General features: G+C 64.7%; 224 protein-coding genes, 4 tRNA genes and 2 pseudogenes (2 of these 230 running past the window's edge). 91 read left to right on the forward strand and 139 right to left on the reverse strand.

What is annotated here, in order from left to right; all coding sequences use genetic code 11:
* From ACFC25_RS00500 to ACFC25_RS00565, 14 genes are all read left to right on the forward strand, one after another.
* On the forward strand, nt 1–264 hold the 3' end of the coding sequence (locus ACFC25_RS00500; RefSeq protein ID WP_376043133.1) for a CpaE family protein. The gene continues 942 nt to the left of window position 1, outside the view; 264 of the gene's 1206 nt are visible here — the last part of the coding sequence; its start codon lies beyond the left edge, outside the window; its stop codon occupies nt 262–264.
* A complete protein-coding gene (locus tag ACFC25_RS00505; RefSeq protein WP_376043136.1) occupies nt 261–1763 on the forward strand; it encodes a CpaF family protein in 1503 nt (500 codons plus the stop codon). Before ACFC25_RS00500 ends, ACFC25_RS00505 begins: the two co-directional genes overlap by 4 nt.
* A 2-nt stretch (nt 1764–1765) precedes the next feature.
* Nucleotides 1766–2716: a type II secretion system F family protein gene (locus ACFC25_RS00510; protein ID WP_376043138.1), complete on the forward strand. Its 951-nt coding sequence runs from the start codon at nt 1766–1768 to the stop codon at nt 2714–2716.
* Nucleotides 2717–2734: 18 nt separating this feature from the next.
* Entirely contained in the window at nt 2735–3622 is an 888-nt protein-coding gene (locus tag ACFC25_RS00515; RefSeq protein WP_376043140.1) for a type II secretion system F family protein, read from the forward strand.
* Nucleotides 3619–3831: a Flp family type IVb pilin gene (locus ACFC25_RS00520; RefSeq protein WP_376043143.1), complete on the forward strand. Its 213-nt coding sequence runs from the start codon at nt 3619–3621 to the stop codon at nt 3829–3831. Before ACFC25_RS00515 ends, ACFC25_RS00520 begins: the two co-directional genes overlap by 4 nt.
* A gap of 305 nt (nt 3832–4136) precedes the next feature.
* Nucleotides 4137–4382: a Flp family type IVb pilin gene (locus tag ACFC25_RS00525; RefSeq protein WP_376043146.1), complete on the forward strand. Its 246-nt coding sequence runs from the start codon at nt 4137–4139 to the stop codon at nt 4380–4382.
* A 116-nt stretch (nt 4383–4498) separates the two neighbouring features.
* Entirely contained in the window at nt 4499–4885 is a 387-nt protein-coding gene (locus ACFC25_RS00530) for a TadE/TadG family type IV pilus assembly protein (RefSeq protein WP_337346891.1), read from the forward strand.
* Nucleotides 4873–5895, forward strand: coding sequence for a pilus assembly protein TadG-related protein (locus tag ACFC25_RS00535; protein WP_376043149.1), 1023 nt, complete (start codon nt 4873–4875; stop codon nt 5893–5895). The genes ACFC25_RS00530 and ACFC25_RS00535 overlap by 13 nt, the downstream gene beginning before the upstream one ends.
* Before the next feature lie 41 nt (nt 5896–5936).
* Nucleotides 5937–6707 (forward strand): RcpC/CpaB family pilus assembly protein, encoded by a 771-nt coding sequence (locus ACFC25_RS00540; protein ID WP_337346889.1) that lies wholly within the window; start codon nt 5937–5939, stop codon nt 6705–6707.
* Complete coding sequence (locus ACFC25_RS00545) at nt 6704–7906, forward strand: AAA family ATPase (RefSeq protein ID WP_337346888.1); 1203 nt, start codon at nt 6704–6706, stop codon at nt 7904–7906. The genes ACFC25_RS00540 and ACFC25_RS00545 overlap by 4 nt, the downstream gene beginning before the upstream one ends.
* Entirely contained in the window at nt 7907–9475 is a 1569-nt protein-coding gene (locus tag ACFC25_RS00550) for a CpaF family protein (protein WP_376043153.1), read from the forward strand. It begins immediately after the preceding gene.
* Nucleotides 9472–10404: a type II secretion system F family protein gene (locus ACFC25_RS00555; protein ID WP_376043156.1), complete on the forward strand. Its 933-nt coding sequence runs from the start codon at nt 9472–9474 to the stop codon at nt 10402–10404. The genes ACFC25_RS00550 and ACFC25_RS00555 overlap by 4 nt, the downstream gene beginning before the upstream one ends.
* 8 nt (nt 10405–10412) lie before the next feature.
* A complete protein-coding gene (locus tag ACFC25_RS00560) occupies nt 10413–11297 on the forward strand; it encodes a type II secretion system F family protein (protein WP_337346885.1) in 885 nt (294 codons plus the stop codon).
* 97 nt (nt 11298–11394) lie between these two features.
* Nucleotides 11395–11859 carry an Hpt domain-containing protein gene (locus ACFC25_RS00565; RefSeq protein ID WP_376043159.1) on the forward strand — a complete coding sequence of 155 codons (465 nt, stop codon included), beginning with the start codon at nt 11395–11397 and terminating at the stop codon, nt 11857–11859.
* Between the two features lie 31 nt (nt 11860–11890).
* Here ACFC25_RS00565 and ACFC25_RS00570 read toward each other — a convergent pair whose 3' ends face one another.
* A complete protein-coding gene (locus ACFC25_RS00570; protein ID WP_337350855.1) occupies nt 11891–12670 on the reverse strand; it encodes a response regulator transcription factor in 780 nt (259 codons plus the stop codon).
* A gap of 259 nt (nt 12671–12929) precedes the next feature.
* On the opposite strand from ACFC25_RS00570, the gene ACFC25_RS00575 reads away from it, so the two are divergent.
* A complete protein-coding gene (locus ACFC25_RS00575) occupies nt 12930–14597 on the forward strand; it encodes an ATP-binding protein (protein WP_337350854.1) in 1668 nt (555 codons plus the stop codon).
* A gap of 6 nt (nt 14598–14603) precedes the next feature.
* Here ACFC25_RS00575 and ACFC25_RS00580 read toward each other — a convergent pair whose 3' ends face one another.
* The 8 genes from ACFC25_RS00580 to ACFC25_RS00615 all read right to left on the reverse strand — a co-directional run bounded on the left by ACFC25_RS00580 (nt 14604) and on the right by ACFC25_RS00615 (nt 19856).
* Nucleotides 14604–15503, reverse strand: a complete 900-nt coding sequence (locus ACFC25_RS00580) for a tRNA pseudouridine synthase A (protein WP_337346881.1) — start codon at nt 15501–15503, stop codon at nt 14604–14606.
* Between the two features lie 31 nt (nt 15504–15534).
* The gene (gene rplQ / locus ACFC25_RS00585; RefSeq protein ID WP_337346880.1) at nt 15535–16119 is read right to left on the reverse strand and encodes a 50S ribosomal protein L17; all 585 of its coding nucleotides are present in this window, start codon (nt 16117–16119) and stop codon (nt 15535–15537) included.
* A 66-nt stretch (nt 16120–16185) separates the two neighbouring features.
* A complete protein-coding gene (locus ACFC25_RS00590; RefSeq protein WP_131131310.1) occupies nt 16186–17196 on the reverse strand; it encodes a DNA-directed RNA polymerase subunit alpha in 1011 nt (336 codons plus the stop codon).
* A gap of 132 nt (nt 17197–17328) precedes the next feature.
* Nucleotides 17329–17730 (reverse strand): 30S ribosomal protein S11, encoded by a 402-nt coding sequence (gene rpsK / locus ACFC25_RS00595; RefSeq protein WP_018769149.1) that lies wholly within the window; start codon nt 17728–17730, stop codon nt 17329–17331.
* A gap of 51 nt (nt 17731–17781) precedes the next feature.
* The gene (rpsM, locus tag ACFC25_RS00600; protein WP_028275004.1) at nt 17782–18156 is read right to left on the reverse strand and encodes a 30S ribosomal protein S13; all 375 of its coding nucleotides are present in this window, start codon (nt 18154–18156) and stop codon (nt 17782–17784) included.
* Nucleotides 18157–18332: 176 nt separating this feature from the next.
* Complete coding sequence (gene rpmJ / locus ACFC25_RS00605) at nt 18333–18446, reverse strand: 50S ribosomal protein L36 (RefSeq protein WP_009358722.1); 114 nt, start codon at nt 18444–18446, stop codon at nt 18333–18335.
* 69 nt (nt 18447–18515) lie between these two features.
* Nucleotides 18516–18737 (reverse strand): translation initiation factor IF-1, encoded by a 222-nt coding sequence (gene infA / locus ACFC25_RS00610; RefSeq protein WP_009358723.1) that lies wholly within the window; start codon nt 18735–18737, stop codon nt 18516–18518.
* Nucleotides 18738–18905: 168 nt separating this feature from the next.
* Nucleotides 18906–19856 (reverse strand): P1 family peptidase, encoded by a 951-nt coding sequence (locus ACFC25_RS00615; protein WP_376043171.1) that lies wholly within the window; start codon nt 19854–19856, stop codon nt 18906–18908.
* A gap of 277 nt (nt 19857–20133) precedes the next feature.
* On the opposite strand from ACFC25_RS00615, the gene ACFC25_RS00620 reads away from it, so the two are divergent.
* The 3 genes from ACFC25_RS00620 (at nt 20134) to ACFC25_RS00630 (ending at nt 23447) form a co-directional block, all read left to right on the forward strand.
* Nucleotides 20134–21099 (forward strand): carbohydrate ABC transporter permease, encoded by a 966-nt coding sequence (locus ACFC25_RS00620; RefSeq protein WP_376043174.1) that lies wholly within the window; start codon nt 20134–20136, stop codon nt 21097–21099.
* A complete protein-coding gene (locus ACFC25_RS00625) occupies nt 21096–22001 on the forward strand; it encodes a carbohydrate ABC transporter permease (RefSeq protein WP_376043176.1) in 906 nt (301 codons plus the stop codon). The genes ACFC25_RS00620 and ACFC25_RS00625 overlap by 4 nt, the downstream gene beginning before the upstream one ends.
* 99 nt (nt 22002–22100) lie before the next feature.
* Nucleotides 22101–23447 (forward strand): ABC transporter substrate-binding protein, encoded by a 1347-nt coding sequence (locus ACFC25_RS00630; RefSeq protein WP_376043179.1) that lies wholly within the window; start codon nt 22101–22103, stop codon nt 23445–23447.
* Nucleotide 23448: 1 nt separating this feature from the next.
* Here the strand turns inward: ACFC25_RS00630 and map are convergent, their stop codons facing one another.
* The 23 genes from map to rpsJ form a co-directional block, all read right to left on the reverse strand.
* Nucleotides 23449–24276, reverse strand: a complete 828-nt coding sequence (gene map, locus ACFC25_RS00635) for a type I methionyl aminopeptidase (RefSeq protein ID WP_337346876.1) — start codon at nt 24274–24276, stop codon at nt 23449–23451.
* 69 nt (nt 24277–24345) lie between these two features.
* The gene (locus tag ACFC25_RS00640; protein WP_337346932.1) at nt 24346–24915 is read right to left on the reverse strand and encodes an adenylate kinase; all 570 of its coding nucleotides are present in this window, start codon (nt 24913–24915) and stop codon (nt 24346–24348) included.
* A 5-nt stretch (nt 24916–24920) separates the two neighbouring features.
* Nucleotides 24921–26231 (reverse strand): preprotein translocase subunit SecY, encoded by a 1311-nt coding sequence (gene secY, locus ACFC25_RS00645; protein ID WP_337346875.1) that lies wholly within the window; start codon nt 26229–26231, stop codon nt 24921–24923.
* Between the two features lie 220 nt (nt 26232–26451).
* Nucleotides 26452–26946 carry a 50S ribosomal protein L15 gene (gene rplO, locus ACFC25_RS00650; RefSeq protein ID WP_190987315.1) on the reverse strand — a complete coding sequence of 165 codons (495 nt, stop codon included), beginning with the start codon at nt 26944–26946 and terminating at the stop codon, nt 26452–26454.
* On the reverse strand, nt 26947–27153 hold the full coding sequence (gene rpmD / locus ACFC25_RS00655; protein WP_066293259.1) for a 50S ribosomal protein L30: 207 nt from the start codon (nt 27151–27153) through the stop codon (nt 26947–26949).
* A gap of 3 nt (nt 27154–27156) precedes the next feature.
* Entirely contained in the window at nt 27157–27885 is a 729-nt protein-coding gene (gene rpsE, locus ACFC25_RS00660; RefSeq protein WP_066293261.1) for a 30S ribosomal protein S5, read from the reverse strand.
* A complete protein-coding gene (gene rplR, locus ACFC25_RS00665) occupies nt 27882–28265 on the reverse strand; it encodes a 50S ribosomal protein L18 (RefSeq protein ID WP_376043184.1) in 384 nt (127 codons plus the stop codon). The genes rpsE and rplR overlap by 4 nt, the downstream gene beginning before the upstream one ends.
* Before the next feature lie 2 nt (nt 28266–28267).
* Nucleotides 28268–28804 carry a 50S ribosomal protein L6 gene (gene rplF / locus ACFC25_RS00670; protein ID WP_337346874.1) on the reverse strand — a complete coding sequence of 179 codons (537 nt, stop codon included), beginning with the start codon at nt 28802–28804 and terminating at the stop codon, nt 28268–28270.
* 18 nt (nt 28805–28822) lie between these two features.
* On the reverse strand, nt 28823–29221 hold the full coding sequence (rpsH, locus tag ACFC25_RS00675; protein ID WP_018773673.1) for a 30S ribosomal protein S8: 399 nt from the start codon (nt 29219–29221) through the stop codon (nt 28823–28825).
* A gap of 79 nt (nt 29222–29300) precedes the next feature.
* A complete protein-coding gene (rplE, locus tag ACFC25_RS00680) occupies nt 29301–29882 on the reverse strand; it encodes a 50S ribosomal protein L5 (protein WP_066293276.1) in 582 nt (193 codons plus the stop codon).
* Nucleotides 29882–30241, reverse strand: a complete 360-nt coding sequence (rplX, locus tag ACFC25_RS00685; protein WP_337346873.1) for a 50S ribosomal protein L24 — start codon at nt 30239–30241, stop codon at nt 29882–29884. Before rplX ends, rplE begins: the two co-directional genes overlap by 1 nt.
* 3 nt (nt 30242–30244) lie before the next feature.
* Entirely contained in the window at nt 30245–30613 is a 369-nt protein-coding gene (rplN, locus tag ACFC25_RS00690; RefSeq protein ID WP_024366126.1) for a 50S ribosomal protein L14, read from the reverse strand.
* 506 nt (nt 30614–31119) lie between these two features.
* The gene (rpsQ, locus tag ACFC25_RS00695; RefSeq protein WP_066293283.1) at nt 31120–31425 is read right to left on the reverse strand and encodes a 30S ribosomal protein S17; all 306 of its coding nucleotides are present in this window, start codon (nt 31423–31425) and stop codon (nt 31120–31122) included.
* On the reverse strand, nt 31422–31751 hold the full coding sequence (rpmC, locus tag ACFC25_RS00700; protein ID WP_131131303.1) for a 50S ribosomal protein L29: 330 nt from the start codon (nt 31749–31751) through the stop codon (nt 31422–31424). The genes rpsQ and rpmC overlap by 4 nt, the downstream gene beginning before the upstream one ends.
* A 2-nt stretch (nt 31752–31753) precedes the next feature.
* Nucleotides 31754–32170 carry a 50S ribosomal protein L16 gene (gene rplP / locus ACFC25_RS00705; RefSeq protein WP_013601829.1) on the reverse strand — a complete coding sequence of 139 codons (417 nt, stop codon included), beginning with the start codon at nt 32168–32170 and terminating at the stop codon, nt 31754–31756.
* On the reverse strand, nt 32171–33004 hold the full coding sequence (gene rpsC, locus ACFC25_RS00710) for a 30S ribosomal protein S3 (protein ID WP_131131302.1): 834 nt from the start codon (nt 33002–33004) through the stop codon (nt 32171–32173).
* Nucleotides 33005–33370, reverse strand: coding sequence for a 50S ribosomal protein L22 (gene rplV / locus ACFC25_RS00715; RefSeq protein WP_003803798.1), 366 nt, complete (start codon nt 33368–33370; stop codon nt 33005–33007).
* A gap of 38 nt (nt 33371–33408) precedes the next feature.
* Nucleotides 33409–33690 (reverse strand): 30S ribosomal protein S19, encoded by a 282-nt coding sequence (rpsS, locus tag ACFC25_RS00720; protein WP_011692805.1) that lies wholly within the window; start codon nt 33688–33690, stop codon nt 33409–33411.
* 12 nt (nt 33691–33702) lie between these two features.
* Nucleotides 33703–34542, reverse strand: a complete 840-nt coding sequence (gene rplB / locus ACFC25_RS00725) for a 50S ribosomal protein L2 (RefSeq protein ID WP_066293289.1) — start codon at nt 34540–34542, stop codon at nt 33703–33705.
* Between the two features lie 29 nt (nt 34543–34571).
* Complete coding sequence (rplW, locus tag ACFC25_RS00730) at nt 34572–34877, reverse strand: 50S ribosomal protein L23 (RefSeq protein ID WP_066293292.1); 306 nt, start codon at nt 34875–34877, stop codon at nt 34572–34574.
* On the reverse strand, nt 34874–35494 hold the full coding sequence (gene rplD, locus ACFC25_RS00735) for a 50S ribosomal protein L4 (protein ID WP_066293296.1): 621 nt from the start codon (nt 35492–35494) through the stop codon (nt 34874–34876). Before rplD ends, rplW begins: the two co-directional genes overlap by 4 nt.
* Nucleotides 35495–35498: 4 nt before the next feature.
* Complete coding sequence (gene rplC / locus ACFC25_RS00740; protein WP_337346872.1) at nt 35499–36149, reverse strand: 50S ribosomal protein L3; 651 nt, start codon at nt 36147–36149, stop codon at nt 35499–35501.
* Between the two features lie 17 nt (nt 36150–36166).
* Nucleotides 36167–36475, reverse strand: a complete 309-nt coding sequence (gene rpsJ / locus ACFC25_RS00745) for a 30S ribosomal protein S10 (RefSeq protein ID WP_003803825.1) — start codon at nt 36473–36475, stop codon at nt 36167–36169.
* A gap of 396 nt (nt 36476–36871) precedes the next feature.
* On the opposite strand from rpsJ, the gene ACFC25_RS00750 reads away from it, so the two are divergent.
* Nucleotides 36872–38308 carry a GH1 family beta-glucosidase gene (locus ACFC25_RS00750; protein WP_376043200.1) on the forward strand — a complete coding sequence of 479 codons (1437 nt, stop codon included), beginning with the start codon at nt 36872–36874 and terminating at the stop codon, nt 38306–38308.
* 48 nt (nt 38309–38356) lie between these two features.
* Here the strand turns inward: ACFC25_RS00750 and ACFC25_RS00755 are convergent, their stop codons facing one another.
* The 9 genes from ACFC25_RS00755 to ACFC25_RS00795 all read right to left on the reverse strand — a co-directional run bounded on the left by ACFC25_RS00755 (nt 38357) and on the right by ACFC25_RS00795 (nt 56090).
* The gene (locus tag ACFC25_RS00755) at nt 38357–38482 is read right to left on the reverse strand and encodes a hypothetical protein (RefSeq protein ID WP_376043202.1); all 126 of its coding nucleotides are present in this window, start codon (nt 38480–38482) and stop codon (nt 38357–38359) included.
* A 30-nt stretch (nt 38483–38512) separates the two neighbouring features.
* Nucleotides 38513–42754: a hypothetical protein gene (locus ACFC25_RS00760; protein ID WP_376043205.1), complete on the reverse strand. Its 4242-nt coding sequence runs from the start codon at nt 42752–42754 to the stop codon at nt 38513–38515.
* A gap of 168 nt (nt 42755–42922) precedes the next feature.
* On the reverse strand, nt 42923–44113 hold the full coding sequence (gene tuf / locus ACFC25_RS00765; RefSeq protein ID WP_078027241.1) for an elongation factor Tu: 1191 nt from the start codon (nt 44111–44113) through the stop codon (nt 42923–42925).
* A 265-nt stretch (nt 44114–44378) separates the two neighbouring features.
* Entirely contained in the window at nt 44379–46493 is a 2115-nt protein-coding gene (gene fusA, locus ACFC25_RS00770; RefSeq protein ID WP_337346868.1) for an elongation factor G, read from the reverse strand.
* A gap of 69 nt (nt 46494–46562) precedes the next feature.
* Entirely contained in the window at nt 46563–47033 is a 471-nt protein-coding gene (gene rpsG, locus ACFC25_RS00775) for a 30S ribosomal protein S7 (RefSeq protein ID WP_026531948.1), read from the reverse strand.
* A 1-nt stretch (nt 47034) separates the two neighbouring features.
* Nucleotides 47035–47409, reverse strand: coding sequence for a 30S ribosomal protein S12 (rpsL, locus tag ACFC25_RS00780; protein WP_018773658.1), 375 nt, complete (start codon nt 47407–47409; stop codon nt 47035–47037).
* 405 nt (nt 47410–47814) lie between these two features.
* Nucleotides 47815–51714, reverse strand: a complete 3900-nt coding sequence (locus ACFC25_RS00785) for a DNA-directed RNA polymerase subunit beta' (protein WP_337346867.1) — start codon at nt 51712–51714, stop codon at nt 47815–47817.
* 107 nt (nt 51715–51821) lie between these two features.
* The gene (gene rpoB / locus ACFC25_RS00790) at nt 51822–55331 is read right to left on the reverse strand and encodes a DNA-directed RNA polymerase subunit beta (RefSeq protein WP_337346866.1); all 3510 of its coding nucleotides are present in this window, start codon (nt 55329–55331) and stop codon (nt 51822–51824) included.
* A 297-nt stretch (nt 55332–55628) separates the two neighbouring features.
* Nucleotides 55629–56090, reverse strand: coding sequence for a hypothetical protein (locus tag ACFC25_RS00795; protein ID WP_376043210.1), 462 nt, complete (start codon nt 56088–56090; stop codon nt 55629–55631).
* Nucleotides 56091–56302: 212 nt separating this feature from the next.
* On the opposite strand from ACFC25_RS00795, the gene ACFC25_RS00800 reads away from it, so the two are divergent.
* A complete protein-coding gene (locus ACFC25_RS00800) occupies nt 56303–57502 on the forward strand; it encodes an acetyl-CoA C-acetyltransferase (RefSeq protein WP_337346864.1) in 1200 nt (399 codons plus the stop codon).
* Nucleotides 57502–58005, forward strand: coding sequence for an aminoacyl-tRNA deacylase (locus tag ACFC25_RS00805; RefSeq protein WP_376043213.1), 504 nt, complete (start codon nt 57502–57504; stop codon nt 58003–58005). The genes ACFC25_RS00800 and ACFC25_RS00805 overlap by 1 nt, the downstream gene beginning before the upstream one ends.
* A gap of 117 nt (nt 58006–58122) precedes the next feature.
* Here ACFC25_RS00805 and rplL read toward each other — a convergent pair whose 3' ends face one another.
* The 9 genes from rplL to ACFC25_RS00850 all read right to left on the reverse strand — a co-directional run bounded on the left by rplL (nt 58123) and on the right by ACFC25_RS00850 (nt 64703).
* Nucleotides 58123–58494, reverse strand: coding sequence for a 50S ribosomal protein L7/L12 (gene rplL / locus ACFC25_RS00810; RefSeq protein ID WP_011692821.1), 372 nt, complete (start codon nt 58492–58494; stop codon nt 58123–58125).
* Between the two features lie 78 nt (nt 58495–58572).
* Nucleotides 58573–59163, reverse strand: a complete 591-nt coding sequence (gene rplJ / locus ACFC25_RS00815) for a 50S ribosomal protein L10 (protein WP_376043216.1) — start codon at nt 59161–59163, stop codon at nt 58573–58575.
* Nucleotides 59164–59473: 310 nt separating this feature from the next.
* A complete protein-coding gene (locus tag ACFC25_RS00820) occupies nt 59474–60592 on the reverse strand; it encodes a GNAT family N-acetyltransferase (RefSeq protein WP_337346862.1) in 1119 nt (372 codons plus the stop codon).
* Between the two features lie 8 nt (nt 60593–60600).
* Nucleotides 60601–61713, reverse strand: a complete 1113-nt coding sequence (locus ACFC25_RS00825; protein ID WP_376043219.1) for a GNAT family N-acetyltransferase — start codon at nt 61711–61713, stop codon at nt 60601–60603.
* 125 nt (nt 61714–61838) lie between these two features.
* Nucleotides 61839–62546, reverse strand: coding sequence for a 50S ribosomal protein L1 (gene rplA / locus ACFC25_RS00830; protein ID WP_337346860.1), 708 nt, complete (start codon nt 62544–62546; stop codon nt 61839–61841).
* A gap of 196 nt (nt 62547–62742) precedes the next feature.
* Complete coding sequence (rplK, locus tag ACFC25_RS00835) at nt 62743–63174, reverse strand: 50S ribosomal protein L11 (protein ID WP_024365990.1); 432 nt, start codon at nt 63172–63174, stop codon at nt 62743–62745.
* A gap of 130 nt (nt 63175–63304) precedes the next feature.
* Nucleotides 63305–64147, reverse strand: coding sequence for a transcription termination/antitermination protein NusG (nusG, locus tag ACFC25_RS00840; RefSeq protein ID WP_337346859.1), 843 nt, complete (start codon nt 64145–64147; stop codon nt 63305–63307).
* Nucleotides 64148–64264: 117 nt separating this feature from the next.
* Nucleotides 64265–64549, reverse strand: coding sequence for a preprotein translocase subunit SecE (gene secE, locus ACFC25_RS00845; protein ID WP_337346858.1), 285 nt, complete (start codon nt 64547–64549; stop codon nt 64265–64267).
* Between the two features lie 81 nt (nt 64550–64630).
* A tRNA-Trp gene (locus ACFC25_RS00850) sits at nt 64631–64703 on the reverse strand.
* A gap of 275 nt (nt 64704–64978) precedes the next feature.
* Here ACFC25_RS00850 and ACFC25_RS00855 point away from each other — a divergent pair.
* Nucleotides 64979–66196: a pyridoxal phosphate-dependent aminotransferase gene (locus ACFC25_RS00855; protein ID WP_376043224.1), complete on the forward strand. Its 1218-nt coding sequence runs from the start codon at nt 64979–64981 to the stop codon at nt 66194–66196.
* 82 nt (nt 66197–66278) lie between these two features.
* On the opposite strand, the gene ACFC25_RS00860 is transcribed toward ACFC25_RS00855, so the two are convergent.
* Nucleotides 66279–66962, reverse strand: coding sequence for a response regulator transcription factor (locus ACFC25_RS00860; RefSeq protein WP_337346856.1), 684 nt, complete (start codon nt 66960–66962; stop codon nt 66279–66281).
* The gene (locus ACFC25_RS00865) at nt 66959–68437 is read right to left on the reverse strand and encodes a PspC domain-containing protein (RefSeq protein WP_376043228.1); all 1479 of its coding nucleotides are present in this window, start codon (nt 68435–68437) and stop codon (nt 66959–66961) included. The genes ACFC25_RS00860 and ACFC25_RS00865 overlap by 4 nt, the downstream gene beginning before the upstream one ends.
* 124 nt (nt 68438–68561) lie before the next feature.
* Between ACFC25_RS00865 and ACFC25_RS00870 the strand changes: the two genes are divergently transcribed.
* The 9 genes from ACFC25_RS00870 (at nt 68562) to ACFC25_RS00910 (ending at nt 76662) form a co-directional block, all read left to right on the forward strand.
* Entirely contained in the window at nt 68562–70133 is a 1572-nt protein-coding gene (locus ACFC25_RS00870) for a PspC domain-containing protein (RefSeq protein ID WP_376043231.1), read from the forward strand.
* Nucleotide 70134: 1 nt separating this feature from the next.
* On the forward strand, nt 70135–70425 hold the full coding sequence (locus ACFC25_RS00875; RefSeq protein ID WP_376043234.1) for a hypothetical protein: 291 nt from the start codon (nt 70135–70137) through the stop codon (nt 70423–70425).
* 3 nt (nt 70426–70428) lie between these two features.
* Entirely contained in the window at nt 70429–70686 is a 258-nt protein-coding gene (locus tag ACFC25_RS00880; protein WP_337346852.1) for a PspC domain-containing protein, read from the forward strand.
* A 188-nt stretch (nt 70687–70874) separates the two neighbouring features.
* Nucleotides 70875–71852 carry an ABC transporter ATP-binding protein gene (locus ACFC25_RS00885; RefSeq protein WP_376043238.1) on the forward strand — a complete coding sequence of 326 codons (978 nt, stop codon included), beginning with the start codon at nt 70875–70877 and terminating at the stop codon, nt 71850–71852.
* Nucleotides 71849–72715, forward strand: coding sequence for an ABC transporter permease (locus tag ACFC25_RS00890; RefSeq protein WP_376043241.1), 867 nt, complete (start codon nt 71849–71851; stop codon nt 72713–72715). The genes ACFC25_RS00885 and ACFC25_RS00890 overlap by 4 nt, the downstream gene beginning before the upstream one ends.
* 58 nt (nt 72716–72773) lie before the next feature.
* Nucleotides 72774–74090 carry a sensor histidine kinase gene (locus ACFC25_RS00895; protein WP_376043244.1) on the forward strand — a complete coding sequence of 439 codons (1317 nt, stop codon included), beginning with the start codon at nt 72774–72776 and terminating at the stop codon, nt 74088–74090.
* Nucleotides 74087–74719: a response regulator gene (locus tag ACFC25_RS00900; protein ID WP_376043247.1), complete on the forward strand. Its 633-nt coding sequence runs from the start codon at nt 74087–74089 to the stop codon at nt 74717–74719. Before ACFC25_RS00895 ends, ACFC25_RS00900 begins: the two co-directional genes overlap by 4 nt.
* Nucleotides 74720–74817: 98 nt before the next feature.
* Complete coding sequence (locus tag ACFC25_RS00905) at nt 74818–75843, forward strand: ATP-dependent 6-phosphofructokinase (RefSeq protein WP_337346847.1); 1026 nt, start codon at nt 74818–74820, stop codon at nt 75841–75843.
* Nucleotides 75844–75945: 102 nt separating this feature from the next.
* Nucleotides 75946–76662 (forward strand): GNAT family N-acetyltransferase, encoded by a 717-nt coding sequence (locus ACFC25_RS00910; protein WP_376043250.1) that lies wholly within the window; start codon nt 75946–75948, stop codon nt 76660–76662.
* A gap of 23 nt (nt 76663–76685) precedes the next feature.
* Here ACFC25_RS00910 and ACFC25_RS00915 read toward each other — a convergent pair whose 3' ends face one another.
* The 6 genes from ACFC25_RS00915 to ACFC25_RS00940 all read right to left on the reverse strand — a co-directional run bounded on the left by ACFC25_RS00915 (nt 76686) and on the right by ACFC25_RS00940 (nt 82115).
* Entirely contained in the window at nt 76686–78203 is a 1518-nt protein-coding gene (locus ACFC25_RS00915) for a DHA2 family efflux MFS transporter permease subunit (RefSeq protein WP_376043252.1), read from the reverse strand.
* 3 nt (nt 78204–78206) lie between these two features.
* Nucleotides 78207–78632: an ankyrin repeat domain-containing protein gene (locus ACFC25_RS00920; protein WP_376043255.1), complete on the reverse strand. Its 426-nt coding sequence runs from the start codon at nt 78630–78632 to the stop codon at nt 78207–78209.
* Nucleotides 78629–79714 carry a YgfZ/GcvT domain-containing protein gene (locus ACFC25_RS00925; RefSeq protein ID WP_376043258.1) on the reverse strand — a complete coding sequence of 362 codons (1086 nt, stop codon included), beginning with the start codon at nt 79712–79714 and terminating at the stop codon, nt 78629–78631. Before ACFC25_RS00925 ends, ACFC25_RS00920 begins: the two co-directional genes overlap by 4 nt.
* A 41-nt stretch (nt 79715–79755) precedes the next feature.
* Nucleotides 79756–80478, reverse strand: coding sequence for a flavodoxin family protein (locus ACFC25_RS00930; RefSeq protein ID WP_376043261.1), 723 nt, complete (start codon nt 80476–80478; stop codon nt 79756–79758).
* Between the two features lie 86 nt (nt 80479–80564).
* Complete coding sequence (locus tag ACFC25_RS00935; protein ID WP_337346841.1) at nt 80565–81179, reverse strand: FABP family protein; 615 nt, start codon at nt 81177–81179, stop codon at nt 80565–80567.
* 168 nt (nt 81180–81347) lie between these two features.
* Nucleotides 81348–82115 (reverse strand): permease, encoded by a 768-nt coding sequence (locus ACFC25_RS00940; protein ID WP_376043265.1) that lies wholly within the window; start codon nt 82113–82115, stop codon nt 81348–81350.
* Between the two features lie 345 nt (nt 82116–82460).
* On the opposite strand from ACFC25_RS00940, the gene ACFC25_RS00945 reads away from it, so the two are divergent.
* The 13 genes from ACFC25_RS00945 to asd all read left to right on the forward strand — a co-directional run bounded on the left by ACFC25_RS00945 (nt 82461) and on the right by asd (nt 93392).
* Entirely contained in the window at nt 82461–83159 is a 699-nt protein-coding gene (locus ACFC25_RS00945) for a response regulator transcription factor (protein WP_337346839.1), read from the forward strand.
* Between the two features lie 225 nt (nt 83160–83384).
* The gene (mshD, locus tag ACFC25_RS00950; RefSeq protein WP_376043268.1) at nt 83385–84356 is read left to right on the forward strand and encodes a mycothiol synthase; all 972 of its coding nucleotides are present in this window, start codon (nt 83385–83387) and stop codon (nt 84354–84356) included.
* Between the two features lie 130 nt (nt 84357–84486).
* Nucleotides 84487–86736 carry an RNA degradosome polyphosphate kinase gene (locus ACFC25_RS00955; RefSeq protein ID WP_337346837.1) on the forward strand — a complete coding sequence of 750 codons (2250 nt, stop codon included), beginning with the start codon at nt 84487–84489 and terminating at the stop codon, nt 86734–86736.
* A 10-nt stretch (nt 86737–86746) separates the two neighbouring features.
* Nucleotides 86747–87715: an NUDIX domain-containing protein gene (locus ACFC25_RS00960; protein ID WP_376043270.1), complete on the forward strand. Its 969-nt coding sequence runs from the start codon at nt 86747–86749 to the stop codon at nt 87713–87715.
* A 7-nt stretch (nt 87716–87722) separates the two neighbouring features.
* Nucleotides 87723–87917 carry a hypothetical protein gene (locus ACFC25_RS00965; RefSeq protein WP_376043273.1) on the forward strand — a complete coding sequence of 65 codons (195 nt, stop codon included), beginning with the start codon at nt 87723–87725 and terminating at the stop codon, nt 87915–87917.
* Complete coding sequence (locus ACFC25_RS00970; RefSeq protein WP_376043275.1) at nt 87914–88306, forward strand: GntR family transcriptional regulator; 393 nt, start codon at nt 87914–87916, stop codon at nt 88304–88306. The genes ACFC25_RS00965 and ACFC25_RS00970 overlap by 4 nt, the downstream gene beginning before the upstream one ends.
* Nucleotides 88307–88388: 82 nt before the next feature.
* Nucleotides 88389–89192: a thymidylate synthase gene (locus tag ACFC25_RS00975; protein ID WP_337346833.1), complete on the forward strand. Its 804-nt coding sequence runs from the start codon at nt 88389–88391 to the stop codon at nt 89190–89192.
* Entirely contained in the window at nt 89189–89773 is a 585-nt protein-coding gene (locus ACFC25_RS00980) for a dihydrofolate reductase (protein ID WP_337346832.1), read from the forward strand. Before ACFC25_RS00975 ends, ACFC25_RS00980 begins: the two co-directional genes overlap by 4 nt.
* A gap of 1 nt (nt 89774) precedes the next feature.
* On the forward strand, nt 89775–89993 hold the full coding sequence (locus ACFC25_RS00985) for an NF038396 family protein (RefSeq protein WP_108600216.1): 219 nt from the start codon (nt 89775–89777) through the stop codon (nt 89991–89993).
* 121 nt (nt 89994–90114) lie between these two features.
* On the forward strand, nt 90115–91071 hold the full coding sequence (locus ACFC25_RS00990) for a hypothetical protein (protein ID WP_376043280.1): 957 nt from the start codon (nt 90115–90117) through the stop codon (nt 91069–91071).
* 28 nt (nt 91072–91099) lie between these two features.
* A complete protein-coding gene (locus tag ACFC25_RS00995) occupies nt 91100–91738 on the forward strand; it encodes a hypothetical protein (protein ID WP_376043282.1) in 639 nt (212 codons plus the stop codon).
* Nucleotides 91739–91868: 130 nt separating this feature from the next.
* Nucleotides 91869–92114 (forward strand): hypothetical protein, encoded by a 246-nt coding sequence (locus ACFC25_RS01000; RefSeq protein ID WP_337346829.1) that lies wholly within the window; start codon nt 91869–91871, stop codon nt 92112–92114.
* 147 nt (nt 92115–92261) lie between these two features.
* Nucleotides 92262–93392 carry an aspartate-semialdehyde dehydrogenase gene (gene asd, locus ACFC25_RS01005; protein ID WP_337350826.1) on the forward strand — a complete coding sequence of 377 codons (1131 nt, stop codon included), beginning with the start codon at nt 92262–92264 and terminating at the stop codon, nt 93390–93392.
* A gap of 88 nt (nt 93393–93480) precedes the next feature.
* Here asd and ACFC25_RS01010 read toward each other — a convergent pair whose 3' ends face one another.
* The gene (locus ACFC25_RS01010) at nt 93481–94587 is read right to left on the reverse strand and encodes a winged helix DNA-binding domain-containing protein (RefSeq protein ID WP_376043285.1); all 1107 of its coding nucleotides are present in this window, start codon (nt 94585–94587) and stop codon (nt 93481–93483) included.
* 115 nt (nt 94588–94702) lie between these two features.
* Between ACFC25_RS01010 and ACFC25_RS01015 the strand changes: the two genes are divergently transcribed.
* On the forward strand, nt 94703–95215 hold the full coding sequence (locus ACFC25_RS01015) for a hypothetical protein (protein ID WP_376043288.1): 513 nt from the start codon (nt 94703–94705) through the stop codon (nt 95213–95215).
* Here the strand turns inward: ACFC25_RS01015 and ACFC25_RS01020 are convergent.
* The 4 genes from ACFC25_RS01020 to ACFC25_RS01035 are packed head-to-tail and all read right to left on the reverse strand — an operon-like array spanning nt 95196 to nt 98482.
* Nucleotides 95196–96263 carry a UDP-N-acetylmuramate dehydrogenase gene (locus ACFC25_RS01020; protein WP_376043290.1) on the reverse strand — a complete coding sequence of 356 codons (1068 nt, stop codon included), beginning with the start codon at nt 96261–96263 and terminating at the stop codon, nt 95196–95198. The genes ACFC25_RS01015 and ACFC25_RS01020 overlap by 20 nt on opposite strands.
* Before the next feature lie 25 nt (nt 96264–96288).
* On the reverse strand, nt 96289–97566 hold the full coding sequence (locus tag ACFC25_RS01025; RefSeq protein WP_376043293.1) for a sugar MFS transporter: 1278 nt from the start codon (nt 97564–97566) through the stop codon (nt 96289–96291).
* Nucleotides 97567–97580: 14 nt separating this feature from the next.
* Nucleotides 97581–98018 (reverse strand): MaoC family dehydratase, encoded by a 438-nt coding sequence (locus ACFC25_RS01030; protein ID WP_376043296.1) that lies wholly within the window; start codon nt 98016–98018, stop codon nt 97581–97583.
* A 2-nt stretch (nt 98019–98020) separates the two neighbouring features.
* Nucleotides 98021–98482, reverse strand: coding sequence for a MaoC family dehydratase N-terminal domain-containing protein (locus ACFC25_RS01035; protein WP_376043299.1), 462 nt, complete (start codon nt 98480–98482; stop codon nt 98021–98023).
* A 134-nt stretch (nt 98483–98616) separates the two neighbouring features.
* On the opposite strand from ACFC25_RS01035, the gene ACFC25_RS01040 reads away from it, so the two are divergent.
* Both ACFC25_RS01040 and ACFC25_RS01045 read left to right on the forward strand, forming a co-directional pair.
* Entirely contained in the window at nt 98617–98997 is a 381-nt protein-coding gene (locus tag ACFC25_RS01040) for an ArsR/SmtB family transcription factor (protein ID WP_376043301.1), read from the forward strand.
* Entirely contained in the window at nt 98994–100667 is a 1674-nt protein-coding gene (locus ACFC25_RS01045) for a SulP family inorganic anion transporter (RefSeq protein ID WP_376043303.1), read from the forward strand. Before ACFC25_RS01040 ends, ACFC25_RS01045 begins: the two co-directional genes overlap by 4 nt.
* On the opposite strand, the gene ACFC25_RS01050 is transcribed toward ACFC25_RS01045, so the two are convergent.
* The 8 genes from ACFC25_RS01050 to ACFC25_RS01085 form a co-directional block, all read right to left on the reverse strand.
* On the reverse strand, nt 100655–100879 hold the full coding sequence (locus tag ACFC25_RS01050; protein ID WP_337346820.1) for a DUF3188 domain-containing protein: 225 nt from the start codon (nt 100877–100879) through the stop codon (nt 100655–100657). The genes ACFC25_RS01045 and ACFC25_RS01050 overlap by 13 nt on opposite strands.
* 22 nt (nt 100880–100901) lie before the next feature.
* Nucleotides 100902–101210, reverse strand: coding sequence for a hypothetical protein (locus ACFC25_RS01055; protein ID WP_376043304.1), 309 nt, complete (start codon nt 101208–101210; stop codon nt 100902–100904).
* A gap of 136 nt (nt 101211–101346) precedes the next feature.
* Nucleotides 101347–102210, reverse strand: a complete 864-nt coding sequence (locus ACFC25_RS01060; RefSeq protein ID WP_337346818.1) for a CoA ester lyase — start codon at nt 102208–102210, stop codon at nt 101347–101349.
* Between the two features lie 161 nt (nt 102211–102371).
* Entirely contained in the window at nt 102372–103340 is a 969-nt protein-coding gene (locus ACFC25_RS01065) for an aldo/keto reductase family oxidoreductase (protein WP_376043307.1), read from the reverse strand.
* An 86-nt stretch (nt 103341–103426) separates the two neighbouring features.
* Nucleotides 103427–105139, reverse strand: coding sequence for an alpha-amylase family glycosyl hydrolase (locus ACFC25_RS01070; protein ID WP_376043309.1), 1713 nt, complete (start codon nt 105137–105139; stop codon nt 103427–103429).
* A 60-nt stretch (nt 105140–105199) separates the two neighbouring features.
* The gene (locus ACFC25_RS01075; protein ID WP_376043310.1) at nt 105200–106099 is read right to left on the reverse strand and encodes a carbohydrate ABC transporter permease; all 900 of its coding nucleotides are present in this window, start codon (nt 106097–106099) and stop codon (nt 105200–105202) included.
* The gene (locus ACFC25_RS01080) at nt 106099–107043 is read right to left on the reverse strand and encodes a carbohydrate ABC transporter permease (protein ID WP_376043313.1); all 945 of its coding nucleotides are present in this window, start codon (nt 107041–107043) and stop codon (nt 106099–106101) included. The genes ACFC25_RS01075 and ACFC25_RS01080 overlap by 1 nt, the downstream gene beginning before the upstream one ends.
* A 26-nt stretch (nt 107044–107069) precedes the next feature.
* Nucleotides 107070–108371: an ABC transporter substrate-binding protein gene (locus tag ACFC25_RS01085; protein ID WP_376043315.1), complete on the reverse strand. Its 1302-nt coding sequence runs from the start codon at nt 108369–108371 to the stop codon at nt 107070–107072.
* A gap of 222 nt (nt 108372–108593) precedes the next feature.
* Here ACFC25_RS01085 and ACFC25_RS01090 point away from each other — a divergent pair, with 222 nt between their 5' ends.
* Nucleotides 108594–109835, forward strand: a complete 1242-nt coding sequence (locus ACFC25_RS01090) for an ROK family transcriptional regulator (protein WP_337346812.1) — start codon at nt 108594–108596, stop codon at nt 109833–109835.
* Here ACFC25_RS01090 and ACFC25_RS01095 read toward each other — a convergent pair.
* The 7 genes and pseudogenes from ACFC25_RS01095 to ACFC25_RS01125 form a co-directional block, all read right to left on the reverse strand.
* On the reverse strand, nt 109832–110488 hold the full coding sequence (locus ACFC25_RS01095; RefSeq protein ID WP_337350810.1) for an SDR family oxidoreductase: 657 nt from the start codon (nt 110486–110488) through the stop codon (nt 109832–109834). The genes ACFC25_RS01090 and ACFC25_RS01095 overlap by 4 nt on opposite strands.
* A gap of 35 nt (nt 110489–110523) precedes the next feature.
* Nucleotides 110524–111081: a dihydrofolate reductase family protein gene (locus tag ACFC25_RS01100; RefSeq protein WP_376043318.1), complete on the reverse strand. Its 558-nt coding sequence runs from the start codon at nt 111079–111081 to the stop codon at nt 110524–110526.
* Between the two features lie 130 nt (nt 111082–111211).
* Nucleotides 111212–111985: pseudogene (gene yidC / locus ACFC25_RS01105) on the reverse strand (membrane protein insertase YidC); the annotation flags it as partial.
* A 138-nt stretch (nt 111986–112123) separates the two neighbouring features.
* Nucleotides 112124–112197: transfer RNA gene (locus ACFC25_RS01110), tRNA-Met, on the reverse strand.
* 61 nt (nt 112198–112258) lie between these two features.
* Nucleotides 112259–112330, reverse strand: a tRNA-Thr gene (locus ACFC25_RS01115).
* A gap of 248 nt (nt 112331–112578) precedes the next feature.
* Complete coding sequence (locus ACFC25_RS01120) at nt 112579–114762, reverse strand: DEAD/DEAH box helicase (RefSeq protein WP_376043321.1); 2184 nt, start codon at nt 114760–114762, stop codon at nt 112579–112581.
* A 394-nt stretch (nt 114763–115156) separates the two neighbouring features.
* Nucleotides 115157–115810 (reverse strand): MOSC domain-containing protein, encoded by a 654-nt coding sequence (locus ACFC25_RS01125; RefSeq protein WP_337350807.1) that lies wholly within the window; start codon nt 115808–115810, stop codon nt 115157–115159.
* 171 nt (nt 115811–115981) lie between these two features.
* Between ACFC25_RS01125 and ACFC25_RS01130 the strand changes: the two genes are divergently transcribed.
* From ACFC25_RS01130 to ACFC25_RS01145, 4 genes are read left to right on the forward strand one after another with little or no spacing between them, the layout of a single operon-like run.
* Complete coding sequence (locus ACFC25_RS01130) at nt 115982–116653, forward strand: Tat pathway signal protein (RefSeq protein WP_376043324.1); 672 nt, start codon at nt 115982–115984, stop codon at nt 116651–116653.
* Between the two features lie 2 nt (nt 116654–116655).
* Nucleotides 116656–117867 carry a glutathionylspermidine synthase family protein gene (locus ACFC25_RS01135; RefSeq protein WP_376043326.1) on the forward strand — a complete coding sequence of 404 codons (1212 nt, stop codon included), beginning with the start codon at nt 116656–116658 and terminating at the stop codon, nt 117865–117867.
* Between the two features lie 31 nt (nt 117868–117898).
* The gene (locus tag ACFC25_RS01140; RefSeq protein WP_376043329.1) at nt 117899–119425 is read left to right on the forward strand and encodes an APC family permease; all 1527 of its coding nucleotides are present in this window, start codon (nt 117899–117901) and stop codon (nt 119423–119425) included.
* A gap of 9 nt (nt 119426–119434) precedes the next feature.
* Nucleotides 119435–120655 (forward strand): acyl-CoA dehydrogenase family protein, encoded by a 1221-nt coding sequence (locus tag ACFC25_RS01145; RefSeq protein ID WP_376043332.1) that lies wholly within the window; start codon nt 119435–119437, stop codon nt 120653–120655.
* 30 nt (nt 120656–120685) lie between these two features.
* Here the strand turns inward: ACFC25_RS01145 and ACFC25_RS01150 are convergent, their stop codons facing one another.
* The 8 genes from ACFC25_RS01150 to ACFC25_RS01185 form a co-directional block, all read right to left on the reverse strand.
* Nucleotides 120686–121474, reverse strand: coding sequence for an SDR family oxidoreductase (locus tag ACFC25_RS01150; RefSeq protein WP_376043335.1), 789 nt, complete (start codon nt 121472–121474; stop codon nt 120686–120688).
* Nucleotides 121475–121483: 9 nt separating this feature from the next.
* Nucleotides 121484–122908, reverse strand: a complete 1425-nt coding sequence (locus ACFC25_RS01155; RefSeq protein ID WP_376043338.1) for a glycosyltransferase 87 family protein — start codon at nt 122906–122908, stop codon at nt 121484–121486.
* Between the two features lie 134 nt (nt 122909–123042).
* Nucleotides 123043–124374 carry an MFS transporter gene (locus ACFC25_RS01160; protein ID WP_337346784.1) on the reverse strand — a complete coding sequence of 444 codons (1332 nt, stop codon included), beginning with the start codon at nt 124372–124374 and terminating at the stop codon, nt 123043–123045.
* On the reverse strand, nt 124371–124892 hold the full coding sequence (locus tag ACFC25_RS01165; RefSeq protein WP_376043342.1) for a winged helix-turn-helix transcriptional regulator: 522 nt from the start codon (nt 124890–124892) through the stop codon (nt 124371–124373). The genes ACFC25_RS01160 and ACFC25_RS01165 overlap by 4 nt, the downstream gene beginning before the upstream one ends.
* Before the next feature lie 14 nt (nt 124893–124906).
* Nucleotides 124907–126193, reverse strand: a complete 1287-nt coding sequence (locus ACFC25_RS01170) for a glycosyltransferase 87 family protein (protein WP_376043345.1) — start codon at nt 126191–126193, stop codon at nt 124907–124909.
* Nucleotides 126190–127353, reverse strand: coding sequence for a cystathionine gamma-synthase (locus ACFC25_RS01175; RefSeq protein ID WP_337346781.1), 1164 nt, complete (start codon nt 127351–127353; stop codon nt 126190–126192). Before ACFC25_RS01175 ends, ACFC25_RS01170 begins: the two co-directional genes overlap by 4 nt.
* Nucleotides 127354–127368: 15 nt before the next feature.
* Nucleotides 127369–128754, reverse strand: a complete 1386-nt coding sequence (locus ACFC25_RS01180; protein WP_376043349.1) for a cystathionine beta-synthase — start codon at nt 128752–128754, stop codon at nt 127369–127371.
* 43 nt (nt 128755–128797) lie between these two features.
* Nucleotides 128798–129190, reverse strand: coding sequence for a VOC family protein (locus ACFC25_RS01185; protein ID WP_337350798.1), 393 nt, complete (start codon nt 129188–129190; stop codon nt 128798–128800).
* A gap of 132 nt (nt 129191–129322) precedes the next feature.
* Here ACFC25_RS01185 and ACFC25_RS01190 point away from each other — a divergent pair, with 132 nt between their 5' ends.
* The 3 genes from ACFC25_RS01190 to ACFC25_RS01200 all read left to right on the forward strand — a co-directional run bounded on the left by ACFC25_RS01190 (nt 129323) and on the right by ACFC25_RS01200 (nt 132166).
* Nucleotides 129323–130294 (forward strand): DNA-3-methyladenine glycosylase family protein, encoded by a 972-nt coding sequence (locus tag ACFC25_RS01190; RefSeq protein WP_376043352.1) that lies wholly within the window; start codon nt 129323–129325, stop codon nt 130292–130294.
* A 97-nt stretch (nt 130295–130391) separates the two neighbouring features.
* Nucleotides 130392–131360, forward strand: a complete 969-nt coding sequence (locus tag ACFC25_RS01195) for an ATP-binding cassette domain-containing protein (RefSeq protein ID WP_376043355.1) — start codon at nt 130392–130394, stop codon at nt 131358–131360.
* A complete protein-coding gene (locus tag ACFC25_RS01200; RefSeq protein ID WP_376043358.1) occupies nt 131360–132166 on the forward strand; it encodes an ABC transporter permease in 807 nt (268 codons plus the stop codon). The genes ACFC25_RS01195 and ACFC25_RS01200 overlap by 1 nt, the downstream gene beginning before the upstream one ends.
* On the opposite strand, the gene ACFC25_RS01205 is transcribed toward ACFC25_RS01200, so the two are convergent.
* Together ACFC25_RS01205 and ACFC25_RS01210 are read right to left on the reverse strand one after the other, a co-directional pair.
* Nucleotides 132159–132878 (reverse strand): response regulator transcription factor, encoded by a 720-nt coding sequence (locus tag ACFC25_RS01205; RefSeq protein WP_337350794.1) that lies wholly within the window; start codon nt 132876–132878, stop codon nt 132159–132161. The genes ACFC25_RS01200 and ACFC25_RS01205 overlap by 8 nt on opposite strands.
* A complete protein-coding gene (locus tag ACFC25_RS01210; RefSeq protein ID WP_376043361.1) occupies nt 132871–134907 on the reverse strand; it encodes an ATP-binding protein in 2037 nt (678 codons plus the stop codon). The genes ACFC25_RS01205 and ACFC25_RS01210 overlap by 8 nt, the downstream gene beginning before the upstream one ends.
* Before the next feature lie 174 nt (nt 134908–135081).
* On the opposite strand from ACFC25_RS01210, the gene ACFC25_RS01215 reads away from it, so the two are divergent.
* On the forward strand, nt 135082–135564 hold the full coding sequence (locus tag ACFC25_RS01215) for a hypothetical protein (RefSeq protein ID WP_376043364.1): 483 nt from the start codon (nt 135082–135084) through the stop codon (nt 135562–135564).
* Nucleotides 135548–137047 carry a multicopper oxidase family protein gene (locus tag ACFC25_RS01220; protein ID WP_376043367.1) on the forward strand — a complete coding sequence of 500 codons (1500 nt, stop codon included), beginning with the start codon at nt 135548–135550 and terminating at the stop codon, nt 137045–137047. Before ACFC25_RS01215 ends, ACFC25_RS01220 begins: the two co-directional genes overlap by 17 nt.
* Before the next feature lie 45 nt (nt 137048–137092).
* Here ACFC25_RS01220 and ACFC25_RS01225 read toward each other — a convergent pair whose 3' ends face one another.
* On the reverse strand, nt 137093–138775 hold the full coding sequence (locus ACFC25_RS01225; RefSeq protein WP_376043370.1) for a LuxR C-terminal-related transcriptional regulator: 1683 nt from the start codon (nt 138773–138775) through the stop codon (nt 137093–137095).
* 127 nt (nt 138776–138902) lie between these two features.
* Between ACFC25_RS01225 and ACFC25_RS01230 the strand changes: the two genes are divergently transcribed.
* A complete protein-coding gene (locus tag ACFC25_RS01230; protein ID WP_337350789.1) occupies nt 138903–139337 on the forward strand; it encodes a nuclear transport factor 2 family protein in 435 nt (144 codons plus the stop codon).
* Nucleotides 139338–139351: 14 nt separating this feature from the next.
* Here ACFC25_RS01230 and ACFC25_RS01235 read toward each other — a convergent pair whose 3' ends face one another.
* Nucleotides 139352–141028: an AMP-binding protein gene (locus tag ACFC25_RS01235; RefSeq protein ID WP_376043373.1), complete on the reverse strand. Its 1677-nt coding sequence runs from the start codon at nt 141026–141028 to the stop codon at nt 139352–139354.
* Nucleotides 141029–141143: 115 nt separating this feature from the next.
* On the opposite strand from ACFC25_RS01235, the gene ACFC25_RS01240 reads away from it, so the two are divergent.
* Entirely contained in the window at nt 141144–141422 is a 279-nt protein-coding gene (locus ACFC25_RS01240) for an antibiotic biosynthesis monooxygenase (RefSeq protein WP_337346768.1), read from the forward strand.
* A 140-nt stretch (nt 141423–141562) separates the two neighbouring features.
* Here ACFC25_RS01240 and trxA read toward each other — a convergent pair whose 3' ends face one another.
* Nucleotides 141563–141961 carry a thioredoxin gene (gene trxA / locus ACFC25_RS01245; protein ID WP_376043376.1) on the reverse strand — a complete coding sequence of 133 codons (399 nt, stop codon included), beginning with the start codon at nt 141959–141961 and terminating at the stop codon, nt 141563–141565.
* A 160-nt stretch (nt 141962–142121) separates the two neighbouring features.
* Here trxA and ACFC25_RS01250 point away from each other — a divergent pair, with 160 nt between their 5' ends.
* Both ACFC25_RS01250 and ACFC25_RS01255 read left to right on the forward strand, forming a co-directional pair.
* A complete protein-coding gene (locus tag ACFC25_RS01250; protein WP_376043379.1) occupies nt 142122–143045 on the forward strand; it encodes an ATP-binding cassette domain-containing protein in 924 nt (307 codons plus the stop codon).
* Nucleotides 143042–143842, forward strand: coding sequence for an ABC transporter permease subunit (locus ACFC25_RS01255; RefSeq protein ID WP_376043382.1), 801 nt, complete (start codon nt 143042–143044; stop codon nt 143840–143842). The genes ACFC25_RS01250 and ACFC25_RS01255 overlap by 4 nt, the downstream gene beginning before the upstream one ends.
* Before the next feature lie 42 nt (nt 143843–143884).
* Here the strand turns inward: ACFC25_RS01255 and ACFC25_RS01260 are convergent, their stop codons facing one another.
* Complete coding sequence (locus ACFC25_RS01260) at nt 143885–144439, reverse strand: acyl-CoA thioesterase (protein WP_376043385.1); 555 nt, start codon at nt 144437–144439, stop codon at nt 143885–143887.
* Between the two features lie 72 nt (nt 144440–144511).
* Between ACFC25_RS01260 and ACFC25_RS01265 the strand changes: the two genes are divergently transcribed.
* A complete protein-coding gene (locus tag ACFC25_RS01265; RefSeq protein WP_376043387.1) occupies nt 144512–145246 on the forward strand; it encodes a potassium channel family protein in 735 nt (244 codons plus the stop codon).
* 359 nt (nt 145247–145605) lie between these two features.
* Entirely contained in the window at nt 145606–146451 is an 846-nt protein-coding gene (locus ACFC25_RS01270) for a LysM domain-containing protein (RefSeq protein ID WP_376043390.1), read from the forward strand.
* Nucleotides 146452–146570: 119 nt separating this feature from the next.
* Here ACFC25_RS01270 and ACFC25_RS01275 read toward each other — a convergent pair whose 3' ends face one another.
* The 3 genes from ACFC25_RS01275 to ACFC25_RS01285 form a co-directional block, all read right to left on the reverse strand.
* Nucleotides 146571–147002, reverse strand: coding sequence for a CBS domain-containing protein (locus ACFC25_RS01275; protein ID WP_337346761.1), 432 nt, complete (start codon nt 147000–147002; stop codon nt 146571–146573).
* 254 nt (nt 147003–147256) lie between these two features.
* Nucleotides 147257–147338, reverse strand: a tRNA-Tyr gene (locus ACFC25_RS01280).
* Between the two features lie 182 nt (nt 147339–147520).
* Entirely contained in the window at nt 147521–147775 is a 255-nt protein-coding gene (locus ACFC25_RS01285; protein ID WP_337346760.1) for a hypothetical protein, read from the reverse strand.
* A 203-nt stretch (nt 147776–147978) separates the two neighbouring features.
* On the opposite strand from ACFC25_RS01285, the gene ACFC25_RS01290 reads away from it, so the two are divergent.
* The gene (locus ACFC25_RS01290; RefSeq protein ID WP_066293529.1) at nt 147979–148470 is read left to right on the forward strand and encodes a YajQ family cyclic di-GMP-binding protein; all 492 of its coding nucleotides are present in this window, start codon (nt 147979–147981) and stop codon (nt 148468–148470) included.
* A 76-nt stretch (nt 148471–148546) separates the two neighbouring features.
* Here the strand turns inward: ACFC25_RS01290 and htpX are convergent, their stop codons facing one another.
* Nucleotides 148547–149407, reverse strand: coding sequence for a zinc metalloprotease HtpX (gene htpX / locus ACFC25_RS01295; RefSeq protein WP_376043394.1), 861 nt, complete (start codon nt 149405–149407; stop codon nt 148547–148549).
* A 196-nt stretch (nt 149408–149603) separates the two neighbouring features.
* On the opposite strand from htpX, the gene ACFC25_RS01300 reads away from it, so the two are divergent.
* From ACFC25_RS01300 to ACFC25_RS01315, 4 genes are all read left to right on the forward strand, one after another.
* Nucleotides 149604–150398 (forward strand): hypothetical protein, encoded by a 795-nt coding sequence (locus ACFC25_RS01300; RefSeq protein WP_376043397.1) that lies wholly within the window; start codon nt 149604–149606, stop codon nt 150396–150398.
* Between the two features lie 30 nt (nt 150399–150428).
* A complete protein-coding gene (locus ACFC25_RS01305) occupies nt 150429–150914 on the forward strand; it encodes a Fur family transcriptional regulator (RefSeq protein WP_337346756.1) in 486 nt (161 codons plus the stop codon).
* 7 nt (nt 150915–150921) lie between these two features.
* A complete protein-coding gene (locus ACFC25_RS01310) occupies nt 150922–152409 on the forward strand; it encodes a catalase (protein ID WP_376043400.1) in 1488 nt (495 codons plus the stop codon).
* Nucleotides 152410–152576: 167 nt separating this feature from the next.
* Entirely contained in the window at nt 152577–153212 is a 636-nt protein-coding gene (locus ACFC25_RS01315; RefSeq protein WP_376043403.1) for a DUF2461 domain-containing protein, read from the forward strand.
* A gap of 16 nt (nt 153213–153228) precedes the next feature.
* On the opposite strand, the gene ACFC25_RS01320 is transcribed toward ACFC25_RS01315, so the two are convergent.
* The 8 genes from ACFC25_RS01320 to ACFC25_RS01355 all read right to left on the reverse strand — a co-directional run bounded on the left by ACFC25_RS01320 (nt 153229) and on the right by ACFC25_RS01355 (nt 163049).
* Nucleotides 153229–153834 carry a TetR/AcrR family transcriptional regulator gene (locus ACFC25_RS01320; RefSeq protein ID WP_376043406.1) on the reverse strand — a complete coding sequence of 202 codons (606 nt, stop codon included), beginning with the start codon at nt 153832–153834 and terminating at the stop codon, nt 153229–153231.
* Nucleotides 153835–154009: 175 nt separating this feature from the next.
* Nucleotides 154010–155566, reverse strand: coding sequence for an amino acid permease (locus ACFC25_RS01325; protein WP_376043410.1), 1557 nt, complete (start codon nt 155564–155566; stop codon nt 154010–154012).
* Nucleotides 155567–155741: 175 nt separating this feature from the next.
* Nucleotides 155742–156191: a DUF779 domain-containing protein gene (locus tag ACFC25_RS01330; protein ID WP_376043413.1), complete on the reverse strand. Its 450-nt coding sequence runs from the start codon at nt 156189–156191 to the stop codon at nt 155742–155744.
* 16 nt (nt 156192–156207) lie between these two features.
* On the reverse strand, nt 156208–157230 hold the full coding sequence (adhP, locus tag ACFC25_RS01335) for an alcohol dehydrogenase AdhP (RefSeq protein ID WP_376043416.1): 1023 nt from the start codon (nt 157228–157230) through the stop codon (nt 156208–156210).
* Nucleotides 157231–157289: 59 nt separating this feature from the next.
* Nucleotides 157290–158813, reverse strand: a complete 1524-nt coding sequence (locus tag ACFC25_RS01340; protein ID WP_376043419.1) for an aldehyde dehydrogenase family protein — start codon at nt 158811–158813, stop codon at nt 157290–157292.
* Nucleotides 158814–158944: 131 nt separating this feature from the next.
* Nucleotides 158945–160357 (reverse strand): GAF domain-containing protein, encoded by a 1413-nt coding sequence (locus ACFC25_RS01345; RefSeq protein WP_376043422.1) that lies wholly within the window; start codon nt 160355–160357, stop codon nt 158945–158947.
* 120 nt (nt 160358–160477) lie between these two features.
* Nucleotides 160478–161920, reverse strand: coding sequence for an FAD-dependent oxidoreductase (locus tag ACFC25_RS01350; protein WP_337351759.1), 1443 nt, complete (start codon nt 161918–161920; stop codon nt 160478–160480).
* Nucleotides 161921–162050: 130 nt separating this feature from the next.
* On the reverse strand, nt 162051–163049 hold the full coding sequence (locus ACFC25_RS01355; RefSeq protein ID WP_376043426.1) for a DNA topoisomerase IB: 999 nt from the start codon (nt 163047–163049) through the stop codon (nt 162051–162053).
* 177 nt (nt 163050–163226) lie between these two features.
* Between ACFC25_RS01355 and rarD the strand changes: the two genes are divergently transcribed.
* On the forward strand, nt 163227–164174 hold the full coding sequence (gene rarD, locus ACFC25_RS01360) for an EamA family transporter RarD (RefSeq protein WP_376043429.1): 948 nt from the start codon (nt 163227–163229) through the stop codon (nt 164172–164174).
* A 97-nt stretch (nt 164175–164271) separates the two neighbouring features.
* Here the strand turns inward: rarD and gabT are convergent, their stop codons facing one another.
* Both gabT and ACFC25_RS01370 read right to left on the reverse strand, forming a co-directional pair.
* Nucleotides 164272–165642 (reverse strand): 4-aminobutyrate--2-oxoglutarate transaminase, encoded by a 1371-nt coding sequence (gabT, locus tag ACFC25_RS01365; protein ID WP_337346263.1) that lies wholly within the window; start codon nt 165640–165642, stop codon nt 164272–164274.
* 70 nt (nt 165643–165712) lie between these two features.
* Nucleotides 165713–167143: a gamma-aminobutyraldehyde dehydrogenase gene (locus ACFC25_RS01370; protein WP_376043432.1), complete on the reverse strand. Its 1431-nt coding sequence runs from the start codon at nt 167141–167143 to the stop codon at nt 165713–165715.
* Between the two features lie 157 nt (nt 167144–167300).
* On the opposite strand from ACFC25_RS01370, the gene ACFC25_RS01375 reads away from it, so the two are divergent.
* Nucleotides 167301–168737, forward strand: coding sequence for a PucR family transcriptional regulator ligand-binding domain-containing protein (locus ACFC25_RS01375; protein WP_337346261.1), 1437 nt, complete (start codon nt 167301–167303; stop codon nt 168735–168737).
* 81 nt (nt 168738–168818) lie between these two features.
* Here the strand turns inward: ACFC25_RS01375 and ACFC25_RS01380 are convergent, their stop codons facing one another.
* The gene (locus ACFC25_RS01380; protein ID WP_376043435.1) at nt 168819–170399 is read right to left on the reverse strand and encodes a CHAD domain-containing protein; all 1581 of its coding nucleotides are present in this window, start codon (nt 170397–170399) and stop codon (nt 168819–168821) included.
* Between the two features lie 150 nt (nt 170400–170549).
* Between ACFC25_RS01380 and ACFC25_RS01385 the strand changes: the two genes are divergently transcribed.
* From ACFC25_RS01385 to ACFC25_RS01395, 3 genes are all read left to right on the forward strand, one after another.
* Nucleotides 170550–171770, forward strand: coding sequence for an MFS transporter (locus tag ACFC25_RS01385; RefSeq protein ID WP_376043438.1), 1221 nt, complete (start codon nt 170550–170552; stop codon nt 171768–171770).
* 6 nt (nt 171771–171776) lie between these two features.
* Nucleotides 171777–172457, forward strand: a complete 681-nt coding sequence (locus ACFC25_RS01390) for a FadR/GntR family transcriptional regulator (protein WP_337346258.1) — start codon at nt 171777–171779, stop codon at nt 172455–172457.
* Between the two features lie 127 nt (nt 172458–172584).
* Nucleotides 172585–173796: an AI-2E family transporter gene (locus tag ACFC25_RS01395; RefSeq protein ID WP_376043442.1), complete on the forward strand. Its 1212-nt coding sequence runs from the start codon at nt 172585–172587 to the stop codon at nt 173794–173796.
* An 86-nt stretch (nt 173797–173882) separates the two neighbouring features.
* On the opposite strand, the gene ACFC25_RS01400 is transcribed toward ACFC25_RS01395, so the two are convergent.
* Complete coding sequence (locus ACFC25_RS01400; protein WP_337351750.1) at nt 173883–174419, reverse strand: hypothetical protein; 537 nt, start codon at nt 174417–174419, stop codon at nt 173883–173885.
* Between the two features lie 155 nt (nt 174420–174574).
* Between ACFC25_RS01400 and ACFC25_RS01405 the strand changes: the two genes are divergently transcribed.
* The 3 genes from ACFC25_RS01405 to ACFC25_RS01415 are packed head-to-tail and all read left to right on the forward strand — an operon-like array spanning nt 174575 to nt 176158.
* Complete coding sequence (locus ACFC25_RS01405) at nt 174575–174865, forward strand: hypothetical protein (protein WP_337346256.1); 291 nt, start codon at nt 174575–174577, stop codon at nt 174863–174865.
* Between the two features lie 3 nt (nt 174866–174868).
* Nucleotides 174869–175696 (forward strand): DUF1206 domain-containing protein, encoded by an 828-nt coding sequence (locus ACFC25_RS01410; RefSeq protein WP_376043446.1) that lies wholly within the window; start codon nt 174869–174871, stop codon nt 175694–175696.
* 21 nt (nt 175697–175717) lie between these two features.
* Entirely contained in the window at nt 175718–176158 is a 441-nt protein-coding gene (locus tag ACFC25_RS01415) for an SRPBCC family protein (RefSeq protein WP_376043449.1), read from the forward strand.
* Nucleotides 176159–176268: 110 nt separating this feature from the next.
* On the opposite strand, the gene ACFC25_RS01420 is transcribed toward ACFC25_RS01415, so the two are convergent.
* The 12 genes from ACFC25_RS01420 to ACFC25_RS01475 all read right to left on the reverse strand — a co-directional run bounded on the left by ACFC25_RS01420 (nt 176269) and on the right by ACFC25_RS01475 (nt 189938).
* Nucleotides 176269–177735, reverse strand: a complete 1467-nt coding sequence (locus ACFC25_RS01420; protein WP_337346253.1) for an FAD-dependent oxidoreductase — start codon at nt 177733–177735, stop codon at nt 176269–176271.
* A gap of 98 nt (nt 177736–177833) precedes the next feature.
* Entirely contained in the window at nt 177834–179096 is a 1263-nt protein-coding gene (cobA, locus tag ACFC25_RS01425; RefSeq protein WP_376043453.1) for a uroporphyrinogen-III C-methyltransferase, read from the reverse strand.
* 166 nt (nt 179097–179262) lie between these two features.
* A complete protein-coding gene (locus ACFC25_RS01430) occupies nt 179263–179727 on the reverse strand; it encodes a cyclase (protein ID WP_376043455.1) in 465 nt (154 codons plus the stop codon).
* 200 nt (nt 179728–179927) lie between these two features.
* The gene (locus ACFC25_RS01435) at nt 179928–180893 is read right to left on the reverse strand and encodes an ABC transporter permease (protein ID WP_376043458.1); all 966 of its coding nucleotides are present in this window, start codon (nt 180891–180893) and stop codon (nt 179928–179930) included.
* On the reverse strand, nt 180883–181608 hold the full coding sequence (locus ACFC25_RS01440) for an ABC transporter ATP-binding protein (RefSeq protein ID WP_376043461.1): 726 nt from the start codon (nt 181606–181608) through the stop codon (nt 180883–180885). The genes ACFC25_RS01435 and ACFC25_RS01440 overlap by 11 nt, the downstream gene beginning before the upstream one ends.
* Nucleotides 181609–181662: 54 nt before the next feature.
* On the reverse strand, nt 181663–182793 hold the full coding sequence (locus ACFC25_RS01445) for an ABC transporter substrate-binding protein (RefSeq protein WP_376043964.1): 1131 nt from the start codon (nt 182791–182793) through the stop codon (nt 181663–181665).
* Nucleotides 182794–182913: 120 nt separating this feature from the next.
* Nucleotides 182914–184080, reverse strand: a complete 1167-nt coding sequence (locus ACFC25_RS01450) for an RtcB family protein (RefSeq protein ID WP_376043464.1) — start codon at nt 184078–184080, stop codon at nt 182914–182916.
* A 109-nt stretch (nt 184081–184189) separates the two neighbouring features.
* On the reverse strand, nt 184190–185629 hold the full coding sequence (locus tag ACFC25_RS01455) for a GTP-binding protein (protein WP_337346247.1): 1440 nt from the start codon (nt 185627–185629) through the stop codon (nt 184190–184192).
* Entirely contained in the window at nt 185630–186577 is a 948-nt protein-coding gene (gene cysD, locus ACFC25_RS01460; RefSeq protein ID WP_337346246.1) for a sulfate adenylyltransferase subunit CysD, read from the reverse strand.
* Nucleotides 186574–187296, reverse strand: coding sequence for a phosphoadenylyl-sulfate reductase (locus ACFC25_RS01465; protein ID WP_376043469.1), 723 nt, complete (start codon nt 187294–187296; stop codon nt 186574–186576). Before ACFC25_RS01465 ends, cysD begins: the two co-directional genes overlap by 4 nt.
* Nucleotides 187293–189038 (reverse strand): nitrite/sulfite reductase, encoded by a 1746-nt coding sequence (locus ACFC25_RS01470; RefSeq protein ID WP_376043472.1) that lies wholly within the window; start codon nt 189036–189038, stop codon nt 187293–187295. The genes ACFC25_RS01465 and ACFC25_RS01470 overlap by 4 nt, the downstream gene beginning before the upstream one ends.
* A 144-nt stretch (nt 189039–189182) precedes the next feature.
* Complete coding sequence (locus ACFC25_RS01475; protein WP_376043474.1) at nt 189183–189938, reverse strand: sirohydrochlorin chelatase; 756 nt, start codon at nt 189936–189938, stop codon at nt 189183–189185.
* Nucleotides 189939–189999: 61 nt separating this feature from the next.
* On the opposite strand from ACFC25_RS01475, the gene ACFC25_RS01480 reads away from it, so the two are divergent.
* Together ACFC25_RS01480 and ACFC25_RS01485 are read left to right on the forward strand one after the other, a co-directional pair.
* A complete protein-coding gene (locus tag ACFC25_RS01480; protein ID WP_376043476.1) occupies nt 190000–190731 on the forward strand; it encodes a trimeric intracellular cation channel family protein in 732 nt (243 codons plus the stop codon).
* 13 nt (nt 190732–190744) lie between these two features.
* Entirely contained in the window at nt 190745–191170 is a 426-nt protein-coding gene (locus tag ACFC25_RS01485) for a hypothetical protein (RefSeq protein WP_337346241.1), read from the forward strand.
* 147 nt (nt 191171–191317) lie between these two features.
* Here the strand turns inward: ACFC25_RS01485 and ACFC25_RS01490 are convergent, their stop codons facing one another.
* The 5 genes and pseudogenes from ACFC25_RS01490 to ACFC25_RS01510 form a co-directional block, all read right to left on the reverse strand.
* Nucleotides 191318–191800, reverse strand: coding sequence for an endonuclease domain-containing protein (locus tag ACFC25_RS01490; protein ID WP_376043966.1), 483 nt, complete (start codon nt 191798–191800; stop codon nt 191318–191320).
* Nucleotides 191801–192067: 267 nt separating this feature from the next.
* Nucleotides 192068–192154, reverse strand: a pseudogene (locus tag ACFC25_RS01495) (hypothetical protein); the annotation flags it as partial.
* 376 nt (nt 192155–192530) lie between these two features.
* Nucleotides 192531–193631 carry a polyprenyl synthetase family protein gene (locus ACFC25_RS01500; protein WP_337346240.1) on the reverse strand — a complete coding sequence of 367 codons (1101 nt, stop codon included), beginning with the start codon at nt 193629–193631 and terminating at the stop codon, nt 192531–192533.
* Nucleotides 193628–194959 carry a geranylgeranyl reductase family protein gene (locus ACFC25_RS01505; protein WP_376043480.1) on the reverse strand — a complete coding sequence of 444 codons (1332 nt, stop codon included), beginning with the start codon at nt 194957–194959 and terminating at the stop codon, nt 193628–193630. Before ACFC25_RS01505 ends, ACFC25_RS01500 begins: the two co-directional genes overlap by 4 nt.
* A gap of 4 nt (nt 194960–194963) precedes the next feature.
* Nucleotides 194964–195740, reverse strand: a complete 777-nt coding sequence (locus tag ACFC25_RS01510) for a demethylmenaquinone methyltransferase (RefSeq protein ID WP_376043483.1) — start codon at nt 195738–195740, stop codon at nt 194964–194966.
* Between the two features lie 124 nt (nt 195741–195864).
* Here ACFC25_RS01510 and ACFC25_RS01515 point away from each other — a divergent pair, with 124 nt between their 5' ends.
* The 4 genes from ACFC25_RS01515 (at nt 195865) to ACFC25_RS01530 (ending at nt 200056) form a co-directional block, all read left to right on the forward strand.
* The gene (locus ACFC25_RS01515; RefSeq protein WP_376043485.1) at nt 195865–197271 is read left to right on the forward strand and encodes an isochorismate synthase MenF; all 1407 of its coding nucleotides are present in this window, start codon (nt 195865–195867) and stop codon (nt 197269–197271) included.
* A 249-nt stretch (nt 197272–197520) separates the two neighbouring features.
* Nucleotides 197521–198324, forward strand: a complete 804-nt coding sequence (locus ACFC25_RS01520) for an ABC transporter substrate-binding protein (RefSeq protein ID WP_376043487.1) — start codon at nt 197521–197523, stop codon at nt 198322–198324.
* Nucleotides 198325–198449: 125 nt separating this feature from the next.
* The gene (locus tag ACFC25_RS01525; protein WP_337351736.1) at nt 198450–199241 is read left to right on the forward strand and encodes an amino acid ABC transporter permease; all 792 of its coding nucleotides are present in this window, start codon (nt 198450–198452) and stop codon (nt 199239–199241) included.
* Between the two features lie 11 nt (nt 199242–199252).
* A complete protein-coding gene (locus ACFC25_RS01530; RefSeq protein ID WP_337346234.1) occupies nt 199253–200056 on the forward strand; it encodes an amino acid ABC transporter ATP-binding protein in 804 nt (267 codons plus the stop codon).
* Nucleotides 200057–200096: 40 nt separating this feature from the next.
* On the opposite strand, the gene ACFC25_RS01535 is transcribed toward ACFC25_RS01530, so the two are convergent.
* From ACFC25_RS01535 to ACFC25_RS01570, 8 genes are all read right to left on the reverse strand, one after another.
* Nucleotides 200097–201095, reverse strand: coding sequence for a hypothetical protein (locus ACFC25_RS01535; protein WP_376043492.1), 999 nt, complete (start codon nt 201093–201095; stop codon nt 200097–200099).
* A gap of 142 nt (nt 201096–201237) precedes the next feature.
* The gene (gene menD / locus ACFC25_RS01540; RefSeq protein WP_376043495.1) at nt 201238–202998 is read right to left on the reverse strand and encodes a 2-succinyl-5-enolpyruvyl-6-hydroxy-3-cyclohexene-1-carboxylic-acid synthase; all 1761 of its coding nucleotides are present in this window, start codon (nt 202996–202998) and stop codon (nt 201238–201240) included.
* 136 nt (nt 202999–203134) lie between these two features.
* Nucleotides 203135–205204: a PhoX family phosphatase gene (locus ACFC25_RS01545; RefSeq protein ID WP_376043497.1), complete on the reverse strand. Its 2070-nt coding sequence runs from the start codon at nt 205202–205204 to the stop codon at nt 203135–203137.
* A 159-nt stretch (nt 205205–205363) separates the two neighbouring features.
* Entirely contained in the window at nt 205364–206371 is a 1008-nt protein-coding gene (locus ACFC25_RS01550; RefSeq protein WP_376043499.1) for an o-succinylbenzoate synthase, read from the reverse strand.
* A gap of 40 nt (nt 206372–206411) precedes the next feature.
* Nucleotides 206412–207428 carry a magnesium and cobalt transport protein CorA gene (locus ACFC25_RS01555; protein ID WP_337351732.1) on the reverse strand — a complete coding sequence of 339 codons (1017 nt, stop codon included), beginning with the start codon at nt 207426–207428 and terminating at the stop codon, nt 206412–206414.
* The gene (locus tag ACFC25_RS01560) at nt 207425–207934 is read right to left on the reverse strand and encodes a MarR family transcriptional regulator (protein ID WP_337351731.1); all 510 of its coding nucleotides are present in this window, start codon (nt 207932–207934) and stop codon (nt 207425–207427) included. The genes ACFC25_RS01555 and ACFC25_RS01560 overlap by 4 nt, the downstream gene beginning before the upstream one ends.
* Nucleotides 207931–209553, reverse strand: a complete 1623-nt coding sequence (locus ACFC25_RS01565) for an ABC transporter permease (protein ID WP_376043502.1) — start codon at nt 209551–209553, stop codon at nt 207931–207933. The genes ACFC25_RS01560 and ACFC25_RS01565 overlap by 4 nt, the downstream gene beginning before the upstream one ends.
* A gap of 1 nt (nt 209554) precedes the next feature.
* A complete protein-coding gene (locus ACFC25_RS01570; protein ID WP_376043505.1) occupies nt 209555–210556 on the reverse strand; it encodes an ATP-binding cassette domain-containing protein in 1002 nt (333 codons plus the stop codon).
* Nucleotides 210557–210649: 93 nt separating this feature from the next.
* On the opposite strand from ACFC25_RS01570, the gene ACFC25_RS01575 reads away from it, so the two are divergent.
* The 3 genes from ACFC25_RS01575 (at nt 210650) to ACFC25_RS01585 (ending at nt 212746) form a co-directional block, all read left to right on the forward strand.
* Nucleotides 210650–210985, forward strand: coding sequence for an ArsR/SmtB family transcription factor (locus tag ACFC25_RS01575; protein ID WP_376043508.1), 336 nt, complete (start codon nt 210650–210652; stop codon nt 210983–210985).
* Between the two features lie 16 nt (nt 210986–211001).
* The gene (locus ACFC25_RS01580) at nt 211002–211508 is read left to right on the forward strand and encodes an SRPBCC family protein (RefSeq protein ID WP_376043510.1); all 507 of its coding nucleotides are present in this window, start codon (nt 211002–211004) and stop codon (nt 211506–211508) included.
* Nucleotides 211509–211654: 146 nt separating this feature from the next.
* A complete protein-coding gene (locus ACFC25_RS01585; protein WP_376043513.1) occupies nt 211655–212746 on the forward strand; it encodes a LacI family DNA-binding transcriptional regulator in 1092 nt (363 codons plus the stop codon).
* A 29-nt stretch (nt 212747–212775) separates the two neighbouring features.
* On the opposite strand, the gene ACFC25_RS01590 is transcribed toward ACFC25_RS01585, so the two are convergent.
* The 4 genes from ACFC25_RS01590 to ACFC25_RS01605 are packed head-to-tail and all read right to left on the reverse strand — an operon-like array spanning nt 212776 to nt 217524.
* Complete coding sequence (locus tag ACFC25_RS01590; RefSeq protein WP_376043515.1) at nt 212776–214230, reverse strand: glycoside hydrolase family 32 protein; 1455 nt, start codon at nt 214228–214230, stop codon at nt 212776–212778.
* 29 nt (nt 214231–214259) lie between these two features.
* A complete protein-coding gene (locus ACFC25_RS01595; protein WP_376043517.1) occupies nt 214260–215144 on the reverse strand; it encodes a carbohydrate ABC transporter permease in 885 nt (294 codons plus the stop codon).
* Between the two features lie 8 nt (nt 215145–215152).
* A complete protein-coding gene (locus tag ACFC25_RS01600) occupies nt 215153–216109 on the reverse strand; it encodes a carbohydrate ABC transporter permease (RefSeq protein WP_376043520.1) in 957 nt (318 codons plus the stop codon).
* Nucleotides 216106–217524 (reverse strand): extracellular solute-binding protein, encoded by a 1419-nt coding sequence (locus ACFC25_RS01605; RefSeq protein ID WP_376043522.1) that lies wholly within the window; start codon nt 217522–217524, stop codon nt 216106–216108. The genes ACFC25_RS01600 and ACFC25_RS01605 overlap by 4 nt, the downstream gene beginning before the upstream one ends.
* A gap of 232 nt (nt 217525–217756) precedes the next feature.
* On the opposite strand from ACFC25_RS01605, the gene ACFC25_RS01610 reads away from it, so the two are divergent.
* From ACFC25_RS01610 to ACFC25_RS01635, 6 genes are all read left to right on the forward strand, one after another.
* Complete coding sequence (locus ACFC25_RS01610; RefSeq protein WP_376043525.1) at nt 217757–218299, forward strand: Chromate resistance protein ChrB; 543 nt, start codon at nt 217757–217759, stop codon at nt 218297–218299.
* Nucleotides 218296–219483, forward strand: a complete 1188-nt coding sequence (locus ACFC25_RS01615; RefSeq protein ID WP_376043527.1) for an MFS transporter — start codon at nt 218296–218298, stop codon at nt 219481–219483. Before ACFC25_RS01610 ends, ACFC25_RS01615 begins: the two co-directional genes overlap by 4 nt.
* A 116-nt stretch (nt 219484–219599) precedes the next feature.
* Entirely contained in the window at nt 219600–220508 is a 909-nt protein-coding gene (locus ACFC25_RS01620; protein WP_376043530.1) for a phosphatase PAP2 family protein, read from the forward strand.
* Between the two features lie 461 nt (nt 220509–220969).
* Complete coding sequence (locus ACFC25_RS01625; RefSeq protein ID WP_376043533.1) at nt 220970–221572, forward strand: TasA family protein; 603 nt, start codon at nt 220970–220972, stop codon at nt 221570–221572.
* 84 nt (nt 221573–221656) lie between these two features.
* Nucleotides 221657–222289 (forward strand): signal peptidase I, encoded by a 633-nt coding sequence (locus ACFC25_RS01630; RefSeq protein ID WP_376043535.1) that lies wholly within the window; start codon nt 221657–221659, stop codon nt 222287–222289.
* Nucleotides 222282–222728 carry a hypothetical protein gene (locus ACFC25_RS01635; RefSeq protein WP_376043538.1) on the forward strand — a complete coding sequence of 149 codons (447 nt, stop codon included), beginning with the start codon at nt 222282–222284 and terminating at the stop codon, nt 222726–222728. The genes ACFC25_RS01630 and ACFC25_RS01635 overlap by 8 nt, the downstream gene beginning before the upstream one ends.
* 30 nt (nt 222729–222758) lie before the next feature.
* Here ACFC25_RS01635 and ACFC25_RS01640 read toward each other — a convergent pair whose 3' ends face one another.
* Together ACFC25_RS01640 and ACFC25_RS01645 are read right to left on the reverse strand one after the other, a co-directional pair.
* Nucleotides 222759–222989: a zinc-ribbon domain-containing protein gene (locus ACFC25_RS01640; protein ID WP_376043541.1), complete on the reverse strand. Its 231-nt coding sequence runs from the start codon at nt 222987–222989 to the stop codon at nt 222759–222761.
* Between the two features lie 368 nt (nt 222990–223357).
* A protein-coding gene (locus tag ACFC25_RS01645) for an alpha/beta hydrolase (protein WP_337346212.1) crosses the window boundary here: on the reverse strand, nt 223358–223632 show its 3' portion. It continues 424 nt past the right edge of the window; 275 of the gene's 699 nt are visible here — the last part of the coding sequence; the start codon falls outside the window, past its right edge; the stop codon is at nt 223358–223360.

The following is a 223632-nucleotide window of genomic DNA, read 5'->3' on the forward strand; positions in this document are numbered from 1 at the left end:
CAGCGCCACGTTGTACTGAACATGGCTGATCGTCGCGGCGGACTGACCCTCCAAGACGTAGAGGCGACTATTGGGGCCCCCGTGGATGTGGTCCTGCCACGCTCCAAGTCGCTGCCTTACTCCACGAACAAGGGAATCCCGGTCCTTCAGGACGGCAGCCGTGATCCGGCGGCAAAGGGACTCCGCAAGCTGGTGGACCGGTTCAAACCCGATTGGGAAGCTCGAACGCACAAGCAACTGCACAGAAGGGCGGTAGTACAGTGAGCCTCACTGACCGGTTCCAGCAACTCCGCGGCGAGGCCAAGCCCCTCGCCAAGGAGTCCAAGCAGTCCAACCCCTATGCAGACGCCTTTCAGGCAGCATCAGCGCCGACCACCCTGGGCAAGATCCAGGAGGCTAAGACAGCCGAAGCTGCCGCGAGTGCGGTTGTCGCCCTGGATATGCCTCAAACTGCAGCGGTGGCCAGCGAAGCCCTGAGCGCGCTCAAGGAACGAGCCAGCCAAGCACTCTATGAGCGGCTTGGTTCCCGGATCACTGACTCGTCCCTGGAAGAGGCCGAGCTTCATCAGTTTGTGCGCGATGAGTTGAAAATTGTCGTGGACGAGGAGCAGGTACCGCTCTCAGGTGCGGAACGGCAGAGGCTGATCCGGGAGATCATCGACGACGTTCTCGGTCATGGACCTATCCAGCGGTTCCTTGACGATCCCTCCATCACGGAAGTAATGGTCAACCGGTTCGACCAGGTGTATGTGGAACGCCAAGGCCGCCTTTTTATGACTGACACGAAGTTCAGTTCGGACGATGCCCTACGCAGGGTCATCGAGCGGATCGTCTCCAAGGTCGGCCGACGGATCGACGAATCGTCCCCCCTTGTCGATGCCCGCCTTGCTGACGGGTCGCGCGTCAACGCCATCATCCCCCCGCTTGCCGTCAATGGGCCCGCACTCACCATCAGGAAGTTCGGCAGGGACCCCCTGACTGTGAATAATCTGATCGCGCTGGGCAGCCTGTCCCCCGAGATGGCTGAGCTTCTCAAGGCTTGCGTTCTTGCGAGGATGAATATCATCGTTTCCGGCGGAACTGGCACCGGTAAAACGACGTTGCTCAATGTTTTGTCCTCATTCATTCCGGAAGATGACCGAATCGTCACCATCGAGGACGCAGTTGAACTCCAGCTCCAGCAGGACCACGTGGTTCGTCTGGAGAGCCGGCCTCAAAACATTGAAGGAAAGGGCGCCGTATCCATCCGGGACCTCGTGCGGAACTCGCTCCGTATGCGGCCCGATCGGATCGTGGTAGGTGAAGTCCGCGGTGGCGAATGTCTGGACATGCTTCAGGCCATGAACACCGGTCACGACGGGTCCATCTCGACAGTGCACGCCAACACACCCCGCGACGCCATCGCAAGGCTGGAAACGTTGGTACTCATGGCAGGCATGGACATTCCGCTCCGTGCCGTTCGTGAGCAGGTTGCATCCGCCATCAACCTCATAGTCCACATCTCGCGGCTCCGTGATGGCACCCGTAGGGTCACACACATCACCGAGGTTCAGGGAATGGAAGGAGACGTGGTCACCCTCCAGGATGCCTTCGTTTTCGACTATTCCGCCGGGGTGGACGCCAACGGCCGGTTCTTGGGCAAACCGGTGCCAACAGGAGTGCGACCGCGTTTCACAGATCGATTTGTCGAACTGGGAATACCGATTTCTCCATCAGTGTTCGGCGCCCCGATAACTGGCGGCTCTCAGATGAGGGGGCGGTAACGATGCCGCAGGAGGTCTCCCCCGCAATATTCGTGGTTGGGCTGTTTCTCGTCTATGTCGCCGTTCTGCTGTTGGGGTGGGTTGCATTCAAGAACACTGCAGCCATACCCCTGTCACGACGTCGGCCGGACATGATCCAGCATTCCTCAGGGCTTTCCCGGCTGACGGACCACGCAGTAGGTGCCCTAAATAAGAGCGTCAAGGACAGGGGCAACCGGGTCCTCAGCCGCGACCGTCTGGACGAGTGCGGGCTCAAGAAGGAGCCGGGCGATTACCTCCTGATGGCAGGCGTGGCCACACTCCTGGCGGGCGTGATTGGGTTCTTCCTTGGTGGACTGGCCCCTGCCTTTCTCCTCACGCTCCTAACCCCCGTTGGACTCCACCTCACCTTAAACCTGTTGGCTGCTCGACGGCGGCACCAATTCGATGATCAGGTTCCAGACACGCTCCAGATGTTGGCTGGCGGTCTGCGCGCCGGACACAGCCTGCTCCGTGCGGTGGATGCGGCCGCGCAGGAGAGCCAACCGCCTATGTCCGAAGAGCTCAGCCGGATTTTGAACGAAACACGGATCGGGCGGGATCTTGGAGAATCGCTTGCAGATGTTGCTCGGCGAACTCAGAGCGAAGACTTTGCGGCGATAGCCCAGGCCATCGAAATCCACCGGGAAGTGGGCGGGGACTTGGCCGAAGTGCTTGACCACCTGGGTGACACAGTCAGGGACCGGAATCAGGTTCGGGGCCAGATTCGGGCCCTGAGCGCGGAAGGCCGAATGTCCGCCCTCGTCCTGATGTCGCTTCCGGTGCTGATGTTTTTTGGACTGACTATGTTCAACGACCTGTACTCCAGAACCTTCTACACCACTCTCCCCGGCTATGCCATGATCGCCGCCGGCATTGTCCTCCTGACCATCGGGGGCCTCTGGCTCAAGAGCCTCGTCAAGCCCAAGTTCTAGAAAGCAGGTGATTACAAAATGCAAGTGATCGCATACGCCGGAATTCTCGCCATTGTGGCACCGGTAACAATCATGACTTTCCTGGTGTTCACCGGTGACCGGGCGGGGCTACGCAATATCCAAGCCAATCTCGGCCTGGTATCAAAAGCAAAGCGCCAAAGCCTTGGCATCAATGGAACACTGACCGAACTCGGGCAGAGGCTGACACCGAAAGGCTATGCCGGATGGTTGGACAAGCAACTGGCTGGAGCGGGCCGTCCCAAAGAGTGGCCGCTGGCTAGGATCATCATGATCAAGCCAATGCTTGCCCTTGCGGGCGCTGTACTCGGCTACTTGTTCTTCCTGACGTCCCCGACACCTCAAAATTTCCTGATCATGGTCGGCGTAACGACGTTGGCGTACTTCGTGCCGGACATCCTTGTCAAAAACAGAGCGCAGAAGCGGCGGGAAGCGATCCGCATTGAACTGCCGAACGCGTTGGACCAGATGCTTATCGCCGTTCAAGCTGGACTGGGTTTCGAAATGTCGATGGGACGGGCCGGCAATAACGGCAGCGGCCCTTTGGCTGAGGAGCTGATCCGGACGCTTCAGGATATCCAAGTGGGACGTTCCCGCAAGGACGCCTATTTGGCGATGGCGGAACGTGTCGATGTGCCAGACGTCCGTAGTTTTATCCGGGCAGTCGTGCAGGCTGACGCTTATGGTGTGGCGATAGCGGGCGTACTCAAGGCCCAAGCGTCGGACATGCGCATTAAACGGAAACAGCGTGCAGAGGAGCATGCAATGAAAATGCCCGTCAAGATGCTTTTTCCACTGATCTTTTTCATTTTGCCGACGCTGTTCATTGTGGTTCTTGGACCCTCTGTAATAAGCATCATGGAATTGTTCTCGGGGGGCACGCTGTGACTCGAAGCTCAGCCAACCGTGGACTAACAGCTCCAGCATGGGTGCGACGGCTCGCCGATGAAAAGGGAGCCACCGCGACCGAGTACGGCATCCTATTGTCGTTCATCGTGCTAATCACCATGGGCTCGATTACGGTCCTGGGCCTTGAGGTGATGGGTTGGTACGACGAACTGACTGCCTACCTAAAACTCGTACTGGGGATTCCCTGATACTCGACGCGCATGCCGCGTCATCACGCATGACGTAGCTCAAGCCCCACCCGCGCCCTCACCCGGCGCCCCAAGAACCGGACCCCCTCGGCGCCCAGAACCGAGGGGGTCCGCTTGCGTGCCCGGGCTGTCCCAATTCCAAGCTTCAACGCAGTGCCAGCGAAGGAAACGCGCAGGAAGAGAGCATGTTGGGAAGGCTTAGCACAGGATGCTGCAAATTCCCGTCAACGGACCATCAAGCGTTGCTATGTTCTTGTCAGAGCTGGTGCTGGACCAGCTTTCCCCCACTCGCTCAGGAGTCTCAAATGCTTTCTCTTTACACCAACCTCGCCGTCCGTCTTCACCGCGACGAAAAGGGCGCCACGGCCGTCGAATACGGCATCATGGTTGGCCTCATCGCCGTCGTCATCATTGTTGCCGTCACTCTGCTGGGCGGGACGCTGAATGAAATGTTCGTTCAGGTCCAGTGCTCCATCAGCGGCGGCACCTTCACCGCCAGTGCTCCAGCGGTCGGCACGACGCCGGCAGTGGCAGCCAGCTGCGCCCCGTAACTATCGACTAAGAGTCCCTGATCTGCAGCGCGAGCATCAGGTCCCTTGGTGGCGGCGGTCTCCAGCCGCCGCCACCTTGTGTTTTTGGACACCCATCTTTCGGAAAGGCGACACCCATGCCCAGGGCATCCGAGCGCGGCGCCGTGGCTGTCGAGTTCGCCATCCTGGCACCATTCCTCATCATGATCCTGCTGGGCATCATGGAGTTCGGCCGAGCATACAACGCGCAGATCTCCCTGACCAACGCGGCCCGTGAGGGCGTGCGGGTCATGGCAGTTACCAACAACCAAGCCTCAGCCCGGACAGCCGCAAAGAACGCTGCCGTTTCCCTCAACCCCGGCCTTACTGATGCCAACATCACCTTCAGTGCCACCAACGGGACCCAACTTTGCACCGCAACACACCAAATGACGGTTACCGTGACCTACACGCTCAGCACCCTGACCGGAATTGCTGGACCATTCGCCATGACAGGCAGAGGAGTGATGTTGTGCGGCGGCTGAAATTACGGCAGGACGGCGAATCTGGCGGCATCAGCGTGCTTGTGGCCCTTTCCATGGTGGTGCTCCTGGGGTTCACTGCCATCGCTGTGGATGTTGGGATGCTCTATTCCGAGAAGGCACAGCTCCAGAACGGCGCCGACGCCGCGGCCCTGGCAGTGGCCCAGAAATGCGCTAGGAGCGAAGCCGACCCATACTGCACCGCTACTTCCGCCCTGGCGACCTCCGTTGTGAACGGCAACGCCCTGGATGGCAAAAGCAACGTAAAGTCCCTTGCACTGGACCTGGCGAACCGCCGGGTCAACGTGATTGCCGGAGCCCAACAACAGGGCGAGGAACCCAACAAGGTTACGCTGCTCTTCGCGAACGCCCTGGGTATTTCCAGTGCGGAAGTCAGCGCACGCGCTAGCGTCCAGTGGGGAACCCCGGTGAAGGGTCCAGCGCCGTTCCCCATCACGGTTTCCATATGCCAGGTTCGCAACAGCGCTGGCACCATGCAACTGCTCCAGCTCCACGGTAAAAATGCCAACCCAGATTGCCTCTACGGGCCATCAGGGGCCGCAGTGGAAGGCGGCTTCGGCGGGCTCCAGCAGGATCCCGCCGGGTGCGGCGCTCTCATTGACATCGCCGCCAGCACGGCGGGCGGGGATCCCGGCAACAACGCCCCTCCTCGTTGCGAGGCCACGCTGAACTCCTGGGCGGCAGACATGAACGCAGGCAAGGACGTCATCCTGTTGCTACCCATCTTCAATTCTGTCACCGGAACCGGAACCGGCGCCGTCTACGGGCTGACTACCTTCGCCGCCTTCAAGGTGGCCGGATGGAAGGTAGGCAACACCGGGCTTCCCAACACATTCCGCAACAGATTTCCGGACGTCCCTGCCGCCCTTGAATGCCGGGAGCCATGCCGCGGGATCATCGGTTCCTTCGTCGAATACGTTTCTCTGGCGGACGGTTACACCCTGGGACCCATCAATCCGGACGGCGCCAGAGTCGTCGAGATCAGCGGTTAGTTTATGAAACACGAAGATCCCGAACCACACAGGAGCAGTCAGTGAAGTCACGCTTGTTGGCAGGAGTCGCAGCAGTGGTGCTGGCCATCATTGGCGCCGTGCTGATGTTTACGTACGCCCAGGGCGCCGATCAGCGCGCGGTGGAGAAAATGGAGCCTGTGAGCGTCCTGGTGGTCAAACAGGCAATCACTGCCGGCACTCCGGTGGAAGCCTTCCAGGCCTCTGTCGCCTTAGAGCAGCTTCCCGGTGCCTCAGTTGCAAAAACATCCCTCGCCACACTTGAAACTGAATCGGGAAAAGTAGCTGCCGTAGACCTTGTGCCCGGTGAACAGCTGGTAGCCGAGCGTCTCGTCGCACCGGAAGACCTCAAGACCCCCGGATCGGTCAAAGTACCGGCGGGTCTGCAGGAAGTATCCTTCCAGCTAGAACCACAGCGCGTAGTGGGCGGGCGCCTTGCTCCCGGCGACCACGTGGGTGTGTTTATTTCCATGGATAAAGGCGGGCTGGAAGCGAAAGCTGACAAGGAAACGACCCAGCTTACGGTCCATAGCGCCCTAGTCACAGCAGTCCAGCGGGCACCCGAGGCAGCCGCAGCAAAACCGGCACCGTCGGCGAGCGCGGAGCCTGCAACAGATCCGCGCGATTCGACCCTCCCCACGGGGTCACTGATGCTCACGGTGGCAGTGAACGACGTGGATGCCGCCAAAATCATCTTCGCGGCGGAATTTGCCACTATCTGGCTCAGCCGGGAGCCGCTCGATTCACAGAACAACGGTCCCCGGGTCATGCAGCGGCCGGAGGTCTACAAGTGAGCCGCTTCGTCCTGGTGACGCCCGACGTCCATTTTGACAGCCGGCTGCGGCAGGCTGTCGCAGGGGGTCTGCAGGGAGGGGTTCAGACCTTCTTCACGAGTCTCCTGCCTGCGGATCCGCACGAGCTGTTTGCCCAACTCGACCAGGAACTTCCCGAGGTACTCATCCTGGGCCCGGAGGTTCCCGTTGACGACGCGCTCCGCCTCGCCACCGTTTTGGACGTGAGCTTTCCCGAGTTGAGCGTCGTGCTGGTCAGCGATCCCGACCCTACGTTCCTGCTCCAGGCCATGCGCGCCGGGATCCGGGACATTATCAGCCCTGCGTCGGACCCGGCCCAGATGCGCGTGCTCCTGGAGCGTGCCTGCCAGTCCTTCGCCAGCCGCCACAGGGCCCATGAGCCAAAAGATCCGGGGGCCCCTGCTACTCCCAAGGGCCTCGTGATCGGCGTCTTTTCGCCCAAGGGAGGCGTGGGCAAAACGACCATCGCCACCAACATCGCCATCGGGCTGGGCAAGATCGCGCCCATGAGCGTAGTGATTGTCGATCTGGACCTGCAGTTCGGCGACGTCGCCTCGGGACTCTATCTCAACCCCGAACACACCGTGACGGACGCCGTTTCAGCGGCTGCAGCCCAGGATTCCCTCGTACTGAAAGCATTTTTGACCGTCCACCCCGGCAGCATTTATGCCTTGTGTGCTCCCCCGAACCCCGTGGACGCGGACGAAATCGTACCAGAGCAAATCAGCCGCCTGCTTGAACAGCTGGCGGAGGAATTCCAGTACGTTGTGGTGGACACCGCGCCTGGCCTTCCGGAAGTTGGCCTGGCAGCGATGGAGCGGTGCACCGACGTCGTGTGGGTCAGTGGCATGGATATCCCTGGCGTCCGGGGCCTGCGTTCCGGACTGGACGTGCTCCGCCAGCTGGACATACTTCCGGAAACCCGCCATGTGGTCCTCAATATGGCTGATGCGAAGGCAGGGCTGACGGTCCAGGACGTCGAATCCACCGTTGGCGCGCCAGTCGACATCAGCATCCCCCGTTCACGTGCTGTGGCGTTTTCCACGAACCGGGGCATACCGGTCCTTCAGGAACCGGTGAAGGACCCTGCAACCAAAGGGCTCCTGCAACTGGTCAACAGATTTACGCCGGCGTGGCGGGCCCAGGCCCAAAAGAAACTGCATCGAAGGGTGGTTGTCTAAATGAAGCTCTCAGAGCGTATCCAAGCTGCCCAGCTCAAGGGCCAGCCGCAGCAGTCTGCCGTCGCCGTTGCCCCCGCCCGGCAGCCAAAAGCCATACCGGCAGCGGCCCCGGCGCGTGCCAGGTCCGCCGAGGCCAAGCGCCCGGACCTCAAGAAGCTTGACGCGAAGGCAGCGCCTGCCGGCCTTGCCGCCCTGCGTTCGACGCCCGCTAACCCAGTCAGTTTCTCCGACCACCTTGAGCCACCCAAAGCGAAAACCCAGCAACCCGTTGACGTCTTTGCCGCTCTGAAGGAACGCGCGGCCACGGCCCTCTTCGAACGTATGGGAACCCGTTTCAACGATTCGGCCGTCACCGAATACGAACTCAGGACCACGGCACGCGAAGAGCTGACCCGGATCATCGACACGGAACAGGTCCCGTTGTCAGCCGATGAGCGGGCCCGGCTTGTTCGGGACGTCGCCGATGATGTCCTGGGATACGGGCCGCTTCAGCGCCTGCTTGACGATCCGCAGGTCACCGAAATAATGGTGAACCGCATGGACCAGATCTATGTGGAGCGTAAGGGCCAGCTGACGCTGACCGATTCCCGCTTCAGTTCGGAAGCCCATCTCAGAAAGGTGATCGAACGCATCGTTTCCAAGGTGGGGCGGCGAATCGATGAGTCTTCGCCGTTGGTTGATGCCCGGCTCGAGGACGGCTCGCGTGTCAACGCTGTGATCCCGCCACTGGCAGTGGGTGGATCCTCCCTCACCATCCGTAAGTTCAGTAAAGTGCCTCTGACGGTTCGAAACCTCATCGATTTCGGAACGCTCACCCCGGAAATGGCGGAGTTGCTGAACGCCTGCGTAAAGGCCAAGCTCAACATCATCGTCTCGGGCGGAACAGGCACGGGAAAGACCACCCTGCTCAATGTGCTGTCGTCCTTCCTGCCAGCCAATGAACGGATCGTCACTATCGAGGACGCCGTCGAGCTCCAGATCCAGCAGGACCACGTGGTGCGGCTCGAAAGCCGTCCGCCCAACACCGAAGGCAAGGGTGAGGTGACTATCCGTGAACTCCTCCGGAACTCGCTCCGTATGCGCCCTGACCGCATTGTCGTTGGTGAGGTCCGCGGCGGCGAATCATTGGACATGCTCCAGGCCATGAACACCGGCCACGACGGGTCCCTGTCCACCGTTCACTCCAACTCACCCCGTGACGCCGTGGCCCGATTGGAGACGCTTGTACTGATGGCAGGCATGGACCTCCCCCTGCGCGCCATCCGGGAGCAGATTGCCTCAGCCGTCAACCTGATTGTGCAAATTTCGCGACTGCGCGACGGAACCCGGCGAATTACCCACGTCACGGAGGTCCAGGGCATGGAAGGCGATATCGTCACTCTCCAGGATGCTTTCGTTTTTGACTACTCAGCAGGCGTGGACGCACACGGCCGGTTCCTGGGCAGTCCTGTTGCGACGGGTATCCGGCCGCGTTTCATCGACAGGTTTGAGGACCTTGGAATCCACGTGTCACCGGGAGTCTTCGCCACGCCAGCCGCGCCTGCAGTTCCCGTTGTGGGCCGGCCATGATGCTGACAGCAGGAGCGTTCCTGTTCCTGGCTGCTGCGGTCCTGCTGGGGGTTGCCTTCATCCTCCGGCCAGCTCCGCACGTCCCCCTCGATAGACGGCGTCCGTATGAGTCCGAGCCGGATTCACAGCTGACGCGCATCACTGGTTCCACAGTACGCATTTTTGACAAGGCCCTTGAGAGGGGAAGCCTGCGGCTGTTCAGCAAGGAGGCATTGGAGAATGCTGGAGTCCGCATGAGCCAAGCCGAGTTCCTGGTTCTGGTGGCTGCCGGGGCCGTGGTAGGAGCCCTGATAGGGCTGATTGTGATCGGACCGGTTCTGGCCGTCCTCCTGTTTGTCGCGGCGCCCTTCATAGGGCATGCAGTCCTTAATTTCCGCGCTGGCAAGCGGCGTAACCGGTTTGATCAGCAGCTCGGCGACACTCTGCAGTTGCTGGCCGGAGGCCTCCGTGCAGGCCACAGCATCCTCCGCGCCATCGATGCAGCAGCCGAAGAATCGCAGGCCCCGACGTCGGAAGAAATGCGCCGCGTCATCACGGAGACCAGCTTGGGCCGCGACCTCCTCGCGTCGCTGACAGATACCGCCGAGCGGATGAAGAATGAAGACTTCGTTTGGGTGGCACAGGCCATCCAGATCAACCGGGAAGTGGGCGGCAACCTGGCGGAGGTCCTCGACCAAGTGAACGAAACCATCCGGGAAAGGTCGGAAATCAAAGGCCACATCAAAGCGCTGGCTGCGGAAGGTAAATTCTCCGCGTATATCCTCATCGCGATGCCGTTTGGAATCGTGTTCATGCTCTTGGGGGTAAACCCGGGGTACATGAATTCAATGTTCACGCATCCCTTGGGCTGGGGAATGATCGGGTTCTCCTTCGTCCTCATGACCATCGGCAGTCTGTGGATGCGCAAAATCATTGACCTGAAGTTCTGAGCTGAAACATGAACGCCTTGGTATTTTCCTCACTCGTCCTAGTGGCCCTGCCGGTTGGTTACTTCACTTGGTCCCTCCTGTCTGTGGACCGCAAGGCACGCACGGCCACCGTGGAAATCCTCACCCGGGGGAGGCAGGAAGCCGAAGTCCAGGAAAAGGACACCAGCGGATTCCTGTCCGCCATCGGCTTCCGGCTGACGCCGGCCGCCTATGTCCGCAGGCTCGATCACCTGCTTTCGCTGGCAGGCAGGCCCGTCGCCTGGCCGCTCGGCCGCATCCTTGCAGCAAAACCCGTACTCGGGCTGATCGGGGCGTTGCTGGGGCTGCTGATCAGCACCAGCAGCCCGGCGCCGCTCATCAAATTGACAGGGATATTTGTCCTTTTCCTCGGGTATTTCATCCCCGACCTGCTCCTCTACAGCAAAGGCCTGGAACGCCAGAAGCTCATGCAGCTGGAACTGGCCAACACGCTGGACCAGATGCTCATTTCCGTGGAAGCCGGGCTGGGCTTCGAAGGAGCCATGGCCCGAGCGGGAGCAAACGGCAAGGGACCCCTGGCCGAGGAATTGGTCCGTACTTTGCAGGACATGCAGGTTGGGCGTAGCCGCAGGGAATCCTATCTGGCCCTCGCTGAGCGGACCAGCCTTCCTGAGCTCCGCAGCTTTGTCCAGGCCATTGTCCAGGCAGACAAATATGGGATTGCCATTAGCCGGGTACTCCGAGTGCAGGCGAAAGTGATGCGGGTAAAACGCCGCCAGCGCGCTGAGGAAAAGGCAATGAAACTCCCGGTGATGATCCTCTTTCCACTCCTGTTTTTCATTTTTCCCGTCCTCTTCATCGCGATTCTTGGACCCGCCGTCATCAACGCCGTTGTGACTTTCAGTAGCCAGTAATCCAGATCTGACACCCCGTTCCTCAATGTCCCGCAAGGTTTCCACAGGATCGGCTTAAGTCGGGCCCCTACAGACAATCAGGAAGTAGCCTTGAACCATGCACACTCCAGACACAGGCTCCGGCGATAAGGGAACCACCGCGGTTCCCCTGCCCGCCGTGGCTGGAGGAATCCCGGAGCATGCAAGCCTGCAGGAACTGGACGATCTCCTTCCCCTGGTCGATTCCGGCGTCCTCGAAGACTTGGAAGAAGAACTGAACGGCTCAGAGCTGGCACTCCGGTTTGCCCGTGATTACGCCGCCATGTGGGACCAGCGGTACAGCCGGCTGGCCCTGGCCGTCGAGAACCAGGACCGGGCCGCCGCCCTGGACGCCATCATCAGCCTGCGCATCACGTCCGCCATGGTGGGGGGCGTTCGGCTGGCCCGACTGGCCGAGGTGCTGGAATCCGTCATTCGGGAGGGCGACTTCGGACAAGGCCAGGCCATGATGGAAAGCGTCGCGGAAAACGGCGACCAGACCATCTCCGAACTCCAGGCGAACTACATCCTGAAGAACGGTTAGGCCTTGGCCGCCCCGGTCGACGGCAACTTATCTAACGCTGGTCCGGCCGTTTCGGCGCCAGCCGGTAGCCGACTCCCCGAACCGTCTGAAGCCACCGCGGAGCTGCCGGATCTTCCTTCAGCTTGCGCCGCAGGTTGCCGATGTGGACTTCCACTGCCCGCTCATCGGCTTCGCTGATGTAGGCGTCTTCCTCGTAGAGATCGCCCCGTACGGCCTTGACCAGGTCCGAGCGTGTGCAGACGGCCCCTCCACCGCGCAGCAGCACGTGGAGGAGGTCGAACTCGCTGCGCGTCAGCCCAAGCTGTTCACCGTGGATTGCCACCGAACGCGTCCGATGGTCAAGGACCAGCCCGTTGTGGTGCAGCACTCCGGTGTTTGCCAGCGGCGCAGGCGGCAAAGTACCCGAAGCCCATTCCTGGGGAACCTGCTGCTGGATCTCATGCCGGGGCCGGCGCATCATCGCAGCAACCCGGGCTCGCAGTTCGCGGGGACGGAAGGGCTTAGCGATGTAGTCATCCGCCCCTGCGTTCAGCGCGGACAGCAGATCCGGTTCTTCCGTCCTGCCAGTCAGCATCACCACGTAGGCATCGCTAAAATTCCTGATCCGCCTCAGCACTTCAAAGCCGTCAATATCCGGCAGGCCGATGTCCAGGGTCACCACATTCGCGTGCTTGGCACGGACCACTTCAACGCCGTCCCGCCCGTCCGAGGCGGTATGGACCTCAAACCCGGCCTGGCTAAGCACACCCTCCAAGAGGTTACGCACGTCGGCATCATCTTCGATGACTACCGCTACTCCAAGATCGTCCATTGATATATCCCCATGCCAGGTGAAAGCGGCCCCCCATCAGCCCAGCGCCAATGCCGTATTCACTCCAACTGCCTCTACGCTACAAGGATGTAGGCCTGATGACACGTCTTTTCGGTATTGACCTGCGCAAAGTCAATTATCATGACATCAAACGTACATTTGGGGGCCGAGAGAGGGCTGAGCACTGTGGGCGTCACCAATTCGTTGCCAAATACGCTGAACGCGGCATTTGATCCGTCATCAAACACGGAAAAAGCCAATGCCTGACGGGCTGCTGCAGCGTGGTACGGCGCGGTATTTCCGGAATTTAGGGCAACGCGGCCAAGTAGCCTTATGCCAACTGCCGCTGACGCTGATTGTGGCCGCGATGGCCGTGGCCACACCGCTGGCCTGGCCGTCCCTGATGCACAGCCCGTTGTATCTCTCGGGCCTGGTTCTTCACGGCATCCTTTTCGTGGCATGCTTCGTGACGCCGTGGGAGCGGCTGGGCCCGCAAGCCTATCTTGCGGTGCCTATCCTGGACCTGCTGGCGATCGGCCTCCTACGAAATGGCGCCTCACCGCTTCTGCCGGGATTGGCCATCCTCGCCATTTTCCCGGTCATCTGGCTCTCCGCCTCCGGGTTAATGGCGCGCACCAGCATCGTGTTGAGTGTGATCGGGCCGATGCTCATCATGCTCCCCACGCTCTCTGGCAGGTTCCCCAACCTCACGGCATCTGACATCACATCCACCCTGCTTTTCCCGCTAATGATGCTCGCAGTGTCCCTGGCCATTCGCTTCGCGAGCGTGCATATGAGAATTCAGCAGCGGCAGTTGAAGGAAAAAGACGCGGAACTCCGTGAATTGCTTGCAGCCAGCACGGACAGGGAACGGCTGCTGCAAACAATCCTGGACGCAACCGACGTCGGAATTGTGGCAGTGGACTCGGACGGTGGGATCCTCCTGACCAACAACAGGCAAAGGGATTTCGAGCAGATCTCCGGCCCACGGGAAAGCCCAACCACGGCCGAAGAGCAACAGTTGATTTTTGCCCGGGACAGGGTTACCCCCTTGCCCGCCGCCAAGCGCCCCGTCCGGCGCGCCATCGACGGCGAATCCTTCGCGGACTATCTCGTCTGGATCGGCACGGGGCCACGCCAGCGCGCCGTATCGACGGCGGCACGTCCGTTAATGGACGACGGCGGACGCTTCAGTGGCGCTGTCATCGTCTACACGGACGTCACAGGGCTGGTGGAGGCACTGGCGGCCAACGAAGAACTCGTCTCGAACGTCTCGCATGAATTCCGGAATCCGCTCAATTCCATCCTGGGCAATATCGATCTCGTGCTTGAGGACGTCCAGGGCACGTCCCCGGCCTCCGTCCGGCGATTGGAGGTTGTGCAACGCAACTCCGAGAGGCTCCTGGCTTTGGTATCCGACCTCATGGCGTCGGCTTCCTCCGCCCTCAAAGTGCACCCTAAACGCACGGACCTCGCAAGCCTCGTCGAGACCAGCATCGGCTCCGCACAGCCCCAGGCCGAACAGTCCAGCATCTCCCTGGTGGCCGATATCCCCTCGCCCTTGTGGGCCTACGCGGACCCGCTGCGCATCGGGCAGGCCCTGGACAACCTGGTGTCCAATGCCATCAAGTACTCCCCCGGCGGCGGCGTGGTAAACATTAGTGCCCAAGGCACAGACGAGTGGGTCCGGCTGAAAGTGCAAGACTCGGGGATGGGCATGACCCCGGAAGACTCGGCCAAGGTCTTCCGCCGGTTCTTCCGGACGGAGTCAGCACGCGAAGCCGCCATCTCGGGGGCAGGCCTCGGACTGTCCATTACCAAGGCCATCGTCGACGGCCACGGCGGCGATATTTCCTGCACCAGCAGCCCCGGCAAGGGCAGCACGTTTACGCTCACCCTGCCGGCCGAGGGGCCGAGGACGTACTAGGGCACGTCAGTTGGGGTGCTCCCGGACGGCCCTCGTGAGTTCGGCCCGCGCCAGCATCTCGCCGTCGGTCGGGTAGGCAACTTCCTCCAGGACCAGCGGGTGGGGCGCCGCCAGGACCGATTTGGCGTCCCGCTTCCTGGCGAGGAGGCGGTCATAGAGCCACCCGGGCTCCTCAATGCCCTCCCCGACGAACAGGGCCGAGCCCACCAGGGAGCGCACCATGTTGTGGCAGAAAGCGTCCGCCTGCACCGTGGCCACGATCACCCCGTCCTCCCCGCGCGCAAACTCAAAGCGCTGCAGTTCGCGGATGGTGGTGGCCCCTTCCCGAGGCTTGCAGTAGGAGAGGAAGTTCTGCAGCCCCAGTAGTTTGGAGGCCCCCTCATTCAGCAAGGAAACGTCCAGCGGATTCTTGTGCCACAGGGTGAAGTAGCGTTCCAACGGGTCCCAAAGGGCGGGGCCGTCCGCGATCCGGTAGCTGTAACGGCGCCACAGGGCCGAGAACCGCGCGTCAAAGCCTTCAGGGGCCAGGGACACCCTGTGGACCTCGATAGCCCCGCTGAGGTCGCCCAGGCCCCGGCTCAGTGCGCCGCGGATCCGGCGCAGCATGGCGACGGCGGGATCGAGTTCGTGCCCGCGGGGCAGAGCCAGCCACTCAGCTTCGGTCAGGTCGAGATGGACCACCTGTCCCCGGGCGTGCACGCCGGCATCCGTGCGGCCAGCCACGGTCACGCGGACGGGCCGGCGCACGAGCAGCGCAACGGCTTCCTCCAGGACGCCCTGGACGGTCCGGAGGCCCGGCTGAAGGGCCCACCCATTAAAGGGACCGCCGTCGTATGAAATATCAAACCGGATACGCAAAAACCCGCCGCCCCCTGAAACGGGGGCCGCGGGTTTTTGGTCGTTCATAGACTCAAGTCTATGCGAAGGAATCAGCGAATTACTTCGCGTCCTTTTCCTCAGCCTTGTCCTCGGCGGGAGCTTCCTCAGCGGCCGGGGCCTCTTCGGTTGCAGCCTCAGCCTCGGGAGCCTCGGCAGCTTCAGTCTCAACGACCTCGGCCTCGGGAGCCTCTTCAGCGGCCGGGGCAGCAGCAGCTGCTTCCTTCTTGTCGGCGTCGCGCTTTGCGGCAGAGGTAGCCTCGGCTACAACGGCCTGCTTAGCGGAAACCGGCTCAAGGACCAGTTCAATGACGGCCATGGGAGCGTTGTCGCCCTTGCGGTTGCCAATCTTGGTGATGCGGGTGTAGCCGCCGTCGCGGTTTTCCACTGCCTGTGCAATGTCGGTGAACAGCTCGTGGACGACGCCCTTGTTGCTGATCAGGCCGAGTACACGGCGGCGGGAAGCCAGGTCGCCGCGCTTGGCGAAAGTCACCAGGCGCTCGGCGTACGGCTTCAGGCGCTTGGCCTTGGTCACCGTGGTGGTGATCCGCTTGTGCTCGAACAGTGCTGCTGCCAGGTTCGCGAGCATAAGACGCTCGTGAGCCGGGCCGCCTCCGAGGCGCGGACCCTTAGTGGGGGTAGGCATAATGGTTTCTCCTCATATGGAAGCCGGTGGTGGGCACACCATGGTGCCCGCCGGCCAAGATCTGTTTTAGAGTTCGTCGTCGCCGAAGGCGGCGTCGTCCTCTTCAATTGCTGCGGCGCGTGCTGCGAGGTCAAAACCGGGAGGCGAGTCCTTGAGGGACAGGCCCAGTTCAACCAGCTTTGCCTTGACCTCGTCAATGGACTTCGCACCGAAGTTACGGATGTCCATCAGGTCGGCCTCGGAGCGGGCAACGAGTTCACCCACGGTGTGGATGCCCTCACGCTTGAGGCAGTTGTAGGAACGGACGGTGAGGTCCAGATCCTCGATCGGCAGGGCCATGTCGGCTGCCAGGGCAGCGTCCGTCGGCGACGGGCCAATCTCGATACCTTCAGCTGCGGTGTTCAGCTCGCGGGCCAGACCGAAGAGTTCCACCAGGGTGGTACCTGCGGAAGCAACCGCATCGCGCGGGGCGATGGCCTGCTTGGTCTCGACGTCGACAATGAGCTTGTCGAAGTCAGTGCGCTGCTCAACACGGGTTGCTTCCACGCGGAAAGTAACCTTCAGTACCGGCGAGTAGATCGAGTCGACCGGGATACGGCCGATCTCTGAATCGCCGGACTTGTTCTGAGCTGCCGAAACGTAGCCGCGGCCGCGCTCGATGGTCAGTTCGAGTTCGAACTTGCCCTTCGAGTTCAGCGTGGCAATGTGCAGATCCGGGTTGTGGAATTCGACGCCGGCCGGCGGAGCGATGTCCGCGGCCGTGACGACTCCGGGGCCCTGCTTGCGCAGGTAAGCAACAACCGGCTCATCGTGCTCGGAGGAAACCGACAGGCTCTTGATGTTCAGGATGATCTCAGTGACATCCTCCTTGACACCGGGAACCGTGGTGAACTCGTGCAGCACGCCATCGATCCGGATGCTGGTTACAGCAGCACCGGGGATGGAGGAGAGCAGGGTACGGCGGAGGGAGTTTCCGAGGGTGTAGCCGAAGCCCGGTTCCAGCGGTTCAATGATGAAACGCGAACGGTTTTCGGAGACTACCTCTTCGGAGAGGGTGGGGCGCTGTGCAATGAGCACTTAGGTTTCCTTTCGGCGAGCATCCGCTATATGACGCAACACAGGTGGTGGAAAATCGGTCTGAAGACTTAACGCGGCTGGGCCTGCCCGGACCATCTACGGTCCGGGCAAGCTCCTGCTGCTGTAAAAGCCTTAGACGCGGCGGCGCTTCGGCGGACGGCAGCCGTTGTGCGCTGCGGGGGTGACGTCCTGGATGGAGCCAACCTCCAGGCCAGCGGCCTGCAGCGAGCGGATTGCGGTTTCGCGTCCGGAGCCCGGTCCCTTGACGAAAACGTCAACCTTGCGCATGCCGTGCTCCTGTGCGCGCTTGGCAGCGGCTTCGGCAGCCATCTGGGCAGCGAACGGGGTGGACTTACGCGAGCCCTTGAAGCCAACCTCACCTGAGGAAGCCCAAGAGATAACAGCGCCATTCGGATCCGTGATGGAAACGATGGTGTTGTTAAAAGTGCTCTTGATGTGCGCCTGGCCAAGCGCGATATTCTTCTTGTCCTTCTTACGCGGCTTGCGAACCGCGCCACGAGTCTTCGGGGGCATTATTTCTCCTACAGAAAGTTATTGGGGGAAGACGAGTCAATCCCGAGGGATTTAACGAGCCTTCTTCTTGCCTGCAACGGTGCGCTTCGGACCCTTGCGGGTACGTGCGTTCGTCTTCGTACGCTGTCCGCGCACTGGCAGGCCCTTGCGATGGCGAATACCTTCGTAGCTGCCGATTTCTACCTTGCGGCGGATATCAGCTGCTACTTCGCGGCGAAGGTCACCCTCAACCTTGTAGTTGCCTTCAATGTAGTCACGCAGCTCAACCAGCTGGGCATCGGTGAGGTCCTTAACACGGACGTCAGCGCTGATGCCAGTGGCAGCCAGGGTTTCGTGTGCACGGGTCTTGCCCACGCCGTAGATGTAAGTAAGCGCAATTTCCAACCGCTTTTCGCGGGGAATGTCTACGCCAGCGAGACGAGCCATAGTGGCAGTACTCCTTGAATAAACCGGAGGTCGTAGGCAGTACACCCGCACGTTCTGTGCGGCCCCAGCCTCCGACCGGGGGTTAGCTGTCCGGGCTCATGCGTCCCAATTCAGCTTGTGCTGCCTTTATTTACTTGCGTGGGTTAGCAACGCAGGGTTTCCTTCAAGGAAGGAAATTAGCCCTGGCGCTGCTTGTGGCGCGGGTTCTCGCAGATCACCATGACCCGGCCATTACGGCGGATCACTTTGCACTTTTCGCAGATCTGCTTGACGCTCGGCTTGACCTTCATGGCATTCCTTTGCGTGTGGCAGTTGGTCAACTGGAGCGGCCTTCGGCTCTTGCCGGGGCTGCCCAGAATTTACTTGTAGCGGTAGACGATACGACCCCGAGTGAGGTCATAAGGGCTCAGTTCCACCACTACCCGGTCCTCAGGGAGAATCCTGATGTAGTGCTGGCGCATCTTGCCTGAGATGTGTGCCAGAACGATGTGCTTGTTGGTGAGCTCAACGCGAAACATCGCATTGGGCAGCGCCTCAGTCACAACGCCCTCGATCTCAATGACCCCGTCCTTCTTGGCCATACCCTCCGCTAACTGTTGTTGCCGCAGCCCTGCCGGATTGCACCGGACAAGACCACGAACGTTTTTGTTGGATCGGTTATCACCTCAGGCCCCAAACAGGGCACAGCAGGGCAGACAACCAACAAGCAACACTACGCCACTTTGCGGCGAATGTTAAATCCAGCCATGCTAGCGCACTGCGCGCCGGTACGCACTATATTCAGCTGCCGGAGTTGAGACCGCCTCCGCCCTGTCCACTCCATCCAGGATGGCTAAACGTACGACGTCGGCTGCCGCACTCTGCAGCGTGATGAGGCTAATCTGCCGGGCAGTTTCGGTGCTGCGGTCTAGCGCAACGGTGCCTGTTGCGAGGCAGAAGACGGTGTCGCCATCAGCCAGCGTGTGGGAAGGGTCCAGCGCCCGGGCGATTCCGGCCTGGGCAGCAGAAGCAGTCCGCTTGCACTCTGCCACATCAAGCACGGCGTTGGTGGCAACCACAACCAGGGTGGTGTTGGGTCCGGGGGCTTCCGGCGCCTCGGGCTCGGAATCACGCCCGCCAGCGGCATTTGCCGCATACGGAAGACCCAGCGCGTTGACTACGGCAAGTGCCCCGATAACTGCACCGCTCTCCAGAGTTACCGATGCGGTGCCCACTCCCCCTTTGAAGGTCCTGGCGATGACCGCGCCGGTGCCGGCGCCCACATTGCCACGTACGACGTCGTGCCCTTCCTCCTGGGCAGCGGCGGCCTCCGTGGCGGCGTAACCCATCCCCGCGTCCGGGCGGGCACTGAAGTCACCGCCGCGGCCCAGGTCGAAAATGGCTGCGGCGGGAACGATGGGGACCACCCCGCCGGGAACCGCAAATCCTCGCCCGTGTTCCTCGCACCAGCGCTGGGCGCCGTGGGCAGAGGCCAGCCCGTAGGCGCTGCCGCCTGTCAGGACCACCGCGTCCACGGCGGACACCAGCGTGGTGGGGTCCAGTGCGTCGGTCTCATGGGTCGCGGGGCCTCCCCCGCCGACGTCCACGGAACCGACCGTACCCGGCGGCGGCAGGACCACCGTCACACCACTCAACCAGCCGCCGTCGGACTTCTGCTGGTGGCCCACCCGGATTCCCGGCACATCAGTAATGGCTCCCATGGGCTCCATTGTTCCCCCTCACCCAACTAAGTAGCAGCAGATGTCGTTATGAGGGCTCAAAACGACATCTGCTGCTACCTAGTTGGGCAGGGGACACGCCGGATTCCAAAGCAAACGCTGGGCGATCCGATAGACAACAGTCAGTAAACGGCCAGGGAAGGGTTGAACAACATATCCGCGTATGCCGGAAACCGGCTGTTGACACCCCGAGCGGTGTGGTGGAGTGAAGGCGGATCCTGCCCTGCCTCTTCCCAGGCCTGTTCACCGTTAGAGACCAATGACATCACAACTCGCCGACAGGCACCCGCCACTGGCCCCGTCCGGCCAAGCTGCCGGCACCCCCGCCAGGCCCCGCCACAACCGCTGGTCGCAGCGGAAACGCCGGGACTTCTTCGTTTTCCTCGCGCTGGCCTTGCCTAACCTGCTGCTCATCGCGGTATTCACCTACGTTCCACTGTTCAACAACCTCTACTACTCCACGCTGAACTGGACGCTCGGCTCCGCGTCCGCCACCGTCGTCGGGCTGGAAAACTACATCACGTTCTTCACCAGCGCGGACGCCGGCCGGGTGCTGGGCACCACTGCCGTATTTATGGCCGCAACAGTAGGCGGCTCCATGGTGCTGGGCTTGCTGGTGGCGCTGGCACTGAACTCGAAAGTCCGCGGCACTACCTTTGCCCGGTCGGCAGTCTTCGCGCCGTATGTGCTGTCCGGGGTGGGTGTTGGCCTGGTCTGGCTGTTCATCTTTGATCCCGGCTACGGTGTGCTGGCCTGGATCCTTCGGGGCTTCGGACAGCAGAGCCCGCAGTGGATCAACGATCCGGAACTTTCACTGGTGATGGTCATCATCGTGTATGTCTGGAAGAACCTGGGCTACTGCGCGGTGGTGTTCCTCGCCGGGCTCCAGTCCCTGCCGCAGGATGTGATGGAGGCCGCCGCGCTGGACGGCGCCGGCCATGTCCGGCGCTTTCTCAGCATGTCCCTGCCGCTGCTTTCCCCTACTACGTTCTTCCTGCTGATCACCACCATGCTCAGCTCCCTGCAGGCCTTTGACCTCATCCGAATCATGACGCCCCTGGGCAGCGGCACCAGCACCCTCATCTACGAGGCATACCTCCAAGCCTTCGGTGCCTATAACCGCGCCGGCTATTCCGCCGCCATCTCCGTGGTCCTGTTTGCAATACTGCTGGTGATCACCGTGCTGCAGCTGCGGTTCATCGAAAAGAAGGTGCACTACTCGTGAGCGCCCCCGCTGTCCTCCTCCCGGAACCTTCAACGTCCGACGCCGTCCCGCCCCGCGAGCGCGCATTCTCCCGTGCCAACCTGGCCAGGACAGTCGCTGCCGGGTATGCGCCGCTGGCGATCGCTGTCCTGGTGGTCTTCCTGCCGCTGCTGTGGATGGTGCTGAGCTCGTTCAAACAACCTGGCGAAATAGTGACTTTGGACCTGCAGGCGCTCCCAGCAACCCTGGACCCGGAGAACTACCGGGTGGCCATGACCACGGTCCCGTTCGGTCAGTTCTTCCTCAACAGCACCATCGTCACCGTGGTGGGCGGCGGCATCAAAGTGATCCTCGCACTGCTGACCGCCTACGCCCTGGTGTTTGTGCGGTTTCCGTTCAAGAACGTGATCTTCGTCCTGATCCTCGTGGCCCTGATGGTTCCCGCGCAGGTGTCCATCCTGCCGAACTACATCCTGATCGCCGGAATGGGCGGGAAGAACACCCTGTGGGGCATCATCCTGCCCGGCCTGGGAACCGCGTTCGGCACCTTCCTGCTGCGCCAGCATTTCCTGACCCTGCCTGGTTCCATCCTGGAATCAGCAGAGATCGACGGCGCCGGCCACTGGCGGCGACTCTGGCAGATCGTGGTGCCGGTGTCCGTTCCTTCCATCGCCACGGTAGCCCTGGTCACCGTGGTGAGCGAGTGGAACGAGTACATCTGGCCCCTGATCATCACGGACAAGCCCGAAAGCATGACCCTTCCCGTGGGCCTCACCCTCCTGCAGAACTCAGAGAGCAACGGCGCAGGCTGGGGAGTCATGATGGCCGGCGCCGTCCTCGTGATCGTCCCCATCCTGGTCATCTTCGCCATGCTCCAGCGCTACATCGTCGCGGGCCTGACCCAGGGCAGCGTGACGGGCTAATCCCGGGCGGGCAGCGTGACGGGCTAATCCCCGTCGGGCATCCAAAACATCCATCCACCGCATCCAGCACCACCGAGGCACACAACGAAAGGCAGCACCATGTCCCTAACCCTTGATCGACGGTTCTTCCTCACCCTGGCCGGGGCCGGGGCAGGAGCCGCAGCACTGTCCGCCTGCGGCGGCCCGTCAACAACCCCCGGAGCCGCGGTGACACCCGTTGCCGACATCGACTTCAGCGGCGTGAAGCCGGCCGCATCCATCGACTTCTGGTCCAACCACCCGGGCAAGTCACAGGATGTGGAAAAAAGCATCATCGAGAAGTTCCACGCCAGGTACCCGGACATCAAGGTGAACCTGGTGACAGCAGGCGCCAACTACGAGGAAATCGCCCAGAAGTTCCAGACCGCCCAGGCCGCCAAGTCAGGCCTGCCGTCCCTGGTGGTGCTCTCCGACGTTTGGTGGTTCCGTTACTACCTGAACGAAAGCATCATCCCGCTCGACTCGCTGGTCAAGCAACTGGACGTCAAGCTGGACGACTTCCGCACCTCGCTGGTGGACGATTACAAGTACGACGGCAAACAGTGGGCTCTTCCCTACGGCCGGTCCACGCCCTTGTTCTACTACAACAAGGACCACTTCGCTGCGGCAGGCCTGCCGGATCGCGCCCCCGCCACCTGGCAGGAATTCGCCGGCTGGGCACCCAAGCTCAAGGCAGCTTCCGGCGCCCAGTATGCCTTTATGCACCCCGCCCTCGCCGGGTACGCCGGCTGGACCCTGCAGAACAACCTCTGGGGCGAAGGCGGCGGCTGGTCCAAGGGCTGGGACATCACCTGCGACTCAGCCGAGTCCGTCGGGGCACTGCAGGCGGCCCAGGATTCCGTCTACAAGGACGCCTGGGCCGGGGTCTCCTCCAAGGAATCCGCCGACGACTTTGCAGCTGGCCTCGCCTCGGCCACTCTGTCCTCGACGGGTTCGCTGATCGGCATCCTGAAGTCCGCCAAGTTCAACGTGGGCGTTGGGTTCCTGCCGGGCGGTTCGAAGGCCACCTCAGGAGTGTGCCCCACTGGCGGAGCCGGCCTGGGCATCCCCAGCGGTGTCACCAAGGAAGAGCAGCTTGCGGCCGCCATGTTCCTTCAGTTCATGACCGAGCCGGAGAACACTGCGGCGTTTTCAGCCGCAACCGGTTACATGCCCACGCGGACCTCCGCTGACATGACCGCCGTGCTGGCCAAGACCCCGCAGATCAAGATCGCCATGGACCAACTGGCCGTTACCCGCGTCCAGGACAACGCCCGCGTGTTCCTGCCCGGCGCAGACCAGGAGATGGCCAAGGCTGCCGCCAAGATCCTCACCCAACAGGGCGACGTGAAGGCCACCATGACGGAGCTGAAGGCGACGCTCGAGGGAATCTACACCAAGGACGTCAAGCCCAGGCTCAAGGCCTGACTTACGGGATGGGGACGGGCACGACGCCGAGCGGCACCAGGTGCTCTGCCCCGCCGTCGGGCGCGGAAAGGACCCAGATCCCCTTGTCGTGGACGGCCACGGAATGCTCCCACTGGCAGGAGCGCTTCCCGTCCGTGGTCACCACGGTCCAGTCGTCGTCGAGCACGGCGGTGTCGATGCTGCCGCGGACCAGCATGGGTTCGATGGCAAGGCACAGGCCGGGCCGGATCTTCGGGCCGCGGTGGCTGGTGCGGTAGTTCAGGACGTCCGGGGCCATGTGCATCTCCGACCCGATCCCGTGGCCCACGTAGTCTTCCAGGATGCCCAGGGGCTTGCCGGGGACGGAGGAGACGTAGTCGTCGATGGCAGCACCGATATCTCCCACGTGGCTGCCGGACGCCAGGGCGGCGATGCCCCGCCACATAGCCGCCTGTGTGACGTCGGAAAGACGCTGGTCCTCGGGGTCTGCCGTGCCCACGATGACCGTGCGGGCCGAGTCGGAGTGCCAGCCGTCGACGATGGCTCCGCCGTCGATCGAGATGATGTCGCCGTCGTTGAGGACCCGTCCGCCGGGGATGCCGTGCACCACTTCCTCGTTGACGGACGTGCAGATGGTGGCCGGGAAACCGTGGTAGCCGAAGAAATTGGACTTGGCGCCGGCCTGGTTCAGGACGGCCGCGAATACGTCGTCCAGGTGTTTGGTGGTGACCCCGGGCACCGCGGCCTCAACTGCTGCGTCCAGCGCACGGCTGAGGACCAGGCCCGCCTCGTGCATGGTGCGCATCTGGGCGTTGGTCTTATATTCGATACGGGGCTGGCCGAAAGCCATGGTGTGTCCTTTCAATGGCTGAGGCTCCTCCCGGAATCCGGGAGGAGCCTCGAATAACTGTTGCCGGGATCAGGCGGCCTGTGCTGCCTTGATGGCCTGCATGACGCGGTCGGTGACCTCGTCGATGCCGCCGATGCCGTCCACCTGGGTCAGGATGCCGCGTTCGGCATACTTGGCCACAACGGCCTCGGTCTGCTCGTGGTACAGGTCCAGGCGGTGGCGGATGACGGCTTCGTTGTCGTCGCTCCGGCCCGTTTCCTTCGCCCGGCCAAGCAGCCGGTGCACCAATTCCTCGTCGTCGGCAGTGAGCTGCAGGACGACGTCGAGCTTCTCCTCGCCCTTGGCGAGGATCTCGTCGAGGTAGTCCACCTGGGCTGTGGTTCGGGGGTAACCGTCCAGCAGGAAGCCGGTTTCGACGTCGGCCTCGCTGAGGCGGTCACGCACCATCTTGTTGGTGACGCTGTCCGGCACAAAGTCGCCGGCATCCATGTACTTCTTGGCCTCGACGCCCAGCGGCGTCTCACCTTTGACGTTGGCGCGGAAGATATCGCCGGTGGAGATCGCAACGACGCCGAGGCGTTCGGAGATCCGCTCTGCCTGCGTTCCTTTGCCGGAACCGGGAGGTCCGATAATTAGCATTCTCGTCATCGCAAAAGCCCTTCGTAGTGACGTTGTTGTAGCTGCGCGTCAATCTGCTTGACCGTCTCCAGGCCCACACCCACCATGATCAGGATCGACGTACCGCCGAACGGGAAGTTCTGGTTCGCGTTGATCAGGACCAGGGCGACGAGCGGGATCAGTGCCACAAAGCCCAGGTACAGGGCGCCGGGCAGGGTGATCCTGGACAGGACGTACTGCAGGTAGTCCGCCGTCGGCTTGCCAGCCCGGATGCCCGGGATGAAGCCGCCGTACTTCTTCATGTTGTCCGAGACCTCTTCAGGGTTGAAGGTGATCGCGACATAGAAGTAGGTGAAAAACACAATCATGGCGAAGTAGAGCGCCATGTAAATCGGGTGGTCACCGCGGGTGAGGTTGTTGTTGATCCACTCCACCCACGGGGCCATTGTCTCGCCCTGCTTGGGCTGGTTGAACTGCGCAATCAGGCCCGGCAGGTAGAGCATGGACGACGCGAAGATCACGGGGACCACGCCGGCCATGTTGACCTTGATGGGAATGTACGTGCTGGTGCCGCCCACAGTGCGGCGTCCAATCATCCGCTTGGCGTACTGCACCGGGACGCGACGCTGGGACTGCTCCACAAAGACCACCAGGGCAACGGTGACCAGGCCAATGGCCAGGACCATAAAGAACGTGCCCGGACCCTGCGAGGTCCAGATAGCGCCCAGGGAGGTGGGGAAGCTTGCGGCGATGGAGGTGAAGATAAGCAGCGACATGCCGTTGCCCACACCCTTTTCGGTGACGAGCTCGCCCATCCACATGATCAGGCCGGTGCCGGCCGTCAGCGTGATGATGATCAGGATGGTGGTGATCACGCTGGTGTCCGGGATGATGTCCAGCGCACAGCCTGGCAGGAGCTGGCCTGAACGTGCCAGCGACACCAGTGTCGTGGCGTTGAGCAGGCCCAGGGCGATGGTGAGGTACCGCGTGTACTGGGTCAGCTTGGACTGCCCGGAGGCGCCCTCCTCGTACAGCTGCTGGAACCGGGGAATGACCACCCGGAGCAGTTGAACGATGATGCTGGCCGTGATGTACGGCATGATGCCCAGCGCGAAGATGGACACCTGGAGCAATGCACCGCCGCTGAACAGGTTAACGAGCTGGTAGAGCCCGCCTGCGGTCTGACCGTTCTGCAAGCATTGCTGGACATTCTGGTAGTTCACACCAGGCGAGGGAATGAAGGCACCCAAGCGGAAGATGGTGATGATTCCCAGCGTGAACAACAACTTGCGTCGCAGATCAGGCGTGCGAAAGGCCCGGCCAAATGCGCTAAGCAAGCGTCCTCCTGTGGTGTAAATAAGAGTGGGGTGATGGGAGTCAATAAATCCCAACAACCGAGTCTAACGGTTGTATGCGCTATGCGAACAATCCGTCAGGGCGCCCATGCGGCGAACGGACGGAAATAGTCGGCCGGCGGGATGTGAAAAAACTCCCGGTACGCAGAGCCTGGGGCCCTGCATACCGGGAGTTCACAACGGGCGTTCGCCCACCGCCTCGTTAGAGGGCGGTGGTGCTTCCGCCTGCTGCAGCAATCTTTTCTGCGGCGCTGGCCGAGAATGCGTGGGCGGTGACGTCAACCTTGACGGTGATGTCACCGGTGCCAAGCACCTTGACGGGCTGGTTCTTGCGAACGGCACCCTTTTCGACCAGGTTCTCCACGGTGACTGCGCCACCTTCCGGGAACAGCTCGTTGAGCTTGTCCAGGTTTACAACCTGGAACTCAACCCGGAACGGGTTCTTGAAGCCGCGCAGCTTCGGCAGGCGCATGTGCAGCGGCAACTGGCCGCCGGCAAAGCCAGCCTTGATCTGGTAGCGGGCCTTCGTACCCTTGGTACCGCGGCCAGCGGTCTTACCCTTGGAACCTTCACCACGACCAACGCGGGTCTTGGCGGTCTTGGCACCCGGGGCGGGACGCAGGTGGTGGACCTTCAGAGCGTTCTGCTTCTCAGCAGTCGCGCTCTGTGCCTTCTCAGCAGTGTTTTTCTCTGCCATTTACTTCGCCTCCTCTACCTTTACCAGGTGCGGAACCGTGTTGAGCATTCCAACGGTCACGGCGTCGGCGGTGCGGACAACGGTGTGTCCGATCCGCTTCAGGCCGAGGGACCGAAGGGTGTCGCGCTGGTTCTGCTTGCCGCCAATGACGGACTTGATCTGAGTGATCTCCAACTGGACGTCGGAGGGAATCAGGTTCTTAGCCATAACTTAGACACCCGCCTTCTGGTTCAGGAGAGCCTTCACCATTGCCGGCGGAGCAACCTCGTCCAGGGGCAGGCCGCGGCGTGCTGCCACTGCTGCCGGCTCTTCGAGGCGCTTCAGGGCATCAACGGTCGCGTGAACGATGTTGATGGCGTTCGAGGAACCGAGCGACTTGGAGAGGATGTCGTGGATGCCCACGCACTCCAGTACTGCACGGACCGGGCCACCGGCGATAACACCGGTACCGGCGGAAGCCGGACGCAGCATTACGACGCCGGCAGCAGCCTCACCCTGAACGCGGTGCGGGATGGTGTTGCCAATGCGGGGAACGCGGAAGAAGGACTTCTTGGCCTCTTCAACGCCCTTCGCGATTGCGGCAGGAACTTCCTTAGCCTTGCCGTAGCCAACGCCGACCATACCGTTGCCGTCACCAACGACGACCAGAGCGGTGAAGCTGAAGCGACGACCACCCTTGACGACCTTGGAAACGCGGTTGATGGTAACAACGCGCTCTACGAACTGGCTCTTCTCAGCTTCACGGCCGCCGTCGCGGCCGCCACGGCCACCACGGTCGCCGCGGCCCTGGCCACGGTCTCCACGCTCGCCACGACGAGCGCCACCACGGCGGTCATCGGCAGCAGCGGGAGCAGTGGTCTCAGTGGCCGGAGCAGCTACGGCTTCAGTCGCCTTCTGATCTGCAGACACAGTGTCCTTTTCCTTGTTTGCTTCCGTCACAGTGACAGCCCACCTTCACGTGCACCGTCAGCGACGGCGGCGATCCGGCCGTGGTACTTGTTACCACCGCGGTCGAAGACAACAGCTTCGATACCGGCAGCCTTGGCACGCTCGGCGACGAGCTCGCCAACGCGCTTGGCCTTGGCAGTCTTGTCACCGTCGAATGCACGAAGGTCGGCTTCCAGTGTGGACGCGCTCGCTACGGTCAGGCCCTTGGTGTCATCGACAACCTGGACGAATACGTGGCGTGCGGAACGGTTGACGACCAGACGAGGACGTATAGCCGTACCGGAGATGCGCTTGCGGATACGAAGCTGACGACGGCTGCGCGAAGCAGACTTGCTCTTGTTCGTACGCTTCTTATTAATTGAGATGGCCATGGTTACTTACCAGCCTTTCCGACCTTGCGGCGGATGACTTCGCCGGCGTAACGGATGCCCTTGCCCTTATAGGGGTCCGGCTTCCGCAGCTTGCGAATGTTGGCAGCAACCTCGCCGACCTGCTGCTTGTTGATACCTGAAACAGAGAGCTTGGTCGGGGTCTCAACTGCAAAGGTGATGCCCTCCGGTGCGGAGACATTTACCGGGTGGCTGAAGCCGAGAGCGAACTCAAGGTCAGATCCCTTGGCCTGAACGCGGTAACCAGTACCAACGATTTCAAGCTTCTTCTCGTAGCCCTTGGTTACGCCCTCGATCATGTTGGAGATCAGGGTGCGGGTCAGGCCGTGGAGTGAACGGGAGGCGCGCTCGTCGTTCGGGCGGGCGACAGTCAGGGTGTCTGCTTCCAGGGAAACCTCGATCGGGCTGGCCACAGTGTGGTTCAGCTCGCCTTTGGAACCCTTGACGCTGACGACAGAGCCGTCAACCTTGACCTCAACGCCGGCAGGAACGGTGATGGGGAGACGTCCAATACGTGACATTATTCTCTTCCTTTCCCGTTACCAGACGTAAGCGAGGACTTCGCCGCCCACGCCCTTCTTGCCGGCCTGCTTGTCAGTCAGGAGGCCGGAAGAGGTGGACAGGATTGCGACACCCAGGCCACCGAGCACGTGCGGCAGGTTGGTGGACTTTGCGTAAACACGCAGTCCCGGCTTGGAAATACGACGAACGCCAGCGATTGAACGCTCGCGGTTCGGACCGAACTTGAGCTCGAGGGTCAGCTTCTTGCCAACCTCAGCGTCTTCTTCTTTCCAGGAGGCGATGTAACCTTCGGCCTTCAGGATGTCGGCAACGCGTGCCTTGAGCTTGCTGTACGGCATGGTCACGGAATCGTGGTATGCCGAGTTTGCGTTGCGCAGACGCGTAAGCATGTCTGCGACAGGATCTGTCATTGTCATTTTGGGCTCTTGCCCTTCCTCATAACGGTTTCCTCGCTGCTGCCTAAAGCCTCAGCGAAGGACCTGTTACGTAGTTAGATTAGTCTTCGGCCTTGAACGGGAAACCAAGCGCCTTCAGCAGCGCGCGGCCTTCGTCATCGGTCTTGGCAGTGGTAACAACCGTGATGTCCATACCGCGAACGCGGTCGATGGAATCCTGGTCGATTTCGTGGAACATAACCTGCTCGGTCAGACCGAAGGTGTAGTTGCCGTTGCCATCGAACTGCTTGCCGCTGAGGCCGCGGAAGTCGCGGATACGGGGCAGAGCCAGCGTGACCAGACGATCCAGGAATTCCCACATGCGGTCTCCACGCAGGGTAGCGTGGGCGCCGATGGGCATGCCTTCGCGCAGCTTGAACTGTGCGATCGACTTGCGGGCCTTGGTTACCTGCGGCTTCTGGCCGGTGATCAGGGTCAGATCGCGGACAGCGCCGTCGATCAGCTTGGAGTCCTTAGCGGCATCTCCAACACCCATGTTCACAACGACCTTCACCAGGCGGGGAACCTGGTTGACGTTCTCGTACTTGAATTCCTCAATGAGCGTGCTCTTGATGGAATCGGCGTACTTGGTCTTCAGACGAGGAACGATCTTCGTTGCCGGAGTCTCGAGAGTCTCAGTCATTAGATGTCCTTCCCGGAGCTCTTGGCCACGCGTACACGCACTTCGCGCTTCACGCCATTGCGCTCAACGGTCTCGGTGCGGAAACCAACGCGGGTGGGCTTCTTGGTGGACGGGTCAACCAGAGCCACGTTGGAGATGTGGATCGAAGCTTCGACAACCTCGATGCCACCGGTCTTGGTGCCGCGCTGCGACTGACCGACCTTGGTGTGCTTGGTTACGCGGTTAATGCCTTCGACCAACACGCGGTTGCTCTCCGGGAATACGCGCAGAACCTTGCCCTGCTTGCCTTTGTCGCCGCCGCGCTCAGCCTTGGCGCCAGTGATGACCTGAACGAGGTCACCCTTCTTGATCTTAGCCATGGACTAGAGCACCTCCGGAGCCAGAGAAACGATCTTCATGAACTTCTTGTCACGGAGTTCACGACCAACCGGTCCGAAGATACGGGTACCGCGGGGGTCACCGTCAGCCTTCAGGATCACAGCTGCGTTCTCGTCAAACTTGATGTAGGAACCATCCGCACGGCGGCGTTCCTTCTTGGTACGGACGATGACTGCCTTGACAACATCGCCCTTCTTTACGTTGCCGCCCGGAATTGCGTCCTTGACGGTAGCGACGATGACGTCGCCAATGCCTGCGTAGCGACGGCCAGATCCACCGAGAACGCGAATGGTAAGGATTTCCTTAGCACCCGTGTTGTCGGCGACCTTGAGTCGCGACTCCTGCTGAATCACTATTTACTCCTTGCGTCGCGCTGGTTCTCAGACCGAAAATCTTCCTACGGAATGAGCCTTGCGGAACGGTTGATCGGGGTGTCTCTTGACCTGCCTGGATTTTGCCAGACCAGGCCTAAACGCCCGTGCCAAAAACAGTTGCTTCCCAAGCGAATTGGACGCAGTCCAAGTGCAAGGGGGCACTATGCCGTGGCACGATTGTTTACGAGGTTTGATGACGGCGCACAAAAGGCGCCATACAAACTCAATATCCTAGCACAGATCGGGTCAGTCCCCATATCACAGGCCGGGCCGCTGCATCAAAGAACGACGGCGTCAGGGCACGGCATTCTTTCGGCGCACCGCCGGTGCCGCTCCCCCACGAAACCCGGGCCGCCGCCGTCGTACGTTCCGTGAAAACGTGCTGCACGTGACGCCCTCAGCCGCCCGTCCCGGAAATGAGGAAACCCCCGTTCCCAAAGGGAACGGGGGTTTCCGGGCATAGCCCAGCAGCACAGCTGCAGGTGTTACTTAGCCTTCTCGAGGATCTCCACGAGCCGCCAGTTCTTCGTGGCGGACAGCGGGCGGGTCTCAGCGATGACTACGAGGTCGCCGATGCCGGCGATGTTCTCTTCGTCGTGAGCCTTGACCTTCGAGGTGCGGCGGATGACCTTGCCGTAGAGGGCGTGCTTCACGCGGTCTTCAACCTGGACAACGATGGTCTTTTCCATCTTGTCCGAAACCACGTAGCCGCGACGCGTCTTACGGTAACCGCGCTGCTCAGCCGTAGCTGCCGTAGCAGTTTCCGTCACGTTCTCGTCCTTTTCACTCACTTGGCATCCTCCTCGGTCTCAACCGTTTCAGCCTTTTCGGCCTTCTTGGTTGTTGCCTTCTTGGACTTCTTTTCTTCCTTGGCTTCCACAACCGGTGCGGCAACCTCGGCACGAATGCCCAGCTCGCGTTCACGGAGAACGGTGTAGATGCGTGCGATGTCCTTCTTTACCGCGCGCAGACGACCGTGGTTCTCCAGCTGGCCGGTGGCGGACTGGAAACGCAGGTTGAACAGCTCTTCCTTAGCCTTGCGGAGTTCTTCAACGAGACGCTCGTTGTCGAAACCGTCCAGCTGTGCGGGAGCGAGTTCCTTGGATCCTACTGCCATTTCTATTCACCACCTTCGCGACGCAGAATGCGTGCCTTCAACGGGAGCTTGTGGATTGCCAGGCGCAGGGCCTCGCGTGCCACCGATTCTTCGACACCGGAGATCTCAAAGAGAACCCGGCCCGGCTTGACGTTGGCGACCCACCATTCCGGTGAACCCTTACCGGAACCCATGCGGGTTTCGGCAGGCTTCTTCGTCAGGGGACGGTCCGGGTAGATGTTGATCCAGACCTTACCGCCACGCTTGATGTGGCGGGTCATCGCGATACGTGCAGACTCGATCTGACGGTTGGTTACGTATGCCGGGCTCAGGGCCTGGATGCCGTACTCACCGAAGGAGACCTTGGTGCCGCCCGTAGCAGCGCCGGAACGACCCGGGTGGTGCTGCTTGCGGTGCTTGACTCGACGTGGGATAAGCATTTAAGCCTGTCCTCCTTCTACTGCAGCAGGTGCAGCCTCAACTGCCGGAGCCTCTGCAGCGGGAGCTGCTTCGGCGGCCGGACGGTCGGTACGACGGCGGCGGTCACCACGGTCAGCACCGCCCGGGCGGCCCGGACGGTCGCTGGCGCCGCGGCCACGGGACGGAGCAGCAGCTGCCTGCTGAGCCAGTTCCTTGGCGGTGACGTCACCCTTGTAGATCCAGACCTTCACGCCGATGCGGCCGAAGGTGGTCTTGGCCTCGTAGAAGCCGTAGTCGATGTTCGCGCGGAGGGTGTGCAGGGGCACACGGCCTTCGCGGTAGAACTCCGAGCGGGACATTTCAGCGCCGCCCAGTCGACCCGAGCAAGCGATACGGATGCCCTTGGCACCTGCACGCTGCGCGGACTGCATGGCCTTCTTCATCGCACGGCGGAACGCCACGCGGGAAGTCAGCTGCTCAGCAACGCCCTGGGCAACAAGCTGTGCTTCCATTTCGGGGTTCTTGACCTCGAGGATGTTCAGCTGGACCTGCTTGCCGGTGAGCTTTTCGAGCTCGCCGCGGATGCGGTCTGCTTCGGCGCCGCGGCGGCCGATGACGATGCCCGGGCGTGCCGTGTGGATGTCCACGCGGACACGGTCACGGGTGCGCTCGATTTCGACCTTGGCGATACCGGCGCGCTCCATGCCAACAGACATGAGCTGGCGGATACGGATGTCTTCGCGAACGAAGTCCTTGTACCGCTGTCCGGCCTTGGTGCTGTCAGCGAACCAGTGCGATACGTGATCGGTGGTGATGCCGAGTCGGAACCCGTGCGGGTTTACTTTCTGTCCCACTTAGCGAGCCTCCTCTTTCTCCGGGGTAGCGACTACCACGGTGATGTGGCTGGTGCGCTTCTTGATCTGAAATGCACGACCCTGGGCACGCGGCTGGAACCGCTTCATGGTCGGGCCTTCATCAACAAACGCTTCGCTGATGATGAGGTCACCTTCGTCAAACGCCACGCCGTCGCGGTCCGCGAGGACCCGGGCGTTGGAGATTGCCGACTGAACTACCTTGAATACCGGCTCAGAAGCTGCCTGGGGGGCAAACTTCAGAATTGCCAGAGCCTCGTTCGCTTGCTTACCACGAACAAGGTTGACGACGCGCCGGGCCTTCATAGGCGTTACGCGGATGTGACGCGCAATTGCCTTGGCTTCCATTGCTTTCCTTCTCTCGTCTATGACGTAAGTGCAGGCGCCTAGCGGCGCTTGCCCTTACGGTCGTCCTTGACATGGCCGCGGAATGTCCGCGTGGGAGCGAATTCGCCGAGCTTGTGCCCGACCATCGACTCGGTAACAAACACCGGAATGTGCTTGCGTCCGTCATGTACGGCGATCGTGTGCCCGAGCATGTCGGGGATGATCATCGAACGGCGGGACCAGGTCTTAATGACGTTCTTGGTGCCCTTTTCGTTTTCCCTATCCACCTTCACAAAGAGGTGCTGGTCAACGAAGGGACCTTTTTTCAGGCTGCGTGGCATGTGTCCAGGCTCCTATCGCTTGTTCTTGCCAGTACGACGGCGACGAACAATAAGCTTGTCGCTCTCTTTGTTGGGGCGGCGGGTGCGGCCTTCACGCTTACCGTTGGGGTTGACGGGGTTACGTCCACCGGACGTCTTACCCTCACCGCCACCGTGCGGGTGGTCAACCGGGTTCATGGCGACACCACGGACGGTCGGGCGGACGCCCTTCCAGCGCATGCGGCCAGCCTTACCCCAGTTGATGTTCGACTGCTCTGCGTTGCCGACCTCGCCGACGGTTGCGCGGCAGCGCACGTCAACGTTGCGGATTTCGCCAGAAGGCAGTCGCAGCTGGGCGAAGCGGCCTTCCTTGGCTACAAGCTGGATCGATGCGCCGGCGGAGCGGCCCATCTTGGCGCCGCCACCCGGACGCAGTTCAACTGCGTGGATAACGGTACCCACCGGAATGTTGCGCAGGGGCAGGTTGTTGCCAGGCTTGATGTCAGCGTTGGCACCTGCTTCTACGAAGTCACCCTGGGAGAGCTTGTTCGGGGCGATGATGTAACGCTTGGTGCCATCAACGTAGTGCAGGAGGGCGATGCGAGCCGTACGGTTCGGATCGTACTCGATTTCGGCAACGCGGGCGTCAACGCCGTCCTTGTCGTGGCGACGGAAGTCGATCAGACGGTACTGGCGCTTGTGGCCACCACCCTTGTGACGGGTTGTGATCTTACCGGTGTTGTTACGGCCGCCCTTTTTGGGCAGCGGACGTACCAACGACTTTTCCGGCGTCGACCGCGTGATTTCTGTGAAGTCCGCTACGCTCGAGCCACGACGGCCCGGGGTAGTCGGCTTGTATTTACGGATTCCCATAATTTATTTCCTCGTTAAAGTGGTCTCCGCTACGCGAGCGGACCGCCGAAGATGTCGATAGTGCCTTCTTTGAGGGTGACAATCGCACGCTTGGTGTTCTTGCGGGTACCCCATCCGAATTTGGTGCGCTTGCGCTTACCGGCACGGTTGATGGTGTTGATCGAGTCGACCTTGACGGAGAAAATCTTCTCCACGGCCAGCTTGATCTCGGTCTTGTTCGAGCGGGGGTCCACCAGGAAGGTGTACTTTCCCTCATCGATCAGGCCGTAGCTCTTTTCCGAAACGACGGGTGCAAGCACGACGTCGCGCGGGTCCTTGATGGTGGCTGCACTCACTTGGCATCCTCCTCGTTCTTTGCAGCCTTGTCAGCAACGAATGCTTCGTAGGCAGCCTTGGTGAAGACTACGTCGTCAGAAACGAGAACGTCGTAGGTGTTCAGCTGGTCTGCGTACAGAACGTGAACATCCTCGAGGTTGCGCACGGACAGTGCAGCAACATCGTTGGCGCGCTCAATGACAACGAGCAGGTTCTTGCGCTCGGAGACGCCGCGCAGCGTTGCCAGTGCTTCCTTGGAGGACGGCTTGGAGCCGGCGACCAGGTCAGCAACGACGTGGATGCGTCCGTTGCGGGCGCGGTCAGAGAGTGCGCCGCGCAGTGCAGCAGCAATCATCTTCTTGGGGGTGCGCTGGCTGTAGTCACGCGGTGTGGGACCGTGGACAACGCCACCGCCGGTCATGTGAGGAGCACGGATTGAACCCTGACGGGCGCGGCCGGTGCCCTTCTGCTTGAACGGCTTGCGGCCTGCACCGGAAACTTCGGCGCGGGTCTTGGTCTTGTGGGTACCCTGGCGAGCAGCAGCGAGCTGTGCAACGACGACCTGGTGCAGCAGCGGCACGTTGGTCTGAACGTCGAAGATCTCTGCAGGCAGGTCAACCTTGACAGTGTTAGCCATTGAACTAGGCTCCCTTCACGGCGGTGCGTACGAGTACGACCTGGCCGCGGGCGCCGGGAACGGCACCCTTGATCAGGAGCAGCGACTTCTCGACGTCAACAGCGTGAACGGTGAGGTTCAGCGTGGTGTGACGAACGGCGCCCATGCGGCCGGCCATTTTCATGCCCTTGAAGACGCGGCTCGGGGTGGATGCGCCACCGATTGAACCGGGCTTACGGTGGTTCTTGTGGGCACCGTGGGAAGCTCCAACGCCGTGGAAGCCGTGACGCTTCATAACACCGGCGAAGCCCTTACCCTTGGTGGTGCCAATGACGTCGATCTTCTGGCCGGCTTCGAAGAGCTCAACAGAAAGCTCCTGGCCCAGCTCGTAAGTGTCAGCATCTGCAGTGCGCAGTTCGACGACGTGGCGGCGAGGCGTGACGCCTGCCTTTTCAAAGTGACCAGCCAGCGGCTTGGTGACCTTGCGGGGATCGATCTGGCCGTAGCCGATCTGAACGGCGACGTAGCCATCGGTCTCTGCGTTGCGCAGCTGCGTGATGACGTTCGAATCTGCCTGGACCACAGTGACGGGGATGAGCTTGTTGTTCTCGTCCCAGACCTGGGTCATGCCGAGCTTCGTGCCCAGCAGGCCCTTTACGTTACGGGTTGCGGTCATAGTCTCTCAGCACCTCCCTACAGCTTGATTTCGATGTTCACGTCGGCAGGCAGGTCGAGACGCATAAGCGAGTCAACGGCCTTCGGCGTGGGATCGATGATGTCGATAAGACGCTTGTGCGTGCGCATTTCAAAGTGCTCGCGGCTGTCCTTGTACTTGTGCGGAGAGCGGATTACGCAGTAAACGTTCTTCTCCGTCGGAAGCGGCACGGGGCCAACTACCGTGGCGCCTGCGCGCGTGACCGTCTCAACGATCTTCCGGGCTGAAACGTCAATGACCTCGTGGTCATATGACTTCAGCCGGATGCGGATTTTTTGTCCCGCCATGTCGCCTGACTCTCTTTCAGTCTGTGCTTCCCCTGGTTGGGGCTGCCCTGTTCACTTACTCGTTGTGTGGCTGCCGAAGCATTTGAAGTCGTAACTACCACCCGCCGCACAAACTGAATCCGGATGAATCCGGGTTCCTCACCTTGCCGGCGCAACCGACCCCCGCGGTCGGGCGTGTCGCGATTTTCACGCATACAAATCCGCAGTTCCATGGGGAGTGGGTTATGTTTGGGCTTCAACTTGGACCCTGACACCCGGCATTATCCGGATCGGGACACGAAGAAGCGCTTGAACAACTCATCTAGTATGCCGGATATTATCGGCAGAAGCGAATCTGCTTGGCTTTCGTGCCCCTGGATCATTGCCTTCGGCAACCTGCGAATAGATGATGGGGGCATGACGGTCGAAAATGCTGCTTCCGTACGCGACCTCGCCGACCGGTTGCCGCCTTCCTTTAAGCTGGGCGTAGCCGCAGCCGCCTTCCAGATTGAGGGGGCCCTGGCCGAGGACGGGCGTGGTCCCTCCGGCTGGGACGCCTTTGTGCAGAAGCCCGGCAGCATCATGGACGGCCACTCCCCTGCCGTGGCCTGCGACCACTACAACCGGTTCCCCGAGGACATCGCCCTCATGCGCGAGCTGGGCATCGATTCGTACCGCTTCTCCCTATCGTGGCCCCGGATCCAGCCGGACGGCCGCGGTGCCATCAACAGGCAGGGCCTGGACTTCTATGACCGGCTGATTGACCGGCTCCTGGAGGCCGGTATCTCGCCCATGGCCACGCTGTACCACTGGGACACTCCCCTGCCCCTGGAGCACGGCGGCGGCTGGATGAACCGCGCCACGGCCGAACGGTTTGCAGAGTACTGCGGGGTAGCCGGGAAGCACTTCGGTGACCGTGTCGACCAGTGGGTGACCCTCAATGAGCCCGTGTCAGTAACACTCAACGGGTATGCGCTCGGTGTCCACGCTCCCGGGCGGGCACTCATGTTTGACGCCCTGCCCTCGATCCATCACCAGCTCCTTGCCCACGGCCTGGGTGTCCAGGCCCTGCGCGCCGCGGGCGTCAAGGGCGGCGTGGGAGTAACCAACCTGCACTCACCGGTGCGACCCGCCAGTCGGAAGGTCGGCGACAGGCTCGTGGCGAGGCTGTACGACCTGCTGATGAACAGAATCTATGCAGACCCTGTGCTGCTGGGCAGGTACCCCAAGCTCCCCGTGGTGTCACGGCCCTGGCTCCATTCCATCGGAAAGCTTTCGGACGCTGATCTGAAGACCATCCACCAACCGCTGGACTTCTATGGCCTCAATTACTACTTCCCGGTGAAGGTGGCCCTCGGACGCGGCATTACCCCCATTCCCGCCGACACGCACAAGGCCGTTGCGCAATTGCCTTTCCACGAAGTGGGGTACCCGGAATACCAGACCACGGGCTTCGGGTGGCCGGTGGCCCCCGCGCATCTGGGCATTCTCCTCGCGGAACTTCGGGACCGCTATGGGGATGCCTTGCCGCCGGTCTACATCACCGAAAGCGGCGCCAGCTTCCCGGAACCGGATCGCGTGGACGGCCCCCTCCAGGATGCGCGCCGGGTGAACTACATCGCCGATCACTTGCGGCAGGCGGTTGACGCGACGGCTCCAGGCGGAATCGCCGAGGGGCTCGACCTCCGTGGGTACTATGTCTGGACACTCATGGATAACTTTGAATGGGCCGCAGGCTACTCCCAGCGCTTCGGGCTGATCCACGTGGATTTTGAAACGCAGGAGCGGACGCCGAAGTCGTCCTTCTACTGGTACCAGGCCTTGAGCCGGGAGCGGAAGAGGCTGCCCGGCTGAGCACGGGGCAACCTCAAGGCTTGCAAGCGCCGTCTGCGCGCTATTGCCCTACTGGTTCTTTTTTGCCCGGTTGATGCGCTTGGCGCGGTCGATCTCATTCCGGAAATACTTCTTCGCCCAAAAAACACCGGCAACAACTGCAACCACAACAGCCAGGAAAATTAGCCATTCCATGATGTGCTCCTCTCGATGCAAGCAACAGTATCAGTGCTTGCTGAACGGCTCCCCGCCATCCGGCTGGTCAGGTGAAGGCTGTCCTGGGGACGGCTGCAGCGCCGGTTTCTCCCCGGCCGCTCCGCGGTTCAGCCGCCAGACTGCGAACACAATAAGCCCGACGGCGATCAGCGCCAGGAGCGCGAACGTGTACTGACGCATTGCCCAGAGAATGCATGCGGCCACTCCGGCGGCGCCCCACCAGACAAACAACCGTTCACCCAACCCCAGGCCGGCGAGCAGAAGCCCTGCGAAGAGGACCAGCACCCACAATTGCTGGCTGCCGCTACCGCCAAAAACAACACCCAGGGCGCTCAGCGTGAGCAGTCCGGCCGCGGCTCCCAGAAGGAGCCTGCCGGCATTCCGCTGTCCTGTAGTGAAGCGCAGGATCCCCAGGCCGGCCCCGGCGAGCACGTACCACTGGGCTACCCAGAACGGGTCAGGCAGGCCAAGCGAAAGGCTGTAGTTCTGCCCGTACTGCCCATCCAGGTCGAAGATGGCGGCCCGCTGCACCGCCGCCACGACCGCCACAAACCCAGTCTCGGCAACGATCCGGCGTGCCGTTCCCGGAGCTTCGAGGCAGGCTACTCCCACCGCCGCAGCCAAGGCAAAGGCTGCTGCCCATGCTGTCGCGTCGGGACGCACCCCGGTCAAGGCGACAATGCAAAGCCCCAGGAAGGCCCCTCCGGCCAAGGACCAGCGGCGCACGGGGTCGGCGGCCAGCTCTCCACTGCGGTACAGCCGTGCGCCATACAGTCCAGCAGCTGACAGTCCCGCGCCGCAAAGCCACGTAAGATACTGGCCCCACTCCCCCGGAACATCCCGGAAGGCAGCATCCGCCAGCTGCATGCCGCCGGCCAGGGCAGCAAGCGCGGCCGGTACGTACAGCCAGGGCAGCTCCTCAACATGCGAGGCCGTGAAGCACACCCCGGCGAGCACCAGGAGGGCAGCGCCCACAACCCAGCCCGTCGCCGTCGTGGACACAAACAGGGCGGTCAGGGCAAATGACCCGGCGGTGGTGAGCCAGAGCCAGTGGTCGACCTCCGTCACAGCAACGTTGCGCCCGCGCAGCATTACGCCTGCAAGTGAAGCGAGGATCGCCCCGAGCAACAGCACTGCCGCAGTGCCGGTGTAGTCGAGTACCGGAGCCGCCAGGAAGCTCGCGCTGCCCGCTCGGCTGCCAGAGGCGAAACTGACCACGGGCCCAAATGATAGGACCCCGAACAGCAGCGCATAGACGGCGAAGTAGAGGGATCCTCGCGCCGCGAAGAACCGGCGCGCCACGACTGCCGAACATAGCAACAGTGCCAACTCCAGGAGCACCACCCAGCGTCCGCCGTCGTCGTCGGAAGTCCTCGCCCAGCCCAGCCGGGCCTGCCAGACGTAAGCAAGGGGAAGAAGGGCCTGGCCAGCGAGCGTGATCCAGACGGCCGCCTGCTGGAAACGAATTTCAGCCAGCCGTGAACGCATCAGCCAGCGGATTCCGTGCTGGGCAGCCAGCACAAGCGCGAAGGTGACGGAGACGGCGGTCGGAGACGCCGTGGCGTCGTAACTGAGGACTGCAGCGAGGGCGGCCGTCAACAGCCTGGCTCCTGCAAAATACCAGCCCTTCCATAAGGGCTGGCCGGATGCCACCACCATCACCGCGGCAAACACGGCAAAGATTCCCAGCACGAGTTCAACCACCAACAGGTCACCGCCGCTGAATGCCAGCAGGACCACCAGCGACGACGGCGCGAACCAGACGGCGGCGCCCGTGCTCCTGAAGACGTAGCCCGAGGCCACGGCGCAGGTTGCTGTCAGTGCAGCGACGAAGGGCGCTTGCCAACCGTCCGGGTCCAGCACCAACAGCAGCACAGACGCCATCAGCTGGAACAGCAGGACCACGCCCGGATCCGTGAGCACTCCCCGCGGAGCCTTCCCGCGCACAAAGGCGGAGACGGGGAATACCAGTTGGATGGCGAGGAAGAGGACCAACACTGTGGCAGGGCGGAGTACATCGCCGGCGATGACGGTTGGCCCTGCCTCACTCTGGAGAAGGTCAAAAGCCGTCAGTACCAACACCGTGGCTGCAACGCGGCCCAACCACCAGTAGGTCCAGCGGTGTTGCTGCACCCGCATCCGCAGGCCGGAAGCGAGCAGGTATCCCAGGACCAGAAGCAGTGCGACGTTTCCGAAAGGCTGGCTCACAGCCAGGAAAGACACGGGGACACAAAGCGTGGAGGCCGCCAGAGGAAGGGCTTCCCAGATTGTCGCGTTCCACTCAAGCTCACTTGCAGGCCGGGGCACCATCAAGAGGCCAACCGCCATCGCGGTCAGGAGTTGAATGAGTACCGCTGCCCGGATCCAGTCGTGGGCCGGAGTCGTGTCAAGGAGCACCAGCATGACAACGGAGGCCAGGCCGCCCGCGCCGAAGCCCGCAAGGGTAGCCTCCGGCGCCAGGGAGCCGCCACCTGCCCGCTCCAGGAACGCCGAGATCACCTGCTGACACACCAGCGCTACCAGCAGCCCGAAGACCGAAGTGATGATGCGGTCCGGGCCGGCGCCGATAACCGCTGCAACAGTGACAGGAACAGACAGGGTCAATGCCAACCTGGCGGCGAGTACGAGGTTCCTCCGGAGCTTGCTGGCCGCGAATAACGCGCGGACTGCCCAGAAGACGAACGCCAGTGCCAGCATGACTGCCAACGGCCACGCGCCCAGGGCGTAGCCGAGCACTCCCGCGAGGAGCAGGGCGGCCACAGGAGCCCACTCGGCCGGGCCCCCCAGGCGTGTGGCCACAACAAAGCTGGTGGCCAAGGCACCGGCAACGGGTATCCACAGGGGAACCTCACCCACCTGGCCGAACGCGCCGTAGGGGTAATACTCGGCCGAAAGTACGAGGCCGCCGTACATCGCAGTGGCGAGCAGCTGGATAGTGAAGGTGGCCAGCGAGTCCACGAACCAGCGTCCATGCAGTGTGCCTGAGGACGGTTCGGCCCGGTTTTGCGGACGCTTAGCGCCTGGCATCCAGTGGCCTAACCAGGCGGAGGCAAGAGCCACGGCCACTGCCTGGACCGCGAGGATTGCTGCCGCAGCCAGTAAGGCATCGCTTCCCCTGCCGGTCAGGTTCCAGATCTCGACTGCGGCGGCGATCGTCAGGGATACCCGCGCTGCGTAGAAGTTGGCGAGCCTGAGCCGACTGCCCGGCACGGCGGCCATCAGCCCAAAGTAGCAACCGCACATAGCCATAATGAACGCGTACTCGGTCTTGTCCAACAGCAGCGGAACGCAAGTGGCTGCGGCTGCGACGGCAGGCACCACCAACGGATGCAACACCATGAGTGGCCTCGCATAGACCGGCGGAAGCCAGGCGGGCTTGGCGAGGGACACTAGGGTCAGCAGTACGGCCACGCAGATCTGTGCGGCGAAGTACCAGACCAGCGCCCCTCCCAGGACTGACACCCCGGACCAAGCCGTAGACGCCACAAACGTCAGCGACAGGTAGACCAGCACCCGACTTTCGAGGCGGACGGCGGCAGCGACGTAGGCGGCGGTCCCAATCAGTGAAGTGATCAGCCAGGCGGTGGGGCCGTGGTGGAGGGCGAAGTTGTACAGGGCGAGTCCCGTCACCGGGACCAGCGCCAGGCCCGTTCCCGCAAAGGCCACCGCCGCCGGCCTGAGGCGTGGCACCCGGCTATGGAGAACAAATCCCGCGGCATAGAAGGCGGCGGTAACTATGCAGACTCCGGCGAAGCGAAGCGTGGGGGGAAGGCTGGTTCCGATGAACAGCGCCGCTGCTGCGACCAGGAGCAGGCTGGCGACGTAGAGCGTGATGTTGATGTTCTGCCGGTCCCGCTTCTCGCGCCGGGCCTGGCGTTCCGCGACCGTCTCCGCCGGCTGCCTTGCCGGGTAGTTGGAGTACGGCGCTGCCGGACGGTCAACGTGGGGCCCAGGTGCCGCCCGCCCGGATACTGGCGCGGCTTCCTGGGGACGGATCGTGGAGGCAGGGCGCCCGGGCACACGGGATGGCAGGGCGAAGGTCGGTTCCGCCGCCGGGACGGTCCCCGTCTGCGAACCCGCACTGTAGGCCGCCGGGGGCGCGGGATGAACCCTGGGCTGGAAAGACGGCGCTGTGCCCGGTGCGGCCGGACTCGGGGCCGCAGGCTGCGTTGCCTCGATCTTGGCCATGGCGTCCAACCAGCCCTGGAGGTGCCCTGCACGGTAGCCCGCTTCATAAGATTCGTCCTGCATGATGAACCCTCTCCAACGGGCAGGATGAATCCGGCCCAATTAATCCAGTGATTGGATTAATAGTAGCAAAGAACAGCCCCGCTGCACTAGCAGCGGGGCTGTTTCCACACTTTCCGTCAGGACCGCTAGGCGGCCTTTCCGGTCAGGTCAATCAGGGATCAACAAGAATTACTTGATGATCTTGGTAACGCGTCCTGAACCAACGGTGCGGCCGCCTTCGCGGATAGCGAAGCCGAGGCCCTCTTCCATGGCGATCGGCTGGATGAGCGCAACGGTCATCTCAGTGTTGTCGCCAGGCATAACCATTTCCGTGCCTTCCGGCAGGGTGATAACGCCGGTTACGTCCGTGGTGCGGAAGTAGAACTGCGGGCGGTAGTTGGAGTAGAACGGGTTGTGACGTCCGCCTTCGTCCTTGGAGAGGATGTAGACGTTAGCCTCGAAGTCGGTGTGCGGGGTGATGGAACCCGGCTTGACGACAACCTGGCCACGCTCTACGTCATCACGCTTCAGACCGCGGAGCAGGAGGCCACAGTTCTCGCCGGCCCATGCTTCGTCGAGCTGCTTGTGGAACATCTCGATACCGGTAACCGTGGTCTTCTGGACCGGGCGGATGCCGACGATCTCGACCTCGGAGTTGATGGCGAGGGTTCCACGCTCGGCGCGGCCCGTTACAACGGTGCCACGGCCGGTGATCGTGAAGACGTCTTCGATCGGCATCAGGAACGGCTTGTCACGGTCACGTACGGGGTCCGGAACGGACTCGTCAACAGCTTCCATGAGGTCCTCAACGGACTTGACCCAGACGGGGTCGCCTTCGAGGGCCTTCAGGCCGGAAACGCGAACAACAGGAGCGTCGTCGCCATCGAAGCCCTGAGCCGAAAGCAGCTCACGAACTTCCATTTCAACGAGGTCCAGCAGCTCTTCGTCGTCGACCATGTCCGACTTGTTCAGTGCAACCAGCAGGTAGGGAACGCCAACCTGGCGGGCGAGCAGGACGTGCTCGCGGGTCTGAGCCATCGGGCCGTCAGTGGCGGCAACCACGAGGATTGCACCGTCCATCTGTGCAGCACCGGTGATCATGTTCTTGATGTAGTCAGCGTGACCCGGAGCGTCTACGTGTGCGTAGTGGCGCTTCTCGGTCTGGTACTCAACGTGGGAGATGTTGATGGTAATGCCGCGCTGACGCTCTTCGGGAGCAGAGTCAATAGACGCGAAGTCGCGCTGCTCGTTGAGAGTCGGGTACTTGTCGTACAGCACCTTGGAAATGGCGGCCGTCAACGTCGTCTTACCGTGGTCAACGTGACCAATGGTGCCGATGTTAACGTGCGGCTTAGTCCGCTCGAACTTTGCCTTTGCCACAGGTTCCTCCTAGAACGTTTTCAAATGACTTACCCTTCAACCGCGCTTGTCGCGGCAGAAACTCAGGCAAGTCTACTTGGGGGGCTTTGGATTGGTGAAATTGCAGATTCAGGAACTAATACTAGTGCCTAGAGCCTGTTCGTGCAGATGGCCGGGGCCCGGCTTGACCGGACTGCATCCGACCGGGTTCCGGCCACCTGCACCAGGCGGGCTTCCGTTATCCGGAAACCACACCCGAGTTTGTCGCTTCGAAAGTCGAAAAAGACTACTCGCCGCGGGTCTTCTGGATGATCTCGTCGGCGACTGCCTTCGGGACCTCGGCGTAGCTGTTGAACGTCATGGAGTACACAGCGCGGCCCTGGGTCTTCGAACGCAGGTCACCGATGTAGCCGAACATGCCGGACAGCGGGACGTGCGCACGGATAACCTTGACACCCTGTGCATCTTCCATGGACTGCATCTGGCCACGGCGGGAGTTGAGGTCACCGATAACTTCACCCATGTATTCCTCAGGGGTGCGGACCTCGACATCCATCAGCGGTTCGAGCAGAACAGGGTTCGCCTTGCGAGCGGCTTCCTTGAAAGCCATACGCCCGGCGATCTTGAACGCCATTTCCGAGGAGTCAACATCGTGGTACGCGCCGTCAATCAGCGTGGCCTTGATGCCGACAACCGGGTAACCGGCCAGGACGCCGTCGTTCAACGCATCCTGGATACCGGCGTCAACAGAGGGAATGTACTCGCGCGGAACGCGGCCACCAGTGACCTTGTTCTCGAACTCGTACAGTTCGCCTTCGGCGGTGTCCAGCGGCTCGATCGCGATCTGGATCTTTGCGAACTGACCCGAACCACCGGTCTGCTTCTTGTGTGTGTAGTCGTGACGCTCCACAGCACGCTTGATGGTTTCGCGGTACGCAACCTGCGGCTTGCCAACGTTGGCCTCGACCTTGAATTCGCGGCGCATGCGGTCCACCAGGATGTCCAGGTGGAGCTCGCCCATGCCGGCGATGATGGTCTGGCCGGTGTCTTCGTTGAGGGACACCTGGAAGGTGGGGTCCTCAGCGGAGAGCTTCTGGATGGCCGTGGAGAGCTTCTCCTGGTCACCCTTGGTGTTCGGCTCGATGGCAACCGAGATCACGGGCTCCGGGAAGCTCATGGACTCGAGGACGATCTGGTTGGCGGAGTCGCACAGGGTGTCGCCCGTGGTGGTGTCCTTCAGACCGATCGCTGCGTAGATGTGGCCGGCGGTAGCGCCCTCAACAGGCATTTCCTTGTTGGCGTGCATCTGGAACAGCTTGCCGATGCGCTCCTTCTTGCCCTTGGTGGAGTTGACCACCTGTGCGCCTGCTTCCACGTGACCGGAGTACACGCGGATGAAGGTGAGCTGGCCGAAGAACGGGTGCGCGGCAATCTTGAACGCAAGAGCAGAGAACGGCTCTTCCGAAGACGGCTTGCGGGTCAGTTCCTTCTCTTCGTCGCGGGGATCGTGACCGATCATCGGCGGGACGTCGAGCGGGTTCGGCAGGTAGTCGACGACGGCATCCAGCATCGGCTGGACGCCGCGGTTCTTGAACGCGGAGCCACAGAAGATCGGGTACAGCTCGGAGTTGATCGTCATCTTGCGGATGCCGGCCTTGAGCTCGTCGACTGAGATCTCTTCGCCCTCAAGGTACTTCTCCATGAGTTCTTCGGAGGCCTCGGCAACGGTCTCAACGAGCGTTGCGCGGTACTCTTCAGCCTTTTCCTGGAGGTCAGCCGGGATCTCGCGGATCTCGTACTTGGCACCCATGGTGACGTCACCCTTGGCATCGCCGGGCCAGACCAGTGCACGCATGTACAGCAGGTCCACAACGCCGATGAAGTCGTTCTCGGCACCGATCGGCAGCTGCATGACCAGCGGCTTGGCACCGAGGCGGCTGATGATGGTGTCTACGGTGAAGTAGAAGTCAGCGCCCAGCTTGTCCATCTTGTTGACGAAGCAGATACGCGGAACGTTGTACTTGTCGGCCTGGCGCCAAACGGTCTCAGACTGCGGCTCAACGCCTTCCTTGCCATCGAAGACGGCGACAGCGCCGTCGAGGACGCGCAGGGAGCGCTCAACCTCAACGGTGAAGTCAACGTGGCCAGGGGTGTCGATGATGTTGATCTGGTTGTTTTCCCAGAAGCAGGTCACGGCGGCAGACGTGATGGTGATGCCGCGTTCCTTTTCCTGTTCCATCCAGTCGGTGGTCGAAGCGCCGTCGTGCGTTTCGCCGATCTTGTGGTTCACACCTGTGTAGAACAGAATGCGCTCGGTGGTGGTGGTCTTGCCGGCATCAATGTGGGCCATGATGCCGATGTTGCGGACCTTACTAAGGTCGGTAAGCACGTCCTGTGCCACGGTGTCTCCCTTTCGGATGGACTACACGTTCGCCGCCGGCTCGTAACGAGCCGGCGGCGTCCGGAAGTATTACCAGCGGTAGTGTGCGAAGGCCTTGTTGGACTCGGCCATCTTGTGGGTGTCTTCGCGACGCTTCACAGCGGCACCGAGACCGTTGGACGCATCCAGGATTTCGTTCTGGAGGCGCTCGGTCATCGTCTTTTCGCGGCGGGCCTTGGAGTAGCCGACCAGCCAGCGCAGTGCGAGGGCGGTGGAACGGCCCGGCTTGACCTCAACGGGAACCTGGTAGGTTGCGCCACCAACGCGGCGTGAGCGGACCTCAAGGGAAGGCTTGACGTTGTCCATGGCCTTCTTGAGGGCTGCAACGGGATCGCCGCCGGACTTGGCGCGTGCGCCTTCGAGGGCACCGTAGACGATGCGCTCTGCGGTGGACTTCTTACCGTCGACCAGCACCTTGTTGATCAGCTGGGTGACCAGCGGGGAGCCGTAAACGGGATCTAGTACGAGCGGCCGCTTGGGGGCCGGACCCTTGCGAGGCATATTACTTCTTCTCCATCTTTGCGCCGTAGCGGCTGCGGGCCTGCTTACGGTTCTTGACACCCTGGGTATCGAGGGCGCCACGGACGATCTTGTAGCGGACACCCGGGAGGTCCTTCACGCGACCGCCGCGAACGAGCACAATGGAGTGCTCCTGCAGGTTGTGGCCTACACCGGGGATGTAAGCGGTGACTTCAATGCCACCGTTGAGGCGTACACGTGCCACCTTACGCAGAGCCGAGTTCGGCTTCTTCGGGGTGGTGGTGTAAACGCGGGTGCAGACACCGCGGCGCATGGGGCTGCCGTTAAGCGCGGGAGCCTTGGTCTTTTTGACCTTAGGCGTGCGGCCCTTGCGGACCAGCTGGTTAATCGTAGGCACTCTCGTGTTCTCCGTTTTATCCGGAGTGGCCGCTTCCAGCCACTCTCTTGTTGCGTTGCCTCGCCGCCCGGGCTTTGAAGGGAATCTCCAGAGCAGCTGAGGCGAAGCCTTAATAGTCGGATCGCACCCCGGGGACTGTTATGACTGACGTCTTCAAAGGTCCCTAGGCATGCAAAAGTGTGGCATACGTTGCACAAGAACCCTGCAAACCGGAAACGTCGCTCTGGTTCAGCCTTTCAGCTGGAACCGGCGCACTCATCCACTGCCACAATAACAATTGGTAACAAGTCTAACATGGACTCCCGCCAGGCCTTAATCGGCGCCCCTCCCCGAAAGCGGAAGGCCCCGCCCCCGGCCTGCTCGTTGAAGCAGGCTGGAGACGGGGCCGACGCCGTTGAGCAACGGTTACCGGAAATCGTTGCCGAGGTCGTAGTCATCCAAGGGGATGGCGTGGAACTCAGGTGCTCCGTCGCCTCCCAGGGTGTCGTACGAGAAGTCACTGAACGCGCTGGGGCCGGTGAACAGGTTGGCCTTTGCTTCTTCAGTGGGCTCCACGGTGACTTCGGTGTAGCGCGGGAGACCCGTGCCAGCCGGGATCAGCTTACCGATGATGACGTTCTCCTTGAGGCCGAGCAGCGGATCGCTCTTGCCTTCCATGGCCGCCTGCGTCAGGACGCGGGTGGTCTCCTGGAAGGAAGCTGCGGACAGCCAGGACTCGGTGGCCAAGGACGCCTTGGTGATGCCCATGAGCTCAGGACGTCCGGAAGCCGGAGTCTTGCCCTCAGACACAACACGGCGGTTGGCATCTTCGAAGCGGCTGCGCTCGGCGAGCTCGCCGGGCAGCAGGTCCGATTCGCCGGACTCGATGACTGTGACGCGGCGCAGCATCTGGCGGACGATAACCTCGACGTGCTTGTCGTGGATACCGATGCCCTGGCTGCGGTACACGCCCTGGACTTCATCCACCAGGAACTTCTGCGCGGCACGGGGACCCATGATGCGCAGCACCTGCTTGGGATCGACCGGACCGTTGATGAGCTTCTGGCCCACTGTGACGTGCTCGCCATCCTCGATGAGGAGGCGTGAACGGCGCAGTACCGGGTAGGCGATCTCTTCGGATCCGTCATCGGGGGTGATGACGAGGCGCATCTGGCGCTCGGACTCTTCAATGGTGATGCGGCCGGCTGCTTCAGCAATCGGTGCGACACCCTTCGGAGTACGGGCTTCGAAGAGCTCCTGGATACGGGGCAGACCCTGGGTGATGTCGTCGCCACCGCTGGCGGAAACAGCACCACCGGTGTGGAACGTACGCATGGTCAGCTGCGTACCGGGCTCACCGATGGACTGTGCGGCGATGATGCCCACGGCCTCTCCGATGTCCACGGTCTTGCCGGTTGCCAGGGAACGTCCATAGCACAGGGCGCAGGTGCCGACGCTGGACTCACAGGTGAGTACAGAGCGGACCTTGACTTCGGTGATGCCTGCCGCGAACAGCTCAGCAATTACGACGTCGCCGCAGTCAGTGCCGGCCGGAGCCAGGACATTGCCCTTGGAGTCAAGGACATCCACGGCCAAGGTACGGGCGTAGGCGCTGTTCTCGACGTTCTCGTCCAGGACCAGCTCGCCGTTGGAGTCTGCGACAGCGATGGCCGTCACCAGACCGCGTTCGGTACCGCAGTCCTCTTCGCGGACGATGACGTCCTGGGACACGTCCACCAGACGACGGGTCAGGTAACCCGAGTTGGCGGTACGCAGTGCGGTGTCAGCCAGACCCTTACGGGCACCGTGGGTGGCGATGAAGTATTCCAGCACCGACAGGCCCTCGCGGTAGGAGGACTTGATGGGACGCGGGATGATTTCACCCTTCGGGTTGGCCACCAGGCCACGGATACCCGCGATCTGGCGGACCTGCATCCAGTTACCACGTGCACCGGAGGACACCATGCGGTTGATGGTGTTCATCGGGGACAGGCTGTCACGCATCGCCTGGGCGATCTCATTGGTTGCCTTGTTCCAGATCTCGATCAGTTCCTGGCGACGCTCGTCGTCGTCGATCAGGCCCTTGTCGTACTGGCCCTGGATCTTGGCGGCCCGCTCCTCGTAGCCGGCAAGGATGGCAGGCTTTGCGGCCGGAACCTCGATGTCGGAGATGGCAACGGTGACGCCTGAACGGGTGGCCCAGTAGAAGCCTGAATCCTTCAGGTTATCCAGCGTCGCCGCGGTAACAACCTTCGGGTAGCGCTCAGCGAGGTCGTTGACGATGCGGGACAGTTCACCCTTGTCGGCAACAGCCTCAACCCAGGGGTAATCCTCGGGCAGGGTCTCGTTGAAGAGGACCTGGCCCAGGGAGGTCTGGACGAGGGCGGGCTGACCCGGCTCCCAACCTTCGGGAGCTTCCCAGCCGGCGTACGGAACAAAGCCTTCGAGGCGGATTCGTACCTGCGAGTTCAGGTGCAGCTCGCGGGCGTCGAAAGCCATGATGGCTTCGGCAACCGAGCCGAAGACGCGGCCTTCGCCAGCTGAACCGACACGCTTGGTGGTCAGGTGGTAGAGGCCGATGATCATATCCTGCGACGGCAGGGTGACCGGGCGTCCATCGGACGGCTTCAGGATGTTGTTCGAGGACAGCATCAGGATGCGTGCCTCGGCCTGGGCCTCCGGGCTCAGCGGCAGGTGCACTGCCATCTGGTCGCCGTCGAAGTCAGCATTGAACGCGCCACAAACCAGCGGGTGGAGCTGGATTGCCTTGCCCTCAACGAGCTGCGGTTCGAACGCCTGGATACCAAGGCGGTGCAGGGTAGGTGCACGGTTGAGCAGCACCGGGTGTTCGGTGATGATCTCTTCGAGCACATCCCAGACCTGCGGGCGGTAGCGCTCGACCATGCGCTTGGCCGACTTGATGTTCTGGGCGTGGTTGAGGTCAACCAGGCGCTTCATCACGAACGGCTTGAAGAGCTCCAGGGCCATCTGCTTGGGCAGGCCGCACTGGTGCAGCTTCAGCTGCGGGCCGACGACGATGACCGAACGGCCGGAGTAGTCAACACGCTTGCCGAGGAGGTTCTGGCGGAAACGGCCCTGCTTGCCCTTGAGCATGTCGCTCAGGGACTTCAGCGGACGGTTGCCCGGTCCAGTGACCGGACGGCCGCGGCGGCCGTTGTCGAAGAGGCTGTCAACAGCTTCCTGAAGCATGCGCTTCTCGTTGTTGACGATGATCTCCGGAGCACCCAGGTCAAGCAGGCGCTTGAGTCGGTTATTGCGGTTGATCACACGGCGGTAGAGGTCGTTGAGGTCGGAGGTCGCGAAGCGGCCACCGTCCAGCTGGACCATCGGGCGCAGTTCCGGCGGGATCACCGGGACGGCATCCAGAACCATGCCAAGCGGGCTGTTGTTGGTGGTCAGGAACGCGTTGACAACCTTCAGGCGCTTCAGGGCGCGGGTCTTGCGCTGGCCCTTGCCGTTGGCAATGATGTCGCGCAGCAGGTCAGACTCGGCCTGCATGTCGAAGCCCTCAAGACGCTTCTTGATGGCTTCGGCACCCATGGAGCCTTCGAAGTAGATACCGTAGCGGTCGCGCAGTTCGCGGTACAGGCCTTCGTCACCTTCGAGGTCTGCGACCTTCAGGTTCTTGAAGCGGTCCCAGACCTGCTCGAGGCGCTCGATGTCGGCGTCGGCGCGCTTACGCACGTTCGCCATCTGGCGGTCGGCGGAGTCGCGGGCCTTCTTCTTGTCGGCAGCCTTGGCACCCTCACCCTCAAGGCGCGCAATTTCGCCTTCGAGGTCGCGGGCGATGGCCGCGATGTCGGAGTCGCGGTTGTCGATCAGCTGCTTCTTCTCGATGTCGTGCTCAACCTGCAGGTTGGGCAGTTCCTCGTGGCGGGCAGCCTCGTCGACGCTGGTGATCATGTAGGCGGCGAAGTAGATGACCTTTTCGAGGTCCTTCGGAGCCAGGTCAAGGAGGTAGCCCAGACGGGAGGGGACACCCTTGAAGTACCAGATGTGCGTGACCGGTGCGGCCAGCTCGATGTGGCCCATGCGCTCACGGCGGACCTTCGCGCGGGTGACTTCAACGCCACACCGTTCGCAAATGATGCCCTTGAAGCGCACGCGCTTGTACTTACCGCAGTAGCACTCCCAGTCGCGGGACGGGCCGAAGATCTTCTCGCAGAAGAGGCCGTCCTTCTCAGGCTTGAGCGTGCGGTAGTTGATGGTTTCCGGCTTCTTAACCTCGCCGTAAGACCAGCCACGGATGTCTTCCGCGGTGGCGAGGCCGATCTGCATGAGGCCGAAGGAGGATTCGCTGGACATATGGTCCCTGTTCTCTCTTGTTCTCTAAATTCTGAAGTCTTGGTTACGGGAAGAGGGAGCCCCGGAGCAAGGCAGCGGACGGGCCGGCTGCCTTGCTCCGGAGGACTCTAGACCTCTTCTACGGAACTGGGCTCTGCACGAGACAGATCGATGCCCAGTTCTTCCGCAGCCGTGAAGACTGCGTCATCAGAGTCACGCATTTCAATTGTGGTTCCGTCCGTGGAAAGCACTTCCACGTTCAGGCACAGCGACTGCATTTCCTTGATCAAGACCTTGAAGGACTCAGGAACGCCCGGCTCGGGGATGTTCTCGCCCTTGACGATTGCTTCGTAGACCTTCACGCGACCGTGGATGTCATCCGACTTGATCGTGAGGAGCTCCTGGAGCGTGTAAGCGGCGCCGTAAGCTTCGAGCGCCCACACTTCCATTTCACCGAAGCGCTGGCCACCGAACTGTGCCTTACCACCCAGCGGCTGCTGCGTGATCATGGAGTACGGACCGGTGGAGCGGGCGTGGATCTTGTCGTCCACCAGGTGGTGGAGCTTCAGGATGTACATGTAGCCAACAGAGATCGGATCCGGGAACGGCTCACCGGAGCGGCCGTCAAACAGGCGGGTCTTGCCCGAGGAGTTGATCAGGCGTTCGCCGTCGCGGGTCACGTTAGTGGAGTCCAGCAGGCCGGTGATTTCCTCTTCGCGGGCACCGTCGAACACGGGCGTTGCAACAGTGGTCTGGCCACTCTCGCGCGGCAGGTTCGGCAGCTGCTTGACCCACTCGGGCTCGCCTTCGATCTTCCAACCGGTCTTGGCAACCCAGCCGAGGTGCGTTTCGAGCACCTGGCCGACGTTCATTCGGCCCGGAACACCCAGCGGGTTCAGGACAATATCAACGGGGGTGCCGTCGGCAAGGAAGGGCATGTCCTCGATCGGAAGGATCTTGGAGATGACGCCCTTGTTGCCGTGGCGGCCGGCGAGCTTGTCGCCGTCGGTGATCTTGCGCTTGGCGGCCACGTAGACGCGGACCAGCTGGTTGACGCCCGGCGGCAGTTCGTCGTCGTTGTCGCGGTCGAACACGCGGACGCCGATGACGGTGCCGGACTCGCCGTGCGGAACCTTCAGGGAGGTGTCGCGCACTTCGCGGGACTTCTCACCGAAGATGGCGCGCAGCAGGCGCTCTTCCGGGGTCAGTTCGGTTTCACCCTTCGGGGTGACCTTTCCGACCAGGATGTCGCCGGCTTCAACCTCGGCACCGATGTGGATGATGCCGCGCTCGTCCAGGCCAGCCAGTACTTCCTCGGACACGTTGGGGATGTCACGGGTGATTTCCTCGGCACCAAGTTTGGTGTCGCGGGCATCGATCTCGTGCTCCTCGATGTGGATGGAGGAAAGGACGTCCTCGGCAACAATGCGCTGCGAGAGGATGATCGCGTCCTCGAAGTTGTGGCCTTCCCATGACATGAATGCCACGAGCAGGTTCTTGCCGAGGGCGAGCTCGCCCTGGTCAGTTGCCGGGCCGTCGGCGATGATGCCGCCAACCTCGAGGCGCTGGCCTTCGTTCACCAGGACACGGTTGTTGTAGCAGTTGCCCTGGTTGGAGCGTGCGAACTTGTTGATGCGGTAGTTGGTTTCCGTGCCGTCGTCGTTGAGCATGATGACCAGCTCAGCGGAGACCTCGGTGACCACACCGGCCTTCTTCGCGATGGTGACATCACCGGCGTCGACGGCGGCTGCGCGCTCCATGCCGGTGCCCACGAACGGAGCCTCGGAACGGACCAGCGGCACAGCCTGGCGCTGCATGTTGGCACCCATGAGTGCTCGGTTAGCATCGTCATGCTCGAGGAACGGGATCAGGGCCGTAGCCACGGACACCATCTGGCGCGGGGAAACGTCCATGAACTCGACATCAGCGGCAGGAACCAGCACGGGCTCGCCTCCACCACCACGGGCGCGGACCAGGACGGTCTCTTCGGCGAACTTCTTGTTCTCATCCAGCGGAGCGTTGGCCTGGGCGATCAGGACCTCTGCTTCGTCGTCGGCCGTCAGGTACTGGACGTTGTCGGAAACGACGCCGTCCTTGACCAGGCGGTACGGCGTCTCGATGAAGCCGAACGGGTTGATACGGCCGTAGGAAGCCAGCGAACCGATCAGGCCGATGTTCGGGCCTTCAGGGGTTTCGATGGGGCACATACGTCCGTAGTGGGACGGGTGAACGTCTCGAACTTCCATGCCTGCACGGTCACGGGACAGACCACCCGGGCCAAGCGCGGACAGACGGCGCTTGTGGGTCAGACCCGACAGCGGGTTGTTCTGGTCCATGAACTGCGACAGCTGGGAGGTTCCGAAGAACTCCTTGATGGCTGCAACAACCGGGCGGATGTTGATCAGGGTCTGCGGCGTGATGGCCTCGACGTCCTGGGTGGTCATACGCTCGCGGACGACGCGCTCCATACGGGACAGGCCGGTGCGGACCTGGTTCTCGATGAGTTCGCCGACGGCGCGGATACGACGGTTGCCGAAGTGGTCGATGTCATCGATCTCAACGCGCAGTTCGTGGTCCTGGCCGTCGCGCTTACCCGTCAGGGTCTTCTCGCCGGCGTGCAGGGCAACCAGGAACTTGATCATGGCCACGATGTCTTCAACGTGCAGGACCGAGGCTTCCTTGTCGCCAAGGGAGCGGTCGATGCCAAGCTTGCGGTTGATCTTGTAACGGCCGACTTTGGCCAGATCGTAGCGCTTGGAGTTGAAGTACAGGTTGTCCAGCAGGGACTGGGCAGCCTCGACTGTGGGCGGCTCGCCCGGTCGCAGCTTCCGGTAGATGTCCAGCAACGCGTCTTCGCGGGTCTCTGTTGCGTCCTTCTCGAGCGTGGCGCGCATGGAGTCGTACTGGCCGAACTCTTCGAGGATCTGGCCTTCGGTCCAGCCAAGGGCCTTCAGCAGCACGGTGACGGACTGCTTGCGCTTACGGTCGAGGCGTACGCCGACCTGGTCGCGCTTGTCGATCTCGAGTTCAAACCATGCACCACGGGAGGGGATGATCTTGGCAGTGAAGATGTCCTTGTCACTGGTCTTGTCGGCGGTGCGCTCAAAGTAGGCGCCCGGCGAACGGACCAGCTGGGAGACGACGACACGCTCGGTGCCGTTGACGACGAAGGTACCCTTCTCCGTCATCAGGGGGAAGTCGCCCATGAACACGGTCTGCTGCTTGATTTCGCCCGTGTTGTTGTTCATGAACTCGGCCTTGACGTACAGCGGTGCCGAGTACGTTGCGTCCCGGTCCTTGCACTCGGCCATGGTGTACTTCGGGTCAGCGAACTCCGGATCGGAGAAGCTCAGGGACATGGTGCCCTGGAAGTCCTCAATCGGGGAGATCTCTTCGAAGATGTCCGACAGTCCGGACGTGGTGGCGACGCTGAGGTCGTTTTCTTCTACGGCTTTCGCTACGCGTGCCTGCCAGCGTTCGTTTCCGACCAGCCAGTCAAAGCTGTCCGTCTGCAGGGCAAGAAGATTCGGAACGTCAAGCGGTTCGTGAATCTTTGCGAATGAGAGCCGGCGAGTGGCACCATCAGTGCTGTCGGCGGTGTTAGCGGTTTCGTTATTAGAGGTGCTCGAGGCGACCAAGAGGGATCCTTCCACAGACCTTCAGGCGTTTTCAGATCTCCCCCGCTGTGCACCCTGCAGAATGACTCCGCAGTGCTACCATCCGGTTCCGCTATATGACCCGGGGCCCGGGCTGCCCATACAATGACGTTGTTGACGGCACGTTGATGGTCAGCTGCCAGGCAAAGCCCACCGCTATATGAAGGCTGAAGGTAAACAGGGAAGACGCAAATATCTACGATACGGCAAAACCGATTACGTGTCTACCCCACATCGCGCGTTATTGCAAGACCCATATTTTTCGCATTCGGACGCGGCTCAGAGCCGGAGCGTGACACCCTCAGCTGTGCATTCCTGGGCGTTGGCGAAAACCGCGTCACGGACCATGTCCTTTGACGATTGGTCCACTTCACCGCCGCTTTCAACCGCCGACGACCTGTCCAGGGACAGGACGCCCAGGGACGTAAACAATCCCTTCTGGTTGCCGGACGCAACGTCCTTGGCGTCCTGGGCGGCGAAGTAGATCTCTTCGTAGGCCTTGGCGTCATCCTTAATGGCCTTGTAATCGGCGTAGAGCTTGTTGAACTGCTCGCAGGCGGCCCGGACACCTCCTGCCTGCGGAGCCTGGGCGTCGGAAGAGCGCGACGGCGTCGGCCGCGAAGATGCGGGGCTGGACGTCGTGGGGGTGGCCGTCGCCGTGGTGGGAGCGGGAGCGGCTACGCTGCAGGCCGTTAGCCATGCAAGGCTTGCGACCGCTGCCACGGCGAGGATTTTCTTCACGATGATGCTCCCTGTTTTTGTTCTGCGGCGATGCTGTCATACCCGCCGTCCACCCTACTGAGGCCGCCGACGCCTTGCACGTTTCGGTGATGGGTAGTTCTCCCCTGCCGCGTGCCGAAGGAATTCGCCTGCGCCCGCCAATGTTTGGATAATTAGGTGAGGAAGCTCACGGTAGCCTTGGCCTACATCGGTTCAGATCGGAAGAGATAACAATGGGCAACTCCACAGACAACACTGACGTTGTCATCCTCTCAGCGGCGCGGACCCCCCAGGGCCGGCTCAACGGGCAACTGGCGAGCTTCACCGCCGTCGAACTCGGAGCCCACGCCATCAAGGCCGCGATCGCGGCAAGCGGCGTGGACGCCGGGCGCGTGGATGCGGTGATCATGGGCCAGGTGCTTCAGGCCGGAGCGGGCCAGAATCCTGCCAGGCAAAGCGCCATCGGGGCCGGGATCGGCTGGAATGTTCCGACGGTCACTATCAACAAAGTGTGCCTCTCCGGCCTGACCGCGGTCATAGACGCCGCCCGCCTCATCCGCAGCGGCGATGCCACTGTGGTGGTGGCCGGCGGACAGGAGTCCATGACGCGCGCGCCGCACCTGCTGCCCGGCTCCCGCCAGGGCTGGACCTACGGCGCGATCCAGGCCCTGGACGTCGCGGCACACGACGGACTGACTGACGCCTTCGACGGCCAATCCATGGGTCTTTCCACCGAAACGAGGAACCTCGCCCTCGGCATTGACCGAACGTCCCAGGACAACGTGGCTGCCCAGTCCCACCAGCGTGCCGCGCTGGCAGCGAAGAACGGCGTGTTCGACGACGAAATCGCACCGATCAGTGTCAAGCAGCGCAAGGGCGACCCCCTTGTTGTCGCCGCGGACGAAGGTGTTCGGCCCAACACCTCCATCGAAACACTGGCCGGCCTCAAGGCAGCGTTCGTGACGGACGGGACCATCACCGCCGGCAACTCCTCTCCCCTGTCCGACGGCGCCTCCGCACTGGTACTCGCGTCGCGGCAGTTCGCCGAGGACAACGGGTTGGAGTACCTGGCCGTCGTCGGTAAGCCCGGGCAGGTGGCCGGGCCAGACAACTCGCTTCACTCCCAGCCCTCACATGCGCTCCAGAGCGCGCTTGACCGGGCAGGCTGGACCACGGCGGACCTGGACTTCATCGAGATCAACGAAGCATTCGGTTCCGTGGCAGTGCAGTCCCTTAAGGACCTGGACTACCCGTTGGAGCAGTGCAATATCCATGGCGGGGCCATTGCCTTGGGCCACCCCATCGGCGCCTCGGGGGCTCGGCTGGCACTGCACGCGGCCCATGAACTCAAGCGGCGCGGAAGCGGCAAGGCTGGCGTCTCCCTGTGCGGCGGCGGAGGGCAGGGCGAAGCGCTCCTGCTGTACCGGGACTGATGGTGGCGCAAGCCGACAACGGAAGTGCCGCCGTCGGACGCCAGCGCTTCCTGGCTGACGCCGCGGCGCGTGGCCTCGACGTCGAGGTGGTGGAGCGCCTCGCCGCCCGGAGCCTTGAGGAGGCTGCGGGCATCCTGGGCATAACCCCGGCGGACATCGTGAAGTCCCTGGTGGTCAAGCACAAGGACGGCAGCTTCCTGTTCGCGCTGATCCCCGGTGACCGGCAGATCTCCTGGCCCAAGCTCCGCGCCCTGGTGGGAGTCAACAAGCTGTCGCTGCCGCCGCCCCACGTCGCCCTCGACGCCACGGGATACGAACGGGGCACCATTACTCCGCTGGGCAGCACCAAGGCTTGGCCGGTTTACGCCGACCAGACGATTGCCGGACGCCGGATCTCCATGGGCGCCGGGCAGCATGGTTTCAGCGCCTTTGTTGACGCCGACGCCCTGACTGCTGCCCTGGGCGCGACCGTCGCGGACATCTCCGATCCCAACCCCATGTAGGTAGCAGCAGATGTCGTTTTGAGCCCCCATAACGACATCAGCTGCTACCTAGTTGGGTTTAACGCAGGAAGCCCCGCCCACCTGAGTGGACGGGGCTTCCTGTTGGAAAAGCGAGTGTTACTTGAGGGTAACGGTGGCGCCGGCAGCCTCGAGCTGCTCCTTGGCCTTCTCGGCAGCTTCCTTGGTTGCACCTTCGAGGACAGCCTTCGGAGCACTGTCAACCAGGTCCTTGGCTTCCTTCAGGCCCAGGGAAGTGATGGCGCGAACTTCCTTGATCACTGCGATCTTCTTGTCGCCAGCAGCCTCGAGAACGACGTCGAAGTCGGTCTTCTCTTCGGCTTCTTCAGCAGCAGCGGCGGGGCCGGCAACGGCAACAGCAGCAGCAGTAACTTCGAAGGTCTCTTCGAAGAGCTTGACGAACTCGGAGAGCTCGATGATGGTCAGTTCCTTGAAAGCTTCAATGAGCTCTTCGTTGGTGAGCTTCGCCATGGTGTGGCGTCCTTCCTATAGGTGGTGCTTGGCGGCCAGGGCCGTTGCCTTCACACCGGAGTCTGGTTTGAAAGAGAGTTAGTTCTCTTCGGTGGCTGCGGCCTCGGCCGGAGCTTCGGTCTCTGCTGCTTCTGCGGCCGGGGCTTCTTCAGCGGCGGGCGCGTCGGCTGCTGCCGGTGCACCGTTCTCTTCTTCAAGCTTGAGGCGCAGGGCGTCAATGATGCGTGCAGCAGCGGCAGCAGGAGCCTTGAGGATCCCTGCAACCTTGGCGAGCTGCAGCTCGCGGGACTCGAGTGCTGCCAGGGCAGCAACTTCGCTGGCGTTCAGTGCCTTGCCCTCGAAGTAACCGGTCTTGATAACCAGCTGCTTGTTGGTCTTGGCAAAATCCGTCAGGCTCTTGGCCGCTGCAACTGCGTCACCCTTGATGAACGCGATTGCAGTGGGGCCGGCGAGCTGGCCGTCGAATGCTTCGACACCAGCTTCCTTGGCTGCAATGGCGGTCAGGGTGTTCTTGACGACCGAGAACTTGGTGTCCTGGCCGAGAGAAACACGCAGCTGCTTGAGCTGTGCAACAGTGAGCCCACGGTATTCGGTCAGGACAGCGGCGTTCGATTCCTTGAAATCGTTAGTGATCTCAGCTACTGCTGAAACCTTTGCAGGCGTTGCCATAACCCTCCTTCCGGGGATAGTGCCGGTATTCGACGGTCCCCGCTCAAGGTGAGCTAAAACTAAAAACGCCCCGCGCAGATGCACGGGGCTTGGCTCAAACACAGTTTCACACCGTGGAGCTTTGCTTCGTTCACCTGCGCCGGCCGCCCTACGTTCAGGGTCCTTCGTCCAGAAAACCACTTGATCTCCAGCGCACAAACTACAGAGTTGAGCTGTGTTCAGGAGAGTGGATTTCCAACAACCGACGGTCTTTGGTAGTTCAAGCTTACGGGACGCGGCGTCCCTCTACCAAATCGTGCAAAGCGAAGGTTCAGCTCTTGCTGGCGCCCAACTGCGGGAGTTCCTTTTGCCAGATGCCCGTCACCCCCGCCGTAGTGAACCCCAGCTGCTTGTTGACGGTCAGCAGGTATCTGTTCTCCGGGGCATTCCAGGTATAAATGACCCTCGCGTCCGGGAACTGCTCGGTGAGGCGTTCCATGTTGGCCACCTTGATCAGCAGCCCCAGCTTATTCCCGCGGTGTTCCTGGAGCACCAGGGTGTCGTCCTGGAACACCACGTCGGCGCGGTGGGCCAGGACGCTGATTGTGGTCAGGCCCACCAAAGCGCCCGTGGCAAGGTGCTCAACAGCCGTAACCACCGTCCGGCGACCCTGGGCAATGGTGGCCTCTTCCGCCTCACGCAGGATGCCGCCGTCGAACACCATGTCCTGCTCGACAGGGGTCTGCAGCGATGGGTCAACGTCGGCGCCCGCCTGGTTCTCCAACACGGCCACCGCCTCCAGCCACTCGTCCGGGCAGCGGTCCGTCCAGTGATGCAGGCGGTACCGGCCGTTGTTGGCGGCGTCCGCCTCCGCCTGGAGGTCGGCCACGAGCTTGGTGTCCAGGGGCAGGGCGCAGGAACTGAACTGCTCAATGTGCTGCAGCGTATACCCGGTCTTGCGGGCAAACTCGACTTCGCGGCTCTCCAATGGAACAAAGCCCTGGCCCGATCCGGGGACCAGCTGGGCTTTCTCGAACTCGTGCAGTGAAGCACCCGGGTGGTTGGTATCCACCAGGATCATGGTCCGGCCCTCAGCCCGCGCCAGGTGTTCGGCGGCGAGCAATAGTTTCCGGCCAACGCCCTGGCGCTGGAATTCGGGCAGGATGTCCAGCGTGAACTCGGCCAGGTCCAGGTTATCGGCCAGTGGAAGGGCGATATCAACGGTACCTACGATCTCACCGTCGACCTTTGCCACCAGGATGATCTGGCGTTCGTAGGGGTCCTCAAGCTCCAGGAGTTTCTCCAGCGGCGCATACGCCAGATCATCAGTGCCCCAGGTCTGCATCCGGACCTTGCGGCCCACCTCGACGGCGGCCAGGAAGTCCGCCGCGTCCGGTGCGTCCAGCGAATCCGGGATCCACAGCTGCTCGATCTTCACGTCGTTTGCCATAAGGGGCATCATCCCAGCCGTTTCTGCCACTCACCTTCATAGCCAGCAGGCTTGAATCCAAGCGAAATATTTATCGCCAGCATATGCTGGTTTTCGCTGGCATTCCACGTAAGGACCGACCGCGCGGCGGGCCAGCGCTGCTGTGCCAGACGCAAGTTCGCGAGCTTGACCAGCGTTCCCAAGCGGTGTCCCCGGTGTTCTGCAGACACCAACGTGTCCTGTTGGATGATCGTCGCAGGAACCTCCGGGCGCCAATTCAGGACGGTATAGGCCGCCAGCCTGCCGGATGTGCTGTGCATCGCGGCGGCCACCAGGGCCTGTACACCACTGCGGACCAGCGTTTCTTCCTCTTCCCGCACCCGGGCCGCGTCCCAGTCCTCGGGGCCCCAGTCCAACCCGGCCGTGGGCACATCGGTGCTCATTCGGGCCTTTAGGGCTGAGTATTCAACGACGAACTCCTCCGGACAGGACTCCGTCCAGGTGAGAACCTTGTAGTCCAGTGCGTGGGCGGACGCCTCGGTCTCGAGCATTTCCAGGCGCTCTGCAGGAACGGGTAAGGCAAGCCGGCTGGACCGCTCCACCTGCTCCAGCTCATACCCGGCATCGGCGGCAAAGGCAGTTGAAGCCTCGTCCCGCGGGAGCCCACCTGCGCCTGATTTGGCCGGCAGCAAGGTTCCTGGGCGTTCTGCCAGCTCCAGCGGGATCTCGCAGTAGGCGTCCAGCGACGTCCTGCCCCGCGTCGCCGCAACGGACTCGGCGTACTCCAGCAGGCGCCTCCCCCACCCGCAGCGCCGGTAGGCCGGGGCCACCAGGACATCGATCCCGGCACTGGCCGTGTTCTCCCGCAGGGGCAGCGTGACCGAGCACAGGCCCACCAGCTCTCCGCCGAGCCGTGCGGCAAAGAGGTGCCGTTCCTCGTACTCGTTGCCGCGCCAGAACTCCGTGGCCTCGGCTGGAGTAAGGCAGCGGTCAAGGTTGCCCCATTTCTCCTGCTCGTGCGCTTCACGAAGGGCCTGACAGGCACGGAAGTCCGCGGCACCGTCCGGACTTCCCTCTGCAGCCGGGGTGCCGCCGTCGGGCGTTGGCGGGATCTGAACAGCGGTGATGGCCAGGGCGGTCATGCCCCCAGCCTAGCCATCCGCAGGATTTAGTCGAGGGTGCGGGCTTAAGCAAAGAGACCGCCCGGCGCGATGCCGGGCGGTCTCTCTGTGTGCCGGACAGGTCCGGCAGCAGGCGCTGTTGAGGATTAGACCTCGGTCAGGACCTTGGTGACGTTGGGGTCAACGGAGATGCCCGGACCGAACGTGGTGGCCACAGTGGCCTTCTGGATGTAGCGGCCCTTGGAAGCGGACGGCTTCAGGCGAAGCACCTCTTCCAGTGCTGCGGCGTAGTTTTCGGCCAGCTTGATGGCGTCGAACGAAACCTTGCCGATGATGAAGTGCAGGTTCGAGTGCTTGTCGACGCGGAAGTCGATCTTGCCGCCCTTGATGTCGTTGACAGCCTTCGCGACATCCGGGGTGACGGTGCCGGTCTTCGGGTTCGGCATCAGGTTACGGGGACCCAGCACCTTACCAAGACGGCCAACCTTGCCCATAAGGTCAGGGGTGGCTACGGCTGCATCGAAGTCAGTCCAGCCGGCGGCGATCTTTTCGATCAGGTCATCGGAACCAACGAAGTCGGCGCCGGCTGCGATTGCTGCCTCAGCCTTGTCGCCCGTTGCGAAAACCAGGACGCGGGAGACCTTACCGGTGCCGTGGGGCAGGTTGACGGTGCCGCGGACCATCTGGTCAGCCTTGCGGGGGTCAACGCCGAGGCGGAAAGCGACCTCAACGGTGGCGTCGAACTTGGACGGGTTGGTGTCCTTGGCGAGCGTTACTGCCTCGAACGGCGCGTAGAACTTCTCCGCGTCGATCTTGGCGGCTGCTGCCTCATATGCTTTGCTGCGCTTTGCCATGCTGCTTATTTCTCCTTGTGCAGTTGTGGTCTGCGGACCGCGCTGGGCCCTGCCACAGTTGGTGATCCGGCTGGTGTACGCGGATTCCAACATTACGGTTTGTGCCGGTTCTCCGGCAGTGGTGCCGGTTTCCCGGCGGTGCCGCCCGCCGTCGTGATCGGTTTCCCGAACCCAACGCCCTGGCAGCGGAAGGGGATTAACCCTCGACGGTGATACCCATGGAGCGGGCGGTGCCGGCGATGATCTTCGCTGCGCCTTCGAGGCTCGTGGCGTTGAGGTCTTCCATCTTGGTGGTGGCGATCTCGTTGACCTGGGCCTGCGTCAGCTTGGCAACCTTGACGGTGTGCGGGGTGGGTGAACCCTTGGCAACGCCTGCAGCCTTCTTGATGAGTTCTGCAGCCGGCGGGGTCTTGGTGATGAACGTGAATGAACGGTCTTCGTAAACCGTGATTTCAACGGGGATGACGTTTCCGCGCTGGGCTTCTGTGGCAGCGTTGTACGCCTTGCAGAATTCCATGATGTTGACACCGTGCTGGCCAAGCGCAGGACCGATCGGCGGAGCCGGGTTAGCGGCACCTGCCTGGATCTGCAGCTTGATGAGGCCGGTGACCTTCTTCTTGGGAGCCAATGTAGGGTCCTTCTCTCAATAATGTCCTGGGACACAGGAGCGTGCCTCAGGTTTTTGGCCGCCATGGCGAGGCGGCCGGCCGTTCCGGACCTGCTAAGCGGGCAGCGCCGGAACGAATTCTGTAGTGGTGCTAGATCTTGGTGACCTGGTTGAACGCCAGGGTGACCGGGGTTTCGCGCTCGAAGATGGAGACGAGCACCACGAGGGTCTGGGATTCCACCTTGATTTCGGAGATCGTGGCCGGGAGGGTCTCAAACGGACCTTCCTTGACGATGACGGATTCGCCAACCTCGAAGTCAACGTCAACCGGGGCGGCAGCGTGCTTGACGGGCTTGCCCTTCTCGGCCTGCTCTTCTTCGAAGACCGGGGCGAGCATGGAGAAGACCTCATCGAGGCGCAGCGGCACGGGGTTGTGGGCGTTGCCCACAAAGCCGGTAACGCCGGGAGTGTGGCGGACGGCGCCCCAGGAGGCGTCCGTCAGGTCCATGCGAACCAGGACGTAGCCGGGGATGCGGACGCGGTTGATGACCTTGCGCTGGGCGTTCTTGATCTCAACGACTTCTTCCATCGGCACCTGGATTTCGAAGATGTAATCTTCCATGTCCAGGGTCTGGATGCGGGTCTCAAGGTTGGCCTTCACGCGGTTTTCGTAACCGGCGTAGGAGTGGATGACGTACCAGTCACCCTCCTGGCGGCGCAGTTTGGCCTTGAATTCCTCGGCGGGATCAACCTCGGCCTTGGCGGCCGCAGCGGCGAGGGCGTCTGCCTCCTCCGATTCGTCGTCGGAGTCGTCGCCGTCAACGTCTGCCTCTGAAGCGTCAGAGTGGTCGTCGGAATCATCAGCGTCGTCAGAATCGGCGAAGTCGGATTCGGACGCAGCGGACTCAACCTCGGACTCTTCACCGGCTCCTGCCGTGACGTCCGCGGACTCTTCCAGCTCAGTCTCGGTTACCTCGAGCTCCTGCTCAGACACTTGGTCTCCTGCTTCCTCATTGCCTAACATGCCTATTTAAATGGCTCAATTCCGCACACTGTCGTGGCTTCCTCCGGTTTACCCGGACCAGACCACGCAGCCTGCGGACGATTCGCCTTAGCGGTCCCCGGGAGCGATCCCGCCGAAGACCCAGCTGACAGCGGTTCCAAAACCGATGTCCAGCAGGCTGACGATGACCATCATGATGGCCACGAACACCAGCACCACCAGTGTGTAATTGATCAGTTCCTTGCGGGTTGGTGCAACAACCTTCTTCAATTCACCGATGACCTGGCGAACGAAAAGTGCAATGCGAGCGAAGAAGTTTGCCTTGGCGGCCTTCTTAGCTGGGCGGCCCTTGGAGCTGCTGGCAGCTGTTTCGGTCACCTGGTCCTCGCTCATCTTTGCAATGTTGGATTACCCGGCCCTGATCAGAACCATGGTTGCTGCGCTTGCTCCGGCTTGTCGCCGGAACAGCTTGCGCAGGGCAGACAGGACTCGAACCTGCAACCTGCGGTTTTGGAGACCGCTGCGCTACCAATTGCGCCACTACCCTATGGATCGAAAACGACCGTTTTGACGGACTTCCGCAGTTTGCACTGGGGCGCACGACATCATCTGTGTTTTCAACACCGGTGAACCAGTCTACGCAACAACTTCGCGTACGTCGAACCAGCCACATTCCGGACGCCCGTTCCGCTGGAATTGTTGATCTGACCTGCAGTCACAAAACCAATCCGGCAACCCGAACGATCCGGTGAACAGCATAGAGTAGATCACGTCGAATTCCACCATTCAGCCACCGAGCTGTAAGCGAAGAACGGACCCGCCATGTCTGCCGCCCGCGTTTCCCAGCGCATTTCCGCCATTGCCGAATCCGCAACCCTGGCCGTTGATGCCAAGGCCAAGGCGCTCAAGGCGGCCGGCCGGCCGGTTATTGGCTTCGGCGCAGGCGAACCTGATTTCCCTACGCCGGACTACATCGTCAAAGCGTCCATCGAAGCCGCTGGCCAGCCCAAGTACCACCGCTACTCCCCCGCCGGCGGCCTTCCGGAACTGAAGAAAGCCATCGCCGAGAAAACCCTCCGCGATTCTGGCTACGCGGTGGACGCGTCCCAGGTGCTGGTGACCAACGGCGGCAAGCAGGCTGTGTACAACACTTTCGCCACGCTGGTTGACCCGGGCGACGAGGTGATTGTCCCCACACCGTTCTGGACCACGTACCCGGAGGCAATCAGGCTCGCCGGCGGTGTCCCCGTTGAGGTCTTTGCGGGTCCGGAGCAGGAATACCTCGTCACCGTGGAGCAGCTTGAGGCCGCTGTCACGGACCGGACCAAGATCCTGTTGTTCGTTTCGCCGTCCAACCCCACGGGTTCGGTCTACTCCCCCGAGCAGGTCGCCGAGATCGGCAAATGGGCCGCTGCCAAGGGGCTGTGGGTGGTCACCGACGAAATCTACGAGCACCTGACCTACGACGGCGTCCCTTTCACCTCCATCGCCACCGCTGCCCCTGAACTGGGCGACAAAGTGGTCATCCTCAACGGTGTGGCAAAGACCTATGCCATGACGGGCTGGCGGGTGGGCTGGATGATCGGCCCGGCCGATGTCATCAAGGCAGCCACCAACCTGCAGTCCCACGCCACGTCCAACGTCTCCAACATCATGCAGATCGCGGCCCTCGCAGCCGTCTCCGGCCCGCTCACCGCCGTCGACGAAATGAAGGTCGCCTTTGACCGCCGCCGCAAGGCGATCGTCGCCGGACTGAACGCCATCGACGGCGTGGAATGCCCGACGCCGAAGGGCGCCTTCTACGTCTACGCGGACGTCCGCGGGCTGCTGGGGAAGGAATTTCCGACGGCGGCAGGCACCGCCACGCCGTCGACCTCCGCTGAACTGGCCGCGCTGATCCTGGACGAGGTCGAGGTGGCGGTGGTGCCGGGTGAGGCATTCGGCCCATCCGGCTACTTGCGCCTCTCCTACGCCTTGGGCGACGAGGACCTGGCCACCGGCGTTGCCCGGCTCCAGGACTTCCTCGGCAAGGCCAAGTAGCGCTCCCCGACACCAGATGCGCTATCACTTGTGGTCCCTTATCAAGGCTTATAGGGACCACAAGTGATAGCGCATCTTTGGGTTAGAGGAGGCGGCGTTCGGCGGCCCATTTGGTGAGCTCGTGCCGGCTGGAGAGCTGGAGTTTGCGCAGCACGGCCGACACGTGCGTTTCCACGGTCTTGATGCTGATGAACAGCTCCTTAGCCACTTCCTTGTAGCTGTAGCCGCGGGCAATCAGGCGCATGACTTCCAGTTCGCGGGCAGAAAGCCTGTCCAGTTCGTCGTCGGCAATGTCCGCCGGGGCAGTACCGAAGGCATCCAGCACAAAACCTGCCAGCCGGGGCGAGAACACGGCGTCCCCGCCTGCCACCCGGAACACGGCGTCGGTGATCTCGGCACCGGAGATCGTCTTGGTGACGTACCCCCGCGCTCCCGCCCGGATGACAGCCACCACGTCCTCCGCGGCGTCCGAGACACTGAGGGCAAGGAACTTCGTGGTGCCCAGGAGCGCTGCTGAGCCGGCAATGACTTCACGCCCGCCGCCGCCGAGGCCGCCGGGCAGGTGCACGTCCAGGAGGACCACTTCCGGACGTTCCTGGGCGATCACCGCAATGGCCTGCTCCACTGTGGCGGCCTCGCCCACCACCTGGATGCTCGCGTCAAGGTCAGCCTTGAGGCCTGAGCGGAAAATGGCGTGGTCATCCACGATCACCACGCGGACCGGCTGGGCGGGGCGAATGGGTCCGGTCGCCTGTGCGTTGTTCATGATTTCCCTTCCGCGTTGTCCGTTTGGAGCGCCGGCAGGCCAAGCCGCACTTCAGTACCGTCCGGTGTACTGATGATGGAGGCGGTCCCGCCATGGCGCTTCATGCGTCCGATGATCGATTCCCTGACTCCCAGCCTGTCCTCGGGCACATCGTTGAGTTCGAATCCGGGACCACGGTCCTTGACGAAGACTTCGGCACGGCCGTCAGAGACTTCAAGGTACACGGACACAGAGCCGCCGCCGTGCCGGGAGGCGTTCAGCATCGCCTCCCGGCTGGCCTGGACGAGGGCCTCGTGGGCTTCGGTCATGGCCGTGTCCCCTACGCTCACCACTTCAACGGCGTTGCCCAGGAAGTCCTCCACCTCGGCCGCCGTTGCCTTGATCCGTTCAGAGAGCTGCCCTGCGTCCCGGCCCGGGTCCTGGAACAGCCAGCCCCGGAGTTCACGCTCCTGGGCCCGGGCGAGGCGGACGACATCGTGTTCGTTGCCGGCACGGCGCTGGATCAGGGCGAGGGTCTGCAGTACGGAGTCGTGCAGGTGGGCCGCGATCTCTGCGCGTTCGGTTTCGCGGACCCTGCCGGCACGCTCAGATTCCAGGTCCCGCCAAAATTTGAGTGCCCAGGGAAGCAGCACCAGCACCACTCCGCCCAGTACCGCCACCGAAGCAAGCAGCGCCAGCCACGTCTGTTCCCATGATCCTGAACCGGACACCATCACCAGCACGCCGGCCACCACCAAGGCCAATCCTGCTGCCAGCCGTGCCCAGCCACCGGCCTGGTCGGCCTTGGTTTTGTCCAAGAGCCCCGCGCGGCGGGTCTCGTCGAGCTGCATCCAGGCGATGGCAGCGCCTCCCAGCACGGCCGCGGCAGGAATGAGCGTCCCGAGGGGTACGTCGACACCCAGGAGCTGCGCGATCAGGATGCCCGCCACCAGGAGGAGTCCGGCTCCCAGCAGGACCTCCTTGCCGTACCGCATGCTGCGGACCCGGAACCACGGCGGGCGCACAGCCGCACCGTAACCTGTCGTGGCCGGGCCGTAGCGGGGCAAAGGCTCGGCCGACCACGCTGCGCTGTAGGCAGCCGGACCATTGGCAGCGGCGCCGCCCGCGGCGGCCGGGGCGGAAGCTCCGGCATCGTGCGTTCCGCGCAGTGCAGCACCCGTGGCTGAGTGGCCGGCAGGCTGTGCCCGCGCCGTGGTCGGCCGGGCGCTGAAAGCCGGATCAAGACTCACCGCCGGGGCAATGGGCGACGCCGGACGCCTGGCGTTGCGCCGAGCGCTTTCGTCAGCAGTAGGGACCATGATCCAGAGCCACGCGTAGAAGGCCAGTCCGGCACCGCCGGCCAAGGTTGCGAGCGCCATGCCGATCCTGACGGTCTTCACCGGCCAGCCCAGATGCGCCGCGAGGCCGGAGCACACGCCCGCAATGATGCGGTCGCTGCTGCGGACCAGCGGTGGGCGGGTAAAGGCTGTGCTCATGTGTCAATCCAAACACGGATCAGGGTTCCCCGGACCCGATTCGGGCCCGAACCGGGGGTATCTCAGGGACGGCTCAGGGTGTTCCCCAGTAGAGCGGGGCGGCGCCGGACGGCAGGATCGAAGTATGAACTCGCAGACCCCCACCCCAGATGACGAACACCCTACCGAGCCACTCCCGCCCCGCGGAACCGAACACCCTACCGAGCCACTGATGCCTGGGACGGAAAGCACGCAGGATTCGCAGCCCTCCCCGTCACAGGACGCGCCGGAGCAACCACCTTACGGCGAGCAGTCCGGACCCTACGCCGGACCGTACGCCGGCCCCTACCAAGGCCAGCCGTCTGGCCAGTACGCCGGCGCCAAACCACCTGCCCAGTCCACCGATTTCTTCCCCTGGATCCGGAGCCACGGCATCCAGCGCGGACGGGACCGCTGGATCGGCGGTGTCTCCAGCGGCATCGCCTACCGGATGGGCATCGACCCCCTGATTGTGCGAGGCATCTTCATCGTCCTCACGCTTTTCGCCGGAATCGGCGTCCTTCTCTACGGCCTCGCGTGGGCGTTCCTCCCCGAACCTGACGGCCGGATCCACGTCCAGGAAGCCGGTGCCGGCCGGTGGTCCACCGGCATGACCGGTGCCTTGATCACCACCGTTGTGGGCCTCACCGGGCTCGGCGGCGGCTTCTGGGGCTGGAGCCGCAACGGCTTCGGCGGATTCGTCTGGACGGTCTTCTGGGTAGGTGGCGCCATCTACCTCATTTACTACCTGACCCAACGCAACAAGGTCCGGAATGGAGCTCCCATGAACGCCACACCGCAGCCGGCCGGCGCCGACGGAAGTGCCGCCTTCGCGGCCGCATACCCCACCGCCCCGTACACCTCGCCATACTCGACGACGGATACCGGTTCCGGTTCCGCCGGGACCCCTCCCTATACGCCGATGCCACCTTCCGGCCCCACCCCGCCCTATGGCAGCGGCGGATTCCCCGGTGGAGGCAACTACGGTGGCGGCAATTATGGCGGCGGTTACCAGCAGCCCCAGGGACCGGCGCACCCGGCCAAGGTCCGCCCCGGCGGCCCTGGTGCACCTGCTGTGGCAATCACCGCCGGAACAGCATTGCTGGTCGGCGGCGGGCTCAAGGCCCTGGACGCCGGCAACGTGATCAACCTCGGCGACTCCGCGAACGCCATCGTCTGGGCCAGCGCCGCAGCGGTCCTGGGCCTCGGCATCCTCCTCGCTGGCCTGCGCGGGAGGACCTCAGGGATCCTCGGCTTCTTTGCCGTGGTTGCGCTGATCATCGGCGGCATCTTCAACGTGGTGGGCAACGGCGACAGGGTCCGCTTCACCCAGGTTGACTGGACACCCACCAGCATCGAACAGGCCAGGGACGGACTCGACGTCACCGCCGGCCGCGGGACTGTTGACCTCACTGACCTGGGCGTGGCTGCCCCACTGACATCCGACGTCGTTGTTCCCCTGGACATCACCGCCAGCAACGTCACCGTGGTTATCCCCGATGACGTCCCCGTGGATGTCAAGGCCGACATGACTATGGGCAACATCCACGACGGCGCCAACGACCGCAGCGGCATCACCACCCGTGAGAGCAGCTACAACACCGACCTCCCCGGCGCCCGCCTGGTGGTCGAGATTGACGGCACCTTCAGCAACGTCACCATCCAGGAAGGAAACTGACATGAGCAACGTTGATCCGGCACCGGATTCATACACCAAGGAAACGCCGACGGCGGAGTCCGCCAGGACAGAACCCACTGCCCCCGCAACTACCAGGGTGGGAACCGTGGTCTGGGGCCTCGTGGTCCTGGCACTGGCCGTCCTGATCATCATCGCCCAACTGGGAGTCGTTACCCTGAACGGAACCTACGTGCTGATCGGCCTCATGATCGGAGCCGGTGCCGCGTTGGTGGTTGGCGGGCTGCTCTCGGCACGGAAACGTGACAACGAGCCCACAACAGGGAAGTCTTGAACCATGGACAAGTTTTTCAGCATCGTCAGGGGCTTCGGCCTGAAACGCGGTCCCGAGCGCTGGCTGGGCGGCGTGTGCGGAGGAATAGCGGCCAAGCTCAACGTGGATGTGGCCTTTGTCCGGATCGCGTTCCTGGTCTTCTGCCTCCTCCCCGGACCCGCCGTGGTCTTCTACGTCGCGGCGTGGCTCATCCTTCCGGACCAGCGGAATTCCATCCCGCTGCAGACCTTCCTGGACCGCCGGTCCATTAACGGATCCTGACCCTTCCAAACGGGCCCCCGTCCGCGAGCACCCACCATGGGAACTCCGCGGACGGGGGCCTTTCCGGTGCCGGCTGTACGTGCGATTCCTGCACACGCGATTCCCTTCCTGTGTCCACCGGCCGGTGGACACAGGATTCAACCGGCCGGACCTGTTGGCAGCTGGCCCCCGACTGCCACGCTGGAAGCATGAACTCTTCAACCGGCCCGGAGCGGCGCTCCCCTGATGCCATCACCGTCCGCGGCCTCAACAAGTCGTACAGGTTGCCCAAAGGCGGCATCCTCACTGCAGTGGACCATCTGGACCTCGCCATCCGGACCGGCGAAACGTACGCCCTCCTAGGTCCGAACGGGGCGGGCAAGTCCACCACGATCGAGATGCTTGAAGGACACCGGAAACCGGACGGCGGCGAAGTGAGCGTCCTGGGCACGCGGCCATGGAAGGCCCACCCAGCTTTCCGTGCCCGGATCGGGATCGTCCTCCAGGAAGCTACCGATTCCGGGGAACTTCGGGTCTCTGAGGCACTTCGGTCCCTGGCTGCCTGTTTCCCCGCGCCCCGCAAGGTGGATGAGGTCATCGAAGCGGTGGGCCTCGGGGGCAAAGGCGGTGTCCGTATCTCCACCCTGTCGGGCGGTCAGCGGCGACGCCTTGATGTTGCCCTCGGGATTATCGGCAACCCCGAAGTCCTGTTCCTGGATGAACCCACCACAGGATTCGATCCCGAGGCCCGGAGGCAGTTTTGGGATCTTATCCGCCGGCTGAGCAAGGGTGGCACCACCATTGTGCTCACCACCCATTACCTTGACGAGGCCGAGCAATTGGCGGACCGGATCGGCGTGATAAACCACGGCCGGATGATCGCCGAAGGCAGCCCGGCGGACATCGGAGGCCCCGGCCTCCGCGTGCCGCGGGTCCGTTGGCGGGATGCCTCGGGCCTGCGTGAAGTGGTGACCCAGCACCCCGCGGCGCTGGTCCACACTCTGTCCGACGGCGGCGCAACCGAGCCGGCGGAGCTCGCCGTCGTCCGTCCCAGCCTCGAGGACATCTATCTCCAACTCATCGGCGCCGCCGATGAGGCCGGGCGTCCGGACCACAGCGAACCTTCGCCAGACCAAGCGATACCGCCGGGCAAGGCAACACATTCCAGGACAGGAGCCCTCCGATGAGCACCGCATTGCCGGCATCCGCCGGTCCAGTAGCCGGCCGCCCGGCCTGGCGTCCCTCAGTCCTGCGCCTGGGGGTTGGCCGGATCCTGCTGGAGATCAAGCTATTTAACCGGGATGTGCTGTCACTGGTCCTCGTGCTGTTTTTCCCGATCCTGATGATGTCCCTTTTTGGCACAGTGTTCGGTGATGAACCGGTCTTCGGGGCGGATCCGAACGGGCAGGGCGGCATCACCCCGGCGCACTATTACCTGCCAGGCATGCTGGCCCTGAGCACCATCCTCAGCGGCTTCCAGAACCTCAGCAGCTATGTGGCAACCGAGCGTTTCAACGGCACAGTGAAGAGGCTTGCAGGGACCCCGTTGCCGGCCGCCTCCTACTTCATCGGAAAGACGGGCCAGACGCTCTACCTGATCGTGGCCCAGACCGCCCTCCTGCTGCTGGCGGCCACAGTCCTGTTTGACGTGCCGCTCCCCCGGGAGGCAGGGCAGTGGGGCCTCGTGGCGCTGCTGATGGTCCTCGCCACGGCCGCCTGGGCCACCGTGGCGATAGCCTTCACGGCCCTGCCCAAGTCCGCCCAGAGCGCCTCGACGCTCGCGGTCCTGCCGGTACTGCTGCTGTCCTTCACCTCCGGGGTGTACTTCCCGTTCTCCCAGCTTCCGGACTGGCTGCAGTCCATCAGCAATTTCTTCCCCCTGCGGTGGACGGCGAGCGCCTTCCGGTCCGTCTTCCTGCCTGCCGGTTTTGAGGCCGTGGAGCCGGGAGCAACGTACAACCTGCCGCTGACGTTCCTCGTACTGGGTATCTGGGTGGCGGCCGGTACGGTCCTGGCAAGGCTGGCGTTCAAGTGGCCGCCACAGAAGTAACCGGACCGGCGGCGGGAGCGATCTTGGTTGCCCGCCGTCGCGCCGATAGGGTGCACCCATGAGCTATATCAGCGGACGGACCGAGCGGCTGCTGCCCGCCCGCTCGGTATGGACCACTTCCATGCTCTGGTGGCACGCGGGTTTCTACGCCGCTCTGGCCAGCGTGTCCTACTTCGCGCTCTTTGGCGATGGGCGGGATTCAGCGACGCCGCTGGTGATTGGATCGCTGTTGCTGCTGGGCATTGCCTATCCGTTCCTCACCCGCACCAGGGATCTCCGGACGGCACGCCCCACCATTTATGTGGCGCTCCTCGTGACGGTCGTTGTGCTCCTCTCGTTCGTGTACGACGGCGCAGGCGTCCTGCTGTTTGTGGCTTTCCCCCAGGTCTGGATGTTTACAGGCACGCAGCGCCAGGGCGTGGCTGCCACGGCCCTGCTCTGCGTGGGCGTGGCCGTTGGGCAAGTCAGCCGCTGGGGGCTGAGCGGCACGGAGGTCTACGGCATTACGGCCCAGCTGGTGACGTCGTTCGTGGCCAGCTGCATGATTGGACTCTGGATCTCCAAAGTCATCGAACAGAGCGAACAGCGGGCCGAACTGCTGGCCGAACTTGACGCAACACGCCATGAGCTCGACGTTGCCGAGCAGGCACGCGGGGCACTGGCTGAGCGGGAACGGATGGCACGGGAAATCCACGACACCCTGGCACAGGGCTTTACCTCCATCGCCATGCTGTCCGAAGCCGCACAGGCCCAGCTCAGAACACAACCGCAGGATCCAACGGGACTGCTCCGGAGCCTCTCGGCCATCTCCCAGACCGCCCGGGAAAGCCTGGCCGAGGCCCGTGCCCTGGTGGCTTCGGGCGTCCCGTCCGACGTCCAGGGCGGCGACCTGCTGGCCGCACTGCGGCGCCTTCCGGACACCCTGCACCTGGACAGCATGCGGCTCAACGTGGCCCTGCCGGACCACCTGCCGCCGCTCCCGTCCACGCAGCAGGTTGCCCTCCTTCGGACGGCCCAGGAAGCACTAAACAATGTCCGGAGGCATTCCGGAGCGACAACCGCGGAGCTGGTCGTGGACGTCCCGGCAGGAGATCCACCCTTGCTGCGGCTGACTGTGACGGACAACGGGCACGGATTTGACCCCTCGGCTGACCACGAAGGGTTCGGCTTGCGGTCCATGGCGGCCCGGCTGGCCGAAATCGGCGGCCGGCTGCAGGTGACTTCATCGTCCGGCGGCACCCGGCTGGTGGCAGTCGTCCCGACGGCGGGGCCAGCCGCCCTGGCAAGTGGACCCCAGCGTGATGAGGCGGCGGCACAGGAGCCCAGCGACGCGGACCTGCGTCCACGGTCGCACACACCGGGAGCCGGGGCATGAACGCCGCCGGAACGGTCACGGTAGTCCTGGCCGACGACCACCCCGTAGTGCGGAGCGGCCTTGCCGCCCTTCTTGACACCGCTGCCGGCATTGACGTGGTGGCTGACGCCGCCAACGGGCAGGAGGCGGTGGACGCCGTCAGCCGCCTGCGGCCGGACGTTGTGCTGATGGACCTGCGGATGCCCGTCCTGGACGGCGCCGGCGCCACGGAACAGATCCGGGACCGGTTCCCTGGCACCAAGGTGCTGGTCCTCACAACGTACGACGACGACTCCGACATCATGCGCGCAGTGGAGTCGGGCGCGGTGGGATACCTGCTCAAGGACACGCCCGGGGACCGGATCATCGAGGCCGTCCGCGCCGCGGCGCGTGGTGAGACCGTCCTGGCGCCGCCGGTTGCGGCCAGGCTGGTCTCCCGGATGCGGTCCCCGGAACTGCCCCGGCTGACCGCCAGGGAGGTGGAGGTCCTCCGTTGCGTAGCCCAGGGGCTGAGCAACCCCGAGGTGGCCGCGCGGCTGCACATCGCCGAAGCGACGGTTAAGACCCACCTCCTGAGGGTCTTCAACAAACTGGACGTGGACGACAGGACCCGGGCTGTGGTCGTCGCCATGGAGCGGGGCCTTTTGTAACCAGTTTGTGTCGTACCCCACACCGCCCACTAGAATCTAGGGTGAGCTCAGCGTGGCGCTCTGCCTGTAAACCTTCACACCAGGATTTGAGCCGAGACATGAAAATTGGAATTCTTACCAGCGGTGGCGACTGCCCCGGATTGAACGCCGTCATCCGCGGAGCCGTCCTGAAGGGCATCGCCATCCACGGCCACGAATTCGTGGGATTCCTGGACGGCTGGCGAGGCGTCGTTGAAGGCGACATCATCGATATCCCCCGCACCATGGTCCGCGGCATCGCCAAGCAGGGCGGCACCATCCTGGGTACTTCCCGCACCAACCCGTTCGAGAACGGCGGAGGCCCGGAAGTCATCAAGGCCCACATGGACCGGATGGGCATCGATGCAATCATCGCCATCGGCGGTGAGGGAACGCTCGCTGCCGCCAAGCGCCTCACCGACGCCGGACTGAAGATCGTGGGTGTCCCCAAGACTGTCGACAACGACCTCGACGCCACCGACTACACCTTCGGATTTGATACCGCCGTCCAGATCGCCACCGAAGCCATCGACAGGCTGCGCACCACCGGCGAATCGCACCACCGCTGCATGATCGCCGAAGTGATGGGCCGCCACGTAGGGTGGATCGCCCTTCACGCCGGCATGGCAGCCGGTGCGCATGCCATCCTGATCCCGGAGCAGAAGGTCAGTATCGAACAGATCACCGAATGGGTGCAGGAGGCCCACGACCGTGGCCGTGCGCCCCTCGTGGTGGTGGCAGAGGGCTTCGTGCCGGACCACATGGAATCGCCCCACTCCGAACGCGGCCTTGATACCTTCGGACGGCCCCGGCTGGGCGGCATCGCGGACCAACTGGCGCCCGAGCTTGAGGCGCGCACCGGCATCGAGACCCGCGCCACGATCCTCGGCCACATCCAGCGCGGCGGTGTGCCGTCCGCCTTCGACCGCGTCCTGGCCACCCGGCTGGGCATGGCGGCCATCGACTCCGTGGTGGAAGGCTACTGGGGCACCATGGTGGCACTCAAGGGCACCGACATCCAGCACGTCGGCTTCGCCGAAGCGCTGGGCCAGTTGAAGACCGTACCGCAGAACCGCTACGACGAGGCCGCTGTCCTGTTCGGCTGAGCCAAGCGGCACGGACCAGCGCGGACGTACAGTTACCGCCCCCTTTCGACGCGGGGCCGTGACTGTACGTTCGCGCTTCACTGTGCTGGGTAGGCTGGGCACATGACTCTTGACCCCGGTTCCGCTGCCATCATCCAGCTCGCGTGGGCCAGGCGCCTGGGGCTCGACGACGACGCGTTCGCTGCGTCCCTTGCCTCCGGCGAGCGGATTGTCAGGGCCGACGACTCGGTCCGGACAGTGGAGTTCGTCCGGCTTTTCGGCAGCTCGGCGCTGGTGGGCCCGCAGTGGGTCATTGACGCAGCCGCCGGCATCCCGGACGAGGAAATGGCCCAGCATGTCACGCTGCTGACCCTGACCCGCTCCCATGGAGGCCACGGCCTTGGGGCCGCAGCCCTATTTTTCGCCGACGACCTGCCCCTGAAGCAACCTTCCGAGGATTTGACCGTGTCCCACGGCAACCCGGAGGCGATCGAGCTCGAGGGGCTGTGCCCGCCGGACGATGTCAACGAAGTGGGGCTCTCGGACCTGGAAAACCGGTACACGATCGTCCATGATGTGGACGGCCGGCGGGTCCCGGTGGCGTGCGGCGCCTACTCGGAGTGGGAGGGCCTGCTGGGCCACCTCGGAGTGCTGGTGGATCCGGAATGGCGGCGCCGGGGGCTCGGGTCGCTGGCTGCCTCCATTGCAGCGCACGAGGCGCTCGCGGCAGGACTCACCGTCCAATGGCGTGCCGAAGTCAGCAACACCGGCTGCGTGGCCCTGGCCCGAAAGCTCGGGCTGTCCACCGGCGGAATCCAGACCAGCGTGCACCTGGGCTGATCCCGGCGCTGCCCGGCGAAGGGCTATGGCCGGGCAGCGCCCTCCGCCGCAGCGCCTGGCGTGTCCGCGGCAGCAGCCTGCGGCGCGCTCCAGCCGTGCACAGCCTTGGGTTTGGCGAAGAACAGGGCCACCGCCGCCCCGACGAGGATCACGGCTGCCGGCAGCAGGATGGACTGGCCCATCGCCGTCGAGAATCCCTCATGGAGGGATTCCGGGAGCCGGCCTGAGAATTCCATGTTGTCCGTCCCGGGTCCCCCGGCAGGAAGTTCCGCCGCGAGGCGCGCCTGGATCAGCACAGCGATGGCCGCGCTGCCCAGCACGGCCCCGATCTGGCGCGTGGTGTTGTAGACGCCCGAGCCCGCACCGGCCTGCCGCGGCGGAAGGTTCCGCGTCGCCGTCGAACTCAAGGGAGCCCAGATGCCGGCGTTGGCGAAACCCAGCACGGCACTGGGCAGGAGGAACAGCAGGACGGGCGTGTCCGGGTGCATCAGGACCGAGTTCCACGCCAAGGCAACGGCCATCAGGACCAAGCCGCCGGACGTGATGTATTTGGGATTGACGCGGTCGATGATCCGGCCAACCACCGGGGCGAGTCCGCCGGAAATCAGCGCCATGGGCACCATCATCAGGGCTGACTGGGTGGGCGTCATGCCCCGGACCATCTGGTAATAGAAGATCAGCGGCAAGCCGAAGGCGGTCACCGTGAACCCCACCGTGGTGATCCCGATGTTCGCCAGCGAGAAGTTGCGGTCACGGAACAGGTCCAGCGGCAGGAGCGGCTCACCCTTGTTGTAGCGCTGCCAGGCGATGAAGCCGGCAAGCACCACCAGGCCGGAGATGATCAGGCCCCAGACGCTCACGGGTCCGGCGATGGTACCCCAGTTATAGGTCTCGCCCTCCTGGATGCCGAAGACAAGCAGGAAAAGTCCGACGGCGCTGAGCAGCACGCCGGGAATGTCGAACCGGTGCGGATGGGTACTGAGGGACGGGACGAAGCGCCAGGCGAGGATGAAGCCCACGATGCCGACCGGGACGTTGATGAAGAAGATCCACTCCCAGCCGAGGCTGTCCACGAGGACACCCCCGAGGATGGGGCCTACCAACGTGGCCATGCCGGCGGTCGCTCCCCAGAGCCCCATGGCTGCACCGCGGCGGTCAGGCGGGAAGATCCGGGTGATGACGGCCATGGTCTGCGGCGTCATCATGGCAGCGCCCAGGCCTTGCAGGACGCGGGCAGTAATGAGGGACTGGACATCGCCGGACAGTCCGCACCACAGGGATGCCATCGTGAAGACCACCAGGCCCAGGAGGTACAGCTTCTTGGGGCCGAACCGGTCACCCAGCCTGCCCGTGATCAGCAACGGCACGGCGTAGGCGAGAAGGTAGGCGCTGGTCACCCAGATGACGGCGTTGATGTCCGTTCCCAGCCCCTCCATGATGCTGGGGTTGGCCACCGAGACGATGGTGGTGTCGATCAGGATCATAAAGAACCCGATCACCAGCGACCACAGGGCTGGCCAGGGCCGTGCTACGTTTTCCAAGCGTCAGTTGCCCAGCAGGTCAAGGATCTCCGTGCGGGCGAACATCTGCGCTGCCGCCCGGGCCGACGGCGTGCCGGCGTCGGGATCGGCTCCTGCCTCCAGCAGGACCCGGGCGACGTCCGCGTAACCCTTGAACGCCGCACCGGCCAGCGGCGTCTGGCCGCGGTCATTGGCGGTGTCCGCCTCGGCCCCGTGCTCCAGGATCAGCTGTACTGTGTCCGCATGGCCGTGGTAAGCGGCAAGCATAAGCAGGGAATCCCCGGCGGCGTTGGTCATGGTGGCAGGCGCGCCCGCGCTCAGGTAGCCGCGCAGGAGCCCGGTGTCGCCCTCCCTGGCTGCCTGGAACAGCTTGTGCGCGAGCTCCAGCGTTTCGTCGTCAGGTGCGGTCGCGCCGGACGTTGCCGGGCCGGGTGCAGTGTTTTCTGTCATGAGCGGGTCCCCCTCAGGAATCCTGTCGGGCGCCCCACTACCTGGCCGGCGTCGGGGGCGACAATCACTTCCTGGGCGGCGGTGTATGGTTCCTCGCCGTCCATTACCGTCAGTATTTCATCGGGGGCAACGGACCGCTTAATGACGGCCAGTGCCACCGGGCCCATTTCATAGTGCTGGGCCACGGAGGTTACCGTGCCTACCTTCCGCTCGCCCAGCAGGACCTGGCTGCCGGGCGCGGGCATGGTGTGCTGCGACCCGTCCAGCTGGAGGAAGACGAGGCGGCGCGGCGGGTGGCCCAGGTTGTGCACGCGGGCGATGGTCTCCTGGCCCTTGTAGCAGCCCTTGGCCAGGTGCACCGCGGTGCGGAGGAGGTCCAGTTCGTGCGGAATGGTCTTGTCATCGGTTTCTGCGCCCAGCCGGGGACGCCAGGCCGCAATGCGGAGGGCTTCTGCTGCCAACACGCCCGCGAGCGGCCGGTCCCCCACCGTCTGCTCCAGCTCAGCGGCTGGCACAAGGTACTCGAACCAAGGGCGTTCCAGGCCGGGGTGCCTGTCTTCGGGAACCACCGCGTAGGAGTAACCGCCGACGCCTACCTGGGGCCAGGGATCCCGCCAGGCCTGCAGGCCTGACCATTCCAGCACTTCCTGCGTGGAGCCGAGTACTGCCCAGTCTGAAGAGACGTCGTTAATTTCTACGCGCAGCATGAACTTCATCCTGTTCAGCCATTCCGCCAGCGGCCCGGCCTCGGCGGCCTCAACGATCAGCCAGGTGGTCCCGCCGTCGTCCACCACCCGGGCGTCAAACTCAATCCGGCCCTGGACGCTCAGCAGGAGCAGTTCGCTTGAGTCCCCGGGCTGCAGGCCCGTGACCTGCTGCGAGGACAGGGTGTTCAGCCAGGACAGCCGGTCCGGGCCACTGACAGTCACCACGCCGCGGTGGGAGAGGTCGACGACGGCGGTGCCGGCTGCGAGGGCGCGCTGCTCGCGCAGGGGCTCACCGTAGTGGGCTGCGACGCCGGCGTCCGCGCCGGCGCCCTCGACGGCACCAGGGCGCGACAGCAGTGGGCTGGGAGTAGTCATACTGGGGCAACGTCCTTTGGTCAGTGAGTATTCCGGTGACGCTAGCGGTATTCCGGGTTTTCGAAATCGAAACGCGTTCCGGCTTTCCATTCTTCAGGAAGGTTGCCGTAGGCGGGAATTCCGCCGGCGTCCTTGAGCATCCGGGCGAAATGTAACAGGTTCCAGGTCATGAACGTTGTGTTCCGGTTGGTGAAGTCGGATTCGGGGCCGCCGGAGCCTTCGTCCAAGTAGCTCGGGCCCGGGCCCACCGGACCGATCCAGCCGGCATCCGCCTGTGGCGGGATGGTGAAGCCGATGTGCTGCAGGCTGTAGAGGACGTTCATGGAGCAGTGCTTGATGCCGTCTTCGTTGCCGGTGATGAGGCAGCCGCCGACTTTGGGATAGAAGGCCCACTGCCCCTTGCTGTTCAGTTGCCCCGAGTGGGCGTAGAGCCGTTCGATCAGTTTCTTCGTTTGCGAGGAGTTATCGCCCAGCCAGATGGGGCCCGCCACCACCACGATGTCGGCTTCCTGCACCGCAGGGTACAGCTCAGGCCACTCATCAGTGGGCCACCCGTACTCTGTCATGTCCGGGTACACGCCGCTCGCGATGTCATGGTCCACGGTCCGGATGACGCGGGTGCTGACACCCTGCTTTTCCATGATGAGGCGGCTGACGTTGATCAGGCCCTCGGTGTTGGATGTCTGCGGGGATCTTTTCAGCGTGCCATTAAAGAACAGTGCCTTCAGATCGCTGTAATCCGTGGCGTTCTGCTGTGCAGCCATGATGCTCCCTGTGATTCACTCGCGGGTGAAGCCTAGGAACCCAAGTGTAGTGAGGGCCACGACCTCGCGGGCGTCACGAATCAGTGTCAGGAAACCTTTTTCAGGAAGGCGGAGGCATGCGCCTCAAGCCCCTTGCCCGGCTGCGATGTTCCACCGGTTGCGACGTCCCAGCGCCAGAGGAGGTTCCCGTCCACTAAGCCGAAAATCCGCGTGGCGGCACTGTAGTCCTTGGAGTGGCTGCCGCGCATCACCATGTCGGTAGTGAGCTGGATCTGGGGTCCCTTGATCTGTCCGTAATAGAGTTCGGAGATGCCACCGGGGTGGGCGATCGAGACAGAGATATCGAACCCGCCATCCTTGTTGCGCAGGGCTTCGACCTCGTCGGCGCTCTTGAGGGCCGGAACGATGTCCGCCGGGATCAGGCCCGGGCCGCCGTCGGCGTCGAGTTGCTTGCGCTCCAGTGCCCAAAAGCCGGTCTCAACGGTCAGGGGCCGCAGGCGCGTGCCGTCCTCGGCCGTTAACCAACTCTCCGCCCGGTACTGCAGGTACGGCAGACCGTTGTGCGTGAAGGACACGTGTTGGAAAAAGTGTTCCGAGTCCTCGTCGCCGCTGCCGAGCCGGCCGCTGCCTTCCCACTCACCAATGAGCCAGGAAAGGGGGACGAGTTCGGGGGTCAGATCTGTGGGAATCTCAATCGGCACAGCAATTACCTCGGGAAACGGCTAGCTTGTTGAACGGTCTACTTCTGGCCTTTGAAGAGGCGGTAGACGACGAATCCCGCAAACCAAGCCATGGCGAGGCTGGCGATACCGAGCAGGACGAGGAAGAAGATTTCAAATGCAAGTACGGACATGATGCCATCCTAACGCCTAGTAGATGAGTAGTTTGTCTATGAAGTACGCCAACGAACCCACGGCTGAGACGGGTGCAAGACCCATACTAAGAGCCGCCGGAATGTTAAGTGGAGCGCCCCGGAGTGTGACGAGCCGGCGGAAACTGACCAGTACCGCACCCACTACCACTCCGAATACCGCGGCCGGCAGGACGGCGATGTCGGAAAAAACCAGGCCGGCAAGTGGCCCGGCCAGCCCGGCCATCACAATGCCGAGCGGCGCCACAATGCTGTCGGGCCAGCGGATAAGGCCAGCCAACAGGGCAACGGCGGCGCTGATGGCTGCGACCAGCATCATTTCCCGGACACCGTTGAAACGGGCCCCGGCAATCCAGCCCGCACCAAGGCAGGACAGCAGCACGCCGGCGCAGCAGCCCAAGGTGGATTCGAGCCGCTGGGCCTGGCCTGTGCCGCGGATGAGCTGCACCACAAACACGGCCATCATGCCCAGCGCCATGAACGCCGGTGTCCAGTCCAGGAAACCTGGGGCAGGGGCATAAGCTGCCGCGAGCGCCGATCCAACACCAGGCAGCGCAATGACAGCGGCCAGGGTCTTCTTCGCCGGAATACGGAGGAAGTGGGGCCAGCCGACGCCGACAGCGAGCGCCGCAACCACCGCGACAGCGAGCAATGTGTCCGGAGACGTGTACACCCCGGCAATGATGGCGGCCAGCCCGGCCATGCCGAAGGCGCCGATTGTCCACGAGGGCAGCGAACGGACCGGGGCTTGCAGATCCGCGCTCATGCGGGACCTGGCTCTGACGTGCGCGGCTTCAACTCTGCACCCAATTCGCGGCATTCCCATTCTGGCTGGCGACCGGGAGGCGGTTCAGCCCCCGGCAGGGCACAGTGCCCCTGTGTTCAATCCTGCCCTATGTGACCGCGATGTGTCGCAAAACGGACACGGAGGATGGCCCGATCAGTGTCTGTTAAGGGGCGGTTGGGTATACTCAAAGCTCAGCTACGCTTCCTGCTTCGGTTGCCGGCCGGATTTTCGATCGACGGCCCAGACCGCAGCAGTGAGACAGTACCGGCCGGTGAAAACCCGGTTCAGTCGCCCAAAGATGCGCGGACGGCCCTTGGAGGAATAATGTCGCACATCCTGTTATTGACGAACAGCACCGGCTCATCGGTGGACATCCTGCCTGCCCTTGAACTGCTGAACCACCGCGTGCACATCCTGGCCGCCGAACCCACCGCGCTGCTGGAGACTGATCCATGCGACATTGTGCTGCTGGATGCCCGTAAGGACCTGGTAGGTGCCCGTTCGCTGACCCAGCTCCTGAAAGCCACCGGCCTGAGCGCCCCGCTGGTCCTGATCCTGACCGAGGGCGGCATGGCTGCGGTTTCCTCTGCCTGGGCCGTGGACGACATCGTGCTGGACTCCGCCGGGCCCGCCGAGGTGGAGGCCCGCATCAGGCTGTCCGTGGCACGGGCCGTTCCGGACACCGACGACGCCCCCACCGAAATCCGGGCCGCCGGCGTGGTCATCGACGAAGCGAGCTACACGGCCCGAGTCAATGGCGCTCCGCTGAACCTGACTTTCAAGGAATTCGAACTCCTGAAGTACCTTGCACAGCATCCGGGACGCGTGTTCACCCGCCAACAGCTGCTGACCGAGGTCTGGGGTTACGACTACTACGGCGGCACGCGGACCGTCGACGTCCACGTCCGGCGCCTCCGGGCCAAGCTTGGCGCAGACCACGAGAACCTGATCAGCACCGTAAGGAACGTGGGTTACCGGCTTACTCTTGTAAGGCAGCAGGAAGACGAACTCACGGAAGCCTGACCCAGTTCCATAACAGAACAGCCCCGGACTACTGTCCAGGGCTGTTCTGTTTTATGAGTCTTCGTTGTGGAGGACATACGGGTCGAACGTATCGAGGCCACCCCACTGGTGGATCCCCCTCGAATCCGGCGTTGTGCTGCTCCCCGGATCGGATACCGACTATACGGTCAAGCCACGCACCTATCAAATCGGCAGAGCTACGGCCGGGGCGTATAGCCTAGCTTCATGACCCCAGCACATCCGGAGAAATGGCCCGTCCTCGTCGTCAGAGGCAGTGTGGATGACCAGTTACTGAAGGACTTCAGTGGCCTCCTGGCTGCGGCCGAGGAATCCGACGGCAATCCTTCGCTGTCCGAGCAGACGGTGGTCACACTCCGCGCCGGCGATTCCGCCGAACACTCTTTGCTGAGCCTGGCCCTGTACGCTCCGGACGAGGACTCGGATCCCGCAACGGGGCAGGACCTGGCCGGCTTCGCCGTGGTGGTGGAAGAGTCCGACGGCGGCGGGGTGCTGGAGATCGCAGTTCACCCGAGTTACCGCAACCAAGGCGTCGCCGACCGCCTCGTGGGTGCGCTGAAAACAACACGCGGCTTGGACGGCCTGAAGGCCTGGTCCCATGGCAATCACGAAGCAGCGGCGGATCTTGCCGCCCGCTACGGCTTCGGCCCGGTCCGGGAACTGTGGAAGATGCGGCTGGCGACTGCCTCCTCTGATCTTCCCGACGCCGGCCTTCCGGACGGGGTTTCACTGCGTGCTTTTGTGCCGGGCCAGGACGAGGACGCCTGGCTGGCAGCGAACCGTGAGGCATTCGCCCACCACCCTGAGCAGGGCGGAATGACCCGCGCCGACCTGGACGCCAGGATGGCCGAGGACTGGTTTGATCCGGCGGGGTTCCTCCTGGCCGTGGACGGGTCAGGCCGGCTGCTGGGCTACCACTGGACCAAGGTCCACCCCCGGCACGGTGACCACCCGGCGATCGGTGAGGTCTACGTCGTCGGCGTCTCCCCTTCCGCGCAGGGAATGGGACTGGGCAAAGCACTGACGGTGGCAGGCATCCGCCATCTCCAGGAGTTGGGCCTGAACGCCGTCATGCTTTATGTCGACGCCGACAACGCCCCGGCCGTGCGCCTCTACCAAAATCTCGGGTTCACACGGTGGGATATGGACGTGATGTACGCCCCGGTCACGGCGGGTTAGTCCAATCGACTGACGCAGGACTTCCAGCGCCCGAAATCTAGGGGTCCGCGCCGCTGAATGCTTGTAAGGTTGAAACAGAACCGCGCCGGCCGTGAGAGCCAGCATCCAGCGCCAGGTAAGAGGAGACCCCATGAAACCGGAACCCGCCGGAACAGTCACGTCCGAAGGCGCCGCCGTGCCGGTCCGGGCACGTTTTGGTTCATCCGAAGTTCCGGCATCACGTGCCACGCAGGACCGGATCGACATCCCGGAGTTCGCCCCCAACCTCGAGCCTGAGGGCGATATCCGGCCCGACCGGTTCCTGGACCGCGAGCTGAGCTGGCTTGCCTTCAACTCCCGGGTGCTGGAACTGGCTGAGGATCCCACGCTCCACCTGCTGGAGCGGGTCAGCTTCCTGTCCATCTTCGCTTCCAACCTGGACGAGTTCTTTATGGTCCGCGTGGCCGGACTGAAACGGCGCATCGCCACAGGACTGGCTGTGCCCTCCCCCGCCGGCCTCAGTCCGGTGGAAGTCCTGGAGAAGATCGGTGAGGAAGCCCACCGGCTGCAGCAGCGCCATGCCCAGGTCTTCGCCGAGCAGATCCGTCCGGCCCTGGCCTACGAGCACATCCACGTGATGCACTGGGATGAACTGGACGACGCCGCAAAGCAGCAACTCAGCGCCATGTTCGCCGAGAAAGTCTTCCCCATCCTGACGCCGCTGGCCGTGGACCCCGCCCACCCGTTCCCCTACATCTCCGGGCTGTCGTTGAACCTGGCCGTAGTGGTGCGAAACCCGGTCAGCGACAAGGAACTCTTCGCCCGCGTCAAGGTCCCTGATCAGCTTCCGCGGCTGATCTCCATCGACGGACCGCGTGCCGGCGCCGTCGCTGGACGTGTTGCCCGGTTCATTGCCCTCGAAGAAGTCATCGCGGTGCACCTGGACAAGCTCTTCGCCGGGATGGAAGTCCTGGAACACCACATCTTCCGGGTCACCCGCAACGAAGACGTGGAAGTGGAAGAGGATGACGCCGAAAACCTCCTTCAGGCGCTGGAGAAGGAACTGCTGCGCCGCAGGTTCGGCCCGCCCGTCCGCCTCGAAGTCACGCACGACATCAACCCCAACATCCGTGCCCTGCTGATCCGCGAGCTCGGTGTGGAAGAGTCCGAGGTCTACTCAGTCCCCGCGCCGCTGGACCTCCGCGGACTGTCCGTCATCGCCGGCATAGACCGGGCGGACCTGCACTACCCCAAGCATGTGCCGCACACGTCCCGGTACCTCAACGAGTCCGAGACATCCAAGGCGGCCAACGTTTTCGCTGCCATGCGCCGCCGCGACATCCTGCTCCACCACCCCTACGACTCCTTCTCCACTTCGGTCCAGGCCTTCCTGGAACAGGCGGCCGCGGATCCCAAGGTCCAGGCCATCAAGCAAACCCTGTACCGGACCTCGGGTGACTCGCCCATTGTTGATGCCCTGATCGATGCTGCCGAGGCTGGCAAGCAGGTCCTGGCCCTGGTGGAGATCAAGGCCCGGTTCGATGAGCAGGCAAATATCTCGTGGGCACGGAAGCTGGAGCAGGCCGGCGTCCACGTGGTCTACGGAATCGTGGGCCTCAAAACGCACTGCAAACTGTCACTGGTTGTCCGGCAGGAAGTGGACGGCCTCCGCCGCTACTGCCACATCGGCACCGGCAACTACCACCCGCGGACCGCGCGCTACTACGAGGACCTGGGCCTGCTGACAGCGAATGACCAGGTGGGCGAGGATCTTTCCAAGCTGTTCAACCAGCTTTCCGGCTACGCGCCCAAGTCAACGTTCAAGCGCCTGCTCGTGGCTCCCAGGTCGGTCCGCTCCGGACTCATTGACCGCATCGAAACCGAGATCCGCAACGCCCGCGCCGGACTGTCGGCCCGCGTCCAGATCAAGGTCAACTCCATGGTGGATGAGGCGATCATCGATTCCCTGTACCGCGCTTCTCAGGCAGGGGTGAACGTCGATGTCATTGTCCGCGGCATCTGCTCGCTCCGTCCCGGCGTTCCGGGCCTGAGTGAGAACATCACAGTGCGCTCCGTGCTGGGCCGGTTCCTGGAGCACTCCCGTGTATTCGCGTTCGCGAACGGGGGCGACCCTGTGGTCTACATCGGCTCGGCCGACATGATGCACCGTAACCTGGATCGCAGGGTCGAGGCCCTGGTGCAGCTCGCCAGCCCGGATGACGTTACCTACGTCCTGGACCTGCTGCGCCGGTACATGGACCCGGAGACGGCGAGCTGGCACCTGGACAACCAGGGTGACTGGACCCGGCATCACATCGCCGACGACGGCACCCACCTCGACGACGTCCAGTCCTGGCTGCTTGCATCGAGGCCGCGCCAGCGCTCCTTGAGCCGCCGGTAGGGCAGCGGTGTTGGCAAGCGATACACCGGTAGCAGACCAGACAGACCATCCCGGCGAGCCGGTAGCAGTTACTGCTGCCGGTGCCCTGCCGTGGCGGATCAATAAGGACCGTTTAGAGGTCCTGCTGATCCACCGGCCGCGCTATGACGACTGGTCCTGGCCCAAAGGCAAGATTGACGCCGGCGAGACGATCCCCGAATGTGCCGTCCGCGAGATCCAGGAGGAAATCGGCCTCACCGCCCAGCTGGGCGTCCCGCTTCCGCCCATCCACTATCACGTGGCCACGGGCCTGAAAGTGGTCCACTACTGGGCCGTCCAGGTGAACGGAGCAACCCTTCGGCCCGACGGCAAGGAAGTTGACAGTGTTATGTGGTGCGCTCCCGAGAAGGCTGCGGCGCTGCTGTCCAACCCGTCCGACGTCGCTCCGCTTGAGTATCTCCGGGAAGCCCACGAACGCCACGAACTGGCTACCTGGCCACTGATTGTGGTGCGGCATGCCAAAGCCAAGCCGCGTTCATCCTGGTCCAAGGCGGAGGGAGAGCGGCCCTTGGCCGCCACCGGGATCAGGCAGGCGCAGGCCGTGGGGCGCCTGCTGCAGGCCTGGAAGCCGCAACGCGTGGTCAGCAGTCCGTGGCTGCGCTGTGTTGCCACCATCGCGCCGTATGCCAAGGCCGTGGACGCAAAGATCAAGCTGGTGGATGCCCTGACCGAACACCGGCACGCCCGGAACCCGAAGAAAACCGCTGCCGTTGTGTCAACGCTGTTGGACAAACAGCGCGGCGTTGCCGTCTGCACGCACCGGCCTGCACTGCCGACCGTCCTTGACCAGCTGGGAAAAGCGATGCCGGGCCGCCTGCGCGGGCTCCTGCCAACGTCCGATCCCTACCTCGCGCCGGGAGAGATCCTGGTGTTCCACGTTTCACACCACAGCAAGCAGCGGATCGTCGCCGTGGAGCAGTTCAAACCGTTTGACGACTAAAGGCGGGGTGCTGCTCATAACAGCCAGCAATGCCGTCCCGCCGCTGCTGGGACTGCCTGCGTCCTCCGCCACCTGGCAGCCCGGTGCCGTCGTGGGGGCGGCGCTCACCACTGCGGGGGTGGTCATCGCCATTATCCCGGTCAGGGGATTCGCCCGGGTTCCTGCAGCCCCGGCGCAGTCCGTGCCGGAAGGGTCACGGTGAACGCCGGAATCTCCGTGGACCTGCGCTCGGCAACCCCGCCGTATGAGCAGATCCGCTCCCAAATCAGCTCCCTGATCGCCACCGGCGCACTCCCGGTGGGCAGCCGGCTGCCCACGGTCCGGAGCCTTGCCGCGGACCTGGGCATCGCTACGGGGACCGTCGCCAGGGCCTACAAGGAGCTGGAAGCAGCCGGCCTCCTAGAGTCCCGACGGCGGAACGGCACCATTGTTGCGCGCGCGGCACATGGCAGCGCTTCCGGACTGCCAGGCGGCACCGTGCCCGAAGCGGTGACTGCCGCCGTCGACCTCTTGGTCCGTTCGGGCCGGGACGCCCGGCTCAGCGATGAGTTGCTGCTGGACCTGGTCCGCGGAAAGCTGAGGAAGGGCTGACGGCCTCACTGGCAACGGCGTTTTTCGGCCGCGCCGCGATGTCGCCGACGGCCTCGGGCTGCCTCCCCGGTAGACTTTAGCCGTGAGCATCCCAACGCCTTATGAAGACCTCCTGCGCGATGTCATGGCCCATGGCACGCACAAGTCCGACCGTACGGGAACGGGCACCACCAGCGTGTTCGGCCGGCAGATCCGCTTCGACCTGGCCACCAGCTTCCCACTGATCACCACGAAACGCGTCCATTTCAAGTCCGTTGCCGTGGAGCTCCTATGGTTCCTGCGCGGTGAATCAAACGTGAAGTGGATGCAGGACCAAGGCGTAACTATCTGGAACGAATGGGCCGACGCCGACGGCGAACTCGGACCGGTTTACGGCGTCCAATGGCGCAGCTGGCCCACGCCTGACGGTGGACATATCGACCAGATCGCGGAGCTGGTGGAGAACCTCAAGACGAACCCTGACTCACGCCGGCACATCGTGTCCGCCTGGAACGTCTCGGAACTCAAGGACATGGCCCTGCCGCCGTGCCACGCGTTCTTCCAGTTCTATGTCGCGGACGGCAAGCTCTCATGCCAGCTCTACCAGCGTTCCGCGGATATGTTCCTGGGGGTCCCCTTCAACATTGCCTCCTACGCACTGCTGACCCACATGGTGGCGCAGCAGGCGGGGCTGGGTGTTGGCGAATTTGTCTGGACCGGCGGGGACGTCCACATCTACGAGAACCACATGGACCAGGTCCTCAAGCAACTGGAGCGCGAGCCCTACGAGTACCCGCAGCTGGTCATTACGCGGAAGCCGGCTTCGATTTTTGACTACACGCTGGAGGACTTCGAAGTGGTCGGTTACCAGCACCACCCCACGATCAAGGCTCCGATCGCCGTATGAGCACCGAGAACACCGCAGATCCCCAGGCCTTCACCGAGGAACTCGCCGGCTCCGTCACGGGCGTCGGCCTGGTCTGGGCCCAAACGTCCGGCGGAGTAATCGGCAAGGACGGCGACATGCCGTGGAACCTGCCGGAGGACCTGAAGCACTTCAACCGGCTCACCATGGGACACCCGGTGATCATGGGGCGCAAGACCTGGTTGTCGTTCCCGGACAAGTATCGACCGCTCCCCGGCCGGACCAACATCGTCATTACGCGGCAAAAAGGCTGGGGGGAGTCACCCGAGGCAGAGGGCGCCGTCGTGGTTCCTTCCCTGGATGACGCCCTCTTGGAATCCCAGTTCGTCGACGGCGGCGAGACCGTTTGGATCCTCGGCGGCGGTGAAGTGTTCCGCCAGTCCACCGACCTCGCCAACGTCGCGGTGGTCACCACCATCGATATGGAGGCCGACGGCGACACCTTCGCTCCCGAGCTTGGCGAAACCTGGGAGGCGGCTGCTTCCGTTCCGCCGGACGGCTGGCTCACGGCTGCCAACGGGACTCAATACAGGTTCACCAAATGGGTACGGACGGCGGGCTGAGATGCTGAAGAAACCGGAAACCCTCTTTGTCCTCGGGTATATGCTGCTGCCGCTGCTGGCGCTGCTGTCCGCCATTGTTGGACTGACCATGATCCTGGGCGGCAACAAGATCGCCGGAGCCATCGTGCTGGTGGTGGTGACGCAGGTGTTCGCGTTTGGTGCCTTCTTTGCCTTGCGTGCGCGTAAGGCTGCCGTGCTGGAGGAAAGCGACCGCGGCTGACGCGTTTTGCCGGTGGGCGGATGGGGAGGACAGCCCATCGCGGGCCTTTTGCTCCGCTACTAGAGTTGTGCAGGCAGCCTGACGAATATTTGCTGCAGAGACATTTGGGGGATGATGCCTTGTGGCAGGAAACATGTGGGGCGCCGACGTCGCCGAGCTCCGGACGCTGGCGCAGCAGTTCGGCAAGGCGTCCGACACCCTGCTCCAGCAGTCAACCCTGCTGAGCAACCAGATCAACAACAACCCTTCCTGGAAGGGCCAGGACGCTGCCATGTTCCGTTCCGACTGGAACGGCAACCACCGTGCGCTACTCCAGCAAGCGGCTTCCGCGCTCAAGCAGGAGTCCAAGAAACTGCTGGAGAACGCCAACGAGCAGGAGAAGGCGAGCAATGCGGCGCCTGGATCCGGCGGCGGGCCGGGCTCCAGGGGACAAAGCGGAACATCCGGGAACGGCGGACTTGACTCCGGCGTCGGGCCGTCCCGGGATCCCTATTTTTGGGAGCACGAGGAGGACGACACCTGGTGGGACACCTACGTGGCAAAGCCGTGGGATGTCTACAAGGTGGTACCGGACACGCTGCGAACGATAAGCCTGCCCCTTCAGGCAGGCACCGAACTTGCCAGCTGGCATAACGCGTTCAATTTCGCCGGCACCACCAACAAGTTCTGGGATACGTTGGACTCGCCACTATTTACCAAGGCAGCCAAGGCCCTGGACAGCGCGGCAGATCTCACCGAAGGATCGGACAAGGTTTTTGCGGCGCTCAAGGGCGTGAAGACCTTTGGAAACGTCCTTGGCGGCCTCGGCGCAGTCATCGACGCGGGCAGCGCAATCAACAGCTTCTCTAAGGGTGAGATAGGCGACGGCGTCTGGAGCACGACGAAGGCTGCCTTAGGGGCGGCCGCTCTCTTCCCTGGTCCCCAGCAGCCGTTCCTGATCGCCGCCAACGTAGGGATTGCCGTATGGGAAAACCGGGAAAAAATCGCCGACGGGGCCGAATGGGTGGCCGACAGGGTCAGTGAGGGCGTCACCGCCGTGGCCAAGGATCCGGCCAAGCTTCTTCCCTGGAACTGGTGAAAATTGACTTCGTTAGGAGATATTAAACATGAGTGCTGAGACCATCGAGGGCACCGGCCTTTCGCCAGCTGGCTATGGGATTGCCGAGTTGTTGTACCTACTCGGATGTTATGACACAGCGAGCACGAGGAAATCCGCCGACGCACTGATGCTGCAGTGGCCCTCGAGCAGCGACGACTTGCGTGTTGCGGGAACGTCATCGCTGCTCGCGCGGCAACAGCTCAAAGTCGAGGGCGACGAACTGGTTCCTACAGGACTGGCACTGGCCATAGCCTATGCCTTGGGGAATGCCACGCGCTGGACCAGCGCCTCATTCCTTTCGGATGACGCACCCCAGGCGGCGGTCTTCATTCACGCTCCGGACTTAGCGGCATTCCTCCAGCCACGTGGGCTGGGCGGCTGGTTTGCCCAGGTCCAGATGGCCAGCCACGGTGTCGCGGGGACTTTGGTACAGCTTGCCGCCGAGCACTGCTCCCAAGCCACGAATGCAAAGGTGGTTCTTTCATCGACCGTTGATGGCTCCTTGGCCCGGAACGTCATTCTCCGCGCATCCGGGGACCGTTGGGAAGCCGCACTCAGCCGTGGTGATGAACGCGCCGTGCCACTGGGCGGGACATTGAGCCTGGCGGAAGTTGAAAGTCTCTTGAACGAACAACTCCTCGGATAGGAACATCGCTGTGAAACCTGACCGTAAAGTCTTCCGTCGCCCCGACGGTACCCCATATGATCCAAACCGCTTCAATGTGCGCCAATACGAGGAGCAATACGGTCCGGGCGGAGTCCCGGAAGGGTACTCCATGGCTGCCATAACGCCTGTGCAGAGCCCCGGCTTGATCACGGGAGTCGGCATCTTCCTGATAGCCATGGCCGGGATGATGGTCTATGGGGCGTTCGCGGCTGCTGGTGAGCCCGGCTTGTCCGTCTATGCGGCTATCGTCGCCGCGCTGACCTTAGCCGGTGCCGTCTGGGCCTTCATCATCGCGGGTCGGCGCCGGCGCTGGTTGCGGGAACAATCCAAAGCCCCTGCGGACCCTGCTCTGTGACCGGGAACGTGAAACCGAGGCAGACCTGACGCAGCCGATGGCCCTTGCGGCCGGGCGAGTGCCGCCGTCGTACGTTCCGGCTGAACCCACCTGGCGGCGTGACGTAACCGACTGCGCCCTGCCGGTTCCGAAGTCTAAACTGTACGAATGACTACAGCAGCTACCCCGTCCGTTGGACTTGTCGGTTGGCGTGGCATGGTCGGTTCCGTCCTGATGCAGCGCATGCAGGATGAGGGCGACTTCGCCAACATCAACCCGGTGTTTTTCTCCACCTCAAACGCAGGAGGTGCCGCCCCGTCGTTTGCTGATGGGGCCGGCAAGCTCGAGGACGCGTTTGACGTCGAGACCCTGGCGAAGCTGCCCATTATTGTCACCGCCCAGGGCGGGGACTACACCAAGCGCGTGCACACCGAGCTGCGGGGCCGCGGCTGGGACGGCCTCTGGATCGACGCCGCTTCCACCCTGCGGATGAACGACGACTCCATCATCGTGCTGGACCCGATCAACCGCGACGTCATCGACAAGGGCCTGGTCAACGGCACCAGGGACTTCATCGGCGGCAACTGCACTGTGTCGTGCATGCTGATGGGCCTCGGCGGGCTGTTCAAGAACGGCCTCGTCGAATGGGGCACGTCCATGACCTACCAGGCCGCCTCCGGCGGCGGCGCCCGGCACATGCGCGAACTGCTGAGCCAGTTCGGCACGCTCAACGCCGAGGTCAGCTCGGAACTGGACGACCCGGCGTCGGCCATCCTGGAAATCGACCGCAAGGTCCTGGCCCACCAGCGCACCGACATCGACGCCACACAGTTCGGCGTGCCGCTGGCCGGCTCCCTGATCCCCTGGATCGATGCCGACCTCGGCAACGGACAGTCCAAGGAAGAGTGGAAGGCCGGGGTTGAAACCAACAAGATCCTGGGCACCTCGGAAGAGAACCGCGTGATCATGGACGGCCTCTGCATCCGGATCGGTGCCATGCGATCCCACTCCCAAGCCCTCACCCTCAAGCTCCGCGAGGACCTCTCCGTGGCCGAGATCGAGAAGATCGTGGCCGAGGACAACGAGTGGGCCAAGGTCATCCCGAACACCAAGGAAGCCTCCATGGCCGGTCTGACTCCTGTGGCTGCATCCGGAACACTGGACATCCCCGTGGGCCGCATCCGCAAGATGGAAATGGGTCCGCAGTACATCAGCGCCTTCACGGTCGGTGACCAGCTGCTCTGGGGTGCCGCCGAGCCGCTGCGCCGCATGCTCAACATCGCCACCGGGAACCTGTAGCCCGCCCGCTTCCTTCCAGGACACGCAATCGGTCCGGGGATGCCTGAATTCAGGTGTCCCCGGGCCGATTCCGTGTCCTCTGCGCGCTTCAGTGCTCCAGGAAGCTGACGTACCTTTCGACGGCCCTCGTGAAGGCGGCCTGCGCGCCGGCACCGAGCGGCCGGGTTTCGTCAAAGAGTTCAGGTACGACGGCGGCGCTCCTGCTGGTCCCGGCCCGAGCCCACGTGCCGATCACCTCTCCCCCGGCCACGATGGTCCTCTTAAACACGCCGTTGCCGCCCGGGACGATCTTGTTCGCGTGCTCCGGCGCCAAGACCAGGCTCCGGTCCTGGTAACCCAGGAGAAACTCGTCAAAGCCGGGCAGCAGGAGGACGGACCGCTGTCCAGGCACGCCGTCGTCAAGCAGCGCGGCTGTTTCCGGTGACATCCAGTAGCTGGTATCGCCGAATTCCACCTCGACCAGCTTCACGCGAACCTGCTCAAACGCGGGCCGCACGTCAGTCAGGGGGATCTGCGTCCACCATGCGAAGTCACGGACGGTGGCTGGACCGTGGCTGCGGAAATAGCGCAGCGCAAACTCGGCGATTCCCTCCTGCCGCTCCAGCTCCCGAGACTTCGGGATCCACTCATCGAAAGCCACCAGCAGCTGCTGGTTTCCGGCCAGCGGACCCTGTACAAGCCAGCCGTGGCGGCACAGCGTACCAAGGATGTGGATCCCGCGCTGGCCAGTGGTGGGCTGCCCTGCCGCCTCAAACACTGCGAAGAGTTCAGTCCTACTCAGGGAACCGCCTCCCGCGACGCGCTCCAGGGCAACGTCGCGGCATTTCTCGACGTCGGCCCAGGTGATGTCAAGCTCCCGGTGCCTGCCGGCGATGCTGCGCGTGAGCCGATCGGCGGTGAGGCCCAGCATCCAGCGCAGATCCTCAGGTGCCACCAGGTGAAGCGTTCCCCGCATGGGCCAGGAACGAACCACAGAGCCCTCGTCCAGGGCTGCCCGGACGTCCATCAGTCCGGAGCCCGGTACACGGCAGCCGACAGCCCACAGCGCTGCCTGAAAGTCTTGGGCCTGGGAGGCCGTCATCCAGCGGACAGCCTCCGGGACCGAGCCCAGGCCGGGCCCCAGCAGTCCTTGGGACGCCAGCCGGAGCCGGCCCAGGAGCTTGCGGCTTACACGTTTCGATGCCGTTCCTGCCATGACCTCATCCTAGGTTGTTGACGAACTCCCCAACATGGTTGAAAACCTGGGCCTGGGCCGCCAGCGAGGGCAGCAATGGTCCTCGCCCCTACGGCGTGGCCGCTAGGGTAGAACCATGACTTTGGGGAGTTTGTGGCAGTTGTTCGCGCGCGAAACAAAAGGATGGATGGTGGGAGGGACCGTTTCGGTCCTCGCCGGTGTGGCGGTGGGACTGCCTGCAGTCACCGGATTCCTGGCACACGGGGAATCAGAACTTTCGCTGCTGCTGTCCTCCTTGGCGTTCAGCCTCGGTGGCGGCTACGCCGTCCTGTTTCCCGGTATTCGCGTGGGCCACAGTACCCTCCGCATTCTCCGCGACTGGAAGCAGCACCCCCTGAGCGGGAAGGTCCTCTGGATCCTGTCCCACGCCGTTGCGGTCACCGGCCTCGTGACCTGCATCCTTGCCGGCGGTGGAAATCCGTCGCTCCCAGGGCTCCTGATCTGGCTGTTCATGGGCCCCTACCTCGCCCTGACCGGCTGGGCCACAGCCGTGCTCGGCATGGCAGCGAACCTCCGGCTCGCTGACAGTGAAGCTGGCCAGCGCGACGCCGCTGCGCGGGCGGCCGGGGCTAAAGCGACAGACCGATAAGCAGCGGTTCGGGGTGCAGCTCAATGCCAAAACGTTCGACGACGCCGGCACGCACCTCGCGTGCGACGGCCACCATGTCCGCGGCGCTGGCGGAGCCGCGGTTGGTGATGGCCAGCGTGTGCTTGGTGGACAGCGAGGCCCGTCCACCGGACACACTGCCTTCCTCCAGCCCGTAGCCTTTTCCAAAGCCCGCGTGGTCGATGAGCCAGGCCGCCGACAATTTCACCAGGCCGTCGGATCCGGCCGGGTACCGCGGCGCAGAATCGGGCAGCCGTGCGGCCGCGTCCGTCGGGACGATCGGGTTGGTAAAGAACGAGCCGGTGGAATAGGTATCGCGGTCTGCGGAGTCCAGCACCATGCCCTTGGAGGCGCGCAGCCGGAGCACCTCCCGGCGGACATCGTTGGCATAGGCACGTTTGCCGGGCTCCACGCCAAGGGAACGGGCAAGCTCGGCGTACCGAATAGGGGCGCTCATCCGGCCCAGCGGCAGCTGGAACTCGACCGTCAGCACCACGTAGCGGGGCGACCCGTCCACGGTGGTCTGCTTGAGGATTGAATCGCGGTACCCGAACTTCAGCTCCGAGTTGGTGAACGTCTGCACAGCGTTCCGGGTCCGGTCCCAGGTCCGCACGGCGGCGATGGTCTGTGAAACGTCCGAGCCATAGGCCCCCACGTTCTGGACAGGCGTGGCACCGGTGGCACCGGGAATTCCGGCGAGGGCTTCGATTCCGGACCAGGCGTGCAGCACAGCGTGTTCCACGAGGGCGTCCCAGTTGTGGCCGGCCTGCACCACCACAGCGACGCCGCCGCAGGAATCTTCGGCGTTCACGGTGAAACCCTCCGAAGCGATCCTGACCACGGTTCCGGGGAACCCGTCGTCGGAAATCAGGAGGTTGGAGCCGCCCCCGATGATGAGGACCTGCTCCCCGGCGGCGTCTGCCGTCCGGACGGCGTCGATGATCTCGGCCTCGGTCCGGGCCTGAACAAATTTGCCGGCGGGACCTCCGACGGCGGCCGTGGTCAGGTCGGAGAGCATTGTCTGGGTCACCCATCAACCCTAACGCAGGCGATGCCTACGGAACTTTGCGGGCCACCGGGGAGAGCAGGAAGCTCACCACCAGCATGACCATCACGGCCAGCAGCGAGTGCAGGATGCCCACGTGCTCGGCGAGCAGGCCCAGCAGCGGCGGCCCGCACAGGAACGCGCCGTAGCCGATGGTGGAAACGACCGAGACCCGGGCGGCTGCCTTGGCGGGGTCGTCAGCGGCGGCGGACATGCCCACCGGGAAGCCCAGCGATGCGCCGAGCCCCCAGATGGCCAGTGCGACAAAGGCAATCCATGGGACCGGGGCGAACACAAACAGCCCGAGTCCAAATACGGCCAGCGCCGCGCACCAGCGCATCACCGGGACGCGGCCAAAGCGGTCCAGGACCAGGGTGCCGGCGAACCGCCCAACGGTCATGAAAGTAACGAAGAAACCATAGCCTGCGGCGCCGGCGGCGTCCGTCTGGCCGTGGCCGTCCGCGAGGGCCAGGGCAACCCAGTCGCCCGCGGCGCCCTCGGCAAGTGCCAGTCCCAGGACCATCACGCCCAGGAGAAGGGTGCGCCGGTCCCGCCAGGCCTGGGCGATCCTGCGCTTGTTGTCCAACGGGGCTTCGGCGGACTCGGCCTGCGTCCCACCGGGCGTGATGATCGGGATCGGCCCCGTGGACGGATCCTCGAAGTTATCGGGTACATATGCCCGCTGCCCCGCCACGGGGGTAACGTCCGCGCGGAACCATCCCGCCGCCGTCGTCACCGAAACAGCCACCACGACGCCGGCCGCCGCCAGGTGCCAGAACACCGGGAGCGAGGCGGCAGCAGCCCAGGCTCCGAGTCCGGCACCGGCCACGGTGCCCAGGCTGAAGGCACCGTGGAGCCGGGGCATGATGTGCCGGCCCACGGCACGTTCCACCGCGGCCCCTTCAACGTTGGAGGCGGTGTTCCAGCTGGCGGTGCCCAGGCCGATGATGGCCAGGCCCACAGCCACAGCGACAGGGGTGGCAAGCACCGACGTCCCGAATCCTGCGATCACCAGGCCAAAGCCCACCATGATGCTTCCGGTCCGGATGGTCCGCTTGGAACCGAGCCGGAGCACAATCAGGCCGGACGCGGAGACCGAAACGAAGGATCCCAACGTCATGCAGAGCAGGAGCAGGCCAATGTTGCCTGGGGTCAGGTCGAGTCCGTCCCGGATTGCAGGAAGCCGCGACACCCAGGACGCGAAGGCCAGGCCGCTGGCCGCGTAGGCCACCACGACGGCGTTGCGCCAGGCGGTGACCTCGGCGGCGGCAGTTGTTGTGGTGGTCAAAGGCTCCTTGGGGTTCAGGAGAGCCTGACCACGGCCTGGGCCTTCATCAGTACCTTCTGGCCGGCCGAGACCACGGTGAGGTCAACGCGGGCGGTGCCGGCATCGGCGTCGAGCTTTCCAATGGCGCCACTGACTTCGATGGTGGCCCCGGGCTCAGCGGTGCCAGTGGTGTCCGCGACAAGGACCGGTTTGGTGAAGCGGGTCTGGAAGTCGACGACGGCGGCGGGGTCCCCTGCCCAGTCGGTCACGAGCTGGACCGCGGCACCCATCGTGAACATGCCGTGCGCGATGACGCCGGGGAGTTCCACACCGGTGGCGAACGCTTCGTTCCAGTGGATGGGGTTGAAGTCGCCGGACGCGCCGGCGTACTTGACCAGGTCCGTGCGGGTGACCTCGACCGTGCGGCTGCCGATTTCCTGGCCAGCCATAAGTTCGTTGAAGGTGGGGCTCATGGTTATTGTCCCTCTCCGCGGACGAGGATGGATGAGGTGGTGGTGGCAACGCTTTCACGCGATTCGTCTGCGGCGAGGGCGAAGATTTCCTGGCGGGTGGTGATCATGGCACCGCCACCCATAGCACGGACGCCGTCAACGTGCAGTTCCGCCACCAATTGGTCGCCGGCGAAGATGGGGCGATGGTGGGTGAAGCGCTGGTCGGCGTGGACCACTCGGGAAAAATCAATCCCTGACTCCGGATCCTCGATCAGCTGCGCGTCGGCCCGCTGCGCGATGATGATCGCGAATGTCGGCGGGGCCACCAGGTCGGCGTGGCCCAGGGCCTTGGCTGCGTCGACGTCGAAGTGGGCTGGGTGCGTGGCTTTGACGGCGCGGGCGAACTCGCGGATTTTCTCGCGGCCGACGTCGTATACCTCTGCGGCAGGGTAGCTGCGGCCCTGCAGGTCCGGATTGATAGTCATGGGTTCAAGCCTATCGTTGCCCGGCAGTGGGCGGGGTCTTGCGACGCCCTGATATGATGGATTCATCATTCCATCAAGTCGCTGCGGTTCCTTGTTCCTTGGATTGCCGACTACTCCACACAAGGAGCCTCCCCATGTTGACTCCCGCCCAGGCTCCGCTTTATGAGATCAAAGCCAACCTGTTCAAAGCACTGGCCCACCCGGCCCGGATCCGGATCCTGGAGCTGCTGGCCGCCGCTCCGGAGAACACAGCCGCAGTGAGCTACCTCCTTGCCGAGACCGGCCTGGAGGCCTCCCATCTCTCCCAGCATCTGGCCACGCTGCGCAAGCACAAGGTGGTGACGTCGGCGCGGTCCGCCAACGCCGTGACGTACCGCCTTGCGCACCCGGGAATTTCGAAGCTGCTTGCTGTCGCCCGCACGTTCCTGCTCGACAGCCTCGCTGACTCCAACGAACAACTCCGGCTGGCACAGCAGCTGCCGGATGGCCACCTGTCCGGGGGAAGCGCCCCGTGAGCCAGGACCTCCGCCTTGGTTCCCGGGGCTTCAGCCGGTTCCTGCCGTCCCGGGCCGACTACACCGGCATCCGGCAGTTCTGGCGGGCGGACCTGCTGGCGGGCATTACCGTGGGCATCGTGGCTTTGCCGCTGGCGCTGGCGTTCGGCGTCAGCTCCGGGGTTGGCGCGGAGGCCGGGCTCATCACAGCGATCGTGGCCGGGCTGGTGGCTGCCGTCATGGGTGGATCCCCGGTCCAGGTGTCAGGGCCCACCGGCGCCATGGTCGTGGTCCTCGCCCCGGTGGTGGCCGTCCATGGCACCGGCAGCGTGGCCCTGCTGTCCCTTATGGCGGGACTGTTGGTCTGCATACTGGGAATCAGCGGCCTGGGGCGGGCAGTGGCGTTCATCCCATGGCCCGTAGTGGAAGGCTTCACGCTGGGCATTGCCGCCATCATCTTCCTCCAGCAGGTTCCGCTGGCCACCGGTACATCCGGCATCCCTGGCCACAACACCTTGCTGGCCGCGATCGAGGCGGCGTCCGGGGCAGTGGCGCCCACTGTCCTGCTGACACTCGCGCTCGTGGCGGGTGTCGCCGTCGTGATGGTCCTGGTGCAGAAGCTGTTCCGGGCCCTTCCGGCGAGCCTGCTCGCGGTGCTCCTGGCGACCACGGCGGCCGAACTCCTGCAGTTGGACATCCCGCGGATCGGTCCCTTGCCGCACTCCCTGCCCTCACCCGCGTTCCCTGGCTTTGATCCGGCCTCGCTGGGCAGCCTGGCCATGCCGGCCGTGGCAATCGCGGTCCTGGCCTCGATCGAATCCCTGCTCTCCGCCCGGGTGGCCGCGGGCATGACGGGGCCGGACGGCGCACTAAGCGGTGCCTATAGCCCGGACCGGGAGCTTACGGGCCAGGGCCTGTCTTCCATCGCCGCGGGACTGTTTGGCGGCATGCCGGCTACCGGTGCCATCGCACGAACTGCCGTCAATGTGAGGGCAGGAGCCAAAACCCGGATGGCCGCTGCGGTCCACGCCGTGGTGCTGTTGGGCATTGTCTACCTGGCGTCCGGGATGGTCAGCCGCATCCCGCTGGCAGCCCTGGGCGGGGTCCTGATGGTTACCGCGGCGCGGATGGTGTCCCGGCGAACCGTTGCCGCAATCCTGCGCTCTACGCGACCGGACGCGGCGGTCTTTGTGCTCACGGCTACCGTCACTGTGGCTTTCGACCTGATCGTTGCGATCCAGATAGGCCTGGCCGCGGCTGCGCTCTTCACCCTGCGGAAGTTCGCATCGCTGAGCAGTGTGCAGCGCGAGGAGATTTCAGGGCCACCAACCGACGGTGATGAGCATATTGCCATCTTCCGGTTGGATGGCGCCATGTTCTTCGGCGCCGCTGAACGCATCCTCCAGGAGATCAGCCAAGTGAAGGACACCCAGGTGGCCATCGTCAGGCTCTCCCAACTGCGGATGCTCGACGCCACCGGCGCCCACGCCCTCGTGGAAGTCATTTCTGCGTTGGAACTGCGCGGCGTCACGGTTTTGCTCAAGGGGGTCCGACCTGACCATCTGGCCCTGGTGACCAATGTTGGAGTGATCCGTTCGCTCCGGCACCACAAGCACCTGTTCGAAGACCTCCCGTCGGCAGTGGCGCATGCCCGCGACCACGTGCGCAGGAACGCGGCCTACCGCTTGTAGTTCTTCCGGATCGCCTGGCCCCGGACCACGATCCCGGCGACATGCAACAGGAGGCCGAGCCCGATCAGCGGCAGGGAGGCGGTGGCCAGGCCCTGGTTTCCGGACGTGTTGCCGATCAGGTTCAGGACGATTCCGACGCCGATCAGCCCCATAGCGGTGAAGACCATGACCTTGTAGGCGGTGGGCGCGGTGTTCCAGAATTCGTTCAGCACCGTCCAAGTCTACCGAGCACGCTTAGAACAACGATTCCTGCACGGCAGGCACGTCCGAGGCGAAGTCCCCCAGGACGATGGTCCGGGCGGCCAGCCGGCCAAGGTTCACCACGAAGGCAGCGTCCGTTCCGTCCAGCCGGGCCAGGGCGTTCGTACCGCTGAGCGCCGCGATACCGAAGCCGTGCCGGCCGTCGTCGAGCGCGTGCGGGTAGGCGTGCCGGGCGGTGGATGCGCAGAGGCCGGCTGCCTGTGCCGGCCGCACCCATTGTTCCTCCACAATGCTGAAACCCTCGACGGCGACGCCGGGTGGAGGCTGATTTCTTGAAGGCACCGTTTGGCGGCTGGAGGCGCAGAACCGGCCTGCCGCCGTCGTGCTCCTGCTGGGAAGCCGGTTCCCCGTCCCAAAAGACCCCGTGCACCAGATAGCGGGTATCGGTCACGGGGCCTCCTGTCACGGACTGCTGTGGCTAGAGCGCCGGCTGCACGCCGAAGGCTACCGCAAGCTTCATGATCTTCTCGGCGCGGCCCAGGCGGGGCAGGTCCGAGCCGTCCCGGATGACGCGGCCGTTGGCCTCGAAGTCGGACATGAAGTCAGTGGCCCACGCGACGTCAGACGGCGTGGGGCTGATGACCTCGTTAATGATGGCTGTCTGGTCGATGGCGAGGCAGAGCTTGCCCGTCATGCCCATCATGACGGTGATGGCGGTCTGCTCGCGCAGGATGGGGTGGTTGGTGCCCACCGTGGGTCCGTCAATGGGGCCGGGCAGGTTGCCGACGCGGCTGGCGACAACCAGCTTGGCGCGGGGGTAGGCCATCGCTTCCTGGGTAGCTGCCATGCCGGTGTCGCGGCGGAAATCACCGGAACCGAAGGCGAGCCGGAAAGCACCCTGTGCCTTGGCGATGTTGTTGGCTTCCTCGATACCCAGGGCGGACTCCACCAGCGGAATGACCGGCGTCTTGCCGTCCATCCGGTGGAAGCTTTCGGTGACCTGGTCCGCGGATTCGGTCTTTGCGAGCATAACGCCGAGGAGCCCCGGGGTGCCGCGCAGGCCTGCGAGGTCGTCGGCCCAGAAGGGGCTGGTGGCATCGTTGATTCGAACCCATGCCTTACCGCCGCCGGAGAGCCAGTCCACCACGTGGCCACGGGCGCGGTCCTTCTGCGACGGGTCCACGGCATCTTCGATGTCGAGGATGATGGAGTCGGCACGCGAGATGGCCGATTGGTCAAAGAGTTCCGTTTTCATGGCATTGACGAGAAGCCACGAACGGGCGATCTCTGCGGGGATATGCCGTTCAGGCCGTACGGTCTCGGTGGCGGTGGTAGACGTCATGTATCTACCGTATCCGCCCGGCAACCGGCTCGCCGCAGAAAACGGCCGGCATGTGAGGATCAATACGAACTAAACCGGATATGACTGGCGCCCGGAGCAACTAGGTAGCACTTGATGTCGTTTTGGGGGCTCAAAACGACATCTGCTGCTACCTAGTTGGGTTAGGGGAGGCTGCTGCCCCGCGCCGTGACCCACAGCCCGTACCACTCGGCGCGGGTCATGGCTTCGGCAACCCGGGCAGCGTCCGCGCAGGCGGCGATCCTTGACGGATTCACGGTGCCTATCACAGGCGCGATCCCGGCTGGGTGCTTCATGAGCCAGCCCAACAGGACCGCCTCCCCCGTGGTGTTGTGCTCCCGTGCCAGCTCTCCCACGAGCTCCGCGGTGGCTGCCTCGGCCGTTGTGGGGTCTTCCGGGCCCGCCCCGGTGTACAGCCCGCGGGCCAGCGCACCATAGGCCTGCAGGGTGATGCCTCTTCTGGTGCAGTACTCCAACGTCCCGTGCGGGAAGCTGTAGTCCAGGTGCTCCGCGTGGTTCACCAGGACGGTGCTCTCCAACCAGGCGCGCTTCAGCAGGCTCATCTCCAGCTGGTTAGCCACCACGGGGACTTCCAGCCGGTCTTCCAACGCCTGGATCTGCGCGCCGGACATGTTGGACACGCCAAGCGCACGCACCTTGCCTTCGGCCAGCAACTGCCCGACGGCGGCAGCCACCTCCGCAACGTCCGTCAGCGGATCGGGGCGGTGCAGCAGGAGCACGTCCACGAAGTCCGTCCGCAGCCTCTTCAGGCTGGCGCCAACCCTCTCCAGGATGGATTCCCAGCTGAGGTCATAATGCCCGGGCAGCCCACGTTCGCTGAGCCGGATCCCGCACTTGGTCTGCAGCCGGATCCGTTCACGCAAGCCGGGTGTCGCCGCCAGGACGTCACCGAACACGGCTTCGGACTTCCCGCGGCGGTAAATATCGGCGTGGTCGAACAATGTGATTCCGGCAGCAAGGGCTGCGTCGACGGCGGCAGCGGCCTCGTCCACATGAACAGACCCATGGGGTTCGTCGGACCAACTGCCGCCCAGTCCCATGCATCCATAGATGAGTTCCTGCGCGGACGATGGAACGGTGTGTTCAGTCATTGCTTCACTCTTTCACGGTGCGCGGCAAACGCACAGGTGGCGGGGCCCGGCCGGGCTCCGCCACCTGTGGTTGCTATGGGGTTATGTCAGCGCAGCCAGGCGGTGCTGTTGGCGCCCAGCTTTCCGTTCTCCAGCGGCGAGCTACTAACCAGGACAGTTCCTGCAGGGAGCTCGACGGCGGTGTCCCCGAAGTTGGTGACGGACTGCCAGCCGCCCGGCCGACGGAAGTGCAGGACCTCGGGGTTGCCGGTCTCCACCCACTCCAATTCCTCCGCAGCCTGGAGTTCGCGGCGGAGCTTCAGGGCCGTGCGGTACAGCTCCAGGGTGGAGTTCTCGGTGCCGTCCTGCGCCTCCACCGCGTACTTGCTGAACCAGTCCGGCTGCGGCAGGTGTGATCCACCGTCGCCAAAGCCGAAGGAGGTTCCTTCAACCTTCCAGGGAAGCGGCACGCGGCAGCCGTCACGGCCTACCTCAACACCCTTGTTCCGGAAGAAAGAGGGATCCTGGCGTTCGGCGTCGGGAATTTCCGCCACTTCCTGCAGGCCAAGTTCCTCGCCCTGGTAGAGGTAGGCGGATCCGGGGACCGCCAGCATCAGCAGGGTGGCGGCGCGGGCGCGGCGCTCACCGAGCTCCACGTCAAGCTCTTCCTTGGGGCCGCCGGCCAGCAGCCAGTCCTTGCCGTCCTGGCCCTTGGCGTAGTTCTTGCCCGCGGACGCCTTCGGCAGGCCGTAGCGCGTGGCGTGCCGTACGACGTCGTGGTTGGAGAAAACCCAGGTGGACGACGCGCCGGTGGCGGCGGCTTCAGCCAGGTTGTGCGTAATGATTTCGCGGAAGTCCTCGGCGTTGAAGTCGGCCTGGAGCAGGTCGAAGTTGAAGGCCTGGCCCAGGCCTTCCGGGCTGGCGTAGCGGGCGCGGCGGGTAGCGTGCACCCAGGCTTCAGCCACGGCGGTGCGCGGCGGGTTGTATTCGTTGAACACCTCGCGCCACTCGACGTAGATGTCGTGTACGTCGTCGCGGTCCCAGAAGGGGTGCGAGCCGTCGTCGAACCCGTCCGTGCCTGTGTTTGCCGCGCTCAGTTCCAGCTTGGAGAGCAGCGGTTCGGTGAGGTCTTTGGTGAGGGCGTGCGCCACGTCCACGCGGAAGCCGTCCACGCCGCGGTCTGACCAGAAGCGCAGGGTCTTGAGGAAGTCGTCGCGGACCTCGCGGCTGGACCAGTTCAGGTCCGGCTGCTCCTTGGCGAAGATGTGCATGTACCACTGGCCGGGGCTTCCGTCGGGTTCGGTGATGCGTTCCCAGGCCGGTCCGCCGAAGACGGAATCCCAGTCCGACGGCGGGAACTCGCCGTTGGGGCCCTTGCCGTCGCGGAAGATGTAGCGGTCGCGGGCAGCGGAACCCTTCGGCGAGGCGAGCGCCTCCTTGAACCATTCGTGCCGGTTCGAGGAGTGGTTCGGGACGATGTCGGCGATCAGCTTGATGCCCGCGGCGTGCAGCGCCTTGGCCATCTCGTCGAAGTCCGCCAGGGTGCCCAGCTTGGGGTCCACGTCGCGGTAGTCGTCCACGTCGTAGCCGCCGTCCGCCAGGGCCGACGGGTAGAACGGGCTGAGCCACACGGCGTCGATCCCCAGTTGCTTGAGGTACGGGACCTTGGCCGTGATGCCCTTGATGTCACCCAGGCCGTCGCCGTTGGAATCGGCGAAGCTGCGCGGGTAGATCTGGTAGACCGCGGCCTGGCGCCACCAGTTGGGATCGGCCAGGCGGTCAGAATCGGACAGGGTTGCCAGAGTGGCAGTGGTGGACAAAGGATGATCCTTTTCTCTTGTTTGGGTTGTTCTTGGTTCTTGCTGGCTTTATTGGACTGGCTATTTCACGGCCCCGCGCATTACTCCGGACAGTACCCACCGTTGGGCCAGGATGTAAACCACCAGGGTGGGGGCCATGGCCATCAGGTACGACGCGAATGCGAGGCTGTAGTTGGTGTTGAATTCGCCCTGGAAGAGCATCTGGACCACGGGGAGCGTCTGCAGCGCCGGATCGGCGATCATCATCTGCGGCAGCAGGAAGTCGTTCCACGAACCCAGGAAGGCGAAGATGCCTACGGTGGCGTTCATGGGTGCCAGCAACGGGAAGATGATCTTGCGGAACACCTGCCAGGTGGTGGCGCCGTCCATCCGCGCCGATTCTTCCAGCTCCACGGGAATGGAACGGACGAAGGCGATGTAGAGCAGCGCGTTGAACGAGATTCCGCCCAGCACGTGCAGGAAAACGACGCCGGCCGGGTTGTCCAGGCCAAGGAGGGCGGTCTGCTTGATCAGGGGCAGGATGATGACCGGGAACGGGATGAACATGGCCGAGAGCAAGTACACAAAGGAGCCGCGGAAGAACCGGTGGTTCCAGTTCCGTGCGATCGCGTAGGCCACCAGCGAGCTGCAGGCCAGCGAGCCCAGCACGCTGAGGACGGTGACGAAGGCCGTGGACATAAAGGCACGCGGGAAGTTGGTGGCCACGTACGCGGCGGCGAAGTTTTCCCAGTTCATCGGGTTGGGCCAGGCAAGGCCGGTACCCGTGCCGATCTGCTCCGGGGACTTCAGGGCCATGGCCACCGTGAAGTACAGCGGCAGCAGGACCGTCAGGGAGGCCACCAGCATGAGGGCACTGAGCCACCAGTTGACTTTGAAGCCTTCGCGGGCCGACCGGCGGTTCCTGCGGGCCGTTGCCTTCGTTGCGTTCGGTGCGGAGCGGATAAGAGTCGATGAAGTCATTAGAGAGATACCCCCCGGCGCTGGATGAGGCGCAGCTGGATGACGGAGATCAGCAAGGTGATCAGGAAGTAGATGACGGCATTGGCCATCTGGTAGGAGTAGTCGCCGCCCGTGAAGCCGGAGAAGATGCGCATGGCCACTGACTGCGTCGCCATGCCTGGGCCGCCGCCGGTAAGGCCCACGATGATCTCGTACGTGCCCAGGAAACCCTTGAAGCCGAGGATCACATTGATCACCAGGTAACCGAGGATAAGGGGCAGCGTGAGGCTAAGGAACTGGCGGAAGCTGCCAGCCCCGTCCAGGTCAGCGGCTTCATAGACTTCCGAAGGTACGCTCTGGAGGCCGGCGAGGTAGATGATGGTAGCCCCGGGCGCCGCCTGCCACACGGTGACCAGCACGATGGCCAGCCAGGCGAGGTTTTCGTTGGCGAGGATGCTGGTGGCCAGCGGCGTGACGCCGAAACGCTCCGCCAGGACCGGAAGGGTGTTCGAGAACAGGTAGTTGAACACAAAGGACACGATCAGGGCGGAGAGCACCATAGGGATGAAGAACACGGTGCGGATGCCGGTGCGCCACTTGATCTTGGCGTTCAGGCCAAGGGCGATGGCCAGTGCCACGACGTTCACCACCACGGTGGTGGTCAGGGCAAAGACGAACGTGAAGATGTACGACTGCAGGACAGCGGGGTCCTTGAAGATGTTGACGTAGTTGGCCGGCCCGATGAACTTCCAGTCTCCGTAGCCGGCGTAATTGGTCAGGCTGAAGAACACGCCCACCAGTGCCGGGAGGGTGATGAAGAAGGCGAACAGTGCCAGGAGCGGCACCACCATCCAGTAGTAGGTGGGGTCGATCCGGCGTTTGGTCCGGACGGTTGGCGCTTCGGCTGAGGCTGAGTCGGTGCGCGGGGAGGGGGCTGCCTCGGCCGCCAGGGAAGTTGTGGTCACGGTGGTTCCTGGGATCGGGGTGGGCATCAGACCGCTGTCCGTTCGGCGACACGGCGCCATTCGTCGTCGAGCGCGGAGAGGAACTGGTCGCCGTTCTTGTTGTAGACAAACGACTGAATGTAGTTGTTTACCGGCACTGAGGGCGGGAAGTACGTGACGGCGCCCTGGAAATAGCGGGCTTCCCTGATGGAGTCGTTGAGTCCGCTGATCTGCGGATTCGTCACTGCCGGGGCGTCCTTGAGCGGGGAGAAGGCGGCGTTCTTCTCGTTGTAGGTGTTCACTACGTCCGGCTCCAGCAAGTAGGCGACGAACCGCTGCGCCGCTGCCATGTTCGGGGTGTTCCGCGTAATGGACAGCGCCATATCCACGTTGACCCGTGCCTTGTTCTCCTCCGGGTTGTTGGTGACGGGCAGCGGAAAGGTGCCCAGCCGGATCGCAGGATTGGCGGCCACCAGCTGGGACAGGGCCCACGGACCCTGCAGGTACATGGCTGCTTGTCCCTTGGCGAACGCAGCATTGCCGTCGGCGTAGTTCTTGCTGGCGGCGCCGCCCTGGGAGTAGGACGCCAGCTGCAGCATTTTAGGCATAGCAGGGCCGAAGTTGTTGGTGAATGATTCCGGGGCGGCCGTGCTGATATTGGCGCCAGTGGCATTGAGTTTCGTGAAGAATTCGGCAACGTCCAGTGAGCCGCCGGCTACGTAGTCGAACATGCCCTGCGCAAGGGTCCAGGGGTCCTTGAAGGTCCCGTAAATCGGGGCGACGCCGGCAGCTTTGAAAGTCTCGCAGGCGGCCACGAATTCGTCCCAGGTGGTGGGGACGGCGACGCCGTGGGCCTCGAAGATGTCCCGGTTGTAGATAACTCCGGCGGCAGCAACGGAGAACGGCAGTGCGCTGGTCTCGGTGCCTTTGTACCGGCCCCAGGAGCTGATGAGTTCCTGCATCTCCGGGTTGATGGTGGAGGCTGCGGGGAGGTCGGCGAGGTCGGCGAAGATGCCCTTCTTGACGAAGTCAGCGGTGGCCTGCGCGAAACCCCGGGTCACGACGTCGGGCGGATCGTTCCGCACCAGGCCGGGGACGAAGTTGCCTTCGTTGAAGTCCTGGATCACACGGATGTCCGGGTTCAGCGCTTCGAAGTCCTTGATCACCTGGTTGAAGTAGCCCACCACTTCGGGCTTGTTCTGCATAAAACGCAGGGTGGTGACGCCGTTCTGCTGGCTGGCGCTGGCGGCGCAGCCGGTCAGGGGAAAGATGGCGGCAGCCCCGGCAAGGCCGGCGGCACGGAGAAGGGAACGCCTGCTCAGCAGTGATGCGGGCACGGTGGTGTTCACAGGGCGGCGGCTGACGCGGCGTTGCGGCGGGGCCGGGGCGAGGGCGGGCAGTGCTTCGGGATGCAGTTCACAGTTGCTCCTTTGCAAAAGGCGAAAGTGGAGGGCTGGGAGAGATGCCAGTGGTCGGCGGCCGTCCGGTCCGACTGGTTCCAGCCATTTATTTGGAATCTAAATTTAGTTCCTCAAGTATTATGTGGTGGAAAGCACAGAGAGGTCAACACCATGTCGGAAATCTCCGCGGCAACGCCCCAACTGCTGCGGCGCGTGAGCGCTGGAGCAGTCCTGGATTACCTGCGCGCCTCAGAAGCCGTAACGGTCACGGACGTCATGGAAGCCACCGGACTCACGCGCGCCACGGCCATTTCGGTGTGTGAGGACCTCATGGAACGGGGCTGGATCCGGGAGCTGGAGAACCAGCGGGCGTTTGGCGGCTACCAGAAGGGCCGGCCGGCACGGCGGTTCGAACTCAACGAACGCGCCGGCTATGTCCTGGGCATGGACGTAGGCATCCGGAAGGCAACGGTGGTGGTGTCCGACCTCCGCGGGAAGGCGCTTGGCAGGGCCAGCCAGCCGTTCGCGGAAGCGGAAATTTCGGCCGAAGAGCGAATCTCGGTGATCGACCGCGCCGCCATGCTGGCGCTGCACAGCGTTGGCGCCTCCCCCGAATCAGTCCTTGCCGTCTGTGCCGGTATTGCGGCCCCGGTGGACCGCAACGGCGACGTGCTGGTGACACAGCACTTTTGGGGACTGTTCGACGTCGGCCTGAAGGCTGCGCTGCGGGACCGGCGGGGATGGACCGTACTGCTCGAGAACGATGCAAACCTTGCCGCCCTCGGCGACCGCTGGCGGGGCGCCGCGGCCGGCGTCGACGACGTAGTGGTCATCCTCGCCAGTGAGCGCTTCGGCTCCGGGGTGATCGACGGCGGGCGGCTGGTGCATGGCCGCGGCGGAGGCGCCGGCGAGCTCGCCTTCCTGGACATGGTGGAGGGAGTGGGAAACACATTCGGCATCGCCTTCCTGGCCAGGGAATGGGCAACCGACGCCCTCGCCGGGAATGCTGAAACTTCGCTTCGCGAACATGCCGCCGACGGTGCAGAAGCTGCGCACGTTTTCGCTGCCGCCGCCGAAGGCGATGCCGTGGCCCTGAAGATCCTCGAACGACTGGCCGACAGGATGGCCCGGGTGATCGGGGCCGTGGCCACGATCATCAACCCCGAACTGGTGGTCATTGGCGGCGCCGTAGCCAAGTCCGCAGGAGTGCTGCTCGACCCGATCGCCGAACGCCTGAAACAGTACACCGCCACTCCCCCACGCCTGGCGGTCTCCCCGCTGGGCGACTCGATCGTCACCGTGGGCGCTGTACGGTGCGCCCTCGATTACGTGGAGAAGAACACCCTGGACCTGAAGCTTATGGCGCGTGCCTCACCCCACCTGCCACCAGCGTCAGCCACGGCTACAAGCTAAGCCTGCGGCTCCAGCGCGGCAGCAATGGGCAGCGTGCCGTCGCGGAATTCGATGGTCCGCCCCGCGGTTTCAGGCAGGTCCAGCACGGCAGCGGCCACACTGGCAGTATTGCTGCGCGAGGTTTCCCTGCCGCCCGACGCTGAGGGGTTGACGTCGATCCGCCCCGTCCCCGGCTTGTCCGTTAGCGTGCCGGGGCCAAGGATGGTCCAGGCCAGCCCGGTTCCCCGCAAGTACTCGTCCGCCGCCGCCTTCGCTTCTGCGTAGGCGAAGAAGCTGTTTTCCGCCGGGACGCCGTGGTCCGGACCCGCGCCCAGGTAGGACACCATCACATACCGTTCGACGCCGGCCTCCGCCGCAGCGTCCATGGACCGGATGGCCGCATCCCGGTCCACAGCGTAAGTCCGCTCGGGATTTCCGCCGCCCGCCCCGGCTGACCAGACCACGGCGTCATGGCCGGCGAGGCACTCGGCGATCGCCGCCGTCGTCGAACTTTCAACATCCAGGACCGACGGCGTTGCCCCCGTTGCCGCCACGTCAGGCGCGTGATCGGGGTTGCGGATGATCGAGGTGACGCTGTGCCCCTCTTCCGTAAGCAGAGCGGACAGGCGGAGGGCCACTTTGCCGTGGCCACCAATGATTGCGATGCGGGTCATGCCCCCATTCTGCCCTCTCTTGAGCCGGCAACACCTCAGGACAACGTGCGGTAGCGGAGGTAGACCACGCCGTTTCCGAACCTACGCTCTTCAAGGAGTTCCAGCCGCAGGTTCAGCCCGTCCGGCAGGAACCGCTTGCCGCCGCCCACAACCACTGGGTTGAGGAAGACCTGGCATTCGTCCACCAGTCCGGCGTCGAGCGCGGCAGCGGCCAGCGTGGCGCCGCCTATCCCCAGCCTGCCGTCCGTCCCGGCCTTCAGCTCCCGGACCCCGTCGGGGCTGAACGTGGTCTCGATCCTGGTACGGGCTGTGTCAACCGTTGCCAGCGATGTGGAGTAGACAACCTTGTCTGCCGCCCGCCAGATCCGTGCATAATCCTGGATCACCGGCGGATCCTCGGCGCCGCCCATACCCTCCCAGACTGACATGACCTCGTACATGCGGCGCCCGAACAGGTAGGTGCCGACTTCACGTTCGAGATCGTTGATGAAGGCATGGACTTCCTCGTCCGGGGCGCTCCAGTCGAAGTTGCCCTGGCGGTCTGCGACGTAGCCGTCCAAAGATGCAATAGAGGAATAGATGAGCTGGCCCATTCGCCCATTCTGCGCCTGGCGGCATCAGATGGGTAGGCGCTGGCGGGATGCGGCGCCGCCCGCTGCGGTGAGGGGTGAGCTCTCGGCGCTAAGCCCCGGCCTATACGCCGAGAGCTCATCCCCCTCACTTGATGAAAAACTGTTGCACCATGGCCCAGAGATTGGTGGTGGTCCAGTAGATCAGGACGCCGATCGGAAAGAAGATGCCACCCACGGCGAAAACAAGCGGCAGGACATAAAGGATCATCTTCTGCTGGCGCACGAGGGGATTGTCTGTGCCCTCGTCAGGCATGTTCCTGGCCAGGGCCCTTCTCTGGGCGATGACCTGTGAGGCAGTCATAGCCAGGATCATCACAAGGGTGAGTGCCGTGACCGCCGCCGGGTCGCCGCTGACATGAAGCACTGACGCTGAGAGCGGTGCCCCGAAAATGCTCGACTCGCCGAACTGCAACACCTGCTCAGGGTTCATTGCTCCAATACCTTTGGCTTCCCGGGCCGCGGCTGGGATGCCGGCGAGTACCTGGAAGAGCGCGAAGAAGAAGGGCACCTGGATGAGCATCGGCAGGCAAGCGGAGAAGGGGTTGGTCCCATGTTCCTTGTAGAGGGCCATCTGCTCCTGCGCCATCGCCTGCCGGGACAGTTGATCGGTCTTGCCCCTGTACTTGTCCTGCAGCTTCTTCAGTTCCGGCTGCAGGAGCCGCAGCCGGCGCTGGGCGCTGACCTGCCGCAGGAACACGGGAATCAGAGCGGCACGGATAATCAGCACGAGGCCAACGATGGACAAAGTCCACGTCCAACCACTCACCGCAGGCATGCCGAGAGAGGTCAGGGCGTCGTGGAGTCCAACCATGGTGGCGGAGACAAACCAATTGAACGGAACCATGATTGTTTCAAAGAAGTCCACTGATATCCCCCTCGCCAAGTGCTGCAAAGCTACGGCGAAAAGCCGCGGTTGTCACGGCCTCTCACCGCGGCCAGCATGGCGCCCTGCCGGGAGACAGAAAAGCCCCCGGAATCTCGGGGATTCCGGGGGCCTGGCCTGTAGCGGTGGGGAGGCTCGATCTCCCGACCTCACGATTATGAGTCGTGCGCTCTAACCAACTGAGCTACACCGCCACGAATGAGAAAAACCTGCGCCAAGCCGGTCAAAACCGCCTTGACACAGGCCCTCATCCAGAGCCCCCCACCGGAATCGATCCGGTGACCTCGTTCTTACCAAGAACGCGCTCTACCACTGAGCTAGGGGGGCAACGAGTAAATACTCTACCGGAAGATTTCGCCACCAACAAATCGGCGGCCAGACGCCACCGGATGCACGAAAAAGCGCGTAAATCCGGGCCTGAAAGGCTCGCCAGGGAGCCGATGTCATGCCGCCGGGGTCTGCCGGCGAAACCGGTGTGACGAAGCGAACAGGCGGGGTCCGCCGTCGTGCGTTAAATGCCGATGGGCCGGCTCGAAAGCCGGCCCATCGTCGGTAAATGTCAGACTAGCTGACGCTTACCATTTGCCCTTGCGGTTGAAGTCGCGCTGTCCGCCTTCATTGCCGTGGCGGGGCTTGCGTGAGCCGTCGCCGTGGCCGCCGAAGCGGGAGTCGCTGGCCTGGCCGCGGGTGGAGCCGGTGTCGGCACCAACGGAACGCTCGCTGTAGGAACGGCCACCACGGTCAGCGGAGGACCGCTCGCCGTCGCTCTTGCGGAATTCCTTCTTGAACCCGCCGTTGCCCTTGAAGTTGCCTCCACGGTCGCCGCCACCGGAGTAACCGCCGCGGTCGCCGCCACGGTTGCCCTGGTAGCCGCCACGCTCGCCCCCGCCGGACGGCTTGCGGCCGTTGTCCAGCTCGAGGTGGATCAGCTCGCCGCCGATCCGGGTGCGGGACAGGGCGCGAAGCTGCTCGGGGCTGAGGTCGGCCGGGAGCTCCACGAGGGAGTGGTCAGAGCGGATGTCAATGCCGCCGATCTGGGCCGAGGAGATGCCGCCCTCGTTGGCAATGGCGCCCACGATGGAACCCGGCATAACGCGCTGGCGGCGTCCGACGGCGATCCGGTAGGTGGCGTTGCCCTCGGTGAGCGTGCGGGTCGGGCCACGGGAGCCGAAGCCGTCCTTGGCGCGTTCGCGCTTCTGGAACTCAGGAGCTGCAGGCAGTTCCTTGACCAGCAGCGGCTGCCCGCCCTGTGCCATGACGGCCAGTGCAGCAGCGATCTCCGACGCCGGAACGTTGTGCTCTTCCTCGTAGGAGGAGATGAGGTCGCGGAACGGGGCCACGTCCTCGGACGCGAGGGTCTCGGTGATGCGCTCGGCGAACTTGCCAAGGCGAAGGGTGTTCACGGTCTCCGCGGTGGGCAAGTGCATCTGCTCCACCGGCTGGCGCGTGGCCTTCTCGATGGAACGCAGCAGGTACTTCTCCCGCGGCGTCATGAACAGGATGGCATCGCCGGAACGGCCTGCACGGCCGGTGCGGCCGATGCGGTGGACGTAGGACTCGGTGTCGTGCGGGATGTCGTAGTTGACCACGTGGCTGATGCGCTCCACGTCAAGGCCACGGGCTGCGACGTCCGTTGCCACGAGGATGTCGATGCGGCCTTCCTTCAGGGCGTCGACGGTGCGTTCGCGCTGCTGCTGCGGGATGTCGCCGTTGATGGCGGCGGCCTGGAAGCCGCGGGACTTCAGCTTGTCAGCCAGGTCCTCGGTAGCCATCTTGGTGCGCACGAAGGCGATGACGCCGTCGAACTCTTCAACCTCAAGGATGCGGGTCAGGGCGTCGAGCTTGTGCGGGCCCATGACCTGCAGGTACCGCTGGCGGGTGTTGGCGCCGGTGGTGGTCTTGGACTTCACAGAGATCTCGGCCGGGTTGTTCAGGTACTGCTTGGACATGCGGCGGATCTGGCTCGGCATGGTGGCGGAGAACAGTGCAACCTGGCGGTCCGAGGGGGTCTGCTGGAAGATCTGCTCCACGTCTTCGGCGAAGCCCATGCGCAGCATTTCGTCGGCCTCGTCCAGCACCAGGTACTGGAGTTCGGACAGGTCCAGGGAACCCTTGGAGATGTGGTCGATCACGCGGCCTGGAGTACCGACAACCACCTGGGCACCGCGGCGCAGGCCGGCGAGCTGGGGGCCGTAGGCGGAGCCGCCGTAGACGGGGAGGACGGTGAAGTCGTCGATGTGCTTCGCGTACGAGGTGAAGGCCTCGGCAACCTGGAGCGCCAGCTCACGGGTGGGGGCCAGGACCAGGGCCTGGGTCTTGCGGGAGGGGCCATTGAGGTCGTGGAGTTCGGCCAGGCGGGACAGTGCCGGTACTGCGAATGCTGCAGTCTTACCGGTGCCCGTCTGGGCCAGGCCCACGACGTCGCGGCCTTCAAGCAGCAGCGGGATGGTGGCTGCCTGAATGGGGGAAGGCTTTTCGTAGCCGACATCCTGCAGGGCGGCCAGGACGCGGCCGTCGATGCCGAGATCGGCGAACTTGATGCCCTCTTCTTCCTCGTCCTCAGCCTTGGCGGCGGGCGCGGCGGGCGCTTCCTCGACCTGGGCTGCGGCGGGCGCTTCGGCGGCGGGCGCCTCTGCGGCAGGCTCAGCGGCGGTTTCTACGGCGGGCTCGGCTGCGGGAACAGCGGGCTCGGTGAATTCGATGGTGGCGGTTTCGGCGGTCACGGCTTCTGCAGTGGCGTCGTTCTGATTTTCGGGCATAGGGAAATTTCCTCATCCATAGGGGGCCAGGCGGCACTACCCGAGGTGAGCGGAGCCGCAGTACATGTGCCGTGGATGCCGGGCAATCGTTGACCGGCCGGTCACGTAGAAGTCCGGCGCTTTCGCAATCCCGTGGCAGGACTTCCCGCTGCATCTCTTGGCTGCTATCCCAGCAGTCTGTACAGCGTTTTCTTTAGCCGGCTCTCCCTATGAAAATGCCCGCTTCACATTCGCGGGCCCCAACACTTGCCAGTCCTGCCTCAAAAATTGGGCAGGAATAAGGGATTTCCGGAGTGGGGGATGTTTCAAGTGTAAGGCACAGATCCGCCCAGGACTAAATTAACGCCCGACGGCGGCGGTGAGCTTGCGCACATTGCCGCCGGTTTGGGCTGGGCTACCGACCCAGCCGCCGCAGCAGCAGCTCGAATTTGTCGTGGTATTCGGGCTGGAGGCGGATCTCGCCGTCGGCGTCTGCATCCCGCAGGGCCTCCATAACCTCAAGGTCCGGATCGCTGAACCAACGACCGATAGTGACGCCATGCTTCGGGACGTACAGACGGTGGATGTGGTCACCGGCCCGAATGGTGCCGGTCCGGATGACCCGCAAGTACGTGCCCACGCGGCCGGCGTCGGTGAAGCGCTTCACCCATTGCGGCTCCCCCATCCGGCGCTGGAACGCAGCGCAGGGGACCCTGGGCGAGGTGACTTCCAGCTCGACGTCAAGCCCAATTTTCCAACGTTCCCCAATGATTGCCCCGGTGGTTTCGATGCCGGAAACCCGGAGGTTCTCGCCGAACACCCCCGGCGGAAGGTCCCTCTGGAGCTCGTTAGCCCAGTAGTCGGCGTCCGACTGGGAGTAGGCGTAGACGGCCTGGTCTTCGCCGCCGTGGTGGATCCGGCTTGCCTGAACGTCACCGTGAATGCCCAGCTTGTGGACCTTGACAGGACCTTCCACGGGCCGCTTGTCTATGGCCGTGACTCCCACGCTGCCTTCATCGGGAAGGAGCTGGTGGACACGGCAGACTGCGAGCACTGATGCGGTTTCCATGGCTCCAGTGTAGGGTTCCCGGCACGCTGGCGCCGTTGGAACCGGCGATGGGCAGTTCTGTCCCGTTTCCTGCTCGCAGCCGGAGCGGGCAGAGACTACGCTGAATTCAGGTTTGAGATTCCGGCGCACAGGTGCGCCCACATTCAACATGGACTACCGAGGGGGGACGCCGTGGACCCGAATAAGGATCCGGAGCACGATCCACAGCAGGACCTGCCCGGCAACGGTTCGCAGGGCAGCACTGACACGGGCGGTACTGACAAGGGCAGCACTGACACGGGCGGCACCAACGCGGGCGGCAGCCACGCCGTCGGCGGTTCATCGCCGGCAGACGCGCCAAAACCCCCGCCATGGCAGGTCCCCAAGCCCGAACTGCGTCCTGATCTCCTGAATGAACCCACCCCGATGGTGGATCCCTTCGCCAGGGACCGCGAGCGCCAGGAGCACGAGGCCGCGGCGCGCAAAAAGCGTTCCCAGCGGCGCACCGTGGTGGTGGGCCTGGGGGTCACTGCCCTCCTCGCCGGGACAATCACCGCCGTCGTAGCCAGCAACCAGGACGAACCGGAGTACGCGCAGGTCTGTTTCAACGACGAAACCGGCGAGCGCGTGGAGGACACCCAGTGCAACAGCTCTGCCGGACGCGGTGGCGGGCTCTATGCGTGGTACTTCTACTCCCGCGGCGCGAGCGTACCGGGTGTAGGGCAGAACCGTTCCTCGTACCCGAGCTACACCAGCACCATCCCCAGCGGTGCGAAAGCGTCCACGGGGTACAGCACCAAGGGTGGCACCGTCAGCAGGGGCGGCTTCGGCAGCAGCTCCAAGGGCGGAAGCACGGGAGGCTAGGCGTGAAGCGGTTGTTATCGGAGCCCAGGCCCGACTGGAAGCGGAAGATCGAAGAGCAGGGCCTGGTCTTCTCCACCACCACCATGCCCGATGGCCGGAAAATCGAATATTGGCATGAAGCCGCCTACTACGAATTCACCATGGACGAGGTGGAGGCCCTGGAGGTCACGGCCGAGGACATGCACAAGATGTGCCTGGAGGCTGCAAAGTTCCTGGCGACGGGCGCCATGGGCAACATCGGCATCGGTCCGCAGGCCTTGGAGCTCGCCGCTGAGTCGCTGCAGGCCGGGGACATGGACGTCTACGGCCGCTTCGACTTCATCTACGACGGCCAGGGCGGACCGGCCAAGATGCTGGAGTACAACGCCGACACCCCCACGGGCCTGATCGAGGCTGCCGTGGCGCAGTGGTTCTGGCTGCAGGATGTGTTCCCCGAGAAGGACCAGTGGAACGGGATTCACGAGGCACTGATCCGGCAGTGGAAGAAACTGCAGTACCGCACCGGGATGAGCACGCTCCACATCGCCCATTCAGAGGCCGAGGAATCCGGCGAGGACTGGATGACGGCCGCCTACATGCGGGACGTGGCCAGCCAGGCAGGCTGGACCACCATCGGAATCAACATGTCCGACATCGGCTGGGATCCCAACCTGAACCGTTTTGTGGACCTGGACAATTTCATGATCAGCACCATGTTCAAGCTCTACCCGTGGGAATTGATGATGAAGGAGCCGTTTGGGCACCGTCTGCTGCAGCGTGCGCACAACCCGCGCTGGGTTGAGCCGGCATGGAAGATGCTGCTCTCCAACAAGGCGCTGCTCGCCGCGCTCTGGCATTTGTACCCGGACCACCCCAACCTGCTGCCCGCCTACCTCAACGAGCCGGGGCCGTTGAAGGAATGGGTGGCCAAGCCGCTTCACGGACGCGAAGGCGACAACATCAGGATCCATGCCCAGGGCATCAACCTGGAGCAGCCGGGCGGATATGGCCGCGAGGGCTGGTGCTACCAGCAGTTCCATCCACTGCCGGACTTCGACGGCAACCACCCCGTCCTGGGCCTCTGGGTGGTGGACGGCGAGTCCGTGGGGTGCGGGATCCGGGAATCGGATGGCCCCATCACCGATTACTTCTGCCGTTTTGTACCCAACACCATTGATGCCCCGGCTCCGCTTTCCGCGGCAGCCCAATCCAACAAGGCAGGTATCGCCCTATGAGCCCCCTGGCATTTCAGAGCCCGGTGACACCATGAGTACAGAAATAACGACGGCGGGTGGCGGCTCCGGCGGACCGTCCGGCGGTGCCGTTCCCGCCAAAGGCCTTCGGGCGGGCATCCTGGACCTTGGCGACTCGGTCATGCTTGGCCTCGCCTCCACGGCACCGGTGTATTCGCTGGCCGCAACGCTGGGCCTGATCGTGGCCGTCAACGGAAACTACACCCCGCTGATCCTGCTCCTTGGCTTCATCCCCGTCCTGTTCATCGCCTATGCCTTCCGCGAATTGAACAGCGCCATGCCGGACTGCGGCACCACGTTCACCTGGTCCCGCCGGGCCTTTGGTCCTTGGGCGGGGTGGCTGGGTGGCTGGGGCGTTGCGCTGGCGGGCATCGTGGTCCTGGCTAACCTGGCCCAGGTGGCCGGCCAGTACGTGTGGCTGCTCATCGGGGACGGCTCGCTGGCGGAAAACGATCTCGTGGTCACGGCTACGGGCGTGCTTTTCATTCTTTTCATGACCCTGGTGAACTACCGGGGCATCCGGCTGGGCGAGCACGTCCAGCGTGTCCTGACCTACGTGCAATATGTCTCGCTGGGCATCTTTGCGCTGGCGATCATCATCAGGATCGCGGGCGGCGCCCCCGAAGGCCAGGCGTTCGACATCGAGTGGTTCAATCCGGCCGGGGCTTTCGCCGATCCTGGCGCGGTGGTGCATGGCGCCCTCCTCGCCTTGTTCATCTACTGGGGCTGGGACACCTGCCTCGCCGTGAATGAGGAAACCGAAAACCCGTCCACCACGCCCGGACGCGGGGCCGTCATTTCGGCCTTTGTCCTGGTGGCCATCTATGTCTCGATGGCGCTGCTGGTGATGATGTACGCCACGGTGGGCACCGAGGGCATCGGGCTCGGCAACGAAGCGAACCAGGACGACGTCTTCCTCGCTATGAAAGACGTGGTCCTTGGTCCCTGGGGCTGGCTGATTGTGGTGGCCGTCCTGGCTTCCGTGCTGTCCTCCACCCAGACCACCATCCTGCCAACGGCCCGCGGCACCCTGTCCATGGGCGTGCATGGTGCACTGCCGCCGAAGTTTGGCGAAGTCCACCCGCGCAACCAGACCCCGGGGTTCTCCACCCAGGTGATGGGCGCCGCGGCCGTGGTGTACTACGTGGCCATGAGCTTCCTCAGCGAGAACCTGCTCTCCGATTCCATCAGTTCCATCAGCCTGTTCATCGCGTTCTACTATGCGCTTACCGGCTACGCGTGCTTCTGGTACTTCCGCGGAACGCTCCGCGGATCCGCCCGCAACCTCTGGTTCCGGGGCATCCTTCCCCTCATTGGGGCATTGATGCTCACGGCCGCCTTCTTCATTTCCGCCGTCCAGATGTGGGACCCGGCTTACGGCGACACCGAGATTCTAGGTGTGGGAGGGGCTTTCGTCAGCGGCGTTGTGCTCCTCGCCCTCGGCGTTGTGCTGGCCGTCGTCTGCCGGTTCCTGCCGTCAACGCGCGGATACTTCATGGGCAAGCCCGCCCCTGCAGCCACCACTTCGAATCCGGCCTAGGGGCCTGCGATGACCGAAGCCCCAGGTGTCCCCGACGAATTCCCAGAAGTTCCCGCCCCAACCGATCCCTCGGACGTCCTCGCTCTTGACTCGCTCCTGAGCGCGGAGGAACTGCAGGTCCGCCAGAGAATCCGCGACTTCACCGACCAGCGGATCAAACCGGACATCGCCCGCTGGTATGACAGCGCCGTTTTTCCGCTGGAGCTCGCTCCCGAACTCGGCGAGCTGGGCGTCCTGGGCATGCATCTGGAGGGCTATGGCTGCCCTGGACGGTCCGCCGTCGAATACGGCCTGGCCGCGATGGAGTTGGAGGCCGGTGACTCCGGGATCCGCACGTTTGTGTCGGTCCAGGGGTCCCTGGCGATGACGGCCATCCACAGGTGGGGTTCCGAGGACCAAAAACAGGAATGGCTCCCCCGGATGGCTGCCGGGGAGATAATCGGCTGCTTCGCCTTGACCGAACCCACCGCTGGCTCGGACCCTTCCTCTATGACCACGTTTGCCCGGCGCGACGGTTCCGGGGACGGCGCGGGCTGGGTGCTGGACGGCGCGAAGCGGTGGATTGGCCTGGCGTCGGTGGCCGGAGTGATGGTGGTGTGGGCCATGACGGACGACGGCGTCCACGGTTTCCTGGTACCGGCGGGAACGCCGGGGGTCAGCGCCATCCCGATCACACAGAAGCTGTCCATGCGCGCCTCCATCCAGTGCGATGTGGTGTTCGACGACGTCAGGCTGGGTCCGGAGGCACTGCTCCCCGCTGCCCGGGGCCTGCGCGGACCGTTCACCTGTTTGAACGAGGCCCGGTACGGCATCGCATGGGGCGCCATGGGCGCCGCCCGTGATTCCTATCAGGCTGCCCTAGCGTATTCGCAGGCGCGGCTCCAGTTCGGCAAGCCGCTGGCCGCGTACCAGCTAACGCAGGAGAAGCTGGTGAACATGCTGGTGGAGATCCAGAAGGGCACCCTGTTGGCCCTGCATCTTGGCCGGCTGAAGGACTCCGGGACCCTGAAACCGGAGCAGATCTCGCTGGGCAAGCTCAACAATGTCCGGGAGGCCCTGGCGATCGCCCGGGAAGCCCGCTCCATCCTGGGTGGCAACGGCATCACGCTGGACTATTCGCCGCTGCGCCATGCCGCCAACCTGGAGTCGGTCCGCACGTACGAGGGCACCGACGAGGTCCACACGCTCATCGTGGGCCAGCACATCACCGGCTTCGGCTCGTTCCGTTAAGCCCCTCCCCACCCAACCGCGGCAGGGCACCTACGCGGAGAAGCCGCCGTCGGACTTGATCAACTGGCCCGAAACCCAGCGGCCTGCCGGGGACAGCAGGAAGGCCACGGTGCCTGCGACGTCGGCCGGGGTGCCGAGGCGTCCGCCGGGCTGCTGGCGCGTCCCCATTTCCCTGATCTCGTCGTCCATCCACCCGGTATCAATGGGTCCGGGATTCAGGACGTTCGCCGAAATGCCCAGCGGCCCGAGCTCCCGTGCCGCGGCGATCACGATCCGGTCCAGGGCGCCCTTCGAAGCGCCATAGGGCAGGTTGAAGGCGGTGTGGTCGCTGGTCAGCGCCACAATCGCGCCGCCGTCTTCCGTAACCTGCCGGGCGAACGCGGCGATGAGCTGCCAATTGGCCCGGGTATTCACCGCAAAGTGGCGCTCGAATGCCTCCAGCGTGGTGTCCAGGATGCCGGAATCGACGGACTCGGCATGGCTCAGGACCATGGCCTGCAGCGGTCCGGCGAGCTGGTTGGCTTCGGCCATGAGCTGGGCCGGAGCGGCGGGATCCTGCAGGTCGGCCGGCACTGTGTTGACGCGGGCGCCGATCGCCTCCAGCTCGGCGGTGAGGCGCACGACGTCGTCGGGCTGGCTTCCCCACGGCATCCGGGCATCGTAGTCGTGGCAGTAGCTCAGGACCAGGTCCCAGCCATCGGCTGCCAGTTGCCGGGCGATGCCGGCGCCGATGCTGGCAAGCCTGCCTGCCCCGGTGACCAGTGCTGCTTTCCGGGGAGTGGATTCACGGGGCATGGACTCAAAGGGAGTGGATTCCATCTGACCAGCCTAGTAGCGGACTGCCGCCGGGGGCGCCGCGGGGGCAGGTTCGGCCACAGGCTCAGCGAGCGCTTCCAGCAAAGCCACGGCAGAAACTTCAGCCAGCGGCTCGGCAGGGGCCAGGGCGTCGCGGCGGAGGACCGCCAGCCAGCACAGCAGGACCGCTCCCGCGCAGAACACTCCGGCGCTGGAGGCCATGATCCACGGCCCCGGCGTCTGGATGTCAAGGTTCTCGGCGCCGAACGCCATCCCGATGGATTTCGGCGAGAAGAAGAACACCAGGACCGAGAGCAGCAACACCGATGTCATGCCCGCGCGCAGGCGACGGTAGCGCTCCGGGGTTTCCCGCAGCGTCCAGGCAAAGGCGGGGAGGACGGCAGCGACCCAAACCCAGTGGTGGGACCAGGAGACAGGACTGATCAGGAGCATGGCCAAAGCGGTGGCGGACATGGCCACTACGCGGGCGCCCTGATCGGACGCGAGCTTGATGACTGCGGCGGCCAAAACCACCACCAACAGGCTCAGGACCATCCAGGGAACCGTGACCGCGGACGCCGGGACACCGAAGTGCAACAGCGCCCCCTTGATGGAGAGGTTGTCCACGTAGCCGGCCCCGCCGATCCGGGACGTGTCCGGCAGGATCTCCAGCCAGAACTGCAGGGTCTCGGCGGGGCGGAGGAGCCAGCCGAGGAGCACGGTGGCCCCGAAACCGGCGCCCATGTTGGCCAGGCCGCGCCGGTCCTTGCGCATCAGGTAGTAGAGCCCGAACACCAGGGGCGTCAGCTTGATGCCGGCCGCCACTCCTACCAGGAACCCGCTTCCCGGCATGCTCCGGTTCCAGCGGTGGTTCCGCGACAGCAGGTCCGCGGCCATAAGGCCCATCAGTAAGATGTTGACTTGGCCGAATGCCAGCGTCTCCCGCCAGGGGCCGAGGGTCAGCATCGCCAGGAGGACGGCTGCAGCGATCCAGCGGCTGCGTGGGGTTTCGAAGGTCCGGCGCCAGTCCGCCTTGGCGTTCCAATAGCGCACGGCGAGCAGCGACAGCCACGCGGCCACAGCCACACCGGCAGTGTTGAAGAGTTGGAGGGCGACAGGCTCGGGGAGCCGCGCAAGGAGGCTGAAGACGAGTGCCGCGAACGGTGGGTAAGTGAAGGGCAGTCTGGGGCCTCCGGCCCATTCAACATTCGGACCGTACAGGTCTGAGGCAGCCCAGCCGGCGTCGTTCAGGATCTTGCCACCATGCCAGTACACGCTGAAATCGAGGCCTTGTTTGTTCCACCCGGCCAGCAGGAACCAGGCCAGCACCGCGATGACGACGGCGGGCAGCCACAGCGTGGCTGCCCGCCACAACGCAAGTCCTCCACGTCGCGGGCCGGGGGCCACTGACGGTCTTGCCGGGTTGACTGCCGATAAATGCAGGTCGCGCTGTGCCATCCGTTGTCCCCCAAGGTCGCTCTAGCTGCGGGCGGCCGCGTTCCACCGTCAGTTGCATCGTTGGAACGGCGGCTGGCCGTAGCTACATACTACATATGCATAGGGATGATTCCCGGCATGTGTCGGGATGGTGTTCAGGCAGCAGCTACAGGTACGGGCTCCCGCGCAGCTGCGTCCTTGCGGATCGTGGCGCTGATGACAGCAGCGATGGTGCACATGGCTGCGGCCCCAAACCAGGCGTACGTGTACTGGCCGGTGGCATCGCGGATGGCTCCGGCGCCCAGCGCGGCAGCTGCGGCGCCCAATTGGTGGGCGGCGAAAACCCAGCCGAACACCACGCTGCCGTCCGAGCCGAAGGTCTTGCGGCAAATGGCTGCCGTGGGCGGCACAGTGGCCACCCAGTCCAGGCCATAGATCACCACAAACACGATCATGCTGGGCTGGACTGTGGCACTGAGGAGCAGCGGCAGAACCAGCAGGCCGATGCCGCGGAACTGGTAGTAGACGGCCAGCAGGATCCGGGGATTGAACCGGTCGGTCAGCCAACCCGAGGCGATGGTGCCCACGATGTCGAAGATCCCGACGACGGCAAGCAGCCCGGCGGCCGTGGTTTCTGGCATGCCGTGGTCGTGGGCGGATGGGATGAAGTGGGTGCCGATCAGGCCGTTTGTGGTGGCGCCGCAGATCGCAAAGCCCGCCACGAGCGCCCAGAACGTCCGGACCCGGCTGGCCCGCTTCAGGACCTGGAGTGCCCGGACTGCGGCGTTGCTGCTCCCGCTCTCCGGCCCGGCCGGGGTCAGCGATCCAGCCGGGGACAGGGCTGCCGATCCCTCCTCAGGCACCGTTTCGCCGTAGGGCAGCACGCCGACGTCGGCCGGTGAGTTCTTGAGGAACTTCAGCACCAGGGGAACCACCGCCAGCGCACCGGCCGCTATGAGCAGTGAGGCCTGCCGCCAGCCCGGATCCTGGGCCAGCATGGCTATGAAGGGGAGGAAGACCAGCTGGCCCGCTGCGCTTCCGGCGGTGAGGATGCCGATCACCAGGCCGCGGCTTTTGGCGAACCAGGTGTTGGCAATGGTGGCGGCAAAGACCAGCGCCATGGACCCCGTGCCGAGGCCGATGAGCAGCCCCCAGGTGAGCAGGATCTGCCAGGACTGGTTGACCAGCACCGTGAGCGCACTGCCGGCGCCGATCAGCACCAGGGCCGTGGCCGTGACGGCACGGATTCCGAACCGCTCCATGAGGGCGGCGGCAAAGGGAGCAGTGAGGCCGAACAGCACCAGGTTGATGCTGACCGCTGCCGAGAGCACGGTCGTGGACCAGCCGAACTCCTGCTGCAGCGGCACCATCAGGACCCCCGGAGCAGCCCGGAATCCGGCGGCGCCGACGAGGGCCAGGAAGGCGACGGCGGCCACGATCCATGCCGGGTGCAGCCGGCGACGGCGGGCCGTTTCGGTGGTGCTCATGCGGCTGCCCCGTTCTGTGTGGTGGCCTGCCCGGCCGCCGTGGCCAGCCGCACGGGAGCCCCGGAGCGGGTGAGGCTGTGCCAGCTGGTGTTGGCGGCGGTGAGCCGCTCGCCGCACCCGGTACACGTATCCGCCGAACTGGTCCGCTGCCCGCAGCCGGCGTGGATCACGAACATATGGGCTTGCTCGGAGGGTGCGGGCAGGTGCTTTTCCGCCCACATCACCACCGCATTCAGGACGGGGAGCGCGTCTTCACCTTTGGCTGTCAGGACGTACTCCTGGCGCGTGCGCCCGCCGTCGTCGTACGCCCTTTTACTGAGCAGGCCGGCCTCCACCAGGGCCGACAGGCGCTTGGTGAGCACGGAATCGGCCACCGCCAGGCGGGACTTCATGGAATCGAAGCGGCCGTTGCCGAAGAAGACTTCGCGGAGCACCAAAATGGACCAGGGGTCGCCCAGGATGTCCAGGCCCCGGGCAATGCTGCAGTTGCGCGCGGACCAGTCAGATCGGAGTGCCATAGAGGGCACCCTAGCTAACTTTCTTGAAGAAAGCCAGGCTTCCGCCGTGACGGGCTGTAGGCCACCGCCCAGTACGCCAACAGAGCCACGCCGCAGAGGACGCCCAGGCTAGTGACGGCCAACTGCAACTGGGTCTGCGGATCCTTGCCCCATTCGTTGGCACCGGCCATCATGGCAAGGTACTTGGGCGTGAGGTAGAAGGCGACAGCAGAAGCACCCACCACGATCCAGCCGTACAGCCGCATTTTCCCGCTGCGGGATGGCACACGGTGCATCGCGAAGGCCATGGACGGCAGCGCCACGGCCATCCAGACCCAGTGGTGGGACCAGGAGACGGGGCTGATCAGGAGCATCAGCACGGCGGTGGCGGAGACGGCCACGAAGTTCTCGTCGGCAGCCACGGCCCATTTGATCACCAGGGCCGCCAACACGGCGAGACCCAGCGAGAGCACCAGCCAGAGCATGCTGGTGGAGCCGGAGTCGGGCAGGCCAACGTGGAGCAGGAGCCCTTTGACGGAGAGGTTGTCCAGGTATGCCGGCCCGCCGATCCGGCCGGTGTCCGGCAAGATCTTGGTCCAAAACGTCAATGAGGCGTTGGGCAGCACCGCCCAAGCAAAGGCAATGGAGCCGAAGAACCCGGCCGCCATCCAGCCGAGGGCCTTGAAGTCGCGCCGCACCAGGAAGTACAGGCCGAACGCCAAGGGCGTGAGTTTGATGCCGGCCGCGATGCCGATCAACAGCCCGGCGGGCCACCTCAGCTCCCCCGCCCGGTCTTTCCCGTACAGCGCGAAATCGGCGAGGATCAGCCCCATCAGGATGATGTTGATCTGGCCGAAATCGAAAGTGTCCCGCCATGGTCCCAGCAGGAGGATGGCCGCGGTACCCGCCAAAGCAACCGAACGGAACCGCCAGTCGGCGAAGGACGTGCGCCAACTGCGGAGTCCGAAGTAGTGCCGCGCCAGCCAGGCGGCCACGACCCCGGCCCCCACCAGCGCCGTCGTGCTGAACACCAGGCTGCTGGTGCCCATGGGCAGGAGCGCGAGCCCGGCGAACAGCAGCGCCGCGAACGGCGGGTAGGTGAACGGGAGGCCGTCACGGGGTGCGTAGAGCTCGTGGGCGCCGGACTCACCGGTCTGCAGCACGCGGCTGCCGCCGTAGTAGTACACCTCGAAGTCGTTCATCAGCGGAATGTACGCGGAATACAGCACCACCAAGGCCAGGACGACGGCGGCAGCACCGCCCGCCGTCGCGATCCAGCCGCGGGTGGTGCGGGATGCCAGTGCCGGGGAAGTTGCGGTCACCGGATGAACGTGAAGGCGTGCTCGAGGTCCGCGATGAGGTCCTCAAGGTCTTCGATGCCGCAGGACAGCCGGATCAGGTTGACGGGAACGGCCAGTTCGGTGCCCTTGACCGAGGCGTGCGTCATTTCTGAGGGGTAGTTCATCAGCGATTCGATGCCGCCCAGGGACTCGGCGAGGGTGAATACGGACGTGTTTTCCGCGACGGTGCGGGCCGCCGCCTCACCGCCCTTGAACTGCACGGACACCATGCCGCCGAACTTCTTCATCTGCTTCCTGGCCAGTTCGTGGCCGGGGTGCGAGGGCAGGCCCGGATACAGGACGGCTTCCACCTCAGGGCGCTCCAGCAGCCATTCGGCCACGGCCTGGCCGTTGTCGCTGTGCCGGTCCATGCGCACGCCAAGCGTCTTCAGGCCACGGGTGGTGAGGAACGCATCCATCGGGCCGGACACCGCTCCTACGGCGAACTGGACAAAGCCGATCTTCTCCGCGAGTTCGGCGTCGTTGACCACAATGGCGCCGCCAACAACGTCAGAGTGGCCGCCGATGTACTTGGTGGTGGAGTGGACCACCACGTCCGCACCCAGGGCGAGCGGGGTCTGCAGGTAGGGGGACGCGAAGGTGTTGTCCACTACCAGGAGGGCACCGGCGTCGTGCGCCACCTTGGCGAGTGCCTCGATGTCCGTGATCTTCATCAGCGGATTGGAGGGGGTTTCGACCCAGACGAAGCGGGTCTTGTTGGCCGCCACTGCTTTGCTGACCGAGTCCAGGTCTGCCATGTCCACGGGCGTGTTGCCAATGCCCCAGTCGCCGAGCACGCCGCTGATGAGCCGGTACGTCCCGCCGTAGGCGTCGTTGCCCAGCACAATGTGGTCCCCGGGCCGGGTCAGGGCGCGGATCAGGGAGTCCTCCGCCGCCAGGCCGGAGCTGAAGGAGAACGCGTGGCTGCCGCCCTCGAGCGCGGCAAGCTGTTCCTGCAGGGCGTCGCGGGTGGGGTTTCCGCCGCGGCCGTACTCGTAGCCGTCGCGGAGCCCGCCGATGCCATCCTGCGCATAGGTGGAGCTGAAGTGCAGCGGAGGGACGACGGCGCCGGTGCGGGGTTCGAAGGCCTGGCCGGCGTGCACGGCGCGGGTGTTGAAGCCCTGGTTTTCAGAAACAGGCATGATGCTCCTTTGGAGTTAGTTGCTGAGGTACGCGAGGAGGTCGTGCCGGGTCAGGATGCCCACGGGCGCCCCGACGAACGTCACCATCACCGTGTCCACATCGGACAAGAGCGCGCGGGCCGCAGAGATGGTTTCCAGCGAGCCGATGATGGGAAGTTTCGGGCCCATGTGTTCGGAGATTTTGTCCGTCAGCTTTGCCTCGCCGCGGAACAGCTTGGAGGTCAGGGTCCGTTCGTCCACGGCGCCTAGGACTTCGCCCATCACCACGGGAGGCTCCTGGGAGAGGACCGGGATGTGGCTGACGCCGAACTCGTTCATGATGGTGATGACGTCGCGGACGGTCTCGTTCGGGTGGATGTGCACCAGGTCCGGAAGTTCACCGGTCTTGGACTTGATCACCTCGCCCACCGACGCTTCCTCGCCGCCCGAGAGGAAGCCGTAGGACCGCATCCACTGGTCGTTGAAGATCTTGGCGAGGTAGCCGCGGCCGGAGTCGGGCAGGATGACCACCACAACGGCGCTTTCCGGGAGGTCCCTGGCGGTCTTCAGCGCAGCCACCACGGCCATCCCTGACGAGCCGCCCACCAGCAGGCCTTCCTCACGGGCCAGCCTGCGCGTCATGGCGAAGGAGTCGGCGTCGCTGACGGCGATGACCTCATCCGGCACGGACTTGTCATAGTTCGCCGGCCACATGTCCTCGCCTACGCCCTCAACGAAGTACGGCCGCCCTGTCCCGCCGGAGTAGACCGAACCTTCGGGGTCCGCCCCGATGATCCTGACCCGGCCGCCGTCGGACTCCAGGCGGTCCGCAGAGACCTCCTTGAGGTACCGTCCGGTGCCGGTGATGGTGCCGCCGGTGCCGGCGCCGATCACGCAGTGCGTGACCTTTCCGTCGGTGTCCTGCCAGATCTCCGGGCCGGTGGTCTCATAGTGGCTGCCGGGGGCCGCCGGGTTGGAGAACTGGTCCGGCTTGTAGGCGCCAGGGGTCTCCGCGACGATCCTGTCCGAGACGCTGTAATAGCTCTGCGGGCTGTCAGGGGCGACGGCGGTGGGGGTCACTACCACCTCGGCGCCGTAGGCCTGAAGGACGGCCCGTTTGTCCTCGCCCACCTTGTCCGGCACCACAAAAATGCACTTGTAGCCCTTTTGCTGGGCAACCAGGGCCAGGCCCACCCCTGTATTGCCGGACGTCGGTTCTACAATCGTCCCGCCGGGGAGCAGTTTGCCTTCCCGCTCGGCCTCCTCGATCATCTTGGCCGCGATGCGGTCCTTGATGGATCCGCCGGGGTTCAGGTACTCCAGCTTGACCAGGACTGTGGCTTGGATGCCGTCAGTGACGTGGTTGAGCTTGATGAGGGGGGTCTTGCCGATGAGGTCCAGGATGGACTGGGCGTACTTCATAGGTACAAAGTTACCGTCTCCTGTGACGGGCCTTGCTCAGCGGTCAGCTCCCTGCCGAGGAATCTGTCTGCCAAAGGCCCATGATGTTGCCTTCGGTGTCCTTGAAGTAGGCGTAATAACCCATTCCGGGAACGGCGTCCTTGGCTTGGGTCACCGAACCACCGGCGGATTCGACCTGTGCCAGTGCAGCGTCAACGTCTTCCACATCGATGGTAAGGACGGGCGTCCTGAGGTTGTCCGTGCGAGGGAACAGGGCTCCGTTGATAGCCCCGGGCGCGCTTGGCATGCCTGTCTGTTCGTCCGACGGCGTGGTGATGGCGATGGTGTAATCCATCTCCTGCATGGGGGTCAGGTTCCAACCGAACGCGCTTTGGTAGAAGGTGTTGGCGCGTTCCTTGTCATCGGTGGGGATCTCGAAATGCACAACTCCAGCCATTGCATGCTCCTTTGGATGCCAGGGGAAGGCGCGGACGCTCCGCGCCACACGATGGAGTCTAGTCCCGGCATCAGTGGCCCGTAAGGGGGCTCCGGAACCGGCATTGTCAGCCAGCCGTGGGACGATGAAACCATGACCATCGCAGATGCCCCCGCCCGGCTGGCCGCCGCCGCGGACGCTTCCCTGCGGTGGCATCCGGACGGGCCATACAGCCTGCTGCAGACGCTCGGCATCCTCCTGCGCGGCACCGGGGATCCGTCGTTTTCCTCCCGGCCCGACGGGTTCTGGACGGCGTTTACGACGCCGGACGGCCCGGTCACGCTGCGTCTCACCACTGTGGCGGACGGCGCTGTCGATGCCTTGGCATGGGGGCCGGGTTCTGCGGCCGGACTCGCCGGGGTGCCCCGCCTCCTGGGCTCCGGGGATGACTGGTCGGCCTTTGACGAGCCTGCCTTCCACGCATCGCTCCCCCGGATGGTCCGCGAGGCCCGCCGTCGGAACCTTGCTGTCCGGCTGCCCTCCACCGGCCGGATGATCGATGCCCTGGTGCCCACCATCCTTGAACAGAAGGTCACCGTCATAGAGGCCCGCCGCGGCTACCGGTACCTGATGTACCGCTTCGGGTCGGCGGCACCGGCTGCCGGAATGGCCGCCCCGGAAGGGCTTCGTGTCCAGCCCACCGCGGAACAGTGGCTGCGCATCCCGTCCTGGGAGTGGCACAAGGCCGGCGTTGGACCACAGCGTTCCGCAACCGTGATGCGTGCGCTGCGCTCCGCCGTCGCACTTGAACGGCTTGCAGCGCTGCCGGCCACGGAAGCGGCGGCAAAGATGCAGGTCATACCCGGCATCGGGGTCTGGACCGCGGCCGAGGTGGTGCAGCGGACCCACGGCTGCCCGGACTCGATCGCCGTGGGCGACTACCACCTCGCGGCCTACGTGGGCGCCGCGCTCACCGGCCGCCGGACCGATGATGCGGGCATGCTGGCGCTGCTTGAGCCGTGGAAGGGGCACCGCCAGCGGGTGGTGAGGATGATCGGCCTGAGCGGCTTCCGCAAACCCACGTTCGGGCCGCGGATGACCATCCAGGACCACCGCGGGCACTGAGCCTTTTTTCCGTGGACTCCCGCGGGCCCTTGGGTATAGCGTGGCGCCATGGAGCCCGCACCAGAGCCCTGGAATCCCGCATTCTCTGGAGTCACCCATGATCCACACTGACAAACTGACGAAGACTTTCACCGTCAAAAAGGAGACCGTGGAAGCCGTCAAGGGCGTCGACATCGATGTTGCGCCCGGCGAACTCGTCGCGTTCCTCGGCCCGAACGGCGCCGGCAAGTCCACTACCCTGCGGATGCTGACCACACTGCTGCGGCCCACGTCCGGGACGGCAACCGTGGCAGGGGTGGACGTCGCCGAGGACCCTGCCGGAGTGCGGTCCAGGATTGGTTACATCGGCCAGGGCAACGGCGGTGGCCACAGCTTCCGGGTGATCGACGAAATGGTGATGCAGGGCCGCTTCTATGGCATGAACACCACAGACGCCAACGCCCGGGCGCAGGATCTGCTGAAGTCCCTGGACCTCACCGACCTCGCCAAGCGTACGGTCATCAAGCTGTCCGGCGGCCAGCGGCGGCGGATGGACGTGGCGCTGGGCCTGATGCATTCGCCGAGGCTGCTCTTCCTGGACGAACCGTCCACCGGTATGGATCCGCAGAACCGGGCCAACCTGTGGGAGCACATCATGCGGATGCGCGCCGAACACGGCACCACCATCGTCCTGACCACGCACTACATGGACGAAGCCGATTTGATGTCCGAGCGCGTGATCGTGATCGACCACGGCCGGATCATCGCCGATGACACGGCGGCCCGGCTAAAGGCCAACCTCGCCGGTGACCTGCTGGCTGTGGAAGTGGCGGCGGAAGCGGCTCCCGGAGTGCGGGGGTTGCTGGGCCGGGCCGCTGCGGGCGGGGAGGTCAATGAAAACACGTACGACGGCGTTGTCCGCTTCCGCCTCCGGCTCACCGAAGGCGCGCGGCTGGCGCCCGCGTTGCTGAAGGAGATGAACGACGCCGGCGCTCCCGCCCAGTCGCTGGAGCTGAAGCCGCCGACGCTGGATGACGTGTTCCTGGAACTGACCGGCCGCAACCTGCGGGAAGGAGCCAACCGCTGATGAGTGTGCAAGCCACTCCGGAAGTCCTGAGGAAGCCCAGCCTCGGCCAGGTTCTGAGGGATACGAAGTACGTATTCTGGCGCGAGATGCTGCTGCCGCTGCGGGACCCGTTCTCGCTGATCTTTTCGCTGATCCAGCCGCTCGTGTTCCTGGGCCTTTTCGGCCCGCTGCTCGGCGCTGCCGTGGGCGCGCCGGCGTTCGGCGGGCAGTCCACGCTTCAGTGGTTCCTGCCCGGGGTGGTGGTGATGATTGCCCTGTTCGGCACATCCATGACCGGTTCGAACCTGCAGTACGAGCTCATGACAGGTTCGTACGAGCGGATCCTGGCAACACCGCTGTCCCGTTCCTCGCTGATGATCGGGCGTGCCCTGAAAGAGTGGGCGCCGCTGGTGGTGCAGGGGCTGCTCATCGCCCTGGTCTGCATTCCCTTCGGCTTCGTCTTCTACCCGCTGCATGTGCTGGCAGGACTGGTCATCCTGGGGATCTTCGGCATCGGGCTCGGCGCGCTCTCCTACGCCTTGGCGCTCGTGTCCCAGAACAAGGAGTGGATCTTCTGGGGCGTGCAGCAGACGTTGCTGTTCCCGCTGATGATCCTCTCCGGCATCATGCTGCCCATTGAGGCCGGACCGGGGTGGATGCAGACTGCGAGCCTGTTCAACCCGCTGACCTACCTGGTCAACGCTGAGCGGGAGCTGTTCGCCGGCAACGTCGGGACCGACACCCTCCTGGGCTTGCTCGCCGCATCGCTGACGGCCGCCGTCGGGCTGGTGGTTGGTGTCCGGGCCATCAACCGCAACATCAGCTGAGCGGGTGGTTCTGTCCGTCTTCTTCGGCCGATGCCTCGTTGCCGTTGCGCTGGAGGAAGGCGAGCACTGCTGCGACGCGGCGGTGCACGCCAGTTGAAGGAAGGCGCAGCTTGGTAAAGATCGAATTGACATGCTTCTCGACCGTGGAGGAGGACAGGTACAGCGACTGTTCGATGCCCGCGTTTGTCCTGCCTTGTGCCATCTCCCGCAGGACGTCCAGTTCCCGGGGCGACAGGTCCGAAAGCGGGTTGGCTGCACCGGCGCTGCGGCGGCGCACCAGCGTATCGACGATCTGCGGATCGATGACCGAACCACCAGCCCGTACTTCGCGGAGCGCGTGCACGAGGTCCTCCAGGTCGCCGATGCGGTCCTTGAGCAAGTAGCCGAGGCCTGCCGAACCGTCGGCGAACAGCGCGAGCGCGTAGCTCTGGTCGGCGTGCTGCGACAGGACCACCACGCCCGTCTCCGGGTGCGCGGCGCGTATGGCGCGGGCAGCCTCAATGCCCTCCATGTGATGGCCAGGCGGCATCCGGATGTCGGTGAGCACCGCATCAGGCGAGAACCGGCGCACAGCGTCGATCAGCTCCGTTGCGTTGCCCGTGCAGGCCACGACGTCTATTTCGCCGGAGTCCTCCAGCAAACGTCGCAGCCCCTCGCGGACGAGGTAGTTGTCCTCGGCGATGACCACCCGCAGCACATCCGCTTCATCCAACGTGGTGCTCCTCCCGCTCCACGGGGAGGTCAACCAGCACGGTGGTGCCCGACGGGTCGCGGCCCGAGACGTCCACCGTTCCCCGCAGCGCCGCCACGCGGTCCCGGATATTGGCCAGGCCGCCGCGGGACCCGGGCGCGAGGGCGCCTATGCCGCAGCCGTTGTCGGTGATCGCGATCCGCAGGTGCCCGTCCTTCCGGGCGAGGCCCACGGAGGCATGGCTCGCCTGCGCGTGCTTTGCGGTGTTGGCCAGCGCCTCCCGGACCACGTAGTACGCCGTCGTTTCCACTTCCTCAGGGAACCGCTCGGCACGGATGCCCTCGTCAGCGTCGACCGTCAGCGGGATGGGGAACCTGGCCGCGCTGGACTCGATGGCCGCTACGAGGCCGTTATCGCTCAAGACGGGCGGGTGGATGCCATGGGCGAGTTCGCGCAGGTCGGTGAGCGTCTCCCGGGCCTGGTCCTGGAGATCAGCGAGTTCGACGGCGGTAAGCTCACCGCGCTGCAACCGGTTCCGGGCGAGGCGAAGCCCGGCGATCTGTGCGACCACGTTCTGCTGGATCCCGTCGTGCAGGTCCCGCTCGAGGCGCTTGCGTTCGTCATCCTGCGCGGCGACGAGCCGCTCCCTTGACGCGCTCAGCTCCTGAAGCTGCTCAGCGAGCTGGGCGCTCAGGCGCACGTTCGCCACTGACTCCGCAGCCTGGCCGGCGACCGTACGGAGCAAGGCCCGTTCGGCGTCGCTGTAGTCACCGCGCCGGCGCGGCCCAAGCTCGATCCGGCCCAGTGCCTCATTCGCCCGCTCAAGGTCGCAGGAGGCAACAGCCTCCCCCTTCACATCACCGGCCACACCCGTGGGCGATGCCACGAACCTGCCGTCAGGACCTGCGAGGAAAATGCGGACCCAGGATGCATCGAGGCCATCACGCACGGCCGCCGCCAGGCGGGCCATCAGCTCACCGGGCTCCACGGACTGCTCCAAGCGGGAACCGAGCTCGCTGAGCAGCATCAGCTGCCTGTCCCGATCCCCAAAGACAGAGCGGTGGATCCACCGCTGCAACCATCCCCGGACCGGCAAGAGGCACACGGCGAGAACCGTTGTCAGGAGAGCGGCGCCGATAATCGTGAGGCGGTCGGCCAGCAGTACGGCCGGTGTTGCGACGCCGATCGCGTACAGGACCGTGATGAGCAGGCCGGAGGACCGGGCCGCGAGGCGCCCGCGGTCACCGGGGGCAATATCGAAGGCGCCATGGCGGAGGATGCCATGGATGGCCGCCAGCGGGACTGCGGTGAGCGAAGCGAACACGGCGGCCGTAACGATGGCGTTGGGCGGCCCGTGCAGCCACAGCCCGTAGCTGATGACCGTGGCGATCACCACCCAGGTCATGACCCGGGTGCGTGCCCGGACTTCCTTGTCCCCGAACACTGCCCGGCTCAGGAGCACGCCCACGCCCAGTGGCATCCACGGCCACTGGTAGATGGCCCAGTAGACCGCCGGCGCCGCCCAACCCAGCCAGGGCACCGCGAACGCGTTCGGTATGCCATCGCTGAGGTCCAGAAACTGCGGCACCAGTACCTGCGGGCTGGTGAACAAAGAGAGCGGGGCGGCCACCACGGGAACCCACAGGAGGCCGACGGCGATGCGTTGCCACCGATGCTCGGGCACCCCGGTTGGGAAGCTCGCGAACATGCTGACGAAGCCTGCCGCCGCCACCGCATCGGCGGTCAGGCCGACCAGGTTCACGAGCGGGAACCACGGCTGACCGGGCAGCCCCGGATCCTGGACCGCGAACGTCTCGTACGCCGAGCCGACAGCCATGGCCGTGGCAGCGGCCGCGATGAACACGGCGGCCCGGGATGACGAAACGGTGAGCAGCCACATGCCGAAGACGAACGTCGGCAGCACGCCAAGCAACGGCCAGCTGAGTCCGTGGTTCTCCGGTGCGACGAACCCGCGAATGATCACGACGTAGATGAGCGACGCCACTCCGACCGGAGCCAACGCTGCGAGCAATCCCCATCTTCGGAGCACAGTCCTATGATCCGCCTGTGTGGCCATTCCCGGGAGGGGGTACCCACCCGACTCCCATGGTGGCTGGCCTCCATCTACCCTGCGGCCACCCGCGTTCCGGGCACGTCGGCTGCGCGCCTACGGTGGGCTCGAGTGGATGCCGCGGAATGGCACCCGCACGAACAGGAGGACATCATGCGCAGGATTTACGCAGCCATCGCCTGGATCATCGCCGGCGGCGTTGTTGTGCAGGCAGCGTCGATCGCCTTCGCCCTCGGAGGCATCGGCCGGTACGTCCAGGATGGTGGTGTCATCGACAAGGCCCTCGTCGAGAGCCGGCAGGCCACGTTCATCGGCGACCTCGGCTTCCCCATCCACGGCATCGTTGGCGGGGTGGTCATACCGCTGGCCGCCGTCGCGCTGCTCATCGTGGCGTTCTTCGTGAAGGCCGACGGCGCACGGCTGCGTGGCGCACGCCTGTGGGCAGCCGTTGTGCTCGCCCTGGTGGCGCTGCAGATCACGCTCGGCTACTCCATCGTTGACATGCCTTACCTCGGCCTGGTCCACGGTGCGAACGCGCTGGCCGTGCTGCTCACCGCCGTCTACGCGGGGATGCGGGCCAGGCGCTCGGCGGCAGCCGGTGCTGAGGAACGCGCCTCCCATGCCATCGCGACCTGACCTCGTCCGGCGCGTTTCCGCGGGTGTTGCGGTGGCCGGTGCGCTTGGCCTCGGTGCGCTCGGGTGGAGCTCGACCCTGCTGGGCGAATACTCGGTGATCGATATGGGTGGCGGGCACGCCTCCCACATCCATGGCTCTGGTTCCGTCGCTGCCGGCCCGGCCGGTGAGGTCAGCGTGACGGAGCTGATCGCGGACCCGCTCCGGCCACCTGACGTCCGCGTCGAGCTCGTCGCCCGCCGCCAGACAGTGGACATCCCCGGCGGACGTCCGGTGGAGGGATATACCGTGAACGGCACATCCCCGGGGCCTACGATCCGCGCCACGCAGGGTGATCTCGTCGAAGTGGTGTTGGTCAACGAGTCGGTCCGGGCAGGGGCCACCCTGCACTGGCATGGCGTGGACGTGCCGAACGCGGCTGACGGCGTTGCCGGGATCACGCAGGACGCTGTTCCTGTCGGCGGCCGCCATGTCTACCGTTTCACCGCAGATGACGCCGGCACGTATTGGTACCACTCGCACCAGGTCTCACATGAGCAGGTCGAGGGCGGGCTGCTGGGTGCGGTCGTCATCGAACCGGCCTTGCCAGCGGCCGACCCGCCGGCCAAGCAGTTCCAGGCCGACGCCGTCGCGCTGCTGCATGTCTACGGCGGCCAGCACACCCTCAACGGGCGCGTGCAGGACGAGCACGTGCCGGCCGAGCCCGGCAGTACCGTTAGGATCCGGGTCATCAACACCGACCAGGGAACTGCCGCTGTCTGGTCAGCCGCACCCTTCCGGGTCATCGCGACTGATGGGCACGAGGTCAACGGCGCCGCCGCCGTCGACGGACGAAAGGTACTGATTCCGGCAGGCGGCCGGGTGGACGTCGCCGTGCAGGCCCCCGTTAACGGCGCTGCCCGCCTGCACGTCGGCGGGGCCCGGAGCATCTCCATCGGCGATCCGGCCTCCGGAGATGCAGGCGCCGCGCCCTCTGCCCGGCAACCCTCCGAAACCCTGGACCTGCTGGCGTACGGCGACCCTGCCCCGCCCGACTTCGATCCGCGCTCGCCGGACCGCACTTTCGACTACAGGATCGGACGCCGCCTCGGCCTGATCGACGGCCGGCCCGGAAACTTCTGGACAATCAACGGGGCGCTCTTCCCGGACGTGCCGATGTTCCACGTGCGCGAGGATGACGTCGTCGTCATGCGGATCGCCAATGAGTCGGGCGAGGTGCATCCAATGCACCTGCACGGCCACCATGTCCTGGTGCTCTCACGCGACGGCAAGCCGGCGGCAGGAAGCCCTTGGTGGGTCGATTCGCTCGATGTCCACCCCGGCGAGGCGTATGAGATTGCCTTCGTTGCCGACAACCCTGGTATTTGGAGCGACCACTGCCATACGCTTCCCCACGCCGTCGACGGCCTCGTTGCCCACGTGATGTACGACGGGGTCACGACGCCGTTCACCATCAACGGCGGCGCCGGCAACCAGCCCGAGTAGCAGGCCGCAGCACAAACCGGTAAATGCGGGCCGATCAAGGCCCGGTCAGGCGGAGTCCAGGCGGGCGGCGTAGGCTGCGGCTTCAGCACGGTTGCGTAGGCCCAGTTTCTCCAGCACGTTGCTCACGTGGTGTGCCACGGTCTTGCTGCTGATGAACAGCTGTCCTGCGATTTCAGGGTTGGAATAGCCCTCTACCAGCAGGCGCAGGATCTCCTGCTCCCGGCGGGTGAGGATGCCTGCCTCGCGGGGAACGGACCGGCCCCCGGCACCCCAGGACCGCAGGAGGGCCGCAGCCACGTCTGCATCATGGGATGCTCCCAGCTTGTCCAGCGCTGACAGGGCAGAGCGGGCTTCAGAGACTGCGAGCGCGGGCTGGCCTTGGGCCAATGCCCGCGCAAGCTCCAGCCTGGTGCGTGCCGCCTCCAGCGGAAGCTCGAGCCGCCCGAACCAGGTGAGGGCGTCCTCAAAGTAGACCGTTGCGGTCTCCTGCCGGCCTTCGGCGGCGGCCACCCGCCCCTTCGCCAGCGCGGCATGGGCGGACAGCAACCGCACTTCCCCCGCGCCGCCGTCGAGCGTGGCAAGGTATTCGGCCGCCGCAGCGGCAGCAGCGGGATTTCCGGCTGCCAGGTGTGCTTCCACCAGGAGGCCGCGTGCGCCCGCCGTCTCCAGTGACGTCCGCTGCCCGCCCGCGTGCAGCGGCGGAGCCACGGCGTCGCTGTTGATGCTTTCCGACCGAAGCCACCGCTCTGCCAGGGCCACGGCCACCGCCGGTTCGTTGTTTCGGAGGGCCAGGCCCGCCGCCACAAGGCTGGCCTCGACCGGGGTACCGATGCCCTCAATCAATGCCCGGGACTCGTCGAAGCGTCCCTGGCGCAGGCGAAGCTCGGCAAGGCTCGCGATGGCCTGGTGGAACATGCCGGGGAAAACGCCCCTTGTGCCTGCGGCGGCACGCCGCAATTCCTCGTCTGCTTCGGCCCAGTGGCCCGTCAGCAGGAGAACGCGCCCGTGGACCAGCCGGCACTGGGCATAAAGGTAGGGGCATCCATACGCCCTCATGTAGTCATCTGCAGCCTGCGACCACTGGGTTGCCCGCCCGAGGTCGCTCAGGAGGTCGCAGACCGTCAGCATCGAACAGCTCGCCATAACCACGGTGTAGAACGTGGTCCCATCGCCGCCCAAAGCGCTGGCCATTGCCTCATCCACGCACCGCAACCCGGCCTGGACTTCGCCGTCCTTGACCAGGAGGACTCCGCGCTCGGCAAGGGCGCAGACTGCGAGGTCCGGGTCGCCCAGCTCTTGCGAGGTGGCCAGCGCCCGCTCGATCAGGTCCCGGCATGAGTGCACATCCGTGGCGAGGAGGGCCGCACAATAATCGACCCAGGCCTGGGTCAGTCCGTCGTCCGGGTCGGCCATGCTTTCGGCGCGGGCGAGCCAGCCCCGCGCCGCTGCCTCATTGCCCAGGGACATCCCGTAGACGAGGCACAGCCACACTGCGGAGTCGATCGCCTCCGGCATGTTGCCGGCGCGGCGGCTGGCGGCATAGGCGCGCTCACGGCAGCGGACGCTTTCACCAACTTCGCCGAGGAAAAACAGGGCGTCACCCAGGCCCGCCAGCGCGCCTGCCGATCCGGTGCCCACAAGCGCTTCCTCAAACGCGGCCCGGGCCTGCGCCCACTGCCCCGCTTCCAGTGCCTCGTGGCCTCTCGCTGTGATTTCCTCCAGCGTCACGCTTCAATTACAGCACTTCGGCATGGGCCACAAAATGGGTCAGCTGACCGATCCCCGCTGCCACCAATCAGGGGAGCCTGAAGGTGTCCCGGAAAACGGACAACAGGAACGAATTTAGGAGCAAACGATGAACACGAGCCCATTGACCAGTGCATTTACCACGGCGGTGGATGCAGTTAACGCCCACGATGCGAAGGCCTTCGCCGCAACCTACGCCGCGGACGCGGTGGTTCACGACCCGCTCTATCCGCAGCCGTTGAAGGGGCGGGACGCCATCGAGCAGGACATGGTGGAACTCTTGCGGGCCTTCCCGGACGCACGAGTCACGGTGGGTCCCCTTCTCCAGGACGGCGAGACGGTAGCGGGCGAGTACACCTTGCGCGGGACGCACCTTGGCCCGCTGGCTTCCCCCGAGGGGGAGATTCCCGCTACCGGAAATTCCATCGACAACAGCGGCGCTGTCTTCTCGAAGTTCAACGCTGACGGAGAAGTTATCGAGGAACGCCGCTACTACGACGCTGCCGGTCTGCTCGCGCAGATCGAGCCAGCCGCGGCAACCTGAGCCTAGCCCGCCTGTCAGAGCCCCAGCCTGGCCACAGCCTCCTCGCGCATTTCCACTTTGCGGACTTTCCCGGAGACCGTCATGGGGAAGCTTTCGCGGACGTCCACGTAGCGGGGGACCTTGTAGTGGGCCAGCTTCCCCCGGCAGAAATCGGCCACAGCGGCCGCATCGAGCCGCTCGGCGCCGGGCTTCAGGATGATGCAGGCCATCAGTTCCTCGCCGTACTTGGCGTCCGGCACCCCGATGACCTGCACGTCCTGGATGGAGGGGTGGCTGTAGAGGAACTCCTCGATCTCGCGCGGGTAGATGTTTTCGCCGCCGCGGATCACCATGTCCTTGATCCGGCCCTCGATCACCACGTAGCCGTCGTCGTCCATCCGGGCGAGGTCGCCGGTGTGCATCCAGCCGTCGGCGTCGATGGCTTCCGCTGTCTTGTCCGGCTGGTTCCAATATCCCTGCATCACCGCATAGCCGCGGGTGCACAGTTCGCCGATCCTTCCCCGTTCCAGCACGTCGCCGGAGCCGGGGTCGATGATCTGGCTTTCCAGCCTGGGCATGGTGCGGCCCACGGTCTCGGTGCGCTGCTGGAGGGTGTCACCGTTCCGGGTCATGGTGGACACCGGCGAGGTCTCGGTCATGCCGTAGCAGATGGCCACGTCCACCATGTGCATCTCGGAGATCACCCGGTTCATCACGTCGATGGGGCACACTGATCCCGCCATGACGCCTGTGCGAAGGGTGGCGAGGTCGTAGGAAGCGAAGTCCGGAAGCGCCAGTTCGGCAATAAACATGGTGGGCACGCCGTAGAGCGATGTCCCGCCAAAGTCCTGTACCGCCTCCAGCGCCGCCGCGGGGCTGAAGCCGCGGCCGGGAATGATGGTGGCCGCGCCATGGCTGAGCGCAGCGAGGTTGCCAATCACCATGCCGAAGCAGTGGTAGAACGGCACCGGAATCACTACCCGGTCGTGTTCGGTGTAACCCAGCAGCTCCCCGATGGAGTAGCCGTTGTTCAGGATGTTGTGGTGCGTCAGGGTGGCGCCCTTGGGGAAGCCCGTGGTCCCGGAGGTGTATTGCAGGTTGACAAGGTCGTGCGGGTCCAGTTCTGCCATCCGCGCCCTCAGGGCGGAATGCCCGACGACGTCCGCCCGCTTGAGCAGCTCGCCGTACGTCAGCTCTGCGTCGCTTTGGGGGATGCCGGCGTCGAGCCCGTCCACGCCCGGATCCGGCAGGAAGACCAGTTCCCGCAGGTCCGGGCAGGCGGTCAGGGCCTGGCGGGCCATCCCCACATAGTCGCTGGTCCGGTCCGACGGCGCCGCGACCAGCATGCGCATGCCGTTCTGTTTCACCACGAACTCCAGCTCGTGGCTGCGGTAGGCGGGGTTGACGTTCACCAGGATCGCGCCGGACTTCGCCGTAGCGTACTGCAGCAGGGTCCACTCGGCGCAGTTCGGACTCCAGATGCCCACCCGGTCTCCCTTGGCAATGCCCAAGGCGAGGAGCGCACGCGCGAGGCGGTCGACGTCGTCGTTCATCTTGGTGTAGCTCCACCGCCGGGCGTCGGCTCCGGGAACGGCCGCGGCCTCTATCAGCGCGTCGTGGAAGGGAAACTGGGCCACCACCCGCTCAAAGTTCGTGCCGATGGTCTCCTCGAGCAGCGGGACGTCAGTGTCCCCGGCTGTATAAGCGCGCATGCTGGCACGCTACCAACTGGCCCCCGGCATTGAAAGCACATGGGAAGCGCAACAGGCTGGTGTCTGCGCGTAAACAGGAACGGCCGGCAGCCTGCGGCCCGGTATTGTGAAATCCATGAGTGCACCCATCGACCTGCAGGCAACGTTCATCCCCAACGAGGGCGAGTTCTTCCGTGTGAAGCTCGCCCTGGAAATCGCCATCGACGAGGTGGTGAATGAGCCCGGATGCATCCGTTACGAGCTGACCGAGGCCACCGAAGAGAAGCTGGTCCTGACGGAGCAGTGGGCGTCCGAAGAGGATCTGGAGAAGCACTCCAAGGGCACCGCTGTCCAGGACCTGAACGAATCCCTGAGCGCCCTGCTGGCCGAGCCCGTGAAGCTGGAACGCCTGTAGCCTCCCGCCACTTAAGCATCGACTGCTCCGTAAGCGCCGTTTTGAGGGTTCAAAAGGGCGAGGGCCCACACCGGCAGGGTTCCCTGGCCGAGCTTGCGAGGCTGGGGGGCCGGTGGGGATCAGTCGATGCGTTTTAAGGGCTAGGAGTTGTCCTTGGCCTCGCCAGCCGCCGCGGCCTCTGCCTTCGAGCGCGCCACGTGGGCGTGCACCTCGTCCATGTCCAGGGCCTTGACGGCGTCAACCACTTGCTCCAGCTGCTGGGCGTTCAGGGCGCCGGGCTGCGAGAAGACCAGGACTTTTTCGCGGAACGCCATCAGCGTGGGGATGGACGTGATTCCGGCCTCGGCAGCGAGCTGCTGCTCGGCCTCGGTGTCCACCTTCGTGAACAGGACGTCGGAGTGCTTCTCCGACACGGCGCTGTACGTGGGCCCGAACTGCTTGCAGGGACCGCACCATTCAGCCCAGAAGTCGACCAGGACAATGTCATTGCCTTCGATGGTCGATGCGAACTGTTCACCTGTGATGTCAACGGTAGCCATGGTTTCAACGGTACGCGAGCAGGCCATGGAATGTCGCGGCGTGGGGGCCCTGTTCGCTTCGCGCGTCATTGGGAATAACTGCGGCACCCCATATACAGAGCGGGCCGCCGGGCCTACCCTTGGGGTGATCAGCCGCTGAACGCCGCGCACGGGAGGGTGCATGCCGCACGCCATCTCCACGAAGTCCCTCACCAAGAAATTCGGCCGCCGGGAGGTGCTCCACGGCGTGGACTTCGCAGTCGAGGCCGGCTCGGTGTTCGGCGTCATCGGCCCCAACGGTGCGGGCAAAACCACTACCATGCGCTGCCTGCTGGACATCATCCGACCCACTTCCGGGGAGGTCCGGGTCCTCGGGAAGGACCCGCGGGCGGCCGGTCCCGAACTCCGCCGGCGGATCGGCTACCTTCCGGGAGAGCTGTTCCTCGAGGGCCGGGTCACCGGCCGGAAACTCCTGGCCCATTATCAGGCCATCAGCGGCCCGGTAGCAACGGGCCGGATCGATGCGCTGGCTGAACGGCTGGGGTTGGACCTGGACCGCCACACGCGCAAGCTGTCCAAAGGCAACAAGCAAAAACTGGGCCTGGTCCAGGCATTTATGCACGATCCGGAACTGCTGGTCCTTGACGAGCCCACCAGCGGCCTGGATCCGCTGATCCAGCAGGAGTTCCATGCCATGGTGCGGGAAGCGCAGCACAACGGCCAGACCATTTTCCTTAGCTCCCACGTCCTGAGCGAAGTACAGCAGACGGCGGATACGGTTGCCATCCTGCGGGACGGCCGGATCATCGCTGTTGAGTCGGTGAGCGGACTTCGGGCAGGTGCCGTGCGGCACGTCCGGCTTTCTGCTCACGGAATTAACGCGCACGACGCCGGCGCGCTGCTTGGTGCGGTGCCCGGCGTCGGACGCGTGGAGGTACTTGAGTCCGGCAGCACCGTCACCGTGTCAGCCACGCTGGAAGGTGACATCCAGCCCTTAATTCAGGTGCTCGCGTCCCTGCAGCTGACCGACCTTGTCCTGGAGGAGCCTGATCTGGAGGAATCGGTACTGAAGATGTATTCAAGCCAGCAGGAGGCAGCAACGTGAGCACCAAGCTTCCGCTGTTCCGCCGGGCGTTTTTTGATTCGTGGCGCTCCACCCTCGGGTGGGGAGCCGGGCTGTCCGGCGCCACGTTCCTGTACCTGCCGCTGTACCCGTCCATCGGCGGAAGTGCGCAAATGCAGGACATGATCGATGCCCTCCCGGCCGAGATGACCAAGGCGCTGAACTACGACCAGATCGCCACCGGCCCCGGCTATACCCAGGCCACGCTCTTCGGCCTGATCGGGTTCCTCCTGATGACCATCGCCTCCGTGGGATGGGGTGCCGCCGCGGTGGGTGGTGACGAGGAGTCCGGCCAGCTGGAGTTGACGCTCGCCCACGGCGTGACCCGGGTCCAGGTGGTGCTTGAACGCGCGCTCTCCCTGGTCCTGCGTGTGGTGCTGCTCGCGGCCCTGGTCTTTGTGCTGGTCAGGCTGCTGAATGACCCGGCCAAGCTGGACATCCTTCCGGAGAACCTGTTCGGCGCGGCGGTGCTGTTCGCCGGCCTGGCGCTCCTGAGCGGAACCGCGGCGCTTTGCGCGGGAGCGGTGACCGGCCGCCGGACGTACGGGCTCGCCGCCGGTGCCGCGGTGGGGGTGCTGGGGTATGTTTTCAACGCCGTCGGCCGGCAGAGCGATGATGTGCAATGGCTGCTGAATTTGAGCCCTTACCACTGGGCGTATGGAAATTCCCCTGTGGCCAACGGTGCGGACTGGGCCGCGGCGGGGTGGCTGTGGACTATCTCGGCGGCCCTGGTGGCGCTGGCTGCTTTTGCGGTGGAAAGGCGCGACGTCGGCGCGTAGCCGGGTGCCGACGTCGGCCCTTTTTGTTTGCTTGGCCTGAGGTCAGGCCCTGGCTTCCCAGAGATGCGGGGCAGGTGTCCGGCTGCCCGGCAGTGCGTTGGCCTCACGCCACTCGTGAATCCATTCGGGCAGAATGCAGTCCGCCGGGGGCTGGCCGAACTCCCGCAGGATCTCTTCTTGGCTAACGGGTTTGCCGTTGCTGACCAGGCGGGTGGCGATGTAGGCACGGGCGTAAATCTCGCCGTCGGCCACCATGCGCTGCTCAAAGTAGATGGCTTTGGCATCCAGGCCGATAATCTTCGTTTCGATGGTGTACTGCTGCCACAGCTGCAGGGACTTCCGGAAGGCGATGGTCTCCCCCGCTGCCACCGGACTCCAGCCGCGCCGGCGCATCCTCTTCCAGACGCCGCTGCGGACCATGAGGTCGAACCGGCCCAGGTCCATGAGGGAGAAATACATGCCGTTGTTGACGTGCATGGCGATGTCGATGTCGGTGGGCAGGACGCGCAGCGGTAAGGACGAGGTGTCCCAGATGGTGAGCGCGGAGCGGCGGGCGGACGTGAACAGCATCAGGAGGGTACGAAGAAGCAGGTGCATCCCCCAATGTTACCCGTCAGTAACTTGAGGGGCCAGCCTGACTTTCAAGAGCTCCCGCGTAGGATGTGGCGCATGACGCAACAACGCTACCGGGACGTCGCCGAGTGGCCGCTGATGGGAACTGCACTGGTGTTCCTGGCCGCCTATGCGTGGCAGGTGATTGGCCGCGTCGAAGGAGGCGCCGCCGAGTGGCTGGAGGCCGTCCTGTGGCTGACCTGGGGGATCTTCGCCCTCGACTACGCAGCCAACCTGTGGCTCGCCAAGGACCGGCGTCGCTGGTTCCTCTGGAACCTGCACGAACTCCTGATAGTTGCCCTGCCCTTCTTCCGTCCGCTCAGGCTGCTCCGGCTGGTGACGCTGCTGTCGGTACTGCACCGGACCGTCGGTGAAACCCTCCGTGGCCGCGTTGTCACGTATGTGGCCGGCTCAGCGGCCCTGCTCGTCTTTGTGGGTGCCTTGGCAGTGCTGGATGTTGAACAGTCCGCTCCAGATGCCAAGATCCTGACCTTCGGCGACGCCGTCTGGTGGGCCATCACCACTATCACCACTGTGGGATACGGCGACATGTATCCCGTGACTCCGATCGGCCGGATGGTTGCCGCGGCGCTCATGATGAGCGGCATCGCCGTGCTCGGCGTGGTCACCGCTTCCATCGCCTCCTGGCTTGTCCAGCGCGTTGAGGAATCCACCGAAGCCGCCGCGGAGTCTGCGGAGGAACCCGTCCGGGCCGAGCTGGCCGACCTGGTGGAGGAGATCGCATCGCTGCGGCGCGAGGTCGCCGAACTGAGGGACCGGCGCACGCCCTGAAGTTCGCGTAGCCGCGGCGAGTACTACTGAGTAGAAAAAACGCCCGCCACTGGACTTGTTGCGAAAAATTCGAGTAACCCCTACTGGTGCCGCCTGGCGCAACGGCTTCCTAGACTCGGAATTCCTAGGGCCGAATACGTTGCTGGCGCATCCTCCGAGCTGGGGTGGATGATGCCGCTTCATGGTGGAGCTCCCGTATCTTCTGGGTATGCGGGCGGCTCCCATCACGCGCATCCTGCGCGGCGCCGGTTACTGACCGGAACCGCATAGCGCATCACACCTCGATCCGTCCTCCAAGGGGAACCGGCGGCATCCACCGCTGCTTTTCCTTGACTGGGCCGACCTGCGATGGGCCACCCATGCATCAGTTGACCGCAAAACCTTCCGAACCTCCCAGCCGGAACTTCGAAACAGACGTCCCCCGGGCAGAACTGACCCAGACCCGCAATCCTGTCAGCAACCGGCTCTGGGCAGGCATGGCCGCCGCTGCCGTGGTCTCCGCCGTTGGCGTTGGATCCTTGGCAGGGCCCGTCCGCACTGCAGAGGTTCCGCTTCCACCGGAGGTAAGCACGACGGCGGCCGCACCGGCCGAGGGTCCTGCACCGGCCGAGGGTCCTGCACCGGTCGAGGGTCCTGCACCGGTCCCGGCTCCCCCGGCGCCTGCTTTGGCGCCTGCTCCCTCGGGCGATTCCAACCGCTACACCGTTGTTCCCGGCGACACTGTGGGTGGGATCGCCGCACGGTATGGCGTGGACCTGAATGCGATGCTGGCCGCCAACGGGCTGGGTGCCTACAGCATCATCGTCCCCGGCCAGTCCTTGGTGCTGACCGGTCCCGCCGTCGCCGCCCCAACGACTCCGGGCCAGGCCACGCCTGCGGTCCGGACGATCTATGTAGCGGGCGCCGGCGGACAGGCAATGGTGGACGCCTGCATCGGCCCCATCCACTTCACCCCCAACGATGGCTACTCGCTGTTCATCACCGAACATGACTTCTGCGGCGGCTGGGCGCGCTTCTCCGGCATCGCCGTGGGCGAAACCATCAGCATCCCGGGCTACGGAACCTACACGGCCACCGCCCGTGGGCAGGTTCCCAACCCCGGCACCACCAACGACGTCAAGGCCGTTTTCGGTGGTTTCCCCAGGGCTATCCTGCAGACCTGTATCCCGGGAACCAGCCAGATGCTCCTGATCGCGCTGAACTGACTTTCCAAAGCTTGTCCGTGGTTCCTAACCTTCAAGGCGGGGAACCGCGGACAAGGCCATGACGGCCCACAAAGTAACGCCACGGAGAGGACTCCGTGGCGTTCTGCTTCAGTTGCTGACTACACCTGCATTCGGCTGCGTTCCGAAATGTGTTCCACCAGCTCGCCCACACGCTGCTCGGAGTAGTTGCGGGCGATGTCGCCCTGGCTGATGATGCCCACCAACTTGTGGTCGGCGATGACCGGGAGACGCCGGACCTGGTGCCTCTCCATCAGTTCGATGGCGGCGTCGACATTCGCATCGGCGTCAACCCAGTAAGGCTTGCCGGTTGCGAGGTCCTTGGCCATCATTTCGCGGGGATCGCGGCCGGCGGCGATGCATTTGAGCACGATGTCACGATCGGTGATCATGCCCTTCAACTTTCCGTCGTCACCGCAGATCGGCAACGAGCCACAGTCCAGATCCTGCATCATCCGGGCAGCATCCGTGAGGGACTGGGTCTCCTTAATACACTTTGCATCTGTAGTCATGAATTCACGTACAGCACTCATTGGTACTCCTTCATCGATTGATGCATCGACGCAGGGCATCGGGTTCATGCGCCGATGCTGCCAGCCTACGCCGGAGCCATAAAGCTGTCGACGGCCCAGATTTCCCCTTTGCGTGGTCAATTCCCCCTGTAACGCAGGGGGGAAAAGACCATGAGGAGGGGAATACCCCGCAGCAGGGCAGGACAGGCGGCCGGGGGTCGCTTCAAGCACGAAAAAGCCTCCGGAACCTGATGGTTCCGGAGGCTTTCCTTGGGTGGCAGATGAGGGATTCGAACCCCCGTAGGCGTTGCCAGCTGATTTACAGTCAGCCCCCTTTGGCCGCTCGGGTAATCTGCCGAACTTCAAAAGAAGATCACCCCCGGCTGCAGTGTTCGGAACGTCCGTTTCCGGGCCGTTCCGCTTCCAGTAACCGCGGGCAAGACAACTTTACAGAACTTCTGCCGAAGAATCGAATCGAGCCCCCGGCCCTGGGGAACGCGCGCGAAAAACCCCGAAACGGCGGGGAAAATCGGCCCGAATCAGGCCTCGCCGAGAATGCGTCCGGCGAGCCGGGCCTCGAACTTCACGGCCTGCTCCTCGGTGATCTGGTTCAGTTCGACCGCACGCAGCAGGTCCTCACTGACGCCGTCCATGCGGGCAGAAGCATCCGCCACGGGGCTGAAGATGATGGAGGCCGCCACGGCGGCGGCCGCGACGGAGGTGGCTGCGGTAGCCACGGCTCCGGCGGCTGCAGTGGTGGTTCGGTTGACGTAACGGACGGCTTTGCGGTGCATGGTCTTTCCCTTCGCGCTCTTACCAACAACTCCAACTCTCTGGCGCGGGGCTTCGTTCCCGCCCGGTGTCCGCTGAGAGGGAACTGTGAAAAGCGGCAACGACCAACACGGGCATCCGTATTAGGCTGGAATGCAGACATCAGGCGCCTCCCGGGCGCAACCGGCCGCACCACCGGCACAACACCACCAGCACAAGGAGAATCATGGCAGGCGAGTCAACGTTCGACGTCGTAAGCAAAGTGGACAAGCAGGAAGTGGCCAACGCCCTGAACCAGGCCCAGAAGGAACTGGCCCAGCGCTACGACTTCAAGGGCGTCGGCGCCGAGGTCGACTTCAGCGGCGAGAAGATCCTGATGAAGGCGAACTCGGAGGAACGCGTCCTGGCCGTCCTGGACGTGCTCCAGTCCAAGCTGATCCGCCGCGGCATCTCGCTGAAGTCCCTGGACACGGGTGAGCCCTACGCGTCCGGCAAGGAGTTCCGCCTGGAGGCCTCCATCAAGGAAGGCATCGCGCAGGACCTGGCCAAAAAGATCAACAAGCTCATCCGCGACGAAGCGCCCAAGGGGGTCAAGTCCCAGATCCAGGGCGACGAACTCCGCGTCACGTCCAAGTCACGCGATGACCTGCAGGCCACTATGGCGCTGCTGAAGGACTTTGACGAGGCGGACCTGCAGTTCGTCAACTTCCGTAGCTGATTTTCGGCCTCGCCAGGAGGGCTCCAGCACGCGGAAAGCACGACGGCGGCATCCAGCTTTGCTGATCAACCCCGGGTCAGCGCCGGCCGGCCATCCGTTCCAGCCGGGCAATCCGGTCCTTCATGGGCGGGTGCGTGGCGAACAGCTTGGTCATCGCCCCGCCGCGGAACGGGTTGGCAATCATCAGGTGCGAGGTGTTGACGAGCTTCTGGTCCTGCGGCAGTGGCGCGATCCGCACGCCCTGCTCAATCCGGCCCAGGGCTGAGGCGAGCGCCAGCGGATCGCCGGTCAGCTGCGCACCGTCCTCGTCGGCGTCGTACTCCCTGGTCCGGGAGATGGCCAGCTGGATCAGGGACGCCGCAAACGGCGCCAACAGGGCCATGGCCAGCATGGCCAGCGGATTGGAGTTGCGCCTGTCACCGCCGAAGAACAACAGCATCTGGCCCACCGAGGTGATCACGCCGGCGACGGCGGCAGCCACCGAGGAGGTGAGGATGTCGCGGTTGTACACGTGCATGAGCTCGTGCCCCAGGACGGCGCGGAGCTCCCTTGCGTCCAACAGCTGGAGGATGCCTTCGGTGACACAAACGGCGGCGTTGCGCGGATTGCGCCCCGTCGCGAAGGCATTCGGGTTCATCGTGGGCGAGACATAGATGCGTGGCATCGGCTGGTTGGCGCGGACTGACAGCTCGCGGACGATCTGGTACAGCTGCGGCGCCTGGGTTTCGGCGACAGGGTAGGCCTGCATGGAGCGTATGGCGATCTTGTCGCTGTTCCAGTAGCCATAGGCCGTGGTGGCCACGCCGATAAGTGCCATGATCCAGATGGGCGCCGAGCTGCGCATGTTGAGGCCGATCAGGGCGCCCAGTCCCAGCAGGACTGCCCAGAGGACGCCGAAGAGCGCCGCAGTTTTCAGGCCGTTGTAATGCTTGTGCACGTCCACTCCTCCACGTCTGCCCGGCACGCCTTCAGGGGACCGGGCAGCAGGACCCGGCCCTCAGTCAGAATTTTAGTACCGCTGTGGGCCAGTCGAGGTGCGGTTCCCATCCGAAGCCACCTGCAAACCTGGTCACGCCTGCGTGTCGTGTTGTGCCATCGGCTTGGTATCCTCAGGCGGGGGAAGGAGTTGGCGCATGAATCTATCCAGGCGGCTGCTTTTTGCATCGGCGTTCTGGGAGGTGGCCCGTCCCCGGACCGCGCTGAATGCCGGCCACCTCCTGATCAGGCTCACGAATCCAGCCGTTGCCTTCGATCTCCGCTCCGCCGCCGACTGGCTTTGGTGCCACAACGCTGCCCGGCAGGCGCTCGTCGAGGTCCTCGGCGCCAGTCGCTGCACCGTGGTTTTCGCCCACCAGTGGCACCCCATCGGCGCGGCAATCGGCGAACCGGAAGTCGAATCCTCCACGCCCACGTTCCACCTGTTCGGCCGCTGGGCCACTGAGCCGGTCACCCCGGGCGAACAGCTCCGCCTCCCCGCGCAGCGCCGGGTACCGGCGGCAGCCGAGGAACTCCAGGAGTGCGACGGCGGCCTCCGCACTGCGATGCGCCGTTTGGCTATGGAGCGCCAGGCTGATCCGAGATGGCAGGTCGAGACAACGTTGCCCGGCGACACTGCCGCGAACTCCCATCTCGGGGAACTCGTGGTGGCGCCACCCCGGCTTAAGGCCGGCGCGCACCACACTGTGTTGTCCACGGCGTTGGCGCCGTCGTCGGGCGAACCGGGGCTCAGGCCCGGACACTTGCTGGCGCTGGCCGCGTCACTCCAAAGCATGACGGAACGCCCCGGCGTGAGCGGGTTGAGCTGTGTGGTTCCGGAGCCTGGCGATGGGCCATTGGAGGTCCACGCCATGGGACGTTCGGCTGGGGAATCAGTCAATCCGATGCAGGAGTTCCTGGCTCTTCCGGAGGTTAGCCAAGCCTTATTGTGATGAACTCATAATAAGTGCTTCAATAGAGGCATGACGGAACACTTTGGCGGCCACGAAGCCTGGGCTGCTGCCCTGCGCGCCCACGGCCGCCGGGTGACCAAGCAGCGACTGGCGGTGCTGGCCGCCGTCGAGCATCACCCCCACTCCCCCGCGGAGAGCATCCTCGCCGCCGCGCGCAAGGAGCTCCCGGAGCTCACTGCGCAGTCCGTCTACGTGGTCCTGGGCGACCTCACTGACCTGCACATGCTGCGCCGCTTTGAGCCGCCGCACTCCCCCGCACTGTACGAGACCCGCGTGGGCGATAACCACCACCACGCGATCTGCATCAGCTGCGGGCGCGTCGAGGACGTAGAGTGCGCCGTCGGGCATGCGCCTTGCCTTACCCCGCATTGGGATAAGGACGCCAAGCCCATGACCATCCAGATCGCCGATGTCATGTACCAGGGCATCTGCCAGGACTGCCAGCAGTCCCAACAACTTCCTTCTGAACGTCCCTCGCAAGTAATAGAGAAATAGGAGAATAATGACTGCCATTTCAACGACCCAGTCAGGTGCGCCGGTTACGTCCGACGCGCATTCGAAGTCAGTTGGTGCCGACGGTGCCATCATCCTGACTGACCACTACCTGGTCGAAAAGCTCGCCCAGTTCAACCGCGAGCGGGTGCCCGAGCGCGTAGTACACGCCAAGGGCGGCGGCGCGTTCGGTACGTTCAGGGCCACCGAGGACATCTCTGCCTACACCAAGGCCGCGTTCCTGCAGCCCGGCGCCGAGACCGAGATGCTGATCCGGTTCTCCTCCGTCGCGGGCGAGAACGGCTCCCCGGACACCTGGCGCGATCCCCGCGGCTTCGCCGTGAAGTTCTACACCTCCGAGGGCAACTACGACCTCGTGGGCAACAACACCCCGGTCTTCTTCATCCGCGACGGCATCAAGTTCCCGGACTTCATCCACTCCCAGAAGCGCCTCCCGGGCACCCACCTGCGCGACGCCGACATGCAGTGGGACTTCTGGACCCTGTCCCCCGAATCCGCGCACCAGGTCACCTGGCTCATGGGCGACCGCGGCCTGCCGGCCTCCTGGCGTGAAATGCAGGGCTACGGCTCACACACCTACCAGTGGATCAACGCCGCGGGCGAACGTTTCTGGGTCAAGTACCACTTCAAGTCCAACCAGGGCGTCAAGACCATCACCGGCGAGCAGGCCGAAGAGCTGGCCGGATCCGACGCGGACTTCTACATCCGCGACCTCGCCGAAAACATCGACGCCGGCAACTTCCCGTCCTGGGACCTGCACGTCCAGGTCATGCCCTACGAGGACGCCAAGACCTACCGCTTCAACCCCTTCGACCTCACCAAGGTCTGGCCGCACGCGGACTACCCGCTGATCAAGGTCGGCACCATGGAACTGAACAAGAACCCGGAGAACTACTTCGCGCAGATCGAACAGGCCACCTTCGCGCCCTCGAACTTCGTGCCCGGCATCGCCGCGTCCCCGGACAAAATGCTCCAGGCCCGCATCTTCTCCTACGCCGACGCACACCGCTACCGCGTGGGCACCAACCACGCCCAGATCCCGGTGAACCAGCCCAGGAACCAGGTCAACAACTACAGCCAGGACGGCGCCGGACGCTACCTGTTCAACGCCCCCACCACCCCGGTCTACGCCCCCAACTCCGTGGGCGGCCCGGCAGCCGTAGAGCCACAGAACCCCGCCGGCGGCTGGGAGAACGACGGCGAACTGACCCTCTCCGCGCACACCCTGCACGCCGAGGACAGCGACTTCGGCCAGGCCGGCACACTCTACCGCGAGGTCTACGACGACGCCGCCAAAGCCCGCTTCCTCGACACCATCACCGGCGCCGTGGGCGGCGTGAAGAGCCCCGGCATCAAGGAACGCGCCATCCAATACTGGACCAACGTCGACGCCGAACTCGGCGCCAAACTCCGCGCCAACCTCGGCACAGCCGCTGCCGCCGACTCCGACGCCGAAGCAGCCAACAAAATCGGCTAACCCGGCGACCGGTCTGTGCCACCGGCTGGCTTATGCCACTGGTGGCCCGGTACCTGAGAACACCCCGCTGCGGATTTTCCGCGGCGGGGTGTTCTGCGTTGCTGCGATTTCCACATAGGGAATGCCGGCTCTGGCTGGAGGCACCCTACGGTCCTTAGGATCACTGCATGAGCACATTCCATGGCATCCCCGCAGGGGCATTCGAGTTCTACGCTGAACTTGAGGACAACAACAACCGGGAGTGGTGGCTGGACCACAAGGACCGCTACAACACCTTGGTCAGGGATCCAGTCACGGCCCTGCTGGCCGAACTGGAACCGCGGTTCGGCCCGGGCAAAATCTTCCGGCCCAACCGGGATATCAGGTTCTCCCAGGACAAATCGCCCTACAAGACCGCCCAGGGGGCCTTTGCGGCCACTCAGGAGGGCGTCGGTTACTACGTGCAGGTGAGCGCGGACGGGCTGTTGGTGGGCGGCGGATGCCACACCAGCACACCGGCCCAGCTGGTTCGGTTCCGGAATTCCGTCGATGCCTCGGGCACCGGCGAAGCGCTCCGGCAGATCGTTGAATCAGCGGCCGCCGCCGGCTTTGTGGTGGAAGGCGAAAAACTCAAGACCGTGCCGCGCGGCTTCGACAAGGACCACCCCAGGGCGGAGTTGTTGAAGCACAAGTCCCTGTCCGCGCGGGTTGAGCTTGGCCAGCCGGACTGGGTGCATGGACCGGAAGCGGCCGAGAGGATATCCGCGATGTGGGACCAGCTGCGGCCGCTCGTGGAGTGGGTGGGCCGGCACGCAGCCCCCTAAAACGTTCGCCGGAAAGTCAGGCTCCCTGGGACACCGCAGCCAGGCGGGCCTCCAGGTTGTTGAAAAAGACAGTCAGCATCAGCTCAAAAGCGCGGGTGGCGGCTTCGGGCTGGTTCATCACCACAAAATCGAACTGCAGGCCGTAGAAGGTGGACGTGAACAGCCGGGCGTCCGTATCCGCAAAGTCCTCCGGGATGCCCTGAACCATGAGCCAGTCCCTGGTTTTGTGGTGCAGCATGCGGAAGTTTTCCTGCGAGGTCCCGCGCGGTTCGGCAGCCACAATGTCCTGTGCCGTGGCCTCGAACTCAAGCCTGGCCAGGTGCCGGTTCCGCTGTGCCATGGTCCACTGCCAGGACTCCAGCAGGTAGTTCCTCCAGGCGTCCCGGTCGATGTCGTGCACGTCCGTGGTGCGCATGCTGTCCAGCCGTGACTCGATAGACCCGATGATCTCGTTGACCAACTGCTCCCGGCTGCCGAAGTGGTACACCAGCACGTAGGCGCTGATGCCCAAACCTTCGGCCAGGCTGCGGAAGGTCAGTTCAGCAAGCGTCTTGTCCATCAGGTAGTCCAGGATCGCGGAGAGCAGCTCTGCCTTGCGTTCGGGTTTTGCGGGGCGGGCCATGAATCCATCTTAGGTAACAGGGCCTGGCAACCCTGCCCTGGGTGCCTTGCGCCAAGGGCCGGTCACCATGCAGCGGCGCTGCCCCGCACGGACGGCGCTGCCCCGCACCGCTTGAGCGGGGCAGGGCAGCTAGTGCGGGACAGGCCGGCCTCTTGCCGCCGGCCCACGGTGGCCGCTAGGCGCGGCTGAACTCGTCCTCATCGTCGGCAGACTTGGGGGCGGCCTGTCCGGCGGGGCCGTTGACAGCTTCCTTGGCCTCGGTGAAACGCTCGTTGAGGCGGGAGTGCCGCTGTCCGTAGGAGAAGTAGATGACGATGCCGATCACAAGCCAGATCGCGAAGAAGATCCAGGTCTCCACCGCCAGGTTGGTCATCAGGTAAAGGCACAGCAGGGCCGAAACCACCGGCAGGACCTTGCCGAACGGCACACGGAAGGAGGGCTTGAGGTCCGGGCGCTTCTTCCGCAGCACCAGGATGCCCAGGCTCACCATCACGAATGCGGACAGCGTCCCGATGTTGATCATCTCTTCGAGCAGGTCCACGTTGGTGAGGCCGGCGACGAGTGCCACGGCGGCACCGCAGATCACCTGGAGGCGTGCCGGCGTCGAACGCTTTTCACTGGTCTTGGACAGGGCCCGGGGCAGCAAGCCGTCGCGGCTCATGGCCAGGACTACGCGGGACAGGCCCATGAGGAGCACCATGATCACGGTGGTCAGGCCGATCAGCGAACCGAAGGCGATGACCTTGGCGGCAGTGGTGTCGCCCACCGCCTCGAAGGCAGTGGTCAGGGTGGGGTTCTTGGCTTCCGCGAGGTCGGTATAGGACACCATTCCGGTCAGTGCAAGGGACACCAGGATGTAGAGGAGTGTGACGACGGCGAGGCCGCCGAAGATACCGCGTGGCAGGGTCTTCTGCGGGTTTTTGACTTCCTCTGCCGAAGTGGCCACCACGTCGAAACCGATGAAGGCGAAGAACACCAGGGCAGCGCCGGCGAAGATGCCCAGTGTGCCGTACTGTGCAGGGGCGGCTCCGGTGAGGAAGCCGAAGAAGGACTGCTTGAGTACATCAGCGGTGCCGCTGACACCCGTGGGTTCAGCTGCAGGGACGAAGGGGCTGTAGTTCTCGAATTTGACGTAGGTGAAGCCCACCACAATGACAAAGAGCACCACGGCGATCTTGATCAGCGTGAAGATGTTGCCTACCCGGGCAGAGAGCTTAGTGCCCAGCACCAGAAGGACCGTGAAGACAGCAACGATCAGGAAGGCTCCCCAATAGAGGTCAACGCCGCCAATGGACAGTGCTGCCGGGATGTCGGCGCCCATCAGGGCGAAGACCTTGCTGAGGTAGATGCCCCAGTACTTGGCGATCACGGCGGCGGCAGTGAAGAGCTCCAGGATCAGGTTCCAGCCGATGATCCAGGCCAGCAGTTCGCCCATGGTGGCGTACGTGAAGACGTAGGCCGACCCGGCGACGGGGATGGCGGTGGCAAACTCGGCGTAGCACATGATGGCCAGCGCGCAGGTGACGGCGGCGATGGCGAAGGAGACGGTCACGGCGGGTCCGGCGAAGTTGGCCGCTGCCTTGGCTCCGACGGAGAAGATGCCGGCGCCGACGGCGACAGCCACACCCATGATCATCAGATCCCAGGTGCTCAGTGACCGCTTGAGCTTGCGTCCGGGTTCATCGGCGTCGGCCATTGACTGCTCGATTGTTTTGGTCCGGAGGAGGTTCATAAGGAGATCCACAATCCTGATAGGGGATGGAAACAGACTTATCAACTTTACTGTCCATCCACTGGACGGTTCCAGTTGTCCCGTATCGTGAGACGCGCCGTATGCCGAAGTTAATTGCGGAAAACACCTTGAGGCCCTCCTTTTGGAGGGCCTCAAGGCTAAAGCATCGAACTGCCTAGGCGGGCCAGTCCATCAGCGTGGAACGGATGAGGAAGCGCTTGCCCTCCGGTGATTCCACCGAGAATCCGCTGCCCCGGCCCGGAACCACGTCCACTGTCAGGTGGGTGTGGCTCCAGTAGCCGAACTGTTCCCGCGACATCCAGAACTCCAGCGGCTGCCCTTTCCCGGGGCCGCCGGGCGGGTCGGACGTGACGCCGCCGCCGGTCCCGGCTCCGGATAAGTCGAACAGGCCCAACAGCACATCCGAGTCGCCGATAATGAACTCCCCGGCGGGATAGCACATGGGCGAGGAGCCGTCGCAGCAGCCGCCGGACTGATGGAACATCAGCGGCCCGTGCTGCAGCCACAGTTTCCGCAGCAACTCCACGGCTGCGGCGGTGAGCGCTACCCGGGAAAAGTCCTCCCCGGGCAGCGTCACTGCAGCGTCGAGCTTCGCCTCCGGCATCAGAACGCGTCCTTCATCAGAACTTGATGACGACGCGGCCGTCGATCTTGGCGTGCTTCATTTCGTCCAGGACAGCGTTGACCTCGAAGAGTTCCCTGGTGGACACCGTGGGGTGGATCTTGCCCTGGGCGTAGAAGTCAAGGGCTTCCTCCAGGTCCTGCCGGGTTCCCACGATCGAACCACGCACGGTCAGTCCCTTGAGCACAATCTCGAAAATGGGCGCCGGAAAGTCGCCCGGCGGCAGCCCGTTGAACACAATCGTCCCGCCGCGGCGTGCCATGCCGATCGCCTGTCCAAAAGCGGACGGGTGCACTGCGGTAACGAGGACTCCATGGCAACCTCCGGTTTCACGCTGGATAACTTCTGCTGGATCTTCGTGCAGGGCGTTGACGGTCAGTTCAGCTCCGTGGGCCTTGGCCAGGGCGAGCTTGTCGTCCGCGATGTCCACGGCCGCAACGCGCAGGCCCATAGCAACCGCGTACTGGACGGCGATGTGCCCCAGGCCCCCGATGCCGGAGATGGTGACCCACTGGCCCGGCTTGGCCTCGGTCATTTTCAGGCCCTTGTAGACGGTGACTCCGGCGCAGAGCACGGGGGCCACTTCGACGGGGTCCGTGCCGGCCGGGATCCTGGCGGCGAAGCGGCTGTCCACCAGCATGTACTCGCCGAAGGAGCCGTCCACGCTGTAGCCGGCGTTCTTCTGCACCTCACAGAGTGTTTCCCAACCCGTGCGGCAGTACTGGCAGTCGCCGCAAGCGGACCAGAGCCAGGCGTTGCCCACAAGATCGCCGATGGCGAGGTCCGTGACGCCCTCGCCGAGGGCTACTACTTCTCCCACGCCCTCATGGCCGGGGATGAACGGCGGAGTCGGTTTGACCGGCCAGTCGCCCTCCGCTGCGTGGAGGTCGGTGTGGCAGACACCGGTGGTGAGCACCTTGACGAGGGCCTCCCCCGGCCCGGGGGTTGGAATGGCGAGCTCTTGGACCTGGAGATCCTTGCCGAATTCAGTTACTACTGCTGCGTGCATTGTCGTCGTCATTGGCGAAATCCTTGCGTTGTTAGCGGGTGGTCGGGGTGGTAGGGAACGCAGACTGGACTCTAGAAGAAGCCCAGCTTGTTCTCGTTGTAGCTGACCAGGAGGTTCTTGGTCTGCTGGTAGTGGTCCAGCATCATGGAGTGGTTTTCACGTCCGATGCCTGAGGACTTGTAGCCGCCGAACGCGGCGCCAGCCGGGTAGGCATGGTAGTTGTTGACCCAGACACGGCCTGCCTGGATTTCGCGTCCGGCGCGGTACGCAACGTTGCCGTTGCGGGACCACACGCCGGCTCCGAGGCCGTAGAGGGTGTCGTTGGCGATTTCCATCGCGTCGTCATAGTCACTGAAGCGGGAGACGGAAACCACCGGGCCGAAAATCTCCTCCTGGAAGATCCGCATCTTATTGTGGCCTTCAAAGACCGTGGGCTGGACGTAGTAGCCGCCGGCCAGGTCACCGGGCAGCTCGGCACGGGCACCGCCGGTGAGCACCTTGGCGCCCTCCTGCTTTCCGATGTCGATGTAGGAGAGGATCTTCTCGAGCTGGTCATTGGAGGCCTGGGCGCCCACCTGGGTTTCTGTGTCCAGCGGGTTGCCCTGAATCATCTTTTCCACCCGTGCCACGGCGTCGGCCATAAAGGACTCGTAGATGCCCTCCTGGACCAGGGCGCGGGACGGGCAGGTGCAGACTTCGCCCTGGTTGAAGGCGAACAGCGCGAAGCCTTCCTGGGCCTTGTCGTAGAACGCGTCATTGTTTTCGGCGACGTCGTTGAAGAAGATGTTGGGGCTCTTGCCGCCGAGCTCCAGGGTGACCGGGATCAGGTTCTGGCTGGCGTACTGGCTGATCAGCCGGCCAGTAGTGGTCTCGCCAGTGAAGGCGATCTTGCGGATCCTCGGGCTGGAGGCGAGCGGTTTGCCAGCCTCGACGCCGAACCCGTTGACGATGTTGAGGACACCCGCAGGGAGCAGGTCACCGATGAGTTCGATCAGGACCAGGATGGACGACGGCGTCTGCTCGGCCGGCTTGAGGACCACGGCGTTGCCTGCAGCGAGGGCGGGAGCGAGCTTCCAGACGGCCATCAGGATGGGGAAGTTCCACGGGATGATCTGGCCGACCACGCCGAGCGGCTCGTGGTAGTGGTAAGCGGTGGTGTCGTCATCGAGCTGGGACAGCCGCCCCTCCTGGGCGCGGACGGCGGAGGCGAAGTAGCGGAAGTGGTCCGCGGCGAGCGGGATGTCCGCGTTCAGTGTTTCGCGGATGGGCTTGCCGTTGTCCCAGGATTCGGCCACGGCCAGCATTTCAAGGTTTTCGTCGATCCGGTCGGCGATCTTGTTCAGGATTGCAGCGCGCTCGGCCACCGAGGTCTTGCCCCAGGACGGCGCGACCTTGTGGGCGGCGTCGAGTGCCAGCTCAATATCCTCTGCTGTGCCCCGGGCCACCTCGCAGAAGACCTTGCCGGTGACCGGCGTGATGTTTTCGAAGTACTGGCCCTTGACGGGGGCAACCCATTCGCCGCCGATCCAGTTCTCGTAGCGGTCCTTGAACGTGACCTTCGAACCGTCGGTACCGGGCTGTGCGTAAACAGTCATTGCTAGCTCCTTTGCTGTGCATGGGGCGGGCCTTGATGCTGGGGCCGCCGTTGGTTTCAGCGTAGGAGTGTGAAGGTTGCAGCCAGGTTGCACAGCCGTGAGCCAGCTCACAGCAAAGGTTGCACAGACAGTTAAGCGCTCAGCTCGGCTTCCAGCCGTTCAAGGTCGGCGACGACGGCGGCCCGCTTGGGCGAGCGCGCGGGCAGCAGCTTCAGGGCGGCAAGCCGCACGCCGACGTCGTCCCTAGCCTCGGGCAGGGCCGCGTACTTGAGCAGCGTCTCGGCGCTGCCGTCGGTGAGCACTGCCTCACGCATCAGCGAAGAGACCCTCTGGCGAAGGTCGATGATGCCCGGGGCCTCGGACCTCGGCAGCACTGCGCCGCGGTAGATCTCCAAGGCAATCCGGTGGGCACCGCGTTGCAGGCAGCTCAGGACCTGGCCGCTGTCCGGCACGAGGTCCATGCTGAGCTTGTACGGCCGGGATTCGGGCACCGCAGCGGGGTTTAGCTGCTGGAGGATTTTGCGCAGCCGGACCATTTCGGCGCGGAGGGTCATCGTAGAGCCGTCGCCCGGGTAGAGCAGGACGGACAGCTCCTCGGCGTTCAGACCGTCAGGGTGGGTGCTGAGCAGGGCGAGGATTTCGCTGTGCCGGGCGGAGAGAGCCACGGTTTTACCTTCGATGCTCAGCAAAGCCTGGTCTCGCCCCAGGAGCTGCAAGCTGTTGCGGTAGAGGCTGCCTTCCTTTGCACCGGAGGCTCCCGCTCCCCCGGCCGAACCCTCCCTGGCCGCGGAACTGTTGCTCCGCCGTCGTACAGGCCTGCTTGCCAGGGCGGCAGCGAGCTGGAGACGCTCAACGCGGAGCTGCGCCTGGGCGGCGGCAACGGTGGCTTCGACAAGCGAGAGGGTATGCGGGGCCACCGCCGTTGCCTTGCCCGTGATATCCACAACGCCCAGTAGTGCGCCGCAGTCGGGGTCGTGGAACGGCACTGCGGTGCAGCTCCACGGGTGAACCGACCGCTGGTAGTGCTCGGCTCCGGAAATCTGGATCCCGCGGCCCAGGGCCAGGGCAGTCCCCGGTGCGCTGGTGCCTACGGTGGCTTCGGACCAGTCCGCCCCGGGCACGAACATCATGCCTTCCGCTCGCCGCTGCAGGACCGGGTCGCCTTCCACCCAGAGGAGCCGGCCCACTTCGTCGCCCACGGCCACCAGGAGGCCGCTGTCGTGACTGGGCTGGACCAGCAGCTTGTGGATCACGGGCATGATGCTGGCGAGCGGGTGCTGGCGGCGGTATTCCTCCAACTCGTCCGAGTCCAGGGCGAGCGGCGCTTCGGGGTTGTCCGGGTTGGCCAACAGCTGTGCGGACCGCCGCCAGGACTCCCGGATCAGCTTGCGCAGGCCCGGGATTTCCTCCGCGGCGGGGAAATCTGCGCTGGCGTCGGCGAGGCGTGCCACGCCGTCGAGCTTTTCATGGCCCGCCAAGGCACTCCGCTGGATCAGCCCCTCGGAGTCGTTACCGGGAGCTGCCGGGTGGATCAGGTTCCTCATCGAACTCCCACTTGCGCTCGGCCTGCAGGCACGGGGCATCGCTTCCAGCCTGCGTGTGGCCACCAGTGTAGCCCCGCGGCCGCGGACCCGCCTAGCAACTCATGTGCGGCGGACCGGAAGTCAGCCGCGGGAGATGCTGATCATTTCCTCGCGTGGGACCACCTTGATGCGTTCGCGGACGATGCCGTCGGTGGCTTCAGAGCCGGTCCAGGCCGCGCCGAGGGCTGCCTCGTGGGCGTCCAGCTTGTTCCAGCCCTCCCACGTGGTGTACTCGATTCCGCGCTCCTCCAGGAGGTGGATGATCGCCTGCGGATCCGGGTTCTGGGCAGGGGGCAGCGTGAGCCGGTCCTCCAGCAGGAAGCCGATAGTCTCCAGCGCGTCGCCCTTGGTGTGCCCGATCAGGCCTACAGGGCCCCGCTTGATCCACCCGGTGGTGTAGATGCCCGGCACAGGGTTGCCCTCAGCGTCCAGCACGCGGCCGCCCTCATTGGGGACCACACCGCGTTTGGCGTCGTACTCGAGCTCGTCCAGCGCGGAGCCGTGGTACCCGATGGCGCGATAGACGGCCTGCACGGGGTAGTCCACCATCTCGCCGGTGCCTTTGACGTTGCCGGTGCCATCGAGCTGCATCCGCTCAAACTTGATGCCTGCCACTTTTCCGGCACCGCCGTTGTCGGGGTCGTCATAGATCTCCACCGGGCTGTGCAGGAAGTGCAGGTGCAGGCGGCGGGAGGAGGGCTGCTCCGATTCCGCGTGCTCCTCGACCAGCCAGTTGGTGAGCGTGTTCACCATGGTCTTGATTTGGTTGTTGCTGCGGATCGCTTCGTCGGACGCTTCGTCGAACTCGAAGTCCTCCGGGTAGAGGACGATATCCACGTCCTTCATGTGGCTCAGTTCGCGCAGCTCCAGCGGGGTGAACTTGACCTGGGCGGGACCGCGGCGGCCAAAGACGTGGACGTCGGTAACCGGGGAGTTTTTCAGCCCCTGGTAGACGTTGTCCGGGATTTCGGTGCTGAGCAGTTCATCGGCGTGCTTGACCAGCATCCGGGCCACATCCAGGGCCACATTGCCGTTGCCGATCACGGCGATTTCCTTGGCGTCCAGCGGCCATTCGCGGGGAACGTCCGGGTGGCCGTCATACCAGGAGACGAAGTCGGCGCCGCCGAATGAGCCGTCGAGGTCGATGCCGGGGATGTCCAGCTGGGCGTCCTTGATGGCGCCGGTGGAGAAGATCACGGCATCATAGAAGGCGCGGAAATCGTGCAGCGTCAGGTCCCGCCCGTACGTGACGTTGCCCAGGAAGCGGATGTCGCCCCTGTCCAGGACCTTATGCAGGGCGTTAACAATGCCCTTGATGCGGGGGTGGTCCGGGGCCACCCCATAGCGGATCAGGCCGTACGGCGCGGGGTAGGCCTCGAACAGATCGATACTGACCTCGAAGTCGCCACCTTTGACCTCGTTGGACTTGGTGAGGATGTCCGCCGCGTAAACCCCCGCCGGTCCGGCGCCCACAATGGCGACGCGGAGGGGACGTTTGGAGCTGGATTCGCCTGGGTTGGACACCGGGAGCCCTTCTGGAACGAGGAGGATGCGAGTTGGTGGCTCACAATGCAGGTAGCGCACACGCAGTTAGCGCACAATGCCCCATTCTAAATGTCTACGGGGCCGGACGGGGTAACCCGTGACGCAGGCCTCAGCCGCTTTTCTGCAGCGGCACTACATCGCCTTCGCGGTACAGCAGCGCCCGCAACTCCGCCTCGGCGGAGTCCACGCGTTTGGGGTCGATGGTCTCCCCCGCGGCGAAATGGTCCAGCAGCCGCGGATCGACGTAGCTTTTGCGCGCAATCGACGGCGTGTTCCCAAGCACCTCAGCCGCCTCCATCATGGCCACGCTGATGGCCCGCTTCCGGGCCGCCACGGTCTTTTGCGGACCGCTGCGGGCCAGGCTCACTGCAGCTGCAACCGTGCCGCGCAAGGTACGGAAGTCCTTGGCGGTAAAGTCCGATCCTGTTCGTTCCTTGACGTAGCCGTTGATGTCCGCGCTGGTGACCGGATGCCAGCTGCGGCCGTTCTTGTAGGCAAGCAGCCGGGCGTTGCCGCCCCGCCGCTTGAGCGTGCGCACCAGGGCGGCGAGGTCGGCATCGTGGATTTCCGATTCCCAGTCCTTGCCGCTCTTGGCGGGAAACTTCAGCTCCAGGCACTCCTTGCGGACGTGCACGTGGGCACACAGGAGGGTGGCCAGGCCGTGGCTGCCGTTCTCATTCGTGTACCGCTCCGAGCCCACCCGCAGGGATCCGCTGTCCAGCATCCGGAAGGCCGCGGCCAGGACGCGCTCGCGGCTATGCCCCTCGCTGCGCAGGTCCAGGGTAACCAGGCGCCGGGCTGTGGGGAGTGACTCCGCCAACTGGAGGGCACGGTCGAACTTCACCCGGTCTTTCCGCTCACGCCACTCGGGGTGGTAAATGTACTGCCGCCGACCCACGGCGTCCAGGCCCGTCGCCTGGATGTGCCCGTTGTCGAAGGGCGCGATCCATACGTCAGTCCAGGCCGGCGGGATGCCGATGCTTTCGAGCCTGTCCCGTACGGGCCCGGGCGGCACCGTGGAGCCGTCCAAATCGCGGTAGCTGAAGCCTTTTCCTGCGGCAACCCGGCGGTAGCCGCGTCCGGAGGCGTTGCTGCGGCGGAGCCTCACGCCGAGGCCTCCTGGGGATTCGTCCTTCTCATAAAAGCAAGCATACTGACCAGTTCTTGGAATACCTGTCCACCGACTGGTGTTATCGGTTAGGTGCCTACTCCCGACGGATCCGTCTCCTCCCCCGCCCCCAGCGCCCGGTTGAATTCAACCCGGCCAACCGCGTCCAGGCAGGGCATGCCGGCTCCCGGGCTCAAGGCCGTGGACAAGGAGACGACGGCGGGAATCGCTTTCGGCATCGGCGCTTACGGCCTGTGGGGGCTGCTCCCCGTGTACTTCTTTGTCCTGCAGCCGGCCGGCGCAGTGGAAATCGTGGCCAACCGCGTGGTCTGGTCACTGATTTTCTGTGCGCTCCTCATTACCGTCACCCGCTCGTGGCGGGCGCTCACCGGAGCGTTCCGCGACCGTTCGGTCTTCGGTACCCTCACCATTGCGGCCGTCCTCATCGCCGTGAACTGGCTGACGTACACCTACGGCGTGACCACCGGCCAGGCGGTGGAAGCCTCCCTGGGCTACTTCATCAACCCTCTGGTGTCCGTGCTGCTCGGCGTGTTCGTCCTGAAGGAAAAGCTGCGTCCCCTGCAGTGGGCCGCCGTCGGAATCGGGTTTATTGCCGTCGGTGTGCTGACAGTGTCCTACGGCAAGCTCCCGTGGATAGCGCTGACGCTGGCCGTGAGCTTCGGCCTGTACGGTTTTGTGAAGAAACGCGTGGGCCCAAAGGTCGACGCCGTGACTTCCCTCAGCGTGGAGACCATGGTCCTTACCCCGCTGGCCGCCGCCACCATGGTGTGGCTGGGCGTCAGCGGCACGGCCACGCTGACCAGCCACGGTCCCGGGCACTTCTGGCTCCTGCTGGCCTCCGGCGTCATCACCGCCGTGCCGTTGCTGTTTTTCGGCGCCTCCGCACGCCGGCTGCCGATGACCACCATTGGGCTGCTGCAGTACTTCGCGCCCATCCTCCAGTTCATTGTGGCGCTTGTGGTGTTCCGGGAGGCCATGACGCTGGAGCGCTGGATCGGCTTCGGTGTGGTGTGGCTCGCGCTGCTGGTCCTCACCGTGGACATGCTCCGCGCCACACGCAAGAACTCCGTGGCCAGGAAGCTGGCCCGCACCTCAACCCCCTGAAGCGCGAACACGTGAAGCCCTGGAAACATCAGTTTCCAGGGCCTCACGTGCTTGTTCGCGCCGTTGCGAGGGGGCGCTAACTCTGTAGCGGTGCGTCCTAGGCGTTGGCCTTGATGGCGGCGGCCAGGACGTCCAGGCCATCGTTCAGCAGCTCGTCGGTGATGACCAGCGGAGGCAGCAGGCGGATGACGTTGCCGTACGTGCCGCAGGTGAGGATGATGACACCCTCCTTGAGGCAGGCAGCAGCCACGGCCTTGGTCAGCTCCGGGTTGGGTTCCTTGGAGCCGGCCTGGACCAGTTCGATGGCCAGCATGGCGCCGCGGCCGCGGATGTCCCCGATCACGGCGTTGCCGGCGCCGGCCAGCTCGGACTGGAGTGCCTGCAGGCGCCCGGTTGCGAGGGTCTCGATGTGGCGGGCCCGGCCGGCGAGGTTGTACTCCTCCATGGAGCCGATGGCAGCGAGTGCGGCGGCACAGGCCACCGGGTTACCGCCGTAGGTCCCGCCCAGGCCGCCGGGGTGGACGGCGTCGAGCAGGTCGGCGCGGCCGGTGATGGCGGACAGCGGCATGCCGCCGGCAATGCCCTTGGCCATGGTCATGATGTCCGGGACAACGCCCTCGTGGTTAACGGCGAACCATTCGCCGGTGCGGCAGAAGCCGGACTGGACCTCGTCGGCGATGAAGACGATGCCCTTCTCCTTGGCCCAGTCGGCCAGCGCCGGCAGGAAGCCGTCCGCCGGAACGATGAAGCCGCCTTCGCCCTGGATGGGCTCGATGATGATGGCGGCCACCTGGTCGCCGCCGATCTGCTTCTCGATCATGGTGATGGCACGCTTGGCAGCCTCGGCACCGGTGATCGAGGGGTTTTCCTCGCGGTACGGGTAGCTCATGGGCATGCGGTAGACCTCGGGCGCGAACGGGCCGAAGTTGGTTTTGTACGGCATGGCCTTGGCCGTCAGCGCCATGGTCAGGTTGGTGCGGCCGTGGTAGGCGTGGTCAAAGGCGACGACGGCGTCACGCCCGGTCGCGAGGCGGGCCACCTTGACGGCGTTCTCCACTGCCTCGGCACCGGAGTTGAACAGCACGGTGCGCTTCTCGTGCTCGCCCGGGGTCAGGCGGTTGAGCTGCTCGGCGAGGGCAACGTAGCTTTCGTACGGGGTGACCATGAAGCACGTGTGGGTGAAGTGCTCCACGGCTTCCTTCACGGCACCGACGACGGCGGGATCGGACGCGCCGACGCTCGTCACCGCGATGCCCGAGCCGAGGTCGATGAAGGAGTTGCCGTCGACGTCGTGGATGATGCCGCCGTCGGCGTCCGCAACGTAGACGGGAACGCTGGAGGCAACTCCGGCGGCGACCACTGCCTTGCGGCGTTCAGTCAGGGCCACGGACTTGGGACCCGGGAAGTCCGCCTGGACGCGGCGCTTCTGCTCCAGGCGGAAGGTGATTTCACTTGCGGTGGTGGTCATGGCGAAGCCTTTCTTCAAAGCTGGGGTGAGGCGAAAAGGTTGGGTGGCCAGTGGGGACTAGGCGGCTGGGTTATGCATCAAGCGCACTCATCACATGCTTGATGCGCGTGTAGTCCTCAACGCCGTACATGGAAAGGTCCTTGCCGTAGCCGGACTGTTTGAAGCCGCCGTGCGGCATCTCGGCGGTCAGGAGGATGTGGGTGTTGATCCACACTGCACCGAAGTCCAGGTCGCGGCTCAGGCGCATGGCCGTGCCATGGTCGGACGTCCAGACGCTGGAGGCCAGGGCGTAGTCGACGTCGTTCGCCAGCTCCACCGCTTCTTCCTCGGTGCCGAACTTCTGCACCGTGATGACCGGGCCGAACGTTTCCTTCTGGACGATGTCGTCCGTCTGCTTCGCGCCGGTGACGATGGTGGGTTCGAAGAAGAAACCCTTCTCCCCCGCACGGTGGCCGCCGGTGACAATTTTGCAGTTCTCCGGGAGGTGCTCCACCACGGACGTGACGGCCTTGAAGTGGTTCACGTTGTTCAGCGGGCCGAAGTAGTTCTCTTCATCGTTCTGCGAGCCCGTGTGCAGGGTCTTGGTGTGTTCCACCATGGCCGCCACGACGTCGTCGTGGACTGAGTCCTCCACCAGCACGCGGGTGATGGCGGTGCAGTCCTGGCCGGCGTTGAAGAAGGCGAATTCCGCGATGGCCGCCGCGCTCTTCTTGATGTCGGCGTCCTTGAAAACGATGGCCGGGGCCTTGCCGCCGAGCTCCAGGTGGGCGCGCTTGAGGCCCTTCGCAGCGCCGGATGCCACGGCGATGCCGGCGCGGACCGAGCCCGTGATGGAGACCAGCCCGGGGACTTTGTGGTCCACCATCATCGCGCCGGTTTCGCCGGTTCCGAGCACCACGTTCAGCACGCCGGCTGGGAGGATGTCCCCTGCCAGGCGGGCCAGCACGAGGGTGGATTCCGGCGTGGTGTCCGAAGGCTTGAGGACCACGGTGTTGCCGGCGGCCAGGGCGGGGCCGATCTTCCAGATGGCCATCAGGAAGGGGTAGTTCCAGGGCGCGACCTGTGCCACGACGCCGATGGGCTCGCGGCGCACGTAGGACGTGTGGCCTTCGAAGTACTCGCCGGCGGACTTGCCTTCAAGGATGCGGGCGGCGCCGGCGAAGAACCGGAGCTGGTCGGCGCCGGCGGCGATTTCCTCGGAGGCGATGAGTGAGCGGACCTGGCCGGTGTTGCGATGCTGCGCTTCGACGAGTTCGTCGCTGTTGGCTTCGATGGCGTCGGCGAGCTTGAGCAGCATGAGCTGGCGCTGGCCGGGGGTGACGTGCTTCCAGTTCTTGAACGCATCCTTGGCGGCTGTCATGGCCGCATCAACGTCCGCCTGGATGGAGACGGGCGACTGCGCCACGACCTCGCCGTTGGTGGGATTGACGATGTCCAGCAGGCTGGTGCCGGCGGGCGTGACGAACTCACCGTTGATGAAGTTCTGCAAGGTTTGAACCACGGTGTGCAACCTCTTTCATAGGAATCATCAGCTGCGAAGCGGATGGATGCGACTGCTTTGAGCCTATGCCAGCGCCCTTAGCCAGGGAATAGCCACCTGCACACCCTTGGGGGAAATGTTTAGTGCGGTTGACCAGCGTCCGGTTATCCTTGGAACCATGGCTATTTCCCTCGCTGCTCTCCTTGGCGTGAGCTCCCTGAACCTGTCCAAGGCAGGCCTCGCCGAGACCACCTGGCACCAGGACATCAACTGGGTAGCCGTGACCGAACTTGAGGATCCGCAGCGGTTCATCAACGGCGGTGAACTGGTGCTCACCACAGGGCTGCGCCTGAAGTCAGCGCCGGAGCAGCGCAGGTTTGTCCGGCAGGTCCAGCGCGCCGGGGCAGTGGGGATCGGATTCGGTATCGGCCTCTCGCACGACGTCGTCCCGCCAGCGATGATTGCCGAGGCAAACCGCTGGGGCCTGCCGATGGTGGAAGTCCCCTATGAGACCCCGTTCATTGCCATCGGCAAGCTCGTCGCGGATGCCCAGTCCGCGGACCACTACTCCAAACTGGAGCGGCTGATCGCCGGGCACCAGGTCCTGGCCCGTGCGCTCCTGACCGGCGGCGGCCTGGCGGAGCTCCTGAAGCACCTGGGCAGCATGCTCCGGACCGACATCGCACTCACCCAGTTCACGGCGCAGCTCTACAACAGCAGCAAGGAGCACCCCTCCGCGGACACGTGGGCCTCCTACCCGATCCCTACCGGCCGGCGCGATGCCTGCACGCTGTGGGTACGCCAGCCGTTCGAGGACTCAGGCATCATCGGTTACGCCCAGAACCTGATCAGCGTGGAGCTGAACAACATGGTCAAGCAGCGCCAGGCCCAACGCGCACTGTGCGGCCAGGTACTGGAGGACGTCATCCACGGCGCCCTCGAAACCAGCGAGGCCCAGCGCCGTCTTGCCGGCGTGGGGCTGAACAGCACGCGCAAGAACGTGGTGCTCCTGGCTGTCTCCGCCGCCCACCACAAGGCCTTGGTGAGCACCTCGGTGCCGCAGCCCCTGGAGAACGCGGTGGCCGCCGTCGTCGGGAAGGACCTGGCAGTGGTGATTAACGACGACGGCGGCGCGGCACCTGCGCTGGCCCGCAAACTCAGCGATCACCTGGCTGAGGCGGGCATCCATGCGACGATCGGCATCGGCGGCGCGTACACCAAGCCCAACGGCCTGCGCTGGAGCTACTTTGAGGCCCGCGACGCGGCCAGCCACGGCCTGCCGGTGAACGAGCCCGAACGCCTCAGCCTGACCTCGCTGCTGCTGGCCAGCGAGGACGTCCCGCTGGCGGACATGGCCAACGAATCCCTCAATCCGCTGCGGGCCTTCGACTCCGCCCACGGCGCGGAACTGATGACCACGCTGGAGAGCTACCTCAGCAACAACGGTTCGGTGGCCGCCGTCGCCGAGGCCCTGACCCTGCACCGGAACACCGTGCGCTACCGCTTGGCCCAGATCACCGAGCTGACCGGCTACGATCCCTCAGTCACGGCGGACCGGGTACAGCTGTGGCTTGCCCTGGCGGTGGCCCGGCTCGGGGGCCGGCAAGGCAAGTAGCCCCCGTCCCCCGCCCAACTAGGTAGCAGCAGATGCTGTTATGAGGGCTCATAACGACATCTGCTGCTACCTGGTTGGGGCCTAGAGCACTCCCGCCTTGAGCCGCTTCTTGGATTTCTTGCGCACCTTCAGGTACTTCTTCTCGGCGGCGGCGGCGAGCTGTACCTGCCGGGTCTTGAGCGTGACGTACGCAGACGCGACCGGTTCCGGCACGCCGGACGCGGCGGCGCACCCAGCCAGGAGGTCCCGGGCGATGACGCTGTCGTGGAAATCGCCGAGTGCCTGCTGCTGCTGGTGCGCGGCCTTGGCGACCTTAGCCGCGCGCTTGCCATAGACCGGGCCCGCCGATTCCGCCACATGCCGCAGTTTCTTGGCATTCTTGCGGACCTGGTGCAGAGCGGTCTCATGTGGGGCACCGCGGCGCGCGTTCTTCGCGCCGCGGTGCGACCGGCGCAAGCGTTTGGCGGCCTTATTGACCGCCTTGCCCGAAATCCTGCGTCCTGAAGAGGCACTTTCCGGACGGACCGGGGGGTGGTCGCGGAAGCTTTCGAGATCGTCAAGGAGCCTGTAGTAACGCTCGGAAAGGAGGGCCTTCTGGAGCTTCCGATAGCCGGTGTCCAAGGTATCGCCCAGTTCCTTCTCGAGCCAGCCCTTCCCTGCGGCCGCGGCATCCTCTGGCGGAAGGTCGCCGATGTGCCCGCGGAGCCTGTCCAACATGACCTGGGCGTCGCGCGGTTCCCCGAGGAGCCTGCCGAGCAGTCTGAGTTCATCCCGCAGCCGCCGGACTGTCACGGCGTCGTAGAGCCGGCGGTAAGCCGAGAGCGCCGAGCGTGCCCGGCGGGCGGCTGAGCGCATGTCGTGCACCGCTTCGGGCTCCTCCAGCCGGACACCCGCATCGTGCACCAGGATTTCCCGGATCTGCGCGGCAAGGTAGGCCGTCACGACGGCGGTGGCAGGCGATTTCTTACCCGGCACCGGAACGGCGGGAACCGCTGTGTCAGTGGGATCCTGGCCCGGCGCGCCGGCGAGCGCCCGCGCGAGCTTGGACGCGTGTTCCGAGGGCTTCGCTCCTGCATCGGCCAGGACCGCCGCCGCTGCAGGGAAGAGGTCGGGGCTGCCGTGCACGAGCTCAAGTTCCCATTCACGCCACTGCTGCGTACTGCCCGGCCCGTCCTCCGCACCAAGCAACGCGGCGCTGACCCGGTCATCGAGGAGGTCCGCGAGGTGCGTGCCGTCCTCGCCATACAGCGGGTGCGTGGTCCGCTCGGTTTCCAACCTGACCACAGGTGCCACAGTGTCACCGCGCAGGTAGGCGCGCAGGTGCGCCATCAGCCTGTCAGGCACGACGTCGGGCTGGCCCAGCGGCTCATGAAGCTCGCGCCGCTGCTGGGGTGCTGAATCAGGATCGGTCGCCGGCGCTTCCGGGGCGGCTTCGGGCGGAAGCTTCAAGTGCCAGCCGGCATCGGCACCGCCGGTCCGCCGCCGCAAGGTCATCCGCCGGGAAGCCAGGGTATGCCGGCCCGTGTCAAAGTACACTGCATCCAGGGTTGCCGTGCGCGGCTCCCCCACGCGCGCCACCCCCGGCACATCGGTGAGCGAAGGTACCTCGGCCGACGCGCCGACGTCGTACTTCTTTTCGATCTCGACTCCCTCGGAAACCACTGCAGGCCGTCCTTCCGCATCAGTGCGGCGCCTCCGGAGCAGGTTGCCCGGATATGCCGTGGCCACGAGTCTATTGCCCCGAAGTTAACGGCGGGGAGAGATTCACCACAAAACCGTAGACATCAAACGTCTAACGTCTAACCTTAGAAGATGCCCATCGCCGCCCCTGCCCCCTCAGCACTGGAAGCTTCACCACCCAAACCGCGCACCGCCGTCGCATTCGGTGTCATCGCGCTGGTGCTGATTGGCCTGAACCTCCGAGCCGGGATCACCGGGGCGTCGGCGCTGCTGCACGATCTGCAGCTGGTGCTCGGCTACGGGCCGCTGGTGGCGTCGATCATTCCGTCCATTCCCACGCTGTGTTTCGCGGTGGCGGGCGCGGGCACGTCCTGGCTCACGGGGCGGCTGGGCGTGGAGAAGGCCATCCTGCTGGCGCTGGCCATGCTGGCCGGCGGCTTGATGGTCCGGGGCATTCCGGCCACGGGCGCACTGGTGGCCGGCACGGTCCTGGGCATGTCCGGGCTGGCCGTCTGCAACGTTGCCATGCCGTCCTTCATCCGCGAGCACTTCGCCCACCGTACGTCGCTCATGACCGCCCTGTATACGGTGACCATGACCACCGGGGCCACTGTGACCGCCGTCGCCGTGGTCCCTCTCGCCCAGGCACTCGGCTCGCCTTCGGCCGCCGTCGGAGCGATCGGCATCATGGCCATGGCGGCGTTCCTGGGCTTCCTGCCCGTGGCCCTGCACGCGCACCGCAACAGCACGCGCACCAAGGCTGGCCCCATCTCGCCGTGGCCGCTGCTGCGCACCCGCAAGGGGCTGCTCCTCACCGCGATCTTCACCCTCCAGGCCCTGCTCGCGTACGCCCTGCTGAGCTGGTTCCCGTACATGCTCACCACCATGGGGCTCAGCGCCTCCGCGAGCGGCCTGATGTACGGTCTGATGCAGCTGGTGTCCGTGCCCGCCGGGATGGTCCTGATTGCCATCGGCTCCCGGCCCCGGATGCTCCGCCCGGCGTTCTACCTGGCCAGCGTCACCATGGCCGTCGGCATGGCGCTGCTGCTATTCCTGCCCGTCACGCTCGCCGTGGTCCCTGCCGTCCTGCTGGGCTTCGGTTTGGGAATATTCCCGCTGGTGATGGTGATGATCAGCCGCAGCGGCGAGAGCACGGCGGAGACCACGGCGCTTTCCACCCTCGCCCAGTCCACTGGATACCTGCTGGCTACCGCAGGCCCCTTCGGCACAGGGCTGCTGCATAGTGCCACCGGCGGCTGGACGCTGCCGCTGGCCATCCTGCTGGGCCTCGCCCTGGTCCAGATCGTTGTTGCGCACCTGATCAGTGGCCGGCCAGCCGCTCAGAAGAAGTAGGACATCATGACCCTGAGCACCTCGCACCGCCAGCCGCTTGCCGACGAAATCACCGCCAAACTGCGGGCCATGATCCACTCCGGCGAATGGCCGCTCCAGCAGCGGATCCCGTCCGAACCCGAATTGATGGCCAAGCTGGGCGTCTCCCGCGGTACGCTCCGCGAAGCAATCAAGGCCCTGGCCCACAGCGGCATGCTGGAAGTCCGGCGTGGGGACGGCACCTACGTCCGCGCCACCAGCGAAATGTCCGGCGCGGCGCGGCGCATGTACCAGGATCACACCGAGGCACACATCCTTGAGGTGCGGGTGGGGTTGGACACCCAGGCTGCTCGCCTCGCCGCCCGGCATGCCACGGCCGACGACGTCTCCGCAATGCGCGCCCTGCTCGCCGAACGTGCTGAGGCCTGGCACGCGGCCGATTATGCGGCATGGGCCCGCGCCGACTGGGGTTTCCACGAACGTGTGGCCCAGGCTTCCGGTAATCCGCTGCTGCACGAGCTCTATGTCAGCTTCGGCCACGTTTTCCACGACGACCTCCTGAACCAGCAGCGCCGCGCCGGCTTTGACGGACTCCCCGATGAGGGCCACGGCGCCCTGGTGGACGCCATTGAGGCACGCGACGGGGAGGCGGCCGTGGCCAGCGTCAACCGGAACCTGAACTCCTGCGCGGAGTGGCTCGGGGCGTAGCCCGGCGGCACGGGGTTTCGTCGGGGTTTCGTCGGCGCCGAATCGGTCAGTAGGCTTACGATCCTAGGTAGTTATGCCTGCGTTGCGCCCCCGCACCCAGGCCCCCGCTTGACGATGAGGAGTTCCCATGGCGCGAGCACCACGCCTGACCGAACGCGGGCCGGGCAGTGAGAACCCGCAGCCGGCACCAACCGATGAAGCGGCCCGGCCGAAGCCCGCAGCCGCCAGCCGGGTGAAGGAATCCAAACCGGCCAGCGCCTTGTGGGCCGACTCACTGGGCAGGGTAGGCATCCGCTCCGCCCAGGTCCTGCTGATTCTGGCCGTCGCCGTGGTCTCGGTCTACGCCCTGATGCAGATTAAGCTCCTGGTGATTCCGGTCCTGATCGCGCTGATCCTGGCCGCAGCCATCGGCCCGTTCGTGAACATGCTTCGGCGCCGAGGCATACCGGGCGCTGCCGCAACGGGCATTGCCTTTGTTGCCCTCCTCATTTTGCTCGGCGGCGTCTCCACGGTGATCTATTTCTCGGTCCGTAGCCAATGGACAGAGCTGGCGCAGCAGGCCTCTTCAGGCCTGGACGAACTGGAGAACTTCCTGCGCAATGGCCCCGTGCCCATCGACCAGGAGCAGCTAAACCAGGCGCGTGAGGGGATCATTCAATTCGCTACGAGCAGCCAGGTCCGCTCAGGCGCCATCACCGGCCTGTCCGTGGTTACCGAGTTCATCACCGGGACCATCCTGATGGTGGTCATCCTGTTCTTCTTCCTCAAGGACGGCGCCAAGATCTGGAATTTCTTCCTCCAGCCGTTCAAGGGTGAGCGCGAAGCGAAACTCCGCCGCGTGGGAAGCCGCACCCTGGAGGTGCTGGGCGGTTATGTCCGTGGCACCGCCATCGTGGCCCTGGTGGATGCAGTAGCAATCGGGGCAGCGCTCCTCATCCTGCAGGTACCGCTGGCATTCCCGCTGGCCATCATCGTCTTTATGACCGCCTTCATTCCGCTGGTGGGGGCAACGGTGGCGGGCATCCTCGCGGCACTGGTTGCCCTCGTTGCCAACGGCCCCGTGGTGGCGCTGATCGTCGTCGCGGTGGTTGTGGCCGTCAACCAACTGGAGGGCGACTTCCTGCAGCCTGTTGTCATGGGCAAGTCTCTCCAGCTCCACGCCCTGGTGATCCTGATGGCACTGACCGCTGGCACCATCCTCGCGGGCATCGTGGGCGCGGTGCTGGCCGTCCCGCTGGCCGCTGTGGCCTGGGCCATCATCCAGGTGTGGACTGCGGAAGACCCTGACCTCCAGGACATGAACCCGGACCTCCCGCCGCCCAACAGCCAGCCCGTCTGACACCGGCATCAGGGCTTCCGCAGGGGAACGCCCGACGGCGGCCAGGCACCTGGGTGCCGGACCGCCGTCGTACTTCCCGGTGCCGTTTAGGAGCGGAGGCCGGCGAACACGTTCTTGGGCCGCTGCATCTCGCCGTGCTTCGCACCCAGGATGATGACCACTGCAGCGAAGGCCGGTATGGTCCACTGCAGCATCTTGAGCTGCTGCTGTGCCGACTTCAGCTCCTCGGACGCCTCCGGCGCGGGTTCCGTAGCGCCGCGCGCGCCCTCATCGGCGAGCTTGTCCACCTTCTTGCCAAGGAGGCCGGCATAGAGCGTTACTGCAGCGCCGGCGACTGTCACCGCCGTCTTAATCGCGGTGTCCCGGGCCACACCCTCCTGCTTGGCGATACGGCCCTTGTTCTCCCAGGCGATGGCGAGGTCGGCCACCAAGTGTGAAGCGAATGCTGCCGTCTGGATGGGCGCCCACTTCATCCAGCCGGAACTGGAGAGCCTTGTGCGTTCCGCCGGATCCTTGGCTTCCGCGGCTGCCCCGTTGAGCCCGATCGCTCCCATCAGCGAACCGCCGAACCATGCCGCAGCGCTCAGGTCGTGAACGGACCGGGCAACAAGATTTCCTGCCATGATGTGGTTTCCTAACGTCGAACTGGTTCCGAAATGCCGCGGGTGCGGTCTTTATTAACCGTGTCCAATAAAGGTCATGGTCAGGCTATGGTAAGCACACTTACTAATGTTACGAAACCCCGACTTCCAGCACTGTTACGCGTAATATCGTCGCCATGGACAACACTGGGACCTTATTTGGCTGGGCATTCGGGGACCCCGCCCGCCAAGATGACGAGTCGTACCTGGCAGGCCTGGAGAAGGAAGCGTTGGAAAACGCGACGGCGACAGCAAAAGCCAAAGGCGTAACGGTGGTTAAAGGCTCAGAAGTCTTCACGGCCCTCAGCGCCCATGACAGCCTGGTGGAGCTGGACCACGCTCCCGGCAAGCTCGTGGTCCGCTGCACCGTGCACGTGGAAGGCCCCGGTGCCGGGAAGATGCATGCCGAAGGGCCCATGAACGGCTGACTCATGGCAGACGGGGAATCCAGCATCAGCGAGGCGGCAGACGCCGTCGAGGAGGCGTCGGACACCAAGGCGCTGGACATCGTGGCGCGCTCCGGATTTGCCGTGATGGCACTGCTTCACATCATTGTTGGCGCCATTGCCATTGCCCTCGCTTTCGGCCAGGCGGGTCAGGCGGAGGCCACCGGCGCCATAGAGCAGTTGGCCGCAAACCCTTGGGGCCCCGCGGTACTGTGGGCCTGCGTCATTGCCTGCACCGGCCTGGCACTGTGGCAACTGAGTGAAGCAACGCTGCGGGCACGGCACCGGTCCGGCACGAAGCGGCTCGGGAAGCTGATCTCGTCAGGCTGCCTGACAATTGCCTACGGAAGCGTGGGCCTGAGCTTTGCTGGCTTTGCCATCGGCATGCGCGGGGACTCGGGAGACACCACCCGGGACTTCAGCACCGCACTCCTGAACGCCCCGCTCGGGCTGCCTGTGCTGGTGGCCGTAGGGCTGACCACCATGGGCGTGGGCGTCTATTTCGTGGTCAAGGGCCTGCGGCGCGGGTTCAAGAAGGAGCTTTTCCGGTTTGAAGGCACGCGCCGTGGCCGCCTGATCGACTCGCTGGGGGTTGCCGGCCACGTGGCCAAGGGCGTGGCGCTGAACCTGGCCGGGCTGCTGTTTGTCATCGCGGCCGGCAAACAGAGCCCCGAAGAATCCACCGGCCTGGACGGAAGCCTCAAGGCGCTCCGCGACCACCCGTTTGGCCCGTACCTGCTCGTCGCGATCGGGGCGGGCTTCATTTGCTATGGCATGTTCGCGCTGGTCCGGGCACGTTTCGGCCGGATGTAACCACCAATGGAGGAAAAACCCATGTCAACCGTGAGCCGCTTGTTCAACTCTCCTGCCGACGTCGTCTGGAAGGTGATCGCCGACGGCTGGCTGTACTCGGGCTGGGTAGTGGGCGCCTCCCGCATACGGGCCGTGGATGCGCACTGGCCCGAGGCCGGCGCCAGGCTCCACCACTCAGTGGGCGCCTGGCCGCTGGTGATCAACGACAGCACCCGCGTTGTCGCCGTCGAGCCCGGCCGCTCCCTGGAACTGGTGGCCCGCGGCTGGCCGCTGGGTGAAGCAAAAGTGATGATCACGCTGGAGGACCTGGGCACTCAGTGTCGAGTCTCCATCACCGAGGATGCCATCCGCGGACCTGGCAAGCTGGTTCCCAAGGTGCTGCGCGACCCGCTGATCGACGTTCGGAACCGCGAGACCCTCAGCCGGCTGGAACTGATGGCCGCCGGCGGGGCGGGGACCTAGCCCAGCCGGGTTAACGCAAAAGCGCGAACCGGCAGCGGATGACTCCAAACTTGCGGTTTGGAGTCGGTAACTGCCGGTTCGCGCCGTGTGGAGCGGGAACCGGTCCGAAATCAGACGTTCGCGGCTACGCCGTCGCGGGAGATGGCCACCATGTCCTCGCGCGGCACCACCTTGATGCGCTCACGCTTGACCTCAACACCGTGGGATCCGCCAGCTTCCGTGGCTGCGGCACCCAGCGCAAGCTCGTGGGCGTCCAGCGCAAGCCAGCCTTCCCAGCTGGTGAACTTTACGCCGCGGGAGTCGAGGAGTTCAACGACGGCGTCCGCCTCGGGAACAGCGGCAACCGGAAGGTTTTCGCGGTCTTCCAGCAGGTATGTCACCGTCTCCAGTGCGTCGCCCTTGGTGTGGCCGATGAGGCCGACCGGACCGCGCTTGATCCAGCCAGTGGCGTAGATACCCGGCACATGGGTGCCTGCGGCATCCAGGACGCGTCCGCCGTCGTTCGGGACAACACCCTTCTTGTGGTCGAACTCGATCTCCGGCAGGGCCGAACCGAAGTAGCCGATGGCGCGGTACACGGCCTGGACCGGGTAGTCCACGAACTCGCCGGTGCCGCGGGCGTTACCCGTCCCATCCAGCTCCGTGCGCTCGAACTTCATGCCGGCCACCTTGCCCGGCGTCTCGGCGTCGTCGTAGATTTCCACCGGGCTGTGCAGGAAGTGCAGGTGCAGGCGGCGGGAGGCGGTGAGCTCGGAGAGGTCCTCGGGCTGCTCGGCGATCCAGTTGGTGAGCGTGCCCACCATGGTCTTGACCTGGTTGTTGCTCTGGATCAGGCGATCCGATTCCTCATCGAACTCGAAGTCCTCGGCGTACAGGATGATGTCCACGTCCTTGGAGTGGGACAGCTCGCGCAGCTCCAGCGGGGTGAACTTCACCTGGGCGGGGCCACGGCGGCCGAAGACGTGCACGTCCGTGACGGGCGAGTTCTTCAGGCCGGCGTAGACGTTGTCCGGGATTTCGGAGACCAACAGGTCATCGGCGTGCTTGGAAAGGACACGGGCCACGTCCAGTGCCACGTTGCCGTTGCCGATCACGGCGATTTCCTTCGCGTCCAGCGGCCATTCACGCGGGACGTCCGGGTGGCCGTCATACCAGGAGACGAAGTCCGCGCCGCCGTAGGAGCCGTCCAGCTCGATGCCGGGGATGTTCAGGTCCGCGTCCTTGATGGCGCCCGTAGCGAAGATGACGGCGTCGTAATGTGTGCGGAGGTCCTCGATGGAGAGGTCCGTGCCATAGTCCACGTTTCCGAAGAATCGGATATCCCCCCGGTCCAGGACCTTGTGCAGGGCGTTGACGATGCCCTTGATGCGTGGGTGGTCCGGGGCCACGCCGTAGCGGATGAGGCCGTAGGGTGCCGGGTAGCGGTCAAAGAGGTCGATGCTCACGGTAAGTTCGCCGCTCTTGACGGCTTCGCTCTTGGTGAGGATGTCCGCAGCGTAGACGCCTGCCGGGCCGGAGCCCACAACGGCAACGCGCAGCGGACGCTCGGCAGATCCTACGGTGGTGCTGGTTGACACGGCTGTGTTCCTTTTCTTCGTTCCGGCCCAACTAGGTAGCAGTAGATGTCGTTATGAGGGCTCAAAACAACATCTGCTGCTACCTAGTTGGGTGGGGGCTAGGTGGTGAGGACTCGGGGCTTGTTCGGACTGGTGGTGCTGTAGTCGGCTGTCTTGAAGTGCGACGGCGCGAAAGGGCTCACGCGCACCACGTCACCGATCACAATCACTGCGGGATTCGCGACGCCGGTGGCTTCCGCCTGGTCGGCGATGGAACCGAGCGTGCCGATGGTCACGCGCTGATTCGGCAGATAGCCGTTCTCAACGATGCCAACTGGAGTGTCCAGAGGCAAACCGGCGGCGGCCAGGGCGGCAGCGGAATCCCGGAGGGCGGCCACTCCCATCAGCAGGACTACAGTGTGGTCAGGACGGGCCGGGACTTCGGAAAGTTCCTCGTGGCCGGTGACCACGCTGAATCCCTTGGCCAGGCCGCGGTGCGTCACAGGAATACCTGCGGCGGCGGGAACGGAGATCGCGGACGTGACGCCGGAGACCACCTCAACCTCGACGCCGTGCTGCCGGCAGTATTCGGCTTCCTCACCGCCGCGGCCAAGTACATACGGGTCGCCGCCCTTGAGCCGAACCACTCGGTGGCCCTTGAGGGCTTCTTCGACAAGGATCCGGTTGATCCCGGCCTGCGGCACAGGATGATTCCCCGGGGTCTTGCCCACCTCGATGACGCGGACATCCGGAGCGAGTTCGTTAAGCAATTCGCGCGGGCCGAGGCGGTCTGCCACCACGACGTCGGCCTGGCCCAGGAGGCGGCGGCCGCGGACTGTGATGAGGCCGGTGTCGCCCGGCCCGCCGCCCACGAGTGCAACGGAACCTGCGTTTTTCGGAGCCCGACGGCGGCGCAGCGGGAGATCCCCCGTTTCCAGGGCGGTGGCAACGGCGTTGCGCAATGCCATGGCCCGGCGCGGGTCTCCCCCGGCGTTCACCGCAATCTGTACGTCGTCCACTACAGCGACGGCGGGGGTCCACGCGGCTGAGGCTTCGTGGTCGGAGGCGTTGACGCACCAGATGCGCTGTGCCTCGGCGTCGGCTGATACCTGGGTGTCCACGGCGGAATTGCCCGTGGCCGTCTGGACAAACCAGACGCCGTCGACGTCGGACGGAAGGTACGTGCGCGGCTCCCAGGTGACGAGGCCGGAGTCGGCCAGTACCACCAGGGCCTGGCAGGCAACGGGAGCCACGACGGTAACGCGAGCACCGGCGTCGAGCAGCCCCTTGGCGCGGCGCGCGGCAACGGGTCCGCCGCCCACCACCAGCACGGGGCGGCCGAGCAGCCGCAGTGCTGTGGGGTAAATATCCTGAATTGCCATGGATCAACGGTAGGGCGCCGTCACATTCGCCAACAACGGCGCGGAAACACCAGTTCACGTAAGGTAACGCTGCGTCACATAGGGCAGGGCCTCAAAAAGGCGCCGTTGTGGGGCACATAGGCGGCGATTCGGGCCCTAGGCAGGCTCAATCCGCGCCGTGTCCGTGTCAATGTGCCCCAGTTCGGCTACCGGTGCCTGCCAGGAACCGGCCGCGGTTGCTGATCAGCCGCATCAGGTACCGCCGGAGGATCAGGTTCTCCGCCAGCCGGCCCAGGAACCCGAACGGCGCCGTGAACTCCACACGGTCGGTCATGATGGTGCCCGTGGCCATGGACTGGAACTCATGGACGTGGCGGAAGGCCTTAAACGGGCCGCTGACCTGCTCGTCCGTGAAGCTGGTTGGAAACTCGAGGGCCGTGATCCTGCTGGTCATCGTCAATGGGATGCCGAAATGCCGGGCCCGCCAGGTCACCTCCTGACCCTCACCGATCAGCCCGGTCACCACGCCACCGACGGCACGTTCCCCGGCGCCCTTTTGCGAGTCAACATGCGCGTCAATGCTGCGGGCCAGGTCAAAAAGCCGCTCCCTGGGGAGGGAAGATTCAGTGCGGCACACGAAGCTCACAGTCATGGCGCCAGTCTGCCAGACCTTCGGCTTGTGCCCGGCGATGCAAATGCGTCACTTTTGGGACGGCCCGGCGTTGGGTCCCGCGGATTTCCGGGCCTCTGGGCATCCGGGCTGGCCAAAACTTACGCCATTGGGTGGCGGCAAACAGCAGGGCCCGACGGCGGTACTCGCCGTAGGGCCCTGCAGTCCAGTTTTCGGAGGGGTCAGCGGGTGCTGCCGGAGAGGAGGCCGCGGCTGCGGAGGAGTCTCTTCTCAATCGGTGCAAAGACGAGCAGTTCGATCAGGATGCCGACGCCGAGGATGAGCAGGATCGCGGACATCACCACGGTCATGTCGGACAGGATGCGGCCCTGGTCAAGCAACGAGCCGAGGCCGAAGCCGATAGTGCCGCCCACGGCGATGATTTCCGCCGCCATCAGGGAACGCCACGAGAACGCCCAGCCCTGCTTCAGTCCGCCGAGGTAGCCGGGAAGGGCCGCGGGCAGGATGATCTGCACGGCCATCTGGAGGCGGTTCGCGCCCAGGACCGTGCCCACACGGCGGTACTGCGGCGGGATCTGGTCCACGCCGGAGATCAGGCCGTTGATGATGGACGGGATGGCGCCCATGAACACCACGAAGTAGACAGTGGCGTCGGTCAGTCCGAACCAGATAATCGCGGCCGGAACCCAGGCCACTGAAGGCAGCACCTGAAGTCCGGAAATCAGCGGTCCGAAGGCCCGGCGCAGCGGAGCAACCTGGGCCAGCAGGAGTCCCACCGGGGTGGCGATGGCGACGCTGATCAGGAACCCGACCAGCCCGCGCTGCAGCGAGGTCCAGACCGCTTCCTGGAGTTTGCCTTCGCCCCAAAGGACGCCGACCTGGCCCAGGACATCGAGCGGGCCGGGCACGAGGTCGCGGCGTTTCACGCCAAGGGAAACATAGAACTGCCACATCAGGACCAGGACCACCAGGGCGGCTACCGGCAGCAGGATACGGCTCCAGTCGATGCGTGCCTTGCGGGCGGCGTCGGACTGCAGGGAGTCCAGGCCGGATTCCAGCTCGCGCAGGTCCTCGCGACCGGTGGAGGTCCGGGTCAGGGCTGCGTGGATGTGCCGGGACTCGGGCTGGGTCTCTGCAGGCTCCACCACAGCGTTACTCTCGGCCAGGGGTGTGGGGTTATTTGGCATGGCGGCGAATCTCCTCCCGGAGCCGGGCGGTAATGACCCCGGTCAGCTGTCCGGCCAGGCCGGCGTCGGTTCGGTGTTCCTCAGTGACGGCCCATTCCTCCACTACCCGGCCCGGGCGGGAGGACAGCAGCAGCACGCGCTGGCCCAGCCGCACGGCCTCGCGGACGTTGTGGGTCACAAAAACGATGGTCCGCCCGGTTTCCTTCCAGATGCGTTCCAGCTCGTCGTGGAGGAGGTCGCGCGTGATGGCATCAAGGGCCGCGAACGGCTCATCCATGAGCAGCAGCTGCCGGTCCTGGGCGAGCGAGCGAGCCAGCGAAACACGCTGGCGCATGCCGCCGGAGAGCTCATGCGGGCGCTTGTCCCCGGCTTCGCCGAGGTGCACCAGTTCCAGCAGCTCGTTGGCCTTGGCGCGGCGCTCGGCCTTACCCACTCCCCGCAGCTGCAGGGCCAGCTCGATGTTCTCCCGGGCCGTGAGCCACGGAAACAGGGCGGCGTCCTGGAACATAAAGGCTGCGCCGTCGCTGGGCACCTCCAAGGCGCCCGACGTCGGGAGCTCAAGTCCCGCCATGATGTTCAGCAGGGTGGATTTGCCGCAGCCGGAAGCACCGAGGAGGGCGACAAACTCGCCAGACGCGATGTTGGCGTTGACGTCGTCCAGCACCGGGGCGCCGTCGCCGAAGCGCTTGCCCAGGTTCTCCAGTACGACTGGCATGGTCCCGTCCTTACGTTGGTGGTGCGGTTGCTGGGGTGGTGTGCGGTTGCGTCGTCAGTCCTGGCCGAGGCCGGCTGCGGAGATCGACTTTCCGGTGACTTCGTTCAGTGCCCGGAGGTCGAACAGGCCGTTGATGTCCGCCTGCTTGGTGGTGCCGGCGTCCACCCCGTCCTTCAGGAGCTTGGGGTAGGTTCCGGCCAGCGGATCCACCGTGAAAATGATGTTCTTCAGGGACCGGTCGATGACGTCGGCAGGCAGGGCGGCGCCAGCGGATTCCTGCAGCGCGGCATTGATGACGGCCGCCTTTTCCGCGGACGGGGTGTCGTTGAGCCAGGCCACGGACTTGGCGTGCCCGCGGAGGAGGGCCTTGACCGTGTCCGGGTGCGCCGCCGCGAAGGCCTTGTTGACGATCAGAATGGTGGTGGGGAACTCCCCCGGTTTGCCGGACGCTGAACCGTCCCAGAGGTCCTTTTCGTCCACCAGCACCTTGGCTCCGGCCTGGAGCACCAGGCGCGAGGCCCACGGCTCAGGCAACCACGCGCCGTCGAGCTTTCCGTCCTGGAACAGCTTGAGCGTCTGGGCATTTTCAGTGGGGTTGATGGCCACATCGCCGCTGCCATCAACGTTCGTGTCGTACCCTTGCGAACCAAGCCAGGCGCGCAGCGCCACGTCCTGCGTTCCGCCCAGCTGCGGGGACGCGAGGGTCTTGCCCCTCAGGTCCGCGGCGGACTCGATTTCGGGCCGGACCACCAGCTGGGCACCGCCGGCGGCGGCACCGGCGATGACGCTGACGGATTCACCCTGGCTCTTGACGAAGGAATTGATGGCCGGGTTCGGGCCGATGTAGGCGGCGTCGATGGCTCCGGCGTTCAGGGCCTCAATGGCGGCGGGTCCGGCGTTGAAGGTTTCGGTGCTGAGATTCGTGGTGCCCAGTTCCTTGGCCAGGAAGCCCTGGTTGATGCCCACGAGTGCTGCGGCGTGCGTGATGTTGCCGAAGTAGCCGAGCTTCAGTTCTTCAGCGGGGGTGGGCGACGGCGTCGCGGCCTGGGCGTCAGTGTTACGCGAAATGCTGGACGCCACCACGGCGCCGACGGCGATCAGGAGGACCAGCCCAATGGCCAACGCAGCCTCAATGGCACGCTTGCGCCTGGGCACCGCGCTTTCACCGGCCACGATCCGGGTCATCCCGGGCTTGGAACTAGTCATTGTTTCACCATAGGGAGTGCCGATTGCCCGTTCAACGAAGCAGAAACGGGGGGTCACGCAGGTTCATCTGACGTCACATTCGCTGCCCAAGCTGCGCCTTCAGTTGCCCTTGACGTTGACCAGCTGGCGCAGCTTGTGCCGTACCTTCACCAGGTCCGCGGCGTCCCGCATCACCACATCGATGGGCTTGTAGGCGGCCGGGATCTCGTCGATGAAGGCCTCAGAGGCGCGGAACTCGATCCCGTGCATCGCCTCCTTCAGTTCGGCGAGGGTGAAGGTCTTGCGGGCGGCGTTCCGGGAGTACTCCCGGCCGGCACCGTGCGGTGAGGAATTCAGCGACACCGGGTTGCCCAGGCCTTCCACAACGTACGACGCCGTCCCCATGGAACCCGGAATAAGTCCCGGATCGCCGGGCTCTGCCCTGATAGCTCCCTTGCGTGAGACCCACACGGACTTGCCGTAGTGCGTCTCCAGCTGGGTGAAGTTGTGGTGGCAGTTGATGCGTTCGCGTTCCCTGACATGCCCGCCCACCCAATGGCTGAACTGCGTGATGACCCGGTCCATCATTTCCTCGCGGTTCAGCAGCGCGAAATGCTGGGCCCAGCGCAGCTCCTCGATATACCGCCTGAACTCGGACGTGCCCTCCTCCAGGTAGGCGAGGTCGGGGTCGGGCAGCCTGGTCCCCCGTTTCCGGGTCACCTGCTGGGCGACGCCGATGTGATGCTGGGCGATTTTGTTGCCGACGCCTCGTGAGCCGGAGTGCAGGAACAGCCAGACGGCGTCGGTCTCGTCTGCGGAGACCTCGATGAAGTGGTTCCCGGACCCCAGGGAGCCCAGCTGCAGTTCCCACTTCGCCAGGTACTGGGCCGGGTTGAAGCCCGCCGTGGCCGCCAGTTTCTTGAGCTCGGCGATCCGTGGCTCGGCGGTGGCCTGGACTGACCGGTTGTTGTGGCCGGCGGACAGCGGAATGGCCCGTTCGATGTCCTCGCGCAGCCGTTTCCGGTCCCGGGGCAGTTCCTTCACTGAGTACTGGGTCCGCACGGCGATCATGCCGCAGCCGATGTCCACTCCGACGGCGGCCGGAACGATGGCGTGGAGGGTGGGGATCACCGAACCCACGGTGGCGCCCTTGCCCAGGTGCGCGTCCGGCATCAGGGCAAGGTGCGGGTAGATGAAGGGCAGCGTGGAGGTGGCCAGCGCCTGCTCAAGGGTCTTGGCGTCCAGGATCGAGGCCCAGCTCATGAGCTTGCTGTTGATGGTCTCCACGCTTCGCCTCCCACCCTTAAGGATACGAAAACGACAAAACCGCGGCTTGTTCGCAAAACCGGCCCGTGAAGGTCAGGATCTGCGAACAAGCCGCGGTTTCGGGACAATCTCAGATGGAGTAGCGCTCGTCCTCGTGGTCGCCGGGGTGGTCCTTGACCAGGCCCGCGGCCAGCGTGTTGCCGTCCAGCGGATCGATCACCAGGAACGCGCCGGTACGGCGGTGGTGCAGGTAGTTCTCCAGTGGCAGCGGTGCGGAAAGCCGGAGCTGCGCGTGGCCGATGTCGTTCAGTTCCAGGCTGGACGCGGCTTCAAGCTTGAAGGAAGCCAGGTCCAGCTTGCCATTGACGTTGCGGACCAGCGCCTGGACGGTGCGGGTGCCGTGCTTCACCAGCACCTTGGCACCTTCCCGCAAAGGCTTGGGCGAAAGCCAGCACAGCGCGGCGTAGAGGTCTGCGGAGGACTCCCGGACAGTCCCGGCGGCGGCGATGGTGTCACCGCGGGCGACGTCGAATTCCTCGGCCAGGCGGATCGCCACGGACTGCGGCGCGAACGCCTCCTGCAGTGACTCCCCGGCGAAGTCGATGCCGGTCACCGTGGTGGTGCGGGGGGCCTGGCCGGGCGTCAGCACAGCAACCTTGTCCCCCACCTTCACGGAACCCTCGGTAATTTGGCCGGCGTACGCCCGGTAGTCGCGGTAGGCCTCAACATCCAGGCCGGCAGCCACGGCGTCCGGAGCCAGCGCACCCTGCGGTCGGATGACCAGCTGCACCGGGAAGCGGAAGCTCTCCAGCTGGGTGTCGATCTCGTCGGCGGCCGGCAGGGTTTCGAGGACCTCCAGCAGGGCCGGGCCGTCATACCAGGGCGTGCGCTCGGAACGGTCCACCACGTTGTCGCCCTCGAGGGCGGACACCGGGATCACCAGGAGGTCGTCGATGTGGTCCGCGGTCCCCAGCGCAGCCGCGCCGATGCCCAGTTCACGGGCCACCTGCTGCACATCGGCCTGGATCTCACGGAACACGGACTCGCTGAAGTCCACGAGGTCAATCTTGTTCACGGCCACGATCACGTGCGCCACCCGCAGCAGCTGCAGCACGGACAGGTGCCGGCGGGTCTGCTCCAGGACACCCTTGCGGGCGTCAATGAGTACGACGACGGCATCCGCAGTGGACGCGCCGGTCACCGTGTTCTTGGTGTACTGAACGTGGCCGGGGCAGTCGGCCAGGATGAAGCTGCGCTGGTCGGTGGCGAAGTAGCGGTAGGCCACGTCGATGGTGATGCCCTGCTCGCGCTCGGCACGCAGGCCATCGGTGAGGAGGGCCAGGTCGATCGCTTGGGTGCCGGTGGCACCCGCGCCGCCGAAGCCGCGGTCCGCGGACGTGCGTGCGACGGCGTCGAGCTGGTCAGCGAGGATCGCCTTGGAGTCGTGAAGGAGGCGGCCCACCAAAGTGGACTTGCCGTCGTCGACCGATCCTGCTGTGGCGAAGCGGAACAGCGTGGTGGGCAGGGCTGTTTCCAGCTCCGCGGCCAGGAGTGAAGTTTCGGTGCTCATTTAGAAGTAACCATCCTTCTTGCGGTCTTCCATGGCTGCCTCGGAGATGCGGTCATCTGCACGGGTGGCACCACGTTCGGTGATGGTGGAGGCGGCAACTTCGATCACAACGTCGCTCACGGTGGCTGCGGCCGATTCAACGGCACCGGTGCAGGACATGTCGCCTACGGTGCGGTAGCGGACCGTCTTGGTGATGACTTCTTCATGCGGCAGCGGCTGGGAAACCTCGCCGACGGCGCGCCACATGCCATCGCGGGCAAAGACTTCACGGCTGTGGGCGTAGTACAGGCCGGGCAGCTCGATGTTCTCGCGCTCGATGTAGCGCCAAATGTCCAGCTCGGTCCAGTTGCTGATGGGGAACGCGCGGACGTGCTGGCCCACGGTGTGGCGGCCGTTGTAGAGGTTCCACAGTTCGGGGCGCTGGTTGCGCGGGTCCCACTGGCCGAACTCGTCGCGGAGGCTCAGGATGCGCTCCTTGGCGCGGGCTTTGTCCTCGTCACGGCGGCCGCCACCGAAGACGGCGTCGAACTTGTTCTTCGAGATGGCGTCCAGCAGCGGGACGGTCTGCAGCGGGTTGCGGGTGCCGTCGGCGCGCTCGGCCAGCTCGCCGCGGTCGATGAACTCCTGCACGGAGCCGACGACGAGCTTGAGCCCCAGCCGTTCGACAGTGCGGTCTCGGAAATCGATGACTTCGGGGAAGTTGTGGCCGGTGTCCACGTGCAGCACGGGGAACGGAACCTTGCCCGGCCAGAACGCTTTGGTGGCGAGGTGCAGCATCACCACGGAGTCCTTGCCGCCGGAGAACAGCAGCGCGGGCTTCTCGAACTCGGCCACAACTTCGCGGATGATGTGGATGGCTTCGGACTCAAGGGCGTCCAGGCTGGAGAGGCGCGTGGATACGGCGGCTTCAGTCACCTGGGTAGTCTCCTCAGTTAGGAAAGTGCTCATACGTGTAGTCCGCATTCTGTCTTGTCGGTCCCTGCCCAGCGGCCGGCGCGGGGGTCGTCGCCCGGCGCCACCTTCCGGGTGCAGGGCTGGCAGCCAATGGAGGGGTAACCCTGGGAAAGCAGCGGGTTCACGGGCAGGAGGTTGTCGTCGGAGTACTGGACCAGCTGGTCGAAGGTCCACGCTGCCACCGGGTTGACCTTGACCAGGCCGTTGACTGCGTCCCACGTGACCAGCGGTGTGTTGGTCCGGGTGGGGGCTTCGTCGCGGCGCACGCCGGTGAACCAGAGTTCGTAGCCGGCAAGGGTGCGGCGAAGCGGGGCCACTTTGCGGAGGGCGCAGCACTGGGCGGCGTCGCGGGCAAAGAGATCCTTGCCGAGGAGCCGGTCCTGCTGTTCCACGGTGTTTTCCGGCAACACGTCCACAACGTTGACGCGGAGGTTCGCTGCCACTTCATTGCGCGTGGCGTAGGTTTCCGGAAAGTGGTACCCGGTCTCCAGGAACAGGACGTCGACGCCGGGCATCTGGTCCGCGACCAGCGCCGGAAGGACGGCGTCAGCCATGGAGCACGCGACAGCCACTGAGGAGAGGTCAAAGTTGCGTTCCACCCACGCGATCACGTCGCGGGCCGGGGCGTCCCAGCCGAGCTCGGCGGCCCCGGACTCAGCGAGGGCTTTCAGCTCGTCGTGGCTGCGAAGTGTGGCAGGTCGGGTGTCGGTCACTGGAGGGCCTCCTCATCTGCTGCGTGCGCCCATTCGGCGAAGGTCTGGCCTTCAGCGCGCTGGGCAACAAACGTGCGGACGACGCGTTCCACGTAGTCCGGCAGGTCTTCAACGTAGACCTTGAGGCCGCGGACGGTGCGTCCCAGGCCAGCCTCTTCGCGGCTGGTGGAAGCCAGCCCGCCGCCGAGGTGGACCTGGAAACCCGGGGTGGGGTCGCCGTCGGGCGTTGGAAGCATCATGCCCTTGAGGCCGATGTCCGCGGTCTGGATCCGGGCGCAGGAGTTGGGGCAGCCGTTGATGTGCAGGGACAGCGCGTGGGGCAGTTCGCCGGAAGCGGCGAGGTCTGCCAGGCGGCGTTCCAACTCGGCAACCGCGGTGGCCGCGGTGACCTTGGTTTCGACGATGGCCAGCTTGCAGTATTCGATGCCGGTGCAGGCGATGGTGCCGCGGCGGAACACGGACGGGCGGGCGGACAGGCCCAGGGCGTCCAGCTCGGCAACCAGCGGCTCAACGTGGTCCTTGGCGACATCCAGCACCACAAGCTTCTGGTGCGGGGTGGTGCGCAGCCGGTAGGAGCCGCGGGCCTCAAGCGTATCCGCGAGCTTTACCAGCTGACCGCCGGAGAGGCGGCCGGCCAGCGGGGTGGCGCCGATGAAGAACTTGCCGTCCTTCTGCTCGTGCACGCCGATGTGGTCGCCCGGTGAGGTGGGCTTGGGGGCGGCGGGGCCATCGGCCAGCTTGTAACCGAGGTATTCGTCCTCGAGGATCTGGCGGAACTTCTCCGGACCCCAGTCGGCCATCAGGAACTTCAGGCGTGCCTTGGTGCGCATGCGGCGGTAACCGTAGTCGCGGAAGATGCTGGTGACGCCGAGCCATACTTCGGCGGCTTCCTCCGGGCGGACGAACGCGCCGAGGCGCTTGCCGAGCATCGGGTTGGTGGACAGTGCGCCGCCGGCCCAGAGGTCGTAACCGACGCCAAGCTCGGGGTGCTCAACGCCCACCAGGGCGAAGTCATTGATCTCGTGGACCACGTCCTGGCTGGGGTGGCCGGTGATCGCGGTCTTGTACTTGCGGGGCAGGTTGGACAGCAGCGGGTTGCCGATGAACCGCTCGCCCAGTTCCGCGATGAGCGGGGTGGGGTCGATGATTTCGTCCTTGGCGATGCCGGCCACCGGGGAGCCCAGGATGACACGGGGCACGTCGCCGCAGGCTTCGGTGGTGGACAGGCCAACACCTTCCAGGCGGGTCCAGATCTCGGGGATGTCCTCCACGCGGATCCAGTGCAGCTGGATGTTCTGGCGGTCGGTGAGGTCGGCGGAATCCCTCGCGAAGTCAACGGAAATCTGGCCTATGACGCGCAACTGCTCGGTGGTGAGCGCACCGCCGTCGATGCGGACGCGGAGCATGAAGTACTTGTCCTCGAGCTCGTGCGGTTCGAGCGTTGCGGTCTTGCCGCCGTCGATCCCGGGCTTGCGCTGGGTGTACAGGCCCCACCAGCGGAAGCGGCCGTGCAGGTCCTGGCCGGGGATGGAATCGAAGCCCTCTTTGGAGTAGATGGACTCGATACGCTCGCGAACGTTGAGGCCGTCATCTTCCTGTTTCCAGGTTTCGTTGGCGTTCAGCGGGGTTTTGCCGTCCACTTTCCACTGCCCGTGCGGCTTTGCGGCGGGGCGGGAAGGGCGAGCGGGGCGCTTGGCGGCAGCGGGGTCCGCGGACGCTCCGGCTAGAGCTGTATCAGTCATGCATCGACTGTAGGTCCCACCCGAATAGCGTCACAAAGGGCCCGGAAACGCTAAGTCACCTAGGGAAATATTTCGTCATGAACCGCCGGAGGGCCTTGAAGATGCCTTCGCGCTGTGCATCGCCGGAACCCATTCCGGGGCTGCCTATTTCGCGGCTTCGGCGTCTTCGCGGCCCTTGGCGACGGCGGCGTCGTACCGTTCCAGCGCGATCTCGGCGAGCACGGGCGAGGGCAGCAGCGGCTCAGTGACGAGGTCAGCCCCTGCTTTGGCGAGCTGGTCGTGGAAGTAGCCCGGCGCCAGGAGGTAGGAGGCGATGACCACGCGTCCGCCCAGGTCAACCGCTCCGGCGGACTCCCCTGCCCCGGCACCGCCTTCAGCTTCCTCGCGAAGCATGGCGACGGCGTCGGGCACTGAAGGCTTGGCCGAGGCACCATAGGCGGGCACGATCCGGTTGCTGCGGAGCTCACCAAGGTGGCTGGCGAGTTCCTCCACACTGACGGCGGCGTTGGGATTGGATGATCCTGCGGCGGCCAGGACGATGCTGTCCCGGTCGGTGACGCCGGCTTCGCGGAGGCGCTGGTCCAGGAGGGCTGCGAGCCTGGGATCCGGGCCCAGCGGCGCCGCGGCCAGGCTGCCCGGACGGCTCCTTACGGCCCGGGCGATGTCCACCTTGACGTGGTACCCCACGCTCAGGAGCAGGGGCACCACGACGGCGGACTTCCCCTCCGGCAGTCCCGCCACCACGTCCACGAGGTCCGGCTGCTGCACATCCACATAGGCCTCGCGCACATCGAGTCCCGGGCGCAGGGCGGCGATGGCGTCGCGGAGGGCGTTGACCTCGGCGGCTCCCTGCACGCTGGATGTCCCGTGGGCACAGGCGATCATGATGGGGCTGTTCATACCCGCTAGCGTAACGTTGGAGCCGCCCTGTCCGCCCTCTTGAAATCCGCCGGGACGCTCCATGACATTTCCTTTTGACATCGCCCTGGTCTGGCTGGACTTGGCTGGCGTCTTCTTCTTCGCGGTCTCCGGATCCCTGCTGGCGGCGCGGAAGCAGTTCGACATCATTGGCTCCTTGCTCCTGGCCTCGCTGGTGTCCCTGGGCGGCGGCGTGATCCGCGACATCATCCTTTCTGCCGGACCTCCGGCGGCCTTCACCAACCCTGCCTACCTTGCACCTCCGGTCCTTGCCACAGTGCTGGTCTACTTCCTGTTTCCCAGCTTCCAGCGGTACACCTCGCTGCTGACCCTGTTCGACGCCGGCGGGCTGGCCCTGTTCTGCATCACCGGCACGCTGAAGGCCCTGACGATGGGGATGAACCCCATTGCCGCGGTGCTGCTGGGAGTGACGACGGCGGTGGGCGGGGGCCTGCTGCGGGACATTACAGCCAATGAGGTGCCGCAGCTGTTCGACCCCCGGGACCTCTATGCACTGCCGGCCTTCAGCGGGGCGGCCCTGACCACGCTCCTCTGGGTGACCGGCTCCTTTAACGCGGCGACCGCGTGCGCCGTGGCGGCTGTGGTGTTCGCCTTCCGCGTCATCGCCTGGCGTCGGGCCTGGTACGTTCCGCTGGCGGTGCATGGCTGGCACCGGCGGGGCGTGGAGGGTTCCCCTGGTCCCGGTGGCGGTGCCGGTGGCGGTGCCGGTGGGACTGCTGGGACTGGCGGCGGCTCAGGAGCACCCCGGAATTAGCTACGATATGACAATGACTGACATGTTCCTCGAGAAGTTCCGCGCGCTTGTTCCGAAGTATCTCGAAGACGAATGGCAGGAAGAAGACGGGCTGCCCGCCGACGAGCTTGATGCGGCCCTCGAAGAACACCAATTCCAGGTTCCCTTGGTCCTGCGCGAGTTCTACCTTGCGTTGGGTGGCTGCGAGGACCTGATGGAGGCCTACCACTACTTCTGGGACCCCGAAGAACTCGAAGTCGATGACGAGGGCTTCCTGATGTTCCTTGAGGACGAGGAAGAGCAGTTCACCTGGGGCTTCCGCGTGGGCGACCTCGGCGTCCCGGACCCCATCGTCTACCGACGCAACAACGCCCGCGGCCAGTGGAAAAGCGAAGAAGGCACCTTCTCGGAGTTCGTCTTTGACATGTTCGAGTGGGCGTTCAACGACGAGGAAGACTAGGTCCTCAGGGTGCGCCCGCCCAAAATGCGTAACTTTTAGCGCCCCGGCAGCTTCACTTCCTTGATTTTGCGGGGCTCAGGCTGTCGGCGTCCGGTATAAGTTACGCAAGTTGGTTCACAGTTGACGTCTGAACGCCAAGGACAGTAATCACTTGGAGTCGAATTTGCCGTTGCGCCTCAGTTCAAGGACTGCGAGGACCTCTGCAACCATCTCGTCTGGCGAATAGACCACATCGGCGTAGTAATAGCGGAGCACCAGATAGCCACCAAGAACGCTCCTGTTGTTTCGTCGCTGATCGCGTTTGACAGCCTGGGGCTCGAAGTGGGTTGACCCGTCAGTCTCAACCACCAAACACTCTTCAATAAGGAAGTCGACCTCACCAACGCCGGGGATAAAGACATGCCTCCGCAAACGAAGGCCGGCTCTCCGGAAATGCGCGTTGGCCAAGACCTCCAGCACTGAGTCCGCACGCGGAATAACCAGGTCCAGCACGGCCCGTGCCCTGCCATTGCGACGCCCCTGCAACCTGGCATAAAGGAATTCCAGCTCAATATCGCGCCTGCCCACGGCCGACTGCACCATCACCAGTGATTCCAGTTCGGGGAGGCAGCGGAGGCTGTGCAGCAACACATCCGCCAGCCCTGCGACAGGCAGCCACCGATGCCGGGGGGGTTTGGGCCTGCCGTGCTCCACAATTCTGGACGTGGCAACTGGCTGGCTGCGGCAGAGGTGCAGAACGCAAGTTTCCGTCAGCACCCATAAGTTGTATACCGGTGCCGCAGACACGCACGTCAGCAGGCCTCCGTGAGTGAGAGCATCGCGGAGACTGCTGCCTGCCGGAAGGCTATATACTCCGCGGCTCGCCCGCACCACCTGGCCTCCGGCTACCGCTCGGTCGAGCGCGGCCCTGCCAAATCCAGCCTTCGTCAATTGCCCGGTTCGCGCAGCGCCTCCCTGCCTCATCAGGAAGTCAATAATGTCCATCAGCCCAGAGTGTCGCTGTGGGCGTGCGGGCGGGAGGTGGCGTCACCCCTATGTGGACAACACGCCAGCACAAGTGACGCAATCCGGTCAGAAACGCCGGAAAAGCCTGTGACACGCTCAGTAACAAGAGACTTGCATCTTGTGACAAGGCTGTCATAGACTGTTCACGGATCCGCTAAACGCCTCCGGCGGGTCTGATGCGAACGGAGAAATGGCCCCGGTTCGACGCAACGAATGACTCGTATCGTTGCTGAGAATCGGGGCTATTCCGTTTAAGAAGCACCCCCATCGACTGCTCCATAACTGCCGTTTTGAGGTGTCGAAACGGCGGTTACGGAGCAATCGATGAAAAGAGGACCCGGGCCCCCCCAAAGGACTAGCTGGCGCGGTCCACCACAGCCAGGGCGAAATTAGACAGCGACGTCTTAACAACGCCCTCCGGCAAGGGAGCCAACGCTGCAATGGCTTCATCCGCCCAGCGGCGTGCAACAACCCAGGACTCGGCAGTCACGGGATGCTCGCGCAGCCCGGCAACCGCAGCCGCCAAAGCCTCATCCGACGTCAGGTCGCCGTCAATCAGCTTCAAAAGTTCGACGGCGGCGTGGTCGCCATCCTCGGCAGCCTTGCGCAGGAGCAGGACAGGGAGTGTGGGGACACCTTCGCGGAGGTCGGTCCCGGGGGACTTGCCGGACTTGACCTTGATGCCGGTGACGTCGATGACGTCGTCGGCAAGCTGGAAGGCTACGCCCACCTTCTCGCCGTATTCCACCAGGACAGACTCGTACGTGGGGTCAGCGCCGGCGAAGATGGCACCAAGCTGGCCGGAAGCAGCCACCAATGACCCTGTCTTGTCCGCGATGACCGAGAGGTAGTGCTCCACCGGGTCCTCGTCCGGGCGAGGACCAACGGTTTCATGCAGCTGGCCCAGGCACAGCCGCTCGAAGGTGCGGGCCTGGATGCCCAGGGCTCGGGAGCCCAGCTCGGACACCAGGATGGACGCACGGGCAAAGATGAGGTCGCCGGTGAGGACGGCCACGGAGTTTCCCCAGACCTCGTGGGCAGTGGGGGCGCCACGGCGGAACGGGGCCGAGTCCATCACATCGTCGTGGTACAGCGTGGCCAGGTGGGTCAACTCCACCACTACGGCCGCCTGCACCACGGCAGGCAGGGATGCGTCGCCGAGGTGGGCGCAGAGCAGCGTCAGCAGCGGCCTGATGCGCTTGCCGCCGGCTTCCACCAGGTGACGCGACGTTGCGTCCGCCAGGGGGTCCGAGTTGGCAATGGCTTCGCGCAGCTTCTTTTCCACCCGCGCCAGGTTGTTGGTGATGGCGGGGCCCAGTTCGGCGTCCTCCGCGATCGCCGCAAAGCCCGCGGGCAGCTGAAGTCCCGTGGCAATGGCGGTGGTATTGAGGCTGGGTTCGGAGTCCGGCAGGCCGTGCCCGGCATGCGTCCAGCTGTGGTCTGCGGAGTTGGTCACGGGTTAACCCTAACTTTTTGTTGCGGATACCGCTGATTCGAGGCCGACGGTGTATTGGACGTGGCCGGAACCAGCGACTCCAGGACGCGGATGGCCCGGTCCTCGAAGCCCTTGGCGGACGGATCGGTGAGGTTGGCCAGCAGCCGCACCACAAAGCGCATCAGGACTGGAATAGGCATCCCGGTCCGGAGCGCAAGCTTCATGACGGCGGGCTTGCCGATCAGCGCGGCAAATGCGCGGCCAAGCGTGAAGTGCGATCCCCACTGGTCCCGCACATAGTCCGCGTACCGTGAAAGATGAGTATCGGCGTCGTACGTTCCGCCCGCCGCCAAAGAGCGTGCGGAGGCGTCGACAATGAACTCGGCCGCGAACCGCGCGGACTCCATCGCGTAGGAGATGCCCTCGCCGTTGAACGGGGAGACCATGCCGCCGGCGTCGCCCAGGAGCAGGAGGCCGGGCGAGTAGTGCGGCGTCCGGTTGAAGCCCATGGGGAGGGCCGCGCCGCGGATTTCGCCCACTTGGTTTTCCGGGGTGAAGCCCCAGTCGGCGGGCATGCCGGCGGTCCATTCACGCAGGACCTGCTTATAGTCCAGCTTGCCGAATTCCTTGGAGGAGTTGAGGATACCCAGGCCGACGTTGGAGGTGCCGTCGCCGACGCCGAAGACCCAGCCGTAGCCGGGGAGCAGACTTCCGTCCCGCCCGGGGAGTTCCAGCCAGCCTTCCATCCAGTCGTCGTCGTGGCGGGGGCTCTGGAAGTAGGTGCGGACGGCGACACCGAGTGGCCGGTCGTCGCGCTTCTGGAGGCCTGCTGACACGGCAGTGCGCGTGGAATTTCCGTCGGCGGCGAGTACGACGTCGGCGCTGAAGTCGAGCGCCTGTCCCGTCTTGCGTCCGGACTGGTCCAGGAGCGCTGCGCGGACGCCGGTCACGCGGCCGTCCTCCGAGCGCAGGACCTCGGTGACGCTGTGCCGTTCCAGGACCTCGGCGCCGGCCGCCCGGGCGTGACGCGCCAGTTCCTCATCGAAACCAAGGCGCGTGCGGATCAGGCCATACTGCGGAAAGTCGGAAACCTCGGGCCAAGGCAGCTCAATGGTGCGCCCGCCGGCGATCAGGCGAAGGCCCTTGTTGCGGCGCCACCCATCGGATTCGGGATGCGGCAGGCCGAGTTTCTGGATTTCGCGGACTGCCCGCGGTGTTAGGCCGTCGCCGCAGACCTTCTCCCGAGGGAAGCTGGTCTTTTCCAGGACGGTCACGCTGATGCCGGACTTGGCAAGGTAATACGCGGCGGTAGAGCCAGCCGGCCCCGCGCCGACGATCAGTACTTTCACGCGGTCAGCGGACGATGTTGCGGCGGAGCTTGGCCACGGGGCCCTTATTCGCTGCGATGGCGGCGGCAGCTCCGTCAGGGCCGGTTTCAGCCGGCTTGGTGGCACGGTGGACCGCCACGATTCCGCCGGTGAGGTTCCGGTACGTGACCTTTTCCCACCCGGATTCCTGCAGCCACGCGGCCAGGTGGTCCTGGTCCGGCCAGGCGCGGATGGACTCGGCGAGGTAAACGTAGGCGTCCGGATTGGAGGCAACCTTCATGGCGATAGCCGGCAGGGCACGCATGAGGTATTCGGTATACATGGTGCGCCAGAGCGGAACCACCGGCTGGGAGAACTCGGCGATGACCAGCTTGCCGCCCGGCTTGGTAACCCGAAGCATCTCGGCCAGGGCCTTCTTCGGCTCATTGACGTTCCGCAGCCCGAACGAGATGGTGCTGGCGTCAAAGGAGTTATCCGCGAAGGGCAGGTTGGTGGCGTCACCGGCAACAAAATTGATGTCGGGGCGGCGGCGCTTGCCAACTTTGAGCATTCCGAGGGAGAAATCGCACGCGACTACGTCTATGCCTGCATCGGCATATGGCTCGCTTGAGGTACCGGTTCCTGCGGCAAGATCCAGGACTCTCTGGCCCTTCGTGACTTCCATGGCTTCCACCACAACCTTGCGCCAGCGGCGGGTCTGCCCCATGGAGAGGACATCGTTGACGACATCGTATTTAGGTGCGACGTCGTCAAACATCGTGGCTACTTCGTCCGGACGCTTATCCAAGGATGCTCGGTTCACCCAGTCATTGTCTCAAATGTTCTGCAGGCCCCCTAACCACGGCCGGTTTCCGGGGCTGAGTGCGCAATTGCGATACTTAGAAGTACTTAGGGGCCCAAGTACTTTCAAGTACTGTGGACCCATCATGACGAGAACGTTCCGCACTCTGACAGTCCCCCTGGATGAAAAAGCATCTCCCGGGGGGCTGCCTCAGTTTCTGGTCCGGGACGACGTCCTCTGCTGGACCCGCCGCGAAGCCGGACTGGTGGGCTTCGGCGAAATCGCCCGGTTTACCGCCACTGGTCCCGAGCGCTTCCTTGAGGCAGACATTTGGTGGCGCCACCTGGTCCTGGAAGCGGAGATCGCAGACTCCGTGGAACTGCCTGGCACGGGCCCGGTGGCTTTCGGCTCGTTCGCGTTCTCCAAAAAGTCCGCCCACGAGTCCCGGCTGATCGTGCCGGAAATCGTGGTGGGCGTCCGGGACGGCCGCTTCTGGGTCACCCAGTTAACGTTCGACGACGTCGCCCTCACCGAGGCGGGCGCCCTCGCTGCCCTGGAGCGCTGGCTCAGTAGCGGCAACCCTGGCGCCCCCCTCACCTTTACGGGCAGCCCGACGCCGGCAACTCCAGCGGCCGGGGACGGCACCTCCCCTGCCGTTCCCGCCAAGGCGGGTCACGCCGTCGTCCGCCCTTTGCCGTTGGCTGCCGGTGCGACGCTGCACACGGGGTCGCTGAGTGAAGAGGACTGGATGGCCGCCGTCGCCGCGGGCGTGGAGGAGATCCGGACCGGGGCGCTGGAGAAGCTCGTGCTGGCGCGTGACATCGTGGCCACCGTCCCCACGGGCGTGAACGCCGCCAAGGTGCTGCGGGAGCTGTCGGCCCGGTACCGCGAGTGCTGGACGTACGGCGTGGACGGGCTGGTGGGCGCCACCCCGGAGATGCTAATCCAGGTGGAGGGCCGGACCGCCCAAGCCCGCGTGCTGGCCGGAACGCTGGACCGCCGCGACGCGCACGGCGAGGCCGGCATCCCCATGGACTACGCCGAACGCGTGCTGGCCGGATCCGAGAAACAGAGGCACGAACACGAGATCGCCATCCAGTCGCTGACCTCACAGCTGGCGCCGTTCTCGGAGGCAATGAACGCGCACGACGAGCCGTTCATCCTCGAACTGCCCAATGTGTGGCACCTGGCGTCGGACGTGAAGGCCGAGCTGACCGAGGTAGAAGGGCACGTGCCCACCTGCCTGGCACTGATCAACGCGCTACACCCGACGGCCGCCGTTTGCGGTACGCCAACACTGGTGGCCGGTGCACTGATCCGCAAGCTCGAACACCTGGACCGAGGCCCGTATGCCGGGCCCGTGGGGTGGCTGGATGCGGCCGGCAACGGCGAGTGGGGCATCGCGCTGCGTGGGGCTGTCATTGAGTCGCCGACCACCGTGCGCCTGTATGCCGGCTGCGGCATAGTGGACGGTTCCCAGCCCGAAGCTGAGCTGGCAGAGACCTGGGCCAAGTTCCGCCCGATGCTGGAGTCGCTGGGCATCAGGAGCTAGGTTCCCTCCCCGCTCCCCAACTAAGTAGCAGCAGATGTCGTTTTGACGCCTCAGAACGACATCTGCTGCTACTTAGTTGGGCGGGGTGTCCGGAATCCGAGACACCTTCCCCTCGTCTAGGCTTGAAATTAGCGGTAACTTAGTTATCCAATAGTGAAACTAAGTTTCCTGTGATGCAAATCTCTTTTTCGGCGCTACACTATGAACCGATTTAGTACGGCATTCCCCCTGCAACAAAAGGTAAGAAATATGCAGCTCAAGTCCCTGGCCACGGCCAAAATGACCGCCAAGGCAGCAGCAATCTTCGCCGCCGGCGCCCTCACCCTCACGGCCTGCGGCGGCGGAGGCTCCACCCCGGCAGCCTCCGATGGCAGCATCCAGCTCGTCAACGCCGGTAAGCTCACCGTCTGCTCGGACGTCCCCTACGAGCCCTTCGAATTCCAGAAGGATGGCAAAATCGTCGGGTTTGACATGGACATCGCCGCTGAGGTGGCCAAGGACCTCAACGCCGAATTGAACGTAGTGGACAGCTCCTTCGAAGCTATCGAGACCGGCACGGCTCTTACACAGTGCGACGTCTCCATCTCCTCCATCTCCATCACGGACACCCGCAAGGCCGTCATGGACTTCTCCACCCCATACCTCGACGACGACCTGGCCCTGGTGGCAAGCGAGGACTCCGGCATCAAGAGCCTGGACGACGCCAAGGGTAAGAAGGTGGGCGTGCAGCAGGCCACCACTGGCGCCGACTACGCCACCGAGAAGGGCCTCGACGCACAGCAGTTCGAGGACACCGGCCTCCTGGTCCAGGCCCTGAAGGCCGGAACCATCGACGCCGCGCTGGGCAACCAGTCCGTCCTGGGCTACGCCATCAAGGACGACCCCTCCTTCAAGGCAGTGGAGAAGTTCGCCACGGGTGAGCAGCTGGGCATCTCCATCAAGAAGGGCAACACTGCCATGGCCGAAAAGGTCAACGCGACGCTCAAGCGCCTGACCGACGACGGCACCCTCGAGAAGTTCGAGACCACCTGGTTCGGCGAAGTCGCCAAGTAGCCAGCGCTTCGGCCCCATTCAACTGAGGCCAACGCCGCCCTGAGAACCACGCCGCCGGGGCCCCGGACACGCTGAACCGCAGTACGTCCGGGGCCTCAGCCACGCACTACGAATGTGAGCACCCCATGGCAATGACCGCACGTCAACGGGCCAGAGTGAGCCTGTATGTCCAGATTGGCATCTTCATTGTGGCCATGGCCGCACTGGTCCTCGCCACGGACTGGAAGACCATCGGCAACAGCGTCTTCAACTTCGGCAAAATCGGCCCGATGTTCCCGGACATCTTCCTGGTGGGCCTGAAAAACACCCTCATCTACACCTTCCTTGGCTTCGTCGTCGGCCTGTCCGGCGGCCTGCTGCTGGCCCTGATGAAGCTCTCCAGCTTCCCGCTGTACCGCTGGATCGCCACGGGCTACATCGAATTCTTCCGCGGCATCCCGGCCCTGCTGGTGTTCATCGCCTTCGGCTACGGCGTGCCCCTGGCCTTCGGCGTTTCCTGGAATGTGACTATCGTGGTCATGGTTTCGCTGGGTATGGTCGCCTCGGCATATATCGCCGAAACCCTGCGCGCCGGCCTGCAGGCTGTGCCCAAGGGTCAGCTGGAGGCTGCACGCTCGCTGGGCATGCCCCAGTGGCGGGCCATGGTTTCCATCGTCATCCCGCAGGCATTCAAGATCGTCCTGCCGCCGCTGACCAACGAGGTCATCCTGCTGACCAAGGATTCGTCGCTGATCTACGTCCTGGGCCTCACGGCATCGCAGTACGAGCTGACTAAGTTCGGCCGCGACGGCATCTCCAGCCTGGGTGCCGGCCTCACGCCGCTACTGGTCGCAGGTGCCTTCTACCTGGTCATCACCATCCCGCTGAGCCTCCTGGCCCGGAAGTTCGAAAGCCGCTCCGCGCGGACCAAGCGATAGGCAGGGAAGCCATGAACGACGTCGTAAATTCCTCCGCCGGCAACCCCGGCACCGTCAACGCGGCAGGTGTCTCCATCAAGGACCTGCGCAAGTCCTACGGCACCAACGAGGTGCTCAAGGGCATCAGCCTGGAAGTAAAGCCCGGTGAAGTGGTGTGCCTGATCGGCCCATCCGGGTCCGGCAAATCCACTCTCCTGCGGTGCGTCAACCTCCTGGAGCAGCCCAACGAGGGCGCCATCCACGTGGGCGGCTTCGAAGCCACGGACCCTGAAGTGGACATCGACAGGATGCGCCGCAAGGTGGGCATGGTGTTCCAGCAGTTCAACCTATTCCCGCACCTGGATGCCAAGCGGAACTGCACCATCGCCCAGACCAAGGTGCTCAAGCGCTCCCAGGCCGAGGCGGACAAGGTGGCGCAGCACAACCTGGAGCGCGTTGGGCTGGGGCACCTGTCCGACCGTTTCCCGGACCAGCTCTCCGGCGGCCAGCAGCAGCGCGTGGCCATTGCCAGGGCGCTGAGCATGAACCCCGAGCTGATGCTCTTCGACGAGCCCACCTCTGCGCTGGACCCCGAGACCGTTGGCGATGTCCTCTCCGTTATGCGGAACCTGGCCAAGGAAGGCATGACCATGCTGGTGGTGACCCACGAGATGGGCTTCGCCCGCGAAGTGGCCGACCGCGTGGTCTTCATGGACGGCGGCGTCGTGGTGGAGGAGGGCGTGGCCGAACGGGTCATCTCCGCCCCCACCCAGGCCCGCACCAAGGAATTCCTGCGCCGCGTCCTGGATCCAACGCACATCGAGATCGAGGAATAGGCCCGCCTGAACGTAGGACACGGAATCGGCCCGCGGACACTCATTTTCGGGTGTCCCCGGGCCGATTCTGCGTCCCGGGTCCTTTACCGCGTCCTGATGAGGACCGTGGACGTCGGGGGACGCCGGCGCAGGACAGCATGCCTTCCAGTCCTCCCCTCCACAGGTCATTCCACACCCACCGGACTACATTCCGTCCGGTTGCCCGGATCCGGTCCTCCCGCAGCTTTTCGTCCACCACAACCTGCCCGGGCGTCCGCCCTTTGAGGTACTCCGGCTTGAGGTACTTTTCGATGCCATCGAACTCCCCCACGGTCCTGCTGCCTTCCCAGTAGAAGTCAGTGAAAGCCACACGGCCAACGGAAGTCCGAACCTCATATTGCAGGATGGGTGCCTCGAAGCCAGCCATATGAATGAGCCCGCGGCTATACGATTCGCCCGCAGACCCAGAGCGGAAATCAGCAAACTCCACCGCCGACCTGACACGCCGCTCAGCTGCAGCGGAATATCGCCCGGCCATGGCTGCGAGGAGTTCAGTCTTTGTGAGCGCCGGAAGGCCCCGGGCCGGGTCCGGCCTTAACACGTAATCCAGTGGAACCGCAGCCTCGGCAAACGGGACGGTTGCTGCAATATCAAGCACCGTGGTTTGACGCGAGGTAACGGACAGACCGTCCACGATTTCGGCGTCGAGCATTCCCGGTTCAACTAGATGCCTCCGAATACCCGCGCGGGACCTGCCGCCTCCCCGGAAGAGCGTAAGGGCGTGGATGGGCTGGCCCCGCTGGATAGTGGGAATACCCCAGACTGAGGCGGCGGAATGAAGCGAGAAGGTTACCGGGAGGATGGCAGTTTCAGCTACCGCTTCGATCCGTAGCCGGTAGCGCTGCCATACGGCGAGCCCAGCCCAGGCAGACGCCTCGACGTAGACACCCTGCCGAATCCGCACCAACGAACCTGCCTTTACTGCGGCAGGCAGCGGGCGGGTACTCGCGCCGACGTCGGCCAAGTGTCGCGTCAGGATAAGACGGGGAAGAGGATTCATACCCAAACGGTCGCACCACCGCGAAGGGCCGGGTAAGGCACCGAGCCCCGTATGTGGACAACCCGCCATCGCTGCCGGATGCAGGTTCGGTCCGAAGACACTCGTTAATCCGCGTCCGTGGACCGAAACCGCGTCGCGGAAACTACCCTGCGAGGACTCCCCTGACCGCGGCCGACACAGCTGCCTTGATGCGGGCGTGCAGGGCGCGGAGGCTGTGGCGGTCAGTCCGCACCTCGATGATGCTGCGGCCCTCGATCGGTGGGACGAGCGCCTCGGCGAGTGCCGCCGTCGTGCTTACCGAGCAATGCCCGACGCCGTAGGCTGCGGCGAGTGCCGCGAGGTCCACCGTGTGCGGGGTGCCGAAGAGGCGTTCGACGGCGTCCCCGTACGTCCCTGCTTCGCGCACTGCTCCGTGCTCCAGCAGGTCGAAGATGGCGCCGCCGGAGTCGTTAAGCACCACGATCCGGAGCGGCGGCTGGGCCTCCCCGGAACCGAGAAGGAGGCCGCCGGCGTCGTGCAGGAACGTGACGTCGCCCAGCAGTAGGGTGGTTTGCTGCCGGCCGCCGAGGGCTATTCCGGTGGCAGTGGAGATGGTGCCGTCGATCCCGGAGAGGCCGCGGCTGGCGTACACGGTTGCGGCAGGTTCGGCTGCGGGCAGGCCTGCGAGGTCCACGTCGCGGATGCCGTTGGAGGAACCGAGCACCAGCTGACCATGCGACTGCTGCCACACGAGTGCGCCCACGGACGGCCCCGTGGCGGCGGCCTCCCCCGCCAGGACCTGGTCGAGGGCATGCTGCGCGGCGGACCCTGCCAGGAGCCAGGCATCCAGCCAGGACGAAGGCCCACGGCCAGCGAAATCGGCGAGCTCGGCCAGGCTTTCCAGCGGCAGTTCCGTGCGACGGCCGGGCTCGTACCAGGCCACCGGAACCGGCTGGTACAGCGCGGACGGCACCTCCGCCCGGGCCAACAGCGAAGCAACAGGCCGGGACAGCGTCGGCCGGCCGAAGAGCACCACGCGTTCGACCGGCTGCGAAGAATCCGGCCCGAAATGCTCCAACAACAGCCTGTACGGGCCCACGGCGTTCGGGCCAAAACGGGCGTTCGACGACGGCTCCGCCAGCAGCGGCAGGCCGTGGGCGCGGGCGAAGGCTTCCGCGACGGGACCGGCGTCGTGCCCTGCCAGCACCACGGTACGCCGTTCCTCCAGGCCACCGGGGACTGGCGGAAGGTCCATGGTGAGGGGGTCTGTGCCGATGCGGAACTTAGGCCGGGCGGTCGCCGCGGGAAGCTTCTCCTCCGGCGCGGGGACCAGCGGGTCGCGGAACGCTAGGTTGAGCTGGACAGGGCCCGGAGCGAGGTCGGAGAACGCGCCGGTGGCGGCGGAGATCGCGGTCTCGACGGCGCGCAGCGGGCTGGTGCCGGCCTCGATGTCGGCGGCGAAGCGCACGTGCTCGCCGAACAGGTCCAGTTGGATGGTGGTCTGGTTGGCGCCGGTGCCGCGCAGCTCCTCCGGGCGGTCGGCGGACAACACCACAAGCGGGACGGCGGCGTGGTTGGCCTCCATCACGGCGGGCATCAGGTTCCCGACGGCGGTGCCGGACGTGGTGAGGACGGCTGCCGGGGAGCCGGTGGACAGGGCAAGGCCCAGGGCCGTGAAGCCGGCGGAACGTTCATCGATGCGTACCAGCAGTTCCACTTTCCCCGCCGCCGACGCTTCGGCCAGTGCGTACGCCATGGGAGCTGAGCGGGAACCAGGCGAGACCACCACGTAACCGACGCCGCCGTCGATCAGCGCGCTCACTGCGATCCGCGCCGCCTCAACCGAGCCCAGGGATGGCGTTTCGGACGGCGTGGAGGCGTCGTCGGATGCGGGATGGAGGGTGGAGTCGTTCGGCGAAGTCACCGGTCCAGTCTGCCACCCCACCGACGCTCTCTCACTTCCTGGCGGTTAAAACCAAACGCTCTCTCACTCGCCGCCCAGCCCGGGACGAAAAGTGGGAGAGCGTCGGCCAAAAACCTGCAGGAGCGCAGCGAGGCACTTAGCCGCGGAACACCTGGACCACTGACGGACGCGGGGCCCGCGCCTGGCCGGGTGCCGGCGTCGTGCCTGCCGGGACGTAATCCGGGAAGTACGAGTTCGGGGCTTCGAAAGTGCCGTCTTCGCCCGGGTGCTGGACCGAGACGAAAACGGTGCGCTCGTCGTCGTGGATGATGGGGCCGCAGGTCTCGGCGTCGCGCGGGACGGCGAGGAACTGCTCCACCTTGCCGCGCTCGGCGCCCTCGAGGGTGACCTTGAAGAGTCCGTCCGCCCGGCCGATGCCGGAGGGAGCCCCGTCGGTGGAGATCCAAAGGTTGCCCACGGAGTCGAACGCCAGGTTGTCCGGGCAGGAGATGGGCGAAACCTTGTCCACCGGGAAGCCGGAGAAATAGGTGACGTCACCCTGGGCCGGATCGCCGCAGACCATCAGCAGGTTCCAGGTGAAGGCGGTGGAGGTCTGGTCGCCGGTTTCGGTGATTTCCACAATGTGGCCGTCACGGTTCTGGTTGCGCGGGTTGACCTCGTTGGCGCCCTCGTTCGTACCGGTGCCGCGGTTGGAGTTGTTGGTGCAGGCCACGTAGACCTTGCCCGTGTGCAGGCTCGGCTCCACGTCCTCGGCCCGGTCCATCTTGGTGGGCCCGACCTTGTCGGCGGCCAGGCGGGTGTACACCAGGACCTCTTCCACGGACATGCCCGGCACGGCGGACTTGCCATCCAGCACCAGCGGCAGCCACTCGCCCGTGCCGTCGAAGGCCCCGTCGGAGGGGACTGAGCCGGTGCCGGTGATCTCGGCGGCGGGTGAGTTTCCGGTGAACCTGGCCACGTAGAGGCTGCCGGCGGACAGTAGGGTCATGTTGTGTTTGCGGTCACCCTCGCGGTACGTGTCCTTCGACACGAACTTGTACAGATAGTCGAAGCGCTCGTCATCGCCGGAGTACGCCACCACGTGGCCGGACTTGGCGATGATGACGTTGGCGCCCTCGTGCTTGAAGCGGCCCAGCATCGAGTGCTTCTTCGGCGTGGACGTGGGGTCGAACGGATCAACTTCCACGATCCAGCCGAAGCGGTTAGCTTCGTTCTCGTAGCCGGGATTGCGGGTGTCGAAGCGGGGATCGTCCAGTTCCCACTGGCGGGCGGTGGGCTTGGACGTGATGCCGTAGCGCTTGTCGCCGGCGGAAGTGCCGTTGCCCACGAAGTAGCCCTGGAAGTTTTCTTCGCCGGACAGGATGGTGCCCCACGGGGTGGTGCCGCCCGCGCAGTTGCCCAGGGTTCCCTTGATAAAGCGGCCTGCGGGGTCTTCCACGGTCTTGACCAGGGCGGAGCCAGCGGCCGGACCGGTCAGTTCGTAGACGGTGCTGTTGAGGTAGCGGCGGTTCAGTTCCGCTCCCTTGACGTAGGTCCATGGCTTGGTCTTGTTCTTGCGCTCCAGCTCCACCACGGACAGGCCGTGCGCGGCTGCCCCCACAGCGCGCACCTGGTCTGCCGGCATGGTGGGCGGGAACATGATGGCGTCGTTGGTGTACTCGTGGTTGGAGAACAGGACCGCGCGGCGGCCCTTGCTGCCGGGAACCTCGAGGATGTCGGTGTAGTCGTTGTTGTAACCGAACTGCTTTTCCTGTGCGGCGGCGGTCTGGTTGTTCAGGTCGAATGCCGGAGCGTCGTTCAAGATCGGGTCGCCCCAGCGGATGACCGGCTGCCACGTGAAGCCTTCCGGCACGGTGACGGCGTCGACGGCGGCATCCACCGAGGGGATGGCCGTGAACTGAAGCTTGGACTTGCCGAAGCCCTCTTTGGCCGCCTTGGACAGGCCGGCGGCGGCTGCGGGCTCAGCGGACGTGACGGCAGAACCGAGGACGACGGCGAGCGCACCGGCGGCGCCGAAGCCCAGGGCGGCGCGGCGGGACATGGTCGCGGAGGCGATGTCGCGGAAGTAGCTGTTGGAACTGGTGTTGCAGACGTCGCCGGCGCAGGCGTTGTCGCACTTCAGAGCGCAGGTGACGGCGCTGCGCTTGCCCTTGGTATGGCCGAGCATCGGCAGCAGGGCGAATTTGCGGGCAGTCGTTTCAGACATGGGGGGCCTTCCAGGGAATCGATGCGGTTTTCCCACCCTGTCAGCCGGTTCCAACGCCCAGCCATCCGTCAGGTGAAGCTCCGGTGAACCGCCGGTGACCTGTAGGGATACCCCCTTCGATTGCTCCGTAAGCGCCGTTGTGGGCCCTGAAAACGGCGCTTACGGAGCAATCGATGCAGCCACGAGCGCGTGGACGCGGCGGAGCCGGGCCAGCCACCAGTCCCGGCGTTCCGCGGGGGCGGCGTACCGCTCCAGCAGCCCGGCGTCAGCGGACACATCGCGAAGGCGGATGGCGCCGTCGTCGGCCACCAGCGGATCCGTCGTGACGTCAGAGGCAAACAGGGACACCGTCCCCAGCCCGCACGCATACGGAAGCTCCGGCAGGGAGGCCGCCAAGGCCAGCCCGGCGCGGATCCCCACGGAGGTATCCAGTGCGGAACTCACGACGGCGGGAAGCCCTGCCTGGGCCACGATGTCCAGCGCGCGCCGCACTCCACCGAGCGGCGCAACCTTTACCACGATCAGATCCGCAGCGCCGGCCCGGGCCACCCGGAGGGGGTCGGATTCCTTGCGCACGCTTTCGTCGGCGGCGATCAGCACGGGGATACCGGCGGCCCGCAAAAGCGATCGAACTTCGGCGAGGCCCTCAATCGTTGGCACTGGCTGCTCGGCATACTCGAGCCCGACGGCGGCGAGCCGGGTCAGTGCCTGCACGGCGGCAGGCACGTCCCACGCGCCGTTGGCGTCCACGCGGATGGCCGCCCGGGGCAGAAGGGAACGGACGGCATCGAGGCGGGCGGCGTCGTCGTCGAGCGTCTGTCCGCGCTCCGCCACCTTGACTTTGACGGCGTCCACCCGGCCGAACCTGGCCAGCAACTCCGGGACGCGGTCCGCGGAAATGGCTGGAACCGTGGCGTTCACCGGAATCGTTGACCGAAGGGGCGCCGGGAAACCGTCCCAGCCGGCCTCGACGGCGGCGGCGAGCCAGCGGGACGCCTCGGCGTCCCCGTATTCGGGGAACGGGCAGAACTCGCCCCACCCGGCCGGACCGCGAAGCAGCAGGGCCTCGCGCTCCATGATGCCGCGGAATTTCACCCGCATGGGCAAGCTGACTACATACGCAGACGCGAGCAGTTCGTCCAAGGAGGGAAGGGCGGCAGGCGGCATGCCTTCACTGTACCGGCGACCGGTGAGCGCCCCCCGGCCGCTAGATCCACTTGTTGTGCTTGAACGTGAAGTACAGCCCCAGCCCCATCGCCAGCATCAGGCCCAGCGCGAACGGGTAGCCGAAAACCCAGTCCAGCTCCGGCATGGAGCTGAAGTTCATGCCGTAGATCGTGCCCACCAGCGTCGGCGCGAACAGGATGGCGGCCCAGGACGAGATCCGTTTGACCTGCTCACTCTGCGCGAAGCTGGATTCGGTGAGCTTGCGCATCTCGTCGTTCTGCCGCTGGGCCACGAGGGCGGCGTTGACGGCCAGCGCGTTCTGCAGCAGGGCCCGGAAGGACGCCACCCGCTCGTTGAGCCGCAGCACGTGGTCAAGCACGTCACGGAAGTGGTCCTGCAGTTCGGGTCCCGGCGTCCGTTCCGGTGTCCCGGTCATCAGGACCTGCAGGATCCCCACCAGCGGGCTCGTGGCGCGCTGGAACGTGATGACCTGCCGGGACAGTTCGTAGATCCGGCGGGAGACGTCCGGGTCGGCGCCAAAGAGGTCGTCCTCGATCTCATCGACGTCGTTTTCCAGGCCCGCGGCCACAGGCTCGTATTCGTCCACTACCTGGTCAAGGATGCCGTAGAGGACCGCGTCCGGGCCGAGGGCGAGGAACTCCGGCATGGCCTCCATCCGCCGTCGGACCCTGGCCAGGTCCGGGGATTCGGCGTGCCGGACCGTGATGACATAGTCGGCGCCCACGAAGACGTGGATCTCGCCGAAGTCCACCTTCTCCACGTCGTCCAGGTAGCGGGCGGGGCGCAGCACCAGGAACACGCATTCGCCATAGTGCTCCAGCTTGGCGCGCTGATGCCCGGCGAGCGCGTCCTCCACGGCCAGGGAGTTGAGGTCGAACTCCTCGGCCACGGAGCGGAGTTCGACGGCGTCCGGCCGGTACATCCCGATCCACGCCATGCCCTCCCGTTGGCGAAGGACGAAGTACGTCTCCTCCAGGCCGTAGGGGTCCGCGGTCCGAACCCCGTCCACATACACCGCGTTGTCGATGATGGTCACGGCAGGCCTCCTTTGAGCCTTGAGTCGTCCTGTTCGCGTTCCCAGCCTTCCCGTTCCCGCTCCCATTCGTCCAGGATCGCGGGCATCCTGGCGGCGAGGAAGCGATAGAAGCGGCCCATCTCCGTTACGCGGGACCGGGCAGCGGACCCTTCCGGCAGGGCCTCGGCAGTCGCGTCCGTCAGTGCCGCGAGGCTTTGGTAGATAGGGCTCTTCCGCATGGAGACGATGTACCACTCGTCGTCGTAGAGGGCGTACAGGTCGCGGCGGCTGCCGGGCTGGGAGACCCGGTGGACAAAGCCCACGGTCTGCAGGTACCTGACGGCGCCGGACACCGCTGCAGCGCTCACGCCCAGCCGCTCCCCAAGCTCGGCTGCAGTGAGGCTACCGTCCTCGGACGAGACCAAGGCCATCAGCGCCCGGGCAGGCATCTTAGGGAAGCCGGCCGCAGCGAATCCTGCCGCAGCCTTTTCCGCCGCAGCCTTTGCCTCAGCGGCCTCCTCGCTCATGCGGTCCCCGTTTCCCTCCGCCGCATGCCAATGACGGCCACGGCGGCGGCGAGGACAGCGGTGGCCAGCATCCACCACGCGCCGCTCCAGTCCGTCGTCGTACCGTTGGGAACGGGGGTGTGGGTGAACGGTGAGAGGTCCCGAAGGCTCTGGTCCAGGCCGATCATGCCGCCGAAAATGCCCATCACCACCCCGGCCCCGAGGAGCGCCCAGCCCACGGTGATGGTCGCCGCTGGCCACAGGACGAACACCACCGCAGGAACGGCAAGGTAGAGTAGGGCCGCGGGAAGCTGGGCGACGGCGGTTTCCCACACGGCCCGCGCTTCCACGGAGGTGTCACCGGCACCGGCCAGCGAGGCCCAGGTCCCGAACCCGGCGAGGAACATCACCAGCAACACCGACGCGGTGCCCAGCAACAGGTAGCTGGCCAGCCAGTGCAACCGGCTGATGGGAGCAGCGAGCAGGAGCTCCGCGGTGCCGGCCGCCTCTTCCTGGCGCAGCCGGATGACGGCCTGCAGCCCGCACGCGGCGGCCAGCACTCCCGCAATCGAGAACATTGCCGAAATCAGCAGCTGGGTCAGTGATACACCCTGGGACTGGATCATGGCACGCAGCGCCGCGGTGATGTTGCTGTTGGATAAGTCGGCCGCGGCGATCGCGCTGCCCAGTGAGCCTGCCAGGATTCCCATGGCCAGCCCGCCGATGCCCCAGCCGATGATCGAACCCGCCTGCAGCCGCAGGGCCAGCGCGGTAGGGCTGTTCAGCGAAGGACGTGCGGCCATCCGCCCGGGACGTGCCCCCCAGACGCTCGCGCCACTGTCCCGCCGTCTCAGGAGCAGCCAGGCAACGGCCCCACAGGCGGCGGCGAGTGCCAGCGGCAGGAGCAGCGGCCACCATCGGTCACCCGTGAAGGCGAACGTTTGCTGTCCCCACCCGATCGGGGAGAACCAGCTGGCAGTTCCCGCGGTCATCACCGTCCCGTCGGCGCTCGGCGTGCCTGTGGCGTCCCCGATGCCCCGCAGGATGTACGCCAGAACAACCAGAGCCGAGGCGAATCCATTAGCTCCGCGGGAGGTACCCATCAGCTGGGCCACAAGCAGGCCCACGCCCAGGAACGCCAACCCGACCGTGCCCACGGCGGCGCCCGCCACTATGGCACCGGCGGGATCCAGCCCTGCAGCCGTGTAGCCGGCGAACACCGACAGCGCCACCAGGACGTTGACTGACGTGCCGTGCAGGATCGTGGCGACGGCGGGTGTGAGGCGGCCGGCCGGGGTGGCGGCGACCAGTTCGGCGCTGCCGCTTTCCTCGTCAGCCCGGGTGTGGCGCACTGCAAGGAAAGTACTCATCAGGCTGGCCAGCAGGGCAAGGAAGGCATAGATCTGGAAGAACGTGAAAGCGCCCAGGCTGGCCCCGCGCGCCAGGCCGCGAAGCATCAGGATGGCAGGAGTGGCAATGGCCAGCTGCAGGATTTCGGCGCGGCTGGACTCATCACCGAAAGTCTCCTGGATGGCTGTGGCCGAGAACAGCGCGAGGGCGCCGATGCCCAGCACCCAGATGACCAGCTGCCAGCGGTCCCGCCGCAGGCGCTGGCCCCAGAGGATCCTCAGCTCGCGCACCCTAATCACGGCCCCTCGCGCCCAGCAGGTGCCGCCGACGAGCGTGCTTGGTATGCCCGTTTTCTCTTCTCGCCCCGATGACCTGCACCGACGTGTCACCGTAATGCCGCAGGAACAGCTCCTCCAAGGAAGGCGGCGTGATCGTCAGTCCCTTGACACCCAAGGCGCCGAGCGCCGGAAGCACCTCAGCAATCCGGTCCGAGTCGGCACCAAACCTGACCCTGCCGCCGTCGGCCGTCAGGTCATGCACGGCGCCCAACTCCACCAAGGTGCGGGTATTCACGCCATCAGCGGCGAACGAGACATCGGAACGGGTGAGGTGTCGCAGCGAGTCCAGCGTCCCGCCGTCCACCACCCGGCCCGCGCGAATGATGCTCACGCGGTGGCACAGTACCTCCACCTCGGAGAGGATGTGGCTGGAGAGGAGCACAGTGGCACCGCGTTCGACGGCGGCGAGGACCTCGCGGCGGAACACCGCCTCCATGAGCGGGTCAAGGCCGCTCGTGGGCTCGTCGAGGAGGTACAGCTCGGCGTCCGTGGCCAGGGCAGCGATCAGCGCCACCTTCTGCCTGTTGCCCTTGGAATAGGCTCGGCCCTTCTTGCCCGGGTCGAAGTCGAAGGCCTCGCAGAGATCCGCTTTGCGCTGCCGGTAGGCCGTGCCCCTGGAGGCGCCGCCTGAAGTGCCGCCGCGCAGCCGCGAGAGAAGATCGATGGTCTCGCCGCCCGACAGGTTGGGCCAGAGCCGCACGTCCCCGGGGACGTAGGCCAGGCGGCGGTGCAGTTCCACGGACTGCGTCCAGGGGTCCAGGCCCAGGACGCTGGCTGTTCCGGACGTGGCCTTCGCCAGGCCCAGCAGGATACGCAGGGTAGTGGACTTGCCGGCGCCGTTGGGTCCGAGGAATCCGTGGATCTCGCCCCGCTGGACCTCAAGGTTGAGTCCGTCAAGGGCCCGGACCCTGCCGAAGTGCTTATGCAAATCAACGGTCTGGATGATGGTTTCCATACTTCGAACATTACTCAGATTCACAATTTTGTGAATGCTGCAAATACCTCCAGATCCTTCCAACGCATATCCATATGGGTATACAATTTCGGTATGGCACGGGCAGCAACAACGGCAGATGCATTCAACGCGGTGGCTGAGCCCCGCCGTCGGGAGATCCTGGACGCCCTCGCCCAGGGCGAGCGTCCCGTTAACGAACTTGTGGACCTGCTTGGCCTGGCCCAGCCGCACGTATCACGGCACCTGCGTGTCCTGCGCGAGGTAGGGGCCGTGGATGTGCGCGACGAAGGCCGGCAACGGGTCTACCGGCTCAATCCGCAGGCCCTGAAGCCCATCCACGACTGGGTTGCCAGCTACCAGCATCTCTGGGAAGAGCGGTTCGATCTCCTGGAGGACGTGCTGGAGGACCTCAAAGAGCAAAAAAACTAGGCAAAGGAGCAGGGCAATGGCACAGGCAAGCAGCGGGACCATGGACGTCACCTTCCCCAGCGATGAGGAAATCCTCATCACCCGCACGCTCAACGCACCCCGGGATCTGGTCTACAGAGCCTGGACCACCCCCGAACTTGTCAGGAAGTGGTGGCCTGGCCGGCGGGGCGAGATGACGCTGATGGAAATGGACTTCCGGGTGGGCGGCGCCTGGCGTTACGTCATGGTGGCGCACGGCGAATTCGAGGTGGCCTTCCACGGGACGTACCGGGAGATAGTGCCGAACGAACGGATCGTGAACACGGAGGTCATGGAGATGCCTGGCACAGCACGGGACAGCGAAGACGGAGCCGTGGTGAACACGGTCACCTTCGAAGAGGCCGACGGCGGCGCCACCACGGTCAGGATCCGCACCGACGCGGGCAGCAAGGAAGTCCGGGACATGATTGCGCAGTCCGGCATGGAAGGCGGGGTGCGCGAGCAGTTCGAAATCATCGAGGAGCTGGCGGCGTCCCTCACCTGACGCCCTCCGCACCCCAACTAAGTAGCAGCAGATGTCGTTATGGGGTCCCATAACGGCATCTGCTGCTACCCAGTTGGGCGGTCCGGGCATCCCTCACACGCGTTAGGTAGACTGCGAGAAACACAGCAGTCCGGAGGGTCCCCACCATGAATCGCAAAGCCACAGCCTTGGACGTCGCCAAACTCGCTGGTGTGTCCCGCAGCGCTGTGTCGCTGGTACTCAACGGCCGCGGCGACGGGAACGTGGCGAAGGAGAGCCAGGACCGGATTCGCGAAGCTGCCGCCGCCCTGAACTACACGCCCAACACCATCGCCGTGAGCCTCCGGAACCGCCGGTCGCGCATCATCGGGATCGTCTCGGACCAGGTGGTCACCAGCCCCTTCGACGGCAACATCATCGCAGGCGCCGACGCCGTGGCCAGAACCCAGGGTTTTGTCACCGTGGTGATGGACACGGAGCTGGACGAGGCCCGCGACGAGGGGGCCGTCGCCACGCTGCTGGACCGCCAGGTGGACGGGCTGATGTATGTCACGGTGGGCTTGCGCCCCCTGCACGTCCCGCCCAACATGCTGAGCGTGCCGTCGGTGCTGGCAAACTGCTTCGATGACCGCCCGGACGCCGGTGTTCCCGCCGTCATTCCCGACGAGGTCCGCGGCGGCCGGGAGGCGGCCAAGCACCTGCTGGAGTTGGGCCACAGGGACATCGCGTTCCTGGCGGGCGACAACCTCACGCCCGCTGCCCCACGCCGTATCCAAGGCCACCGCGCCGCGTTTGAGGCCGCCGGCCTGCCGGTTCCTCCGGGCCGGATCCTCCAGGTGGGCTGGGACATCGACGCCGGTTTCCACGGGGCCATGAAACTCCTGGACGGGGTGGCCGCTGCGGAACGCCCCACCGCGATCGTCTGCGCCAACGACCGGCTGGCCATCGGCGTGGTGCTCGCTGCCAACCGGCTGGGCCTTTCCATCCCGCAGGATCTCTCAGTCATGGGCTACGACGACGAATTCCGCATTGCCTCAACCATGGTCCCGGCGCTCACCACCATGGCCCTGCCGCTGCGTGAGATGGGGGAGGCCGCGATGACCGGACTGCTCCAGGAGCTGGCAGCGGAGCCCCAGCCCAACGATGGCACCCCAGACGAGGACGTGAAGCCTGCCTGGCGCCAACCGATCGAGACCTTGGTACCGGGCCGGCTGGTGGTCCGCGAATCCACGGGACCGGTCCCCGACGGCCGGGGCTGACGCCGACCGGCAGGGACCACCAACGGCCCCTACTTTGGCTGTTCCAGCTGCCACACAGTGGCGGCAGCACCCGCCGGCAACTGCAGGACCCACCGTTCGCCGGGCGCCGGATACGCCCGCAGCGTGGTGGCCACGGCACCGGTCCGGTAAACCTCGACCAGCGACGCGTCCACAAACACCCGTAGCTCCTCCCCTGCGGCCAGTGCACCGCTGAACACCACCTGGCGGGAGGCATCCGTGCCGTCCCCAGCCACCAGGGAAAGTTCGACGACGGCGTCCGCGGCCAGCGCGGCCGGCCCGCCGGAGTGGGCGGTCACCACAGCCTCGGCAAACGGCGGCAGCACAACATTCCCGTCGGCCTGGACAGCCACCTGGGAGCCCCGGTAGGCATCCACTTCCGGTGCCGGTGCCACGGCCAGCGCCCCGTCCACGACCGACAGCAGCCGCGGGTGGGTCAGCACACCTGCCCAGCCTGCAGCGTCGATCTCGTCTTGGCTCCGGCCGCGCCGGCCATCCCGACCCGGCCCTTCGTTGGCCCACCCCCACAGCATCGCCTTCGGTTCGGCAGCAGCACCGGCAGCAGGGCCATCCTGCAACTGCAGGATCTGGGGCGCGTAGAAGTCCCGGCCCAGGTCCGACTTCCCGCCGGACCGCGGGGAAAACACGGGCAGCCCCGTGGCGGGGTCCTCGGCCAGCGAGCCGATCAAGTGGCCCACCCCGTTGGCGTGCTCGTGCTGGTCACCGGCCAGCCACAGCGAGAACATCATCACCCACGCATCCTGGGAAGAATCGTTGCCCCGGGAACTGGCCGGCACGTGCACCAGCTGCGGGCATTCCCAGATCTCGGCCGGAGTGTGGGCAGCGGCGACCGGGTTTTCGGAGGTCAGCCAAATGCCCTGGTATTTCCAGTCGGACAGATCCTCCACCGTGTACAGCAGCAGGGCCGCGTGGCCGGAAGCGAGGCCGGCACCCTGCATGGCGTAGCGCTTGCCGTTGAAGCGGAAGATGAACGGGTCCCGGACTGCCGTCACCTGCGGGTCGGCCGGCATGGACGCGGCGACGTGCCCGTCCTGTGTCCAGTGCACCAGGTCCGCGGAACCACGGGAGATGACCACCTGGGAGTGGCCACCGTCGCCGCGCACGCCCGAGTACGCAGCGGTGGGGACACCGCCGTCGTCCGTAACCACACCCGTCCAGCAGCCGTACTCGTCCGGCCCGCCGTCCTGCGGCCTCAAAGCAACCGGGTGTTCGTCCCAGCGCACCAGGTCGGCGGAGCTGACATGGCCCCACGCGATCCGGTGGTGCCGGGCGGACTCGGGGTTGTACTGGAAAAAGACGTGGTACCGGCCGTTGATGTGGCTGACGCCGTTTGGGTCGTTGATCCAGCCTTGGGCGGGGCGGGGGTGGAATTGCGGGAACGCTGGGTCCGGGTGGGCCGCGGCCTGGCTGGCAAAGTTGCTGGCGGCAAGGTCCGGGGATGACATGGAAGTTAGCCTTTCAGAAGGTGGAGAAGTTACTTGCCGCTGCCGGCGGTAAGACCGTCCTGCAGCGCGCGCTGGCCGAAGATGAAGACCACCAGGGCCGGAATCATGGAAAGGACTACGCCTGCCAGGACCACCGAGATGCTGCCCGTACCCAGGTTTCCCTGGAGTGAGACGAGGCCCAGCGGAAGGGTGAAGTTCCGCTCCGAGATGGTCATGATGAGGGGGCGGAAGAACTCGTTCCAGTGGAAGTTGAAGGCCAGGATGCCCACAATTGCCATGCCCGGGACGGCCAGGGGCGCGTAGACGGAGCGGAAGGTGCGCCACGGCGTGGCGCCGTCGATCGCCGCAGCTTCCGCGAGGTCGGTGGGCAGCCCCAGGAAGTACTGGCGCATCAGGAAGGTGCCGAACGCCGTCGGAATGGCGGGCAGGATCAGGGCCAGGAGGGTGTCCGAGAGGCCCATGCCGCGGATCAGCATAAACACCGGCACGATGGTCACCTGGACCGGCACCATCATGGTGGCCAGCACGATCGAGAACAGAGCCCCCCGGCCGCGGAACTTGAGGTTGGCGAAGGCATAGCCGGCCATCGCTGCGGTAACCATCTGGCCGACCGCGATGAGTCCGGTGACCAGGGCACTGTTCAGCACCAGGATATAGATGTCCAACTGCTGGAAGACCTGCGCGTAGGACGTGAAGTCCGGGTTCAGGGGGAAGAACGACGGCGGCAGCTTGAATGATTCCGACGGCGTCCGAAGCGACGTGGACAGGGTCCACAGAACTGGGCCCAGGGTCAGGGATGCCGCGAAGGTCAGCAGGACAACCCGGACGGCCAGGTTCCAGTTCGGCTTGCGGCGTGGCCGGGCGGGATTACCGGGGGCCGTGCGGGCCGATACCCGCTCTGTAGTGGTAGACATGGCTGGCCTTACTGGTAGAAGACGAATCGTTTGCTGAGCCGGAACTGCGCGGCTGTGATGGCCATGATGATCAGGGTGAGGATCACGCCGATGGCCGAGGCCTGGCCGAATTCCAGGCGCTGGAACGCTGACTCGAAGATCACCATCACGGCGGTGCGGGTGGAATCTCCGGGGCCGCCGCGGGTCAGCACGTACGGCTGGTCGAACACCTGGAGCGCGCTGATCATGGCCATGACCGAGGCCAGCAGGGTGGTGGGGCTCAGCAGCGGCAGGGTGACGTAGACGTGCTTGCGCCACCCGGTGGCGCCATCCAGGGAGGCCGCCTCGTAGGTCTCGGCGGGAATGGAGGCCAGCCCGCCGATGAACAGCAGGAACGAGAAACCGAAGTTCTGCCACACATAGACCAGGATGACGACGGCGGCGGACCCGCCTGGGGTGGTCAGCCACGGCACCGCGGGGACGCCTGCGAGGGACAGGAACCAGTTGACCACGCCGAACTGCTCGTTGAAGAGGTACCGCATGAAGATGGATACCGAGGCGGCGGAGAGGATCAGCGGGAAGAAGAACGCCGAGCGGAAGACGGTCCGCAGCCACGACGGCATCTTCTCCTGCACCATGACCGCGAGCGCCAGGGCCAGGCCCAGTTGGAGGGCCACGGCCACCACCACAAAGGCGATCGTGTTCAGGAAGGACACCCGGACCGTGGGGTCCTGGACCACTTCGGCGAAGTTGTCGAAGCCCACGAACGTCGGGGCGGAAATGATGTCCCAGCGGAAGAACGCCAGGACCACCGACGCAATGATGGGCACCAGGGTGAACAGGCCCATGCCCACGATGGTGGGGGCAAGGAAGATCCAGGCCAGCCAGCGCTGGCTGTGCCGTCCGGATGCAGCGGCCGCCGCCCCGGGGGAAGCCGGGCTGGCGGCCTGCTTTGGCCGCTCCCGGCGAGGGATGGTGGTGCTCATGACTGCCTCCTCAGGGCAATTTCAAGATCGCGCTGCATGGACTCGAGGGCCTGTTTGAGCTGGCGTTCGTCCCCGCTGACGGCCAGCGAGACGTTCTTCATCAGGGCCGTTTCGACGGCGGCCTGCTGGGGCGGTGCCGGAATGGGCCCGGTAGTGGGGAACTTGTCCAGCGTGTCGTAGAAGACCTTCCAGTGGGCCGGGCCCTTGCCCGCGTACAGGGCTTCGTCGACCATGGAACGGCGGGCCGGCGTGGTCGCGGGATTGGGAAAGATCAGCTCCATGGCCTCGCGGGAGGCACTGAACTTGATCCATTCCCAGGCGGCGTCCTTGTCCTTGGCCGTCTTCATGATGGCGTATCCGGCCGTGCCGAACTGGTGCCGCTGGGTCCGCCATTTGGGGAAGAAGGCCACGTCGAAGTCGTTCTCCTTCATGCCTGCCTCGTGCAGGCCCTGGACCCAGTAGCCCCCGGCCGGGGTGGTGCCGATCCGGTTGGATGCGAACAATCCCACCAGGGAACCGCCGCCGCCCTCCTCCGGGCGGACGCCCAGCCCGTCCTTGACCAGGCCCCGCAGGTAGTCGAAGGTCTCGAACACGCGTGGGTCATCGGCGTTGGGCTCGAGCCACTGGTAGCCGCCGGAGCGCAGGCTGCGGGAGGGATCGTCGGCGTAGAAGCTGTCCCAAAGCCAGTCACCCCCGGCGGACCGGGTTTCCTTCAGGAAGCTGGTGTCGTTGGCGTAGAGCCAGGGCACCACGCCGCCGAAGAGCCTGTTGGTCCAGTAATAAGGGGTGAAATCTGACGGCCGGGCTTTACGCATGGCGGCGAGGCCGTTGCGGAAGTCCACGTTGGTCCAGTCATCCGCCGGGCGTTGCAGCCCCGCCTGGGCGAAGGCGGCGGTATTGTAGTACATGTTGGCGGCGTTCCAGTCCATGGGGAGCTGGAACAGGCTGCCCTTGTACATGAAGGCCTCCACGAGGCTCGGGTGGACGTCGGCGAAGAACTCTGTCATGTCCGCAGCGTCGCGGCGCAGGTATTCGTCCAGTGGATGGGCCAGTTTGTCGGCGAAGAGCTGCGCGCCTTCGGTGGCGACGTAGACAACGTCCGGCGGTGTGCCGGCGGCCACCATGGTGAGGATCTTGGTAAAGAAGTCTTTCCAGTCCACGGCCTGGATGGCCTGGACTTTGACCCGGATATCCGGGTGGAGGCGGGTGAACGCGTCGATGGCCCGCTGGCGGGCGGCGGCATCGGCGGCGGTTCCCAAGATGGCAATGCTGAGGCTGTTGTCCCCTCGCCCGGGAATGTCGGTTCCGGAAAGCCGTGGCCACGACGCCACGGTTGCTCCCACAATTCCTACTCCCAGGGCGCCAAGGGCGGTCCGGCGTGAGATTTCACGCAGGCCAGTGGTGGCACCGGTCATAACAAATTCCTTCCTAACACGTGTTAGGTAGCTTAGGTCCTCGGCCTAACACGTGTCAAGCATCACGTTAAGTGACCTTCCGATGCCCGCCTCCCCAGCACCCCGGCACCCTCACCCAACTAAGTAGCAGCAGATGCTGTTTTGAGCCTCCAAAACAGCATCTGCTGCTACTTAGTTGGGATGGAAGGCAGACCGCACTCCAATTGTTGTAACAGTTGTTACACTCCAAGGTGTGACTTCACTTGAACAGGTTTCCTGGCTCGTAATGCTCGTGCAGGTTCCGTCGGAGCCGTCGCGGCATCGCGTGGCAGTGTGGCGCGAGCTCAGGCGATTCGGCGCAGTCCCCGTCGGCCAGGGCGCTTGGACCGCTCCAGACGTTCCCGCCTGCCGCGAGGGTGCAATGAAGGCCAAGGAGCTGGCTCAGGCGGGCAAGGGCGAATTGCTGCTGCTCACTACCGGACCGGCCGACGACGACGCGGGCCGCCTGCGCAAACTGTTCCATGCCGCGCGTGCGGACGAGTGGGCCGAGTTCACCGCCGACTGCGGCAAGTTCACCGACGAAATCGCTAAGGAGATCGCCAAGCAGAAATTCACGCTTGCCGAGCTCGAAGAGGAAGAGCAGAGCCTGGACCGGCTCCGGCGCTGGTTCCGGGCGATCCGAAGTAAGGACGTATTCGGCAGCCCCGCGGCGGCGAGCTCAGAGCAAAGCCTCGCCGCCTGCATTGACGCCCTGGACACCTTCGCCGCCCTCGTTTACGGCGAGGTGCATTCATGACCCCTGCCGGTACCGCCCAAACCCGCACCACGAGCGCTTCATCCGCCCCTTTGTACGCCGCCGGATTCGTCACTGCGTTCGGCGCGCACAGCATCGCCGCGGGCCTGGGCGCCCAGAGCGACAACATCGGCCTGACGCTGCTCAACCTGGGCATCCTCCTGGCCCTGTACGACATCTCCGAGGTTTTCCTCAAGCCAGTTTTCGGCGCCCTCAGCGACCGGATCGGCGCCAAACCGGTCATCGTCGGCGGGCTCATGGCCTTTGCAGCATTGTCGCTGATCGGCCTCTGGGCGGCAGACCCGCTGATGTTGGCGCTGGCCCGGCTCGGGCAGGGCGCCGCCGCGTCCGCATTCTCCCCAGCGTCGTCGGCGATGGTTGCCCGGATGGCCCGCGGCGGGAAGGCGGGCACGTACTTCGGCAGGTACGGATCGTGGAAGAGCCTTGGCTACATCATCGGGCCGCTGCTGGGTGCCGGCCTGATCTGGGCCGGCGGCTTCGCCCTGCTGTTCGGCACCCTCTCGGCACTCGCGGCAGCCACTGGGGTGTGGGTCCTACTGACCGTTCCGCACCTGGAACCACTCCCCCGCCAGCGCTACACAGTGCTGGACCTCGCGCGGCAGGTGGGGGAACGGAGGTTCCTCGTCCCCACACTGGTGCTGGCGGCGTCGACGGCGGCACTCGGAGCCGCCGTCGGCTTCCTTCCGGCACTGGCCACCCGGCACGGCATGGACGCCGTGGCCGGTACGGCGGCCGTCAGCCTCCTCGCGCTCGGCTCCGTGCTGACCCAGCCGCGGATCGGCAGGATGCGGGACCGGAACGGCATCAGCGACAACAAGGGCACGACGGCGGGACTCCTCCTCATCGCGGCAGGCGTCACACTGCTGGCCGTCGCCCCGGGACCGGTCACCATTTTCATCGCCGCCGCAGCGATCGGAGTGGGCGTCGGGGCGGCCACGCCCCTGGGTTTCGCGCATCTGGCGGACACCACGCCGCCGGAGCGCATGGGCCGCACCATGGGCTCGGCCGAACTCGGGCGGGAACTGGGCGACGCCGGCGGGCCGCTGCTGGTAGGCGGGGTAGCCACCCTCACCGCGCTGCCGTTCGGTCTCGGTGCCCTGGCGCTGCTGATAGCAGTGGCCAGCATCCCCCGGCTCGCCCCGGCGAACGCACCCCCATCCACCTAATGCCCACCCCCGCCCAACTAGGTAGCAGCAGATGTCGTTTTGAGCCTTCATAACGACATCTGCTGCTACCTAGTTGGGTGAAGCGGGCTCCCAGATTTCTGTGACACCCTTAACTGATGACCTTTTCACGACAGGCCCAGGCCCGGACCCAGCTGCGCCCCGCCCCGGGCTCCGGCTTTATGTTCGCTTTCGCCACGTTGGCCTGCATCGTGGGACTGATCGCCACGTACTACTACTTCGTCCAGACCACCACGGGCCAGTTCATCGATGAGTCCGCCCTGGTTGAAGCCGTTGACATCCACGGCCCTGCCGGCAAGGCAGCCACCGAGTTCCTCGATTGGCTCCCCACCATCTCCCTGCTGATGGCCGCCGTCGTCGTCCTGTTTGTCACGGTGATCCGGCGCCGCTGGACGGCCGCGGGGATCGCCATCGCCGCGTGTATCGGCGCGAACGTGGCCACCCAGGTGCTCAAGGACGTGCTGCCGGCCCGCCCGGATAAGGGCGTGGTGACGCTGGAGCTGAATTCGCTGCCGTCCGGGCACACCACGCTGGCGGCGTCCGCGGCCGCTGCAGTGTTCCTGATGGCTTCCCCGCGCTGGCGCCCGATGGCCGGTTTCGTGGGCGGAACGTTTGCGATCGCGTCAGGCGTATCCACGCTGATCAACCAGTGGCACCGGCCTGCCGACGTAGTGGCCGCGTTCCTGCTGGTGGGGGCGTTCATGATCCCGGCCGGCTGGCTGATCGTGCGCCACGACGGGTCCTGGAATGTGTGGGATGGCTTCGGCAGGCATCTGGGTTCAGCCAAGATCTGGCTGGCGCTGCCGGTGCTGATCGGCCTGGTGTCGGCTGCCGTGGCCGTGTACTCGCTGGCGAGGATCGCCCCCGGCCCGGCACAGGAATCCAGCACAACGAATTACTTCTGGGCGGGCATCGCGCTCATTGTGATCGCCGGGTATCTGGCGACCGTGGCCACGACGTCGCTGTTCGCGTATGCCGCACGACGGCGGGACTCACCGGAGCGCTGACGGTCACCCATTCGAGACCTGGACTTGGACGTGCTGGCTAGGCTTCCACGCCCTCGTCCCTCCTAAAGTCCGCTTCGACACGCCCCATCCGTCCGGAGCACTCATCGCAGCGGCCAACGAACTGATGGGGGCAATCCACTGAGTCCCGGTCTTCCCCGGCGGGCACTGTAACGCGCATGGCTCATGTATAGCACCGTCAAACAGGACAAAGCGGCTCCCCTTTGCACTGATGTGGGAACCCACACCATCGGCTGCTCCTGCAAGCCCGCCGCGAAAGCGTGGAAAGCACAAACGGCACAAGTATTTCTTGAGTCAAGCTTGAGGAATTACCCCGGTGTTCTTTGATCGAGTACGTGAAGAGTGGTTCTTGCCAGCCCGGAAGGGCTAGGCAGAACGGCTGGCCCACTGGGGGGCGGCCGGCCCGCTTGGGGGTGGGCCCTCTTCACGTAAAGGAAAATCTCATGGGTCTCAGCATCAAAACCACGTCAGGCAAGATTCTCGCTTCGGTGGCCCTGGTGGGCACTGCAGCCGCCGTTGCGGGCATGGGGACATACGGTGCATTTACCGGCAGCACCACCACTGTGGACCAGGCCGTCACGGCCGGCACCGTGGTCATCGACCTCACCGATCCCGGCACACTGAGCGTGCCCGTCACGAACCTTCTCCCCGGCGACTCAGTGGAAAAGTTTGCCACCCTGAGCAACACCGGCGACTCCAACCTCAATGCCGTCAAGCTCACCGTCAGCACCGCGACTCCCTCGCTCCTGACCACCGACGAAACCAACGGCCTGCAGCTCACCATCGCAGCGTGCAGCGTTGCCTGGACCGCCGTGGCAAACGCCGTTGACACCTGCTCCGGAACGGAGACGTCTGTCCTCGCCGGTGGTTCAGTCATCGGCGCGGACAAGGCCCTGAGCGGCCTTTCCTCCCTCACCGCAGCCTCGGCAGACCACTTGAAGATCACCACCTCGCTGCCCACCACTGCGGGCAACTCCTTCCAGGGCGCCAGCAGCACCATCGACTTCACGTTCAACGCCACGCAGCGTACCGGCACCGTCAACTAGCACGGCCACCTGACGGTGCTGTGAACCCGGCACCGTCAGGCAACCTTCCCGAATCACGCAATCCAACCTAGGGGCTGCATAGCGATGAGCACAGTAACCGACCTTGCCTCGGCAAACGGCACAGCAGCAGCTCCTCACTCGTCCCGGCGCCCCCAAACCCCCCATCGGGGCGTCGGGGCCTCCAGGGCCAAAGCCATCGCGAGCAGGACCATCAGCATCCTGAGCACTGTGATGGTCGCCGTCGCTATTGCCGCGTTCCTGTTTTTGGCCTTGGGGCCCCGGGTTTTCGGCTACCAGACGTCCACCATGCTCACCGGCTCCATGTCCCCGCTGATCAACCCCGGGGACGTGGTGGTCACTGTTCCCACGCCCATCAGCGAGATCCGCGTGGGAGACATCATCACGTACCACATTCCCGTTGAGGACCACCGGGTGGAGACCCACAGGGTCGCCGAGATCCTTACCAATGCGGACGGTTCGATGGCGGTACGCACCAAGGGGGACGCCAACAGGCGCGCAGACCCTTGGACCGCAACCCTGCAAGGAGCAACCGTCGACCAGCACATCCTCACCGTGCCCTACGTGGGCCAAGCCATCCGGTACCTGCGCCAGCCACTTGTCCTCAACACGCTCATGTACGGGGCGCCCGCCGTCCTGCTGATCGGGTTGTTGGGATCGATCTGGCGCAAGGACCCGGAACCCTCCGCCAGTGAGTAGGCCGGCAATGGGTACCGTCGCAAGGGCCGTGGGCGTGGTGACGGCCCTGACCTTGGGCGTGACGCTTGCCCCAGGCTCCGCATTCGCCGCTTTCTCGGGCATGAACCACGTAGCGACGCCATTCAGCGCTGCGACCCTCCCCGCGCCGGCCGCTCAACATACGACGGTGACGATTGAGTGCGCCATCGTCCTGTCAACCATCGCGGTGACTCGCTACGACCGTGTGCTCAACGCCAACTACCACGAGCTGAAAATTTACAGCGGGTCCAGCACGACTCCTGTCTATACCGGCGACCTCAGCAAGCCTGCGCAGCGGAAGTTCTCCTCGGCAATGCTCTTCGCAGGTTCGTGGCGGGTGGAAATCACGGGCCAGTACAAGGTTCCCGGTTCGACGAACGTGTGGACCGGTCCGCCCTACATTAAATATCTGCAGTGCTAAGGCGTTCGCTCGGGCGACTCAGCCTGCTTCCTAGCCCACCAATGCCTTCTTCTCCCGCGAACTGATGCTCGAAACCATGCCGCAGTTCGAGCAGGTGATGCGGTAGGCCTTGGAGGTAGTGAAGACCGGGATGAAGAACAGGGTGAATTTCCGGGCCTCCTCATCGAGGTAGTGCTGGGAAAAGCGTCCGCAGTTCCGGCAGGTGGCTGGCCTGCCAGGCAGTGCGCGAAGGACGGTCTTGAGTCCAAAAATCAGCAGCATTGCGCCTTCCAATCGGTGATAGTAAGCATGCTTGTTATTAGCCACTCTACGGGAAGTCCGCGAGAAGACTACTTCGATCCCCGCCGCGGAACAGAACGCCGTAAGGCGGGTACCCCGGCAAACAAAAGTCGAGTACCGGCTACTCGTGCCCGGCCAGGGCAATTCGGCTTGAATGATGCTGGCTGGTACGGAAGGTCGGGCCGACACTACAACGCAGCGGTGTCGGCACCGGCCTTCCGCACCGGTCATGCCCACGTTTCCCGGCGGCGTCTCCGCCGGGTTCATACGGGGGCCGGCGGTGGGATGGCCTCTGAGACCGGGCTGTCCTCCCCCAGCACCGCCGGTCCCACCACCCACGTGCACCCTCTTCAGGTAGTGGGCGCCCTCAGTTGCTCCACAATGATCCGCGATGTCTCAGGCTCGCCCAGGATCCGGAAATGCCCGGCGCTGGGGAGCTGGATGTTCGTGGCCCCGGGCAGGACGCTGCCCTCGGGGATGTGCGGATCGAACACGCCGTAGATGGAGCTGATCCGGCTGTTCACGGCTTCCTCGCGCGCCATCTGCCGGGTCAGGGCGTTCCGGGGCGAGAAGATCCGCAGGCTGCGGAGCAGCATGTAGCGCGCGTAGCGCGACCCGGAGAACG

The sequence above is a fragment of the Pseudarthrobacter sp. NPDC055928 genome (assembly GCF_042270935.1).
Classification (GTDB): domain Bacteria; phylum Actinomycetota; class Actinomycetes; order Actinomycetales; family Micrococcaceae; genus Arthrobacter.

Excerpts from the sequence above, each read along its gene's own strand:
- ACFC25_RS00510 (WP_376043138.1), top strand. The coding sequence starts at position 1,766 with ATGCCGCAGGAGGTCTCCCCCGCAATATTCGTGGTTGGGCTGTTTCTC.
- ACFC25_RS00515 (WP_376043140.1), top strand. The coding sequence starts at position 2,735 with ATGCAAGTGATCGCATACGCCGGAATTCTCGCCATTGTGGCACCGGTA.
- ACFC25_RS00525 (WP_376043146.1), top strand. The coding sequence starts at position 4,137 with ATGCTTTCTCTTTACACCAACCTCGCCGTCCGTCTTCACCGCGACGAA.
- ACFC25_RS00530 (WP_337346891.1), top strand. The coding sequence starts at position 4,499 with ATGCCCAGGGCATCCGAGCGCGGCGCCGTGGCTGTCGAGTTCGCCATC.
- ACFC25_RS00550 (WP_376043153.1), top strand. The coding sequence starts at position 7,907 with ATGAAGCTCTCAGAGCGTATCCAAGCTGCCCAGCTCAAGGGCCAGCCG.
- ACFC25_RS00555 (WP_376043156.1), top strand. The coding sequence starts at position 9,472 with ATGATGCTGACAGCAGGAGCGTTCCTGTTCCTGGCTGCTGCGGTCCTG.
- ACFC25_RS00560 (WP_337346885.1), top strand. The coding sequence starts at position 10,413 with ATGAACGCCTTGGTATTTTCCTCACTCGTCCTAGTGGCCCTGCCGGTT.
- ACFC25_RS00565 (WP_376043159.1), top strand. The coding sequence starts at position 11,395 with ATGCACACTCCAGACACAGGCTCCGGCGATAAGGGAACCACCGCGGTT.
- ACFC25_RS00570 (WP_337350855.1), bottom strand. The coding sequence starts at position 12,670 with ATGGACGATCTTGGAGTAGCGGTAGTCATCGAAGATGATGCCGACGTG.
- ACFC25_RS00575 (WP_337350854.1), top strand. The coding sequence starts at position 12,930 with ATGCCTGACGGGCTGCTGCAGCGTGGTACGGCGCGGTATTTCCGGAAT.
- ACFC25_RS00580 (WP_337346881.1), bottom strand. The coding sequence starts at position 15,503 with ATGAACGACCAAAAACCCGCGGCCCCCGTTTCAGGGGGCGGCGGGTTT.
- rplQ (WP_337346880.1), bottom strand. The coding sequence starts at position 16,119 with ATGCCTACCCCCACTAAGGGTCCGCGCCTCGGAGGCGGCCCGGCTCAC.
- rpsK (WP_018769149.1), bottom strand. The coding sequence starts at position 17,730 with ATGCCCCCGAAGACTCGTGGCGCGGTTCGCAAGCCGCGTAAGAAGGAC.
- rpsM (WP_028275004.1), bottom strand. The coding sequence starts at position 18,156 with ATGGCTCGTCTCGCTGGCGTAGACATTCCCCGCGAAAAGCGGTTGGAA.
- rpmJ (WP_009358722.1), bottom strand. The coding sequence starts at position 18,446 with ATGAAGGTCAAGCCGAGCGTCAAGCAGATCTGCGAAAAGTGCAAAGTG.
- infA (WP_009358723.1), bottom strand. The coding sequence starts at position 18,737 with ATGGCCAAGAAGGACGGGGTCATTGAGATCGAGGGCGTTGTGACTGAG.
- ACFC25_RS00615 (WP_376043171.1), bottom strand. The coding sequence starts at position 19,856 with ATGGGAGCCATTACTGATGTGCCGGGAATCCGGGTGGGCCACCAGCAG.
- ACFC25_RS00620 (WP_376043174.1), top strand. The coding sequence starts at position 20,134 with ATGACATCACAACTCGCCGACAGGCACCCGCCACTGGCCCCGTCCGGC.
- ACFC25_RS00630 (WP_376043179.1), top strand. The coding sequence starts at position 22,101 with ATGTCCCTAACCCTTGATCGACGGTTCTTCCTCACCCTGGCCGGGGCC.
- map (WP_337346876.1), bottom strand. The coding sequence starts at position 24,276 with ATGGCTTTCGGCCAGCCCCGTATCGAATATAAGACCAACGCCCAGATG.
- ACFC25_RS00640 (WP_337346932.1), bottom strand. The coding sequence starts at position 24,915 with ATGCTAATTATCGGACCTCCCGGTTCCGGCAAAGGAACGCAGGCAGAG.
- rplO (WP_190987315.1), bottom strand. The coding sequence starts at position 26,946 with ATGGCAGAGAAAAACACTGCTGAGAAGGCACAGAGCGCGACTGCTGAG.
- rpmD (WP_066293259.1), bottom strand. The coding sequence starts at position 27,153 with ATGGCTAAGAACCTGATTCCCTCCGACGTCCAGTTGGAGATCACTCAG.
- rplR (WP_376043184.1), bottom strand. The coding sequence starts at position 28,265 with ATGGCCATCTCAATTAATAAGAAGCGTACGAACAAGAGCAAGTCTGCT.
- rplF (WP_337346874.1), bottom strand. The coding sequence starts at position 28,804 with ATGTCACGTATTGGACGTCTCCCCATCACCGTTCCTGCCGGCGTTGAG.
- rpsH (WP_018773673.1), bottom strand. The coding sequence starts at position 29,221 with ATGACAATGACAGATCCTGTCGCAGACATGCTTACGCGTCTGCGCAAC.
- rplE (WP_066293276.1), bottom strand. The coding sequence starts at position 29,882 with ATGACTGAGACTCTCGAGACTCCGGCAACGAAGATCGTTCCTCGTCTG.
- rplX (WP_337346873.1), bottom strand. The coding sequence starts at position 30,241 with ATGGCTAAGATCAAGAAGGGTGACCTCGTTCAGGTCATCACTGGCGCC.
- rpmC (WP_131131303.1), bottom strand. The coding sequence starts at position 31,751 with ATGGCAGTAGGATCCAAGGAACTCGCTCCCGCACAGCTGGACGGTTTC.
- rplP (WP_013601829.1), bottom strand. The coding sequence starts at position 32,170 with ATGCTTATCCCACGTCGAGTCAAGCACCGCAAGCAGCACCACCCGGGT.
- rplV (WP_003803798.1), bottom strand. The coding sequence starts at position 33,370 with ATGGAAGCCAAGGCAATTGCGCGTCACATCCGCGTAACGCCTATGAAG.
- rpsS (WP_011692805.1), bottom strand. The coding sequence starts at position 33,690 with ATGCCACGCAGCCTGAAAAAAGGTCCCTTCGTTGACCAGCACCTCTTT.
- rplB (WP_066293289.1), bottom strand. The coding sequence starts at position 34,542 with ATGGGAATCCGTAAATACAAGCCGACTACCCCGGGCCGTCGTGGCTCG.
- rplD (WP_066293296.1), bottom strand. The coding sequence starts at position 35,494 with ATGGCTAACACTGTCAAGGTTGACCTGCCTGCAGAGATCTTCGACGTT.
- rplC (WP_337346872.1), bottom strand. The coding sequence starts at position 36,149 with ATGACCGCAACCCGTAACGTAAAGGGCCTGCTGGGCACGAAGCTCGGC.
- rpsJ (WP_003803825.1), bottom strand. The coding sequence starts at position 36,475 with ATGGCGGGACAAAAAATCCGCATCCGGCTGAAGTCATATGACCACGAG.
- ACFC25_RS00750 (WP_376043200.1), top strand. The coding sequence starts at position 36,872 with ATGACGGTCGAAAATGCTGCTTCCGTACGCGACCTCGCCGACCGGTTG.
- ACFC25_RS00755 (WP_376043202.1), bottom strand. The coding sequence starts at position 38,482 with ATGGAATGGCTAATTTTCCTGGCTGTTGTGGTTGCAGTTGTTGCCGGT.
- ACFC25_RS00760 (WP_376043205.1), bottom strand. The coding sequence starts at position 42,754 with ATGCAGGACGAATCTTATGAAGCGGGCTACCGTGCAGGGCACCTCCAG.
- rpsG (WP_026531948.1), bottom strand. The coding sequence starts at position 47,033 with ATGCCTCGCAAGGGTCCGGCCCCCAAGCGGCCGCTCGTACTAGATCCC.
- ACFC25_RS00785 (WP_337346867.1), bottom strand. The coding sequence starts at position 51,714 with ATGTCCAGCGAATCCTCCTTCGGCCTCATGCAGATCGGCCTCGCCACC.
- ACFC25_RS00800 (WP_337346864.1), top strand. The coding sequence starts at position 56,303 with ATGGGCAACTCCACAGACAACACTGACGTTGTCATCCTCTCAGCGGCG.
- ACFC25_RS00805 (WP_376043213.1), top strand. The coding sequence starts at position 57,502 with ATGGTGGCGCAAGCCGACAACGGAAGTGCCGCCGTCGGACGCCAGCGC.
- rplL (WP_011692821.1), bottom strand. The coding sequence starts at position 58,494 with ATGGCGAAGCTCACCAACGAAGAGCTCATTGAAGCTTTCAAGGAACTG.
- rplJ (WP_376043216.1), bottom strand. The coding sequence starts at position 59,163 with ATGGCAACGCCTGCAAAGGTTTCAGCAGTAGCTGAGATCACTAACGAT.
- ACFC25_RS00820 (WP_337346862.1), bottom strand. The coding sequence starts at position 60,592 with ATGGCAAACGACGTGAAGATCGAGCAGCTGTGGATCCCGGATTCGCTG.
- ACFC25_RS00825 (WP_376043219.1), bottom strand. The coding sequence starts at position 61,713 with ATGACCGCCCTGGCCATCACCGCTGTTCAGATCCCGCCAACGCCCGAC.
- rplA (WP_337346860.1), bottom strand. The coding sequence starts at position 62,546 with ATGGCAAAGCGCAGCAAAGCATATGAGGCAGCAGCCGCCAAGATCGAC.
- secE (WP_337346858.1), bottom strand. The coding sequence starts at position 64,549 with ATGAGCGAGGACCAGGTGACCGAAACAGCTGCCAGCAGCTCCAAGGGC.
- ACFC25_RS00855 (WP_376043224.1), top strand. The coding sequence starts at position 64,979 with ATGTCTGCCGCCCGCGTTTCCCAGCGCATTTCCGCCATTGCCGAATCC.
- ACFC25_RS00860 (WP_337346856.1), bottom strand. The coding sequence starts at position 66,962 with ATGAACAACGCACAGGCGACCGGACCCATTCGCCCCGCCCAGCCGGTC.
- ACFC25_RS00865 (WP_376043228.1), bottom strand. The coding sequence starts at position 68,437 with ATGAGCACAGCCTTTACCCGCCCACCGCTGGTCCGCAGCAGCGACCGC.
- ACFC25_RS00870 (WP_376043231.1), top strand. The coding sequence starts at position 68,562 with ATGAACTCGCAGACCCCCACCCCAGATGACGAACACCCTACCGAGCCA.
- ACFC25_RS00875 (WP_376043234.1), top strand. The coding sequence starts at position 70,135 with ATGAGCAACGTTGATCCGGCACCGGATTCATACACCAAGGAAACGCCG.
- ACFC25_RS00880 (WP_337346852.1), top strand. The coding sequence starts at position 70,429 with ATGGACAAGTTTTTCAGCATCGTCAGGGGCTTCGGCCTGAAACGCGGT.
- ACFC25_RS00885 (WP_376043238.1), top strand. The coding sequence starts at position 70,875 with ATGAACTCTTCAACCGGCCCGGAGCGGCGCTCCCCTGATGCCATCACC.
- ACFC25_RS00890 (WP_376043241.1), top strand. The coding sequence starts at position 71,849 with ATGAGCACCGCATTGCCGGCATCCGCCGGTCCAGTAGCCGGCCGCCCG.
- ACFC25_RS00895 (WP_376043244.1), top strand. The coding sequence starts at position 72,774 with ATGAGCTATATCAGCGGACGGACCGAGCGGCTGCTGCCCGCCCGCTCG.
- ACFC25_RS00900 (WP_376043247.1), top strand. The coding sequence starts at position 74,087 with ATGAACGCCGCCGGAACGGTCACGGTAGTCCTGGCCGACGACCACCCC.
- ACFC25_RS00905 (WP_337346847.1), top strand. The coding sequence starts at position 74,818 with ATGAAAATTGGAATTCTTACCAGCGGTGGCGACTGCCCCGGATTGAAC.
- ACFC25_RS00910 (WP_376043250.1), top strand. The coding sequence starts at position 75,946 with ATGACTCTTGACCCCGGTTCCGCTGCCATCATCCAGCTCGCGTGGGCC.
- ACFC25_RS00920 (WP_376043255.1), bottom strand. The coding sequence starts at position 78,632 with ATGACAGAAAACACTGCACCCGGCCCGGCAACGTCCGGCGCGACCGCA.
- ACFC25_RS00925 (WP_376043258.1), bottom strand. The coding sequence starts at position 79,714 with ATGACTACTCCCAGCCCACTGCTGTCGCGCCCTGGTGCCGTCGAGGGC.
- ACFC25_RS00930 (WP_376043261.1), bottom strand. The coding sequence starts at position 80,478 with ATGGCTGCACAGCAGAACGCCACGGATTACAGCGATCTGAAGGCACTG.
- ACFC25_RS00940 (WP_376043265.1), bottom strand. The coding sequence starts at position 82,115 with ATGAGCGCGGATCTGCAAGCCCCGGTCCGTTCGCTGCCCTCGTGGACA.
- ACFC25_RS00945 (WP_337346839.1), top strand. The coding sequence starts at position 82,461 with ATGTCGCACATCCTGTTATTGACGAACAGCACCGGCTCATCGGTGGAC.
- mshD (WP_376043268.1), top strand. The coding sequence starts at position 83,385 with ATGACCCCAGCACATCCGGAGAAATGGCCCGTCCTCGTCGTCAGAGGC.
- ACFC25_RS00955 (WP_337346837.1), top strand. The coding sequence starts at position 84,487 with ATGAAACCGGAACCCGCCGGAACAGTCACGTCCGAAGGCGCCGCCGTG.
- ACFC25_RS00980 (WP_337346832.1), top strand. The coding sequence starts at position 89,189 with ATGAGCACCGAGAACACCGCAGATCCCCAGGCCTTCACCGAGGAACTC.
- ACFC25_RS00985 (WP_108600216.1), top strand. The coding sequence starts at position 89,775 with ATGCTGAAGAAACCGGAAACCCTCTTTGTCCTCGGGTATATGCTGCTG.
- ACFC25_RS00995 (WP_376043282.1), top strand. The coding sequence starts at position 91,100 with ATGAGTGCTGAGACCATCGAGGGCACCGGCCTTTCGCCAGCTGGCTAT.
- ACFC25_RS01000 (WP_337346829.1), top strand. The coding sequence starts at position 91,869 with ATGGCTGCCATAACGCCTGTGCAGAGCCCCGGCTTGATCACGGGAGTC.
- asd (WP_337350826.1), top strand. The coding sequence starts at position 92,262 with ATGACTACAGCAGCTACCCCGTCCGTTGGACTTGTCGGTTGGCGTGGC.
- ACFC25_RS01010 (WP_376043285.1), bottom strand. The coding sequence starts at position 94,587 with ATGGCAGGAACGGCATCGAAACGTGTAAGCCGCAAGCTCCTGGGCCGG.
- ACFC25_RS01015 (WP_376043288.1), top strand. The coding sequence starts at position 94,703 with ATGACTTTGGGGAGTTTGTGGCAGTTGTTCGCGCGCGAAACAAAAGGA.
- ACFC25_RS01030 (WP_376043296.1), bottom strand. The coding sequence starts at position 98,018 with ATGAGCCCCACCTTCAACGAACTTATGGCTGGCCAGGAAATCGGCAGC.
- ACFC25_RS01035 (WP_376043299.1), bottom strand. The coding sequence starts at position 98,482 with ATGACTATCAATCCGGACCTGCAGGGCCGCAGCTACCCTGCCGCAGAG.
- ACFC25_RS01040 (WP_376043301.1), top strand. The coding sequence starts at position 98,617 with ATGTTGACTCCCGCCCAGGCTCCGCTTTATGAGATCAAAGCCAACCTG.
- ACFC25_RS01060 (WP_337346818.1), bottom strand. The coding sequence starts at position 102,210 with ATGACGTCTACCACCGCCACCGAGACCGTACGGCCTGAACGGCATATC.
- ACFC25_RS01065 (WP_376043307.1), bottom strand. The coding sequence starts at position 103,340 with ATGACTGAACACACCGTTCCATCGTCCGCGCAGGAACTCATCTATGGA.
- ACFC25_RS01075 (WP_376043310.1), bottom strand. The coding sequence starts at position 106,099 with ATGACTTCATCGACTCTTATCCGCTCCGCACCGAACGCAACGAAGGCA.
- ACFC25_RS01090 (WP_337346812.1), top strand. The coding sequence starts at position 108,594 with ATGTCGGAAATCTCCGCGGCAACGCCCCAACTGCTGCGGCGCGTGAGC.
- ACFC25_RS01095 (WP_337350810.1), bottom strand. The coding sequence starts at position 110,488 with ATGACCCGCATCGCAATCATTGGTGGCCACGGCAAAGTGGCCCTCCGC.
- ACFC25_RS01100 (WP_376043318.1), bottom strand. The coding sequence starts at position 111,081 with ATGGGCCAGCTCATCTATTCCTCTATTGCATCTTTGGACGGCTACGTC.
- ACFC25_RS01120 (WP_376043321.1), bottom strand. The coding sequence starts at position 114,762 with ATGCCCGAAAATCAGAACGACGCCACTGCAGAAGCCGTGACCGCCGAA.
- ACFC25_RS01125 (WP_337350807.1), bottom strand. The coding sequence starts at position 115,810 with ATGGAAACCGCATCAGTGCTCGCAGTCTGCCGTGTCCACCAGCTCCTT.
- ACFC25_RS01140 (WP_376043329.1), top strand. The coding sequence starts at position 117,899 with ATGAGTACAGAAATAACGACGGCGGGTGGCGGCTCCGGCGGACCGTCC.
- ACFC25_RS01145 (WP_376043332.1), top strand. The coding sequence starts at position 119,435 with ATGACCGAAGCCCCAGGTGTCCCCGACGAATTCCCAGAAGTTCCCGCC.
- ACFC25_RS01150 (WP_376043335.1), bottom strand. The coding sequence starts at position 121,474 with ATGGAATCCACTCCCTTTGAGTCCATGCCCCGTGAATCCACTCCCCGG.
- ACFC25_RS01155 (WP_376043338.1), bottom strand. The coding sequence starts at position 122,908 with ATGGCACAGCGCGACCTGCATTTATCGGCAGTCAACCCGGCAAGACCG.
- ACFC25_RS01160 (WP_337346784.1), bottom strand. The coding sequence starts at position 124,374 with ATGAGCACCACCGAAACGGCCCGCCGTCGCCGGCTGCACCCGGCATGG.
- ACFC25_RS01165 (WP_376043342.1), bottom strand. The coding sequence starts at position 124,892 with ATGGCACTCCGATCTGACTGGTCCGCGCGCAACTGCAGCATTGCCCGG.
- ACFC25_RS01175 (WP_337346781.1), bottom strand. The coding sequence starts at position 127,353 with ATGCCTGTTTCTGAAAACCAGGGCTTCAACACCCGCGCCGTGCACGCC.
- ACFC25_RS01180 (WP_376043349.1), bottom strand. The coding sequence starts at position 128,754 with ATGAAGTACGCCCAGTCCATCCTGGACCTCATCGGCAAGACCCCCCTC.
- ACFC25_RS01185 (WP_337350798.1), bottom strand. The coding sequence starts at position 129,190 with ATGGCTGGAGTTGTGCATTTCGAGATCCCCACCGATGACAAGGAACGC.
- ACFC25_RS01190 (WP_376043352.1), top strand. The coding sequence starts at position 129,323 with ATGACCATCGCAGATGCCCCCGCCCGGCTGGCCGCCGCCGCGGACGCT.
- ACFC25_RS01195 (WP_376043355.1), top strand. The coding sequence starts at position 130,392 with ATGATCCACACTGACAAACTGACGAAGACTTTCACCGTCAAAAAGGAG.
- ACFC25_RS01200 (WP_376043358.1), top strand. The coding sequence starts at position 131,360 with ATGAGTGTGCAAGCCACTCCGGAAGTCCTGAGGAAGCCCAGCCTCGGC.
- ACFC25_RS01215 (WP_376043364.1), top strand. The coding sequence starts at position 135,082 with ATGCGCAGGATTTACGCAGCCATCGCCTGGATCATCGCCGGCGGCGTT.
- ACFC25_RS01220 (WP_376043367.1), top strand. The coding sequence starts at position 135,548 with ATGCCATCGCGACCTGACCTCGTCCGGCGCGTTTCCGCGGGTGTTGCG.
- ACFC25_RS01230 (WP_337350789.1), top strand. The coding sequence starts at position 138,903 with ATGAACACGAGCCCATTGACCAGTGCATTTACCACGGCGGTGGATGCA.
- ACFC25_RS01235 (WP_376043373.1), bottom strand. The coding sequence starts at position 141,028 with ATGCGCGCTTATACAGCCGGGGACACTGACGTCCCGCTGCTCGAGGAG.
- ACFC25_RS01240 (WP_337346768.1), top strand. The coding sequence starts at position 141,144 with ATGAGTGCACCCATCGACCTGCAGGCAACGTTCATCCCCAACGAGGGC.
- trxA (WP_376043376.1), bottom strand. The coding sequence starts at position 141,961 with ATGGCTACCGTTGACATCACAGGTGAACAGTTCGCATCGACCATCGAA.
- ACFC25_RS01250 (WP_376043379.1), top strand. The coding sequence starts at position 142,122 with ATGCCGCACGCCATCTCCACGAAGTCCCTCACCAAGAAATTCGGCCGC.
- ACFC25_RS01260 (WP_376043385.1), bottom strand. The coding sequence starts at position 144,439 with ATGCACCTGCTTCTTCGTACCCTCCTGATGCTGTTCACGTCCGCCCGC.
- ACFC25_RS01265 (WP_376043387.1), top strand. The coding sequence starts at position 144,512 with ATGACGCAACAACGCTACCGGGACGTCGCCGAGTGGCCGCTGATGGGA.
- ACFC25_RS01270 (WP_376043390.1), top strand. The coding sequence starts at position 145,606 with ATGCATCAGTTGACCGCAAAACCTTCCGAACCTCCCAGCCGGAACTTC.
- ACFC25_RS01275 (WP_337346761.1), bottom strand. The coding sequence starts at position 147,002 with ATGAGTGCTGTACGTGAATTCATGACTACAGATGCAAAGTGTATTAAG.
- ACFC25_RS01285 (WP_337346760.1), bottom strand. The coding sequence starts at position 147,775 with ATGCACCGCAAAGCCGTCCGTTACGTCAACCGAACCACCACTGCAGCC.
- ACFC25_RS01290 (WP_066293529.1), top strand. The coding sequence starts at position 147,979 with ATGGCAGGCGAGTCAACGTTCGACGTCGTAAGCAAAGTGGACAAGCAG.
- ACFC25_RS01300 (WP_376043397.1), top strand. The coding sequence starts at position 149,604 with ATGAATCTATCCAGGCGGCTGCTTTTTGCATCGGCGTTCTGGGAGGTG.
- ACFC25_RS01305 (WP_337346756.1), top strand. The coding sequence starts at position 150,429 with ATGACGGAACACTTTGGCGGCCACGAAGCCTGGGCTGCTGCCCTGCGC.
- ACFC25_RS01310 (WP_376043400.1), top strand. The coding sequence starts at position 150,922 with ATGACTGCCATTTCAACGACCCAGTCAGGTGCGCCGGTTACGTCCGAC.
- ACFC25_RS01315 (WP_376043403.1), top strand. The coding sequence starts at position 152,577 with ATGAGCACATTCCATGGCATCCCCGCAGGGGCATTCGAGTTCTACGCT.
- ACFC25_RS01320 (WP_376043406.1), bottom strand. The coding sequence starts at position 153,834 with ATGGCCCGCCCCGCAAAACCCGAACGCAAGGCAGAGCTGCTCTCCGCG.
- ACFC25_RS01325 (WP_376043410.1), bottom strand. The coding sequence starts at position 155,566 with ATGAACCTCCTCCGGACCAAAACAATCGAGCAGTCAATGGCCGACGCC.
- ACFC25_RS01330 (WP_376043413.1), bottom strand. The coding sequence starts at position 156,191 with ATGCCGGAGGCGAAGCTCGACGCTGCAGTGACGCTGCCCGGGGAGGAC.
- adhP (WP_376043416.1), bottom strand. The coding sequence starts at position 157,230 with ATGACGACGACAATGCACGCAGCAGTAGTAACTGAATTCGGCAAGGAT.
- ACFC25_RS01340 (WP_376043419.1), bottom strand. The coding sequence starts at position 158,813 with ATGACTGTTTACGCACAGCCCGGTACCGACGGTTCGAAGGTCACGTTC.
- ACFC25_RS01345 (WP_376043422.1), bottom strand. The coding sequence starts at position 160,357 with ATGAGGAACCTGATCCACCCGGCAGCTCCCGGTAACGACTCCGAGGGG.
- rarD (WP_376043429.1), top strand. The coding sequence starts at position 163,227 with ATGCCGGCTCCCGGGCTCAAGGCCGTGGACAAGGAGACGACGGCGGGA.
- gabT (WP_337346263.1), bottom strand. The coding sequence starts at position 165,642 with ATGACCACCACCGCAAGTGAAATCACCTTCCGCCTGGAGCAGAAGCGC.
- ACFC25_RS01375 (WP_337346261.1), top strand. The coding sequence starts at position 167,301 with ATGGCTATTTCCCTCGCTGCTCTCCTTGGCGTGAGCTCCCTGAACCTG.
- ACFC25_RS01385 (WP_376043438.1), top strand. The coding sequence starts at position 170,550 with ATGCCCATCGCCGCCCCTGCCCCCTCAGCACTGGAAGCTTCACCACCC.
- ACFC25_RS01390 (WP_337346258.1), top strand. The coding sequence starts at position 171,777 with ATGACCCTGAGCACCTCGCACCGCCAGCCGCTTGCCGACGAAATCACC.
- ACFC25_RS01395 (WP_376043442.1), top strand. The coding sequence starts at position 172,585 with ATGGCGCGAGCACCACGCCTGACCGAACGCGGGCCGGGCAGTGAGAAC.
- ACFC25_RS01400 (WP_337351750.1), bottom strand. The coding sequence starts at position 174,419 with ATGGCAGGAAATCTTGTTGCCCGGTCCGTTCACGACCTGAGCGCTGCG.
- ACFC25_RS01405 (WP_337346256.1), top strand. The coding sequence starts at position 174,575 with ATGGACAACACTGGGACCTTATTTGGCTGGGCATTCGGGGACCCCGCC.
- ACFC25_RS01410 (WP_376043446.1), top strand. The coding sequence starts at position 174,869 with ATGGCAGACGGGGAATCCAGCATCAGCGAGGCGGCAGACGCCGTCGAG.
- ACFC25_RS01415 (WP_376043449.1), top strand. The coding sequence starts at position 175,718 with ATGTCAACCGTGAGCCGCTTGTTCAACTCTCCTGCCGACGTCGTCTGG.
- cobA (WP_376043453.1), bottom strand. The coding sequence starts at position 179,096 with ATGGCAATTCAGGATATTTACCCCACAGCACTGCGGCTGCTCGGCCGC.
- ACFC25_RS01430 (WP_376043455.1), bottom strand. The coding sequence starts at position 179,727 with ATGACTGTGAGCTTCGTGTGCCGCACTGAATCTTCCCTCCCCAGGGAG.
- ACFC25_RS01435 (WP_376043458.1), bottom strand. The coding sequence starts at position 180,893 with ATGCCAAATAACCCCACACCCCTGGCCGAGAGTAACGCTGTGGTGGAG.
- ACFC25_RS01440 (WP_376043461.1), bottom strand. The coding sequence starts at position 181,608 with ATGCCAGTCGTACTGGAGAACCTGGGCAAGCGCTTCGGCGACGGCGCC.
- ACFC25_RS01445 (WP_376043964.1), bottom strand. The coding sequence starts at position 182,793 with ATGACCCGGATCGTGGCCGGTGAAAGCGCGGTGCCCAGGCGCAAGCGT.
- ACFC25_RS01455 (WP_337346247.1), bottom strand. The coding sequence starts at position 185,629 with ATGAGCACCGAAACTTCACTCCTGGCCGCGGAGCTGGAAACAGCCCTG.
- cysD (WP_337346246.1), bottom strand. The coding sequence starts at position 186,577 with ATGAGCACTTTCCTAACTGAGGAGACTACCCAGGTGACTGAAGCCGCC.
- ACFC25_RS01470 (WP_376043472.1), bottom strand. The coding sequence starts at position 189,038 with ATGACTGATACAGCTCTAGCCGGAGCGTCCGCGGACCCCGCTGCCGCC.
- ACFC25_RS01475 (WP_376043474.1), bottom strand. The coding sequence starts at position 189,938 with ATGAACAGCCCCATCATGATCGCCTGTGCCCACGGGACATCCAGCGTG.
- ACFC25_RS01480 (WP_376043476.1), top strand. The coding sequence starts at position 190,000 with ATGACATTTCCTTTTGACATCGCCCTGGTCTGGCTGGACTTGGCTGGC.
- ACFC25_RS01485 (WP_337346241.1), top strand. The coding sequence starts at position 190,745 with ATGACTGACATGTTCCTCGAGAAGTTCCGCGCGCTTGTTCCGAAGTAT.
- ACFC25_RS01515 (WP_376043485.1), top strand. The coding sequence starts at position 195,865 with ATGACGAGAACGTTCCGCACTCTGACAGTCCCCCTGGATGAAAAAGCA.
- ACFC25_RS01520 (WP_376043487.1), top strand. The coding sequence starts at position 197,521 with ATGCAGCTCAAGTCCCTGGCCACGGCCAAAATGACCGCCAAGGCAGCA.
- ACFC25_RS01525 (WP_337351736.1), top strand. The coding sequence starts at position 198,450 with ATGGCAATGACCGCACGTCAACGGGCCAGAGTGAGCCTGTATGTCCAG.
- ACFC25_RS01530 (WP_337346234.1), top strand. The coding sequence starts at position 199,253 with ATGAACGACGTCGTAAATTCCTCCGCCGGCAACCCCGGCACCGTCAAC.
- ACFC25_RS01535 (WP_376043492.1), bottom strand. The coding sequence starts at position 201,095 with ATGAATCCTCTTCCCCGTCTTATCCTGACGCGACACTTGGCCGACGTC.
- ACFC25_RS01545 (WP_376043497.1), bottom strand. The coding sequence starts at position 205,204 with ATGTCTGAAACGACTGCCCGCAAATTCGCCCTGCTGCCGATGCTCGGC.
- ACFC25_RS01550 (WP_376043499.1), bottom strand. The coding sequence starts at position 206,371 with ATGCCGCCTGCCGCCCTTCCCTCCTTGGACGAACTGCTCGCGTCTGCG.
- ACFC25_RS01560 (WP_337351731.1), bottom strand. The coding sequence starts at position 207,934 with ATGAGCGAGGAGGCCGCTGAGGCAAAGGCTGCGGCGGAAAAGGCTGCG.
- ACFC25_RS01570 (WP_376043505.1), bottom strand. The coding sequence starts at position 210,556 with ATGGAAACCATCATCCAGACCGTTGATTTGCATAAGCACTTCGGCAGG.
- ACFC25_RS01575 (WP_376043508.1), top strand. The coding sequence starts at position 210,650 with ATGGCACGGGCAGCAACAACGGCAGATGCATTCAACGCGGTGGCTGAG.
- ACFC25_RS01580 (WP_376043510.1), top strand. The coding sequence starts at position 211,002 with ATGGCACAGGCAAGCAGCGGGACCATGGACGTCACCTTCCCCAGCGAT.
- ACFC25_RS01585 (WP_376043513.1), top strand. The coding sequence starts at position 211,655 with ATGAATCGCAAAGCCACAGCCTTGGACGTCGCCAAACTCGCTGGTGTG.
- ACFC25_RS01590 (WP_376043515.1), bottom strand. The coding sequence starts at position 214,230 with ATGTCATCCCCGGACCTTGCCGCCAGCAACTTTGCCAGCCAGGCCGCG.
- ACFC25_RS01595 (WP_376043517.1), bottom strand. The coding sequence starts at position 215,144 with ATGTCTACCACTACAGAGCGGGTATCGGCCCGCACGGCCCCCGGTAAT.
- ACFC25_RS01600 (WP_376043520.1), bottom strand. The coding sequence starts at position 216,109 with ATGAGCACCACCATCCCTCGCCGGGAGCGGCCAAAGCAGGCCGCCAGC.
- ACFC25_RS01605 (WP_376043522.1), bottom strand. The coding sequence starts at position 217,524 with ATGACCGGTGCCACCACTGGCCTGCGTGAAATCTCACGCCGGACCGCC.
- ACFC25_RS01615 (WP_376043527.1), top strand. The coding sequence starts at position 218,296 with ATGACCCCTGCCGGTACCGCCCAAACCCGCACCACGAGCGCTTCATCC.
- ACFC25_RS01620 (WP_376043530.1), top strand. The coding sequence starts at position 219,600 with ATGACCTTTTCACGACAGGCCCAGGCCCGGACCCAGCTGCGCCCCGCC.
- ACFC25_RS01625 (WP_376043533.1), top strand. The coding sequence starts at position 220,970 with ATGGGTCTCAGCATCAAAACCACGTCAGGCAAGATTCTCGCTTCGGTG.
- ACFC25_RS01630 (WP_376043535.1), top strand. The coding sequence starts at position 221,657 with ATGAGCACAGTAACCGACCTTGCCTCGGCAAACGGCACAGCAGCAGCT.
- ACFC25_RS01640 (WP_376043541.1), bottom strand. The coding sequence starts at position 222,989 with ATGCTGCTGATTTTTGGACTCAAGACCGTCCTTCGCGCACTGCCTGGC.